The sequence below is a fragment of the Geomonas sp. RF6 genome (assembly GCF_021044625.1).
In the GTDB taxonomy this organism is placed as follows: domain Bacteria; phylum Desulfobacterota; class Desulfuromonadia; order Geobacterales; family Geobacteraceae; genus RF6.
This window is the reverse complement of record NZ_CP087999.1, coordinates 2,274,187-2,504,872: the sequence shown is the minus strand read 5'-3', so window position 1 is coordinate 2,504,872 and position 230,686 is coordinate 2,274,187. Positions and strand designations below refer to the sequence as shown.

Sequence of the window (230,686 nt, the reverse complement as noted above, 5' to 3'; positions counted from 1 at the left end):
AGGTAGCGCTCTTCGGAGCCGAAACGCCCCATCATCTCCTTCCAGAAGGCGTTGACGCAGGTTTCGTCTTCCTCTTCCGTGGAGTCGTGCTCCTTGCGGGTATCCGGCGGCGACATGATGACCTCCGCCTCCACCATGCCGTATTCTTTCAGGAATTTGCGGTAGAGGATGGCTGCGGTTCGGGAGTCGGCGGCAAGCTGGGCTTTGAGCCCGGTGCCCTGGACGTTCTCGCGGTAGTGGGCGCTGATGTCGAAGGCGATCATGCGCAGGCGCTGTTCGGCCTTCTGCACCACCTCCTTGGTGGCCATCTTCCGCTTCAGGTCGGCCTTCTGCGCATCGCTAAGGCCTGCCGTGACACGCTGGAACCAGCGCTCCATGGCGTCCCGATTCTGCTCGAGAATCGCCATGCGCCCTTCGTACAGAAGCGGCGCCACCGCTTCGTCCTCCACCGCGTTGCGCATGGTGTAGGAATGGATGAATCCCCCGAACTTGCGGGCGGTGCTCTTCTCGCTCTTAAGAAGCGGAGTGCCTGTGAAGCCGAGGTAGCAGGCGTGGCTGAAGACGCGCCGCATCTGGGCCGCAGTCGTGCCGTAGTTGGTACGGTGGCTCTCATCCACCAGCACGAAGATGTTGGGATTGGGGTCCTTGATGCCGTACTTGCCGCGCACCGTGGTGAACTTGTTGATGATGGTCGTGATGACGCTCGCCTTCCCCTCGGTGAGGAGGCGCACCAGGTGTTCCCCGGTGGTGGCCTTGGCGGCGCTCTTGCCGCACGCTTCGAAGGTGCGCCAGATCTGGTCGTCCAGATCGACACGGTCGGAGACTATGATGACGCGGGGACTGACGATTGCGGAATGCAGGGCCAAGGCCTTGGCCAGCATGACCATGGTAAGGGATTTCCCGCTCCCGGTGGTGTGCCAGATCACGCCACCCTGTCGCTGCCCCTCGTGCAGGGGAAGCACCCGCTCCACGGTCCGCTTCACCGCAAAGTACTGCTGGTAGCGGGCGATCTTGCGGACTCCCGCGTCGAAGACCACGTAGCCATAGACGAGCTCCAGCAGCCGCTCCGGCCGCAGCAACGCCCACAGGGTGCGGTCCTGGTTGGTGGGGAGCCGGTCCCCTGCGCTCCAAAGATCGGTGAAGAAGTCGCGCGCCTCGCGGAAGCTCTCCACCTCCTTCGCCTCCAGCGGTGCGAAGATCTGGGCCTCCACCTGCGAAGGGAGGCGCAGGTTGGCGGCAGCGTGGATCACGTCGTCGTGGCACCCCTCCTCCTTCCAGACGCTCCAGTACTTGCGCGGAGTACCTACGGTGGCATAGCGGATATCGTTGACACTGGTGGCTATGAGGAGCTGGGCGAATTGGAAAAGGTGGGGAACGTAGTCGTCCTTCTGGTTGCGCAGCTGCTGGGAGATGGCGATCTCAATCTGCTTCTCCCCCGCCTGGTGGTCCTTGTCCCGGCGCTTGCACTCGATCACCACGAAGGGGATGCCGTTCACGAACAACACCAGGTCGCAGCGCACCGTCTCGTGCGAGCGGGTGCGCTCCACCGTGAACTCGTTGGTCACGTGGTACTGGTTTCTCTCCGGGTGCTGCCATTCGATGTAGTGCAGGGAGCGCCCCTTGCGATCGCCGGCGATGGTCTGATCGAGGCTCGTCCCCAAGGTGAGCAGGTGGTAGATCTTCTCGTTGGTGCGCACCAGCCCGTCGAAAGGCTCCGAGGTGAGCCGTCTGATCGCCTCGGCGATGTTGGCGTCGCTGAAAAGGTGGCTTTCCCCCTTGACCTCGATGCGGTTATTCGCCTCCAGCCAAGGGCGCAGCACCTCGGTGAGCACCACCTGGTCGGCACGGCCGTTGCGCAGCCGCAGCGCCTCCTCCCGGCTCAGGTAACGCCACCCCAGGGCGCTCAGGAGCTGGATAGCCGGGATAACCGAATCGAAATCTTCAAGGTAAGAAAGCCTCATCCTGCCTCCCTCAAACAGTTCATAGCATCACCTGCATGAAACCTTCACCCGCACCTTTCCGGTCAAAAGCTTCTGCATGAGCCCTTTCTTCTGCTCGCGCAGAGCGTCTAGTTGATCACGTAGGAGAGTGATTTCCTGGTCCACGGCACGAAAGACCTTGGCAAGGGCTTGTTGCTCCGGCTTTTCTGGAATGGTCACCTTAATTTCTGCAAAGTGCCGCCATTTTAGATTTAAGGTGTCGTCGACTAACCCCTGTGAATGACGATGGAACATGTGTACTACTGTAGGGGATTTGAAAAGAAGGGCCATGAACTCGCCATCGACGCTATCTTTCGGCGTAACTATTGTGTAAGCAGGGCTAACGATACCCTCTAGCTGGGAGAGACCACATACTCCTTGCCACATTCGCATCGTGTTATAGCCTATGTCGCCAGGGCAGATTCGGAGGTACCTACTTTTGTCTTCGCTTGAGGTGTCTCTTCGAATCAAATCATCACGGCTCACGACGCCGTTTTCACCTGTAATGGCGACAAGGGGTAGATCTGGATGATCAGGCTCCATTCGATTAGTAAATACATCTCGTAGATGAACCGTTTGCCACGGTTTTTGGAAAGACGAAAGCCGCCGCTTCCCGGTCACAAGTTGCTGAATGAGCCAAGAACGGCGCACTTCTTTGGCGGTAATTACCTCTTCAAGGAATTTTTGGGCGCTGTACCAAGTTTCCAGTACCTCAGAGATTTTTTTCTGCTCTTCAACGGGAGGAACAGGTACAACCAGAGACGCAAAACGCTCCACGCCCAAGTGAGCAATAGAGGTCGTTCTCGATGCTATGGCTTGGAAGTGACCTGAAAGACGGCAGTAAGTGAAAAGATGCTGAGCGAACTCGGGATCTACGTGCGCACCCGCCTGGAAGCGGATCAGAGTATTTTGATAACAGCAATCCGGTGGGTTCCCTCGATACATTGCCGATCTTCCCACCAACTCGAGACTCTGCCCTTCGTTCAGCAGTATGTCCCCATCCTTGAGGTGAAACCGTTCAATTTCTGCCTCGGTAAAAGGCATCTCGAGCACGTCTGAAGCGTCTATGAAACCATCCTGAACATTCGCAACGCGCAGATAACGCTGTAGGATGCCTTTTGCGTGTGGAGAGCGTTGCCGTCCTCCCTGGACGCTACCTATCTCATCCACCCGCATTTTCCGCCAATCCTTGGGAATCAAGATGCCCCCTTCGTTTTTTTCGGCAGTGCAGACTTCTCAATCCGCGCCAACGCCTCAAGATCTACCCGATCCGCTGCCAGCCGCTCCGCCTCGCGCCGATGGGCGTCGAACTTTTCGTAGCGGCCCAGAGCCAGTTTCTCCGCCACCGCGGACTTGATGCGCCCGGCATGTGTCAGCACGTCGCGCTCGTTGAAGGACAGGAAGGCATCCAGTCTCTCTTCCCAATCCCGCATGGTCATCTGCTTGCGCCGCCGCGCCTGGTCATCGGCGTAGTCGAGGTACATGGCGACGATGCGGTTCAGCTCGTCGATCTCCTCCTGCTTCAGGTAGTTCTTCGCGATGGTCACATCCTTCTTGCGGACGCGGCCCCCTTCCCATGACATAAGCCCCATATTGAGCAGCCCGGTATTGCTGCGCTCGCAGATGATCTCTGGCGCGGTGTGGCCGGTGATCGCCCAGAGCATCTTGTTCTGTACCTTCTTGAAGAAGAGCTGCGCCGCTTCGCTCCGCGAATCGTAGTCGACGCTGGTGGTGTAGATGTCGCGCACCTTCTGGTAGAACCGCTTTTCCGAGGCCCGGATGTCCCGGATTCGTTCGATGAGCTCGTCGAAATAGTCCCAGCCGCCGGGCTCCTTCAGCCGCTGGTCGTCCATGGCGAAGCCCTTCACAAGGTACTCGCGCAGCGTGCTCGTCGCCCACTGCCGGAACTGTGTGCCGCGCGGGGAACGGACCCGGTAGCCGACGGCAAGAATCATGTCCAGGTTGTAGAGCTGGATCTTTCGCTTAACCTCTCGTCCCCCTTCGATTTGAACTGTCAAGGATTCCTTGACAGTTGCCTCCTCAGGAAGTTCCCCCTCGTCCAGAACGTTCTTGATGTGCAGGCTGATGTTCTGCTTGGTGCTCTGGAATAGCTCCGCCATCTCCATCTGAGTCATCCAAACCGTGCCGTCCTCCACCCGCAGCTGCATCGCTACGCGACCGTCTTCGGTCGTGTAGATGATCAGTTCCCCTTTGGTCATAGACCGAGCTCCTTCAAGTAGACAGCCATCTGCTCGCGCACCTCGGCTAGCTCCTTTTCGATGCCGACGATTCGCTCCTGCACCGCGACGATGTCCACCTCTTCCTCCTCTTCAAAGGTGTCCACGTAGCGGGGAATGTTGAGGTTGTAGTCGTTCTCGCGTATCTCCTCGCGGCTGGCCAGGTAGGAATACTTCTCTACGCTATGGCGGCTGCGGTAGGTCTCGACGATCTTCGCCACCTCCACGTCCTCGCGGATCCGGTTTTGGTTCTTGCTGCTCTCGAATTCCCGGCTGGCGTCGATGAAGAGGACCTCGGTGCGCTCATCCCTGTCCCTGCGGAAGATGAGGATGGCGGCCGGGATCCCGGTGCCGAAGAAAAGGTTTTGGGGCAGCCCGATCACCGCATCGAGCAGATTCTCCTCGATGAACGCCTGGCGAATCTTCCCCTCCGCTCCGCCGCGGAAGAGCACACCGTGCGGCACGACAACGCCGACACGCCCGGTGCCTTGCGTGGTTGTCTCCACCATGTGCGAGATGAAGGCGTAATCCCCCTTGCTCTTCGGCGCGATCCCGCGGTGCCAACGGTTGAAGCGCTTCGCTTCCTCTCCCGCCTTGTCGGCCCCCCACTTGTCCAGGGAGAAGGGAGGATTGGCCACCACCACCTCGAAGCGCATCAGCTTGTCGTTTTCGATCAGCTTCGGCTCCAGGAGGGTATCGCCCCACTCGATGCGCGTGCTGTTCTCGTTGTGCAGGAACATGTTCATCATGCACAGCGCCCAGGTGCCGCTGATCGCCTCCTGGCCGTAAAGGGAGTAATCGTTGCTCTTGTGGGCGGACCTCACCTGGCCCGCGCACTTTAACAGAAGGGAACCCGACCCAGCCGCGGGGTCGCAGATCCTCTCACCTGGCTGAGGGTCGAGCACCTTGGCGAGAAGGAGCGAGACCTCCGGAGGCGTATAAAATTCTCCCGCCTTCTTTCCGGCATCCGCGGCAAAGCGGCCGATGAGGTATTCGTACGCGCTACCGATGACGTCGAGATTGCCAATCCGGCTCGGGCGCAGGTTGAGCCGAGGATCCCCGAAGTCCTCCAGGAGGTGCTTGAGAATACGGTTGCGCTGCCGCGTGCTGCCCAGACGGGGCTCCGAATTGAAATCGATGTTGCGGAAGACGTTGGCGAGCTTGGTCTTGTTGGCCATCTCGATCTTTTCCAGACCGATGTTGATCAGCTCCCCGACGTTGGCCGCCTCGCGGTTGTCGTAAAGGTAGTAGAAGGAGCCTTCTTCCGGCAGCACGAAGCGCTCCCGCTCCATGCGGCGGTGGATCCTCTCCTCGTCGTCCCCGAAATGCTTCTTGTACTCGTCGTAGTGATCCTGCCAGACGTCGGAGATGTACTTTACGAAAAGCATGGTCAGGATGTAGTCCTTGTACTCCGTGGCATCTATGGTGCCCCGGAAGGTGTCGCACGCCTTCCAGAGGATGTCATTGATCTCCTGCTGAGATATCTTGCTCGTCATGGTGATTCGTTACTCCTTTGGATCGTGGGCCAGGCGGGACAAAAGCTGCTGGCCGGTCAAGCGATGCAGACGCTCGGTCTCCTCGACAAGTTGATGCAGCAACGACCTTTCCCGCGCCTGCAGGTCGGCAACAGCCGCAATGCGCCGCTGGACCTCCAAGGGAGGGAGCGGAATGACAATTTCGCCGAATTCACGGCGCGGGATCAGCGGAGTACCGGCACCGGTGCGTATCTCGTTCAACTGGGCTCTGACCCCTTCCTGGTTGATGCACCAGGCGAGGTACGGCGAGAGCACGTTTGCTTTCGGCTTGAGTATGTAGAACGTGAGGGGGGCGATAGCCGGCTGGGGGATGTCCGCGATGAGGACGGCGTAGTTGTTTGCGCCGCGGGACATAAACAGGATGTCACCGGGTATAACGTGATATTTTTCGGTGGATCGGGAAGGTGAAATACGGAGCGTGTGCTCCTCCCGGTAAAGGTACGGCTCGCCCTTGCGAAGATGCTGCGCAGTGATGACCTGCACGGCCCCGTCAGGCTCGCTCTCAATGGCACCTTTGGCTGAAAATCCGGACCGCACCTCGGCACAGTCCTCTATGCGCACAGTAGTCGGCTTCATGAGGCGACTATATGCCCGCCCACCCCCGCTGTCAATTATTTTTCAGAGTAATTACATTCATCCCATAAAATTTCTGAAACGGCGACCATGGCTGGGAGATAGACGCCCTGACCTGGGAGACGATCAAGAAGGAGCCGCTTGGGGGCATCTATCGAGCTAGGGGCCGGTTCCGGGTGGATCGTTCTGGCCACTCATGCAGGGAAAGAGCCACGCCTGAGACAGTCCGTGGGGGCTCTCGCCCCTTCGCATCGCTCGAGTCTCATAGCTGCGGTAGCGGGACCGTCTCTTCTCGTCACCCCCATCAACTCCGCAGGCCCACCCTGGTCCGCCATCTCCGCTTCGGCTTTTGTGAAGGCACAAAAAAAGTTATAGTAGCAAAAATATTTCACTTTATGTCACTTTCACACAACAAGAAGTTTTTATTTTTTACTGACACAAATCAAAAAATCACACATAAATTTCATCTATGTCAAAAAAATGCAATCGAATATCGTCTATTATGCCAGTATAAATCTAAATGATATGCTTACTTGGACCATTTGACATTCACAAGTAGACATGTAAAGTGAATTGCGAGGAGGATTTACCATGAGAATATATCTATTCTTAAAAAGTTTCGCCGAGCTTAACACAAATTTATTTATAGAAAGAGTTATTGCTTTCGCCAAGTACTATAACCATGAAATTGGAGGCATCCATATATATAACAAGGGAGAGCGCAACGACCCAATAGGCTCGATTATTGAAATGATGAACGGCTACAACTTGTCACAGCCAACGTGGTTTTTGATACACAAATGCAGCCCAGGCAATCCCTTAACCCTATTTAGGGTCGTAGACGATAAGAAGGCGGAATTCACGTCTACCGTAGTCATTTATTTAGCGGACAGTTACGATCCAGGCGTGTTCAATAGCATCTCCGAAAATGTATCTAAAACACATGGGCATTCTCTGCACCCTCCGGCGAAAGCTACAACACTGAAAGTTGTCCCCAAAAGGCAAAAGCGTAAATAGGGCTCTTCAGAGTTTTCCGTGGGTAGAGGGGTAGACGTGCTACTGACTAAATGAAGCGCTCCAGCGAGCGAGGCGCCTCAGAGAAGACAACGTGGTGGACGACCAGCAGGAAGACCGGGAGGAGCACTGGCCGATAGAAGAGATCCGGCTGAAAACGATACTGAAGGTGCACGACTTGAGGTGCAAGTACACGACGGAGAGAATCCGTACATCCAGACCAGCGTCGCTGGATTCGCCTCATCGACAGCATGGGAGGCGTGCTCTTCGCAGACGTCCAACTCGGCGGATGCAGGGGACGAGAACGGTGGCCAGCTACGTACGACTTCCCATCGATGCGGCAGCGCTTCAACAGCACATGATGGGCATTTCTTCCCTTCTTTCCACTGGGATCTCGCACAGCGCGGGCAACGGTAGAGTCACGGCCGCTCGGAGATGGAAAGATCCAGCTTCAGGTAGCGCACAATCGGCTCAGGAAGGCATTTCAGTACCACGCCCGTCTTCTCGGCCGCGTCCGAAGCCGCCTCCCGGACGACTTCGTTTCCAGCGTCATCGACCACCTCCTCCTCGATATCGACCGAGAACTCCGGCTGGCCGAGCAGCACCTCGAACTTCTGGGCCCGCCCGAGGAGGCAATCGTGTTGGAAGGTTTCATAGTTGTGGGCCAGAAAGGGTATGCCGATGTTCAGCCGGTTGCGGTCCGGCTGTGCCGGGTCGTACTGCCGCTCCGCGAGGGAACCGACGCGGTCGATCCGACCGGTGCGCTGCTCCAGCTTGGCAGGGTTCCAAGGGAGGTCGTGATGTATCACGTCGTCGCACGGTACCAGCAGCACCTGCTCCAGGAAATCGGGGAAGAGCGTGTCCTCACGGTAGCCTTCGTCATCCTCCACAGCGCCCGCGATAGATGGCGTGGCAGGCACCTCCGAGTAGCGGTCCCTCCGGTCCACACACGATGGGAAAAGATCTGGTCCCTGAGAAAGTCCGGCCGCTCCTCGATCCAGGCGACGCCCAGCTCGCGGTTGTCGCCGAGCCACGCCTTGCCGGAGAAGTTCGCACTGCCGAGGTACGCCACCGCCTGTTTCCCCCGGCGCAGGAGAAGGAGCTTCGCGTGCAGGTTTCGGGTGATGACCATTTCCTCAATGGCCTTCTTCCCCCAGATCGCGGCGAGGCGTTGCTTTTCGGCAGGGAGTGTGTCTTTCGGGATCAGGAAGAGCCGCCGTTCACGGATCGCCCCTGCGGAGCCATAGTGGGACTGCGAGAGTTCTGGCAGGAGACGTTCGTCGGTGATGAGGGAGAGTTCGGTGAGTCCTGGGAAGCGCTCGGGGAGGGCGGCCGCGATCCGCTCGCGCCGGGGGAGATATCGAAAAAGGGGGAAATAACCAGAAGAGAATCCGGATCCACGCTAGGAAACCAGCTCCGCCAACACTCGGCCAGCACGTCCAAGCCGTTTTTTTTGCTGTAGCCGGAGGGTATGAGACGGCCTTTTTTGCTGCGAAGCAGCAGTCTCGGGCAGCCGAGCAATCCGACCCTTCAGATTCTTAAGGACCGGAAGGAGCGCGCTCTGCGAAGAGGCCTTCAACCTAGATGCGTAGCAGCTCTCGAGGAATTCGGTCCACTGGCGCAGGATGTGGGTATCCGAGGCACTATCGATGCTCCAGAGGTACGACTGCATGACCTCGCGATTCCGGAACAGTCCGGTGGCAGTGAGGTTGAAGCTGCCCAGGGCCAGGCGGACCGCCTTGCGCGTGATGACCAGGTATGCTTTGGAATGGTGACATGAAAACACGGGGGACTTGTACGGGTGCAGTTCGAGGAACTGGGGGAGCTTGCCACAGGGGCGGGTCTTGCGCGCGTCGTAGATGACGAGTGGACGAATGTCAGAGAGGAGTTAGCTGCGTGCGGCTGAGTTCCATCTCCTCTTCTAAGCTGCGTCCGCAGGCGAGGTTAAGCAGTTGCTCCTCATCGAACTCATACGTAAGGATCAGCAGGTGCTCGATCGGGTCCGTTGCCTTGTCGGCGACCACCTCAGAAAAGATGTCACCGAAATTCCTGTAGCAGCCCCGGCTCATGCCGCACCTCCCGCATACTCTATCCACTTGGCGGTCCGCCCGAAGTGCCAGTCGCGCCTGTAGTGCCAGGCAACCTTCTTGTTGAGATCGGCGGGGTTCATGGCGATACCGCCCACGGCAAGTCCTGTCAACGGATGGAACGGTTTCCACACGGAATCCTCGTGCCGTCCCATGCGAGTTCCCGTGTCTGCCGGTATATCTCCGCCGCCACCGCCTCCTGCACCGCAGGGTACTGCATCCCGGTCTCCTGCACCTCATCCAGGCGACGCACATATTCCTATTCGAACACGAACTGAACCAGTCCGGCCAGGAGCTCGAAGCGCTGGCAGAGCTCCACGCGGCGACAGAGGTCCGTATGCATGCTGTAGTGCTCCAGCACCGCAGGGAAGAAGCCGGGGTAGCTCGCGGCGGTCCCCGGCAAGGTCTAGGATCGGGCGCGGCAGCGGGCTGGCCATAGCAGGGCGGTCACAGGGTCCTTCGTGCAGAATGCATCGATCACCCGCTGCCAGGCGGCCTTTTCTTTAGCGTCGGGCGGAGCGTCAAGGCTAAAAAGAGGCACGGCCTTTTCGAAAGCTGCAGAGCCGAGCACGGGCCTGTCCGCCAGCCACTCTGCTGCGATATTCTCAAAATCGACGCTTTCTCTAGAGCCCCACCCCTTTGCGAGGGCTTGGCCCTGCTCGGTCAGGCGCTGACCCTGCCGGTCAAGAAGCTCCCAGTTAATCGAAGGGCGCAAGTAGTGCCCCAGCGTTCCCTAGTAGAGGCGCTCCTCCATCAGTGAGCGGTACGCCTTTAGATCGCGCAGCCTAGAGATCTCCTCGAGATCGAGCTTGCGGTACTTATTGACGTTGATGATCTAGGTGTCATCTCTAACGTTGACGATTCCCCACAAAGCCTCCAGAGACCGGAACCTGCGGGCGAAGTCGCGGCTGGTTGGCGTAAGGCCGCTCTCGGCGAGGTGAGCAAAAGCGAAGCAGAGGAAACCATGGTAGGCAGGGTGGTTACTGAGGACGGTGAACTGCTTAAAGACGTTGTCCGCGATGGCGCTGGCGGGGCGCATGAAACCTAGAGGGTCAACAGTGCCAATGGCCCTATCAACCACTAAGTAATCAGAAAAAAACACGTATCACCCCTGTGCGATCAGTCGGCACCGCTCCAGACTCAATGACGGATCGGTGACCTAGTCGAGTCCAGGTACCCTCCGCCACTCGCCCATCACCCAGACCTCCCATCTCCCCTCTTCGTCCTTCCGCACTAGTTCCTTGGCATGCAACTCTATTCCGTCACTTCGAACCAGGTCTCTTAAATACTCACTCACGGCTTTGCCGTGGTAGAAGGCCTGAGTCCGGAAAATATCTACCTCGTACTTCGTTAGACGTAGGTTAATCAGTATCGACTTTCTCTCATCATCGTTTTTCTTTGGCCGCATCTACCCTCCAGAGGCGGGCACCTCTCCTTCAAGAGCCCACCGGTGCCGAAACTACCCCTCTAAAACCAAAAAATCAAGAGGTCGAGTTTTTGTAAAGATTTTTTATTTACACTAACACATGTAAGGATTATAATACAGGTCGTGAAGGCAAAAAAATGCAACCAGGAGGATCTACATGTACGATGTCATTCGCGCGAAACTGAAACTCCTCGAGAAACATGGATATGCCCTGACCGTGCAGTGCACCGGAGACGACGGCTGGGATGTTTCATCAACTGGCGAAAAAAAAACGATCTTTACCTCACCCTCCCCACTCGCAGTGAGCTCCTTCTTATCGGAGTACCTGGTCACGAAGATGCTGTAACCTGTCCACAGAGCTGCGAACGACTGCCCTTCCCCGAAATCCTTGGTCGTGCGCAGCTCCGCTCCCCAACGGAGTGGCGTCCTCTGGCCTTCTTTTTACACCTTACCCAGCCCCACTCGTTCTATAACAGGATGTTCGATAATTATTTTTCATAAAAAAACATTGCTTTTTCGGACGTCCGATATTATAATGACGAACATGCACACTAAAGCAAAGACATCGCCATCTGACAACACCGAAATTTCCGCGAATCTTGTCGAGATACGCGGAAAGAAGCGTCCACGCTGGACGACCCTTGCTACCGCTCTCAGGGCTGTCCGGGAAGAAGCAGCATGGCCGTTTGAAGGTGCGAGAAATTTTACCGAGTGGCTTGAGCTGAACGCCGAACACTTCGGAATGAAATCAACCATGTTGAACACCTGCATGTGGATGGGCAAGTATTACCTAGAGGACCTTACACCAAAGCTCATCCAGTGGAATATCCCAGCCCCTCCTCTCGATGAGTTGCCCGAACACATAGGCCCCGAACTGTTGGCGGACCTAAGAAAAATCTCGCGAGCTGGATTTTCCGATACGGAACGCCACTACGCCGAACGCATCATGATGGGGTCCGTGCGGTGCGCGGAGCTCCGTCAAGCTTGGGTATCCTGCAGGAAAGCAATAAAAAAACCGCATGCACGAGGGCGTGTTCCCGCTGCCAACTATGAACAAAGAGAAAGCACTCGAATGAGAGCCGGCGTGTTCGAGGCAGAAATGCTTAGCGCTATCCTTATGCACCGCGGCCTCTTAATGGAGAATGGCGAGATCATTGAATACAAGGTGCTCCATGACACTCAACAGCTTTTTCCTGATGTTCCGATGCCAGATTTTATACTTGTCCGAAGACATGCGGCAGCAGGGATATCGCTGGAAGCCATTGAGACGCGCTTACGCATGACACCGGAAGCGGAAAGGTCTGGTGGGCGGTGCAGAAACTTTTTTGACCGTGTATGGTTGGCGCTTCCTCAGGAAGTTCTCAAAAGTTATCGGAATACTTCCCAGGCTTTTTCGTGCTTTGATGGTGTTTTGGCCGTGGGTGATCAAAGAGTGACGATCTGGAAGGACTCAGCAGCTAAAACTTGCGGTGATAAGGTAGACGTGTTGATGCGTCGACTTCTGGCAAGGTTGCTATGGTAGGGGGCATCGCACTTTTATCGGGAATCCGTCCATGTCGTAGAAAAATCGAAAAGTAGGAAATTGCAGTTATTTCTACTATTCGACTAATGGATAGGCCCGAAGCAGGGTCGGCAATTTCCGGTCGTGTTTCAGGGGTCTAAATATCGTCCGAAAATTATCGGACATCCGAAAAAGGAGGATACATGGCACGCGAAAAAAGTCGTTTGACAAGGGATAGCCTTTACTTCCTCGGGAAAATCCTCGACGCGCTGACGTCCATGCCGCTCACGGCAGAAATTGTCAGGACAGTGTGCACAGCCGCAGGGATAGCAGCTGTGGGCCAGGCGGAGCTTTCTGTCTGGCTGCGGGACTACCATTCCTCTGAAACGCCTCGATCCCCCAAGGACACGATGCAGACCCTTCTCGATATGCTTCCGGAGGAGGTGCTAATCGCGCTGATTCTGTTGTCACAAGAATTTTTCAAGATCCAGGTCAAGAACCTCTATGAGGCAGATGTGCAGGCCACCATGGGCCTGCAGAGCAAAGTCATGAAACTGGAAAATGAAAAGGCGGAGGCCCAAGCAGCATTAATCGCGAAGGACGCCGAACGCCAAGATCTCGCGAAGGAACTGGAGGCTGAGAAGCAGAGGAGTTCGCAAAAGGACGAGCGCAATTTGGAGTTAGAGAAAGAGAAAGTGGAGTTAGGGAAAGAGAACGCCACCTTGCTAGGCAGACTGCAAGAGCGCTCGCAGATAAAAGGGCAGCGTGCGAAGAACACAGCAAGCGTGAAGACGCCTTCGAAACAGTCTTCAGCTCGCCCTCCGAAATCACCGATCATCGCACTGACCACTAACGACAGTGCTGGGTCTTCTCATGCCGTGCAAGATACAGCTGTCGGAGAGATTGGAGCTGGGCAATAAGCAAAGACCGCGAGATTGGGATCGGTCGTGAAGGCGAGAGAACAGGCACGTCCCGTTGACCGCACTCATCCGAAAAGAACGCAGTACATCTCAAGCAGCGGGGGATTGTTCCCCCGCCACAGGAGGGAAGCCATGTCTGAGCGTTTGCTGAGGTTGCGGGAAGTTTTGAGTTTGGTGCCGGTGAGCAAGAGCACCTGGTGGGCCGGCATCCCCGAGGTGTTCCCTCCTGGCCGGAAGTTGACGAAAAGGACGACCGTCTGGCTGGAGTCGGAGATCCATGCGGTTATTAATGGCACTTGGAGGAAGGAGTAGAAACATAGCCTGCAGTGGCTTCGCCTCCCCCAGGTGAAGCCCGAGTGGTCGGCATCACAGAGGGATCACCGTATAGACCTAGCCGCTGCGATGCGGACATGCCTACTAAACGAGGAGATACCAATGCCAGGAAGGAGTAAGACCCAAGGAACTAAGACTACCGTGGCCGAAGCGATTGCACCGGCAACCACCTTCCACGATGCGGTGCGCGAATGGCATCACAGCTACGAGTCTGAGTGGTCGCCGAGCCATAAAATGCAGGCGATTGCCATCCTCGAACGTGACGTTGTTCCCTTCTTGGGTAGAAAGCCCGTAAAGGACATCTCGCCCGCCGAGGTGCTGGAAGTCCTTCTGCAGATTGCCAATTCCCGCACGGTAGGCGTTGCTCACCGCGCCAGACTTGCTTGCAACCAGGTATTTCGCCTTGCTGTACTGACCGGAAGAGCGGAACGCAATCCCGTGGCTGAGCTTCACCGGATGCTTCCACCTGTCGACCGGGCGGAAAAACCTGCAATCGAACTGAAGGATTTTTTTCTCCTCCTGCGTGCAATAGATGTCTATGACGGCTCTACTATCGTCAAAACCTCAATGCAGCTCGCGCCGCTTCTACTTGCCCGATCGGGGGAACTCCGGAATGCGGAGTGGTCGGAGATTAACTGGGAGACTGCGGAGTGGATTATTCCCGCCCAAAAAAGAAAGAACAATAGGTCTCACACTGTTCCACTTTCTACTCAGGCAATGGTCATTCTCAGGGATGTTCACGCCTTAACTGGTCATAGTAGGTTTGTGTTCCCCAGCCAGAGGTCGCCCTTCAACTGCATCAATGAAAACGCTGTGACTGCGGCCTTCCGCCGTTTGGGCTACAAGGGAGCGGCTCCGTCTTTCGTCTTCCGTAAAAGGGCGGCAATGATTCTGCTCGAGGAGTTGGGTTACCCGAGCGATTTAGTTGCATGCCAGCTCGGACACACCATCGACGACCTCCATTCGCGGAAATTTTACGCTCGGGAATCGACCCGTCTTGTTCAGCGGCGTGAAATGATGCAGCGGCTGGCAGACTACCTGAAATCGGCTAAGAGTGGCCAGAGGCTCCCTAACAAAGGAGGTGATGTGTAATGTCAAAGCGTATTCCGCCCTTAGCAGATTTCGCGATAAAAAACGCGAAGCCGAAAAGCAAGGATTATAAGCTTTCGGATGGCTACGGACTGTACCTGCTGGTTAAGCGTACTGGGGTAAAGTTGTGGCAGATGCAGTACCGGTATCATGGCAAACCGCAGACGATATCCTTCGGCTATTATTCCGACAAGAACGGCAGAATAATTTTATCTCTGTCCGATGCTCGGGATAAAAGGGATGACGCCCGGCGTCAGCTCCTCAAGGGCCTTAACCCGACTGCCGTACGGAAGCAGGAAAAGGCGACAGCGCTGAAGGAAGAAAACAATACCTTCGAAGTAGTCGCGCGGCAGTGGCACGAAAAATTCAAGTCCTCTTGGGAAGAGAAAACTGGTCGCAGAATCTTAGCCAGTCTCAAAAAAGATGTCTTTCCTATCATCGGCAAAACTCCTATTAGTAAGATAGAGACACCAGATATGGTGGACCTGCTTAGCAAAATCGCGGAGCGAACCCTGGAGACCGCGCATAAAATAAAGATCTCTTGTCAAGGGGTATTTAGACATGCCGTTCTTACCGGTAGCATCAAACATAGCCCCATGGCCGACATGCGTAACGTCCTGCCCTCTGTTAAAAATAATCATTTTGCGGCTCCCACGACACCGAAAGACTTAGCGCCTCTTCTCCGCGCGATAGATGGCTATGAAGGTACCCTTGTGGTCAAGTGCGCGATGCAATTTGCCCCCTTGGTATTTGTTCGTCCGGGAGAACTACGGCACGCCGAGTGGAAGGAAATCGATTTCGAGGCAAAAGAGTGGAACATTCCAGCAAAAAAAATGAAGATGAAGAGAGATCACCTGGTTCCGTTGTCAGATCAGGCTATAGAGATCCTTAGGAAGCTGCAGCCTCTCACGGGGCACAGTCCTTACATATTCCCAGGCCAGCGATCGCTGCTTCGGCCGATGTCCGACGCAGCGGTCAACGCCGCATTCCGTCGCATGGGTTTTGGAAAAGACGTGATTGTCGGGCACGGATTTCGAGCGACTGCACGTACGATTCTCGCCGAAGTTTTTTATTTTCGCGTTGACATCATCGAACACCAGCTTGCGCACATTGTTAAAGACCCGACTGGGCGCGCGTACAATAGAACTGAATTCCTTCCATATCGACGTGTAATGATGCAGAAGTGGGCAGACTTCCTTGATATGATAAAAGAAAATAACTTTGACCCCTCCCCCATCATATTGGAGGTTAGCGAGTTAATAGCCATCAGCTGATGTGCAGGTGGCATTCGAACTGCCTTTCGAGAACGAGACCGGCGCCGGCCACTGTTTCCACCTGTCGTCGGCGCCGTTTCTGTACCGCCCCCATCAATTACGAACAGATTTCGGTCAAGCCGCCATGCGGTAACCCACCGTGGTCACCACGAGCCTTGCGGAGGCCACGCCCCAAGACATTCCGCGTGAAGTATTCGGCTACGACGTCTCACGTGGAATTTTTCCACGGTGCTTGACAGGATTGTCTGGGTGCAGGGGCGCTGTGCAGTCCGTGCCGGATCAGGTTTGCGATGGGAGGTGGCGATGAGATCGAGGGGCGTTGCCTTGCCCAGGCTCTCCCCTCGATGGCCACTCGACGCGGAGCGCCTTCTGCGGGTTAGGTTCGTGGCCCCTTGACAGACCTGTTGAGCCCTGATACTAAGTGCACAGTGGAACAGAAACAGTGGAATTCAGCGTACATCTTGGCGGCAGCCATTTTGGCGACAAGTGTTGTCGTGGCTGACGTACAAATGAAAGTGCGGATGCAACCTTGGTGGTATTTTTGAAGGTGTCCACTAAGCCCCTTTTTGAAAGGGATAAATTTTACTAGGACTTACGTCGCGTATTGTATTCCGTCTGGCGGGATCGAACTCGGAAAATCCCGTGATTTTCTTTGAAGGTACCCTTGAAGGTAGGCGCCTTGGTTCTCGCGGAAAAGTTACTGTACTTTCAATAGGTTGTATGACCGATTCGATTCCGACAATCGGCTCCAAATGAAAAGGCACCCAGCGAAAGCGGGTGCCTTTTTCTTTGCTACCTCTCGATCCGGAGGATGGCGATTCAAACACCGTCCCCCCATCATGGAATCCTCAAATGGGAAGCCTGACCCCGCGACAGCTACAGCTTGAAGGTCCTCGGTCGTACGGTCATTTCTTCATGTAAAGGTTTTTTGCCCTAAAAAGGAGTCGCAGTGCCATCATCACACCAATTGCATTCAACAGTGGGGATTGCATCAAGCTGAAAAGAATCACAATCGCAAAGGAGTACAGCGTCAGTTCAACCTTTTCAGGCCTCTTCATTTTCACTCCGTTCATTGCTGAATCCTTGGTGGATGTGTTTGGCTGCCTACGCCGCACCTGCAACGACGTTGCTATGGCCGAGAGCAGTTTGCTCGTTGCTCGGTGGCGTCGACGGGAACACAGGTAACGCCTTGCCCTTGGAGGAGCAGCCCGAACAAGGTAGAGCATTGCTTTCGCCTCGTCAAGACCGTGCTCCGACACAGTTCCTTCCAGTACATTCCCTACTGCTCTTCGGCTTGACTCCGTCAACCGCTCTCTGCAATAGAATGGTCCCACGACTGTGCCACTACAACAATGGGCACCACGGCAGCACTCAGGACTTCAGCGGGTCAGACCGACGCATTTTAAGTGGGTTGCGAGAAGGGCGACTCAATCCACGCTATCACCATGGAACCGACGCCAGACTCGGACAATCGGCTCCAAATTGAAAATGCATTTCTCGATCTGGACGATGGCGATTCTAACACTCGCCTCCGCCGTTCATGGAATCCCCAAATGCAAAGCCTGACCCCGCGGCTGCACTGCCCCCGCGGCTGACCCCGCGGCGGCAATTGCTATTTCTCCTTTTTTGAGGTACCCTTACACCGCTTTCTGAGGGGGCGAGTCCCCCACGGCCTGACTCACAAGAAGGATTCGATCTAGCATGTTGAAGAAGTTTTTGTCTTTTTCCCTCCGTACCCACCTCCTCCTGATGGTTTCCCTCCTTACCCTTCCCGCCATCGCCATTATCGTCGACTCCGGCTTCCAGCAGCGAAAGGAAGCGATGAAGGCGGCGGTCTACAAGAGCAGCCGGCTCGCGGACAGCATCGCGACCGAGCAGTACAACCTCACCGGTAATGCGGCGGAACTGGCGCGGGTGCTCGCGCAATCTGCGGAGCTGGCCACCGGCAACGCTGCGGCGGCCTCGTCGCTTCTGGCGCGCGTCCACAAGGCCAGCGGCGATTACGGCAACATCGTGATCACCGACCGGGACGGCACGGTGTGGGCCTCGGCGCTGCCGATGACCAAATCGTTTTCTCTCAAGGACAAGCGCAGCTTCTACGACGCCCGAGACAAGCGCCGCTTTGCGGCAGGGGAGTACGTGGTCGGCAAAATCTCCAACCGCCCCACCATCGGCTTCGGCTACCCCCTCATCTCCGGCAACGGCGCCTTCAACGGCGTCATCATGCTCAACATGAACTTCCCGCGCTTCAACGATCTGGTGCGGAAGACGGCGCTCCCGAAGGGATCCACTTTCGCCATCGTGGACCGCAACGGCGTGGTGGTGAACGAGGGGCCCAACGCATCGACTATCATCGGCCAGAGGGACAGGCTCTTTGAACGCATGGCCAACGGGGAGCCGGAGGAGTCGTTCATCGAGAAGGACCAGCGGGGGGAGAAGGAAATCGTCTCCTACCGCGCGCTGCGCCTCACCCCGGAGGCACCCCCCTACCTGTACGTGCGGGTGAACGTCCCGCTGAAGGACACCCTCGCGCGGGCGCAGCACCAGCAGCTGAAATACACTGCGTTTCTCTCCATCTGCCTCCTCGGCGCCTTCGCCGCGTCGCTGGTGCTCGGGAAGCTCGTCTTTCTTGACCGCATCCGCAAGCTGCGTGAGGTCTCGCAGGAGGTGGCCAACGGGGAGTTGCACGTGAACGTCTCGGAAAGCGTTAAAGGCGGCGAGCTTGGCGAGCTTGCCATCGCCTTTGACGATATGGCGAAGCAGATAGAGGCCCGGGAGATGGCGCTGAAGGACGTGGCGAAAGAGCGTGAGGAGGTAATCGGGCTCCTGCAGAAGGCGTTGCAGGATATCGACACCCTGAACGGCATGCTCCCCATCTGCTCCTTCTGCAAGAAGATCCGCGACGACAACGGCTACTGGAATCAGCTGGAGGCATATATCTCCAGCCGCTCCCAGGCCCTTTTCAGCCACTGCATCTGTCCGGAGTGCAGCAAGAAAATGCTGGCGGATCTGGAGTAGGGAGGGCGGTGGCTCCAGACCTCAATGTATCCATGGTATCTGAGCAATGTTGACTCTCGGCGGCTCCACAGGTAGGATAGATTGTCATACTAAGGAGCTCTCCCCATGCCTAAAGCGAAGTTGGCAGTTACCCTTGATGAAAAGACCCTCTCTGAGGTGGACACCCTCGTTGCTCAACGCATCTTCCCGAATCGCAGCCGCTTGATCGAGGAAGCGGTGCAAGAGAAACTTGCCCGGCTGAGCAGGTCGCGCCTCGCCCGTCAATGCGCCCTCCTGGATCCCGATTTCGAGAAGGCCATGGCGGAGGAAGGCATTGGAGGGGATCTCGAGCAATGGCCCGAATATTAAGAGGAGAGATCCGCTGGGCTGACCTGAACCCTGTGCGCGGCAGCGAGCAAGGCGGCATGAGACCCGTTCTTGTTATCAGCCATGACGTCTTCAACGCACGGTCGGGAACTGTGATTGCCGTTGCCCTTTCGAGTCAGCCACAGCGCGCCGGATTCCCCCTGACACTGGAGCTAACGTCGGCTCACCTTCCGAAGCGCTCGTGGATCAAAATCAGCCAGGTAAGGACGCTGGCGATAGAACGGCTCGGCGAAAAGATAGGGGAAGTAAGTCCTGAGGAACTTGTACAAGTGATCGAGGGTCTTCAGGAGATCGTGGGTTAAGGAAATGACGTCAAGCCTTCACTGAATTCGCGGACAGAACAAATTTTTGAGGTGTGCCTGTCACGAAACTCTTGACTCCGCCTTTCATCCCTGCTAAATTGTCGACTCTTTTGGCCACGCATGATCGGCCGGAAGGGCGGTACGAAAGCCGGAGTGGCGGAATTGGTAGACGCGCTAGATTCAGGTTCTAGTGAGGGTTCCCTCGTGCTGGTTCGATTCCAGTCTTCGGCACCAAAAACTGCATAATGCGCTCGTAGCTCAGCTGGATAGAGCACCAGACTACGAATCTGGGGGTCAGGAGTTCGAATCTCTTCGGGCGCGCCATTTAAAAAGAAGGGGTTACGTCGACGACGTAACCCCTTCTTTCATTTCAACCACGACCCTCCCTTTCTCCCTCTCCCCACTGGCAGCGCAACACCTTCACGATATAATTAGGGCGCTCACGAGTTTCTTTCATTATCCGCCTGCTCCATCCGGCTCACATCGATGCGCCGCAACTCTCCAGGAGGACGTGATGAAAAAGGGATTGCTCTTTTACGCTGCGCTTCTCGCCTTGCTGCTCCTTCCCGCCTCCAGCTTTGCCGCGCGAGGCTACCGGCAGGGGGCATCCGGTCCCGCACCATACCTCGGGGTGTTCGCCGGAGTCAGCTTCCCTCTCGACGCCGACACCAGCGGCACAGACTACTACCACTCCCCCACCCTCTCCTTTGACGAAAAGATTGAGTTCGACCCGAGCCTCCAGGGAGGCATGACGGCCGGTTTTGATTTCGGCATGGGACGGCTGGAGGGGGAACTCTCCTACAAACATGCCGAGATGACGACGATCACGGGACCGGGTAACATCAGGTACGACGACGCGGACGGCAGGGCCGGAGCCTTCTCTGTCCTTTTCAACGGCTTCATCGACGTGCATAACAACTCCCCTGTCACCCCCTATTTCGGCGGCGGGATAGGCTTTGCCGTCGTGCATATCAGCGATACCTACGTGACACAACCGGCCGGCTACCAGGACATCCTGTACTTCTCCGACGACGACACCGTCTTCGCCTACCAGATCGGCGCCGGGGTCGGCATCTTCCTCACCCCCCTCGTCTCCCTCGATGTCGGATATCGCTACTTCGGAACGTCCAAGGCCCACTTCGAGGAAAGTCCCGTTCGCGCGGAGCTCGAGATGGAGAGCCACAACGTCTCTGTCGGGGTGCGCTTCACCTTCTAGCGGTTTTGCCCGCAGACGGAAAGAGGCGCTGCAACCGGTTGCAGCGCCTCTTCCTTTTTCAGCTATCGCCACAAGCATATTGCGTCTGCGGCTATGGCTCTTCCTTCTTCTCCTTCAGGAAAACCACAAAGGCACCGCTCCCCCCCATCTCCCTCGGGGCCTCGGCAAACTCGGAGACCATCCCCTTCCCGTGCTCCCGCAGCCACCCGGCCACCGCCTGCCGCAGGACCGGCTCACCGTTTGAGTTGTTCCCTTTCCCGGTGATCACCAGGACCCCCTTCTGCCCCCGGGCGTGGGCGCGCACGATGAAGGGGGCCAGGTTTTCCAGCGCCTCGTCCCGCGTCAGCCCGTGCAGGTCGAGCTGCAGGTCGATGCGGATGCCGCCGCGGCGCAGCTGCCGCAGGCGATTTACCGCCACCGGGCGCTGCCGCCCCTCGTCCTCCTCCAGGGCGCCGTCGCTGAAGCGGACATCCATGCGCAGCGCCTCCACGGCCTGGAGGAAGATGCGGTTCTCCTCCTCGCTCACACCCCTTTTCTCCGGGGCCGGCGCCCCCCCTTTCGGGGGAGGAGCCTTCGCTCCCTGCAGCGGCTTTATGTCGGCAACGGCCTCGAAGAAGAGGGCGAGATCGTCGAGCTCTTCCTTCGGCTTGGCGGGCTTCTCCGGCTTTTTCGGCGCAGCCGCCGCGCCTTCCTGCGAGGGAGGGGGAGCAAGGTGGACCCCCTTCAGGGCCTTGAAGGGCGCGGCCGCGAATTCCTTTTCTTTCTGCCTTGGCTGCTCTTTCTTTTTATCCTTCCTGCCGATGTCGCACCTCCTATTCCTTTGATACCAGCACAATTTCGATCCTGCGGTTTCTGGCACGCCCCTCGTCGCTGTCGTTCGGCGCAACCGGTTTGAACTCGCCGTAGGCGACACCCGCAAGGAGCGAGGGATCGATCCCCTGCTGCTGCAGGTAACGGGTCACATTGACGGCGCGGGCGGCGGAGAGCTCCCAGTTCGTCGGGTACTTCTTGGCAAGTGCACCGACGATCGGAATGTTGTCCGTGTGCCCCTCCACCCGGATCGCCTTATCCTTCAGGTTCTTCAGGATGTCGACCACCTTCTGCAGCACCACGAGCCCTGCCGGCTTCACCTCCGCCTTACCGGAGTCGAAGAGAACGGCCTCGACGACGTTCACCGTGAGCTTCCCTTTCAGCTCGGAGATCGTCACCTCCCCTTTGGAGATCTCGCTCTTCATCTTCTCCAAGAGGTCCTCGTACGTCTTGCTCGTCTTCTGGACCTCCGACTCCTTCTGCTGCTGCAGCCGCACCACTTCATCCTTGAGCTTCCGGTTCTCCCCTTCCAGCTCCGATATCTGCTGGCTGAGCTCGGCAATCTTCTTGTTCTTGCTGTCCGAGGTCGACTTCAGCGACTCCTCCAGCCCCTTCTTCGTGGTAGTCAGGGCATCCCTCTCCGCGGCAAGGGCCGCCCCACCGTCGGCAAGCTTCTTCACCCGGGCCTTCAGCTCCTCATTCTCCGCCGAAAGCTCCCTGTATTCCCCCTGCAGTTCCTGGAGGCTCTTCCCCAGCGTCTGCGCCTCCCGTTCCTTCTGCTCGAAGCGCCCGGTGGAAACGCAGGCGCCCAAGGATAAAAGGAGCCAACTGACCATAAAGAAACCAGCAATCGTGCGCATATCACCCTCCCTTTGCCGTCACCCGCGAAGCGGATTTCGCGGCGCCCGCTTCTTTCACATGAGTCTGCCGCGAACGACGTTTCATTATTGCTCTTTTGCTCCGCGTTTCAAATCTTTTTTTTGCCCCTTTTCCGGCTCAGGGAGCTGAAATCGGGACTGCGCTTGGCGGGAAGGGGTGTGAAGGATAGGGAGGGGGTACACATTAGCACCTTCAAATGGCGTGGTATAATACCAGCGGACGACGGGGGAGGTCAATCCCCCCACCGTCTCTGCCAGTGCGCCTGCTCCAGGAGGGTCACCATGCTAATCGAAGCAGTGAACGTGGAGACGACAGAACGCCATCAGGTCGAGGACAACTCCGGACTGGAAATAGCTGCCCTCCTGATGAAGGCAGGTCATCTCGCTGAGGATCAGCTCAATTACGCCCTGCGGGTGAAGAACAAGCTCGTATCGCCAAAGACGCTCGTTGCGGTCATGCTGGAGCTCGGCTTCTTCTCCAGGGAGGAGCTGCGGGAGACGCTGCAAAAGAGCGTCGTGTCGGTGAAGCTAGGCGCGCTCCTCGTGGAACTCGGCTATCTGAAGCCGGGGGAGCTGCAGGCGGCGCTGGGGATCCAGGGGGACTCCGACAGCGGGAGGATGCTCGGGGAGATCCTCGTGGAGAACCGCTTCATCGAGGAGCACACCCTGGCGGAGGCGCTTGCCTTCCAGCTCGGCTACCCCTACATGGATCTCGACCTCGGCGCCATCGACCGCGCCCTCGTGGCGAAGGTCCCTCCGCAGTGGATCGCCCAGCACAGCTTCCTGCCGATCAAGGAGGTGGAGGGGAAGATCCTGGTGGCGATCGCGGACCCTCTCGATCAGGAAGCGCGAAAGACGGTGGAGAAACTCTTCGGCAGCAATGTCACCTATGCCATCGCCACCCTGAAGGGGATAAAGGAGACGGTGAACACCCTGAGGAAGGGGTGGGGGCAGGGGGACAGCACCGCCACCGACGAGCACACCGTCACCGGGATCGTGAACAGCATCTTCGAGGAGGCGATGAAGGAGCGCGCCAGCGACATCCACATCGAGCCGATGCGCACGAGACTTCGGGTGCGGTTCAGAAGGGACGGGATGCTGACGGTGTACAAGGACTTCGCGAGAGAGCTCGCGGCGCCGATCTCCACGCGGATCAAGGTCATGGCGGAGGCGGATATCGCCGAAAGGAGGCGCCACCAGGACGGGCGCATCTGCTACGAGAGCGCCAAGCGCGGGGTGACCCTCGACATGCGCGTCTCCTTCTATATCACCATCTATGGAGAGAAGATCGTACTGAGGCTCCTCAGCAAGAAGGGGGAGCTCCTCGACCTGAAAGACATCGGGATGCCGCCGAGGATGCTGGAGAAATTCCTGGACGACGCGGTGGACACCCCGAGCGGCGTTCTCATCATCACCGGCCCCACCGGGAGCGGCAAGACCTCCACCCTGTACAGCTGCGTGCACCACCTAAACGACATAAACACCTGCATCGTCACCGCCGAGGAGCCGGTGGAGTACGTCCTGGAGGGTATCTCCCAGTGCTCCATCAACCACAAGATCGGGGTCACCTTCGAGGAGACGCTGAGGCACATCGTGCGTCAGGACCCGGACATCATCGTCCTTGGGGAGATGCGCGACAACTTCTCCGTGGAGACGGCGATCCAGGCGGCCCTTACCGGCCACAAGGTCCTCACCACCTTCCATACGGAGGACAGCGTCGGCGGCCTGTTGCGGCTCATGAACCTGAACATCGAGCCGTTCCTCATCGCCTCCACCGTAACGTGCGTCCTCGCGCAGAGGCTTTTGCGCCGGGTCTGCCCGGACTGCGCGGAGGAGTACCTTCCGAATCCCTCCGAGCTGCGCCGCATCGGCTACACCACGGCGGAGCTGCGCGGGGCCGAGTTCAAGCAGGGGCGGGGGTGCAGCAGGTGCCGTTACAGCGGCTATCGCGGGAGGGTGGGGGTCTTCGAGATGCTGATCCTGAACGAAATGGTGAAGGACGCCATCCTCAGCAAGAAGACGAGCTACGAGATCAGGCGCATCAGTACGGAGACGACGGGGATGGTGACCCTTCTGGAGGCGGGGCTCAGCAAGGCTGCGCGCGGGGAGGTCTCCCTGCAGGACAGCGTGCGGCTCCTGCCGCGCATCGGCAAACCGCGGCCGATCGCGGACATTCGGCGACTTTTGGGGGAGTGAGTCATGACGACGAAACCGTTTGTGGAGCTCATCAAGGAGCAGATGGATGTCGAGGGGCTGCAGCTGCCGATGTTCCACGCCGTGGCGGTGAAGCTGCAGGAAGTCCTTTCCAGCGACGACTTCACCATCGAGCAGGTCGCCGCCCTCATCATCAAGGACCAGGCGCTCACCAGCCAGATCCTGAGGCTCGCCAACTCCGCCTTCTTCAGCGGGCTCTCGAAGGTCACCACCATCACGGAGGCGGTCGTGCGGCTTGGCGCGCGGGAGATTGCCTCCATCGCCATGATGGCCACCCAGCAAAATACCTACAACAGCCTCACCATCCCCGAGCTCAGGAGCTACTCGCAGCTCCTGTGGCGCCACGCCATCGGCTGCGCCATCGGGAGCAGGTGGCTCGCGGAGCGCACCGGCTTCAAGCACCTTTCCCAGGAGGCGTTCATCGCCGGGCTCCTGCACGACATCGGCTGCCTCCTGATACTGAAGGTGCTGGAGGCCCTGCTCCTCTCCGGTGAGACGGAGCTCAAGTTCTCCCGAGAGCTTGCCGCGGAGATCATGGAGACGATGCACACCGACTGCGGCTACGACCTGATGCAGAAGTGGAACCTGCCCGATCTCTACAGCGTGATCGTGCGCGACCACCACAAGGAGCAGTCCGACACCAACAACGTGCTCCTGAGCATCGTGCACCTGGTGAATACCACCTGCCGCAAGCTCGGCCTGAGCACGAGCCCCGACACGAGCGTCATGGTGGCTGCGACTTTCGAGGCGCAGAACATGGGGATAAAGGAGATAACGCTGGCCGAGCTGGAGATTACCATCGAGGACGCCATGGAACTCGCCGTCGCGGCACCGTGAGCGGCGCAGTCAGAGCGGAGGCGGGAACGGGAAGAGGCAGCGGCATGCCGCTGCGGCTGCGACGGGAAGGGGAAAGAGGAAGGACAGACTGATGAGGCGACAGGGGGACGGCATCGACAGACGCCGTCCCCCTTTTTTACTCTTCCGGGAATTCTGGGGAAGGTCATTGCAGAGAGCCCGGGTGCCCCCGCGCTGGAGCGTAGGCATCTTGCCTGCGATGGGGGCGTAGCCGCCACAGACCGCGAGGCTGGCGCCGCGGCTACAGGCTGGGAAGCCTGTGCTCCACGGCGGCGAAGTAGCATCCCCTCCCGTCAACGGAAGGGGGTTAGCCATGCAGGGTTCGAAATTCCGGGTGAACCCGTGCAAGCCGTCGCCAGCGCGTCCCCTCCCTTTCAAGGGGAGGGAAAGGGTGGGGATGGGGTGGAATCTTAGTGCGCTTCGCTCCAGTTGAGGCCGAAGTTGAGATCGACCTTCAGCGGCACCTTCAGCGCTACCGCGTGCTCCATCTCGCGGCGCACCAGCTCCTCCATGAGGGGGCGCTCCGATTCCGGCACCTCGAAGACCAGTTCGTCGTGCACCTGCATGATGAGGCGGCTCTGCACCTTCTCCTCCTCCATTGCCCGCACAACCGCGATCATCGCCTTCTTGATGATGTCCGCGGCGGAGCCCTGGATCGGGTAGTTCACTGCGTTTCGCTGGGCAAAGGCGCGGATGTTCCCGTTCTTGCTGAAGATCTCGGGGATCGGGAGCCTGCGCTCCAGTATCGTGGTGACGTAGCCTGAGACCTCGGCCTCCCTGACGCAGCTGTCCAGGAAGAGGCGGGCTCCGCAGTGGCGCTCGAAGTAGCTGTCGATGAAGGACTTCGCCTCTTTCGGGGTCACCCCGAGCTCCTTCGCGAGGCTGAAGGCGCCCTGGCCGTAGATGATCCCGAAGTTGATGACCTTCGCCTGGCGCCGCATCTCGGAGGTGACCAGGTCCGGATCGATTCCGAACACCTCTGCCGCGGTCCGCCGGTGGATATCCTCCCCGGAGGCGAATGCCTCGCAAAAGACGTTGTCGCCGGAGAGGTGGGCGAGGACCCGCAGCTCGATCTGAGAGTAGTCGGCGGAGAGGATGAGCGAGCCGGGCTCGGCGATGAAGGCGCGCCTGATCTCCCGCCCCTCTTCCCCGCGCACCGGGATGTTCTGCAGGTTCGGCTCCGACGAGGAGAGCCTCCCGGTGCTGGTGACCGCCTGGTTGTAGGAGGTGTGGATCCGCCCCGTGACGGGGTCGACGAGCCGGGGCAGGGCATCGGTGTAGGTCGACTTCAGCTTGGAGAGGGAGCGGTACTGCAGGATGAGCTCGGCCACCTCGTGCTCGTCGCAGAGGCGCTCCAGCTCCTCCACGTTGGTGGACCAGCCGGTCTTCCCCTTCGTCTTCTTCCCGGAGGAGAGCCCCATGCGGCCGAAAAGTACCTCCCCGAGCTGCTTCGGTGAGTTGATGTTGAAGGCCCCGCCGCACAGGGTGTGGATCTGCTCCTCGAGCGCCACGAGCTGCTTCCCGAAGCCTGCAGTAAGGTCGCGCAGGAGGGGAAGGTCGAGTTTCACGCCGTGCAGCTCCATCTCCGAGAGGATCTCCAGGAGGGGCATCTCCAGCTCGAAGAGCAGCTCCTCCATCCTCCCTTCCCTGACCTGCGGCAGGAGAATTTCGGAAAGGAGAAAGGTGACGTCGGCGTCCTCGCAGGAGTAGGGGGCGGCGCGCTCCAGATCGACCTCCGAGAAGTTCAGCTGGTCCCTCCCCTTCCCCGCCACGTCCTCAAAGGAGATCATGCGGTGGTCCAGAAGCTCCAGCGCCAGTGCGTCGAGCCCCTGGCTGGTGCGCCCCGGGTTCAGGAGGTAGGCGGCCAGCATGGTGTCGCACCAGAGCCCTTCCATGTGGACGCCGGAGCGGCGCAGGATCTGGTAGTCGTACTTCAGGTTCTGACCGATCTTTTTGCGCGACGGGTCGGTGAGGAGCGGCCGGAGCCTTTCGAGGACCGTCTCCTCGGAAAGCTGGTCCGGTGCGCCGAGGTAGCGGTGCCCCACCGGGATGTAGTACGCCTGGTGAGGCTTCCAGGAGAGGGCAACGCCGACGATGCGGGCCTTCATGGCGTCGAGGCTCGTTGTTTCCAGGTCGAGCGCGAAGGCGGGGGCGGCGGAGAGCTCCTCCACGAGCCTTGAGAGCTCCTCCTCGGTGAGCACCGTACGATACTCCTCCGTCGAGAGGGTAGGGGTGCTGGTGAGGTCCTTCATGAGGGAGGTGAAGCCGTACTCCTTGAAGAGGTCGGCGAGCTTGCGCGTGTCCGGCGGGCAGACGGCGAAGTCCTCCAGAGAGAAGTCGATGGGGACCTCGCAGTCGATGGTGGCGAGCTGGCGCGACAGCCTCGCCTGCTCGGCGAACTCGATAAGCTTCGGGCCGTTCGCCCCCTTCACCTCGTCCGCGCGGGCGAGGAGCTCGTCCAGGGAATGGAAGTCCTCCATGAGCTTCTTCGCGGTCTTTTCTCCGATTCCGGGGACGCCGGGGATGTTGTCGGAGGTATCCCCCCAGAGTGCCAGGACGTCGACCACCCGCTCCGGATCGACCCCGAACTTCTCCCGCACCTCCTCGATCCCGAAGCTCTTCTCCTTCATGGTGTCGAGGAGGGTGACCTTCTCGGTGACGATCTGCATCAGGTCCTTGTCGCCGGTCACCACCACGCAGTCGAGCCCCTGCGCCTCGCAGCGGCGGGCGATGGTGCCGATGATGTCGTCCGCCTCGTACCCCTCGAGCTCGAGAGCCGGGATGTTGAAGGCGCGCACCATCTCCTTGATCGGCCCGATCTGCTGGGCGAGGTCGGCGGGCATGGAGCTTCTGTTCGCCTTGTACTGGGGAAAGAGATCGTTTCTGAAGGTCTTCTTCCCGGCATCGAAGATCACCGCCACGTGTTCGGGTGTGCGGTCCTTCATTACCTTCAGAAGCATCTGGGTAAAACCGTAGAGGGCGTTGGTGGGGAAGCCTTTCGGGGAGCTCAGGTGCCGAATGGCGAAATAGGCGCGGTAGATGTAGGAGGAGCCGTCCAGCAGGTAGAGGGTTTCGCTCACCGCTCCACCTCGCTGGTGAAGACCACGAATGCCATGGCGGGGCGCTTGCTCGACTCCCTCATGGCGAACTGGATACCCTCGAAGCGCCACCCCTTGCGGGTCCACTCATTAAGCGCCTCCTCGAGCGTCTCGTCGGAGACGGTGTTCACCTCGACCACCTTGTACTGCACCATTAATCCACCTCTCGGGACGTGATAAATGCCCATAGTAGCCGATCTCCGGGGCACCTTCAAGGGCAAAGAACGGTTGCAATACGGGGTTGAAATGTTATGATAAAGACAAAAAAATCTCCAAAGGAGGGTGCTCTAACGGTCGATAAGTAGTCCACGCATCACTATCAACCAGGCCTAAAAGGGGATCAGCATGGCACAGAATGAAGAAGCAGTCATCGAAGAACTGGCACAGCAGTTGGAAGCGAACCTGGCAAGCGACTACGAGAAAAAAGACCTGAAAGCACAACGGGAGCTGACAAAACAAACCCTCTATGACGGCTCCAAAAAACTGAAGCACAGCATCCCGAAGGGGAAGAGACACTAGGAAAGAGGGCACGAAAAGTATCGAAGGGGAGGGGGCAGGCGCCTCCTCCCCTTTTTATGATTACTCCACGAGAACGCTTAAACCGGCTACAGGAGGGGATTAAATGGCGATCGTCAAGTACAACCCGCTCGGTGAGTTGCGCAGCATGCAGGACAAGATGAACCGGCTTTTGGACCTGGCCTGGAGAAAGGAGCTGGGGGAGGAGTTGCGCGAAGGGGTGTGGCAGCCGGCCGCCGACATCTACGAGGACGACGGCTCGGTCACCGTGAAGGTGGAGCTCCCCGATCTGGAGCTTAGCGATGTCGATGTGAAGGTTGAGAAGGGAACCCTCACCATCAGGGGGGAGCGCAGGCACAACCACGAGGCGCGCAAGGAGAACTTCCACCGCATCGAGCGCTCGTACGGCCCTTTCCAGAGGACGTTCGCCTTCCCCATGGAGCTCGAAGCGAAACAAATCGGTACCGAGCTCGACTGCGGCGTCCTCACCGTCACCATCCCGAAGAAGAAGCGCTAGGACTCCGCGCTCGTCTCGTTCATGCTTCCGCTGCGGTACCCCTGCAGGTCGAGCGCCACGTAGGTAAAGCCGCGCCCCTTGAAGAAGGAGAGGACACGCTTCCTCAGTTCCGGCTCAAGCAGGCGCGGCAGCTCCTCTTCCGAGAGCTCGATACGCGCCGTCTCCAGGTGAAACCGCACCCGGTAGGTCCTGAACCCCTCCCCTTTCAAAAATTCCTCGCACGCCTCGACCTGCTTCAGACGCTCCGGAGTGATCTCCACCCCATAGGGGAATCGGCTGGCAAGGCAGGCGTACGGCTGCTTCTCCCAGGTCGGGAGGTTCAGCTCGCGGCTCAGCTCGCGCACCTCGGACTTGGAGAGCCCCGCCTCCAGGAGGGGGGAGCGGACCTTCAATTCGCATGCTGCGGTGCGCCCCGGGCGGTAGTCCCCCAGATCGTCCGTATTGCTGCCGTCCGCCACGAAGGAGAAGCCGAGCTCGCGCCCTTTCTCCACGCAGATAGAGAAGAGCTCGCTCTTGCAGTGGTAGCAGCGGTTGCGCGGGTTTTCGGAGAAGCCGGGGATCTCCAGCTCGTTCGACTCCACCGTCAGCTGGCGCGCCCCGATCCTCTCGGCGAGGGCGCACGCCTCACGGTACTCGGACTCGGGGTAGGTCGGGGAGGTGGCGGTAATCGCCAGCACCCGGTCCCCCAGCGTATCGTGCGCCACTTTCAGGAGGAAGGTGGAATCGACCCCTCCGGAGAAGGCGACAACGAGAGAGCCCATCTCGGCGATCATGTCTTTCAGGTGCTGGTATTTCTGGTGCAGTGTATCCATGGTACCTTCAGAGGCGACCGCCCCCGCAAGTCCGGTGGCGCGCCTGTAGTTTAGATAAAATACATGAAGCGGTGATCCTGCTCCCTCTTGATCCCCAGCGCCTCGCCCCGCTCGCAGAGCGTCTTCAGCGTGATGGAGGAGAAGAACTCGTTCAGCTTCTGGTTCGACTCCTCCCAGACCGTCTGCGTCACGCAGGTGCCGTCGAAACCGCACTCCTTCCCGCCTTTACCGGAGCAGTCCACCAGAAGGGTATCCCCTTCCGTCGCCTCGATCACATCCTGCACCGTGATCTCCTCCGGGCTTCTGGCCAGGCAGTACCCCCCCTGAGGTCCCCTCTTGCTCTTCAGGATGCCGCTCTTTTTGAGCCCCTGAAAGATCTGCTCCAGGTAGCGCGGAGAGATTTCCTGGCGGCGGGAGATGTCCTGGATCTGCGCGGGCTGCGTCCCCGCGTTGTAGGCGATGTCAAAGAGTGCTCGCAGTCCGTAACGGCTTTTGGTGGATAGTCTCATGGCAGTACTCCCCAATTATGGTAGGGCGAGCCTACAATACCACATCCACCATGTCAACAATATAAAGGGACAGCGGAAGGCATTCTCTACCTGCAAAGTGGCGTTACCAGGCACGCTCCGGAGGGTCGGTCCTCCCCAGGAGGAGGATCTCCCCGTCCCGCACCTCGAAGCGGTCGCCGTAGACATTGACCCAGCTGTCCCCCTCCTCGAGGGGGTAGGGAACCTCGCGGCTCCCGAGGAAGACCTCGTGCTCGCCGAGATAGGCAAACCACTCGAGGTTCCCGTTCATCCACATCCTGTTTTTGAGTTCCATAACCCCTCCCTTTACTGGCACGATGATAGAGAAATGGCGGCGGCCGGTCAACCGAAAGAGCGGCCGGCGCGGCATGGGGCGCGGGTACAGTGGAGGCGGGCGTCGAAGCGGGGGAGGCGCCGCTTTTTTCTTGTTGCGGCACAACCTTTTTGTTATTAGAGAGTGATACATTAACCCGGAGGCTTTACATGAAATTCACCAAGATGCAGGGCGCAGGAAACGACTACGTCTACGTCAACTGCTTTACCGAGACGGTGGAAGATCCGGCTTCGGTGGCGATAAAGGTATCGAACCGCAACTTCGGGATCGGCTCTGACGGCCTCATTCTCATCATGCCGTCGGAGGTGGCGGATGTGCGCATGAGGATGTTCAACTCGGACGGCTCCGAGTCGGAGATGTGCGGCAACGGCATCCGCTGCGTCGCGAAGTACGCCTTTGACCACGGCATAGTCGAGAAGAAGGAGATCACCGCGGAGACCGGCGCTGGCATCCTCACCCTGCAGCTTTTCACCGCCGCGGACGGCACCGTGGATCGGGTGCGGGTTAACATGGGGCCGCCGAGGCTGACCAGGGCAGAGATCCCGATGCTCGGGGAGCCGGAGGCAAAGGTCATCGACGAGCCGCTGAACATCCTGCACACGACCTTCCGGATCACCTGCGCCTCCATGGGGAACCCCCACTGCGTGATCTTCGTGGACGACTTGGAGAACTTCCAGGTGGCGAAGTACGGCCCGCTCATCGAGAACCACGAGCTGTTCCCGCGCCGGACCAATGTGGAATTTGTGCAGGTGATTTCCCGGACCGAAGTGCGCCAGCGGACCTGGGAGCGCGGTGCGGGAGAAACGCTGGCCTGCGGCACCGGGGCGAGCGCGGTGACCGCCGCCTGCATCCTGAACGGGCTGACGGAGAAGAAGATCCTGAACCACCTGAGCGGCGGCGACCTCGAGATGGAGTGGGCCGAGGACGGCAACGTGTACATGACCGGGCCGGCGGTGGAGGTGTACTCCGGCGAGATCAACTTGTAGATCGCCTGACTGGTCCGACTGGTCCGACTGGTCTGACCGGTCGGACGCCACAACGCCGGGCCACCACGCCCCCAGCCCATGAAAAGGAGCACATCATGACCGGCTGCCCGATCTGCAGCAAGTGGGAGGACGAGCCTGAGCTGCGCATCGCGGAGCTGCGCCACTGCTACGTCTCCCTCAACCGTGACCAGTTCTTCACCGGCTACTGCTTCGTCTATCTCAAAGCCCACGTGACGGAGCTCTTCCACCTCGAGCCGACCACCCGGGACGAGGTCATGGCGGAGGTAAACGCCGTCGCACACGCGCTTTACAACCTGTTTCTCCCGGATAAAATCAACTACGAGCTGCTGGGGAACATGGCGCCGCACATGCACTGGCACATCGTGCCGCGCAGGAAGACGGACCCCTTGTGGCCCCGCCCGCAGTGGAGCGAGCCGCACCAGGAGCTCATTCTGGAAAAGGAGGAGTACGCCGACCGGGTAGCACAGGTCAGGCTCGCTCTGCAAAAGGTATGACATGGATCTCCTAGGTGCACACGTCTCCATCGCGGGGGGAATCTTCAACGCCCCCGAGAGGGGGGTGAAATCGGGCTGCCGCGTAATCCAGTTCTTCACCCAGAACGCCAACCGCTGGCTCGGCAAGATCCCCACGAAGGATGACGCCGCCCTCTTCAGACAGAACTTCGCCGCCTCCGGGCTCCACGAGGCGATCAGCCACGACATCTACCTCATCAACCTCGCTGCGGCACCGGGAGAGGGGCGGGACAAGAGCCTGGAGAGCTTCGCCCAGGAGATGCAACGCTGCGCGGCGCTCGGCATCAACAAGATCGTCATGCATCCCGGCGCCCACAACGGCGACGGGGAGGCGATCGGGATCCGGCGCATCTGCGAAGCGTTCGACGAGCTCTTCCAGAGGGTGCCCCAGTACACCGGGCTCGTCCTCCTGGAAAACACCGCGGGGCAGGGGACGTACCTCGGGTACAACTTCGAGCAGCTGAAGCAGATCATGGAGGGGACCGCCTTCAAGGACCGCTTCGGCGTCTGCATCGACACCTGCCACGCCTTCGCGGCAGGCTACCCCATCACCGACCGGGACGGCTACCTCCGCACCATGGAGGAGGTTGACCGCACCATCGGGCTCTCCCGGGTCGGGTGCCTCCACCTGAACGACTCCAAGAAGGGGCTCGGCTGCAAGGTGGACCGCCACGAGCACATCGGGGCAGGGATGCTGGGGCTCGAGCCGTTCCGCTTCATCCTCAACGACCCGGCGCTGGCAGCGGCGCCAAAGATCATCGAGACCCCCAAGGGGGACAACGACGAAATGGACGAGATAAACCTGAAGGCCCTGCGGGCGCTGATCGCTCCCTGACGGGAGGGCGAGGAGAGCATGCGAGAAAAGATCGAGATCGTGCTGACCGACATCACCCGCCTCGAAGTGGACGCCATCATCAATGCCGCGAACAGCACACTCCTCGGCGGCGGCGGGGTGGACGGCGCCATCCACCGGGCCGCGGGCCCGCAGCTCGTGGCGGAGTGCAGCACCCTCATGGGGTGCCGCACCGGCGAGGCGAAGATCACGAAGGGTTATCGCCTCCCCGCAAAGCACGTCATCCACACGGTCGGCCCGGTCTGGCACGGGGGGGGGAAGGGGGAGCCGGAGCTCTTAAGAAGCTGCTACCGCAACTCCTTCAGAATCGCCCACGAAAACGGCCTCACTACCCTCGCCTTCCCCGCCATCAGCGCCGGGGTGTACGGCTACCCGATGGAGAAGGCGTGCCGCATAGCACTTGAGGAAACGAAGGAAGCGGTGCGGCACTACCCGGAGCTCGCGAAGGTCCTCCTCGTCGTCTACTCGCCGCAGGCACTCGCGGTGTACCGTCAGCAGTACGAAGAGATAATTCCGTGAAGGCGGTGCTGCAGAGGGTAAAGGAAGCGCACGTGAAGGTCGAGGGGCGGATAGTTGGCGAGATCGGCCACGGAATCGTCGTCCTGCTCGGGGTGGAGGTGGGGGATGCGACCCGCGACGCCGACTGGCTCGCCGACAAGATCGCCAACCTGCGCATCTTTCAGGACGACGAGGGGAAGATGAACCTATCGGTGGCGCAGGTCGGAGGCGCCATCCTCGCCGTTTCCCAGTTCACCCTGGCGGGAAACTGCAGCAAGGGGAGGCGCCCCTCTTTCGATACCGCGGCCGATCCGGAGGAGGCGAACCGCCTGTACAGCTACTTCATCGGGAAGGTGTGGGAGGCGGGTGTACCGGTGCAAACCGGGATCTTCCAGACGGACATGGCGGTGAGCCTCGTAAATGACGGCCCCGTCACCTTCGTCCTGGAAAGCCCCAAAGGGAAGTAGCTAGACCAGCGGCCGCACCTCGTCGACCTTGAAATAGAGGACGTGCTTTATCTCCGAGACGTCCTGCACCCAGCTGTTCTTCGCCGCCCGCGCCCTGATCTCCTCCAGCAGCGCCCCCTCCCCCATCTCCTTCAAGCTGAGCGTCAGTCTCCACCCGTTGTACCCCCGCGTCGGCGCGATGTACAGGTAGCTCGCCTTCGCGTTCTCCTTCAGGTTGTGGTACGTCCTCCCCTCCCCTACTCCCCAGGCCAGCGTCTCCTCATCCACTATGTGCGGTATGGCAAAGACCGCAAGGTCGACCTGCCCCTGCGCGTCCGCAGTCCCTATGACCCCGCGCCCCCCCTCGGGAAATAACTCCGCAAGATTCATACTGCCTCCTTTTAATCTTTGAGGTCCCGTAACCATATGATAATCTACCAGTTCCTTTCCTTTCTTCAACAGAGGAACACCCCTCCCGGAGGCACCTTGGAGCTGAAAACCGTGCTGGAGGCGCTGTACGCAGCCCGCTCCACCGAGCATCTCGCCAACGATCCACTTTCTTTCTGCCACCGCTACCATGACGGAAAAGACCAGGAGGTGGTCGGCTTCATCGCCGCCGCCTTCGCCTACGGCAACGTGAAGATAATCAGGCGGAACCTGGAGTCGATCTTTAAAGAGATGGGGCCCTCGCCGCGGCGCTTCGTGGAGCGCTTCGACCCTGAGGAGGGAAAGCTTCTCTTCTCCCGCTTCAAGCACCGATTCAACGACGGCCGCGACCTGTGCGCGCTTCTTTGCGTGTGCCGCACCATGATCCGGGAGTCGGGCTCCATCGAAGGGTGGTTCCTGCGCTTTCATGATCCCGCGGCGGAGGATCTCACCCCCTCCCTCACCGGGTTCAGCGCGTCGCTGAAGGCGCTCGACCTCTGCGATGTGTTTGGAGACGAGGAGATTCCAGCCGACTCCTACTTCCCCTTCTTCTTCCCCTCCCCCGCGTCCGGGAGCGCCTGCAAGAGGCTGTGCATGTACCTGCGCTGGATGGTGCGTCCCGCCGACGGGATCGACCTGGGGCTGTGGCGCGGGGTGAGCCCGAGCCAGCTGGTGATTCCGGTCGACGCCCACATCCAGCGCATCTGCCGCCTGCTCGGCTTCACGAGCCGCAGGCAGGGAGACTGGCGCATGGCCCGGGAGATCACCGCCCGTCTCAGGGAACTCGACCCGCACGACCCGGTGAAGTACGACTTCTCCCTCTGCCACCTGGGGATCTCGGAGGGGTGCGACGGGAAGGACCGTGAGACCTGCCTGTCGTGCGCCATACGCTCTATCTGCGCCACGGGTCGCCAATGAAGCCGGTACGCGCCTTTGTGCACGGCTTCTCCTTTTCCGGCCTCATCGAGGAGATAACGGCGCACCGTCCCGAGGAGGTGGCCCCTGCTTTGGCGCGCCTGGAGGAGGCGACCGCCGCCGGGGCGCACGCCGCAGGGTTCGTGAGCTACGAGGCGGCGCCGGGGGTGGACGCCGCTCTCCCGGTCTGCGAGCCATCCCCTTTCCCCCTCCTCTGGTTCGGGATCTTCCGCGAACGCTACGAGGGGGGACTGCCGCACCCTGGCGGAAGCTACCGCACCTTCGGGTGGGAGGCGTCCGTCACCCCCGAGGAGTACGCCCGATCGGTACGGGAGATACGGGAGCTCATCGCCGCGGGGGAGTGCTACCAGGTGAACTTCACCATGCGCCAGCGCTTCTCCTTTTCCGGGGACCCCCTCGCCTGGTTCCGCGACATGATGCGCCTCCAGCCGACTCCGTACGGAAGCTATCTCGTGGTCGGGGAGTTCACGATTCTCTCCGCCTCCCCGGAGCTCTTCTTCGCCGTGCAGGACGGGACCCTTACCTGCCGCCCCATGAAGGGGACCGCTCCCCGCGGACGCTGGACGGAGGAGGACGAGGAGATGAAGGAGCGCCTTCGCCGGAGCCCGAAGGAGCGCGCGGAAAACCTGATGATCGTCGATCTTCTGCGAAACGACATGGGGAAGGTGGCCCAAACCGGCTCTGTGACGGTGACCTCCCTCTTCGACATAGAGTCGTGGTCCACCGTGCACCAGCTGACCTCCACCATAGAGGGAAAGGTCCCGGAGGGAACCGGCATCCGCGAGCTCTTTTGCGCCCTCTTCCCCTGCGGCTCTATCACCGGGGCGCCAAAGAGAAGGAGCATGAAGATAATTGCCGACCTGGAGGGGGTGCCGCGCGCCCTCTACACCGGCTGCATCGGCTACCTCTCCCCCGGAGGGGAGGCCTCCTTCAGCGTGGCGATCCGCACCGCTGTCATCGATGCCTCCACCGGGCAGGGGGAGCTGGGGATCGGCAGCGGCATCACCTACGACTCCCGGGAGGATGAGGAACACGCCGAATGCCTGGGGAAGGCGCGCTTCGCGCAGAGCGATGTACCGGACTTCTCCCTCATCGAGTCGCTCCTCTTAGACGGGGAGTACTTCCTCCTGGAACGGCACCTGGCCCGGCTGGCCCGCTCTGCCGCCTTTTTCTCATTCCCCTTCGATACGGAAGAGGCGCGCCGCGCCCTCACCGCGCACGCCTCCACACTGCAGGGGAGTCACAAGGTGCGGCTCCTGCTGCACCGCGGAGGGGGGCTCGACTGCACCTCGGCTCCGGTCGCAGACGCCGCGACAGACGCGATCGCCGCCTTTGCCTCAATACCGGTGCACTCCCGCGATCCCCTCCTCTACCACAAGACGACCTGCCGGCCGCTGTACGACGAGGAGAGGGCGCGCCATCCGGAGTACGACGAACTGATCTTTGTAAACGAGCGGGGGGAGATCACGGAGGGGGCGAACAGCAACGTGGTGGCACTGGTGGATGGGGAACTGCTGACGCCCCCCCGGGAGTGCGGCCTCCTCCCGGGAGTCCTGCGGGAAGAGCTGCTGGAGCGTGGGGAGATCAGGGAGAGGGTGCTGACGAGGGGGGACCTGGAAAAGGCGCAAGCGGTCTACATCATCAACTCCGTCCGCCGCTGGCGCACGGTCAGGCTGGCGGGAGCGGAGCGCGACTAAGGAAGGATCCCGTCCAGACCGCCTGGAGGCAGTCGCACCCCCGATGCAGCGGCGACCGCCTCACGCCTGCCGCTCCCTGCGGGCGCGGTGACGGGCGAGCTTGCTGTTCAACTGCGAGATGATCTCGGTGGCGGCGCCGATGATGTGGTCGGAGCCGAACCCTGCCGCCGCCATCTCCTTGTAGAAGGAGCGGGCGAGGATCTGTGCCATGTGGCCGGTGTCGGGGCGCTCGTGCGGAACGGAAGCGGCCTCCTCCGGCCCCCCCTGGGCGACGAGCTGCAGGTAGCGGGAGCGCAGGAGCTTTTGCAGCTGGTTCACCTGGATCGACTTTCCCGTGAGGGTGCTGAGGAAGGAAACCAGGTCGAGGTCGTGGACGGTGAAGCGCCTGCCGTCCACCGGATCGCTCATGTTGAGGACCCCGACGACCTTTCCGCTGATGAGGATCGGCACGCAGATGAACCCCTTCTTGTCCGACTCCGGACGGCGGGCCAGTTTCAGGTAGGGGGAGTTCTCTATGTCCTGCACCATGAGGGGCTTCCCTGAAGCCGCCACCTGCCCCGCTATCCCGTTGCCGACGCGGGCCGCTTCCTGAAAGGCGTGTTTCGGGAGCTCCCCGTGCTTGGCGAAGAGCTTCAGGCTGAAGGAGTTCGCCCCCTCCTCCTCTCTGAAGAGCATCATGGAGCATATCTCGCAACGGGCGATGCGCGCCATCTGCTCCACTATCTCGGACAGCCCGTTCTCCAGGTCGTCCTGGCCATCCATCAGCGCCGAGAGTCCCACCAGCTTCAGGAAATGCCCCTGGTTCTCTACTCCGTTCTTCCCCATTTCCTCTCCTCCTGTAAGGCCGTCTCCTCCCCGCCCCCCTGCCATGCCCTGCGGGGCCACCGCGCATAAAGTGTAGTGGCCGCTCGGTAAATTGCAATAAAGGAGTCGCCGCCGCGGGTGGGACGCGCTCACTTTCACATTGACAAAAGGTGCCGGCTCCCTTATCCTTCCCGGCACAATTGCATAGAGACCTGCTTATCGAGAGTGGTGGAGGGAAAGGCCCTGCGAAGCCACAGCAACCGGCCCTGAAAGGGCGCCAGGTGCTAAATCCTGCCGAAAGGCGAAGATGAGAAAGGCGCTTGGACTACCCACATCCGCACCCCAAAAGCCCCTTCTCACACCCGAGACGGGGCTTTTTTGTTTCCCCTGCCCGCCGAAGAGGGAAAGACGCACCCCTTACCTTACGAGAGAGTTTATGTCCTACGGCATCGTCGTACCGCAAAGCATCACACTGGAGAGGGAACTGAGGCTTGACAGCGGCAGGATTCTCGCTCCCATCACCATAGCATACGAGACGTACGGCACCCTGAACAGCGACCGCTCCAACGCCATCCTCGTGGAGCACGCCTGGACCGGGAGCGCGCACCTCGCCGGGAGGCACTCCGCGGAGGAGAAGCGGGCGGGGTGGTGGGACGAAATCGTCGGGCCGGGAAGGCTTCTGGACACCGACCGCTATTTTGTCATCTGCTCCAACGTCATCGGCTCCTGCTTCGGCTCCACCGGCCCCACTTCCATCAATCCGAAAACCGGCAAGAGATACAACCTCTCCTTCCCCGTCATCACGGTGCGCGACATGGTGCGCGCCCAGGCGCTCCTCATCGAGAAGCTCGGAATCGAGAAGCTTTTGTGCGTCATGGGGGGGAGCATGGGGGGGATGCAGACCCTGGAGTGGGCGACCCAGTTCCCGGAGCGGATACGCTCGGCAATAATTCTCGCCACCACCCCCCGCCCGTCGGCCCAGGCGATCTCCATGAACGCCGTGGCGCGCTGGGCCATCTTCAACGATCCGAACTGGAAAAAGGGGGAGTACCGCAAGAACCCGAAGGACGGGCTCGCGCTCGCCCGCGGCATCGGCCACATCACCTTCCTTTCCGACGAGTCGATGGAGGCGAAGTTCGGGAGGCGCTTCTCCGCGCGTGACGGCCAGTTCGACTTCTTCGGGCAGTTCGAGGTGGAGCGCTACCTGAGCTACAACGGCTACAACTTCGTCGACCGCTTCGACGCCAACTCCTTTCTCTATCTGGCAAAGGCCCTCGACCTGTACGACGTCACCCAGGGGTACGAGTCGCTGGAAGAGGCTTTCGCCTCTGTCTCGGCACCGATTCAGTTCTTCGCCTTCACCTCCGACTGGCTCTACCCCCCCTCCCAGACCGAGGAGATGGTCGCCGCCCTCACCAGGCTCTCCAAGCCTGTCGAGTACCACCTCATCAAATCCTCCTACGGCCACGACGCCTTCCTCCTGGAGCACGAAGCGTTCACTCCGCTGGCGCGAAACTTCCTGCTGCAGGCCGGGGGGTGACCCCCGCTCCATCCCCCTACCGGTCCATTAGAGAGCGTAGTGTTCGTATACGGTATCCTGAGACAAGGAGTGTTCGTATACGGTACAAACGAACAGAGGGGGGTGGAGAAGGGTCTCCTGCCCCCCTCGGGGAAAACGCTGTTTTTGGGGGAAAAGCAGGAAAAGGGAAAATTAGTGCACCTTAGGTAAACGCCTTGGAACGCCCCTTGCTTAGAGAAGGGACACTCAAAGGTGATCCTCACCTTTAAAACAACACTCAGGAGGAAATGAAATGGCATTAGCTGATCAGACATTCGGGTTCTTTATTCCTACGGTAACACTGATGGGCGTCGGTTCTTCCAAGGAAACCGGTGAGCAGATCAAGGCTCTGGGCGCAAAGAAAGCTCTCCTCGTCACCGACAAAGGCCTCTCCTCCATGGGCGTTGCCGCAAAGATCGCCGACATGGTGAAGGCTGCCGGCGTTGACTGCGTGATCTTCGACGGCGCTGAGCCGAACCCGACCGACAAGAACGTCGCTGACGGCGTGAAGGTGTACCAGGACAACAAGTGCGACGCGCTCATCACCCTGGGCGGCGGCTCCTCCCACGACTGCGGCAAAGGCGTTGGCCTCGTCATCGCAAACGGCGGCAACATCCGCGACTTCGAAGGGATCAACAAGTCCACCAAGTCCTTCCCCCCGTTCGTTGCCATCAACACCACCGCTGGTACCGCTTCCGAAATGACCCGTTTCTGCATCATCACCAACACCGATACCCACGTGAAAATGGCTATCGTTGACTGGAGGGTCACCCCGAACATCGCTATCAACGACCCGGTCCTCATGGTCGGCAAGCCGCCCGCACTGACCGCAGCAACCGGCATGGACGCCCTTACCCACGCTGTCGAGGCATACGTCTCCACGATCGCTACCCCGATCACCGACGCATGCGCCATCAAGGCTATCGAGCTCATCGCTCAGTACCTCTCCAAGGCTGTGGCAAACGGCGAAGACCTCGAAGCTCGTGACAAGATGGCATACGCCGAGTACCTCGCAGGTATGGCATTCAACAACGCCTCCCTCGGCTACGTTCACTCCATGGCTCACCAGCTCGGCGGCTTCTACAACCTCCCGCACGGCGTCTGCAACGCGATCCTCCTTCCGGCAGTTTCCCAGTTCAACCTGATCGCTGCTCCGGAGCGCTTCGCTGCCATCGCAGTTGCCCTCGGCGAGAACGTTGCCGGCCTCTCCACCATCGAAGCTGGCCAGAAAGCTATCGACAGGATCAAGCAGCTCTCCGCTTCCATCGGGATCCCGGCTGGCCTGAAAGAGCTCAACGTCAAGGAGCAGGACCTCAAAGTCATGGCAGAAAACGCGAAGAAAGACGCATGCCAGCTCACCAACCCGCGTAAAGCTACGCTGGAGCAGGTCATCGACATCTTCAAGGCAGCAATGTAACACCTTACTCCTGTTGGATTAAGCGCCGCGAAAAAGGATGGGCGTTAGCGGCAACGCTGACGCCCATCCTTTTTTTGTTGCAGGAAAGAGCGGTCGTGCAGTATTGTTGGGCGCCTCGTCCGACAGAGATGAAACAGCAGTAACTTTTCAAGCCTCCGAGCCGCGCGTCCTAAAGGGTATCCACCAAGGGGCGTCGGCCTACGGGTTTCGCGGGAAACGGCGAAGCCTCCCTTTTGGAAAGGAGCCTATCCAGAGAGCAGTAATCTCCGAGCCGTAGCGTCCTACAGGGGAAAACCCCATGGCGCCCGGCCTACGGGTTTCGCGGGAAACGGCGGAGCCTCCCTTTTGGAAAGGAGCCTATCCGCGAGAGCGGAAATAAAACCAAGACAGGGAGATGGAGAATGGACAAGATTTACCGCGTAAACATGACCGACAAGACCGTCAAGCTCGAGGCAGTCCCCGCTGAGTGGGCTCCGCACGGTGGTCGCGGCCTCACCTCGACGATCGTAGCGGCTGAAGTTCCGCCGACCTGCGACGCGCTCGGCCCCAACAACAAGCTGGTCTTCGCACCGGGCCTCCTCACCGGCACCGCTGCTGCACAGTCCGGCCGTCTCTCCGCAGGCGCCAAGTCCCCGCTGACCGGCGGCATCAAAGAGTCCAACGCAGGCGGCACCGCTGCCCAGCAGCTCGCTCGCATGGGTGTGAAGGCGATCATCATCGAAGGTCAGCCGAAAGAGGACAAGTGGTACAACCTCCACATCACCATGAACGGCATCACCATCAACGAAGAGACCGAGCTCCTCATGAAGGACACCTTCGAAGTGGTCGAGGCTCTCGAGGCGAAGCTCGGCAAGAAGACCGGCGTCCTCACCATCGGCCCCGCAGGTGAGTTCCTCATGGCAGCCGCCAACATCTCCGTGAAAGACCCCGACTCCAAAGTCCGCAGCCACGGCCGCGGTGGTCTCGGCGCCGTCATGGGCTCCAAGAAGATCAAGTTCATCAGCATCGACGAGACCGGTTCTTCCCCGGTTAAAGTTGCTGATCCGGAGAAGTTCAAGACCGCTGCCCGCGTTTTCGCGAAGGCGATGCTCGACCACCCGGTTTCCGGCCAGGGCCTCCCGACCTACGGCACCAACGTTCTCGTCAACATCCTGAACGAGGCTGGCGGTCTGCCGACCCGCAACTTCACCCAGGGTCAGTGCGCACACCACGACAAGATCTCCGGCGAGACCATGTACGACACCATCGTGGCTCGCGGCGGGAAGCACAAGCACGGCTGCCACGCAGGGTGCATCATCCAGTGCTCCCAGGAGTACGTGGCTGCTGACGGCTCCTACATCACCTCCGGTTTCGAGTATGAGACCATCTGGGGCCTCGGCGCTGACTGCATGATCGAGTGCCTCGACGACATCGCGATCGCCGACAACCTCATGGACCGCGTCGGTATCGACTCCATCGAAGGCGCTGTTCTCTTCGGCGTGGCTATGGAAGCCGGCATCATCCCCTTCGGCGACGGCAAAGGCGTACACCGCCTCCTGACCGAAGAAATCGCCAAGGGCACCCCGCTTGGGCGCGTTCTCGGTAACGGCACCGGCTCCGTCGGCCGCACCTACGGCGTTGTCCGCACCCCGGTCGTCAAGAACCAGGGTATCCCGGCATACGACCCGCGTTCCGTCAAAGGTATCGGCATCACCTACGCTACCTCCACCATGGGCGCAGACCACACCTCCGGTTACACCATCGCTACCAACATCCTGAACGTCGGTGGCTATGTTGATCCGCTCAAGAAAGACGGCCAGGTCGAGCTTTCCCGTAACCTGCAGATCGCTACCGCAGCTGTTGACTCCACCGGTATGTGCATCTTCGTGGCCTTCCCGGCTCTCGACATCGCTGAGTGCCTCCCGGCTCTCATCGACATGATCAACGCACGTTACGGCCTGAACCTGACCGGCGACGACGTCGTCGCTCTCGGCAAGTACATCCTGAAGACCGAGAAAGCCTTCAACGACGCAGCAGGCTTCACCGCTGCTCACGACAGGCTGCCGGAGTTCTTCACCTACGAGCCGGTCGCACCGCACAACGCGATCTGGGACTTCAGCGACGCAGAGATCGACGAGTTCTGGAACTTCTAAGATTCTCCTGCAAGGATTCCCGGTGTGGCACCTGCCACACCGGGTTTTTTTTGACCCGTTGCGCAGCAGAGGAGTAAGATCAAGGCATGAAGATAACTGTCAAGCTTTTCGCATCATTCAGGGACAACAGGTTCAAGGTCGAGGAAAGGGAGTACCCGGAAGGGACCGTGCCGCGGACTATCATGGAGGAGCTCGGGATTACCGAGGAAGAGATGGGTATCGTGCTCATAAACGGCCGCCATGTCTCGCTGGACGACCCGCTGCAGGAAGGACACACCCTGGCGATGTTCCCCCTGGTTGGTGGGGGGTAACGGACACCCGCCTCCCCCCTGTCCCCTCTCCCCGCGAGAGGGGCTACGGTGAGGAGGCATCCCCCTGCAAAAGGGAAATTCTCCTCACCGTCCTCTAGGACCACCCCAGGACCGTTGCAACCTCTGCGTTCACCAGCAGATCCTCCCCTGACGGCAACACCACGACCGGGAGCCTGGAATTCTCCGCGCTTATCACCACTTCACGCCCCCCCGCACTCGCATCCTTGTCACGCGCCGCATCGAGCCGTATCCCGAACGGCTCCAGATCTTTCAGCGCAAAGGCGCGCGCGGGCCAGTCGGCCCACCCCTCACTGTAGCTGAAGACGATCGCCGCGGGATTTCCGATCGCGATGTAGGCCCCCAGGTACTTCTTCAGCCGGTATCCCTCCATCTCCAGCGCGAGCCGCCCACGCGGCGAGCGGCGAAACTCCTTCTTCATGGCGGGGCCGTTCACCGGAGCGCCTGCGATTCCGACCGAGCCGCTCCTTTTGGCGAGGATCTCGTCCATCTCCTGCGGCGTGAGCTTCTCCTCCTCGATTATGAAGGGAATGATCCCGGCGTCGATGTCGCCGCAGCCGTTTTCCATCATGAGCCCCTGCAGCGGGGAGAATCCCATGCTGGTCTCGACCGAGGCGCCGTTTCGTACCAGGCAAAGCGAGGCACCTTCCCCCACATGCACCGTGATAAGCGTGGAGCTCTCCAGGTCGAGCCCGAGCAATTCCGCGCCACGCCGGGCGGCGTAGAGGTGGGCGTAGCCGTGGAAGCCGTAGCGCCTTATCCGGTGCTTCTCGTACCACTCGAGGGGAACAGGGTAGAGATAGGCCACCTCCGGCATCGTGCGGTGGAAGGAGGTCTCGAAGAGCGCGACCTGCGGGAGGGGGGACAAAAGCTCCTGACCCGCTTCAATCCCCTCCAGGCACGGCGCGTTCAGCTGCGGGGCGAGCAGCAACGTCTCCTTCAGAAGCGGGAGGGTTTCGGGAGAGATGAGGACCGGCGCACCGAAGCGCTCCCCGCCGTTCACCACGCGGTGTCCCACCCCCCGGATCCCCCCCAGATCCTTCAGCACGCCTGTTTTCTGGTCCGTGAGGGTATCGAGGAGTGCGGCAAGGGCGCCGGTGTGGTTTCGGCAGTCGACCTCGCGGCGCCGCGCGCGCTTCCCGGGGGTGCTCATGGTGATGCAGGAGCCGGTCCCCAGCCGCTCCACGGATCCAGCAGCGACCTCCCTCTTCATCTCCCAATCGTAAAGCAGATAGTGCATCGAGTCGTTGCGGCAACTGAGTGTCAGAATTAGCATGTGGAAAATCCCCTTCCCCGAGTGCATTCCTGTCGATCAATGAGAGTTTCTTATAGCAGAGCGCTCCTCAAAAGCCAATACTTAGAAGTGACCAAGAAACGCTTTTTGCTCAATGACAGCGCGGGGTTGATGTGATATGGTTACCCCTTTGACGACCGCCCGTTACCGCGCGCTAATTTTATTATAGTCCCCCAGGAGGTGACCGATGGAGATCACCCTCAACGATATAAAAATCGCCTATGACGACCGCGGCGCAGGTCCCGCCGTCCTCCTCATCCACGGTTTTCCGCTGAACCGGACCATGTGGCAGCCGCAGCTGGAGGCCCTCTCCCGCGCCGGCTACCGCGTCATCGCTCCGGACCTGCGCGGCTTCGGCGAGAGCGACGCGCCGGAAGGGGGGTACAGCATGGACCGCTTCGCCGACGATCTCGTCGCGCTGCTCGATGCCCTGAAGATCGAGCGCGCGGTCGTTGCGGGGATGTCCATGGGTGGCTACATCCTCCTGAACCTCCTGGAGCGCTACCAGGAGCGGGTCGCAGCCGCTGCCTTCATCGTCACGAGGAGCACCGCAGAGGACGAAGCCGGGCGCGCCCGCAGGACGGCTCTCGCGGCCGAAGCTGAGCGGCTGGGGGTAAATCCGATCATAAAGATCTTCGCCGAGCTCCTCTTCGCTCCCGACACGATCCAGACAAATCCGCAGCTGGTGGCACAGGTTACCGCCTGGATGCGCGGCACCAGCCCGAAAGGGCTCGCCGGGGGGCTTCTCTCCATGAGGGACAGGAAAGACTACACACCGCTTCTCCCCACCTTCCACCCCCCTGCGCTGGTGGTGACCGGCGCCGAAGACCGCGCCGGCGCCCCCGAAGCGGCAGAGCTCTTCGCGAAAGGGTTGCGGCGCTGCACGAGCCGCGTGATTCCCCGGGCCGGGCACATGGCGAACCTGGAACAGCCGGAGGAATTCAACGCCGCACTGGTGGAGTTTCTGCACTCTGTGAGGGAGAAGATGCCAGGCTGAGCGGGGGGGGGCGCGGCATCTCTTGTCACCACCCTTGGCTCAACAGGTCGTCTTTACCTCTACCCCTGATAATGGAAAGCACCCTTCATGTCTCCATTTGAAATCGTCTCTCTGATTCTCCTCTGCGCCACCCTCATCGTCGCCCTCCTCTGCCTCCTCACCATACGCCGCAGCGCCCTGGAGCGCGGGCGCCTCGATGCCTTAGAGCGATCGCTGGAGCGACTGGAGCGCACTTTCCAGGGGGAACTCGGCAGGAACCGGGAGGAGCTCTCCGGCACCATGCGCCTTTTCGGGGATTCGCTGCAGAAAAGGATGGTGGAGATCGCCACCATGCAGAAAGGGCAGTTGGAAGGGGTAACCCAGCACATCGCCGGGCTCTCCGCCGGAAACGAGCAGCGGCTGGAGAAGCTGCGGGAAACGGTGGAACTGCGCCTCAAATGGCTCCAGGAGGATAACGGGAAGAAACTGGAGCAGATGCGCGCGGTCGTCGACGAGAAGCTGCACCAGACGCTGGAGAAGCGCCTTGGCGAGTCGTTCAGGCTGGTGAGCGAGCGTCTGGAGCTGGTTCACAAGGGGCTGGGCGAGATGCGCAATCTGGCGGCCGGGGTGGGGGACCTGAAGCGGGTGCTGAGCAACGTGAAGACGCGCGGCACCATGGGGGAAATCCAGCTCGGTACCCTGCTGGAGCAGATCCTCACCCCCGCGCAGTACTCCTGCAACGTCGCCACCAGAAGGGGTTCGAGCGCGCGCGTGGAGTTCGCGCTGCGCCTCCCTGGCCACGGCGAGCAGGAGGTCTTCCTTCCGCTGGACGCCAAGTTCCCCCAGGAGGACTACCTGAGGCTCGTGGAGGCGCGCGAGGCGGGTGATCCGGCGCTGGTCGAAGAGGTGCAGAAGCAGCTGGAAAAGACGGTACGGGAGATGGCGCGGCTGATCCGCGACAAGTATCTCGACCCGCCCCACACCACCGATTTCGCCATAATGTTTCTTCCCACGGAGGGGCTCTACGCCGAGGTGCTCTGCCGCGCCGGGCTCTTCGAGCTCCTGCAGCGCAAGTTCCGGGTCATCATCACCGGACCCACCACGCTCGCGGCACTCCTGAACAGCCTGCAGATGGGCTTTCGCACCCTCACCATCGAGAAGCGCTCCAGCGAGGTGTGGCGCCTTCTGGGGAGCGTGAAGACCGAGTTCGGCTCGTTCGGGGCGATACTGGAGAAGACGAAGAAGAAGCTGGAGGAAGCGGGAAACAGCATCGATTCGGCGGCCCGCAGATCGCGGGCGATAGAGAAGAGGCTCAAGGATGTGCAGGAGGACGCTGCGCCGGAGCTGATCTCACCATCGCAGCAATACCTCGAGGAGTACGAGGGGGATGGGGCGGAGGCGGCGCCTCTTTCCTGACGGCGCCCGGCGGCGGGGGGGCTGACTCGTAGGCCGGAATAAGCGTAGCGTTTCCGGCATTTGCTGATGGCGGTTGCGTCCGTGGTGGACTGCCGGGAACGCCTGCCGGCTTATCCCGGCCTACATCGATTCTTCCATCACCGACATTTCCGCACCAGCTACAGGTGATGCGCGTCGCCATATGCGGCTGTGCCGGCTCCCTCGCCGCACTCCGCGACTATCTCCCGGTAGAGCTGCAGGTACCCCCGCCCTTCCGCCTCCGGCGAGTATTTTTCCTCCACCTCCGCCCTCCCGTTTTTGGCGAGCCTCCCCCGCAGGTGGTGGTCGCTCATGATCCGCTCGGCCTTCAGCACGAACTCCTCCGCATCCCTGAAGAGAAGTCCCGTTACCCCTTCCTTCACGATCGAACGGTTCCCTTCCACATCGGAAGCCAGCACCGCCCTGCCGTGCGCCAGCGCCTCGAGGACGCTGTTGGCCATCCCCCCCTCGAAGAGCGAAGTGTTGAGCACCACGTGGCACTTCCGGTACAGCTCGGCCATCTGGTCGTGACGGACCGCGCCGAGGTAGCGGGCGAAGGGGTGCGCCTCCAGCGCGTCCATGACCTCGGCGGCATACGCGGTATCCCGAATCGGTCCCACGATGCGCAACCGCACCTCCGGATGCTTCTCGTACACTTCCTGGAGAGGCTCGAGGGGGAAAAGGAGGTTCTTGACCGGGCGCACCCCGGCAGGAAGGAGGAAGATAAACTCGTCCGCCGGCGACGGCTCCGCCGTTAGAGGCGGGACCGCCACACCCTGCGCGATGACCACCGTATGCTCCTGCAGGGTCGGCATGTGCACCGCGAGACGCTGCTTTATGCTGCCGTGGAAGGCGACGAGACGTTTCGCGCCCCGCAGGAGGGAGTGGATCTCCAGGCTGCGCTGATCCTCCAGCGCCTGGTAGATGTCGCTCCCGGTGAGGGTGATCAGGTAGGGGATCCCGGTTTCCGCGGAGAGGGCATGGGCGACCCGCCCGCCGCTGTAGCCGTGAAAGGCATGGAGAAGCTGCGGTCCGAAGCGCTGCAGGGATCGAAGAAGCGCCTCCGGCGCCAGGTAGTCGGTGGGGAAGACCTGCACCTCGCAGCCGAGTGTGGCAAGCGAGCGCTCGATGCGCCGGACGGTGACGGCATTGCCGCTTTCAGGGGGGAAATAGTTGGGGGCGACAAGGGCGATACGCATACTGTGACAACCTCTCCTTAACGATTGCGACCACACATCAGCTGCGCCGGTGCAGTCGTCTGATGGCCTCCGGGGCACCCATATGGTAGCCTCAAAGTGTGCGCGAGGCAAGGGACAAAGCCCTTGCCTCAAGGTGCCAATCATGCTAGTTTACGGTCCCTGAGGTACCCTCCATGAAAATGACCATTCTCGGTTCTGGCACCTCGACCGGAGTTCCCATGGTCGGCTGCCGCTGCCGGGTCTGCAGTTCCAGCGACCCTCGTGACAAAAGAACACGCGCTTCTCTCCTGGTACAGTGGGATGGTCGCTACATCCTGGTCGACGCCTGCACCGATTTGCGCAGACAGGTGCTGCGCGAGCAGGTCCCGCACGTAGACGCGCTCCTCCTCACCCACAGCCACGCCGACCACATTCATGGAATAGACGACCTGCGCGGCTTTCATTTCATCCACCGCCGGGTCATCCCCTGCTACGGCAGCCCCCTCACCCTCGCACAGGTATCCGGCAACTTCGCCTACATCTTCGAAGGGAAGAACACGGAAGGGTATTCCCCCCTTCTCTCTCCCATCACCATAGACGGACCTTTCGAGCTTTTCGGCCGCACCGTCACGCCGGTCCCGATCATGCACGGAAAGCACGAAGCCACCGGCTACCGCTTCGGCGACGCCGCCTACTTGACCGACTGCAGCGCCATCCCCGAGCGCTCCCTCCCCCTCCTCCAGGGTCTGGAGCTTCTCATTATTGACGCGCTGCGCTACTCGCCGCACCCGAATCACTTCAACATCGAAGGCGCGCTGCACATCGCCCACCAGCTTGCCCCCCGCCGCACGGTCCTTACCCATCTCACCCATGAGGTGGCACACGAGGACGGCGAGAGACTCCCCGAAGGGGTGGAGTTCGCCTACGACGGCATGGTGTTCGAGCTGTGAGGACGCTCGCCGAGGCCAGGGCGGAGTCGCTCCCCCAATGCGGAAAGGACATGATGTTCAGGGACATACGCCTGCACGGCTACGCCAACGACAAGATCGAATACTACGCCATCGCCGCCGGCACCGAAGCGTACAACCGCTACTTCTTCAACACAGACCTCGCCGACTCCGACCACATCCGCTTCTTCTCCCCCGGAAATGAATTTATCATCGGCAGGGACGGCATCAGCCACCTCGGCAATGGCGGCTCCTTCTGCGAGTACATGTTCGGCGTGGACCAGCCGATCGCCGACCTCGCCAAGGAGGAGGTGTCGAACCGCCTGGTGGTGTACGGCACCCACTACGACAAGAGAGAGGGGGCGCTGCGCTTCAGCGACCGCACAGATGGAACCCTTTCCTTCGACAAGATCTTCTTCGACGGCAACGCCGTGTGCAACTACTTCTTTGCCATCACCGCCTCCGACTTCTCCGGAGCGCTGCGCGACCAGCAGGAGCACCTGGTAAAGATCCTCGGCAAGACGCTGAAGCGCTCCGACGCAGTGGGGATGGAAGACGAAAACGGGATCATAGGCCAGATCCTGAGCATCCTCGACGACCCCTCCGCGCACCTCTTCCTCTTCAAGCTCGTGCACACGAAGCACCGCGAGTACAGCGAGGCGTTCCGGGCGCTCTACTTCCGCAACAAGAAGATCACGGAGACGGAGTTCCACACCCTGGCGGAACTCGCGGAGCGGCACGGCATCGACCGGTACCAGCAGGAGAGGATCCGCATCGACGTCATGTACAAGCACCCGGACAACCGGCGCATCGTCGACGAGTACAAGAACATACTGATAAGTTGCAACCGCAAGGGGGAGATCAACAAGCTGGAGAACGCGCGGCTCACGCGCCTGAAGACCCTCTCGGTGCGCAACAAGATCCCCGGGGCGCTCTTCTACACCCTGGACGAGATGCTCAAGAAGGACAAGAAGCTGGAGCACCAGGAGGAGAGCGGCTACATCTCTGAGACGAGAGAGATCCTCGAGGGGATGTTCCTCACCGAGCACCAGATCGAGAGCGTCATCAACGCCGAGGACATGGTAAAGCTCCTCCTGGCAAAGAAGCAGGCGGCGGAAAACCGCGACCACGCCTTCGAGGAGATGCTGCTGGACGCGAGCAAGGCGTGCGACGAGAAGATCCGGGACGGCGCGGATATCTCGCTGCTGGAGGGATACTCCTACATCATCACCTACTTCGACCGCTACGACGCCACCTCTTCCGCGATCAGCAGGCTCGCCTTCATGGAGAACATAAAGATCTCCGAGGAGATGATCCGCAGTCTGCTCGGGAACAAGAGCGCCTTTGACCTCCTCGCGCCCGGCCTTTTCACCCGACTCTTCATCTCCGGGATACTGGAGAACAAGTACCTGGGGATCTACGGCAGGAAGAAGGTGACTCACCTCATCGAGGGGCTGAAACTGATCGAGGAGAACCGGCTCACCATCCGGGAACTTCTGGAGCAGCTCCTGAAGATCGACGGGGACGAGCGGCTGCACATCATCCTCCTGGAGCACGTGAAGGACCGGATCAGGAACTTCTACTCCCGCTACTCCTCGAAGGCCGACCAGGAAGCACTGAAGCGCGAGGTTGCCGAGGACCTGAAGCACAAGAATCTGCTGGACGGGGAGATCCCGGAGCATCTCTTCCAGGAGACGATTCTCGCCATCAAGAAGGAGGCGGTGTACATTCACAACCTTCTGCCGCGCGTCATCGCGGAGAAGGACTGCTCCCTCAGGGAGGACTTCCTGGAGAACTCCGGGCTGGATCGCTTCTACATCGAGGAGCTCGAGCGCGAGTTCTTCGAGCTGAACGGCCTGGACATGGAGGACCTGTACCAGATCCGCAAGGGGCTGAACTAGCCGGCGAACCGCGCTGTCTGTCCGACCTGTCCGACCTGTCCGCCCTTTCCCTTGACACCTCCCCCCATTCTCTCTAAAGTGTCCAGTGTACAAAATGTACTCAAAGGACACTCATGGCACCCACCAATGAACAGCTGGCGCGGATCGGCGCCCGCATCGCCTCGTTTGGCAAAGAGAACCTCGACGAAATGCTCCACCTCGTCGGTGAAGGGGCACGGATCATATCGTCGCTGGAGAGGGTCCGGATCTACCTCGAGGACCTCACCCGCGGCGCCCTCTCCTGCGCCTACTCCTGCGGCGCCTTCGCCGCGGAGACGAAAGAGATCACCTTCCCCATCATCTCCACCGAAGCCGCCGTCTCTCTCACCTACAAGACACAAAAGGTGAACATCTTCCACAACCCCGCGCAGACCGGCCTCCCGCTCGACAAGGACTTCTCCAGCCGCTTCGAGATAGATGGCATGACGCTCCTCCCCCTTTCCAGCCTCGGCAACCCCATCGGCGTCGTCTGCCTCGATGGTGAGCCGGTATCGGGGAGCGTGATCAACTTCCTGACCCACTTCCTGGCACAGGCTGGGGAACAACTGGACCAGGCGCGCAAGTACCACCAGCAGCTCCTCCTGGCCCGCCGCGTCGAGCTGTACAAGAAGAAGGAAGCCGCCGGCTTCATGGTGCGCTCCGCGGTGCGCCTCATCGACCGGCTCGACCTCGCCTCGGTCCTCGTGCCGGTGCCGGGGGGGATGGAGGTCCTGGCGAGCCACGCCGAGGACGCGAAGATAAAGGCGCTGTACGACAGCGAAAAGGGGATCAACCTGAAGCAGGGGAGCTCCCTTATCTCCCGCTACGTCTCCGAAAACGGGGTCATCTCCGACGACCGCCTGCTGCAGCCCCTCTTCATCGAGGATCTCCTGGAGGAGCACCTGCAAAAGCGCGCCATCACCGAGAAGATGTCGCTGCGCTCCCTGTACATGGTGCCGCGCTACGACCCGAAGACGCGGAAGCTCAATTGCCTCGTCAACTACTTCACCCGCCAGATGAGCCGCTTTTCCGATTTCGAGATGGGGCTGTTGCAGACCCACGCGGAGATGGCGGAGCGGGTCATCAGCGAGGTCGGCGGCGAGCACCTGGAAATCAAGGTGCTCTCCGAGATCACGGACCTTCTCCAGGAACGAAACGAGGGACTGCACCCCTTCCTCACGAAAGTCCTCTCCAAGGCCACCGAGCTCATCGGGGCGGATACGGGGAGTATCGCCATCGTCGAGGAGCGGCAGGGGGAGAAGTGGGTCGTCGTGGAGGGGGATGACGGATCCCTCATCGGCGCAAAAAACAAGGAGTGGATCAAGAAGATCATTCCCCCCTTCAAGATCGGAGGGCCCGAGCTCACGCCGGAGGAGCGCAGCCTCACCGGCTACGTGGCCTGGTCGAAGCAGCCGCGCATCCTCAACAACGTCGCCGACGACGCCGAGACCGGCGGCTTCCATCGCCCCGTCAGCGGGATCATCAGGAGCGAGATCGCCGTCCCCGTCATAAGCGACGATGAGGTCATCGCCGTCATCTGCCTAAACTCCGTCCAGGCCGGGTACTTCACCGAAGAGCACAAGCGGATACTGCAGATCATCGACCGGCTTACCTCGCGCCACATCTCGGACATCCAGCGCATCGACCGGCTGCAGAGCGAAGTCACCCGCCTGCACAGCGACGTGGCCTACAAGGACCCGCAGGTCTCTTCCTACCGGCTGGGAAACATAATCGGAAACAGCCGCAAGGCGCAGGAGATCGTGGAGTTCATCAACACGGTGGCGCGCCCCTTCTCCAACAGGATCCTCTTCTGGAACAAGACCGCAGTGCGGGAAGCGACCATCGGGCTCCCCTCCATCCTCGTCCTCGGGCAGACCGGCGCGGGGAAGGAATTCTTCTTCAACAACCTGTACAACAAGCTCGACGAGCTGTACCGGCAGCAGACCGGGGCAGGGACCGAGCTGCCGGTGAAAAAGACGAACATCGCCGCCTACAGCGGAGACCTCACCTACTCCGAGCTCTTCGGCCACACCAAGGGGGCCTTCACCGGCGCCTACAGCGACAGGAAGGGAATACTCGAGGAGGCGTCCGGCGGAGTCGTCTTTCTCGATGAGATCGGCGACGCCGACCCGAAGACGCAGGTGCAGCTCCTGCGCTTTCTGGACAACGGCGGCTTCGTGCGGCTGGGGGAAAACAGGGAACGCTTCTCCAAGGTGCTCCTGGTCGCCGCCACCAACAAGGACCTGCAGAAGGAGATCCGGCTCGGGAATTTCCGGGAGGACCTGTACCACCGCCTCTCGGAGCTGTCGGTGACGGTGCCGTCGCTCAACGAGCGCCGCGAGGACATTCCTGACCTCGCCACCCACTTTCTCGGCAAGCTGTACCGCACCTACCGCAGCGAGGAGGAGCCGCTGGAGCCGCCGGTGCTCTCGCGCGAGGCAAAGGAAGCGCTGGTGCATCACAACTACCAGGGGAACATCCGCGAACTGCGCAGCATCCTTCTGAGGGCGCTCTTTTTCCGCAGCGGAAAGTACGTGACAGGCGAGGACGTAGCGCGTGCGCTGCGGGCAGGGCTGCGGGAGAACGGCTCACCCGCCGAGCGGCTAACCGAGGAACTGGCGGTCGGCATCATGGACAGGATCAACGACGGGAGCGACTTCTGGGAGGCGGTGTACGAGCCGTACTCCAAGAGCCACATTTCGAGGGACGTGGTGCGTCTCGTAGTGGAGAAAACCCGCGCGGCGACAGGAAAAGGGATGCCCGACATCGCGAGGGCCCTGAAGGCGGTGACGGGGGACGTGCAGGAGGACGAGGAGGAAAAGAAGCGCTTCTTCCGCTTCAAGAATTTCTTATATAAGACGGTGAAGATATAGTCGCTTATTAGTATTAAACGAATCACTAATAGATGCGGATCCCGTTGAGCACACGACCATTAGGAAAAGTTGCAGTGGTAGTCGCAGCAGCATCCCGCAGCATCACGGCTCCCCCGCCAACGCGTCAATTCGAGACCGCTTTACGCATGCCCAGACGGCCACGCCCATTTTCAATTCAGGTAAAACTGAAATAAGACCTAGCCTTATTTTAGTTTTTGATGAAAAACTAAAAAACGTCTTGGTGTCATTTTTCTTTTTAGATACGACAAAGGCTCCCGGAGAGGGAGCCTTTTGTAATAAACACGCAGTGGAGAGGAGTTAAACGCCTCCTCTGCTAAAGAACTTCGCGCCCGACTTTCACCCCAGCGCAGCGCGCATGCGCCGGAGCGCTTCCTTCAATAACACCCTTGAGCAGCCGAAATTGAGCCTTACGAAGCCGGGGGAGTCGAACTCGGCTCCGTCGGAGAGCCCCACCCCTGCTTCCTCAAAAAACCTCCCGGGATTCTTGATCCCGGCGCTGCGCGTGTCGATCCAGGCAAGATACGTTGCCTCAACGTGCGTGACCTCCAGTCCCGGCATCGTCGCCACCTCGCCCTCCACCAGGTCGCGGTTCCCCTTCAGGTACTCCAGAAGCGCCCGCTGCCATTCCTTCCCGTGCCGGTAGGACGCGAGGGCGGCGGTGTAGCCGAGAGTGTTCACGTGCGGCACGATCTTTCCCATGGCGCTCAAGAAGCGGCGGCGCAGGGAAGGGTCGGAGATGACGGCAAAGGAGCAGCCGAGTCCGGGGACGTTGAACGTCTTGCTCGGCGCCTGCAGGGTGATCGTCCGCCTGGCGAGCTCCGGCGACAGGGTGGCGAAGGGGATGTGCTCCTTGTTCTCGTCCAGTATCAGCCCGGCGTGGATCTCGTCGCTGCAGACGACCAGGTTGTGGCGCTGCGCGAGGTCGCCGAGCTGGAGGAGCTCTTCTCGTGTCCACACGCGCCCGACCGGGTTGTGCGGCGAGCAAAGGAGAAGATGCGTTGTGCGCGGCGTAATGCTGCGCTCCAGCTCCGCAGGTTCCCAGCCCCAGCGGCCGCGCGAGAGGTGCAGCGGCACCTTCACGACGCCGCGGTTGCACAGGGGAGGGGAGGTCAGAAAAGGGGGATAAACCGGGGTGAAGGTCACAACATCGTCGCCGTCGGCGCCGACGGCGCGGCATGCCACGTTGATGCCGGTGACGAGCCCCGGAAGCCACACGAGCCACTCAGGGGAAATCTCCCAGCGGTACTCCCGCAGGTGGTAGGCGCACACCTCCTCCACAAGCTCATCGGGGGCGAGCGTGTAGCCGAAGACGCCGTGGCTTATGCGCTCGTGCAGCGCCTCGACTACAGGTGGGGGAGCGGGAAAATCCATGTCCGCCACCCAGAGCGGGATGATGTCGCGCCCACGGTACCGGTCCCACTTGAGGCTGGAGGATTTGGTGCGATCTACGACGGTGTCGAAGTCGAAGGTATGCGTCATGGCAGGCTTCCCTTCACTCACCGTCAGGCGCCGAGCTCGAGGTCGCAGACGTTCATGGCGTCCGTCTCGTCGACGAGCTCCGTGATGGTGGGGTTGTCGCCGCAGACGGGGCAATGAGCGCTTCGTGCGACATCGACCTTGGTGAAGTCGTTGTCCAGGGCATCATAGATCAGCATCTCGTTGGTGAGCAAGCTCCCCACCCCGAGAAGGAACTTGATGGCTTCGGTCGCCTGCAAGGTCCCGATGATGCCGGGAAGAACTCCGATCACCCCTGCCTCGGCGCAGGTGGGGATGGCGCCGCGGGGCGGCACCTTTGGAAAAAGACAGCGGTAGCAGGCGGAGCTTTTCGGGGTCACCGTCATCGTTTGCCCCAGAAACTGCAGGATGCCGCCGTGGGAGAAGGGCTTCCCCCCCATGACGCAGGCATCGTTGATCAGGAATTTGGCGGCGAAGTTGTCGGTGCCATCGATGACGAAGTCGTAGGGGGCAATGATCTCGGCGATATTCTCCGCACAGATCCACGCCTTGTGGGTGATGACGTTCACGTCGGGGTTTATTGCCGTCATCTTCTCGCTGGCGGAGAGGACCTTGTCTTTCCCGACATCGCTCGTGTGATGGATGATCTGGCGCTGCAGGTTGGAGACATCCACCACATCGGCGTCGGCAATACCGATAGTCCCCACCCCTGCCGCAGCAAGGTAGAGCGCTGCCGGCGAGCCGAGTCCCCCCGCGCCGATAATGAGCACCTTTCCGCTCAGGAGTTTCTTCTGCCCTTTCCCCCCTACACCCTTCAGGATGATGTGACGGGAGTAGCGCTCGATCTGTGCATCAGTAAGCATGACCACCTCTCTATGGCTTTGGGTCCCGAGAGGACCTCGCTCTTCAGGATCTAGTGGACCTCTACAAGTCCCTTCTTCACGCAGTTGAGGCAGTCCCGTAAGGCGCAGACGCCGCAGTTGTGGCACATGAACACCGGGATATCCTTCGCCTGCGCCACGCTCATCACCTTCATGCGGGCCTTGTGAGAAATCTTGCTGGTAAATAGCACAACAGCCTCTGCATGTCTAATCTTTGATGAGAGGCCCGCCTCCAGACGGTTGAAGATCTTCAGATCCACCCCTGCCTTCTCTGCTTCCTGCAGATAATGCCTTTCCAGCCGGGCAATTCCGCCCACCAGTGAGACTCGCATAGTCGCCCTCTCCCTTTGTTACAGCAGCCGCATAAAAGTATGCGGCTATAACTATAGGGAAAGCCTACGAGGAGTGTCAAGAATATTTTTATTACAGTCTATGGTTTTTGTATACTAAAGGGTGATTCTGTTTTGGAGCTGCGCTCGTTCCCAAGGTCATCTTGGGAACGCACTTGCCTGCAAAGCTCCGGCTTTGCATCCGCATCAGCGGATACGCAATCGCTGGCGCAATTGGCGAGGCCGAGCCTCGCGGGCAATTGCGTCCCCAAGCTGGGAGCTTGGGAACGACTCAGACGTAGGCATGAGAGCGGTCTCTACTTGCAGGTCGACTGGGCGTACTTGTTGGGGCTCTTGCGGTCAACGACGACGAGGAAGCCGCCATCGGGGTGGGTGGTGACGAGGACACCGTAATCGCTGAGTCCTTGCGCCGTCGCGCAGTTCCTGGCCGCGCTCCAGACGTCGTCGAGACTGGCTATGCGCGCTACTGTAATGGATGTGAACCGCTGACGCGCATCAGGGCGCAGACGAACCAGATGCACGTGCAGCTGGTCTTGAGTCCGCGCTGACGGAGGATTCACATAGAGGGCGATTTCCTTCTCCTGCGCGATGCGGGTGCGGGCCGCGTCCCAGGCGAAGCTCCAGATCCCGTTCGGGCGCCGCGGATCCTCCGTCCCCATGACGCGCGCACGCGGGACTGCCAGCCCGTGCACGAAGCCGCCGGGGCAGTCGCACATCTTCCGGTCGCGGAAGGAGACGTAGTGCTCCGACTCCGTCCACAGCTCCAAGCTGTTGCTGCACCCCGTTCGGTTCGCACAGTTCATCTCCGCCAGAGGTATCGTGCAGGTGCCGCAGTAGTCGAAGGCGGTGGGATCGAGGCAGTTGCTCACCGTTTGCCAGAGGATGTCGCGGGACCCCTCCTCGGAGGGCCAGGCAAGACTGGGAAGGGAGAGAAGGAAGAAGGCGGCGGCCGAGATAACGGCGCCCCTGGCGCGGGTGCGGATGTTCATAACGACTCCCTGGCGGGGTGGACACCGCAACGAGACCTGTCAATACGACAGGCAACAGATCGGAGGGCGCGCGGGTCGAAGTGGGTCGTTTCTAGTCAGGGGACTTCTTGAAGTAGGCGAGGAACTCCTTCTGCGTCATGCTGGTCTTTCGCACCAGAGGCTGCACCGCGCGGCTCAGCGCCTGGCGGTCGGCATCGCTCAGGGTGTCCTTCAGCAGGATGAAGAAGGGAATGTTGTGCGTCTGCGGATAGAGGCGGAACTTTTCCATGATCTCGAAGGCGGACATGTCCGCAAGGAGAAGGGAGCAGAAGACCATGTAGGGGTGGATGATGGTGCCGAGCGCCACCGCTTCCTTCCCGGTGTACGCATTCACCACCTCGAAGGTCAGGCGCTCCAGGGTGCGCTCCAGTTGCTCCTCCCCACGCGGCGTAATGATCATCGCCTGCAGGTCGTAGTCTTCCGATTCATCCGTGAGCCCCATGTCGCGCAGGCGCTTCACGAGGTACTGCGAATCGAGCGGGAGAGAGAAGTACCCGGCAGCCGCGAATACTCCACCAATGTTGCCGTCCTCGCTGAGGTACACCGGGAGGATCGGCAGCTCGCGCGTCTGGGGGTCCGTCTTGATCTTCAGGAGGATATCCCAGCTTTCTTCCGAGAAGGGGGAGACGTCGAGAAGGATGGCCAGCGGAGCGCAGACGGAAACCTCCGACGGCTTTGCCGTCCGTGCCCTGTATCCCCCCTCGGCGAGATAGCTGCAGATGATGGCGCCCCGATCGGTCTTGCTGCCGAGCCCCATGATCCAGATTTCACGCTCTTCGCACTCCTTCATCCCTGCTCCCTTCCAGCTCCCGAAATTTTTTAATAAATAACATATCTATTCGACAGCGCAAGAAAAACTTGTTGCACGTTGAAATCACTGGGTTTGTGTGGTACCACTCTGGCTTCGAAACGGAAAAGTTACAGTGCTTTTTCCGTTAAAAGCAAGGGATACATGATTAAAGTATAGCCGGATTCCGTCACCGCCGCATTGTGACTTCGGCGAAGGATATTCACTCAGAAAGAGGAGGAGACTATGAGCAGCACGGTGTATTTCGCCGACATGCGCGCAGGGGTGCGCGAAAACCTCTTTGACAAGATCGGGAGACTGATGCGCGAAGCAGGAATCGAGTCGCGCCTGGCACAGGGCGACCTGGTGGCGGTGAAGGTCCACTTCGGCGAGAAGGGGAATCACACCTTCGTGCGCCCCGTCTTCGTGCGTCGCGTGGTGGAAGAGATCAAGCGCTGCGCGGCGCGCCCGTTCCTGACCGACTCCTCCACCCTCTATCCCGGTGAGCGGAAGGAGGCGGTATCCGCCCTTTCCTGCGCCGTGGAGAACGGTTTTGCCTACGCGGTGGTCGGCGCCCCCCTCATCATGTGCGACGGGCTGCGCGGCCACACCGCGCGCGACGTGCGGATAAACGGGGAGATCCTTGAAAAGGTGGGTATCGGCGAGGAGATCCTGGAGGCGGACGCCCTGGTGGCGGTCAGCCACTTCAAGTGCCACGAGCTCACCGGCTTCGGCGGGGCGCTGAAGAACCTCGGGATGGGGTGCTCAAGTCGAAGCGGGAAGCTGCAGCAGCACTCCACCGTCGCGCCGGAGATCGCCGAAAGTGTCTGCAACGCCTGCGGTGCGTGCTGCAAGTCGTGCGCACACGATGCCATAATCGTGCTGGAGGGGCGGATGTCGATAGACGCCGCGAAGTGCGCCGGGTGCGGTCGCTGCATCACCGCCTGCCACAAGAAAGCGATCAGGATCAACTGGAACGAGAGTGCATCCCTCGTCATGCGCAAGATGGCGGAGTACGCGAAGGGGGCGGTGCACGGGAAGGGGGAAAAGACCCTCTTTCTGAACTTCATCACACAGGTTTCCCCCGCCTGCGACTGCTACGGCCATGCCGATGCACCTATCGTGAACGATATCGGGATAGTCGCCTCCGTGGATCCTGTGGCGGCGGACCAGGCGAGCGCGGACCTGGTGAATCAGGCGCGCGGCAATGAGAATACCGCGCTGGCGACAGGGCACGAGCCGGGAGGGGACAAGTTCCGCGGCGTGCACCCGGAGATAGACTGGGAGGTGCAGCTGGAGCACGCGGAGAAGATCGGGGTGGGGTCGAGGAAGTACACCCTGGTGAAGATATAGCCAGTGGACATGCCCATGTAGGCCGGGATAAGCCGGAGGCGTTCCCGGCGGTCCACGTCTCGCCTGGGCCGACAAAGAGCAAATCCCCCCTGTCCCCCCTTCGCAAAGGGGGGAACGTGAGGGCGTCGCATTCCCGTTGATGGCACACAAAGTGTGCGGCGCGGAAGTTTCGGAAGAACATAAAAAAAGCAGAGAAAAGGGCACTTCTCCCTTTCCTCTGCTTTTCTGTTTTCTCTGCCTCTACGTCTCTTCCAGCGCTACTTCAGGAATCCGAACTTCTTCATGCGGTAGCGGAAGGCGTCGATGCCGAGATTGAGCTTCTTCGCAGCCTTCGACTGGTTCCAGTCGGTGATCTCCAGCGACTGCTTGATGAGCTCCTTCTCCACCTCTTCGATGTCGATCCCCTCGGGCGGCAGCTTGAAGGTCGCCATCGGCATCGTCACCTGGGAGGCCTGCGCCACGATCTCCAGCGGCAGGTTCTCCAGGAGCAGGTTCTCGTCATTGCCGAGGATAATGGCGCGCTCGATGACGTTCTTCAGCTCGCGGATGTTCCCCGGCCAGCTGTACTCCACCAGGAGCTTCTCCGCCATGGAGGAGATCCCCTTGATCGACTTGTTGAACTCCTTCGTAAAGACGTCGATGAAGTGGTTCGCCAGCTGCAGGATGTCCTCCTTGCGCTCACGAAGCGCCGGGAGGAAGATCGGAATGACCTGAAGACGATAGTACAGGTCGTTTCTGAAGGTCTTCTCCTCGATCGCCTTCAGGAGATCCTTATTGGTCGCGGAGATGATCCGCACGTCCACCGGGATGACCTTGCTCCCGCCGATGCGGCGGAAGTTCCTGTCCTCGAGGAAACGCAGGAGCTTCGCCTGCATCCCCACTTCCATATCGCCTATCTCGTCGAGGAAGACGGTGCCGCCGTCGGCGAGCTCGAAAAGACCCTTCTTGGAGGTTTTCGCGTCGGTGAAGGCCCCCTTCTCGTGGCCGAAGAGCTCGCTCTCCAGAAGGGTGGCAGGGACCGCCGCGCAGTTGATCGCCACAAACGGCTTCTCGGCGCGGTTGCTCTGGAAGTGGATATACTTCGCCACCAGCTCCTTGCCGGTACCCGATTCCCCCTGCACCAGGACGGTGGAGGCGTCGCTTCGGGCGACCTTGTCCATCATGTCGAGGACGTTCTTCATGTGCTTCGAGGTGCCGATGATCTTCGGCGGCCCGAGCTTCTTGTGCTCGCTTCGAAGCTGCACCACCTCGCGCCGCAGGTCGGAGGTGTCGAGCGCCTTCCTGATCACCAGCCCGAGCTCGTCCAGGTTGAACGGCTTGTTGATGTAGTCGTAGGCGCCGTGGCGCATGGTGTTCACCGCGGTCTCCAGCCCCCCCTGGGCGGTGACCATGATGACGATGATCTCGTCGTCCAGCTCCTTCAGGCGCTGCAGCACCTCCAGGCCGTCGATCCCGGGAAGGTGGAAGTCGAGGAGCACCAGCTCCGGCTGCTCCTCGCGTGCCAGGCGCAGGGCATCCTCGCCGGTCCCTGCGGTACATACCTCGTACCCCTGCTTCTTAAGATTCTGCTCCAACGACCAGCGGATCAGATGCTCGTCGTCCACCACCATGATCTTCGTTCTGCGCATGACTGCTCCTTGGAGGAAATAGCTCTTACGTTACTGCTGCCGGCGTTTCAAACGGCGCATGTGTGGACGGTGGCGCTGGCGGTGGCGCCGCTTGCCGCGACACCCCACGGTCCTGCCTCGCCGCCGGGGTAGCAGGCGGGGAGATCGACGGTAAAGGTCGTCCCCTTCCCGTCCTCGCTCTGTACGGAGAGGCGGCCGCCGTTTTGCTCGATCAGCCGGTGGCTGATCGGAAGGCCAAGACCTGTCCCCTGCGCCTTCGTGGTGAAGAAGGGGACAAAAATCTTCTCCAGGATCTGCGGCGGAATCCCCTGCCCGGTGTCCGCGACGCGGATCCGCACCATGTCCCCCGCGGCTTCCTTAACAATGCTGCTCTCCACCGTGAGGGTCCCCCCCTGCTGCATCGCCTGCACGGCGTTCAGGAAGAGATTCAGGAATACCTGCTGGATCTGCTTCGCGTCGACGTACACAGGGGGGAGGTTCTCCTCGAGGTGCAGGACCTTCTCTATGTTTTTGCCGCCGCGGTGCTGCCCGGCAAAGATGAGAATCTTTCTTAGCGTCGCGTTGATGTCGGTGCAGGCCGGTTCCGAGGCGGTGGGCTTCCCGAAGAAGAGGAGGTCGTTCACCGTCTTGTCCAGCCGGGAGATCTGCTCCAGCACCTCGGAGATGATGGAAAAGCGCGGGTCGGTCGGCTCGAAGTCGTCCTTCATCACGGTGATGGCCGCGGCGATTCCGGTGAGGGGGTTCTTGATCTCGTGGGCGATGCCGGCCGCCATCTCGCCGACGGAGGCAAGCCGGTCCGCCCGCTCCATCTGCTGGAAATGGAAGGTCTCCAGCTCTTTCTTCGCCCGGTCCAGCCGCCCCACCATGGAGTTGAAGGAACCGAGGAGCTTTCCTATCTCGTCCTGCCGGTCGTACGACACGCGCACGGAGAGGTCCCCCGCCTCGACCTTCGCCATGTTGGCGCTCATGAGGCGAAGCGGCTTCTTCACGAACTTCAGCATGACGAGGGAGATCGCGAGCGACAGGAATCCGATGATCGCGACGGTGGAGAGTACGAAGAGCTTGGTGAGCTCCACGATGCGCCGGCGCGTCTCCACGAGGGAATAGTTCACGTTGAGGATGCCGATGATGCGGCTCTTCTCGCCGTGACAGGTGTTGCACTGCCGGTCGTTGTAGATCGGCTTCACCATCCCCAGCACCTCGCCGTAGCCGTCGAGGGTGAAGACCCCTTCCTTCTTGTTGTGCAGGAAGAGGTTGTAGTCGCGCTCGTCGACCGGCTTCCCCACCTCGCCGGGGAGGGAGGACTTAAGCACCACGCCGTGGGGGTGGAAGATGCGCACCCCGACAAGCTTGTCGCTTTGCCCCACCATCTCGAGGATAACCTGCACGTCCTCGGTGTTCCCGATGCGCATGGAGTTGTAGGTGCTGCGCTCGATGGTATTCAGCAGGAGGGAAGTACTCTCGCGGGCCGAATTGATGAGCTGCATCTGCTCACGTCGCAGGGTGAGAAAGGCGAAGGTCCCGATGCCGAATACCAGCAGGCAGATCGACAAGACGATCACTCGTGTGGTCACGCTCTTGAAAATCAGGGGACCTCCAATACTTCAACTGCATTAACTGCACAAAAAAGGGTTGTCCAATTTACTCCGGGTGGGAGAAGCCTTTCCACCCGGTGGAGGAGCCGCCGCCGGGAGTGGGTGTGACCCCCTCCCCGCTCTGCTTCCCGCTCCCCTGGAGCTTCGGAACGCGGTTGTAGATGAACTGCCAGTCGCTGTACTTCTCTTTTCCCTCGAAGTCAGCCGGCTCAAGCCCCGATATCGGGTCGTCCGGGAAGGTCCCCTGCTTCAGGGGCCTTGCCTCGCTCCTGCTCTTTACCCCGATGATACGCTGGTTAGCGTCCTTCACCACGTCCCACTTTTCCGGCTTCCCCGTCTGAAAGGAGAGGACCGGGTCGGGGTACAGGCGTCTCAGCCAGCGCACCTTCCCGCTGCTGTTCGGATCCTTCACAAGCTGCTCGAGATCGGTGAGAGGGGGGGCCTCCGCCGGAAGGCCGAGGCGGGTACGGGCGGCGGGATCGTTCTTGAAGCTCTTGCTCTTGTCGTCCCAGACGTACCCGTACCAACCCCTGATGGCGTCCCGGTACTGGATGCCGCGAAAGATGAGCTCCGTCTCCCGGTCCCGCTGCATCCTCGTCGACCAATAGGTGCCGGCAACCCCCAGGGCGATCCCCATGAGGATGACGGCGACCATGGCGCCGATGTAGGTGAAACCCCGCTCCCCTAGCACCGTTCGAGTCATTTCTTCCTCGCGAAGATCTCCTTTGCTTCTTCCACCAGGTTTTCGGCGGTGAGCCCGAAGTACTTGAGGAGCTCCTCGGACTTCCCGGAGGTGCCGAACCTGTCGTAGACCCCGACCCGCTTCATGAGCGTCGGGCACTCCTCGCCGAGGAGCTCCGCCACGGCGCCGCCCAGCCCCCCGACAACCGAGTGCTCCTCTGCGGTCACGATGACCCCCGTCTCCTTGGCGGCCTTGATGACGATCTCCTTGTCCAGCGGCTTTACGGTGCCGAGGTGCACGACGCGGGCGGAGATCCCTTCGGCCTTCAGCTTCTCGGCCGCCGCGACCGCCACGCCGGTCATGAGCCCGGTGGTGACGAAGGTAAGGTCGGTTCCGGCCACGACCTCGCACCCTTTGCCGATCTCGAAGGTGTGCCCCTTCGGGAATACGTTCGGCACCTTATTGCGGCCGAGGCGCACGTACACAGGCCCCTTGTGGGCGGCGGCGGCGCGGATGGCGCCCTTCGTCTCCTCCCCGTCGGCGGGGACGATGACGGTCATGTTGGGGATGGCGCGCATGATGGCGATGTCCTCCACCGACTGGTGCGAGCCGCCGTCCTCACCGACGGTGACGCCGCCGTGGGTGGCCACGATCTTCACGTTCGCCTTCGGGTAGGCAACGGACTGGCGGATCTGCTCCCAGGCGCGCCCGGCTGCGAAGATCGCGAAGGTGGAGAGGAAGGGGATCTTCCCGACCGCTGCGAGACCTGCGGCGGTCCCCACCATGTTCGCCTCGGCGATACCCATGTTGAAAAAGCGCTCCGGAAACTTCTTCCCGAAGACCCCGGTCTTCGTGGAGCCGGAGAGGTCGGCATCCAGCGCGACTATGTTCTCGTTCTCAGCGCCGAGTTCGGCCAGCGTTTCCCCGTAAGCGTCCCTTGTTGCTATCATGCACCTATCCTTTCCTGGTTCTCAAGCTCTTCACAGTCGCAACCGAGGCACCTGAGCGCCACGGGCAGTTCCTGGTCGTTGGGGGTAACCCCGTGGTAGGAGGCCTTGTTCTCGAAGATGGAGACCCCTTTCCCTTTGACCGTCGTCGCCACGATGGCGGTCGGCGCCCCCTTGTGGCGCTCCGCCGCGTCAAGGGCGGTGCAGATGCCGTGCAGGCAGTGGCCGTCGATCTCGATCACGTTCCAGCCGAAGGCGCGGAACTTGTCGGAGATGCTGGAGACGTTCATGACGCGGGAGACGTCGCCGTCGATCTGCAGCCCGTTGGAGTCCACCAGGGCGCAGAGGTTGTCGGTCTTGTAGTGACCGGCGGCCATCGCCGCCTCCCAGATCTGACCTTCCTGCAGCTCGCCGTCCCCGAGCAGGGCGTAGACGCGGTTTTCCTTCCCGTCCAGCTTGAAGCCGAGCGCCATGCCGTTTGCCATGGAGAGCCCCTGCCCGAGCGAGCCGGTGCAGACGTCCACCCCCGGGGTACCCTTGCTGTCCGGGTGCCCCTGCAGGTGGCTGCCGAGGCGGCGCAGCATCATCAGGTCCTCCGTCGGGAAGTACCCGGCTTCGGCGAGCGCCACGTAGAGGGCGGGGGCTGCGTGCCCCTTGCTGAGCACGAAGCGGTCGCGACCCTCCCATGCCGGCTCCTCCGGGTTGTGGCGCATCTTGTGGAAGTACAGGGCGCAGATCATGTCGATCGCGGAGAGGGACCCTCCGGTGTGCCCGGACTGCGACTTGTGCAGGGTCTTTACGATGGCAACGCGCAGGCGCCTCGCCTTCTCTTCCAGCTGGGAAATCTTCTCTTTCACGTAACGTTTCCTTTCGGCGTTATTGAATGCTTCTTCCCCCTCGGCTGTGAAGGGAGGGGCGGATCTCTTGGATGGGGCGCGACTTGTGCGCTATCTGTCTTCGCCGGTTATCAGATAGTCGAGGATGACCTCGTCCAGCGTGCGGCCTGGGGCGGGCTTCGGTGCCTCGACAACGGGGCGGGGTGCACCCGGAAAGGCGCGGTCATCGAATTCGCCACCCTTCAGCCGCCTCATCATCTCCTTGTGCTGGTCCTTCATGATGGCTTCCACCACCTGCTCCAGCTGGTCCGCCTTCACGATGTCGGCGTAGGAGGTCTTCTTCGAGGCGAGGATGGTGCCGCCGCGGTAGAGGAGTGTGATGATGTGGGGGTTGGCGATGCCGCTGTCCTCCGTCTGGACGTGGAAGACCTCCCCTTTGTACCTGATGTTGTGGTTGAATCCGAGGACCATGGTGTATTTCCGTACCTCTTACGCCAAATGGCGGACCGGGAGCAAAACTAGCACAGCGGACGAGCCGTTGCAAGCGCATTTTGCCCCCGACGCCAATTTCCGGAAGGGACCAAAGGGTCTATTTTGCCAGCAGTTTCTTCACCTTCGCGACCGCCTCCATGGCATCCTTCGCGTAGAGGTCGGCGCCGATCTCGTCGGCGTACGCCTGGGTGACCACCGCGCCCCCCACCATGGTGAAAGTGCGTACCCCCTCCTCCTTCAGAAGGGCCACCACCCGCTCCATCTGGGCCATGGTGGTGGTCATGAGGGCGGAAAGCCCCACGGCGTCGACCTTGTGGGCGAGCGCCTCCTCGAGGATGCGCTGCGCCGGGACGTTCTTGCCGAGGTCGATGACCTCGAAGCCGTGGTTTTCCAGGAGGGTCACCACGATGTTTTTCCCGATGTCGTGGATGTCCCCTTCCACCGTCGCCATGAGGATACGACCCGCGCTCTCCACCGCGCCACCCTTCAGCTCTTCCTTCAGGCGGGCGAACGCGGCCTTCATGGTGTCGGCGGAGAGCATGACCTGCGGCAGGAAGTATTCGCAGCTCGCGAAGCGGCGCCCCACCTCCTCGAGCCCCGGCAGCAGCGCCTCGGAGGAGAGCTGCATCGGGGTGAGCCCCTCTGCGAGCGCCTCTTCAACGAGCCCCACGATCCCCTCGAGCTCCCCCTGCACCACCGCCACCGCGAGTTTCCCCCTGATCCCCTCGGGAGGGACAAAGGAGGCGGCGGGTGCTGCCGGTGCGGCGGAGCTCGCCAGGGAGCCTACGGTCGCCCCGCGGTACGCCGCGATATAGGCGCCGGCGTTCGGGTCGCGGTTCAAAAGGACCATGGCGCTGCGCCAGGCGGCAAGCATCGCCTCTTCCTTCGGGTTCACGATGGCGGAATCGAGACCGGCGTACATGGCCATGGAGAAGAAGGAGCTGGAGATCAGGGGGCGGCAGGGGAGGCCGAAGGAGATGTTGCTGACACCGAGCACCGTATTGAGGCGAAGCTCTTCCTTCACCTTCCTGATGGCGCCGAGAGTCTCCACCGCACCCTTTGGCTCCGCGCTGACGGTAAGGGTGAGGCAGTCGACCACGAGGTCCGACCTCTTCACTCCCGCCGCCTCGGCGCGCTCGGCGATCTTTGCCGCCACCCGTGCACGCCCGTCGGCGTCCGCGGGGATCCCCCCCTCGTCGAGGGTGAGGCACACGAGCGCTGCCCCGTACTTCTTCGCCAGCGGCAAAACGGCGGCGAGGCTCTTCTCCTCCCCGTTCACCGAGTTGATGAGCACCTTCCCGTCGGCCGCCTTCAGCCCCCGCTCCAGCGCCTCCGGCGAGGAGGAGTCGAGGACGATCGGGGTCTGGACGGCGCCGGTCACGCAGAAGACGGCGCGTTCCATCGCCGCCCCCTCGTCGATGCCGGGGGTCCCCACATTGACGTCCAGAAGGGTGGCGCCGAGCGCCGTCTGCTCCAGCGCCTCGCGGCGGATGTAGGAGACCTTCCCCTCGCGCAGCTCCTGCGAATAGAGTTTCTTCCCGGTGGGGTTTATCCTCTCGCCGATGAGGGCGACCGGGGCTCCGCCGCCGACCGCGGCCCAGGAGCCGCGGCTGGAGAGCCAGGTCGTCCCGCTTTCCGCTGGGGGGACGAACTCCTTCTGGCGCCCGTGAAGCGCATCCTTTATCGCCTTTATGTGCGCCGGCGTCGTGCCGCAGCAACCGCCGATGACGCGCACCCCGAGCTCCAGGAGACGGTCGTGGTAGGCGGTCATGTCCTCGGGGGAAGCGGGGAAGATGGTGCGCCCTTCCTTCAGGACCGGGAGCCCGGCGTTCGCCTGGCAGATCAGCGGCAGCCGCGTGACGCCGCGCATCTTCGCCAGAATATCGTAGATCCCGTCCACCCCGAGGCCGCAGTTGGAGCCGACGATGCTCGCGCCCACCGCCTCCAGGGTGATCGCCGCCGCCTCCGGGGGGGAGCCGAGCACGCTTCTTCCCTTCTCCTCGAAGGTCAGCATGGCCATGACAGGAATGTCCGCGGAGATCTCGCGGATTGCCACGATCGCCGCGCGGATCTCCTTTATGTCCAGGAAGGTTTCCAGGGTGATGAGATCCGCACCGGCCCCGATGAGGGCTGCCGCCTGCTCCCGGAAGATATCAGCGGCCTCGTCGAAGGTCATGTCGCCGACCGGCTCCACGAAGCGCCCGGTGGGGCCGATGGAGCCGGCGACGTACGCCTTCTCCCCCGCGACCTGGCGCGCGATCTCCACCGAGCGGGCGTTCACCTCGGCGACGCGGTCGGCAAGGCCGTAATGCTCCAGCTTTGAGCGGCTGCCGCCGAAGCTGTTGGTAACTATGATGTCCGCTCCGGCGTCGATGTAGGCGGCATGCACACCGGCCACGATCTCCGGCGCCACCAGGTTCAGCTCCTCCGGGGACTGCCCGGGCTTCAGGCCGCGCTCCTGCAGCATCGTCCCCATCGCCCCGTCAAGGACAAGCACCCGCTCCCGTACAGCCTGTAAAAACGGCAATTTCATGGCAACTCCTTTGGAAAAATCAGGCCTCACTTCGGCCGGACGAGGGAAAGCTCTACGACTTCCGCTCCAGCGAATAGTCTGGCGCGATAGGATTTCTGAGATCGAGGTGCCCCTTCAGGCTCTCTGCCTTCTCACCCTCGATGAGAAACTGCACCACCTTTATCTGCGGGAAGTTGGCGGTGACCGTATCGACCACCGAGTACACCGCGGCGACCTCGGCGGAGCTCCCGGAGGGAAGCCCATCCCGCAGCTCCTTGCTGAAGTCTATCTCCGCGACCGGGCCGTTCAGACGCACCCCGAGGACCCGGGTGTTCTCCGGGAGGGTCGGCGCGTTCGTCCCGAGGGGGCCGTTGATGAGATCCTCGAGGACCGAGGAGATGTAATCCTCCATCCCCTCTTCGGTCTCCACCTCGCGCCCTTCGCGCACCAGCCCCTCGCCGTCCGGCGCCCCGAAAAAGAGGGAGACCACGCGCGCCCCGGCAGGGGGGTGCTGCGGCTGCTGCACCGGCGCCTCCACGCGCGGGACGGTGGCCGTCTCGTACTTCTTGTACACCAGCACACCCGCCACGACGGCAAGGACGCAGAAGGCGGCTACGATTACCCCTTTCGCCTTACGGCTCCTCTTCTTCACCGCTCCCTCCTTCCTTACCCTCGTCCTCCAGGTTCACCTGGTACACATCCCCGAGACGCCCCCCGAGGAAACGGTTGCCGACCCGGATGAAGCCGGCGGGGACGTCGGTGACGAAATAATGATGGTTCCCCACTTCCTCTGCCGGGCGCAGGAGCGCGTTTTCACCGAGGATCTCCGCGACCGTGCGCGCCGTCTCCTGTGCGGAGTCGACGAGGGTGACGCCGTCACCCATGACCTCGGCGATGACCTCCTTCAGGATCGGGTAGTGGGTGCACCCGAGCACCAGCGTGTCGACCCCCTGCGCCTTCAGGTCGGTGAGGTAGATGGAGGCGGTAAGGCGCGCCACCTCGTTTTCTACCCACCCTTCCTCCGCCAGCGGGACAAAGAGGGGGCAGGCGCGGGTCACAACCTGGATCTCCGGGTTAATCCTCTTGATCGCCTTCGTGTAGGCGCTGCTCCCGACGGTGGCGGCGGTCCCGATGACCCCCACCTTCCCGCTCCTGGTGACCGCGGCGGCGCGACGGGCGCCGGGCTCGATGACACCGACCACCGGAATCGGCAGCTCGCGCTGCAGGGTTGCGAGCGCCACGGCGGAGGCGGTGTTGCACGCCACCACGAGGAGCTTTATATCGCGGCTGAAGAGGTACTCGGCGATCTGGCGCGAGTAGCGGACGACCGTTTCGGGGGACTTGGTGCCGTAGGGGACGCGAGCCGTGTCCCCGAGGTAGATGGTATCCTCCTGCGGCAGGGCTTTCACCACCTCTTTGAGGACGGTGAGACCTCCGACGCCGGAGTCGAAAATTCCGATAGCTTTCCAGGCCAAAACTACTGCTCCCTTTTGACTGTAGACGGGTACTTTATGACAATCATGCAGCGGCTGCTGTGACTTTTGAGAACCCTGTGACTCTCCCGGGCAGCGCGAAAGCCAGTAAGGTACTGATATAAGCGGGAAAAAGGTATATATTAGGGGGGCGCCGGGACCTTGTCAAGGATGGCACCGGGCGCGAGAGACACCTCCCGCCTGCGCTGCCGCCGCTCCGGGAGGGCCCGGCGCGGGGCGTACCCGCAACCGACCAAAGATAGAGGCTTGAACCGCGAAAGGCAAGCAAAAAGCAGTCGCGAAAGCCGCGCCACGAGCGCGTTTTCCGGGCGGCCGGAGGTGGGGCGGAGCGACTGCGCTATAACGGCATTTCATATTGACAAAGGGACGGGTAGCTGATTTAATAGCCAGCTTTCCGCACCGGCCGAAACAGCGAGAAAATCAGGGAAAAATCGCCGGAGCGGGGTGAAGTGTATACCGCAACTCTTCTAATTAGCGCACCATCACATGGAGGAGCAGTAATGGAGCAAAGGAAATTCAAAAAGGTCATGGCGGCCAACCGCGGGGAGATCGCGATCCGCATCTTCCGCGCCTGCACCGAGCTCGGCATATCGACTGTCGCCATCTACTCTGAAGAGGACAAGCTCTCCTTGCACCGTTACAAGGCGGACGAGGCGTACCAGGTCGGGAAGGGAAAAAACCCGATCGACGCCTACCTGGGGATCGACGAGATAATCGAGCTCGCCAAGAGCCGCGACGTCGATGCCATTCACCCCGGCTACGGCTTTCTCTCCGAAAACGCCGAGTTCGCCGAGAAGTGCGAGCAGGCGGGGATCGCCTTCATCGGACCGACCGCGGAGATGCAGCGGGCACTTGGCGACAAGGTAGCGGCCCGCAAGGTCGCCAAGGCCGCCGGCGTCGCCACCGTCCCGGGGACCGAAGATCCGATCCGCCACGCCGAAGAGGCGCTCCTTTTTGCCAAGCAGCACGGCTACCCGATCATCATAAAGGCGGCCGCCGGCGGCGGCGGGCGCGGCATGCGCGTCGCCACAAACCAGGGCGAGCTCCTCGAGGGGCTGAAGAGCGCGAGCTCCGAGGCGAAGGCCGCCTTCGGCGACGACTCCGTCTTCCTGGAGCGCTATCTTAAGAACCCGAAGCACATAGAAGTGCAGGTCATGGGGGACGGCTACGGCAACCTCGTGCACTTCTTTGAGCGCGACTGCTCCATCCAGCGCCGTCACCAGAAGGTGGTGGAGTTTGCCCCCTCTCTCGCCATCACCGAGGAGACGAGGCAGCGCCTGTGCACCGAGGCGCTGAAGATCGCAAGCCAGGTGAAATACAGAAACGCCGGCACGGTGGAGTTTCTCCTCGACGAAAGCGGCGAGTTCTACTTCATCGAGATGAACCCGCGCATCCAGGTCGAGCATACCGTCACCGAGATGATCACCGGGCGAAACCTCGTGCAGGCGCAGATCCTCGTCGCCGAAGGGAAGCGGCTCTCCGACCCGGAGATCAACATCCCGAGCCAGGACGCCATCGAGAAGCGCGGCTACGCCATCCAGTGCCGCATCACCACCGAGGATCCTGCGAACAACTTCGCGCCGGACTTCGGCACCCTTACCACCTACCGCTCCTCCGCCGGGTGCGGCGTGCGCCTCGATGCCGGCAACGCCTTCACCGGGAGCCGCATCACCCCCCACTACGACTCGCTGCTGGTGAAGGTGAGCACCTGGGGGCTCTCCTTCCAGGAGTCCGCGCACATCATGAACCGCGCCCTGCAGGAGTTCCGCGTGCGCGGGGTGAAGACAAACATAGGCTTTCTGGAGAACGTGATCACCCACCCGGTCTTCGAGGCGGGCGGCTGCGACACCTCCTTCATCGACAAGCACCCGGAGCTTTTGGTGATCCCCGAGAAGAAGGACCGCGCCAACAAGGTGCTGCGCTTCATCGGCGACGTCATCGTGAACGGCTCCGCCGGGGTCACGAAGCCGCTGCGCTCCGCCGAGCTCCTGGAGGCGCACGCACCGCACGTCGACCACCTCCAGCCCGTCCCGTCAGGGAGCCGCGACATCCTGAAGGAGCGCGGGGCCGAGGGGCTTTCCCGGTGGATCATGGAGCAGAAGAAGGTCCTCGTCACCGACACCACCATGCGCGACGCGCACCAGTCCCTCCTGGCCACGCGGGTCAGAAGCTACGACCTCCTGCGCATCGCCGAGCCGACCTCGCGGCTTGCCGCCGACCTCTTCTCCCTGGAGCTGTGGGGGGGGGCGACCTACGACGTCTCCATGCGCTTTTTGAAGGAAGACCCGTGGCAGCGGCTCCACAACCTCTCGCAGCGGATCCCGAACATCCTCTTCCAGATGCTTCTGCGCGGCTCCAACGCCGTCGGGTACACGAACTACCCGGACAACGTGGTGCAGAGGTTCGTCGCCGAGGCTGCGGCGGCAGGGATCGACATCTTCCGCGTCTTCGACTCGCTGAACTGGACGAAGGGGATGACCGTCGCCATGGAGGCGGTGCAGAAGTCGGGCAAGGTGTGCGAGGCGGCGATCTGCTACACCGGCGACATCTCCGACCCGAAGCGCACGAAGTACCCCCTCTCCTACTACGTCTCTCTCGCGAAAGAGCTGGAGAAGATGGGGGCGCACATCCTCGCCATCAAGGACATGGCGGGGCTTCTGAAGCCCTTTGCCGGCTACCAGCTGGTGAAGGCGCTGAAGGAGGAGATCGGCATCCCTGTGCACCTGCACACCCACGACACCTCCGGAAACGGCGGCGCGCTGCTGCTGCAGGCGACCCTTGCCGGTGTGGACATCATCGACGCCGCACTCTCCTCCATCTCCGGCCTCACCTCGCAGCCGAACCTGAACGCGCTGGTGGCGATGCTGAAGGGGAGCGAGCGCGACCCGCAGGTGAACGAGGCGGGGCTGCAGCAGCTGGCGAACTACTGGGAGACGGTGCGCGACTACTACGCGCCGTTCGAGTCGGGGCTGAAAAGCGGCACCGCCGAGGTGTACAAGCACGAGATCCCGGGGGGGCAGTACTCCAACTACAAGCCGCAGGTTGCGGGGCTCGGCCTTCTGGAGCGCTGGGAAGAGTGCAAGGATATGTACAGCAAGGTAAACGAGCTCTTCGGGGACGTCATCAAGGTGACCCCCTCCTCGAAGATCGTCGGCGACATGGCGATCTTCCTGGTGAAGAACAACCTGCAGCCGGCGGACGTCTTCACCAAGGGTGACGAGCTTACCTTCCCCGAGTCCGTCGTCGGCTTCTTCAAGGGGATGATCGGCCAGCCGTACCAGGGATTCCCCGAAGAGCTGCAAAAGATCATCCTGAAGGGAGAGGAGCCGATTACCTGCCGTCCCGGCGAGCTCCTCGAGCCGGTGGACTTCGAGGCGCAGCGCGCACAGCTGGAGGCGAAGGTGGGGCGCCCCGTCGAGGACGACAAGTGCCTCCTCTCCTACATCCTTTACCCGAACGTGTACGTCGACTTCGACAGGCACTGCCAGGAGTACTCCGACGTCTCCGTCATCCCGACGCCGATCTTCTTCTACGGCCTTGAGCCGGGTCAGGAGACCTCCATCGAGATCCAGCCGGGAAAAACGCTGATCATCAAGCTGAACACCGTCGGCCCGGTGCAACCGGACGGCACCCGCGAGGTGTACTTCGAGCTGAACGGCTTCGCCCGCTCCGTAATCGTGCGCGACCGCTCCGTGGTCACCGACACCGCGACGCACGAAAAGGCGGAGAAGGGGAATCCGAAGCAGGTAGGCGCCCCGATGCCCGGAAAGGTGCTGAAGGTGAACGTGAAGGCGGGTGACGAGGTAAAGGCGGGGCAGATCCTCGTGGTGACCGAGGCAATGAAGATGGAGACAAACGTGAAGGCGAAGGAAGACGCCACCATCGCCGAGGTGCGTTGCAAGGAAGGGGACAAGGTGGAGAAGGAAGAACTCCTCGTTGTCATGAAGTAGAGGAATCCTTCCGAGAGGGAGGACGATGAGTAGAAAGGGGAGTGCCGGCAGGCGCTCCCCTTTTTTGCATCCTGGCGAAGTATGAGAGAGGGTGCAGGGAAACCTCAGCCGCCGGCAGTACGTCCCTCCCCTTTCAAGGGGGAGGACAGGTGGGGGATGGGGTCGACGCTCACCAACCTCAACCCCATCCCCACCCTGTCCCTCCCCTTGAAAGGGAGGGGACGCCCTATGCTCCTGCGGTCGTGGAGGAAACATAGGCCGCATGAGGCCAGCCGTTCAGGGTACTTCCAGTGCGGCTCCGCTGCCCATTTTTTCACGCACTCCAGCTGCACAAAAAAGAGGCAAAACGCTAAAAACGGCCGGTGTTGAGCCCATCACGGCAGGAATGAGGGGCTCTTGTCCACACGGTTTTCCACAGCCTGTGTGGAAAGAAGAACTCCCAGTGGCAACATTCTAGCTGTCATGAGCACGGTGCCAAAGCTGAGTTGTCCACTTTTCGCGGCATTCTTCCTGCAATCACCGTTTTTTGACGCTTTTCCCACCTGCAACGCCGGGTCCGTGACACTTCCTGGGGCACCCCCCCAAAAAATCCGATCCCGCGAAAGGGCGCACGAATTAAAATCGCCCCGTTGCTGCCGGGGCGATTATTGGAGAAGCCGGGGCGCCGGGAGGATCAGCGCGCGCCCTCCCGTCTGCGCCGCATCTCCCCTTGCAGCCACTTGATGAGCGGAGCGAGATGCTCGGGCACCGCCTCCTCGCTTACCGTCACCTCATGACACTTCCCTTCCCCTTCCACTTTGAGGAAGTACTGGTACCGGTCAGGCTGTGGACGGGGCGAAACAATCCTCCCCGGGAGGTGGAAGAAATCGGCCTCAGCAAGGAGCCCCTTCACCCGGTCCGCCTCTTCCGCGGGGAGCTTTTCCGTCTCCACCGCCACGTGGAACCTGAGCCCCCCGAAACCGCCGCTTTGCTCGAAGAAGATCTGCACGGCTGCACTCTCCGTTGGCTGGAATACCCCCCCCATGAGGAGGGGGAGCAGCCAAACTATAGCACGCCTACGGCGCGCCATGCGTCTTGCACGGCCTTCATTTCCGTGCTGGTGTCACCGAAAAGCTCCTTCGCCACACTTACCGTGGCGCGGGCGGCGCGTTTGAAGTTGTAGTTGCTGCGCATCCGGTCGCGCAGCGCGACGTACCAGATCTTCCCGGCCTTGTCCCAGGCGTTCCCGCCAAGGGCGGTTGCGGTGAGGAAAAAGGCACGGTTCGGGATGCCGGAGTTAATATGCACCCCGCCGTTGTCGCTGAAGGTGTTGACGTAGTCGTTCATATGCCCCGGCTGCGGATCTTTGCCGAGGACCGGGTCATCGTACGCCGTCCCCGGCTCCTTCATGGACCGGAGCGCCACCCCCTTGATGCTGGGGGTAAAGAGCCCCTCGCCGATCAGCCAGTCCGCCGTCTCCGCCGTCTGCCCCAGGCTGCGCTGCTTCACGAGGCTTCCGAAGACGTCGGAGAACGATTCGTTAAGTGCCCCCGATTGTCCGGAGTACGTCAGGTTCGCCTCGTACTGGGTCACCCCGTGGGTGAGCTCGTGGCCGATGACGTCTATGCACTTGGTGAAGCGGCCGAAGATCTGGTTGTCGCCGTCCCCGTAAATCATCTGGCTGCCGTCCCAGAAGGCGTTGTTGAAGTCCGTGGCGAAGTGGACATAGGAGACGAGCGTGAGCCCCTTGTCGTCCACGGAGTTTCTCTGGAAGACGTCGAAGTAGAGGTCGTATGTGGCGCCCGCGCCGTTGAAAGCCTCGTTGACGGTGGCATCCGGGCTGTCGGGGGAGGTCTCTATACGCGCCTGTCGCCCCCTCGGCGGATCCCCCCCCTCGTTCTGGTTGTCAAAGACGACCCTGTTCTTGAACCCTGCTGCTGCAGCCATCCGCAAGGTCGGCGCGACGTGTCGCTGCCCCCTCAGGAACCCTGCCAGTGTCAGGTTGTTCAGTGCCCAATCCTTCTGTTGCTGCGTCCCCCGCTTTGCCACCTCCTCGAGGATGTGCGGAGGGATGATGGTGCAGTATGGATGATGTCGTACCCTCATTCTGTTCTCCTCTATTGTCAGCCGCCGTAGCGCGGCACTAGCCGTTCGGTTTCAATACGATCTTGGTGAAGTTGGCGCCCTCCCCCGTACCGCGCATGAGGAACCTCTCGTATGCCTGCGGTGCCTCTTCGAGCGCTATGCGATGGCTCACCAGCTTCCCAGGCTTCACCCTCCCCTGAATGATCAGATCGCGCAGGAAGGCGTTGTAGCGCTTCACCGGCGCCTGCCCCGTCTGCACGGTAATACCTTTCTCCCAGAGCATTCCCAGCGGGTAATTGAAAACTCCCTCCTTCGCCTTCTGATCGACACCCCCCGGATCTCCCGAAAAGTAGACGCCGATGAGGCCGATGGAGCCGGTCGCGCAGACGACCTGTGCTAGGTCCTCCAGCACCTGGGTCGGTTTCTCGTGCGACGGGTCTCCCCGGTCGAGCGACTGATAGCCGACTGCGTCTATGCCGCAGAGCACCCCCTGGAGCTTCTCCTCGCCGGGGCGCAGCCGTCCCTGGAGGAGCTGGTTCTCCTTGCGCAGCTTCAGTATCTGCTGCACCGGGTCGCCGTGCTCGAAATTGATCGGCACCGCTCCCAGTTCCTGCACCATCCTCAGCCGTGTTCCGGAGCGGTCGACGACGTAGACCGCGGACGCGCCGAGGAGGAAGGAGGAGAGCGCCGCCATGTAGCCGACAGGTCCGGCGCCGTAGATGGCGACCGTGGCGCCGGGGTGGACGTTTGCCATGATCGCGGAGTGGTACCCGGTGGGGAAGATGTCGGCGAGGGTTATGAAATCGTCCTCGAAGTCGTCACCGGGGGTGCCGGGGAGTTTCAGGCAGTTGAAGTCGGCAAAGGGGACCCGTACCAACTCCGCCTGACCGCCGCGATGCGGGCCGAGGTCGGCATAGCCGTAGCCGCCGCCGGGCCCTTTGGGGTTTGTGGTGAGGCACGCGTTGACGAAGCCGCGCGTGCAGTTGAAGCACATGCCGCACGACACGTTGAATGGGAGGCAGACCCGGTCCCCCTCCTTCACCAGCTGGGTTGCCTTTCCGGCCTGCTGGACGACACCCATGATCTCGTGTCCAAAGACCATTCCCGGTGTCGCGCTGGTGCGTCCTTCGTACATATGGAGATCGCTGCCGCAGATGGCAGCGGAGGTGACCCGGATGATGGCATCGGTCTCCTGATCCATTACCGGATCAGGCACCTCGCGCACCTCCATTTTTCTTATACCTGCGAATACGAGTGCTTTCATGGTGACTCCCGTAAAGTTAGCGACGTGGAGAGCGGATCGCGCGAGTACCGGGAGGGGAGAAAGGTGGGCTTCCTCTTCTGGAGGGGGGTCTCTTTCTCGGCATGGTCCCAGATGATCTCGGCGGAGCCCCGTCGGGAATATGCCGTAAATGAGAGCGGGCCATACCAGTCGGCATGGCCCGCTTCTTTTTCCATTACGCCGGGGGAGGAATTTCCGCCCCCCGGCATCGAAGCTCGGGGGCGCCGCTTACCGCCCGCCGCCGGTCCCCGTACCGGACGTTCCGCCGGTGCCGGTCCCTGTGCCTGTCCCCATAGAGCCGGTGCCGGTAGTTCCGCCGGTGCCGGTTCCGGTGGTACCAGAGGTACCGCCCGTCCCCATGGTGCCGGTAGTGCCGCCGGTGCCGGAGCCGGTGCCATAGGTATCGGTGCTGCCGCCGGTGCCGGTCCCTGTAGTGCCGGTACCGGTCCCGGTACCCATGGTGCCGGTGGAGCCGCCGGTGCCTGAGCCGGTGCCATAGGTATCGGTGCTGCCGCCTGTGCCGGAGCCGGTGCCGTAAGTATCGGTGCTGCCGCCTGTGCCGCTGCCGGTGCCGTAAGTATCGGTGCTGCCGCCTGTGCCGCTGCCGGATCCGAAGTCACTCGTAGACCCGCCAGTACCTGACCCGGAGCCGAAATCGCTGGTGCTGCCGCCGGTGCCCGAGCCGGTGGTGCCGGATGTACCTGTCGTGCTGCCAGTACTGGTCGTGCTGCCGCCGGTGCCCATGCCGCCCGTTGCCGAACCGGAGGTGGTGCCGGTGCCGCTCATCGAGGTGCCGCTTCCAGTGCTGGAACGGGAAGAAGACCCGCCCCCGCATGCTGCATAAGAATATCCAGAAATTGCCAAAACGGCGATTGTACTAAAGAGAAGGCGCTTAATGCTTGCCATAGCTGGTACCCCCTTTGCTATTGGTGGATGGATCGGTTCGTCCCACTTTTTAAAGTCTAGCATTGTGATGGAGGCAAGCAAAGAAAACTCTCACACAGTAAAAAATAGGGAGGATAGTGTAGCGGCTTAATCTGGATGCGATTTTCCGGTAGCGGTTGATTATGATTATAATGAGATGGTGTGTTTTCTCGGGAGGTGGAGGGTACTTTTTTAAGATCTACGCGGTGGTATCATATTGTGGACGTGATGGACGATGTGGACGTAGTGGACGTGGTGGACCTATAGGAGGTTTTTATGGCGCTCATTCCTAAACATGGGGGGTACCGCCGCCTGAAGACTTTCCAGCTCGCGGAGCTCGTGTACGATGTCACGGTGCGTTTTTGCAAGCGCTACATCGATCGGCGCAGCCGGACCCATGACCAGATGGTGCAGGCGGCGCGCAGCGGCGTCCAAAACATCGTGGAGGGGAGCCAGGCGTCCGGCACCTCCAAAAAGACCGAAATAAAGCTTACCAACGTCGCCCGCGCCAGCCTAGAGGAACTCCGCCGGGACTACCTGGACTTTTTGCGCCAGCGCGGACTCCCACAGTGGCCCCACCATGACCGGCGCCGCGCAGCCCTCATCGCAGCACGATGCTCCAGCGTCGGCGAGGTAGCCGCCTGGGTAGAGGCGCAGCATAGTAGAGGCCGCGTCCAGTCCACCCTGTCCACGTCGTCCACGTCGTCCACACCGTCCACCTATCAGGAGCTCGCCGCCAACGCCGCCCTCACTCTCATCGCAGTGGCCTGTGCCCTCCTGGACCGTCAACTCGCAGCACAGGCCCTCGCCTTCCAGCGCGAAGGAGGCTTCACCGAGCGCCTGTACCGCTTCAGAACCGCGGCGAGAAACCAGAAAGATCGCCTATAGTTTCAGCCTCCTGCGCCGATACGCCTTAATGAGGCTGCCGCACACATGCCGCACCCCATAAAGGAGACACCCATGCCTTTTTTCGGCGCTGAACACAAAAAGAAAATTGCTGAGCAATCCTCAGAAATCAACAGACTCACGCAGATGCTCGACAACGTCGACAACATCGTCATGCTCTGCGACACCACCACCGACAACAAAATCTTCTACATGAACCGGCGCGCGAAGGAGATGATGCGCGACTGCCGCGCGGCCCTCAACGCAGGACTCAGGGGGGCTGACGTCGCACACGCCGAAGGAAACTCCATACACCAGTTCCACCGCGACCCGGAAAGGATCCGGCGCATCTTCAGCAACGCCTCAACCTCCCTTCCCCACTCAGCCGAAATCCCCATAGGTTCCATGACCATGCGCACGAAGAGCTATCCGATCTGGAACAGCACCGACCCCTCACGCATCCTCTGCTTCATGGCCTGCTGGACCGATATCACCGCGGAAAAGGCGGTGCTGGAGCACGAGGCGCACAATGTGGAGAGAAAAGAATACCTGGAGCGCCGGGTCGAGCAGATCGCCACTGCGGTAGAAGAGATGAGCATGACCGTCAACGATGTCGCCCGCAACGCCGGTAGCGCCTCCGACTCCGCTGCGATCGTCGCCGGCAAGGCGCGCGAGGGGCAGCAGGTGGTGAGCCAGGCAGTGGGGGAAATGCAGAAGGTGGCGGATATGGTGCGCAGTTCCGCCCTTGTGGTGGGGAATCTCGGCGCGAAGTCGGAAAAGATCGGGGAGTTCATCAACGTCATCAACGACATCGCGGACCAGACGAACCTTCTGGCGCTCAATGCGGCGATAGAGGCGGCGCGGGCTGGTGAACAGGGGCGCGGCTTCGCCGTCGTCGCGGATGAAGTCCGCCGCCTGGCCGACCGCACCGTCGCCTCCACGAAGGAGATCCGCACCATGGTGAACGAGATCCAGCAGGAGACCCTACTGGCGGTCCACTCCATCGAGCAGGGAAAACAGGAGGCGGAGGTCAGCGAGCAGCTCTCACACCAGGTGGAGGAGTCTCTGGCGCGCATCGTGGAATCTATCGTGGACATTGAGGGGGTGATCTCCCAGATCGCCACCGCCACAGAGGAGCAGGCAGCAACGGCAACGGTTATTGCGGGGAACCTGGAGGAGATCACCAGGAGCGCGTAAATCCTGACATTTTCAGCAGAGATCGGAAAAAGCGGAGCCCAAAGCTCCGCTTTTTTTCGTGTGACGTTCAGCAGTTGCATTAAGCCTTGAAGTCCCTACCAAAAGGCAAATCCCCCCTGTCCCCCCTTCGCAAAGGGGGGAACGTTAGGCCTTCTTCAGTGCTTCGTGGCAATGCACCCACGCTCCCCGGAATTCCCGGATGAACCTTCGCAAAGGGGGGAACCACTAGCCGCCCTTTCTCAAGCCGAGGACCGCACTCCACTTCCTTTTCGCACATAAAAAAAGGACCCGCCGGCAAACCGGCGAGTCCTGATGGAAGAGAAGCGGAGCCGGTGGCTCCGCTTCTTATTTCACTTCAGTTACACGATGGAAAGGAGCCTGTGGAAGAGGTCCGGGCAGATCATCAGTGCCGCAAGGACGCCGGTGCCGAGCACCACGCCGCCCCAGGTCCAGCTACCTGCCTGTGCCGCGCCTGCTTCTTCGGTAACTTCAGCCTTCTTGAAGAGCCTGAAGACGATGGAGAGGTAGTACACGACCCCCAGGTAGCTGCCGGTGAAGGCGAGCACCGCGGGGACGAGGTGGCCGGAGGCGATGACGGACTTGAAGACGAAGACCTTGGCGAGGAAGCCCGGAAGGGGCGGAATACCTGCCAGGGAGAGCGCAGCGGTCGCGAGGATCAGTGCCGGAACCGGACGCCTGTAGAAGGCACCCTCGATGATCTCCAGCTTGTCCTCTTCGCCGTCGCAAAGCAGGCTGAAGGATGCGCAGGCGATAATGGTGGTGACTGCGTACACGGCGGTGTAGTAGAAGAGCGCCTCCACACGGCCGCCGGTGGCGTCGGAGAGGGCGAACATCATGTAGCCGGCATGAGCGATGGAGGAGTACGCCAGGAGCCTCTTGAAGGTCGTCTGCCTGATGGCGGCGATGTTGCCGTAGAAGATGGAGCAGACGGAGAGGATCGTCACGGTCATGACGCTCTGGTCGTTCAGCGGCATGTTGGCGACGATGCGCACCAGGGCGAGCACGATGGCCGCTTTCACCACGGAGGAGAGGAACGCGGTCACCGGCAGCTTGGCGCTGTCGTATGCGTCGGGCGCCCAGCCGTGGAACGGGAAGACGGAGGCCTTGATGAAGAATGCGGTCAGCACCATTGCCCCTGCGGCCCAGTTCTGCGCGCCACCCTTCGACAGCGCTGCAGCGAAGTCGGCGATGGCGAGGGTGCCGGTCTGCGAGTACACCAGCGAAACGCCGAAGAGGAGAAGCGCGGTAGCGACGGAGGAAAGGAGCAGGTACTTGAATGCCCCCTCGCTCGATACAGAAGCTTTCCGGCCGTGGATCATCAGGGCGAAGCCCGGCAGCGACAGCATCTCGATCCCGATGAAGAGGGAGATGAAGCCGGCGCTGTCCATGATCACCAGCGCCCCGAGGAGCGAACAGGTGATGAGCATCCACGACTTGTGGGTCGAGGATGCGGTCAGGTAGAAGAAGCCGAGCAGCGTTCCGCACGCCAGCACCACCAGTTTGGCGAGGATGGCGAAGCGGTCGACAATGACCTCACCCGGTACCAGGGTAAGGGTATATCCGGAGCTCAACTGGTAGAGGAGCACGCCCATCCCGGTGGAGAGGGTGAGGAGGTAGAGAAGCCCGGAGAGGGTCCTGTTGGCGCGGAAGATCTCCAGCACCATGAGGACAAGAATCAGAGCGAGCAGCAGATGTTCCGGCAGAAGGCCGAATAAAAGGTCACTGGCCATTGGTGCCCCCGTTGCCTGGCATGATGTTCACTGCCGCTACGGGCAGGGCTGCGGGGCTCGTCGTCTGAGCCTGCAGCTGGTTGACCGCGCCCTGGGCCTTTTCCATGATCGGAGCCGGGTTGATGCCGACCCAGAGGATCAGCACCAGAAGCGGCAGGAAGGCGATCGCTTCGCGCGGGTTGAGGTCCTCGAGGGAGGATTCGTTCGTCTTGCCAAAGAGGATCGCCCTGGCAAAGCGCAGCATGTAGCCGGCGCCCAGCACCATCCCGGAGCAGGCGATCAGCACCGAGATGAGGATGAGGGGCGAGGACTGCCACGCTGCCACACCCTTCTGGAAACCGCCGAAGAGGATCAGGAACTCGGAGGTGAACCCGGAGGTCAAGGGGAGCGCCACCGAGGCGACGATGAAGAGCATCAGCGTGACCGCGAGCCTCGGAGAGGTCGTGGAGAGCGCGCTGATCTTCAGGTACGCAGCACCCTTTCTCTGCTCCAGGAGCCCGAGGATCAGGAAGAGACCTGCCACCGCGGCGCCGTGGGAGAGGATCTGGAAGAGCGCGCCGTGGATCGCTGCCTGCTGCAGTGCGAAGATGCCGAGTACGATGTACCCCATGTGGGACAGGGACGAGTAGGCGATCAGCTTCTTGAAGTCTTCCTGCTTCAGCGCCAGCACCGCGCCGTACACGATGGAGACGACCGCGATCATCATGACGTAGGGGGCGGCGGCCGCCGAAACTTCGGGAGCGAGCGGGATGGCGAGTTTCAGGAGGCCGAAAGCGCCCATCTTGCTCATCGCCCCCGCCATGATGGCGGTGCCGGAGGCCGGAGCCTCGTTGTAGGCAAGGGGGAGCCAGGAGTGGAACGGGAAGACCGGGCACTTCACCAGGCAGGCGAGGAGCACCGCCAGGAAGAAGAAGACCTGGGTGTTGTAGTCAAGATGCAGCGTGTACAGCGTCGCGTAGTCGAAGGACCAGGCGCCGGTCTGATGCAGCGCCTGCACGCCAAGGAGGATGATCCCCGCGAGCAGCAGGATCGAGCCGGCCATGGTGTACAGGAAGAAGGTGTTCGCCGCGGTGCGCCTCTTCTCCCCGCCGTAGGCGAGGATGAGGATGTACATCGGGATCAGCACGAGCTCCCAGAAGGCGAAGAAGAGCATCAGGTTCTGGGAAAGGAAGGTGCCGAAGAGGCTCGCCTGGATGAAGAGGATGAGGCTCACGTACAGCTTGTCCTTCGCCTCCTTCGTACCCCAGGCACAGGCCATGATCACCGGGAAGATCAGCGCGGTCACGAAGACCAGGTACAGGTTGATCCCGTCCAGCCCGAAGTGGAAGTTGATCCCCAGGGAGGGAACCCACTCGAGGTTCATGTCGTAGATCGCGGGGTCGGTGGCGGCGCCGAAGTCGAGGAAGATGCCGCCGGCAAGGGCGAGCACACCAAGCATCGAGAGGAGCGCCAGGGCGCGCGGTGCCGAGGAGTCCTTCCCCGGGACGAGCGCCGTCAGGACCCCGGCGAGAGCCGGGATGGCGACGAGAAGCATGACGGTCGTGGCATTAAACATGTACTACCCCCCACAAAAGGACCAGGGCGAGACCAATGAAGACATAGAGGACGTAAGCCTGGACGTTGCCTGCCTGCAGGCTGGCGAAGAGCCTGGATGCGTAGCCGACGGTCTCGGAGGGTGCCTCGATGACGTTGGCGTCGAGGGTCGGTTCAACCCCGCGTGCCAGGACATTCTCGGAGACCCAGTCCATGAAGGCGACGATCACGCCGTTGTAGAATGCGTCGAAGAAGTACCCCTGGCTGACCATGTCGTACACCGGACCGAACGCGGCTTTCGATTTCTCGGCCAGTTCCTTCTTCACGGAGAAGAAGAGGAAGGAGAGTGCGATGCCGGCGAAGGCGACCACGATGGAGATGAGCATGAAGGTCGTCTCCAGCGCGTGGTTGGCAGCTTCCGCCTCGTGGTGCGGCAGCGCCGGAGCCAGGAAGTCGTAGAACGGTGCCGAGGTGTGCAGCATCTCGCGCAGCGCGCCGGGCATCCCGATGAAGCCGATGCCGACGGAGAAGAGTGCCAGGATGACGAGCACGCCGCTCATGGTGACCGGCCCCTCGTGGATCCCCTTTGCCTTCTCCGGCTTCACCCTGCTCTCGCCGAGGAAGGTCATGATGACCAGGCGGAACATATAGAAGGCGGTGAGGAAAGAGGCCGCGGAGCCGAGTGCCCAGAGGACCGGGCCGCCGCCGATGCCTGCGTAGGCGCTCCAGAGGATCTCGTCCTTGGAGAAGAACCCCGCGAAGGGGGGTACGCCGGAGAGCGCCAGGGTGGCGATGCCGAAGGTCGCAAAGGTCAGCGGCAGCTTCTTGCCGAGGCCACCCATGTACCTCATGTCCTCCTCGCCGTGCAGGCCGTGGATGACGGCGCCGGCGCCGAGGAAGAGGCAGGCCTTGAAGAAGGCGTGGGTAAAGAGATGGAAGAGACCCGCGTTGAACGCCCCCACGCCGCAGGCGAGGAACATGAGGCCGATCTGGCTCATGGTGGAGTAGGCGAGTACCTTCTTGATGTTGTACTGGGTAAGACCCATCGTCGCGCCGATGAAGGCGGTGATCGCGCCGCCGTAGGCGACGACGGTCATGGCGCCCGGTGCGTGCATGAAGACGCCGGAGAGTCGCGAGATCAGGTAGACGCCGGCGGTGACCATGGTGGCGGCGTGGATAAGTGCCGAAACCGGGGTCGGGCCTGCCATCGCGTCAGGGAGCCACACGTGCAGCGGGATCTGGGCGGACTTGCCGCAGGCGCCGACGAGGAGGAGGATCCCGATCAGGTTCAGCATCCCCACCGAGACCTGCCCGGTGGCGAAGAAGGCGTTGATCTCCTGGAAGTCCAGGGTCTTCGCGAAGTAGAAGATGGTGAAGGCCGCGAGCACGAAGGCGGTGTCGCCGACGCGGTTCACGATGAACGCCTTCATCCCTGCCGCCGTCTTCTCCGAGTCCTTGAACCAGAAGCCGATGAGGAGGTAGGAGGCAAGACCCACACCTTCCCAGCCGGTGAAGAGCATCACCATGTTCTTCCCGAGCACCAGCATTAGCATGAAGAAGAGGAAGAGGTTCAGGTACGCGAAGTAGCGGGAGAAGCTCTCGTCGTGGGACATGTACCCCACGGAGTAGATGTGGATGAGCGTTCCCACCCCGGTCACCACCAGGCACATCATGGCGGAGATCTGGTCGAAGTAGAGAGCAGCCTCCAGCTTGAAGCCCGGGAAAGCGGCCCAGGTGAAGAGGTCCGCCACGATCGGGACCTTCGTCGCACAGAGCGCCGGGTAGTTGGCGACGGTGACCGCGAAGGCGCCGGCCGGCAGGGCACAGGCGATGAAGGAGACCAGGGCCTTGGGGAGACGCGAGCCGAAGAGGCCGTTGATCAGGAACCCCAGAAACGGCAGTATCAGTATGAGCGCCAATGAATTCATAGAGAGCCTACCCTTTCAGATCCTGGTGCGCGTCCAGGTCCAGCGTGTTGTGGCGCTTCACGAGGAGCACCACGATGGCCATGGCCAGGGCGATTTCACAGGAAGCTGCCACGTAGATGAAGAAGGTCATGGAGACCCCAGCCAGGGTGTTGCTGCGGGCTGCCGAGGTGACGAAGCTCAAGACCACTGCGTTCAGCATGATCTCCAGGCACATCATGACCACCAGGAGATTGCGGCGGATCGCCACCCCCATGAGACCGAGGGTGAAGAGCACCCCCGCCAGGGTGACGAGGAACTGGTACTTATCCATCGAGTCCCTCCTTGACCGCCGTCCAGGCGGCGATTACGCCGATCAGCAAAAGCACCGTGGCAAGTTCGAAGTGGAACCAGTAGGTCTTCATGAAGTCGAGAGCGAAGGCGCCGAAGGAGAAGCGCTCCGGGCCCCCTGCCGCCACCAGTGCACCGGTCTGACCGGGGAGGAGCCACAAGGAGAGCGGGATCAGCGCCGCCAGCACCACGCCGGGCAGGAGCCATGCGGAGAAGCGCTGCTTGTAGCTCGTGTCGCGGTCGTCCAGGAGCATGATGGTGTAGACCATGAAGACCATGACCGCAGATACGTAGATGAGGATCTGGAAGATCGCCACCACGTGTACGTTCAGGGTCGCGTAGATGGCCGCCAGGCTCACCATGTGGGCGATCAGGGAGAGGGCCGAGCGCATCGGCTGCCTCGCGATCACTACCAGCGCGGCGAAGACGGTGGCCAGGACGCTGAAGAAGAGGATGAAGGCGGTTTCCATTAGTGCCCCTCCAGATCGTGTGCAGTCGGTGCCACGTATTGCTTCTTGGTGTCGTTGGTCGGACACCAGTTCATCATCAGGTCGGTCTTGCCCCACATGTTGTCGCGGTCGAAACCGGGGAGGTCCGGAGTCTCCTTCGACATGCGGATCGCGTCCTCGGGGCACGCCTCCACGCAGAAGCCGCAGAAGATGCAGCGGGAGTAGTCGAGGTAGAAGTTGGACGGGGCCTTCGGGTGCGCCACGTCGTCGAAGTCCGCCTCGGACTCGATCTCGATGCAGTAGGCCGGGCAGACCGTCGCGCACATGTTGCACGACACGCACTGCACCTTCCCGTTCGGGCGCTGGGTCAGGATGTGACGCCCGCGGTTGATCGGGGAGTAGTCGGCGCGGCGCTCCTCCGGGTAATAGGCGGTCAGGGCTCCCTTGCGGAAGGTCATCCACTTCCACATGTTGGAGAAGAAGACCCCTCCGGTGATGCAGAGCCCGCGGATCACCTCCAGGATGTACACCTTCTCCCAGAGGCCCATCTCAGGTTTGTTCCAGTATTCCTTCCTCATATCGTCCTCAAGTCAGAGTGAACCAGCGAACTATCGCGGTCACAATAAGATTGGCGGCAGCCAGCGGCAGGAGAAGCTTCCAGCCGAAGGCGAGGAGCTGGTCGTAACGGAAGCGCGGCAGGGACCAGCGGATCTGCACCATGAAGCAGCCGGTCAGGAAGACCTTCACCAGGAAGGTCACCATCTGTACCACGACCACCACCAGGTGCGGCAGCGCGATCTGGGTCCCCCCCGGGAGGAGGAAGCCGGCGTCGTTCATGTACGGCAGGTTACAGCCACCGAGGAAGAGGGTCACCATGAGGGCCGAGGCCACAACGATGGTGATGAACTCGGAGAGCATGAAGAGACCCATCTTCATGGCGGTGTACTCGGTGAAGTAACCGGAGACGAGCTCCGACTCGCACTCGGGCATGTCGAACGGCACCCTCTTGTTCTCCGCGATCGCCGCGGTGAGGAAGAGAAGGGCGGCCAGCGGCTGCTTGAATACCCCCCAGGCAGGGAGGATGCCGCCGATCGTCTCGCTCTGCGCCCGCACCATCTGGCTGATGTCCAGCGTCCCGAAGGTCACCACCAGCGAGATCAGCGCGAGCCCCATGGCGACCTCGTAGGAGATCATCTGGGAGGCGGCGCGGCCGGCGCCCAAGAGGGAGAACTTGTTGTTGGAGGACCAGCCGGCGAGCATGATGCCGAGGATCCCGATGCCGGAGATCGACAGCATGATGAGGACACCTGCATCGAGGTGCGCCACCTGCATGGCGTAGGAGCGGTCACCGAAGAAGTCCCTCAGGAACTGGATGTCCAAGAGGTGCCCCGGCATCAACGTCCCGCCGAAGGGGACGATGGAGAAGACCAGGAGGACCGGGACCGCCGCCAGCCACGGGGCCAGGTTGTAGCAGAGGAGGTCGTAGGTCGACGGGGTGAAGTTCTCCTTCAGGAGCATCTTCGTGCCGTCCGCGATCCCGTGGAAAAGCCCCATGGCCGTGAGCTTGATGTCGGTGAAGGGGATACGGATGTAGGCGCGGTTTGCGCCGATACGGTCTGCCATGATGGCGGACTGCTTCCTCTCCACCCAGGTGAAGACGGTTGCCAGGCCGACCATGAAGGCGATGGCGTATCCCATGAATGCCAAGTAAACGATAAGGTCCTGAGTCATAGCGCTACAGTCTCCCAAACACGTCGCTGGCATGGAGCACCAGCTCGGGCTTATCGAACACCTGTTCGAAACGGTTTACCTTGCCCTCGAAATTGGTATAGCTCCCCTTGCGCTCGAACTGGGTGGAGATGGGGATCAGGACGTCCGGGTTCCCGTTCGGCTTCTGGGTGGCGAGATGAATGATCTTGGCGCCCGAGAGGGCGGAGTACTCGACGTTGTCACCCCACACCAGCACAAGGTCGTGACCTGCGGCTGCGGAGAAGCTTTCCTTCCCGAAGAGCTCCTCCACCTTCGTGCTGTTCGGGTTCTTGTCAGCCTTGATGAGGAGCTCGTCCTCCACCACCTCACCTGCCGCCGGCTCGTAGTCCTTCCGGACATACACTTCCACGCGGGAGCCGAGCGTCTTCTTGAAGGCTTCCAGCTCCTCGTTGGAGGCATGTGCCGAGACGATGGCGGCCGGCTTCTTCGCTTCGAAGATGAGCTTCCTGGCTTCCGAGAGCGCATCCTGGCACGTTGCGTCCATCCCGCCGATCGCCGGCTTCGTGGCGCGGGAGGCGAAGTCGTTGATCTGCTTGTTCAGGTCGAAACCTTTGTTGCAGATCCAGCGGCCGTTGATGTCGTCGTTCTGCTTCGCGGTGATGCGGTACGCCATGCGGTTCTTCTCGGAACCGAGGGCACGGACCTTCCAGTGGTGCTTGCGGCGCCACACATCGACCGAGCAACCGCGGGCGCAGCCGTTGCAAACGCTTGCCACCGGCTCCAGGTACCACACGCGGCTCTTGTACAGGAAGTCGCGGGAGAGAAGCGCGCCGACCGGGCAGTTCTGGATGATGTTGTCGGAGTAGTCGTCCTTCGCCGCTCCGCTCTCCAGGTGCTCGACCCTCGACTGCTGGCCGCGCTCCGTGATCCCCAGCATCCCCGACTTGGAGATCTCGTGGGTGAAGCGCACGCAGCGGGAGCAGAGGATGCAGCGCTCCGCGTCGAGCAGGATCCGCTCATTCACGTCGTAGAACTTCGGCTTGTGCTTCTTCGCGTCGATGGAAAGGGACGCGGAGCCGTTGTACTTGAAGTGGTAGTTCTGCAGCTTGCACTCGCCCGCCTTGTCGCACACCGGGCAGTCGACCGGGTGGTTCAGGGTGATGAACTGCATCACGTTCTTCCGGACCGCGGAGACGTCCTCGCAGTCGCTCTCGATCTCCATCCCCGGGGCAACCGGAAGGTTGCAGGAGGGGTGGAAGCCGGGGCGTCCCTTGATGCGCACCAGGCAGATGCGGCAGTTACCTGCAATGGAGAGGCAGGGGTGGTAGCAGAGATACGGGATGTCGATCCCGTTTCGCAGTGCCGCCTTGAGCACCGTCTCCCCCGGCAGCGCCTCGAGCTTCTTGTCGTCGATGGAAAATTCGATATTGGACATAGAGCGCCTTCTAGATTTCCAAACGACCGTCGCACATGGACCGGCCGTGTTCGATGAAGTATTCGAACTCGTGTCTGAACTGCTTCAGGTAGCTCTGCACCGGCATGGCCGCCGCGGCCCCCAGCGCGCAAACCGTGTTCCCCATGATCCCCTTCGCGATGCGCTCCAGGTTCTCGATGTCGCCGGCCTTCCCCTGCCCTTTGGCGATGCGGGTCACGATCTGGTTCATCCAGGTGGTGCCTTCGCGGCAGGGGGTGCACTGTCCGCAAGACTCGTGAGCGTAGAAGCGGGTCATGACCTGGAGCAGCGTCGGGATGCACGTCCCCTCGGCGATGACGATGACGCCGCCGGAACCGAGCATGGAGCCCTGGGCGGCGACCGCCTCGATGTCCATGGTCAGGTTCTCGATCTGCTCCGGCTTCAGGATCGGGGTGGAGTTACCACCCGGAATGACCGCCTTCAGCGCCTTGTCGCCGAGGATGCCGCCGCAGTCCTCGTAGATCATCTTCTTGTAGGGGTAGCCGACCTCGCGCTCGTACATCCCGGGGCGCTTCACGTGCCCGGAGATGCCGAAGAGCCTCGTCCCCTTGTTCTTCTCGGTGCCGTACTCCGCGTACTTCGCGCCGCCGTTCCGAAGGATCCACGGGAGTACCGAGAGGGTCTCCACGTTGTTCACGCAGGTCGGTGCCTGGAAGAGACCTTTCACCGCCGGGAAGGGGGGCTTGTTCTTCGGGTACCCTTTCTTCCCCTCGATGGAGGAGAGGAGCGAGGATTCCTCGCCGCAGACGTACGCCCCGCCACCCTGCTGCACGATGATGTCGCAGGAGAAGTCGCTCCCCATGATGTTCTTGCCGACGAGCCCCGCCGCGTACGCTTCCTTCAGCGCGGTCATCAGGCGCTTGTAGGAGAGGTCGAACTCGCCACGGATGTAGATGAAGGAGTGGCGGCTGTTGATCGCGTACGAGGCCAGCACCATCCCCTCGATGAGGTTGTGCGGGGTGTGCTCGAAGATCCAGCGGTCCTTGAAGGTACCCGGCTCGCCCTCGTCGGCGTTGCAGACGAGGTAGTACACCGGGGAGTTCTTCGCCAGGAAGGACCACTTGGTGGCGGTGGGGAAGCCCGCGCCGCCGCGCCCTCTCAAGCCCGAGGCGGCAACTTCCGCCTGCACGTCGGCGGGCTGCAACCCATCCTTCAGCACCTTCGCCAGCGCTTCGTAGCCGCCGCGCTTTTTGTAGGCGTCGAGGGTGTGGCAGTCCTCGGTTATGTCGAATGTGAAGAAGACCCTATGGCCGTTCATTGAAGCGCCTCCAGAATCTGATCGATCTTCGCTTCGGTCAAATCTTCGTGGTAGGTGTCGTTGATCTGCATCATCGGAGCGGTGCCGCAGCTTGCCAGGCACTCCACCTCGAGCAGGGTGAACTTGTTGTCAGCCGTCGTCTCACCCGGCTTGATCCCGAGCTTTTTGGAGATGTGGGCGACTATGCGCTGCTCGCCGCGCAGCGAGCACGCCACGGAGCGGCAGACCTTCACCACATGCTTCCCTACCGGGGTGCGGTAGAGCATGGAGTACCAGGTCATCGCCTCTTTCACCTGCATGGCCGGGAGTTCGAGGTAGTCCGCGATGTACAGCGCGTCGCTCTCGACCAGGTGCCCCTTCGCCTTCAGGGTCATCTGGAGGAGGGGCAGCACCATGGCGTCCTTGATCTCGTCCGGATAGATCTTGCGCAGTTCGTCGAATTGTTCTTTAAGGCAACTCATCGGTCACACTCCCCGCCGATCATGTTGATGGAGCCGAATGTCGCGATGACGTCGGCGATCTGCCCCCCTTCGAGAAGGGTGTGCATGGCGCCCATGTGCACGAAGGAGGGGCCGCGCACGTGCAGCTTGTAGGGGCGGCCGGTGCCGTCGCTGACAAGGTAGAAGCCGAGCTCGCCGTTGGGGCACTCGTGGGAGACGTACGTCTCCCCCGCCGGAACCTGGATCCCGTCGATCACCAGCTTGAAGTGGTTGATGAGGGACTCGATCTCGGAGTAGACGAGGTTCTTCTCCGGGTAGACGACCCGGTGGTTCGTCACGTTGATCGGCCCTTCCGGGATCATCTTCACCAGCTGGCGGATCATGTGGATCGACTCGTCGATCTCGCGCATGCGCACGTAGTACCGGTCGTAGTTGTCACCCTTGATGCCGACCGGCACCTCGAAGTCGAGCTCGTCGTAGGCGAGGTACGGGTTGTCCTTGCGGATGTCGATCTTCGCGCCGGTAGAGCGGAGCATGACGCCGGTGAAGCCCCAGTCGAAAGCGTGTTCCTGGGTCATGGCGCCGACGTTTCTCGTGCGGTCGATGAAGATGCGGTTTCTGTCCAGGAGGCCGTGGATCCTCTCCAGGTACTTCTCCGTGAACTGGAGGATCTCCTCGAGACGAACCAGCCACCCTTCCGGCAGGTCGCGGGCCAGCCCGCCGACGCGCCCGTACGAGTAGGTGAGGCGCGCACCGGTCAGGTGGTTTAAGTGCTCGAAGATGTAGTCGCGCACCGTCATGAGATACAGGAAGGCGGTCATCGCGCCGCACTCCATGACCGTCGCCGCGATGCAGCAGACGTGGTCGGAGATCCTGTTGTACTCCGCGAGGAGGGTACGGATGTACTTCGTGCGCGGGGTGATCTCGATGCCGAGCAGCTGCTCTACGGCCGCGCAGTAGGCGAAGTTGTTGTTGAGGCTGGAGCAGTAGTTGAGCCGGTCGGTGTAGGGGATCACCTTGTGGTAGGTGTGGTGCTCAGCTTCCTTCTCGAAGCCGCGGTGCAGGTAGCCGCAGTGAATGTCGGCCTTCTTCACCGTCTCGCCATCCAGCTCGGCAATGATCTGGATCGTGCCGTGGGTTGCCGGGTGCGAGGGCCCGAGGTTCACCACCACGTGGTTCGGGTCCGCCGTCTCTTCTAGGTAAGATCGAACTGGGGATTTATATTCCACTTTCCTCACCTATTTCCGATAGTCGACCAGGGGCTGCTCCTGATCGATGGGGTAGTCTTTTCTCAAGGGGTGGCCGACGAAGCCCTCATACAGAAGAATCGGGCGCAGGTCGTTGTTCCCGGTGAACTTGATGCCGTACATCTCGTGACACTCGCGCTCCATGAAGCGCGAGGAGTTGTACAGGCCGGTCAGGGTCGGCACCGTCGGATCGCTCTCCGACACCTGCAGCTTGAGGCGGATCCGCGTCTTCTGCGTGGTGGAGAGGAAGTGGTAGACGACCGTGAAGCGCGGCTCGCGCTCCGGGTAGTCGATGGCGGTGACGTCCAGGAAGACGTTGAAGCCCAGCTCGTTCTTCAGCCGGGTCACCAGGGGAACGAGATCCTCGCGACGGGTCTCCAGCACCAGCATGCCGTGTGAGTCCCACGAGCTCTCGAAGAGGCCTTTCAACTCGGTGTTTATGGTTTCGTAGACCATGCTTTTCTCTCTACTTATGGATTGGCAAAGCTCGCATCTAGCCCAAGTGACTAATCTTTTCCCACCGCCCCCTTATGGCGCAGAATTACACCCCGGGGATTTCCCGCCAATTTGCCTCTTCATCGAGGGTACTCACTGCGGGTGAGGGATTTTTTTCGGCAGATTTTCAGAGTACTACCGGGAGGACCGCGGTCGGTCGCTGCCAGGCTCGCGGGAGAGCCTTAAATCTTTACCGGGTTCTGCTCTTCAAACGGGAGGATCGGATGGTGCTCGCCGGCGATCCTGTCCTGCAGCTTCATGATCGCGTCGATGACCATCTCCGGACGCGGCGGGCAACCCGGGATGTAGATATCGACCGGGATGATCTTGTCCACGCCCTGCACGACGGAGTAGTTGCGGTAGAAGCCGCCGCTGGTGGCGCACGCCCCAAACGCCATGACCCACTTCGGATCGCACATCTGGTCATACACTTTCTTGATGACCGGTGCTTCCTTGTGGGTAATGGTACCTACCACCATGAGGAGGTCGCTCTGCCGCGGAGTAAAGCGGGGGAGCGCCGCGCCGAAACGGTCGGTGTCATAGATGGTGGATGCGACGGACATGAACTCCATGCCGCAGCAGGCGGTAACAAACGGATAGGGGAAGAGACTGAACTTGCGGACCCAGCCGATCAGTTCGTCTTTTCTGGTGGTGAGAAAATCTAGCGCCATTCCAGTGCGCCCTCCTTCCAGACGTAGACAAAAGCCAGCGCCAGAACTCCCATGAAGAAGAGGAAGGAGCAAAGGGAGACTGTGGCCAGCTCGCGGTTACCGGTCGATGCGGCCCAGATGAAGAGGAGCACCGTTTCCAGGTCGAAGAGAAGAAAGAAGATGGCCACCGGGTAGTACTTGATGGAGAGGGGGCGCACGTTGCGGATCTGCAGCGGCCGCGAGCCACACTCGAAGGGCTCCATCTTTACTGCGGAGGACACGACTCTCGGCCCAAGGAGCGCGTTCAGGCCAACGATCAGGCCCACGAAACCAAGGGAAGCGATTACGAAGATGAGGAAAATTAGATATGGGCTCATATGCACTTCATAGAACAGGAATTTACCTCCGGTAAGAGGGGCATTTTGCCTAATATTTCCGCGTCAGTGATGGTCCAAGTGGTCTTGGGATACTGTATCCCAAGCCGTGTAGACATGTAGACATGTTTACGTAAAACACTATGTCATTTGCCCGTCGCCATGTCAACAAAAATTTAAGGCCATACATTTTTCTGTTTGTCAAGCGTGCGTCAAAAAAACTGCGACGGAAGTCTGAAAACCGTCACAAGCTTCTTTAATTCAAACATTTACAGAGAGTGTCCGACGCCTCGGAATGCTGCCGGTAGCGATGAGAGAACGCTAAAACGTTCTAAAACCACCCGTTCAAAGGAAGCCCAGTGTACGCTATTCCGTATACAAAAGCAATCACCATGCCACGGAGCCGCGGCAGGAGCGGGATCATGCGGAAAGGTGGCCTAAGTCGTGCCGGAGATGCAGTTTTACGCCCTTTCCGGCCACGCCGCAGCCGACGGCAGAAGAACACCTCCCCTGCGGGGAATACCGTCATCGCACGTTATTTGCCCGGTCTAATAGCTGGGTCAGCGTGAGCCCCTTCTCCACCGCCTCCGCGAATGCGCCCTCCCCCTTCCGGTGGAGATCGAAGCGCGGCACCCTCTCCTCCCCTTCCTTCTCCGTGCGGGCGCAGATGATCCCCACATCTGCAAGCTGCGGCTGCGCGCAGGAGTTGGGGCATCCGGAGAGGGCCCAGGTGAGCGCCCGCCCCTCTTCCCCCATCGCCTCCACGAGGGCTGCTGCAACGTCGCGTGTGGGGGCGAGGCCAAGGATGCACTCGTGGTTACCTGGGCATACGCGGAAGGGGACCTCCCCTGCGCTCGTCGCCGCTGCAAAACCTGCGTCCTTCAGGGCCGTTTCCGCCTCGGCGGCTGGCGCATCGGCGCCGAGGTAGAAGGCGATGTTCTGGTCGGAGTTGACAGTGAGGATCCCGCCGCTCCAGCGATCGGCAAAGGCGGCGAGAGCCCGCAACCTGTCGGCCTGCAGCTCACCGGCAAAGACCGAAGCCTCAAGTCGCCCTTCAGCACCGTTTGCCAGCGGAAGGAGCGTGTCAAAATGGCTGGCGGTGGATGGGAAGCTTTCTCGGGCATGTGCGTCGGAGAAGACGAGGTCGCGGAAGGCCTCGCGCCCAAGCTGCGCCACCAGGTGTTTCAGGCGCTTCCCTGCCGCTCCCCGCTCCGCGTATATGTCGACGACGACCTCGATGAGGGGGATGAGCCCCCCTTCGGGCACCCCCTCGGCAAGGAGAAAGCCGGGCATCGGCTCGCGCCCGAGCCCGCCCGCACAATATATATTGTAGGTATCGTCGCCGGCGGGGACGATTCCGATGTCCTGGATCAGGTGCCGCCCGCTCGACTCGTTCGCTTCCAGCCCGATCTTGAACTTCTTGGGGAGCCTCTCGAAGCGCGGGTTCCCGGTGAAGTGACGGTGCATCCGGCGCGAGAGCGCCTCAAGGCGGGGAGCGCCCGCACATCCCAGCGCGCCGCACACCACACCTCGCACCGCGCCGCCGCAGGCACCGCGGCTCACCAGACCAACGGAAGTGAGCGCACGCGCGACGGGGACGAGAGCCTCCTCGGTGAGCCAGTGCAGCTCGATACTTTCCCTGACGGTGAGGTGCACGACGCCGCGTGCGTGCTTGTCGGCTATGTCGGCAACCTTGCGCGCCTGCTCCGACGAGATCAGCCCTGCGGGGAGCTTTATGCGTTGCATGAAGAAGCCGGCCTGCCGCTGCGTATAAATTCCTTCGAGCCGCAGATGTGGTGGAGTTGCCATCGGAACCCTCCTTGTAGTCACAGTGATGGATCTTTTTACCGTGCAAGGTCTGCCGCTGTCATCAAAAAAGGTTCTGGCGGGTTTTTCTGGCACCGATGTCGCCCGTCATTATAGGATAGGACCGACCGTGAGGTTCCCCCCTTTGCGAAGGTACATCCGGGAATTCCGGGAATTCAGCCCGGTCGCTTCCGTTGACGTGAGGGGACACTAGTGGCGCCGCGCTGGAGCACAGGCTTCCCAGCCTGTACCGCGGCGCCAGCCGCGCGGTCTGTGGCGGCTGCGCCGCCATCGCAGGCAAGATGCCTACGCTCCAGCGTGGGGACACCCGGATTCTTTGTAGCGCGTTCCCCAGAATCCCGGAAGACCCTTTGAAAAGGGGGGAACGCGGGTTCTCCTGTACTGCTTCGTGCATACTCTTTCGAGATTCCGGAATCCGATGAGGTCCCCATCCTGTCCACTCCCGGCTTGCACCCGGAGATATTGTATAGTAGATGAGTACGTGCCCCGCTTCATATCGCCCCACTATCACCGAAGACTGCGAGGAAACTTACCATGTCGCACACGCAACACCGGACCATCCACCAGAAAGACTATACTCCCCCCGACTATCTCGTCGACACCGTCGACATCAGCTTCAACCTCGATGAGGATCTCACCCGGGTCACCAGCCGGCTGACTATGCGCGCCAACCCCGACCGCCCACCGGGGCCTCGCCCCCTCCTGCTGGACGGCGCGGAACTGAAGCTCGTCTCGCTGAAGCTTGACGGCGTGGAGCTCCCCCCGGAGAGTTATTACATCGAGGGGGAAGAGCTCACGATCCGCCAGGTCCCTGAGCGTTTCTCACTCGAGGTGATAACCGAGATCAGCCCTCGCAGCAACACGGCGCTGGAGGGGCTGTACCTCTCCGGCCCGATGATGTGCACGCAGTGCGAGGCGGAGGGTTTCCGGCGCATCACCTACTTCCCGGACCGCCCCGACGTCATGGCGGTGTACACCGTGCGGCTGGAGGCGGACCGGGAAAGCGCCCCCGTCCTCCTTGCCAACGGCAACCTCATGGAAAAAGGGGACCTGCCGGACGAGCGCCACTACGCGGTGTGGCACGACCCCTTCAGGAAACCCTCGTACCTCTTCGCCATCGTCGCCGGGGACCTCGTGGAGATCTCCGACACCTTCACCACCATGAGCGGGCGCAGCGTGAGCCTGGAGATCTACGTGGAGGAGAAAAACCGCGACAAGTGCGGCCACGCCCTGACCTCACTGGCCCACGCCATGCGCTGGGACGAGGAGAAGTTCGGGCGGGAGTACGATCTCGACACATACATGATCGTGGCGGTCGACGACTTCAACATGGGGGCCATGGAGAACAAGGGGCTCAACATCTTCAACTCCATCTACGTCCTCGCCAGCCCCGAGAGCGCCACCGACGACGACTACCATGCCATCGAGGAGGTGATCGGGCACGAGTACTTCCACAACTGGACCGGCAACCGCATCACCTGCCGCGACTGGTTCCAGCTCTCGTTGAAGGAAGGGCTCACCATCTACCGCGACCAGGAGTTCTCCTCCGACATGCAGTCCCGCGCAGTGAAGCGCATTGCCGACGTGCGGGGGCTGCGCTTCTCCCAATTTGCCGAGGACGCCGGTCCGCTGGCGCACCCGGTGCGCCCGGAGTCGTACGTCGAGATCAACAACTTCTACAGCATGACCGTCTACCACAAGGGGGGGGAAGTCATCCGCATGCTCGCCACCCTCCTCGGGAAGGAGCGCTTCAGGAAAGGTATGGATCTCTACTTCGAGCGCTACGACGGGAAGGCGGTGCGGGTGGACGAATTCGTACAGGCGATGGCGGACGCAGGGGAGCGCGACCTGACGCAGTTCATGCGCTGGTACGATCAGGCGGGCACCCCGGTCCTCACAGTTTCGGGAGAGTACGACGAGAACGAGATGAGCTACCTCCTGACCGCAACCCAGAAGACGCCCCCCACGCCGGGGCAGCCGGAGAAGCTCCCCCTGCATATCCCCCTCGCGGTGGGGCTCCTCGGGCCGGACGGGGGCGACCTGCCGCTGCGTCTCCAGGGTGAGGATGCCCCGAAGGGGACCACGCGCATACTGGAGCTTACCCGTGAGACTGAGACTTTCCGTTTCCTCGACGTCCCCGCCCCTCCGGTCCCATCCCTCCTGCGCAACTTCTCCGCGCCGGTGAAACTCGCCGACTGCTACAGCGACGAGGATCTCACCTTCCTCATGGCGCACGACAGCGACCCGTTCGTGCGCTGGGAAGCGGGGCAGATCCAGGGGGTGAAGCTCATACTCGAGCTCGTGGCTGACCGTCAGTCGGGGCGCCACATGCTGGTGCCGGAGGAATTCGTCTCCGCCTTCGCCAGCACCCTCGCCGACAGATCGATGGAACATGCCTTCCAGGCGGAGGCGCTGACACTTCCGAGCGAGGGGTATCTGGCGGAGCAAATGGAGACGATCGATCCGGAGGGAATCCACGAAGCGAGGGAACTGGTGCGCGAGGTACTGGGGGCGCGACTGCGCGAGGAATTCCTCTCCCTGTACCGCTCCTGCACGCCGAAGGCGCCGTATGCACCGGACGACGGGCGCTTCGGGGAGAGGCGCCTGCGCAGGCTCTGCCTCGCCTACCTCACCGCGGGTGGCGACACGGAAGGGATCGAGCTCGCCATGGAGCAGTTCGAGGCCGCAGACAACATGACCGACACCATGGGGGCCCTCCACTCGCTCGTCGACTGCGACTGCCCCCAGAGGAACGAGGCACTGGCGCAGTTCTACATCAAGTGGCGCGAGGACCGCGGGGTTATCGACAAGTGGTTCCGGCTGCAGGCATCCTCACACCTCCCCGGAACGCTTCAGGAGGTCAATGCCCTCCTTTCCCACCCGGACTTCGACATCCGTGTTCCGAATCGGGTCCGGGCACTTGTAGGGGCCTTTTCCCAGAACCAGGTACGGTTCCACGATCGCAGCGGTGAAGGGTACCGTTTTCTCGCCGACCAGGTGCTGCGCCTGAACGAGATAAACCCGCAGATCGCCGCCCGCATGGTGACGCCACTGACGAGGTGGCGCCGCTTCGACCCCGGCCGGCAGGATCTGATGAAAAACGAGCTGCAGCGCATCCTCGTCGGGCCGAACCTGGTGCGCGACGTGCACGAGCTGGTGGTGAAGAGTTTGTAGAACGACGCTGGAGAGAACGACGCAGAAAGGGGCGGGGAGATGATCCCCGCCCCTTCTTTTTAAACGCGGTATTTTAGTACCTGCCGCCGTGGCGGTATCCGCCGCCGCGGCCGTAGTCGTCGTGGTGGTGGTGATGGTGTCCACCGCCATACCCCATGTCCCACGGTTCGATAACACATCCGGAGAGTGACGCGCCAAGCAGCACCAGCGCCACGACCATGCCAAGCCTTCTTCTCATTGCCAGCCTCCCTGTCCACTGTCACCAGCGGGGGTGGTCGGTGCTGTCGGGCCACCCGTCACCTCCCCGATACCCGCTTCGGGACATTTCGTGTCTTTAGGAACAACTGGCTTTATTTCAACACGGCACGGTGCAAGAAGAGTGCAGCAAATAAGGAAAGTCAGGAAGTTAGCGGAGCTGCCCGCTAGCGGCGGTACCCGTAGCGGAAGTCGCTGCGCCCCCCGTAGGATGGGCCATCCCTGTAGTAGTGCCGACCTCCGTATCCGTAATCCCTGTAGTAGTGGCGATGCCCGTATCCATAGTTGTAGTATCCGGGACCATAGTACGGCCCGTTCCAGTACTGCCGTTCTATGTAGCTCTGCCCATATCCTCCATAGTATCCGGCGTCGTAGTATCCGGTATCGATGACGCAACCGGAGAGGGTCGCGCCCATCAGCACCGCCAGCACCGGAAAAACGAGCTTGCGCGTCATGGGAGCCTCCTCGTCCACGGTGACAGGCGGTGAGTGCGGGGTGTAGGCGAGGTCATCGCTCCTTTACCACCCGCTTCAAAAGTGCCCTGTCGTGGATCCGAAGGCTTCATTACAGCACATAACGGTGCAACAAATATGGAAAGAGGCTACGGTTCCTCCTGCATTCCCGCCAGACGCAAAATCGCCCGCCACTCCTCCTCGCGTACCGGCTGCACCGAAAGTCTCCCCCGCTTCAGAAGGACCATGTCGCCGACTTCCGGCACACCTTTCAGCTCACGAAGGGTGACCGGCCTCGGCAGCGGCGCTACGTAGCGCACGTCCACCATGAACCAGAGCGGCTTCTCCTTGCTGCCTCGGGGATCGAAGTGCTCGTTCTCCGGGTCAAATGCTGTCCAGTCCGGGTATCCCGCCTTCACCACCTCCACGATCCCCACGATCGCGGGATCGGCGATGTTGCTGTGGTAAAAGAAGGCGCGGTCCCCCACCTTCATCTCATCCTTCAGGTACCCTCGCGCCTGGAAATTGCGCACACCGTCCCAGTGCTCGGTAGAGTCGGGCCGGGCCTTCAGGTCGTCGAACGAGAAGCAGGACGGCTCCGACTTCATGAGCCAGTAGCGACGCTCAGACATGATGCTCTCCTTTTGCAATCTTTCACTGTTGAAAAAGGTTTCCCGATCCGATATGACAAGGATGTGCGCCAACCGCCACTTTCGAGGGAGAAAAATGAAGAGACTCGCCCTTATGCTGCTCCTCGTCGCCTCTACCGCCTACGCTGAAATGTACACCTGGACCGACTCCAAGGGTACCACTCACTACGTCAGCAGCCAGTACGACATCCCCGCCCGCTACCGCTCGCGCGCCAAGGTGTACGACGTGGCAACGGGGAAGAAGCTGCCGATCTCCGCTGCGGCCGCCGCCGCGCCACCCTCCGCACCGGCAGGGGGCGCCGCGGCTCAACCTCCCCAGCTTCCCGCACAGCCGCAGGCAGTGCAGCCCCTCCCCGCGCAACCCGCGCTTGCTCCCGTGGCGCCACAGGCCCAGCAGAGCGCTCCCCCGCAGATTCAGCCCCAGCCGTTGCCGCAAAGGGGACAGCCGCGAGCACGTCATTCCCGCGGGGCAGCAGACGAGGAGTAGTCGCTAGCAGGAGTCCTAATCCTGCCACTTGAACTCAGGCTGAGCCTCCGGAGCTGGCGAAGGTGACGTCGAGGGCGCCGTTTCCGCTGGAGCCGCCCCTGTCGCAGCCTTCCCGCGGGTGGCCGCCTGCCGGACCGACTCAAGGAGATGGTCGAGAGCGATGCGGTTCTGGGTGGGCACGATCGAGACGCTGAGGTCGCGGACTCCGATGAAATTGGTGTGCTGGATGTCGAGCGCCTGGAAGGTCAGGTCCCCCTCCTGGAGCAGCGCCCGGATCTCGGCGCGGTCGTAGGGGCGATCGGTGCTGAAGAAGAAGCCGCTCAGCTTCTGGTTGGAGAGCCGCTGCAGGAACTCTCTGCTGACCAGCATCTTCTCCCCCTTCCCTTCACGCGCCCAAAACTCCGTGTAGCCAACGAGCCCTTTCAATCCCCCGCCGGTCCCCGTGACGCTGAGGAACCCGTCGATCCTCCCCGAGATGTATCCCTTTATATTGGGGACGTCGTTGCAGAGGCTCCTCAGGCTCACACCGTTTGCCAGCAGATCGACCCTGAACGTCCCCCCCTTTTTCATGGAGACGCTCCCTTTCCCAAAGACGACGCCGTCGTAGAGGGTCGCCCGCAGCGACCTGATCTCTGTGAGGCCGCTCTCCGCCTGCAGCTCCATCGTCACCGAGCCAAGGTCGAGCGTGCCGTACGACACTTTGGCGATGGTGACCGGAGTCCCCGCTGTCCCTTTTTCCTTCAGCTGCTGCAAAAGCTTTGGATAGTTTTCCCTGCTGACCGCAAGCCCCGCGCCGGGCTTGCCTATCTCCTTCCCGGCCAGCTCGAGCGACACGGGGATCTTCCCGTTCACCCCCTTCAGCACGACCTTCTGGGAGGGGACCTCCAGCGTGACCTCCTCAAGCGCCACCGACCCTTCCAGCAGATCCTGCCCGTCGCGCAGTACCATGGTGCCGTCCGCTGACAAAGCCCCCGCCGTGTTCGCCTCCTGCAGCATGCGCGGCATCATGCTCACGAAGGGATCGATGAGGTCGTTTACCGAGGTGCGCGGGACAGAGAAGGCGAGGCGGCCGCTTCGCTGCGGCGAGAAGACCTTTTCCACCTCCCCCTGTGCGAGCAGTCGCGCCCCCGCGCCGGCGGAGATCTCGGCGGCAGCGAGGGAGAGCTTCTCTCCCGCCAGCGCACCCTGTACCGTCACCCCCGCGTCGGAGAGAAGAGCCTTCCCTTTCTCATCCTTTACCTCGATCCCTTTCCCCTTCCCCTGAAAGCGACAGTTGATCCCGGCGCGGCGGGAATAGCTGCCGTTCGCGCGCAGGTCGAGCACCCCGCTGGAAAGGCGCGGCCCCTTCGTGGCCGGGAGGAAGGGGGAGAGGCCCTTTACCTGGGCACCCGCGATGGAGAAGGTGAACTCTTCCTCCTCCGGTACCATCGGGCGGAAAGCCACGTCCGCGACGAGGGCTCCGCCGAAGAGGGTTCCCCCCAGAGTACCTTTCCCTCCATTTCGGGCGAAGGTGAGGCGCGCACTCGGCGCACCGACCTCCTTCCCCTTCCAGGAAGCTCCCCCTGTGGAGAGGACCGCGTCACCTTCCAGCCAGTTCCCCTTCGGGTCGCTCAGGTAGCGGCCGTGCAATGTGGCGGCGATCCCCTTCGCCTCCACATCGGCGCTACGCAGGGAGCCTCCCTTCACCTCAACGGAGACAGGGTAGCCGCTCCCGTCCTTGTGCGGGATCTGGGCGAGGAGTGTGGCAAATGAGGCGGTGTGATCCCCGTACTTCACGGTGCCGTTCTCCAGAGTGACGGCATCGTCGATCACCCGGTAGGAGAATTCGGCATCCCCCTTTTTTGCGGTTTGTGTCTCGATTCCGATATCCCCCCTCACTTGACGGGAGGGGGACAGGGGGCGGGTGAAGCTGCGGTCTGCTGAAGTGGTGGCACCTTCCCCCCCACCCTGTCCCTCCCCCGCACGGGGGGAGGGGACTTTCCATGCGTCTCCCTTTTCACCCCACCAAAAGGAAGAGAGCTGCGCCTTCCCCGCCGACTCGAGATGTTTCTCCTTCCGGAGCAGGCGCCCTTCCACCCTCCCCCCACGTAGTGCGAAATGCTGTGCCCCGCGGCTGCCGTCTATCCCGGAGAGACGGCAGGAGACATTCGCGGCGAAGTCAGCGGCGCTGCGTCCGCTGCCGGAGAGGGTTGCCGCAGCGGTCCCGGAGCCGAGCTTCAGGTTGTAGCGGGAAAGGAGAGGGTTGAGGGCGGCAGCCCCCGCGGCGGGGACTTCCGCCGAGACGGTGTACGGGGCCGGAGAGGCAGCGTCAAAGCGCAGTCGCGCGGAGAAATCGGTGCCGCTTGCCCGCGCTGCGGGGATGTTAGCGCGCGCGGAGAGTGGTTTGAGTTTGGCGGAGAAGGCGGCCTGAAAGTCCCCCTTGATCCGCTCCACCAGGGCGGGCTCCGCGGCGCGCCCGTCTGCGCGCCCGGTGGCGACGATGCCGCCTTTGGCACGCTGCAGGGCGACGGTGGCATCGAGGCCGGAGATGAAGGTGCGACCCTCCCTCTGCAGGCGCCCGTCACGCAATACGAGGGCGCCGCTGGCAACAGAGAGCCCCCCGGCCCCGGTCCCGGCCACACGCACGGTCCGGCAGCTGACCTTGCCGCCGACCCTCGTGGTGGCCCGCTCCTGCTGCGGCAGGAGAAAGGCGAGCCGGGAAAGGTCCGCCTCGTCCATGGCGAGCTCCGCCGCGAAGGCTTTCTCGTGGCGCAGCTTCCTGACCGTGCCGGTGCCGCGCACGGTGGTGAGGTGGTCCAGCGCCAGCACCATACTCTTCAGCGTCGCCTGGTCCGACTTCTGGTCGTACCCGCCGGCGAGAGTCAGGCGGCCGGAGAGGGGAATGACGTGTCCCGCGGCGGCGACGCGCAGGTCGCGGAAGTCGAGCTGCCCGTCGCCGGTAAAGAGACCAGCCTCCAGAGCGCCCTGGAAGTCGAGTCTCCCTTTGCCGCCTCTTATGCGCCCCCTCTTGTCGGGGGGGAGGAGGGAGACCAGGGGATCGAGGGAAAAGGGATCGGCGGTCAGGGAGAGGGCTAGGGACGGCGTCGGGCCGGGGCGGGCCTTCCCCTTCACCGCATAGCGGTTGCGCCAGGCATCCTGGAAGGTGAGGGAGAGGGAAGAATCGCGGGAGCCCTTGCTGGTGAGGTCGAAGACATCGAGGGAGAGCCCGTCGACGCCGCGTCCGTTCACGCTGAGGGCTCCGCCCTTCACCGCGAGGTGGCGGATCACCGTCTCCATGGGGGAGGGCTTCTGCGCGGCCATGTGCCTCTGGAGGCGCGAGAAGTTCCACTCGCCGCTGCGGTTTTGGAGTGCGTTGAGGCGGATCCCTTCGAGGCCGATAAGACGGAAGTAGCGTTTTCCGGTCATGAACAGGCGCCAGTCCGGCGCGATGGCGAGCGAATCTGCGTAGACGAGGTTACCGGCGGGGAAGCCCGGGGGATTGAGGATGCGCACCCCCCGGAGGTAGATCGTGGTGCCGGAGCTCTCGATCCGGGCGACCCGGACCTCTTCTTTCAGCGAGTCGGAGAGGATGCGGGAAAGCTCTGCTGCGGGATAGGGGGAAGCGAGGTAGGCCTTTATGGCGAGGATTGCGAGAGTAACAAGTGCCACAAACAGCAGGAGTACTACGAGAAGGATCTTTCTCCCCTTGTTGGCACCTCCTTCACTCTTGAAGCTTTCCTCCATGCGGCCGCATCCCCCGACGACACTTTAACCGCAAAGGCGCGTTTTGACAAGGGTGCGGCGCGGAGGCGCCTCGGGAAGCGCGACTGGTCCGACTGGTCCGACTGGTCCGACTGGTCCGACTGGTCCGACTGGTCCGACTGGTCCGACTGGTCCGACTGGCCCGACTGGCCCGACTGGTCCGACTGCGTCCGGCTGCGTCCACAAAAAAACCTCCCCCTTGCGGGGGAGGGTCAGGGTGGGGGGGAAGGTGGCTCCAGTTCAGCAGATGGCAGCTTCACCCACCACCTGTCCCCCTCCCGTCAAGGGAGGGGGTACGATCGCTGCACGTCGGCACTTTCAGCGTCAGGTCTGAAACTTCTTCGCCAGGTCGTTGTCGATGACGTAGACGCACACTTCCTTAGCGCACTGCTTCGTGTAGTGGTACTTGTTGGTGGACAGGTTGTTGATAAGGAACGTCACGTCGTCCCTGATCCGCTTGTCGTACGTCTTGAACGCGTCCGTGTCGAAGTCCTTGATGGCGCGCCGGAAGTTCGCATTCTCCAGGAACGGCTCGAGCACCTTTTCTTTCAGGTTGAAGACGTACCGCTCCTTCAGCGACTGGAAAAGCCCCGTATCCTTCGGGTCTTTCCCCTCCACCATGATCTCCTGCGTCAGGGTCCGCGCGGTGTACTCCTTCTGCGTCTCCTGCCTGAAGGCCATCCGGGTGTAGCGATCGACCTTCGCCCCCAAAAGTCTCCCCTCGATCCCCGCGAGAAAGTCCTCGGTGATCTCCAGCTTCTCGCCGGTGAAGCTGCACACCTGCACAGAGCCGGGCTCGAAGTTCACCGCAAACATGTAGTGCAGGACATCCCGGTCGATCTGCTGCTCGTTGTAGTAGTAGAGCGACTCCTTCACCTCCTGCAGCACTGCATAGTCATAGTTGTGCACCAGCGAGTCGATGAACCCTTCCGGTATGGAGTCCCGGAGATCCTTCCGCCAGCGGGTGAAGAAGGTGGCAAGGTGCAACATGTTGATCATCTTGTCGCGCCGGGCGTACGCCGCGAAAAAGTCGGAGAAGATCTTGATCGATTCCCTCCCGGAGAAGCCGTGGTCCCCTTCGTGCTCGCTCTCGGCGATGATCTTCCTCCTTCGCTTCGCATTGAGCCTCTTGCGGTCCTCCTCCGTCAGCCAGGCCGGAATGTGCCCGGTATAGATTTCCATCTTCAGGATCTGCAAGTGCTCGTCGCAGTACAGCCGGTACTTCTCGGGATCTCCGATCCACTCCAGCAGCGCGTCTGACTTGATGTTCAGCCGGCTGGAGATGATCACGCGGGCAAAGTTGTGCAGCACGCGCGGCAGGAACATGTTGTCGATCTGCTTCCCGAAGATGTTCCGGTAGATCTCCACCTCCGTGTTCAGGTCCATGACATACGGGATGTTGATGAACTCGATCCTGTCGGTGAAGGAGTGGAACCCCTCGATGGTGCGCTGGTCCTCCGGATTCATGAGGGCGATGAAGAGGCTGCGCACGTTCTCCTCTATGTCCTCCACCTTGTGGATCCCCTCGCTGATGATGTTGTGCAGCTCCAGGAGGCGCTCTGCGTTGAAGCTCTTCACGTCCATCAGTGCGTAGATCCCGTTGTTGGTCTTCGCGAAGTTGGAGTAGAGGTACTTCACCTCGTTGGAATCCCCCAGCAGGAGGTCGATCTTTTTCTGCAGCATGTCGTTGGTGAGGATGCTCTGCCGCATCGGGCGGTCACCCGGGTTGAACACGGTGATCCCTTCGCCGAGGCGACGGTTGAAGCGCATCGGGCGCACGTAGATCATGCGGAAGAGGTCCTCCGGGTCCTCGAGCCGGGCGGCGAGAGCCTGGAAGAGCGAGGTGCAGATGGTGCACGGCGAATCCCTGAATACCCACTCGTACTCCTTGTCGGTGAAGAGCTCCCACTTGAAGGCGTCGTTCTGGAACAGGTTGTCGAAAAAGGCGCGCCGCTGGTGCTTGTCGATCATGAGGAGCGGGCTGTCGTGGGAGGGGCAGCTCACCTCCACGAAATCGCCGCTCCTTTGCAGGATGTTGCGGGAGTGGATCCACTCCTGGCTCTCCAGCTCGTACTCGTCGAGGAGGTGCGAGAGCTTCTCGAGGAACGGCCCGACCTGGTGCTCCTTGAAGCGGCCGAGAGTCCTGCGGTCCAGGTGCCACACCACTTCGTAGCAGCGACCGTCCTGCGTGTTGGCGTACTGCTCGAACTTCATGAGGAGGTTGTTGAGAAAGGTGCTCTTCCCGGACCCCGGAGGCCCCTCGAAGATGTAGATCTTGTTCTGACGCGCACCGCTCTTCATGGCGGAGACATGGCTCATGAGCCTGTTTGCGAAGAGCCGGTCGGCAAAGAACGGGCGGTCCGAATCCTCCACAAAGAGCTTGCGGGTGTCGTAGTTGACGTAGTTGATCGACTCCGGGTCGTCCGGGTACTCGTCCGGCATAAGGTGCACCGAGCTCTTCACCATGTCGTGAAAGAGCTGGAAGACGTTACGCATCATGGCCGCGGGGCGCTCGGCGAGGAGGCGCAGGTACTCGTCGAAGCTCAGCACCTCTCCCTTTTCCCGCTCCACGATCGTTTGACCCAGCTGCTTTAGTACGCTTTCGATTTCTGCCATGAGCTCTTCCCTTCCCCCCTCCGCCTGCCTCAGGAGGCCGTCTGCTCCAGGACCTGCCGCGTCAGCACCTTGTCCTTCATGGTGTACAGGACCCGCTCCCAGGTCATCTCCATCTGCTCTTCACCTTCCCTCGCCGACGGGTCCTTCCCGACCGTGAAGACCGCCTCGCTCGTCTCCAGGTGCACCGGCCGCCCCCAGAGGTACTCGATCCCCACCATGGTGTTGGCGATGTACTCCTTCACCAGCTGCTTTCCCTCGAACTGGTGCACGAGATAGAGCGAGCCGTCGTCGTTTCGCTCCGTGTCTATGTCGATGGTGGGCGGGTGGTACAGGGAGTTGAGCACCATCTGGCGATATTCGTCGGCGGCGCGGCTCTTCACGTAGTACTGCCAGACCATCCGCTGCTGGTTCAGCCTCTTCCCCGTCACGAAAAGCTTGTGCTGGTCCACGAAGTCCTGGTCCACGTAGTTCTTGATGAAGAGGTAGTCGCAGAGATTTTCGCGGATCTGGAAGATGAAGTCCTCCCCGTCGTCCGTCTTCTTGTCGAAGTGGCGCCGCTCCTCGATGTCTCTCAGGCGCTGGTACTCGTAGCTGTTCTTCCCGGCGTCGGCCATCGCCTTTATGTAGTGAAAGAGGCGCATCCCCAGGGCGTAGGGGTTCATCCCCACCCGCGGCATGGCGGTGACCCCTGCGTGGATGCGGGCAAAATCGACCTCGTGCCCCTGGATCCGGTCGTCCTCCAGAAAGAGCTTCTCGTGCCAGTAGCTCGCCCACCCCTCGTTCATGATCTTTGTGCGTATCTGGGGCTGGAAAAAAATGGAGGTCTTGCGGATCACCTCCAGGATCGAGCGCATCCACAGGTTCTCGTCGCGGTGCAGGAACTCCGACTCCTCCACCAGGAAGCGCAAAAGGTCTCGCCGCTCCTTCTTCCTGTTTCCCTGCGCCTTCAGGTAGTGCGCCTCGAATTCCGGGTACTTCCCCTCCAGATCGCCGAAGAAGACGCGCTCCGCCTGGTCGCCGTAATTTCTCAGCGTCTCGTTGTAGCGGTTGATCTCCTTCAGGTAATCGGTGATCCCGAGCTTCTTTTCCACCTGGAGAAAGACGTCGAAGTAGTAGTCGATCCGGCTGGAGGAGGCGACCTCCTCGGGAAAGAAGAGGGGGGAGAGCTCCGACTGGTACGCCACGATGTTGTCGATGGAGCGGGCAAACTCGATGATGTAGTCGACGAAATGCCCCTTCTCCGCGCGCAGCTTCGCTATCACCCTCTTGTCCGACAGCGCCTCGCCGGTGAAGTCTATGTCCCAGGTGTGCCTGAAGTACAGGTTGTTCTGGAAGAAGTCGATGTGCCCGATCACGTGGTAAAAGATCATCACGTTCAGCCAGTCCGGGTTGTTGTCGTTGTAAAAGGAGATCGGCGGACGGGTGTTGATGACCGTCTCGTACGGGTTGTGCGGGTAGAGCTCGTATCTCCCCTTCGCCGCAAGGACCTCCACGTCGTGCACCCAGTAGTCGTAGAGGGTGGGGATCATGATCTTCGGAGAGAGCTCCAGGAGGTCCCGGTTGGTGACGATGTACTCCAGGCTTTCGTTGGTGAAGGAGAGCCCGGCGGCACGCGCCCGCTCCTTGCAACCTTCCATGATGTCTTTGGTGTGCTGGCTGATCAGTTCCATGGTTTACCCCGAGTCAGGTCCCGGCGTTTGCGCCCGCCGGCCCCCCTGCTCTTTCGCCCGCTTGACCCCATCCCCACCCTGTCCCTCCCCTTGAAAGGGAGGGGACGTGATTTCTGCTGCTCAGGCTCTCCCGGGTAGAGTTGGCGCAGCTGCCGTCTGCCGGCATCACAGCAGGAGCTTCCTGATCCCCTCGATGACGCGCGCCTCGTCGGAGTCGTCCGACATGACGTCCATCCTGAGGATCTCCTTCTTGTCCCGCAGGAGCCCCGATTTCTCCAGATAGGCGGCGACCTCGGTCTGGCGGGTGTAGCCGCCGTGCTCGGCGATGGTCACCCCCATCCTGCTCACGTACGACAGGATCTTTATGAGCTCCGGTATCGCCTTGTCGCCGCCGGTGTCCCAGTCGTCACCGTCGGTCCCCTGGAAGACGTAGATGTTGTAGTCGGTGGCGAGGCTCTCCTCCGCGACGATCTGGTTCAGCAGCTTGTAGGCGGAGGCGACTTCGGTTCCCCCGGCGACCCGGGAGTTGTAGTAGGTGTAGAAATCGGGCACCTCTTTCGCCTCGGTGTCGTGCACGATGAAACGCGTCTCCACCTGCCCGGCGTACTGATACAGGAGCCAGGAGTAGATGAGGACGTGCTGCGTCACCACGAGCTCGGTCGGTTTTCCGGACATGGAGCCGGAGTAGTCGCGCACGAAAAAGACCAGGGCCTGCGGCGCGAAGTCCTTCTCTTCGGAAAAGACCCGGTACACCTTGTCGGTGGGAGAGATCAGAAAGCGCGTGAGGTCTATGTTCGAGGGGTCAGGCAGGTTTCCCAACGCGATGTTCGTCTCGATGATGCGTCGCAGCGTCGCCTTCTTCTCCAGGATCTGGCCGGAGCCGCGGTGGCGGTCTGTGAGGTCGTAGGTGTAATGGGTGAAGGAGCGCTTCTTCCCCTTCTCCCTCAGGTTCGGCAGCTGGAACTTCTCGGTGAGGATCTTGCCGAGCTGGTAGGCGCCCGCGTCGATCTCGTGGGCCTCCCCTTCACCCTGCCCCGGCCCGGCGCCCGCTTCCCCTTCCTGGCTCTCGCGTACCGGCGACTCCCCGATTACCTCCCCTTCGTCACCCTTGCCGCTCCCCCCTGTCCCCCCCTCTTCCCCCGGGGGGCGCACCGACGGGTCGTGGTAGAACTTCTCCTCCTCGGTGGAGGGGACCACCACAACCTTCCCCTTCATCCCCTTCCCGGGCTTGACGAGCTTTCCCATCTTGATCTTTCGCGGGAAGCCGTCCGCCTCGCGCTGCCTGTCCCGCTCCAGCAGCTCGTCGAGCGACTTGAGCTGCGTGGTCGGATCGGGGCGCAGGGGTGGCTGGCGCTGCAGCACCGCCATGTCCTGCCAGGCGTACAGCGACGGAGGATCCCCCGTCCTGTTGCGGCGACCTTCACCTGCCGCTGTCTCATGCCCGACGTCGGCGCTCTCCACTTCCGCCAAGAAGCGCGCCTCCCGCTCCGGGTCAAGCCCGGCCTGCCGTAACTTTTCCAGGTACTTTTGCAGATCTCTCTTAGCCATGGCGTCCGCCGGTCACCCCTTGTCTGATCATCTCTTCGGCCACCGTCACTGCCAACCGGCCGGACTCCCCTCTCCCCCAGCCGCGGGGAAGTATGGGTATCATGCGGCGGGTCCCTTTCTCCCTCGATGGGGGACGGCGGGAAAAGGCTTGGTGCCTAAGGGCGGGCATTACGCTCTCACCGCCCCGGCGCCTCGGCCGTCCGGAACGGTCTTTTCCGGTCCCGCCCTACCTTTTCCCGCCCCCCCATCCAAGGGGACAGCGAAGGCTCTAGCTCTCGTCTTCCTGGGTGCAGAAGTACTCGATGGTCTTTGTCGCGCAGGTGCGGCAATAACCGAGCTTGCCGAGCATGGTCACGATCATCCGGTCGTAGAGCTTCTGGTTTTCCTCGTTCGTGCGGTTGGCGAGGGCGCCGATCAGGCTCCCCGCGCCGGCGATGTCCGACTTCAGCCTCACGTCGGTGATCGCCTTCACGAGCTCCAGGTTGTCCATGAAGTCGTAGTTGGGGTCGACCGATATCTTCTGCCCGTAGATCTTCCGGATGGAGGTGCGGAACGACGCCCGCTGCTCCTCGGTCTTCAGACCTATCCTCTCCTCGACGCTCTTCACGTAGCGCTCGTCGATCTTCAGCGCCCTCAGCTCGCCTGACTGGGGATCCTTGTACTTCCACATGCGGTCCGGCCCCAGGTTCTCCGCGTCGATCCCGATGATCATGTTGACGTAGTTCATCACGTCCTTGCGGATGGCGAACGGCTCGTCCATATAGGCATTGAACATCTCCGTCATGATCCGCTCGCGGTAGAGCTTCTTCCCGGTCTTCAAATCTTCCAGGTATTTGGCGCGCTCGTTTGTATCCACCACATAGTCGAGCACGACCCGCTCCAGCGCCTTGAAGATGTCGTAGGCGGTCATGCAGCGCCCCTCGTTCGTCTCGGAGCTCTCCTTGAGTATCTGGATGGAGCGCCCGAGACTGCGGTGCCCGAGCCCCTTCTGACCGAAGCGTTTCGTGATGTCCGGCTCCTGGCCGAGGGTGTCGATGACCTCGGCGAGCGCTTTTATGCTCTTTTCACCCGCAACCTCGCCGGCGGCGAGCTTCATCGTCTCGATGGGGGTGAGCTTCTCGCTGCGGGGGAGCCGGGTGAGGACGACAGAGACCGAGGTCGCGTAGTTCAGGTTCGGGTCCTGGTGCAGTTCCTCCCGGGTCAGCGTCGTCTTCGACTCGCCGCCGATGGAGTAGGAAGTGAGACCTTCCTGCATCTTGTAGTTCGTGTTGTGGGAGACGTAGCAGATGCGGCAGCGGTCGACGATCGGCGCCTCCTCCTTCTCGGCCAGGAAGCGGTTGAACTCGGAGTTGTTGCTGGTGGCGATGATCATGGAATCGATCGGCCAGCGGTACCCGTCGATCTCGATGGCCCGGTTCTGTATAACGCCGAGGTAGACCTGGACCAGGTCCTTCTTGTTCTTGAATATCTCGTCGGAGAAGTGGATCCCCCCCCCACCGACACGGGCCAGCGCTCCGCGCCTGAGATCGAAGCGGTACGGGTTGTTGGTGTCGGTGATGTGCAAAAGGCGCTGGATCGACTCCTCACCGAGGAGGTCGACAGCCGAGGAGGTGATCTTGTCCTTCGCCGGGTATTTCCCCGTCAGGGTGCCGAGCGTCTCGCTCATCGGCACCGGGATCACCTGCACCCGGTCGAGCATGGCACCCATGTCGTCGTCCAGGTGCATGCGGAGGTCGTTCCAGATGTAGCCGCTGTCCGCCCCCAGCGGGCGGTAGTTCCGGTACACCCTCTCCAGGTCCTCCTCGGAGAACCCCGCCTCGTCGGCGAGAAAGCGGCGGTTCGCCTCCGGGTCGTCGAAGAGGTTCATGGCGAGGATCATCGGATCCTCGTACGTCTGGGACTCGATCTCCCGTATCCTGCCGTAGTTCCCCATCTGGTCCATCCCCACGAACCGGAAGGTGTACTTGCGGTTTTTTGACGAGGAGAGGAAGTTGCGGTACTGGCCGCAGAGGAATTCGACGAAGAAGGTCTTGCCGTTTCCCGGTTCTCCCACGAGGACGAAGGCCATCTCCTTGCTGGAGCCCCCTTCCGCCGCGTCCTTCACGAAGGAGACGAAGCTGTTGATCTCGTCGTACATGCCGATGGTGTGCTTGCGCCCGGCCCGGAAGATGTTGAAATCATAAGTCGTCTTCGCGTTCACCACCACCTTCTCGAAACCGGCCTCGAGGATCATGCGGGAGATCCCCTGAAAGGCGTTTTCGAAGACCCGGTCCCCTTTCTTGACCGCTTCCAGGTGGTGCCGGAGCGTATTGTTGTTCTGGGCAGTCATGTGCTTCCCTCCGCAGGTTTTTTTCCCCTCCGCCACTGTCTGAAACCGCTTCTGGTAACGATAACCAGATTCATTTTATACCCCGATCTCCTGTTTGCCAACCTGTCCCCCCCCTGACAATAAGTGCAGAACCACGTTGACAATCGCATAGTTAGCTTACTCCAACATTTCAAGCTCCCGCCTCACGCGCCGCGGCTCCCACACGCCCTGCGGCTCCGGAATCTCCCTCCATTAAGTGCAATCGCTGAAAGGACAGGGATAAAGGCGGCATAACGATTTGCTCCTTAAGTATTCTCACCGGGCGCCGACTGTATACGTGGAGTGCCGAGGTCGACCGGAGCAGCCTCAAATGCATTAGTGAAAAATAATTTATTTCTCACCTCTTGCCTTTCGCGCTCTTCCATGTCTGACAAAGCGTCGGAACGTCCGCTCATACAGAAACCATCCCGCAATCGCGGCACACCGAGGCCTTTACAGGAAAGATCAATGGACAGATACAGCGCGACAGTAGCGGTACCCCCCGAGGGTACCGAAGCGACCATTACAGTCACCGGGGCGATGACCGTCGAACACGCGACGCAGATCAGGGACGACCTGCTGCACGCACTGAGCTCCGCGCAGGGGGTCGTCCTCGATCTTTCGGCGGTGGAGGAGCTCGACATCATCGGCCTGCAGCTCATCTGCGCCTTGCACCGCACGGTCACGGCGGACGGGAAGCTCCTCGAGGTAAAGGGGCTGGAAAATGGGGCGGTCAGTGCCGCGCGAATCGTGGCAGGATTCGCCGAGAAGGCGCGCTGCGCCAACGACCTGAACGGAAGCTGCGTGTGGAGCAGGAGGGAGGAGGCATGAAAGATGTGCACGCACAGGCGTATCGGGAAGAGGCGTACGAGCTCCTGAGCGAGCTGGAGTCGTCCCTGCTGGAGCTGGAGGAAAACCCGGAAGACATCGAGCTGGTTGGACGGGTTTTCCGCGCCATGCACACCATCAAGGGCTCCGGCGCCATGTTCGGCTTCGACGAGATCGCCGCCTTCACACACGAGGTGGAGACGGTCTTTGACCGGGTGCGAAACGGCGAGATGAAGGTCACGAAGACCCTGGTGACCCTGACCCTCGATGCCCGGGACCAGATCCGCGTGATGCTGGATGCCACCGGCCCCGTCGACCTGCACCGCTCCGGGGCGATCATCGCCGGTCTGCGCGGGCTATGCGAGGGAAAGGGAGGTGCTGCGCCGGGCGCACCCGCGAAGGGCGCGGCGAAAGAGGCTCCCGCGGTGGAGGCGACCTACCGGATCCGCTTCGCCCCTGCGCCGGAGATCTTCTCCCGGGGCACCAACCCTGTGCACCTCCTGAACGAGCTGCGCGAGCTCGGGCGCTGCACGGTCTTTGCGCAGAGTACCGCCGTCCCCCTGCTCGGGGAGATCGACGCCGAGAGCTGCCACCTGTTCTGGGATGTCGTCCTGACGACCGACCGCGGCCTCGAGGCCATCGAGGAAGTCTTCATTTTCGTGGAGGACGACTGCACCCTCAAGATCGACCTCATCGATGATGGCGCAGGTGACCCTGAAGAGGGGAACCACAAGATGCTGGGGGAGATCCTCGTGGAGCGCGGGGACCTGAGCCTCGATGAGATGAAGTCGGTGCTGGCCAGCAGGAAACTCCTGGGAGAGATCCTGGTGGAAAAGGGGCTGGTCTCCCCGGAGACGATCGCCTCCGCCCTCGCCGAGCAGCAGCATGTAAAGGAGGTGCAGAAGGAGCGGCAGAGCCAGGAGGGGTCAGCCTCCATCCGCGTACCGGCCCACAAGCTCGATCTCCTGGTGAACTTGGTGGGGGAATTGGTGACGGTCCAGGCGCGACTCTCCCAGACGACGGCGGGGCGCAAGGACCCGGAGATGAAGTCGATCGCCGAGGAGGTGGAGCGGCTTACAGCCGAGCTGCGGGACAACGTGCTGAACATACGGATGCTCCCCATCGGCAGCACCTTTTCGAAATTCAAGAGGCTGGTGCGAGACCTCTCCCAGGAGCTCGGGAAGGAGATCGAGATGACCACGGAGGGGGCGGAGACGGAGCTGGACAAGACGGTCATAGAGAAGCTCAACGACCCCCTCGTGCACCTTATCAGAAACAGCATCGACCACGGGATAGAGGCGCCGGAGGCGCGCGCCGCAGCCGGGAAGCCGCGTCAGGGGAAGGTGCATCTGGCGGCGCGCCATTCCGGGGACAGCGTGGTCATCACCATTGCCGACGACGGCGCGGGGCTGGACCGTGAAAGGATCCGCGGGAAGGCGGTGGAAAAGGGGCTCATCTCCCCGACGGCGGAGCTCTCCGACAGGGAGATCTTTGCCCAGATTTTCGCCCCCGGCTTCTCCACCGCGCAAAAGGTCACCAGCGTCTCCGGGCGGGGAGTCGGGATGGACGTGGTGAAGCGCGCCATAGACGCCTTGCGCGGCACCATCGAGATCAGCAGCGTGCGCGGCCGCGGTGCGACCATCTCGGTGCGCATCCCCCTTACCCTGGCGATCATCGAGACGCTCCTCGTAAAGATCGGAAGCGACCGCTTCCTGATCCCCCTCTCCCTGGTGGACGAGGTGGTATTCCTCACCCGGGACCAGGTGGAGAAGTCGCACGGCAGGAACCTCGTACCGGTGCGCGGCCAGCTCATCCCCTACCTTCCCTTGCGGCAGCGCTTCAACGTGGCGGGAAAGCGCCCCGACTTCGAGCAGGTGGTGATCACCCGCGTCGGCGAGACGACCGTCGGGGTGGTGGTCGACCACGTCATCGGAGAGCACCAGACGGTCATCAAGTCGCTCGGGCACGCCTACAAGGATCTGGAAGGGGTTTCCGGGGCCACGATCCTCGGTGACGGTGCGGTCGCCCTCATCCTGGACATACCGCAGCTGGTACGCCAGGTGGAGCTGGAGGGGCAGTAGCACCGCACAGAGCGAAAACGGTTAGAACCTGCACACTCGTAGGGAGGTAATCCCTTACGCCTTTCAGGCTTTGCCTGATCCACATCGATTCACTCGTGCCGATAGGAAGTGATGACGCCGTAACACGGTTCCGCTGTCCACACCAAAGGAGAACTCCATGAACCTGCTCAACCGTCTGACCATCAGCAAGAAGCTCCTCATCTCCTTCCTCCTCCTCTCCGCGATCACCGCCGTCGTCGGCGTCGTGGGCATCAGGAACATGTCGAAGATCAACGACATGGCCGACCAGATGTACCTGAAGGAACTGCGCGGCCTCTCCTATGCCAAGGAAGCGAACATCGACCTCATGTACATGGCGCGGGCGGAAAAGAACATCCTCCTCTCCAGCAGCAAGACGGAGCGGGAGAAATTCCTGCAGCTCTACCAGACGGCTGAGAAGCTGTACACGGAAAACATGGATAAGGCTCGCCTCCTTTTCACGTCGGAAAAGGGGAAGGCGACTGTGGCGAAGCTCGACAAGGCCTGGGCCGAGTACCTGCCGGTGAGCAAGAAGGTGGTGCAGCTAGCCCTAAGTGAAGACTTCCAGAAGAGCAGGCAGTCTGCCGAGCTTTCAATGGGGGAGGGACGCCAGAAGATCACCGTGGTGGACGATACCCTCACGGAGCTCGCCCAGCTGAAGGAGGGGAACGCCAAGGACCTCTCCAACATCACCACCGAGATTTACAAGGAAAGCCGGGCGTACCTCATAGCACTTGTCGTCGGATGCGTCCTCTTCGGTATGGGGATGGGGATCTTCCTCTCCCGCAACATCGGGAGGATACTCAAGTCTCTGCTGGACGAGAGTAGCCGCCTCACTGAAGCGGCTGTGCAGGGGAAACTGGGCACCCGCGGCGACGTGCAGAAGATCAACTTCGAGTTCCGCGGCGTCGTGGAGGGTATGAACCAGACGCTCGACGCGGTGGTCGGCCCGCTGAGGGTCGCCGCCGGGTATGTGGACCGCATCTCCAAAGGTGACATCCCCCCGAAGATAAGCGATACCTACCAGGGCGATTTCAACGAGATAAAGCTGAACCTCAACAACTGTATCGACAACGTCAATGCTCTCGTGGCGGACGCAAATCTCCTGGCCGAGAGCGCCGTGCAGGGTAAACTCGCCACCCGTGCCGACGCCTCGCGCCACAGCGGCGACTTCCGCAGGATCGTGCAGGGGGTGAACGACACGCTCGACGCGGTCATCGGCCCGCTGAACGTCGCAGCAGGGTACGTCGAGCGGATATCCAAGGGGGATCTCCCCCCGAGGATCGTCGAGGCCTACAACGGCGAGTTCAACACCATCAAGAACAACCTCAACGTCCTCATCGACGCCATGAAGACCATCACCCAGGCCGCCAAGGAGATCGCCGGAGGAAACCTCCTGGTCGAGATCAGGGAGCGCTCCGACGAGGACGAGCTGATGCGGGCGCTCGCCGCCATGGTGCAGCAGCTTTCCAGTGTGGTGGGCGAGGTGAAGGCGGCGGCCGACAACGTCGCTGCAGGGGCGATGGAGATGAGCTCGGGCTCCGAAAACATGAGCCAGGGCGCCACCGAGCAGGCGGCGGCCGCGGAAGAGGCATCCTCCTCCATGGAAGAGATGTCGGCAAACATCAGGCAAAATGCCGACAACGCGCTGCAGACCGAGAAGATCGCCGTGAAGTCGGCACACGACGCGCTCGAAGGCGGGAAAGCGGTGGCGCAGACGGTGGTCGCCATGAAGGAGATCGCAGGGAAGATCGGCATCATCGAGGAGATCGCGCGCCAGACGAACATGCTGGCACTGAACGCGGCTATCGAGGCAGCGCGCGCAGGGGAGCACGGGAAAGGGTTTGCGGTGGTGGCGAGCGAGGTGAGAAAGCTGGCCGAGAGAAGCCAGGCCGCAGCAGGGGAGATCAGCGAGCTCTCCGTCTCCAGCGTAGCAGTTGCCGAAGAGGCCGGCGCCATGCTGAACCGGCTGGTGCCGGACATCCAGAAGACCGCAGAGCTGGTGCAGGAGATCAGCGCCGCCTCCAAGGAGCAGGATGCGGGAGCGGTGCAGATCAACAAGGCGATCCAGCAGCTCGACCAGGTCATCCAGCAAAACGCAGGCGCGGCGGAAGAGATGAGCTCCACCGCGGAGGAGCTCTCGAGCCAGGCAGAGCAGTTGCAGGGGGCGGTCGGCTTCTTCAAGGTGCAGACCACAGGAGTCGTGCAAAGACACGCGGAGCGCCGCGCCAAGCCGGTGGCGACACCGAAGCACCCGCTGGCGCACCAGGATTCCTGCTCGAGAAAGGGACACTCCCTGGTAATGGGTGAAGGATCGGCCCTGCCGGACGGAGAGTTCGAGCGGTATTGATCAGCACCTGAAAAGGTAGGGACAACGGGGGGCGCGCCAAGCCGCGCCCCTTTCTCCACCGCGCCTTCTTCGTTTTTCCCTTTCACTCGGATATCCCTGAAACCCTCCCTTTCGCAAGAAGGGGCACCCGCACGCCACGGTACAGCCCCCTCCACTCTTCCGGAGGGGGCGACGGCGTCCCAACAGAAGCTCTCCCTTTTCCGTACCCGATTCCCCTCCAGGAAATGCCGGCAGCTAATATCATCATAGGAGTACCAGCATGAAAATCGGGCAGAAACTCTTCCTCGCCTCGGCCATCAACATCCTCTTTCTCGCCATCGTCGGCGGAATGGGTGTGTACGAGCTGTCCCAACTCTCTGCACTGAACAGCCGCCTCATAGACCGCGAGGCGAAGCTCGTGGAATACGCCCAGCGGGCGCGGGCCAACATCAACATGATGCGGCGCTACGAAAAGGACAGTTTCTTGAGTGTGGGGAACGCTGCGAAGGTAGAGGAGTACCGCGTGAAGTGGGACCAGTCGCTGGAGCACTTCCGCTCACGTCTCGCCGCCGTCGAAAAGCTCCTCAGCGACCCCCGCGACAGCGCCGTCGTTGCTGCCATACGTCAGGCGGCCGATGCCTACGCGGCTGGATACCATCGGGTCCTGCAGGACGTGCAGGCCGGAAAGATAAGGAGCCCGCAGGAAGCCTCCACCGCCATCGGGCAGTACAAGGAGGCAACACACCAGAGTGAGCAGATGGTGACCGAGTTCGCCACCGGGATCGATGCGAGAATGCAGAAGATGAAGGGGGAGTCGGCAGCGCAGGCGAAAACCACACTCATCACGGTCACCGCAGTGCTGGGGCTTGCCATTGCACTCGCCCTCGGTGTGGCGGCGTACCTAGCCCGCAGCATCCTTATCCCCGTCAGGCGCTGCATCAGTGCCGCGGAACGCATTGCGGAGGGTGACATGGGGGTCGAGTTCGACACCTCCGCCCATGACGAGACGGGGATGCTGCAGAGGGCGATGGAGAAGATGGCTGTCTCCGTGCGCTCCGTCATTGAGGATGCCTCAGCGCTCACCGAGGATGCCCTGGCCGGGAACCTCTCCAGCCGCGCCGACGCCTCGCGCCATCAGGGCGACTTCCGGAAAATCATCGCCGGTGTCAACGAGACACTGGACGCGGTGGTGACTCCGCTCAGCGTGGCGGCGGAGTACGTCGACCGCATCTCGAAGGGGGACATCCCGCCGCGGATTACCGACTCCTACCGGGGCGACTTCAACGAGATCAAGAACAACCTGAAAAACTGCATCGACATCATGAATAACCTCCTCTCGGAGGCGGACCGCCTGGCCGGTGCCTGTGCTCGCGGTGAGCTCGACGAGCGGGCGGACGGGGAGCGTTTTGTAGGCGGGTGGCAGCAGCTGGTGTGCGGCATGAACAACATCGTGGAGAACATCGTCTCCCCCCTCATGCTGGCGGCGCGATACCTGGACCAGGTCGCTAAGGGGGTGATCCCCCCCGCCATAACGGAGGAGTACCGGGGGCAGTACAATCTGATCAAGAACAACCTGAACGGGCTCGTCGCTACGATGAACGACCTCCTCACGGAGACGCGGATCCTGATAACCGCTGCCGCAGAGGGGAGGCTGGACCAGCGCGCGGATGCCTCCCTCTTTGTGGGTGAGTGGCACCGGCTGGTGCAGGGGGTAAACGACACGGTGACCAACATCGTTACCCCCCTCATGTCCACCGCCGAGTACATCGACCGCATCAGCAAGGGGAACATCCCCCCGAAGGTCACCCAGCAGTACCTCGGCCAATACAATGTCATCAAGGAAAACCTGAACGCCCTCATTGACTCCATGACCACCATCGCCGCAGCGGCGCAGGCGATCGCCGAAGGAAACCTGCTGGTGGAGGTACAAGAACGCTCCCCGGAAGACGAGCTTATGCAGGCACTCGCCTCGATGGTGCAGCAGCTCTCCCACGTGGTGGGCGAGGTGAAGGCTGCCGCCGACAACGTCGCCTCCGGCAGTGGCGAGCTCAGCACAAGCGCGGAGTCCCTTTCGGAGGGCGCCACGCAGCAGGCGGCCGCTGCGGAGGAGGCGTCGTCATCGACGGAGCAGATGTCGGCCAACATCAGGCAGAACGCGGACAACGCGCTGCAGACCGAGAAGATTGCCATGAAATCCGCCCACGATGCCCTGACAGGGGGGAAGGCGGTCGAGCAGACAGTCGCCGCGATGAAGGAGATCGCAGGGAAGATCGGGATCATCGAGGAGATCGCGCGGCAGACGAACATGCTTGCGCTGAACGCTGCCATCGAGGCGGCGCGCGCAGGGGAGCACGGCAAGGGTTTTGCCGTGGTGGCGAGCGAGGTGCGAAAGCTTGCCGAAAGAAGCCAGACCGCGGCAGGGCAGATAAGCGAGCTGTCGGTCACCAGCGTGGCGGTGGCAGAAGAGGCCGGGGAAATGCTGAACCGGCTCGTTCCGGACATTCAGAAGACCGCGGAACTGGTGCAGGAAATCAGCGCGGCATCGAGGGAACAGGACACAGGTGCGCTGCAGATCAACAAGGCGATCCAGATGCTAGACCAGGTTATCCAGCAAAACGCCGGCGCGGCGGAGGAGATGAGTTCCACGGCAGAGGAACTCGCAAGCCAGGCAGAGCAGTTACAGGCGGCGGTCTCCTTTTTTAAGGTGGCGGGCTCGGAAAGTGCGCAGCCGCGGCGCCGTCCGGTCCCGAAAGGGGCGGTGAAGACCCGTTCTCTCCTTGTGCACCCGGAGCCGGGCAGGAAAGGTTCCGGAATGTGCATAGCAATGGGCGATGCAGGGACAGCGGGCGACATAGGGTTTGAGAGATTCTGACCCAGCGTGAAGATGCGAGGGGGCGCCGGTACAGCGCCCCCTTTTTTTCGGCCCCTCCCGCTTCATACTGAAACAGGCAGGCACCGTCTGTTCCCTCGAATGAGCGGCGACCTGTTCCTTCTCTTCCCCCGCTGCAACTTCGTCTCTCCAGAATCATCTTCGAGATCCCTTCCCTGCCCTTTCTCTGACAGGCGCCGTTGCAACGGAGCCGCTCTGTGTTAACTTTTTGGCGTCTTCAACATTAAGGAGCCTGCACTCGAACCAGCGAAAGCCGTATACTATGGAAATGGCACAGCACATAGGTAAAGAGGCATGAAATGGTGAACCGGGCGCAGGAAACACGCGGCGTGACCCTCCTCCTTGTCGAGGATGAGGCGCAGGCGCGCAACATGATGGGAAGAAGCATCTCCCTCAAGTACCCCGGCCTCACCCTGCACCAGGCCGAAAATGGCGCTATGGGACTTGAGCTTTTCCTCCAGCACCGGCCGGAGATCGTCGTCACCGACGTCAGCATGCCGGTCATGGACGGCATCCAGATGGCGCGCGAGATCAAAAGGCACAATCGCGAGGTCATCATCGCCGCCGTCACCGCCCACTCCGACAGCAACTTTCTCCTCAGCGCCATAGAAATAGGGATCGACCACTACATCCTCAAGCCGGTCAATCACCGTCAGTTTTTCGCCCTCCTGGACAAGATCATCGAGGAAGTCCTCCTGAAGCGCCTTGTCAACGACCAGAACGAGTACATCCGCAAACTCTCCCGCGCAGTCGAGCAGAGCCAGAGCATGGTGGTGATCACCGACAAAGACGGCGATATCGAGTATGTGAACCCGAAGTTCTGCGAGTTCACCGGGTACGCCACTGACGAGGTGTTGGGGATGAACCAGCGCGAGCTGGCGACGGATGCGGCCGCGACGTACGAGGAGATGTGGGGCACCGTGAACAGGGGGATTGACTGGCGCGGAGAGTTTCCCGGCAAAAAGAAGGCCGGGGAGATCTTCTACGAGCTCGCCACCGTCTCTCCGATCAAGGACGAGGAAGGAGCAATCGTCAACATCGTCTCGGTGAAGCAGGACATAACCGACGCAAAGAGGCAGGAGGCGGAGATACAGAGGCTGAAGAACTACCTCGCCGACATCATAAACTCCATGCCGTCCGTTCTCGTCGGCATCGGCGCCGACGACCATATCACCCAGTGGAATCGTCAGGCGGAGCTGGTGACGGGGCTCTCGGAATCTGACGCGCTCGGCCGGCTCCTCGGCGAGGTGCTGCCAGAGTTCCACGCCACCGTCGCGGAGCTGCGCACCCAGGTCGAGCAGGATCATGAGCCGAAGAGCGCCGAGAGGTTCGAATTGCACCGCGGAGAGGAGCGGCACATCTACGATATCGTGATATACCCCCTTTCGTACGACGAGGCGGAGGGGGCGGTGCTGAAGATCGACGACGTGACGGAAAAGGTGCGGACGCAGGAGCTCATGCTGCAGTCGGAGAAGATGGCATCGCTGGGGCGGCTCGCCTTCGGGATGGCGCACGAGGTCAACAACCCCTTGCACGTGGTCAGCCAGGCGGCACGCAACATCGAGCGGCGCCTCAGCAACGATTCCCCCCCCAACATGGAGGCTGCCGCCGCTCTCGGACTCACCATGGACCGGCTCCAGGCGTACTTCGAGGAGCGGCAGATCCAGAAGTTCATCGACGCCATCCGCGAGTCGACCGCCCACGCCGGGCACATCGTCAACAGCATCTTGCGTCTGAGCCAGGCAGAGACCGCCCAGGCACAGCTCTCAAACCTCACCGAAGTCGTGGAGCATGCCCTCGACCTCTCCTCGCGCAGCATCGAACTCAGGAGAAAGTGCGAGTTCTCCCGCATCGAGATCGTGCGCCACTACCAGCCGGACCTGCCGCAGGTGCCGATGGTGGCGGTGGAAATCGAGCAGGTGCTGGTGAATCTTTTCGTCAATGCGGCTCAGGCGATGTGCGACGCGCCGGGAGACCAGCCGCCTCGCATCACGGTGAAGCTGTGGAAGGAAGATCTTTTCATGGCGGTCGAGGTCGATGACAACGGTCCCGGCATGCCGGAAGACGTACGGCAGCGGGTATTTGAGCCGTTTTTTTCCACCAAGGAGGTGGGAGAGGGGACGGGTCTGGGACTGTCGGTTTCCTTCTGGATCGTGACGCAGGTGCACAAGGGACGGATGTCGGTGGAGTCAGAGCCGGGCAAAGGCACCCGCGTGGTGGTAAGGCTTCCGCTCCAGTAGAGCATGAGAAGCAGCCGACTAGAAGGTTGATCCGGAATTACTGGACGAGGATTGCGCCGGGCAGTCGGCAGCGCGTCCCTCCCCTTTCAAGGGGGAGGACAGGAGGGGGATGGGGGCGGCGCTCTTCAACCTGTACCCCATCCCCACCCTGTCCCTCCCCTTGAAAGGGAGGGGACGCCCAGGCTCCTGTTCTACTAGAGAAAAGCGCGCCGTCCTAGGATGAACCGATACAAACGCGCCCTCTCCCGGCGGGGAAGAGGGCGTTTCTGTTTCGTCCATATGTGATGCGCCGAAATGCTATGGCGGCTGCGCCGCCAACCCAGGCAATGATGCCTGCGCTCCGGCGCCCGCGCCCGCACGGTACGCTCATCGCGCTCTCAAGCCCCTTTCGGCCCCAACCACTCCGGGTTATGATATGTGCCGTCGAAGTCGCGTGAGGTCTTGTACTTTTCGAACGCACCGTCCTTTGCCGCTTTCGCGGTGCGCGACAGGAGCGCGACCACCTCGGCCTCCTTCAGCGGCTTGAAACCGCGGGCTGCCTTCAGCGCCTGCTGCAGAATGGGCACCGAGTCGCAGCCGGTTATCACCACACTGGTGGGAAGGCTCATGGCGTAGTGGAGGCATTCAACGGGCGTCACCACCTTGCTTTGCAGAAGTATCCCGTCCCCCATCGACTTCATCCCCAGGACCCCGATTTTGTGCTTCAGGAGGACCGGGAGCACCTTCTTTTCGAAGCTGTCGAAGTGAGCGTCCATCACGTTTAGCGGCAACTGCACGGTGTCGAAGGTGAACCCGTGGCTGAAGGCGGTTTCCAGCATCTTCAGATGGATTGCGGGGCTCTTGTGCCCTGTGAAGCCTATGTAGCGGACCTTCCCCGCCTTCTTCGCCTCCAGGAGCGCCTCCATCGCGCCCCCGGGTCGGAACGCCTTCTCCGCGTCGGAATCACGGATCACCTCGTGGAGCTGCATGAGGTCGATGCGATCGGTACGGAGCCGCCGCAGCGACTCCTCTATCTGCTTCGCCGCGGTCGCCTTGTCCCGCCCGTCTATCTTCGACATGAGAAAGACCTTCTGCCGCGCGCCCTCCAGCGCCTTCCCCATCCGCTCTTCGCTGGCGCCGTTGTTGTAGTCCCAGCAGTTGTCCATGAAGTTGATGCCGCTGTCTATGGCGGTGCGGATGATCCTGATACTTTCTTTCTCATCCTCCTGCTTGCCGATGTGGAAGCCACCGAGACCGATGACGGATACCTTCTCACCGGTACGCCCGAGCGTCCGGTACGGCATGTCCTGGTCCCGGAGTGCCGCGAGAATCGGCTCAGGAAAGATGGATGATACGGTCAAGGCAGCGGCCGCCGCCAGCAGTTCCCGCCGGGTGAGTCCCCCTTCCATTTCCATAGCGATCACTCCTTTTATCTGCCGGGAAGATAGGTACCTTTCCGCTCCAATCATTACCAATGGCGCATGCTTGTCAAGAATGCCCGGAGCACGCGGGGAGGCGGACGCATGTATGGATTCGAGGACTCCCGACGGGTGGGAGGGGGTGTCAGCGTCTCCTGTATTCCATGGAGCTGTACCTGAAGTTGTTCTTCCCGCTCCGTTTCGCCTCGTACATGGCGAAATCGGCTTTGGAGATGAGCTTGTTCGCGTCCTCGGCGTCGTCGGGAAAGACGCTGATCCCTATGGAGACCCCCACCGTGCAGGTGATCTCTCCGATGTGGAAGGGGGAGCTGAATGCCTCCAGTACCTTGCGCGCCACCAGCCCCGGCTCCTCCCAATGGTTGATGTCGCCGAGGATGATGATGAACTCGTCTCCCCCCATGCGGGCAACGGTGTCGGACTCACGCACGCAGAAGGTGAGACGGTGTGCCACAGCCTGCAGCAGCTCGTCCCCTGCCTGATGGCCGTGGGTATCATTGATCGCCTTGAAGCCGTCGAGGTCGAGGAAAAGGAGGGCAAAGCGGCTCCTCTTTCGCCGCGCATGTATCAACGCCTGTTCAAGACGGTCGAAAAAGAGCGCCCGGTTCGGGAGCCCGGTGAGCCTGTCGGAGTGGGCCATCTGCCCCAACTCCTTCTGCAGCCTCTTCAGCTCGCTTATGTCCTCCTTTACCCCCACGAAATGCGTTATCACCCCGGACGGATCCATGATAGGGGAGATCGACGCGAGCTCCCACACGTAGCTCCCGTCCTTGTTTCGATTGTGAAATTCGCCGTGCCACTCCCGCCCGGAGAGGATGGTCGTCCACATCTCGCGGTAGAACTGCTCCGGCAGGGCGTCCCCCTTCAAGATACGCGGGTTGTGGCCGATAACCTCCGTCAGGGAGTAGCCGGTGACCTCGCAGAACTTGAGGTTGACGTACTCGATCCTGCCGCTCACGTCGGTGATCATGACAGAGATGGGGCTGTGCTCCACCGCCGCCGCGAGCTTGCGCAGCACCTCCTCCCTGCTCTTGAGCTCCGCTATCTGGCTCTCCAGCTGTTTGTTTCTCGCCGCCAGCTCGTCACTTTCCGTCATGACGCTTCCCCCGATGGCACCACCGTCCAGCCATATGGAAATTATAAGGCGTAGCCCCTTTATATGGCAATGTGCAGGGGGTGTGGCATTGGAGCGCAAGTTGCAGTTCCGGGGGGAGCTGCATGTCCTCCGTGCATCCTCATGGACGGCCCTCCAGATCCCGGGGACAGGCAGGAGGCGCGCTTTTCCCCCGGAAAACGAGCCTAAGCCACGTCCGGAGAGCCTGAGAACCGGCGCCCGCGGCGGAAAAGGTGCTGTCGACGGAGTCCCTTTTTGCGTCGGCTCATTGACTTAAAGCGTCAAATCACTGCCCATTCTGATCCCCACAGAGGAGAAAGATGTCGATCGATCCCCTGCAGAGCACCATGCCCCTTGGCCGCGCCATTCACCCTGCCTCGGGAAAAACCGCCAGCCGCGCCTCCTTCGAGAACCTCCTTGCGCGCCTTGCGACAGAAGGGAGTGAGGCTCCGGTGAAGGATGAAGAGATCGCAGCGGAGCTTCTGCGCATCGAGATGATGCAGAACTCCCTGGCGCTGACGGGAGAGAGTCGGGGGTCGGATTCTGTGGCGAGCCCCACCCTCTCCGCGGTTCTCAAGGGTCTGGCGCGCTTTGCGGAGATCGCACCGCGTGAGGCGCAGGCTCCCCCAATGCTGGCCCGTCCCGCCGAGGGGACGGCGCAAGATAGCGATACCTCCGCCATCACTCGCACCGCCTCGCAATTCCTCGGCATTCCCTACCTCTTCGGCGGCGAGAGCCAGGAGGGGATCGACTGCTCCAGTTTTGTCCAACAGGTATTCCGGGAGCACAACATCAGGCTCCCCCGCACTGCGCGGGAGCAGATAAAGATGGGGGCGGACGTGGAGCCGGGGGATCTGAAGGAAGGGGATCTCGTCTTCTTCAGGACGTATGCGTCGTACCCCTCGCACGTCGGGATCTATCTCGGGAATGGAAAGATGATGCACGCGTCGTCGCACCAGGGTGAGGTGACGGTGTCGGATATGAACACGGACTATTTCAAGGCGAGATATCTGGGAGCGAGGCGGGTGGCGTAGATCTTCGGGGACCTGAAGGTAGGGAATCGTGTTAGGAGCGCGGGCATTGTAGGCCGGAATAAGCGGTAGCGTTTCCGGCATTTGCTGCCGCGCGGCTGCGCCTTGGTGGACCGCCGGGAACGCCTGGCGGCTTATCCCGGCCTACATGGACCATCCGCCACCCCGACGCTCACTTGAAAGGGAGGGGCCGCGGGGACCTTCCTCTATAACGTTCCGGAAACCGACGGATGGCTCCCTTTCCGGCTGTGCCGCACGTTTCCTTCTTTTTCCGCGGAAGGGTCCTGAATCAGCGTCCTGTTCTTCCCGCGTCTTTTTGCCTCGTACAGTGCCTGGTCCGCTAACCCCAAAAGCTCCCGCACGCTGCAATCTTCCTTCACGGTGCGGTTCGCCACCCCGAGGCTCGCGGTGACTTCCAGCCGCTCCCCGCAAAAATCAAAGGCCAGGGCAGCTATCCGCGACCGCAGGCGCTCCGCCACCGAATAGGCGTCCTTCACCACGGTCGCCGGCAGAAGGACCGCAAATTCCTCGCCACCGTAGCGGGCCGCCAGGTCCGCCCCGCGCAGCGCCTCCACGATAGCCTTCCCCACGGACGAAATGACTTCGTCACCTGCAGGATGCCCGAAGCGGTCGTTCACGGACTTGAAATCATCTATATCGATCATCAGCACCGACAACGGCGGGGAGTCACGTCGCTCTTCCTCGATGTCGAGGAGATCCTCAAAGGCCCTCCGGTTCAGGAGCCCCGTCATCGGGTCGCGTAGCGAAAGCTCCTGCAGCCGGCTGTGCTCGATTGCGGTGTCGAGGGCCATCGCAAGGCAGTCGGCAATCCGCTGCAAAAACTCTGCGGAGGCCTCGCGGGTTTCCTGCTCCACCTCGACGATGCGGAGTTGGCCGAGCCCCATCGGGAAGCGCACCGTGATGTCGAAGCCGGAGTCACCCCCGCTCCCGGCAAGGGAAAAGCGCCTCTTTTTCAGCAACGGGAGTTCCACAGGAGAGACATCGCAGGAGCCGCGCCCTTCCCCTTTCCGTCTCGGCATGAAGAAAACACTCTCGAGCTCCCCATCCACAAAGGAGAACTGGGCCAGCCGGTATCCGAAGTAGTCGTAGAGCGCTTGAGCGGCAATGGCACATACCACTTTGGGGTCGCGTTCGCCATAGATGGCGCGGCAGAAGTCCACCAGAAACCTCGCCTCCGCGAGCTGCTGCTCCACCGTCGCCACCCCTCCGGTCTCTTCCGGGACCTTCCACCCCGGCGAGTACGGTGCCCGCGTCTCCTCCTGCCGGTACGAACTCCTGTGACTGACTTCTCGTGTGCTCACCGCGCCTCCTCTACAGCCCTTTCGGCCTGGGTACTGCCATTCCAGTGGAAAAAAAGGGAACCATCGTGTACCGAGCGGTTCCGGATTGGAGGATTGCAACCGGTGTGCCTAAAAGGGGCGGGGCAGCTCCGCGCGGAGGAGAAGGAGAACCGTTTGCATAGATTAATCAACGAAATCAGCCGGTAACGCAGACAAAAAAAGACCGGGCCATTCCTGACCCGGCCATTCCTTGAAGCTCGGGCTCCGTTTCCTGGGGGGACCTTCCACACTCGAAAGCGCCACTCTCATGGCGCTGAAAGTCAAAAACCCGTCACGGTCCCGCCGGGAGAGCGGGAGCCGTACAGGCGTTCGACGGCGGCGCCCGGCGGACCGAGCTTTCTCCTCCGCGCCGTGCGCCACGGCGGTTTCCCCCACCCCATGTGGATCAGCGCGGCCTTCGGGATGTTTATGAAGACCTCCCGACCGGCACGCTTCACCACCGCTTCCAGCGGGATGTACAGGTCGTGGTGGGTAAAGATGCCGCGCGGGATCAGCAGATGGGCCTCCATCTCGCCGGAGTCGCCGTACACCTCGTCCACGAAGCCGATCTCCCCGTGGTCGGAGCCGAAGACCCTGTCGCCGGCCTGCACGTCCACCCGCCTTCCTCTTGCGCTCCGGAAGCCGGCGAGAAACTCGTCGGTAGTGATAACGGCGTTCGCTATCAGGGGGTAGTTCACGTGGATCGCGGCCTCATACGCCGCGATGCTGGAGGCGCCGATGGCGTCCGATATGAAGGTGACGTCGTAGCCCCCCTCCATCGCCCTGCGCCCCGTGGACTCGCAGCAGAGGTTTGCGATCATCCCGCAGATCACGAGATGGGTCACGCCAAGGCGCTCCAGGTGTTCGGGGAGGTCAGTCTCGAAAACGTCGATCCCCTTGTGCGGTTCCAGAACGATCTCCGAGTCCTTCGGTTGCAGGTCGTGGTGAAAGTCCGCACCCCAGCTCCCGGCGAGGAACATCCTCCTCTCGTACATGAGGCGGTTGATGCCGCTTCTCCTGTGCAGCTGCCCTTCGGTGTAGTCCTCCTCCGTGTAGGCCATGGGGCCGAAAATGACGGGGATACCGCAGCGTCGCGCCCCCTCGATCGCGCCCTTCAGGTGACCGATGACGTTGTTCATGGTCACCGTCTTTTTCGTCATATCCCAACCGGCGCCTCCCTCCGAGAGGAGGTCGTTCACCGGGTCTATCACGAGCAATGCGGTGCGGTCGTACGGGAAGGAAATCTCACCCTCCTGCTTCGGCAGATAACCGGGACCGCCCCTCCTCGAGCCTTCCACCGTTCCCTTGAAGGTAGCCATCGTCTCCTCCTTCATCCTGGCCCGACGCGACGACCCGGGGGCGACACTGTCCACGGGAGAGATGTCACGTCGAAGCGCTCTTCCTCATTCTACTCCAGCGGGAAGACCTCAGGCAAATCGCGCGCCAAAGCGGGAGCACCGGGAGGGACGGGTGGCTGTGATTCGACGAAAGGGAGGTCAGAAGAGGCCGAGGGTGCGCAGCTCCTCCTCGAGCTTCTGCAGCCTGATCGGCTTCACCAGGTAGGAGTCGGCGTCGCACTCGTACAGCGCCTTCATGATCGTGCGGGGATCATCGAGAGCGGTGGTCATGATCACCTTCACCCGCTCGGCCAGCTGAATCTGCATGCGCGCCTCCGCCTTCCGGATCGCCAAGACCGCCTGCAGTCCGTCTACCTCCGGCACCATGATGTCCATCAGGACGAGGTCGTAGCGCTCCCCCGACTGGAGCGCCCTCTCGAAAAGGAGCTGTGCATCCTTTCCGTTCATCACGATGTCGTAGCTGCCATGCCTGGACATCATCTTTTCCAGCACCTGGCCGGATATCTTGTCGTCCTCTACAATCAACGATTTCATAGTCGGTCCTCACATATACCGGTAAGTGCAGCAGTGGTGCACATTCTCTTTCTCGGTAGCTCACGCATTCGCGCCCTTTCGGCCGCCCCTTTCTGCCGGCGGGAACTTCTCCATGACCCGCTGCATCTCCTTGATGAGCTCCTGTGGCTTGAACGGCTTCGAGAGGTAGCCGTCGAAGCCGTCCTCCAGGAAGCGTTCCTCGTCCCCGCGCAGCGCGTAGGCGGTGACGGCGATGACCGGCTGATGAAGGGCCGTGTTCTTCTCGATCCCGCGTATCGCCTGGAGCGCGTCCCTGCCGTTCAGTACCGGCATCTGGATGTCCATCAGCACCAGGTCGAAGGAGGAGTTCTTCAGCGCCACCAGGCAATCTTTCCCGTTCACCGCCGCCACCACCTCGTGCCCCAGCTGCGTCAAAAGAGACCGTGCCAGGTTTATATTGATGTCGTTATCGTCTGCCAGAAGTACCTTGAGGGGCGCCCCCTGCCACACGATGGGGGGACACGCCTTCTTCCCTTCTGCCGGGGGGGTCTGCCCCGGAATGAACGGGAGGGTGAGGGTGAAGGAGCTTCCTTCCCCCCGCTCGCTCTCCACCGAGATCTGCCCGCGCATCAGTTGCGCGAGCCGCATGCTGATGCTCAGCCCCAGCCCGGTACCGCCATAGTTGCGCGTGACAGAGCTGTCCTCCTGGGAGAACGGCTCGAAGATGCGGTTCATCGATTCAGGGGAGATGCCGATACCGGTGTCGCGCACCGAGATCGAGACGGTCACTTCCTGCTTCGAGCGCACCACGGTCTGTGCCGAGATGGTGATTCCCCCTTGCGAGGTGAACTTTATGGCGTTCCCCAGGAGGTTCAGGATGATCTGCTTCAGCCGCAGCTGGTCCCCCACCAGTACGGGGGGGATCTTCGGGTCGATCTGCACCGCTACGGTGAGTCCTTTCCCGCTTATCAGCGATCTCTGCGTCAGGATGACGTCCTCAATGCACCGCTTCAGATTCAGCTCGGCCAGCTCGATCCTCACCTTGTGCGCCTCGATTTTCGAAAGATCGAGGACGTCGTTTATCAGGTCCAGGAGGTTGTTTCCCGACTCGCCGAGCGCCTCCACGTACTCCGCCTGCTCTTCGCTGAGCTCCGTCATCTTCAGAAGCTCCGTCATCCCCACTATTCCGTTCATGGGGGTGCGGATCTCGTGACTCATGTTCGCGAGGAAGGTGCTCTTGGCACAGTTCGCGGTCTCCGCCTCCTCCTTCGCCTTTCTGAGCTCCTCTTCCGCGCGCAGCCGCTCCGTCATGCGCTGCACCGAGTCCATGAGGAGGGTGATCTGCAGGAGGTCCGTCTGGCTGTACGGTATGGTGCTGGTGATGACAAGGACCGCGAGCACCTTCTCGCCATCGAAAGCAGGCACGCAGAGGAGGTTGCAGATGCCACCCTCCTCACCGGAAGAGCGGGCTGCACTCCCCTCGGCGGTCACAAACTTCCTCGTCACCGGCTTTCGCTCGCGCAGCACCTGCTCCATCAACTCGGTCTCGCCGATATTGCAGCAGGTCCGAGAGCAGTGCGCCCAGCATCTCTCCCCCTGAGGGCGGCACTTCACCATGTCGAGTTTTCTGTCGGCCCAGCAGTAGAGCTGCCCGTTCGAGCTGCGCGTCAGCTTTATCGCCTCGTCAAGCGCAACCTCCAGGAAGTCGAAGATGTCGGTGGAGACGCTGCGCGACAGCCGCACGAGGCTTTCCATGCGCGCCTTGTTGCGCATCAGCTCGATTTCCCTGGAGGTGGTGTTTTCGTGGGAGATGACCACGTACCTCGCGTCACCCGCCTGGAAGGCGTTCGCCCTCATCACGAACCACCGCTCCTCGCAGGGGGAGTGGCAGGTGTACTCCTTCATGAAGGAGCCTCGGCTCCCGTCCATTACTCCCCGGATCCCTGCCACCGTGTAGTCTATCTCCTCCTTCACCTCGGAGAGATCACGTGAGCAGGCCTGGAGATAATTCACCCCTTCGCAGCACCTCCCGGGGACTCCCAAGTTCTGCACGGCGAAGCTCCTCCAGGCGCTGTTTGTGACGACGATCGTCCCTTCCTGGTCGATGACGCAGATATTGGCGCTCAGCCCGTCGATGGTGGAGCGGGCAAATTCCTCCGCCTGCCGGGCCGCGTCCTGCGCCCTTTTGCGGGCGGTGATGTCCCGGCAGATGATGTAGCTGTGCACCCTGCTTCTCCACAGGTAGTTCCCGAAGGAGACCTCGACGGGGAAGAAGCTGCCGTCCTTTCTCCGGTGCACCCTCTCCGCAAGGTGCCCGCCTCCCCCACCTCCAACCCGGAATTCGGGGTGACGCAGTGAATCGCGGTCGGCATCGAGAAGCCCCACCTGCATCCCCCGCAGCTCCCACGGAGAATAGCCGTACAGCTGCCGGGCCATGTCGTTGCTCTCGACGATGGCGCCGCTCTCCTGGTCGAAGAGGAATATCGCGTCTGATATCGCCGCGAAGAAGCGCTGGTACTTTTCCTCGCTCTCCTGGAAGTAGGCAAGGTGCATCGAGCAGTCGGAGAGTTGCTGGCGCAGCCTCTCCAGCTCCTCCAGGTGCCCCTGCTCTTTCTCTTCTGCAGAGGGGTCCTTCTTCATCAGAAAAGCTCTATCTTCTGCACCGGCGCCGAGGACGCACCCTTTACTCCCCCCAGCACCGCTGTGTGAGTCTCCCGCTGCGCCTGCATGACGTACTTCTCGTCAAAGGCATCCATGCAATCGCTCAGGCGGACTGCCGGCACCTCTCCCCCACCGCTGAGCCAGAGGCTCGTCTCCCGTGCCAGAGCGGTCAGCTGATCGAGCCCCTCGTTCACATGCTCCACCCGTTGCCGCATTACATCCTGGAACTGGATCTCCCCCAAGACGGTGGATACCTCCTCCACGATCGTCCGGTTCGCCTCGTCGATGCTGCGGATCACGGTCTCCAGGTGGGTGGCCGCGCTCTTGAAGCGCTCCTCGATATCCGCCAGGTTCCCCGCCATCGTCTTGAACTTCTGCGATTCCTCCTCCTCAGTGATGAGCTTTCGCGCATTGTCGGTTTCCGTCTGCGCCTGCCTTGCCACGGTGGTTATCCTGTGGGCGATCTCGTTTGCCGCCCTGTTCGTCTGCGTCGAGAGCCGGCGCACCTCGTCGGCGACGACCGCGAATCCCCGCCCGGCGTTCCCGGCGCGGGCCGCCTCTATCGCGGCGTTGAGGGCGAGCATGTTGGTACGGTCGGCGATGTCGGAGATGTCGTTTACCAGGGGACGCATCTGCTCCATCTCGTCGGAGAGCCTCTGGATCCGGCTCAGGTTGTCCTTCAGCTGGTCGGACTGCGTTTCGGAGAAGATATTGAGGGCCCTGATAACCTGGTTGTTCTTCCTGATCTGATCCCGCGTCACCTGGATGAGCTCGTTGCTCCTTTCCGAGGAGGAGCCGATCTGGTCGACCTGGAAACATGCCTTCTGGTGCACCGTCACCATCCTCTCCACCACCCCGAGGAGCGCCGTCTCCGTCTCCGCCGTCGCCTCCCGCAGCTGTGCCCCGAGGAGCTCGGTATACTGCGGCAGGTCCGATACCGTCTGGTCCAGGTGTTCCCGGATCCTCGCCTGGCTGTCGGAGCTGCTGGCCCAGGAGTGCTGCGCGAAGGTATCGAAGAGGAGGAGCTGCCTGCGGAAGATAAGGGTCAGGATGATGGCGGTGCACGCCGACACCATGAGGGCGAGAAGCGCCACCTCCAGGCGATGGGGGATGTCGATCAGCCGGCAGCACAGGTCGTCCAGGAACCAGACCGCAGCCGAAGCAGCCACCACGCAAAGGACACCCTGGAGGAGGCACTTTTTCGTCAAAAGGGACGATATGTCAAAACAGGCGGCCTGAACGGCAACTTTTCTCACGGCAACTCCTCCACCTACCGGACTAGGCGCCCGGCAAAACCTGCTTTATAACCTTTATGAGGTCGGGTCCGGCGATCGGCTTCACCAGCCACCCGGTCGCCCCGTGCTTCTTCGCTTCGTCCTTCTTCTGCTGCTGGCTCTCGGTAGTGAGGACAAGGACGGGGGTGAAACGGAAACCCGCGACGGTCCTCAGGTTCTTGATGAACTCCAGCCCCCCCATATTCGGCATGTTGATGTCGGTGATGATGAGATCGGGCTTTATCCCCGTCTTCAGGAGGTTCAGCGCCTGCACGCCGTCGCCGGCGAACTCCACCTTGTACCCCCCGAGCTCCAGGTTTGCCTTCACGCTGGTGCGCATAAGCGCCGAATCGTCGACTATCATGATCGTCTTTGCCATTTCCCCTCCTATGCCGTATGTAGTGCGGTTTTAACCCAGGCGGCGAGAGACTCGTCCGTCGGATACTTGTGAATCGCCAGGCGCGCCGCCATCAGCACCTGCAGGTTGGCGGCATGCAGATGCGTGCAGGCGGCGAGGTCGAGCTTCCCCTTCGGGTGCTTCTGGAGCCACTCAAGGAGCGTCTCCGCCTCTTCCGCTCCGACCGTGTCGCTAAAGACGGCGCTATTTCTCTTGTATGCGACCCCCATCACACCACCTCCTTGAGATTGAGGACCATAAGGACCGATCCGTCCCCGAGAAGAGCGGACCCGGCATAGGCGCAGAGGCCGGAGAGTATCCCCGTCATCGGCTTCAGGATGATGTCCACCGTCTCGTGGAAGTCGTCCACGATGATCCCCACCGCCTCGTCGCCGACATTGACCACCAGGACGGCGACCTCCCCCTCCTCGTTCCTCTTTTGCTCCGCCGGGACGCCAAGGAGGGCGTTCAGCCCCTTCAGGGGGACGATGCGGCCGCGCAGCACGGTAGCCATGCTCTTCTTGATCGTTTTGATGGATCCCGCGGGTACCCGCACCGTTTCCACCACCGCGTCCATCGGCACCCCGAAGATCTGGCCGCTCGACTCCACGATCATGACGTTGGTGACCGCCATGGAGAGGGGGAGGGAGATGCGGATGCGGGTCCCTCTACCCTTCTCGCTCTCCAGGTGCACGGTGCCATTCACCTTCTCTATCGCCGTGCGCACCACATCCATCCCGACGCCCCGGCCGGAGAGGTCGGAGACCGCGTCCGCGGTGGAGAAACCGGGGGCGAAGACGAGGTTCACCGCCTCCTGGTCCGTGACCCGCTCCAGCTGCTCCTCGTCGAGGATCCCCTTCTCGTACGCCTTCCGCTTGATGACCTCCGGATCGATCCCCTTGCCGTCGTCGCGTATCTCGATGATGACGCGGTCCGACTCCTGGGTCGCCCTGATGGTGAGCGTTCCGGTCGCCACTTTCCCCGCCGCTGTCCGCACCTCGGGGGATTCGATGCCGTGGTCGAGGCTGTTTCGTACTATGTGCACCAGCGGGTCGCCGAGGGACTCGATGATGTTCTTGTCCGCCTCGGTATCTTCCCCTTCGAGGACCAGGTTCACCTTCTTCCCGAGCTTGTTGGAGATGTCGCGCACCAGGCGGGGGAAGCGCTGGAACACGAAGGAGACCGGCATCATGCGCACCTGCATGATGGCGTCCTGCATCTCCTCCGCGATGCGGTTTATCACCGCGTACTGCGCCTTGATCTCGCGGGAGAGCTCCCGTACCCCGAAGAGCGCCTCCGCTCGGGTGGCGAGATACGGCAGCGCATTTTTCGCCACCACCATCTCCCCTATGAGGTTCATCAGGCGGTCGATCTTCTCCTGGTCGACCTTGATGCTGCGGGCGGTGGTCAGGTTGTCCTCGGCGCGGCGGCCGAATTTCACCTCCGACTCCGGAGCTCCGTCCGGCACCACATCGGCAGCGGGCGCCGAAGGAGCGGCCGCCGCCCTCTCCGCGGAAACCATTGCCGCAGCGCCGGTGAGGTGGCAATCGAGCCACTGCTGCAGCGGAGCGGCGGAAAGCTCTGCCACGGCGGCATCCGCGGCTGCGGCAAGCCCGGGGAGGGCGTCGACAGAGCCGGTGGCGCGCAGGCACCCCTGGAGAGAGGCTGCCGCCCCCCTGATCCGCCCGGCGAGGTACGAGACGTCGTCGGGGAGGGAGAGGATCTCCTTCTGGACCTCCATGATGACGGAGGCGGCGTCCCGCTCCCGCTGCAGGAGGGGATCGTCTCCCTCCTCCGCGCTCCCCGCTCCCCTCTCCTCAAGCAGGCGCACCGGCGTGATGTGCAGCTGGTCGGATACGTAGCGGTAGTACTCCCGCAGCTCCTCGAGAGGTGCGCTGGAGAGGACGTGGAAGTCGAGCTGGCAGCTGTAGGCGTCGAGCTCCCCCAGCGGGGGCCATTCCTTCCTGGCGGCGATCTTCCCGAAGATGATCCCCGGGGTCTGGCGCGCCTGGTAGAAGGGGTCGTCCCCCTGGAAGAAGCACTCCTCGACAGGCGTGTAGGTGATGAGGTGCAGCGCGGCGCCGGATGCGGCAGCGCCGAGCGCGGCGTCGCGCATCTCCTGCGGGAGGTCCAGGAGGGTTACCCCTTCCTTTTCCGCCCCCTGCTCGGCGGAGCACTCCGCGGCGCCCTCGTCGCTCCCGCCGATCATCTGCCTCAGCATTTCGGAGAGGCGCGCGGAATCGGGGCCATATGCAGGGCCGTAGCTTCCTTCCCTCTCGATTTCGTCGCACAGCATCCCCACGAAGTCCATGGCATCGAGGAGGAGGTCGGCGAGCTGCAGCGAGAAGTCGACCTTCCCGTCGCGCACCGCGTCCATCAGGTCCTCACCGGCATGGAGGACCCGGGTGAGCTCGGGGAAGTCGAAGAGGCCGCTGTTCCCCTTCAGGGTGTGCACGATACGGAAGAGCTCCGTCATGAGGAGCGTGCTGCCGGGATCCTTCTCCAGCTGCATGAGCTTCTCGCCGATCCCCTGCAGCGCCTCGCGCGACTCGGAAAGGAACTGTTCGAGGAGCGGGTTCATCGCTGCACCTCCCCAAGAAGAATCCGCGTGTTGACGAGGAGCTCCTCCGGCTTCACCGGCTTCAGGAGGTACAGGTTGGCGCCGCAGACGTAGGCGCGCTTCCTGTCGGTCGGCTTCGCCTCTGTGGAGACCATGAGCGCCGGGGTCTGGTGGAGCTCCTCGCGGCTGCGCAGGTCTGTCAGGAAGCCGTAGCCGTCCTGCTTCGGCATATTGATATCCACGATGTACAGATCGAAGCTCCCCTGCAGCGCCTTCTCCATCGCCTCGATGCCGTTCACCGCCTCCACCACGTGGTAGCCGCCCTCCTCGAGGATCGACCGGTAATACATCCGCACCGTGGCGGCGTCATCTATGATCAGGATCCTTTTCATCGACCCTCCGGGGATTTTTGGTACACGACCGTTTCCGGAAACTTCCGTGCCTTGTACAGGGATGAGATGCGGCTCATCGACTCGGAGTGCCCGAGGCAGAGGAATCCGCCGGGGCGCAAGGCGTCGAAGAAGGTGTCGGCCGCCTGGCGGCGCGACAGGTCGTCGAAGTAGATGAGGAGATTGCGGCAGAAGATGACGTCGAAGTCGCGGTAGCCGCGCACGTCCGCGGCATTCATGAGGTTCACCCGCGTGAACTCCACCGCCTCCTTCAGCTCGTCGCAGATCAGGTACTCCCCCTTTTCCTTCCTGAAATACTTCTCCAGGAGGCTCTTCGGGAGGTGCTGCACGGAGCGGCTCGAGTAGCAGCCGCGCCGCGCGAGAGAGAGGATGTCCGTGTCTATGTCCGAGGAGATGATCTCCACGTCCCACTCGTGGATCCCGGGCCAGAACTCCAGGAGATACATGGCAATGGAGTACGGCTCCTCCCCCGAGGAGGAGGGAACGGACCAGATCCGGATCGGGGCGTCATCCTTCTTGTGCTTCACCAGCTCCGGCAGCATGGAGTTCACCAGGCACTTGAACTGGTACTCCTCGCGGAAGAAGTAGGTCTCGTTCACAGTCATCAGGTTGGTGAGGGTCTGGACCTCGCTGCCGGAGACCTCGAAGCGCAGCATCATGAAGTAGTTGCGGAACGAACCTGAGTCCGTCGCCTCTATCCGCTCGATGAGGCGCCTGTCGACGAAGTAGCGCTTGGAGTCGTCGAAGAGGATGCCGGTCTTGCGATAGAAGAACTCCCGGAACTTCAGGAAGTCTTCCTTGCCTATAGTTATCTCTGCCATGGCGCCTCAGTTGGGACAAATGCGCTTCAGGGCGATGTCTGCCGCAAAACGGATGTAGGGCTCCTCGGGAAAACGCGCCTTCAGACTCTCCAGTGCCCCCCGGGAGGCAGGTGTCCCGACCTCTCCGAGGAGGTCGACAGCGGTGGCGCAGACGTTCACGTGGAGGTCGCGCTCGATGACGTCGATGAGCCACCGCTCCACAGAGGCGTGGCGCAGCGACTCTAGGATGTTGACGGCAAAGATGCGCACATCCGGATCGTCGTCGGAGAGAAGCCTCCCCATGATGGGGGCGACCTCCAGCGGGAGGAGCTTCATCGCCTCGATCGCCTCGTTGCGCAGGGCAGCGTCCTCGCTTCTCAGGCACTGCACGAGCGCCGACACCGCATACTCGTCGCCGATCCGGGTAAGGGTGGTGAGGATGACCTCCCGCACCGAATGCTCCTCCTCCCGCCAGAGCTGCTCCACGAGGGTTGCGGAGGCGTCGGGACAGCCGACGATGTCCTTTGCGGCCCAGCGCCTGGCGACCGGATCGCTGTCGCAAAGCTGCGCCGCCAGGTCGGGACACTCCCGCTCCCGTTTCCGCTTCTCCGGCTGACTTCCTTCTGCAGCACCCTTTTTTACCAGCGCCATGACGCCTCCCTAGCATCCCGCCCAGCTCGTGAGCTGGGAGGCGATCCTGTCCGAGGTGAGGACCACTCCGGCCCCACCCCGCTTTATAAGTTCCGCGGGCATCCCGAAGACGACGGCGGACGATTCCGCCTCCGCGATGGTGCGCCCGCCGCGCTTCTTTATCTCCGCGAAGGCGTCCGCCCCGTCGTGCCCCATCCCGGTCAGCATGACGGCGACGATGTGGGAGGGGTCGCACTGCTCCAGCGCCGTGCGCCCGAGGAGCTCCACGGAGGGATGCCACAAGTAGCTCTTGTTCTCCGGCTTCGCCAGCACCGCCAGCTTGCCGTTACGCTGCCCCAGCACCATGTCCGCGCCACCCTTGCCGATATACACATGCCCCGGCTCCACCGGCATCGGCTGGGCCGCCTCCACGACTGTGAGGTTGCACATGCTGTTCATGCGGTCCGCGAAGGGGCGGGTGAAGGCCGGGGGCATGTGCTGCGCCACCAGGATCGGCCAGGGGAAGTCGTGCGGCAGATGGGGGAGGATGTCCTCCAGCGTGCGGGGGCCGCCGGTGGAGACACCGACGAGGACGATGCCGTCGCGCACCGGTGCGCGGCGCGGGGACGGTGCCCTCTGCACCGGCTTTTCCCGTTCCTCGCGCAGCCGCTGCGCGAGCCCCTTCACCTTGTTCCCCTTGAGCTTCGCCTTCGCCGCGGCGCGGACCTTGGCGACGAGCTCTACGCCGATCTCGTTGATGTTAAGGGAGATCGTCCCCCCCGGCTTCGTGACGTAGTCCACCGCGCCGAGGTGCATCGCCTCGAAGGTGGCGAGCGCCCCCTTTTCGGTGAGGGAGGAGACCATGACCACCGGCACCGCCCGCTCCGCCATGAGGAGGGATAGGGCGGTGATGCCGTCCATCTCCGGCATGTTGATGTCGAGGGTCACCACGTCCGGCTGGAAGTTGCGGTTTGCCTCCACCGCCTCCTTGCCGTTGTGAGCCTGCTCTATGATGAAGTCCCCTTCCGCCTGGAAGAGGCCGTTCAGATGGCGCCGCATCAGCGCCGAATCGTCCACGATGAGTAGCTTGATCATTGCTGTGAAACACTCCGTGCTAAAGTCGCCCGAATCCGCGCTAGAAAACGGGCGAGGAGATAGGACAGAGCTAAGCCGTCGGCAGCGCGTCCCTCCCCTTTCAAGGGGGAGGACAGGAGGGGGATGGGGTCAGCGCGCTCATCAACCTCAACCCCATCCCCACCCTGACCCTCCCCTTGAAAGGGAGGGGACGCCTGAGCTCCTGCTCTGCTAAAGGCCTCCCGGGTCCGGTGCAGCTCCCGGAAAGTCTGCGCCCCTACGCTGCCAGCCTGGCGAGCCCTGCCCGGTCCTTCACCTCGATGAGGTTGGAGGGCTCTAAAAGCTGGATCATCCTCTTTTGCTTCTCCAGGTTCGCCATGCGCGCCAGGAGCTTTGCCTGCTCGTTGGAGAGCTGCGGCGCGGGCTCGATCGCGGCCTTGTGGATCATCAGGACCTCGGCGACGGAGTCGACGATAAAACCGGTCCGCAGCCCCTCGATGAGGAAGACCATGACGCGCTGCCGGTCGGAGCGCTCCACCGAGGGCATCCCCAGCCGCCTTCTCAGGTCGACGACCGGAAGGACTGCGCCGCGGAGATTGATCACCCCCTCCACGAAGGAAGGCGCCTTCGGCACGCGGGTCAGTTCCTCCGGAACCCGCACGATCTCCTGCACGCTGTCGATCGGCACCCCGAACTCTTCCTTGTCGAGCCGGAACACCACCACCTGCTCGTCGTCGGTGTTCTCCTCCTCCAGATCGACATCCGTTTCACCGCTCTCTTTCTGCTCCATTTTCCCCACGGTGGAAAGCGCCTCCTTCACGCCGGAATGTTTGAAGAGATTGCCGGCGGAGATGATGGAGACGAGACGCTTCCCCTTCTCCAGCCTGCAGATCTCGGAGATGTCGGCGAGATCCCCGTCCTGCGCCAAGAGCCCCGGCATCGGATCGACATCCGATTTCGCCACCCTGAGGACTTCGTTCACGCTGTCCATGACGATTCCGACGGAGTCCGATCCGAGTGCGACCACCACGACCCGGCTGCGGTCGTCGTCGTCCCTCGCCGGCAGGTCGAACATGCGGCGCAGGTTCACCAGCGGCAGGAGCCGGTTTCTCAGCGTCATGATCCCCATGACGTGCGGCGCCGAGTGGGGGACGTGAATGATCTCCTCGGGGATCTGCACGATCTCCTGCACGTCCTCGATCGGCATGGCGTACTCCTGCTGCGCCACCTCGAAGCTCACCAGCTGCAGCTCGTCGCTGTTGTCCTCGTCGTCCGCCTCGCTCGTCTCGGAACGTCCGGAAGAGATCCCGGAGTTTCTGGCGGCGGCCGCGATGTCGGCAAACTCCTGGGCGATCAGCTTCGTGAAGTCGAGGACCATGATCATGGCGTGCCCGCCGACATCCTTGATGAGGCCGGAGAGGAGCTCGGTGTTCACCGTGCTGCGGATGGAGTCGACCCCTTCGATCTTCGAGGGCTCCACGCCGACCACGCTTGCCACCCTGTCCACCACGAACCCGAGCGGCTGCCCCATGTCGATCACCACGGCGCGGGTGGAGTCGTTGTACGCGCATTCGTCGAAGCCGAAGACGCGTCGGAGCGAGATGATGGGGAGGACCTTGCCGCGCAGGTTGGCGAGCCCCTCCAGGGTGTGCGGCGCCAGGGGGACCTTCACCACCTCAGGCACCCTGATGATTTCCTGCACCGGAGCCATGTCGACCGCGAAGACCTCGTCACCCGCGATGAAGGTTACGAACTGGCGGGTGTCGCTCTCCTCGGCTTCGAGACCCTCGTCGCCGAGGACCCCCTGTTGTGCTTCCAGATTATCTGTCGTCATTTTTGTTGGCTCCTGTCTAGGCGCTCTGGAGTTCGTCGGCGAGGGAAGCGATTTCCTCGATGGCTGCGGCGAGCTCCTCCGCCCCCTGCGACTGCTGCTTCGCGGCGGCGGCCTCCGTGGCGGCCTTGTCCGCCTCCTGGGCGGCGGCGGAGATCTGCTCCACCCCCTGCTTCACTTGGATGACCGCTGCGGCGATCTCGTTGGAGGCGGCCAGTATCTCCTGCGCGCCGGTCTCGACGACCGCTATGTCACGCTCGATGAGGATGAGGTTGCCGGTGGAGGTCTTTGCCTTCTCCACCTCGTTCTGGGTGGTGGCGACGATTTCGTCCAGGTCGCGGCCTACGAGGCCGATCTGGTCCTGCACCGCTTTCACGAGGTCCTTGATGCGGTCAGCGTTCTCGGCGGAGTCGTGGGCGAGGTTCCTGATGTCGGTGGCGACCACCACGAACCCCTTGCCGAACTCACCGGCGCGCGCCGCCTCGATGGAGCCGTTTACCGCGAGCATGTTCGTCTGGATGGAGACGGTGGTGATGGCGTCGACGATCTTGTCGATGCGGCGGGAGACCAGCTCCAGCGCCTTGATCTGTTTTATGCTGTCGCGCGATGCCTCGGCGGAGGAAGAGATCCCGGTGATGAGCGCGTCGACGGACGCCTTGTTCGTCTCCAGCAGCCCCTTGATGGCGAGGATCTTGTCGTTGCTCGCGGTGGCGCGTGCCTGGGCGATTTCCACCCCCTTCTCGATCTGGCTCGTGGCTGCGGCGGATTCCTCGGCGGCGGCGGACTGCACCTCGGCCCCCTTCCTGATCTGCTCGATCGCTGCCATGATCTGCGCACCGGAGCGGTTGATCTCGGAGACCGCGCTGGAGAGCTCCTCGGCGGAGGAAGCGACTTCTTCGGCGTCCTTTGCCACATCGGTGGAATTCTTCAGGTCCTCGGCGAGCTCGGAGAGGTTCTGGGCCGTGGACTCGCACTCGGCGAGTGCTGCGGTCTGCTCCTCCACCGTCTTCGCCGACTCCTCGGCGGCGGCGGACTGCTCCTCGGCGGCCGCGGCGATCGCCTCGGACCCCTTCAGCGCCTGCTCGGCCGCAACGCTCGACTGGGAGGCGCCGGTGGCGATCTCCGAAACGCCCTTCACGATCTCCACGAGGTCGACCCGGATCTGCTCCAGCTGGGCGGTGATCGTCTTGCCGTTTTCCACCTCCGCCTCGACGGTCTTCGCGGAGTTGCCGATCCCCTCGGCGATCGCTTTCACCTCCGACTGGATCTGCCCTACGAGATCGGAGATCTGCTTCGCGCTCTTCTCGGAGGTCTCGGCAAGCGTCCTCACCTCGTCGGCGACCACGGCAAACCCCTTCCCGTGCTTCCCGGCGCGTGCCGCCTCGATCGCTGCGTTCAGCGCGAGGAGGTTCGTCTGGTCGGCGATGCGGACCACCGCCTTGATGATGTCGCCGATGTTTGCAGCCTGCTGCTCGAGCTCGGCCACCAGTTCCACGGAGGCCGCCTGGCGCTGGGCGGTGACGCCGACAGTGGTGACCATCTGGTTGATGTCGGAAGTCGTCTTGCCGACCAGGGTCTGGATGGTTTCGGCCTTCGCCTGGCCTATGTCGGCGTTTTGCAGCTGACGTGCGATGGCAACGGAAACCTGCTTGAAGGCGGCGAGGGACTCCTGTGCAGCGCCGGAGGCCTCTTCCGCACCTTTGGCGATCTGGTCAGTGGAGCGCTTCAGCTCTTCTGCGGCACTGGCCGCCTCGTTGATCCCTGCCGTCAGCTGCCCGGTCGCGGCGGCGATGCGCTCGGCTGCCTGCTGCTGCTTCGCGAGGGTGCGCGCCTTCTTGCGCTGCGCCTCCGCCTCACGCGATGCCACGGCAGAGCTCTTTGATTCGGTGGCGCCAGCTGTGCGGGAGGAGGTGCTGATCTGTTTCTTCACGAGTGCCATCTTTCTGTTTCTCCTTTTGTGTATGCTGCTGTTTATCCTTCTTTATGAACACACTCTCGGGCCCGAAGTGTCAGCGGCCCAATATCGACGCTAATACAGGCTGTTACAGAACTTGAAGCTCTTATCGACGGCACTTCATGGCATTAAATCAGAGAGATCCGGAGGGAGAGATTGGGGATGGCAAATGATAGCTGAGGCAGATTAAGGCTCAGTCGCTCATGAGAGAGAGCTGTTCCAATACGGCGGGGGTGGGGACGAGGTAGTGCGAGAGCCTCAGGAAGAAGGCGGCTTCCCCGAGCATTCCCTCCTCCTGAAGGCGCAGTGCAGTCCTGAAGTAGGCATCGGCGACGAGGGCGGAGTGCTCCCCCTGGGCCTGCACCAGCTCGACCACCTCCCGGAGGATCTGTCTCCCCGGGAGCGCCTTTCCTGCTATAGCGAGGCGTATGAAGCTGGAGGTGCTTTCCTCGCGGCTACCCCCGGAAGCGTCAAGGGGGGGCGGGGTTCTTTCTTCTGTCACTGCTTTTCTCCATTCTTTTTCTGCACGGCCGCCAGCCGCGGCAGCCATAGGCAATGCTGTCTCTTCACAAGGGTAAGTATCGGTGCAGGGGGGGTGCAAGTTGATCAGAGAAAAAGGAGAGGAGAAAAGGGAAGCTCTTAGCGCCAGATTACCGGCAGCCAATGGCACGGAAGGAAAAGGTGAATTTGACGTGGGAGACTCGCCGGCGGGGTTGCGGAAAGTGGTCGTGGGGATGGGACGGTGCGGGCGCTCCCCCTGCAGGAGGGGGAGGCGGAAGAAAGGTTCCCGCACCTTGGCGGTGCGGGATAGTTTTACCAGAGGGAGGAGATACCTTCGCGGATGGCGTACTTCGTCAGATCCTGCAGGCTGTGCAGGTCCAGCTTTTTCATGATGCGCAGACGGTGCGTCTCCACCGTCTTCACCGAGAGCCCGAGGGTAAAGGCGATATCCTTCGTGTTGCGGCCGTCTGCGATCTCCTGCAGGACTTCCTGCTCCCTCGGTGACAGGGGGATGGTGCTACCCTCGCCGTCTGAACCGACACGGTTGCGGTAATCCTCCACCAGCACCTCGGTGATGTTCTTCCCGAAGTAGGCGTTTCCGGAATGGACAGCCCGCACAGCGTCGATGAGCTCGTCGCCGCAACAGCTCTTGCCGAGGTATCCTTTCGCCCCCGCCTTCAGTGCTGCCATCACATTGGGGCGGTCTTGCGCCGAGCAGAGAAAGAGGACCTTCACCTCAGGTTTTTTTGAGGCGAGGGCGGTCGTCGCCTGGATACCATTCATCTGCGGCATGTTGAGATCCATGATAACCACGTGCGCGGCACACGCCTTTTCCACGGCCTCCTTGCCGTTGACAGCTTCTGCGATTACTTCTATATCTCCAGCCTTGCCAAGGAGGGCTTTCAGCCCCTCCCGCACGACCGTGTGGTCATCTACTAGTGCTACTTTTATTGTCATGCACACTCCATAGTTGGGACTACCCTGCGTGCCATGCGGCACACTCCCCCTCGAACAAGTTCCGTAGGGGACTGAGGTGGAGGCGCCGTTGCAGCAGACGGTGTTGCTGAAGAAGTAAAGTTACTGAAAAATAAACAAAAAGGATATCAGCCAAAACCCTAGAGCCGCTTTCGGCAATCCCCTAGAAGACGAGAGGGTGCAGCGTCGGGCAAAGGTGGGGCGGACGGTGTGGTGAGCGTATTGTAGGTAAAAGAAGCGGGGTGCAGTATCATCCATTCCGCGATGTCACTTCCTGAATCCCCTAGAGCGCATCAGGGATTCCCCAAGTGACGCATTGGCAAAAGCGAAGCCGAGCGATTGAGGATGAGGCATGGGGAAGAGGAGGTGCAGAATTAACAGCGTGGACGAAGACGGGACTATTAGAGGGAGATGATTCCTTCGCGGATGGCGTATCTGACCATGTCTGCTACCGTGCGTAGCCCAAGCTTTTTCATGATCTGAGCGCGGTGCGACTCGATCGTCTTGATGCTGAGCCCGAGGTGGTAGGCTATCTCCTTCGTGTTCTTCCCTTCCGCGTACGCCTGGAGTACCTGCCGCTCTCTGGCCGAGATGACCGGCTCCTCCACCGGCGCCGCGCTGGAGAAGCGCCGATGATAGTCATGGACGATGACACCGGCGATGGCGGGGCTCAAGTAGACGGTGTCGCGAGCGACGGCGCGTATCGCCTCCATCAGCTCCTTTCCCGCCGAGTCCTTCAGGAGATACCCCTTCGCCCCGGCGCCGATTGCCTCCGTGACAAAGCGCGGTGTGGAGTGCATGGAGAGGACGACGCAGCGGACGTCGGGAGCGTCGGCGGAGATCTGGCGAATAGCGTCTATGCCGTTCATATCGGGCATGGAGAGATCCATGAGGACGACTCCCGAGCCGAGCTCCTTTGCCATGCTGACGGCGAGACGTCCAGTGTCGGCCTCACCGACGACCTCGATGGAGGGCTCACCCTCGAGTATTCTTCTAACCCCTTCCCTGACCAGTCTGTGGTCGTCGACAAGCAGCACCTTGATGGCCATTTACATAGGCTCTCCTGCTCCACTTCTGACGATATCATGGTCGCGCCCGGATCTTCAACCCCCTCTCCACGGGCCTACTGCGCATCCCGGGGATTAATAAACCAAGCGCTGCACGAGACCTCGCGTCCCCCCCTTTGCGAAGGTTCATCCGGGAATTCCGGGGAAGGGTGGGTACATTGCCACGAAGCACTGCAGAAGGCCCAGCGTTCCCCCCTTTGCGAAGGGGGGGCAGGGGGGATTTGATCTTCAAGTCTCCTCCAGAACCGCAGCCCGTTTAACAGTACATCTCGGACATCGAACCGCAGTGCTGCGGATCAACGACATACGCCCCACCAGTTTTTTGCAAAGCGGAATCAAAAAAATCGCTTGAGATCACAGCAGTTGCGCACTTGCAGGAGGGTCCTGGCCAAGTCAAATCCCCCCTGTCCCCCCTTCGCAAAGGGGGGGACGCGAGGCCTCCTGCGGCCCTTCATTGGAACATACTACGGCTTCCCCGGAATTCTCGTAAGAGCCTTTGCGAAGGGGGGAACGTCAGGCCTTCTGCAGGTGCTTCGTGGCAAGGTACCCACGTTCCTCCCGAATTCCCGGAAGCCTCTTCGACGAGAGGGACATACTACCTCCCTACTCCTTTGAGGGCGCACAAAAAGGAAAGGCGGGACTTGCGCCCCGCCTTCCGGTGAAAGATCAGCCCCTTCATTCCCGAGAGGGCGCTACTTTTTATGCTCGCGGCGCATCCGCTCCGCATCCTCCTTGATGCGCGCCGCTGCCTCCTTCACCTTCGCCCACCCGTACCAGTGCATGTAGTCCGGGTTTTGGTGGAAGGCTCCCTGGAAGGCGCGCTGCCGGTACTCCAGGAAGATGAGATAGAGCTCCTGCTCCGCTGCGGTCTTAGCCTCGTAGAACTGCAGGAGATCCGGCGCGTACTTCCAGTCCGCGGGCTTTTTCAGGATGCCGTCCTGGTAGAGCGCGTTGACGGTGCGGATGGAGTCGGCAAAGATCTTGTCCACCTCGCGTATCACGTCGTCCCCCGCCTTCAGGTTCGCCTGCGCGTACGACTTGGAGTGGCACTTGGAGCATGTCTGCACCATTTTGTCACGCTCCCTCGCGAACTCCTCCTTGGTAAGACGCGCGACTTTCGCGACCTTCACCGCGTCGAAGCGCTCCGTCGGGTTCCCCTTTTCGTCCAGCACGCCGATCGCCTTCAGAATCGTTACGCGGTCGTTCAGCCACGCCTTGTCGTCTTCCGGCATTCTGAGAGCAAGGAAGCCCCAGGCGGTCATGACGCCGTGACTGCCGTCCGGCATGTGGCATGTCTGGCAGGTCGGTGCGCGGCCGCTGGTCGGCTCGATCTCGTACACAGTGCCGTGCTTCGAGGTCTGCCACATCTCCCACTGCGGATGGTCAAAGCCCATGTGGCAGGTGCGGCACGCCCTCGGGTCCCTGGCCTCGGCCTTGGAGAAGCGGTGACGGGTATGGCACGAGTCGCAGGCGCCGGTGCCGTAGCGGGTGAGTTCGCTCGCGGCCTTGTCCCCGATCTTGTGACAGGCGGAGCACCCCTTGAGATCCGCGCCTGCTACCGCCGCTGGCTGGTGGGTCACCATCGGCATCGCCTTCATCGCCGCCCACGCCAGGGCATGCTTCCCTTGGCGGAACTCCTTCACGCGCGCCGGATGGCAGGTGCCGCAGGTATCAGGGGTTGGCAGCTTCGCCTTGGCGACGTCCGTGGCGGACTTGTGCTCCGAGCCATGACAGCTGGAGCAGTCCATCGTCTGCCCCATCTTCCCGGACAAAAACTGTGTCACGATCCCCGGCGTCACCTTTTCGTGGCAGGTGATACATGCCGACTTCTTTGCCGCAAATGCAACGGATGAGGTCGCGGCAAGGGTCACTGCTACCAAAAGCACTGACCATCCATTGATCTTCCTTTTCATGTCTCCTCCTTTCTTGGCTTTGTGTGATCTGTCACAACTACGCGCCTCCAAGTCACATCCAATGAGACTACCGTGCCTCCTCTGACAGTCAATCGACCGCTGAAAGGGAAATGAGCTACTCCGCCGTCCCTTCCTCCAGCGGCTTCAGGGTGAAGAGATGCCATACCGTGGTAAGGACGCCGCACAAAAAGATTATCCCGATGATGAGCGCGATCCTGAACCAGAACATCATGGTTATGTGCGCTGTGCTGTATCCGATGTCGAGGAATCGCTCCAGGTAGGTCTGCAAGATCCCGGCGATGCCGAAGACGAGCCCCAGAAGGAACATGCTGATCGACATGATCCAGAAGCCCCACTGCCCCGCGGTGTCCCGGTACCTGCGTATGTTCTTCGCACGGGGGAAGGCGAAGTAGAAGATGGTGAGGTTCAGCAACGCGTACGCCCCGAAGAAGGCGAGGTGGCCATGGGAAACGGTGATCTGGCTGCCATGGGTGTAATAGTTTATCGGCGGTAGGGTGTGCATGAATCCCCATAGCCCGGCCCCCACGAGGTGGTAGATGGCGAGCCCGATGATGTAGGTCCAGGTGAGCCGGTTGATGATGGGGTTTTTCCTCTCGCGCACGTGCATCCAGGTATCCACCACCATGAGGACGATGGGGAGCGGCTCCAACGCGCTGAAAACGCCCCCCCACCAGAGCCAGTAGTCGGGGGCGCCGATCCAGTAGTAGTGGTGCCCCGTACCGACGATGCCGGTGAAGAGGAAAAGGGCCGTCTCCACGTAGAGCCATTTTTCCACCACCTTCCGGTCGACGCCGGTCACCTCCATGATGATGAAGGCGACGATGGCGGCGGTGACCACCTCCCAGGAGCCTTCCACCCAGAGGTGGATAACCCACCACCAGTAGAAGTAGTCGGTGTTGAGGTTCTGGTAGAAGGGAATTCCGAAGAGGTAGAGGAGAGCCAAGGAGACGACGCCGCCGAGGAGCATCCACTGCAGCGCGGTCCTCTCCTTTGACTTCATGATGGTGAGCGCCACGTTGGTGATGAAGAGAAGCGCCGCCACCACGATGAGAATGTTCAGCGGAAAGGGGATTTCCAGGAGCGGCTTTCCACGGGTCCAGCGGAAGAGGAAACCGACCACCGCGGTCACCGCAGCGCCGGCGAAGATGATCAGCTGCGCCCAGGCGATCTTCGTGCTGTACAGGTCCCGGTCGCACTCCAGGGGGAGGATGAAGTAGGTTCCCCCCATGAATCCGAGGAGCATCCAGGCGACGAGCACATTGGTGTGGATGGAGCGCGCCGTGCTGAAGGCAAAGACGTCCACGAGCTCCTGCGGGAGGGTGAAGGCGTAGTTTATGGAGAGCCACAACCCCATCGTCACCTGCAGGCAGAAGAGGACGAGGGCAAGGCGCATATACCAGAGGGAAACCCGTTGACTCTCGAAGCGGATCATCGGCGCACCTCCTTGTGAACTTTGAGAGCGAGGATGAAATCAGCTATCTCTTCCGCAGTCTCCCTGTCCACATTTTGCGGCGGCATGGCGATCCCAGGCCGCACCGACTGGGGGTTGAGGATGTAGCGCACCAGCGTCCCCTTGTCGTAGGTGATGCGTTTGGCGATGTCGTTGAAGTCCCCGGCGACATTGCGGCCACGGTTTTCGAAGCTGTGGCAGCCGCCGCAGGCGCCGACGGCGATATCGACGATGTCCAGCTTGTGGACGCGCTTCTCCCGCTCCTGGTACGCCTTCACGAACTTCTCGTCCTGCGGTGGCCAGTGGCGATTGTCGATCGTCCCTGTCCACTTGAGAAAGGCCACCAGTTGCCGCGCCTCCCCTTCGCTCACGCCCAAGTGCGGCATTTTCCTGAATGACTTGGCGTAGACGACTTCGGGGTTCCTGATGATGGTGACCAGGTTGTTCTCGCCGAGCCGGTAAAAGGACTTTGTCATGTCAGGCGCATAGTAGCCGCCGAAGCCGAGAATGGTATGGCAGTCGTTGCAGTTGTACTTGTGCCAGACTTTCTTTCCGGCCACGACCTCGCTCGTTAGCTGGTCGACCTTTGTGTACTTCGGCGTCTGTCGGTGAAAGTCGTAGGTCATCCACAGGAAAATGGCCGCAGACGAGAGGGTTCCTATCCAGAAGATAAGCCTCGCTCCTTTGCCCGTCATCGCTTCCCTCCTCACTTTTTTCTTCGGTTCTTCCAGGAAACTCGCTGAAGACATCACCAAAGAGCAAATCCCCCCTGTCCCCCCTTCGCAAAGGGGGGAACTCTATGGTCCCCCCTGGTGCTTTGAGGGAACTCGTCCAATCGCCTTTTCTTTTACGCGGCGGGAGGACTTGATTAGGGTAGCCCAATCGTTGTATGTGTCAAAAGGAGCGGGCAAAGAAACTGTTTCACACTGAAGAATCGAACTTCGGGAGCGCGATAAAGTTCCTTTACTTTTATGACGGGGGTCAAATTGTTCGGCGAGAGGCGCTGCTACACTCATCTCAACGGAACAACGAAATCAACGTACAATGGAGGGGAAGCATGAACCTGAACGGCAACACGAAACTCGCGGATCTCCTGGAAAAGCACCCGTTTCTTCTCGACTATCTCGTGCACCGCGCGCCGGCCTTCAAAAAACTGGAGAACCCGGTGCTGAGAAAGACGGTAGGGAAAGTGGCGACGCTGTCGCAAGTCGCTGCCAAGGCGGGGATAGCGGAAGAGGTCCTGGTGGAGGAGATAGCAGGAAAGATCGCGGCACAGGCGGCATAAAAAGGCGGATGCGCCGGTAACCAGTGAAAGGAGTGGGGCAAATGGAAAAGACAGCATCTATCGACATCACCAAAACAACGATCGGCGAAGTCGTAGCGGAAGACTTCCGCACTGCGCAGGTATTCCAGAAGTACGGCATCGACTTCTGCTGCGGCGGGAAGATTACCCTTGCCGAAACCTGCCGCGAGAGGGACATAAATCCCGATACACTCTTGCAGGAGATCTCCCAGACGAAGGCCGAGCAGCTGGACCGCTCCCAGGACTACGGCGCGTGGCCGCTGCCCTTTCTCGCCGACTACATCATCAACACGCACCACGCCTATCTCAACGAGAACCTGGAGCAGATCTCGGCTTACGCGCAAAAGATCGCTACCGTCCACGGGGAGCGGCATCCGGAGCTGGGAGAGATAGCGCGAATCTTCGAGAGGATCGCGACAGACATGGCGGCGCACCTGCGTGAGGAGGAGGATGTCCTTTTCCCGGCGGTAAGAAGGATCGCCGAAGCGAGGAAGGCAGGGAAGGATGCGGAGCAGAGGGACCTGGAGGTGATCAGGGAGAGTCTCTCAAAGCTCGACAAGGAGCATCAGGAGATCGGCGACGCCGTCCACACCATCCGGCACCTGGCAAGCGACTACACCATCCCGGCTGACGCCTGCAACACCTTCATGGTCACCTTTCAGAAGCTGAAGGAGTTTGAGGACGACCTGCACAAGCACGTGCACCTGGAGAACAACATCCTCTTTCCGAAGGCGGCGGGGCTGTAGTCCTCGCCGGAGCAGGGCGGTCCTACCGCACCAGCCAGTAGAGCAGGGGGAGGGTCGCGAAGGAGAGGACGATGCCGAAGCCGACCAGCGCGACCGCGAGGTCGGCCTCCATCCCTGCGATGACCGCCAGGGCACCGGCGGTCACCATCGGCGGGGTTCCCGCCTCGATGATGGAGACGTTGCAGGCACCGCCACTTATCCCGGCGACGCGGCAGAAAAGGAGAGCGGCAAGTGGTGCTGCGAGGAGCTTTATGGCCAGTCCGTAGCTCATGGGGAGCGACACGCGGCGCGGCAGCCGCAGCTGCAGCTGAAATCCTATCGCCGTCATGACGACGGGCACCAGCGTCGCCGCCACGCTCTGCAGCACCAGCACCAGCGTCTTCGGATACACCCAGTTCCGCACGGCGAGTCCGAGCACAAGGGCTATGGTGGGGGGAAAGAGGAGCATCCGTTTGGCCACACCCGCCACGGTGACGGCGCTCTCGCGGCCGTAGAGGGCGAGGATGAGGGAGCCGTAGGTGGCGAAGATCAGCATGGTGCCGAACTGGTCGTAGATGATGAGGTACGGCAGCCCGGCGCTCCCGAAGAACGCCTGCACCACCGGAACCCCCATGAAGGAGGTGTTGCCGAGGGGGACCACCAGCAGGAGGACACCTACCGTCGCGCGCGGCCAGCTCCACAGCCGCGCACCGGCAAGGACGAGGGCCACGGAGAGAAAGAGCATCCCCCACGGGATAAGCGCCGCTGCCAGCATGTCGCTGGAGAAGGTGATCTGCGGCGCCTTCAGCAGCACGAGCGCCGGCAGGGAAAGGTAAAGCGCGAACATGTTCAACGACTGCGCCGTATCCTTCGGGAATGCCTCCAGGCGGCGAAAGAGCATCCCGACGAGGACGCAGACACCGATCAGTACAAAGTTTTCCATCGAAGCCCCTTCAACTTACCGCACCGCCTTCTCCGCGAGCTTCACTCGGAGAAGCAGTTGCTACCACTGCCTCAGCTCTATGATGTTTCCTTCCGAATCCTTGATCTCCGCCCGCTTCGACTTTCCAAGATCCACCGGTCCCCAGGTCACCGCCACGCCGCGTTCCGACAGGTAAGCCAGGGCCTGCTCCATATTCTCCACCTCGAGCGCGATGGCGCGGTAGCCGCAGCTCCACGGATCGTCGAGGCTCGCGGACGGCTGCTGCACGCGCATGAGCTCGACTACCGCGCCGCCGAGCTCGATATAGGCGATCTCCTGCAGCGGCGCAGCGTCCACCACGGCGCGCTCCCGCACCCGGAACCCCAGGATGTCCGTGTAAAAGGTGAGGGCCCTGTCGAAATCCTCGGGGATGAGCTCGATATGGTCGATCTTTTTGAACATTCCCACCTCCTTCGTTGGTTCAGCACTTCTCCGGAATGCACGTCTCGCACGGCACTCCCGTCTGGCACAGCCCACAGCCGGTCTGCTCGATGCGGTACGGGCGCCCTATCGCCTCGGTAACAGCGTGGTAGACGTACTCAAAGCACGCCTTCTTGTCGTGCCCCCCCTCCGTGATCGCCCCTACCGGGCAGCGCCGCATGCAGGCGCCGCAGCTCCCGTCGCGGTACCAGAGGCAGTTGGCCCGGTGGTCCGGTGCTGAACGGGGGGTGGGGGTAACGATCATGTCTGTCACCACGCTCCCGAGCCGGTGCGCGATCCCCATCGACGTTATGAGTCCGTCATTGAGGCTGAAAGTCCCGAGTCCGGCGGCGTAGGCCACGTGCCTCTCCGACCAGGTCGAGGCGAAGCCGACGGGGGAAACCTTGTACTGCTTCCACCCCGGAGCGAGCTGTGGTGCAACGGCCCGGTACCCCGCGCGGGTCAGCCACTCCACCACGTGCCGGCGCAGCTCCTCGTTGAACGATTCGCCGTACTGGCGGGTCAGCGCCCACTCCCGGGACGGAAAGGTTTTTTCCCGCCGGTTGCTGGCACGGATATCGGGGGAGATCGGCAGCACCCACGATATGACGGTCACGGCACGGGCGTCGGACCCGTGGGCGGCGGTGAGCACTTCCTGCGGCGTCTGGTGGAACTCCCCGATGATCGTCTTGTACTCCGTAAAGATCGGATCGGCGGCGGCCGCAAATCCGATCAGCGGGTCCAAAAAGAACGGCTCGCGGGTCCCGGGCAGGCGATTTTCCGAAGAGTGCTTCACGAAGTCGCTGATCACCCTCGCTATGGTCTGTACCATTTTTCCCTCCTCGGCCCGTTTGACAGGCCCTTCTCGATCTGTTCCTGATTGCGGGCAGCAGTTAATCCGGGCTGCCCGGTGCGGCGATCTGCAAACGAACCTCTAAAGCATAGAGGATTCCGTCGCAGATGGAAGCCGTCGCCGGTAGAGCATGATGAACATGAAAAGAATGGCAGCGCCGACCGAACCGGTCGTGAAAAACGCTGCCGGGAAGCCATGGTGCTTTACCACTCCCCCCATGACGCCGGCACTCATCATCATGCCGATGTACACACAGGTGTTGTAGCATCCCATCGCCAGCCCCCTCTGGGCGCGCGGCACCGAGTCGGCGATGAGAGCTCCGATGGCGGTGAAGGCGACCCCCATGCTTATCCCCATGAAGGCGGCGCTCACCATGAGAGGCATGAGACCGCGGCAGACGCCGAAGGCGGCAACCGCCAGGGCAAAGAAGAGGAGCCCGCCCTTCACGAGGATGCTGCGATCGGCGATACGGTCGCTGAAACGGCCGGAAGGGAGACGGGATACGGCGTTCGCCAGGGCCTGCGCGCCGAAGACGAGCCCCACCTGCCCCGAGTCCATCCCCTGGCTGCGGATGTACAGCGGCATGAAGGTCACGAACATGCCGAAACCGAAGCAGGTGCCGAGTGTCGCGACCTGACAGGCGAGAAAGGGGCGGTTTTTGCGCAGGGCAGACAGAGCCGGGAGGAGGCGCTGACGCTCCGCCGCGGCATGCTGGGGGGGAGCGGGAAGGAAAAAGGCTGCCACGAAAAACATGAAAAGGATCAGCGTCCCTGCCACGGGGAAAACCTGGGGAAGGCCCAGGACCTTCCCCAGAAAGCCGCCTGCCGCAGGTCCCACCGTCATGCCGCCGTACACCGCCATGGTGTACCAGCCGTACGCCTGCCCGAGGAGGTGTTGAGGTGTGACGTCGGCGACATAGGACATGAGGGTGGGAGAGAAGGCGGAGAGTCCGACACCGAAGAGTAGATACACCACCCCCATCTCCAGGGGGGACCTGCACCAGTGAAGGAGGAAGGAGGAAGCGGAAAGGAGGAGCATGCCACCCAGGAGGGGCACCCGCCGACCGAGGCGGTCCGAGACGATGCCGGAGGGGATGGAGAGGACACCGGCCATGAGCATGAAGGCGGCGTTGATGAACCCCACCTGCACCGAATCGGCCCCGAGAGACGCCGCAAAGAGGGGGACGACGGGGATCCGCATGTAGGAGCCGAAGAAGCAGACAAAGCTGATGATACAGGCGATGAGTAAAAGTTTTCCGGGACGCTGCTCCTCCGCGCCGCCGGCACTGCTGCTGGTCACTGCTCTCCTCCGTTTAATTTTCCATGCGCCTCGACGCAGTGCAGGCTCCGCCGCGCCTCCTCTCTGCGTCCCCCCCCTTTTGCGAAGGTTCATCCGGGAAAGCCGGGAGTGTGGGTACATTGCCACGAAGCACTGCAGGAGACGTGACGTTCCCCTCTTTGCGAAGGGTCTTCAGGGAATTCTGGGGAACGCGCTACAAAGAATCCGGGTGCCCCCACGCTGGAGCGTAGGCATCTTGCCTGCGATGGCGGCGCAGCCGCCACAGACCGCGCGGCTGGCGCCGCGGTACAGGCTGGGAAGCCTGTGCTCCAGCGCGGCGCCACTAGTGTCCCCTCACGCCAACGGAAGCGACCGGGCTCAATTCCCGAAATTCCCGGATGAGCCTTTGCAAAGGGGGGAACGTTGGGCCTTCTGCAGTGCTTTGTGGCAATGGACCCACGCGCCCCCGGAATTTCCCGGATGAACCTTCCAAAGGGGGGGATGCGAGGCCTGAACGGTTGAAGCTTCACTACTCCTGCCAGGTCTACTTCCGCTCCGGCAGATCCCGTCCAGCGGCGAAGGCCTTGCCGAGGAACGGCCCGATCCCGTGGTAGCCTCGATGCCCGGTATCGAATACCAGCGGCGCGATCTTTACGATGTCCGGCTTGCCGTCTTCGGCAAGTGCCCCCTCGTCCACCTTCACGTCCATGATCTCCCCGACAAACTGGGTGTGCAGCCCGAGCTCGAAGCTGTGCACCAGCCGGCACTCCAGGACGACGGGAAACTCGGCGGCGTACGGCGCATCTACCAGCTCGCTGCGTACCGCGGTCAGCCCCGCGACGGCAAATTTGTCGGAGTCGCGCCCGGAGGCGATGCCGATGTAGTCGGCGATCACGAGCTGCTTCTGTGTCGGGATCCCCACAGTGAACGCCTTCCGCTCCATGATGCAATCGTAGGAGTAGGTAGCCTTGCGCAGCGAAACCGCGACGCACGGGGGCTCGGAACAGCAGATGCCGCCCCACGCCGCATTCATGAGGTTCGGACGCCCGTCGCGGTCGTACGTCCCCACCATGAGCACGGGGGTCGGAAAAAGGTGGGTCTTGGGGCCGAGCGACTTCTTCATGGTCTTCCTCCTCTTTTATGGACATTCATGCGCCGCGCGAGCGACGCCACTAGACCGACCGTCTCGGTCAATCACGACTCTCTTTCCCCTTGCACAACACGCAGGAGAAGAGAATGGAGATGAAATCGCGCAGCGGCTGGGGGGACTTCATGACCTTCGCCCTCAGTATCGCGCCTTCCCACCCTGAGAGGATGAAGCCGGCCACCGTCTCCGCATCCACGTCCCGGGTCAGTTCCCCAGCGTTCTGCGCCTCCCGCAGACACGCCGCAAAGCGCTCCTTCCAGTTGCCGAAGATGGCATCCAGCCTCGCGCGAAACCGCTCGTTCTGATCCGCGAGCTCCTGGCCGAGATTCCCGATAAGGCATCCTTTGCTGCACTGGTTCTGCTCGAGGCGGGCAAGTCCGCTCTCCAGGTAATTTCGTATCCGGTTCAGCGGGGTCACTTCTTCGTCCTGCAAAAAGGTGTGCAGCCGCTGGTCGTACCGCTCGGCGAAGCGGTCGATGATGGCAAGGCCAAACTCCTCCTTGCTCCCGAAGTAGTGATAGAACGACCCCTTCGGTACCCCCACCTGCTTCAGCACGGCGTCGATACCGGTGGCATTGTACCCCTGCAGCGAGATCATTGCCGTGCCCGCAGTTATTATTTCCGCTTTCGTGTCTCGCTTTTCCATAGCGGCGCATACTAGACCGGTCGTCTAGCGCTGTCAACAGACATTTCCGTTCTGCTCCGACGTCTCTCGATCCGGGGTGGAGAGTCACCCTCCGGGGAGGGGAAAACGTATCCCCCGGACACCTTGACATCGGCAGATGCCGTAATTATTTTTCCGTAAGAAGGACACCACCGGAAAGGAGGTCATCACCATGGCAAGTTGGGACATTTTCAGGGAGTTGGACAGTCTGAGAAGAGAGATGGACGAGGCTTTCCGCGGCGTCGGCTTCAACCGTCCGATGGCTGCAAGCTTCTTGTCACCGCAGGCAGCACGGCGCTTCCCGCTGGTGAACCTGAGCGAGGATGAAGGGCACGTCTACCTCGAGGCTCTGCTCCCCGGAGTCGATCCGAAGCAGACTGAACTCTCCGTCCTGAGAAACAGCGTCTCCATCAGCGGCGAGAGGAAGCCTTTTGCAGAGCAGCGCGGACAGATCGTGCACCGCAGCGAGCTTGGCTCCGGCAAGTTCACCCGCACCCTCGAGATCCCGGTCGACATCAACCCCGACAACATCAGCGCCCAGTACAACGACGGGATTCTCCGGATCACCATGCCGAAAGCGGAACACGTGCGCCCCAAAAAGATCGACATCAGCGTCTCCTAAAAGAGCCTGAAACGCATCCATGAAAGGAGGAGATCATCATGGCAGACACCAGCTTGACTGAAAGCAGTGAAGGGAAAACCATGCAGGCTCGCGAAGAGATGAGATCGGCAGAAAGGTATCTCAAGCCTGCAGTCAACATAGTAGAAACCGAAGAAGGTCTCATGCTTACGGCGGATGTTCCGGGTGCCACGAAGGAAGGGCTGGAGGTCCATGTGGAGAAGGGGATCCTCACCATCAGCGCACGCATCTCGCACACCCTTCCCGGGACCGCGGTGTATCGTGAGTTCGAACTCGCGACCTACTACCGGCAGTTCGCGATCCCCGAGACGCTGGACAACACGAAGGCACGTGCGGAGCTCATCAACGGCATCCTCACCCTGCGCATCCCGAAGATGGAGGCGGCAAAGCCGCGCAGGATCGAAATCCAGGTTTCCTGAGGCAGAGAAGACACGACCGAAATAAGGGCCGCAGGAGCGGCCCTTGCTGTTTGAGATTACAAAATTCCAGGAACTGCAGATCGCGCAGGTGAAAAGCTATGGCAGCGACCTACCAGGACTATTACAAGACACTCGGCGTCGGCAAGACCGCGAGCCAGGACGAGATCCAGAAGGCGTACCGGAAGCTGGCCCGGAAATACCACCCCGACATAAACAAGGCGGCTGACGCAGAAGAGAACTTCAAGGGAATCAACGAGGCGTACGAGGTCCTCGGCGACCCGCAGAAGCGCCAGATGTACGACCAGTATGGCAGCGCCTGGAGTGCCGCCGGACAAGGGGGGCAAGGATTCCGCCCGCCCCCCGGCGGCCACGATACGCACTACTCCTTCCGCAGCGGCGATCCCGAATCGTTCAGCCAGTTTTTCCAGGACCTCTTCGGCGGCGGGTGGGAGGGGCATGCGAGCGACGAGATGTGGGGGGGCGGAGTACGCCGGCACCGCGGCCGTGACCACGAGGCGACGCTGGACATCTCCCTGCACGACGCATTTCACGGCGGGAAGAAAACGGTACAACTGGAGCGCCTTGAATACGAGGCGGACGGCAGGGCGCACAGGGTGAAGAAGAGCTACGAGGTAAATGTGCCGCGAGGGGTGACCGAAGGCTCCCTCATCCGCCTCGCCGGGCAGGGTGGGCTCGGCAGCGGCGGGGGGGCCGACGGCGACCTTTTCCTCAAGGTGCACATCCTCCCCGACCCGCGGTTCCAGTTGCAGGAGCACGACCTCGTCACCACGCTTAAGGTCTCGCCGTGGGAGGCCGCCCTCGGCGCGAAGGTCCCGGTGCCGACTGTGGATGGCCTGGTCAATCTCTCCATTCCGCCGGGGACGCAGAGCGGGCAGACGCTGCGGCTGCGGGGAAAAGGGATGCCGATCACCCCGAACTCCTTTGGCGATCTGCTCGCCGAGGTGCACATCATGGTACCAAGCACCCTTAGCAGCCGGGAGAGAGAGCTTTTAGAGGAACTGGCGCGCGAGTCGCGGTTCAACCCGCGGCAGTAGGGAGGAGAAGCGGAGATGCCAAGGACACAGTATGAAGTGATCATCCGCACGAGAAACGAGCTCGCCTCCCTTCCCGGGATCCCCCTTCAGGAGCTGTGCAGGCTTTGCGAGTGTCAAATGCCGATCATGCGGCGACTGGTGGACACCGGACTTCTGGAACCGATCTCCACGAGGGGGGAGCCGCTCTATGCCACGCACTGCGTAATACGCGCCCGAAAGGCGCTGCGGCTGAAACGCGACCTCGGACTCAACTTCGATGCACTCGCTCTGGTGATGGAGTTACTGGACAGGATAGAGGATCTGGAGCGCAGGCTCCGGTAGGACGGGGGTTAAAGGTATGTGAAAATGTAGGCCGGAATAAGCGCAGCGTTTCCGGCAGCCTTCGGCAGCATCTCGATCCGCTGGCGCCGGCGCCGAGTCTGGCGAAGGCAAATCCCCCCTGTCCCCCCTTCGCAAAGGGGGGAACGCGAGGTCTCGTGCACGGTGGAAATATGGTTCACGCTGCGCGGACCACCCGAGAGCCACAAAAAAGCAGGTTGGGAAAAGCTCCCGAACCTGCTTTTTCATTTCCGCCACCTTCCGAGCACCTTATGCCCGCTACTTCTTGAGGAGCTCGACTTCCAGGGCGATCGTCACTTCGTCTCCAACCGCAACCCCGCCACTCTCTATCGCTTTGTTCCAGGTCAGACCGAAATCTTTCCGGTTGATGGTAGTCACCGCAGAAGCGCCACGTTTCAGGTTTCCCCACGGATCTTTGAGCGCCTTCGTCGGGCCTTCCACATCGAGCACCACCGGCCTCGTCACGCCATGCAGGGTCAGCTGTCCGTGCACCTTGAGACGGTCGGCCCCGACTCTCTCAACCCGCTGCGACACAAAGGTCATCGTGGGGAATCTTTCCACGTCAAAAAAGTCTGCGCTCCTGAGATGGGCATCCCTCTTGGCGACGCCGGTATTTACGGAAGCGGTGTCTATGATGACATCCACTTTGGAGTTGCGCAGGTCCTTGTCGTCGATCTGGATCGCGCCGCTGAATTTACCGAAATCTCCTCTGACGTTGGAGACCATGAGGTGACGCACCTTGAATCCCACACTGGAATGTTCCTGGTCTATGGTCCAGGAGTCTGCCGAGGCGAGAGACGGCACTGCAAAGATGGCGAGTGCTGCTAAAAACCTGATAATTGTACCTTTCATGATGTGTTCCCTCCGCTTGTAAACCAGGTTCACCTGGTCTGGCTTCATCGAATTGCCCTGAAAATACCCATTTCTTCCAGCTATTTCCTGCCGTTGCTGCTCCTGTCCCTCAGGCCGATGCTCCGGCACAGCCGGGCCAGTTCCTCCTGCTCATTTGCGTTCAGAATCCCCATCTCCGCCACTATCGCTTCCATGATTCGCGGAAAAAGGCCGGTTATCAGTGCGTCCCCACCGTCAGTCAGATAGATGGTGATGTAGCGGCGATCTTCCGCGCCACGCTCACGCCTTACCAGCCCGCGCTTTTCCAGGTTGTCGATGACCACCGTGATGTTGCCGCTGCTCTTCAATATCTTCGAGGCGATGTCACGCTGGCAGAGAGGTCCTTTGTGGTACAGCGCCTCCAGCACCCCGAACTGGCTTACCGTCAGATCCGCTGCAGCCATGTGGCGGGCGGTCCGGGAGGTGACGGACTCGGCAGCCCGCATGAGTTTCGTGTAGGCGTCGAGAGCCCTTTTTTCTGCATCGGTAAATGTCGTCCGCTTCTCTGTCATTTTAGTTCCAACTGATATGGTTTAAATTTAAACTATATGAAAACGGGTGACTCGTAAAGATTTTTTTTCGAGTGTTGCGGTGGGAGACTCCGGATGTGCAGGGGCAAAGGAGACGGGTCGGAATGGCCTATGGCTTAAGGCGCAGCGATCGGAACAGGGGATGGGAGCAGCCGTTTCAGCGGCCTGTCGGTCGCCGGGAACGCTTCGCTTATCCCGGCCTACATGACAACATGACTCCCCCTCCCGTGAGGGGGAGGGGGCTGGGGTGGGTGACGGTGCCGCCGGCATGGCGGGTCGCGCCGGGGACCGGGAGATCCTAACGGAAGTTCCAGGCCAGCTGGAGACCGACGAGGTCCACGCGCGCGGTGTAAGAGCCGTTCAGGGCACCTCGCAGGCGGTTCTCCTCGTCGAGCGGCTTCGAGATACGGGGATCATTTACGAAGATGTGGGTGTATCCGACGTCGACGGCGAGGTCGTCGCCGAATTTGTATCCGAAGCCGAAGGAGGCCCAGAACCGGTCGTTATCTGGGATGCGCGGTGTGCGGTATTGCGCCGACGGCACCGGTGTCTGGTCGTAGGCAGTGCCGGCTCGCACGGTCCAGGGGCCTGGCGCGTAGATCAGGCCGAGTGAGTAGCGCCAGGTGTTGTGCCAGCTCGTGGTGGTCACCGCATCTCTCTCGCTGGGGTTGTCAAAGCGGATGCGGAGCTCGTCGAAGGTGGACCAGTCGGTCCAGGTGAAATCGGTCGTGACGGCGAAGTCTTTCGTGATGTTGTGCCACACGCTGAAGGAAGCGCTGTCCGGAAGGGTCACGTCGGCCTTTACACCCGAAGCGACGAACCTGCCGCTCGGATTTACTGAGGGTGTGCCGGAAAAATCGGCCGATCCCTTCAGCGTGTGATCGATGCGGGAACGGTACGTTATACCAACCCGGGTCCCGGGGGTGAACTGGTACAGCATCCCGAGGTTGAAACCGACCCCCCAGCTGTCCCCCTTCATGGTCACCATGCCGTCGTTCCCCTGCGGCGTGTACCCCGGCAATCCGGCGGCGCCGAAGATGGTGCCGAAATCGATGGCGCTCGATAGCTTTGCCTTTGCGTACTGGACGTCCACCCCCGCCCCCAGGCTCAGGTGGTCATTCACCCTGTACGCGATGGCGGGGTTGATGTTCAAGGTCACCAGCTCCGACTTCACCGCGTGGTAGCGCCCTACCCAGGAGGGATCATAGTTCGTGCTCAAGCCAAAGGGGGAATAGAGCCCGATACCGAGGTGGAGCCGGTCACTTACCTGGCGGGAATAAAAGAGCGCCGCAACCGGGACCATCTGGCCGCCGTCGTCGTTGTCGCCGGTAAGGGGGGCCCCCGTGACATGGCGGGAGTTGTCGTTCCTGAAGTGCGCCACCGGAAAGATGCCGTGGGCCGCACCGACAAGTTGCCCTCCCGGTATGAGCACAAGCCCTGCGGGATTGAAGTAGATGGTGCTGGCATCCTCCGCGGCTGCGGCGCCACCTGCATACGCAGATCCAAGCTCTTTCGCGCTCTGTTCCAGAAGGGCGAATCCGGAGCCATGAGCGGCAGAGCTCCCTCCCGCTATCCACGATGCGGTAACCACAGCCATTACGCCCCATTTCCACTTGCCGATGTTGTGGTTCATGATGCCCTCGCTTTCTCACGGATTTCTCGATCCCACCACCTGCAACACCACGTGCGCACACGATCTGATACCGCAAAAGCTCCCGCTACTTCTCCGGCACGCCCTCCATTTTCTCATCTCATTGGGAAATGGCAAACATCTGAGGGGCTATCGGTGCATGAAGTTGGGGATTGGAGCGTGCTGGAGGGGGATAAAGGGCAGACGCCGAAGGAATATCAACAGAGTGTGGAGCAACTACGGGGACTACTGGCGCGACCTTGGGCCATCGAAATCGCTGTCGGAAAACTTCACCAGCGTCCCTTTCTTCCCGCCATACCGAAAGACGGTGACCCCTTTCACCCCCTTCTCGTAGGCCAGGAGATATGCCCCCGCCACATCTTCCTTCGTCGCTTCCGGAGGGAGGTTGATGGTCTTTGACACCGCATTGTCCGTGTACTCCTGGAAGGCGGCCTGCATCTCTATGTGATCGGCCGGCGGAATTTCGAGGGCGGTACGGAATATCTTCGCGATCTCCGCTGGAACTGCGGCAATTCCGGCAAGGCTCCCGCGACTCATGACGTCACGCATGAGGCTTTCAGAGTAGATACCGAGTTTCTGGGCGGTCTTCACGAAGTAGCGGTTCATCTCCGTGAGCTCCGTGTCGAGCACAAGCCGCTTGTAGGCAAGAGCAAAGAGCGGCTCAATCCCGCTGGAGCAGTCGGCGATGGTGGCAAGGGTACCGGTGGGGGCGATGGTCGTGGTGGTGGCATTGCGCACCCTCGGCATCTCCGGGGCATCGTAGATGGAGCCGGTGAAATTCGGAAAGACGCCGCGCTCCTCTGCCAGATCCGCCGAAGCCATGCGGGCAGCGCCCCTGATGAACCTCATGATGTTGCGGGCGAGCTCGAACGAGCCGTGATGGTTGTAGGGGAGGCCGAGGAGAATGAGGAGATCCGCCCACCCCATGACGCCGAGACCGATCTTCCGGTTCCCCTTGTGCATCGCCGAGATCGCGGGGAGAGGGTACACGCTCGCCTCGATGGTGTTGTCGAGGAAACGGACCGCCGTCCGTACATCCTCCCCCAGCGAAGGAAAATCGATGTCGCCGCGCTTCACGTACTTCGCGAGGTTGAGAGAGCCGAGGACGCACGCCTCATACGGGAGAAGCGGCTGCTCGCCGCAGGGGTTCGTGCTCTCGAAATCCCCGAGAAGCGGCGTCGGATTGCTCCTGTTCATGCGATCGATGAAAATGATGCCGGGGTCCCCGGTTTCCCAGGCGCAGGCGACGATCTCGTTGAACACCTTTCGAGCAGCAATGGCGCGCACTCCCTTTCCGGTGCGCGGGTTCACCAGCGTGTAGTCGGCACCCACCCGCAGCGCCTCCATGAAGTGGTCGGTGACGGCGACCGATATGTTGAAGTTTTCCAGCTCGTGAACGTCCCGCTTTATCCTCACGAACTCCATGATGTCGGGGTGGTCTACCCGCAGAACCCCCATGTTGGCGCCGCGACGCGCGCCACCCTGCTTTACCACGTCGGTAGCCGTATTGTAGATCTTCATGAAGGAAACGGGGCCGCTGGCAATCCCTCCGGTGGAGCGGACGATGTCCTCGCGCGGACGCAGGTGGGAGAAGGAAAAACCTGTACCCCCGCCGCTTTGGAGGATGAGGGCGGCATTCTTCAGCGTCTCGAAGATGCTGTCCATCGAGTCTTCGACGGGGAGGACGAAGCAGGCGGCGAGCTGCCCGCCCCCCTTCCCGGCATTCATGATGGCGGGGGAATTGGGGAGGAATCTCAAGCTGGAGAGGAGTGCGAAGAATCTCTCCTGCCACGGAGCCGGGTCGTTGCCGAAAAGCTTCTCCGACGCCGCCACCGTGCGGGCGATGCGCTGGAACATCTCCACCGGCGTCTCGATGATCTCTCCGCGGTCGTCCCGCAGTAGATAGCGAGCCTTCAGTATGGCGAGCGCGTTGTCGGTCAGTTCCATCATCGGTCCTTACGGTTACGGCAACCGTTCCGCCACGAGCCCCGCCCGCTTCGCCAGCGAGCGGAAGGCTTTGCGAAGCTCAGGGCGAAAGGGGGGGGCGCGCCGGGGGAGGGCATGGATGGGGGAAAGGAGAGCTCATGCCGTCGGCAGCCGGCCCTTCTATTCCCGCACCCGCAAAACGATCTTGCCGCGCACATGCCCCGTCTGGCTCAGCTGCTGCGCCCGGGCGGCTTCCGCGAGGGGGATGATGTTGCTTACCAGGGGCCTCACATCTCCCGAGTCGATGAGCGCGGCTATCTGAGCCAGTTCGTTCGCGTCTGGGCGCACCAGCATCAGCTCGCCACGTACGCCGCGCTCCGCCGCGGAGTTGGAGACGGAGAGGCTGACGGTGGAAACGAGGGTGCCACCGGTCCTGATCACCGGCCAGGAGCGCCGCTGGATCTCACCCCCCTGCGTATCGAGCACCACGTCGACGTCGCTGAGAACCTCGTCAAACGCGGCCTTCTCGTAGTCGATAAGTTCATCCGCTCCGAGCTCCCCTACCACATTTATGTTGCGCGAGCTCGAGGTGCCGATAACCCATGCTCCCTTCCACTTGGCGAACTGCACGGCGAAATGCCCCACCCCTCCGGCGGCGCCGTGGATAAGGACGCTCTGCCCGGGGCGCAGGTCCGCCACGTCGAAAAGGCCCTGCCAGGCGGTCAGCGCGGCGAGCGGCACCGCAGCGGCGTGCACATGGTCGAGCGACGACGGTTTGGGCGCCAGATCCTCCGCCGCGGCAACGGCATATTCCGCATAGGCCCCGTCGCGGGAGAAGTTCATCATGCCGTAGACCTCCTCCCCTTCCGTCACGCCCACCATCCCGATCCCCACCTTTTCCACCACCCCCGAGACGTCCCACCCCGGTATCAGGGGGAGCTGGCTCCGGAGCGACTCCTTCAGGTGGCCTGCGCGCACCTTCCAGTCAATGGGGTTCACCCCGGCAGCATGAACGCGGAGCAGAACTTCACCAGGACCGGGATCCGGCAGGGGGACCTCCTCCTGCACGAGAACTTCCGGACCACCATATGATGCGAAGCGGACAGCCTTCATCACATCCTCCTTCTCGTTGCGGCTTGGGAGACCGGCTCAGCCCGGTTCCGTCCTTCCTCCTTCTCACAGTGCCGAGCCATTGCTACCTCTCAATCCAGTGTACTGCACCGGGACACACAATTGAAGGCGACGCCGGAGCCGATGTCCCTGACCTCAGCAGGTGAGGAGCAGCCTTCGACGTGCCCCGGGGTAGGCTCCGGGCGCCTTCATCACCTTTATGCGCCAACGTAAATTTTATCGCTCCTGCAGCGTTCCCGCGGTGGAGATGAGAGGCTTTACCCTTCATTTTCAAACTGTTATGCTGAACTGTGCAGCCGCTAATGGTGCTTGCAGCGAAGGAAAGGAGGAGTCGATGCGGATGCTGATTGTGGAAGACGACGCTACCATGCAGCACCTGATGGCCACCATCATGTCGCGCCAGGGGATCAGCTGCGCCGTCGTCAACGACGGCCAGAGCGCGGTGGAGGCATGGGAACGGGAGGGGTTCGACGTCATCTTCATGGACATCCAGATGCCGGTGCTGGACGGGCTCGAGGCAACGCGCATTATCAGAAGAAGGGAAGCCGGGCGAGGGGGACATACCATCATCATCGCCACGACAGCCTTCGCCACCGATGCCGACCGCGAGATGTGCCTGAAGGCGGGGATGGACGACTACATGTCAAAGCCGATCGACCTGGAAAAGCTCTTTGCTCTTGTGGACAAGCATCGTGAGCTGCACAACCCTTCCCTGCACTGAAAGGGCGCGTCGGCTCCCCGCCGCCCGCAGGAGAGGTCACCACGACTCCGTGGAGGAGCTGCCTTGATAGCGCATCTGCGAAAGACCCCGCGGAAAGAGAGCTTCGAGATCCCGCCTGTGCACGAGGAGCAGATACTCGCGGAGCAGGTCCACCAGCTCTACAAGGTCGCCCCTATCGGCTTTCTCGGCACCCTCTTCAACTCAGTCATCGTCTTCCTCATCATGAGAAAGGTCACTCCTGATGGAGTCATGGCGATCTGGCTGACGGCGGTCCTGTCCGTGACCGGTCTGCGGGCCCTCCTTGTCGTGTCATTTCGCCGGGCGCAGCCGCACATCGACGGGGCCCTGTGGGAGAAGCGCTTTGTCACCACCGCCGGCCTCGTCGGCCTCGCCTGGGGGAGCATCAGCTACATACCGTTCACCTTCTCCCTTCCGCACCAGGTCTTCATTGCCTACGTGCTGGGGGGAATGGCAGCTGGCGCATCCTCCACCTTCGCCAAAGTGCGCTACGGCTTTCCCGCCTTTGCGATCCCCACCATTCTGCCGTTCGCCATCCATTTCTTCTTCATCGGCGACGCCTTCCACTACGGAATGGCCGCGATGGCCTTCATCTACCTGTTGCTGCTGTGGTACATCGCCCACAACAACTACCAAGTCAACAGGGAATCCCTCCTTTTGCGCTTCGAGAACCAGGACATGATCAAGGTGCTGAAGGAGGCGAACGAGGAGGTTGCCCTGCTAAACGAGCAGCTCTCCGAGGAGATAAAGGGGAAGCAGGAGGCGGAAAGGGAGCTGAGGGAGCACCACCGGCAGCTCGCGCGCACGGTGGAGGAACGCACCGCCGATCTGGTGCGGGCAAACGAGCAGCTAAAGGTGGAGATAGAGGAGAGAAAGGAAGTCGAAAAAGCGCTGGTGGAGAGTAACGAGCGGCTGGTCCTGGCGCAGCGGGCGGGGCGGATCGGCGTCTTTGATTGGGACATGGTCACCGGGCAGGTGATCCTGACGGCGGAGCTGGAGGAATTGTACGGGCTTCAGCCGGGGGAGTTCACGAGAGACTACAGGTCCTGGTCACACCTGGTCGATCCTGCAGATCTTGCGGCTCTGGAGGAGTCGATCCCCCTCTGGATCGAGAAGCAGGCCGGGCAGCTCTGCTTCCAATACCGGCTCATCGGTCCCGACGGCAGCATGCGCTGGATGGCTGCGACAGTCACCATCGCCTACGACGCGGAGGGGACGGCGCTCAGGATGATCGGCACCAACATGGACTTTTCCGAGATGAAGGAGGCACAGGCGAACCTGCAGGCTGCGAAGGAGGCTGCTGAGGCTGGCAGCCGCGCGAAGAGCCAGTTCCTCGCCAACATGAGCCACGAGATGAGGACCCCCCTTGCCGGAGTGCTCGGGATGCTGAAACTCGTCCTGGACATGGAGATCAACAGCGAGCAAAAGGAGCTGCTGGGGATGGCACGGCGCTCGGCGGAGTCTCTGCTGCGACTCATCGAGGACGTACTCGACTTCTCCCGCCTGGAGGCGGGGGTGATGAAGTTCGAGAAGAAGCCTTTCGACATCTCCGAGGTGGTACGTTCGGCGATCGAGGTGGTAAGCCTCAGCGCCAGGGACCGCGGCATCGATCTTTCCTGGGAGGTCGAAAAGGGGTTGCCCCACGAGCTGGAGGGGGATGCCGGACGGGTACGGCAGGTCCTGGTGAATCTTCTGGGGAATGCGGTGAAATTCACCGAGGAGGGGGGAGTCGAGGTGACCGTCCGGCCGGGAGATGAAGAGAGCGTCCTTTTTGCAGTAAGGGACACCGGAGTCGGTATCGCCCCCGCGGACATCGAGGGGATCTTCGGCAACTTCACCCAGATCGATTCCTCCCTGACGAGGAGGTACGGCGGCACCGGCCTCGGCCTCGCCCTCTCGAGGCAGATAGTAGAGAGCATAGGGGGGCGCATCTGGGTGGAAAGCAGTGCCGGCGTAGGGAGCACCTTCTACTTCACCATCCCCCTGCAGCCGTGAATCAGCCCCGCCCCCCCTGATCCTACCCCGTCGTCCCCAGCCCTGCCGCTATGGCATTTACCGTCTCCAGCAGCCGGAAGAGAAGCTCGTCCGATCCCTCCTCGTCGGGAGGGGTCTCCCGCCACTGCCGCAGCATCCCGATCTGTCGCCGATGGAGCACCATCAGCGCCTCCTCGCGCCTTGCCAGCGCCGCGTGAACGACGGCGCGACGCTCGGAAAGCCGCCCTCCGTAAATCTCCTCCAGCACGCTGGTGGTGAGATCGTACTCCTCCCGTATGGTGGAGAGGAAGCGGTCCCGCACCCCCGGGTCCTGCACCAGACCGGCATAGGCGCACATCACCTCCGGACTGGCGGTGGCGATGCTCGTGGCGACATTGCCGATGATGTAGCGCAGAGGGGTCCACGACCTGCTGATGCGGGCAAGCTCGGCGAAAGCTACCGGATCTTCATTGAGGAGCGATTCGAGCGCCGTCCCCATACCGAACCATCCCGAAAGGTAGTAGCGGGCCTGGCTCCAGCTGAAGACCCACGGTATGGCGCGCAGATCCGCCAGGGTAGCGCAGCCGGTACGGCGGGACGGGCGGGAGCCGATGCTGCTGCACTCGATCACGTCTATCGGCGTCGCTTCACGGAAGAAGTTGATAAAGCCTTCCGTCTTCACCAGCTCTTCGTACGCCTCGCGGCTCCTCGCCGCCAGCCTGTCCATGACCGGCTCCAGGGGAGAGCTCTCCCTCGGCTGCCCCTTCTGCCCGACACTTACCCCGGCGGTTCCGGCCAGGAGCAGTTCCAGGTTGTAGGCGGCGTTCATGGGGTTTGAGTACTTCTGCGCTATGACCTCCCCCTGTTCCGTGAGACGCAGGTCGCCGCCGACCGCGCCGCTCGGCAGCCCCCTGAGAAAGCGGCTGGTGGGGCCCGCCCCCCGGCTTATGGTGCCGCCGCGCCCGTGGAAGAATCGGATGCGCACGCCGAGCCGCCTCCCGGTCTCCATCATCGCCTCCTGGCTGCGGTAGAGCCCCCAGAGACTGGCCATGAGTCCCCCGTCCTTGTTGCTGTCGCTGTAACCGACCATGACCTGTTGCACCGGCTTCTCCCCGCAGAGGTGGGCAAGGGTGCGCCTGGTCATCGGGTGCTCCAGGAAGTCGTTCAGGATCCGGGCGCTGCCGGCGAGGTCGTCGATCGTCTCGAAGAGGGGCACTACAGGCAGGAGGCATGCCTGACCCTGCGGCGTGGCGACGGTAAGTCGCGCCTCACGGGCGAGGAGATAGACCACGAGAAGGTCGGAGACGCTGCGGGTCATACTCACAATGAGGGAGCCAAGGCCGGCAGCGCCGTAATCGCGGATGTGGGCGGCAAGGACCCGGTAGCAGTCGATCACCTTCTCCGCCTCCTCACCGGGACGCCCGTCGTTGTGCGCGAAGGGGCGCGGCGACGAGAGCTCGCTGTTCAGGAAGGCGAGCCGGCGCTCCTCCCCCCATTCCGAGAAGCGGCAATCCTCCATCCCCGCCGCCGCCATGAGCTGCTCGACGGCGCGATCGTGGTAACGGCTGTTTTGCCGGATGTCCAGGGAGGCGAGGTGAAACCCGAAAACCTCCACCGTTCGCAACACCGGCACCATGTCCGCGCGCGCCATCCGCAGGGCCCCGACCTCGACGAGGGCATCGCGCAGGAGACGCAAGTCTCCCGCCAGCTCCTCCGCCTTGCCGTAGCGCGCCTCCCCGGAGGTGGCGAGCACCTGGCTCGTCCCGGAGTCGTCTATCGGGAGCTTCGCCTTCATCAGGTTGACCATCTGCCGCCACGGCTGGTCCGGCGTCTGGGAGACGACCTCCGCGCCGCGCGCACGCAGCTCGCACATCATCTCTTCCAGGCGCTCCTGCAGCCTTGGGGGCGGCGGGAGGAGACGGTTGTTGATACTGAGACGGGTGCCGAGGGTGGTGAGCTGGCCGTCGATGAGGGAGAGGGCATTCAGCCTCAGCTCTTTCAGCGTCTGTTCCGTCACCTCCGGGGTAATCAGCGGGTGGCCGTCCCGGTCCCCCCCCACCCAGGTGCTGAAGGAAAGTTTCGGGAGGTGCCCGGCGGCGGCAGAAAATTTCCCCTTCAGCCCCGCCTCACGCCACGCATGACGCAGGCGCCGGTCGAGGATCTGCACCACCTGGGGAAAGATCTCACGGAGGTAATAGATGATCCCCGCCAACTCGTCCATGACCTGGGGCTTCTCGAGGTAGATCTCCCCCGTGCGCCAGAGCCTCTCCAGCACGGCGATGACCTCCTCGCGTATATCTTCCCGCTCGGCCGGCGTCCAGACGGAGTTCTCCAGCTTCACGAGGAGAAGGTACAGCTCCCGCAGGTGCCTCAGCACCGAGGCCCGCTTCGCCTCGGTGGGATGAGCGGTAAGGACCGGCTCCACCCGGATCTCCCCCAGCTCCGCGGCGATCTGCTCGTCGGGGACACCCTGCCCCTTCAGCTGTTCCAGCACCTGCCCCCAAAGCCCCGGCGCCGCTGCCAGCCCCTCCTCCGTCTCGCGGGCCCGGCGCAGCTGCACCGAAAGGTTCTCCTCCACCATGTTGCGCAGCTGGAACGCGATGGACCAGGCGCGCACAAGGCGAAAGTCGTCGGAGACGGCCGCCCCCACCCCTTTCCATGGGAGGCTGGAGGCGATATGCTCCTCGCCGAGGTCGCTGAACATCTCGCCCAGGCAGGACATGAGATAACCCAGATCGCGCTGCAGCTTGTCCGATTCCCAGCGGGTAACCATTTGAGCCATCGGTGTCTCCTTGTCGCAAACCGGCTGCACCTTCCCCTTCACCAGGCACCGGAAAGGGAGCCGACGAAAGGGGGGGGAGTGCTGAACACGAGATGTTGTAACGGGTTACATTCGGGCGAGAAGCGGGTGATACGGCTGGAGGATATATCTCTGATGTTATACCTGCTAACGAAGGGGGAGGCAAATGGGCGGGGATCGGCCGGAGAGAGAGGGTCGAGGAGCGCAGCACCGAGTGCTGTGGAAGAGCGTCTGGGGGGGGGGAAAGCGGGCGCGCCCATCACGGTGCCGTCGATGAGTTTTTCTTAGACATGACCGGCAAATGCGTGGCAAGCAGACGATAGCTCTTGAAGGCGGGTAGGTTTCGGCTATCTTTTGGGAGTCGCGGCGGGTAGGGCGGGGGGTGCGAAGCGGAGAGGTAGAGATCCGTGTGGAAGGAGGTGAAGATGCAGGGACCGGTGCAACAACTACGCGAGCCTCGACGTTATACGGTATGTGAGCAGGACGAGGTGGAGGAAGGTACGCTCCTGATCTTTGGTGGGGGTATTCCCGCGTCGAGCCCCGCTTCAGCGGCAATGCGCCCCAGGCGCCGCACGTCCTATCTCGCCATCGCCGTCACAGCATTCACCCTCTCCGCTCTTTGCCTCTGGCACCTCTGCACTTCGGGATGATTTCTTGCTGAGGATTGCTCCATGGAGGCCGGAATAAGCGAAGCGTTACCGGCAACTCCGCCGGTCGGCACACATCCTCTTACTCTGTGGTGGACTGCCGGGAACGCCTGTCGGCTTATCCCGGCCTACGGTGACCGCCCTCTCCTCCCGTTTTGAGTGAGGGCACGTCTTTGCTCCTGCTCTCCACTCACTCCGGCTCCGGCAAATACGCCGGTGTGTCGCGCGGGGCGGCACGCAGATACTGGGCCGGCCACGCCACAACGTGGCGCAACTCCCGGGCGGCCTTCAGAGGCCAGTAGGGGTCGCGCAGCAGTTCCCGGGCGAGAAGCACGATGTCGGCCTGCCCGGTGCGCACGATGTGGTCGGCCTGCATCGGCGCAGTTATCAGCCCCACCGCTCCCGTCTTCATCCCGGTCCGGCGCCTGATCTCTTCCGCGAACGGCGTCTGGTACCCCGGCCCGATCGGGATCTTTGCGTGGGGAACCGTTCCGCCGGAGGAGCAGTCCACCAGATCAACACCGAGCGGCCCAAGCTGACGCACCAGTTCCACCGTCTGCTCCAGATCCCATCCCCCGTCAAACCAGTCGGTACAGGAGACCCTCATCAGGAGTGGCAGCTCGTCCGGCCAGACCTTCCGTACCGCCGACACGATCTCCCGCGCCAGGCGCGTGCGGTTCTCGAAGCTTCCGCCGTAGCTGTCGGTGCGCTCGTTGCTGATCGGGGAAAGAAACTGGTGAATGAGGTAGCCGTGTGCGGCATGTATCTCCACCACCCTGAATCCCGCGTGCAGTGCGCGCCTGGCCGCGTCCGCAAAGGCGGCGACCGCCTGGCTTATCTCCTCCTGCGTGAGTGCCCTCGGCACTGCACTCTCCTCGTCGAATGCGAGTGCACTCGGTGCCACGATCTCCCACCCCCCTTCATCCTCCCCAAGCGTGTCGTTGCGTCCTTCCCAGGGGGGAGGAGTGCTCGCCTTCCGTCCGGCATGCGCGATCTGGACTCCGGGGACGCTGCCGCGCCGGGCGATGAAGTGGGCGATGCGGCCAAGGACCTCCATGTGCTCGTCCCGCCAGACGCCGAGGTCCTGCGGACTGATCCGCCCCTCCGGCGTGACGGCGGCGGCCTCGGTCATCACCAGCCCGGCGCCGCCTACCGCGCGGCTGCCGAGATGGACAAAGTGCCAGTCGTTGGCAAATCCGTCGATGCTGGAGTACTCGCACATCGGGGAAACGGTGATGCGGTTCGGAAGGGTTACGCTGCGCAGGGGAAGCGGCTCGAAAAGATGTGGCATCAATGACCTCCTAGTGGTGGCACCGGGTGCGGGGGGTTCAGGGAATGAGGATACCACACCTGCGCCGTCCGGGAGGGGTAGGTGAACTACTTCTTGCAACACCGGCGAAGACGCTATACTATGACCGACTTTTAATCTATTACGGGGGCACGTGATGAAATCAGTGGTGGTGGGCGCTTTGCTTTTGATGGTAAGTGGGTGCGGTTGGAAGACGGCAGACGAAGCCAACGGCAAAGATAGCGGTGGCGGCTCCACTATCTTTACCAACAACACGACCATCACCACAATCTCGGGAACCGTCACCACGACAGTAAGGCAGGCCGGCAGCTTCGCCTCATCCTCATCTCCCAGCGGGATCGCGCCGTACACCACCACGACCAGCAACGGCACCTTCTCCACCGCGACTCAACTGATCGCGTCCGCAGATACGATCGTCACCTTCGAGACCATCACCGACACGACAGCGTCACCTGCCACGGAGCAGATCCTGCGCGCGGGTGGAAGAACCGTCACGGTCAACTCGGTGGTGTCCTGGGTCCCCGGCCTCAACGCCGGGACCTCCATAACGCTCGTGAGCGGCCAGACCATCAACGTCCCCTCCGGCACGACCGTGGCGACTTTGGATGGCGGGTTCCAGATCGTCACGGGGCACCACCTCAACATTCCCACCACCGCCGGAGCTATCGTATCCGCGCCAGTGACCGCGTCCGGCGCCGCCGACAACGCGGTCAAAGCCCAGTAGCCCGAGCAGGCTCCTGTACCTCAAGTGGGACAGGCACCTTTTAACAAAGGAGCCAGTCCCGCTCCGCTACAGTGTCCTGCGCCACCATACCAGCCGCAGGGCAGCCGCGACAAGGCAGCCGACGGAAAGCCATTGCGCCGGGGTCGACTCCATCCGCTGCAGGTAGAAGGCGAGCGCTACCAGCAGCGCCGTCCAGGAAAGATGCAGCACCCAGCGGTGCAGGGGGCGCAGGAGCTCCCTGCGGTCCTCCTCGGCGACACGGATGAAGAGCTCCCCCTGGTGCATGGTGTCGACGAGGTGCCTCGCCTTTACCAGCGTCAGCGGAAGCTGCCTGATTTCGTGCCCCACCATCCCCCAGAGGTCGTTCCCCTCCCCCAGCGCCCGCCCGAGGTTCGCCTTGAGGATCGGCAGGATGTCCTTTATGCCGTTGAAGTTCTCGATATAGCTCGTGCCGAGCCCCTCGATGATGGAGCTCGCACGCATCACGTAGATTATTTCCTGCGGGAGCTTGAAGGGGTAGTCCTTCATGGTGTCCATGACGCCGAAGGCGAGTTCCTGCATGGAGGTGGCACTGAGATGCTCGTTGTCGAAGATGTGGAAGATGTCTTCGGCGAGGCCGGCGAGCTGGTCCTGCGGCACGGTGTCGGTGATGATCCCGAGCTTTCGCGTCGCCTGCACCAGCAGATCGAAGTCGCGCTCGTACGCCGCCTTCACCGTGTTGATCATGGCGAGGCGCGTCCCCTGCGGTATGCGGCTCACCATTCCGAAGTCGAGGAGGACCAGATCGCCGTCCAGCGTCACCAGGAGGTTTCCGGGGTGAGGGTCGGCGTGGAAGAACCCCTTCACCAGCATCTGCTCCGTGTAGAAGAGGACGAGCTTCTCCATGAGGGTGTCGAAGGGAACCTGCAGACGCGCCAGCTCCTCACGGTCGTCGAAGCGAATCCCCTCCTCGTAGCTCATTACCAGTGCATCGGGAGAGGAATAGGCGCGATAGGGGACGGGAAAACGGACACCGGAGTTGGGATAGGTCTGGCGGAAGCGCTCAAGGTTTGCCACCTCCACCTGCATGTCCACTTCCTGGACGATGGTGCGGCTGAAGGCGGAGAGGACCGCCTCGATGGAGTTGCGGGTGTACTCCGCGAAAAGGGGGTGCAGGATCGCCAGAAACCACCCCAGGAGACGGATGTCCTCCCGGACCACGCGCTCGACGCGGTTGCGGCGCAGCTTCACGGCCACCTGCTCCCCCGTCAGAAGTATCGCCCGGTGGACCTGCCCGATGGAGGCGCAGGCTATCGGTCTCTCCTCGAAGGTGGCGAAGCATTCCGCGCCGCGGAAAGCTCGTCCGAAGACGGCACGGAAGTCCGCAGTACTCATGGGCGGCAGCTGGTCGTGAAGCTGGCGCAGCGCCTCGAGGTAGGTTGTGTCGAAGAAGTCGGCACGAGTGGCGAGGACCTGGGCGAGCTTTATGAAGCTCGGACCCAGTTCCTCGATGGCCGAAACGAGCGGCGCCGGCGCCAAGGGGTACATCCCCAGCCAGCTGGGGCGCCTGCGGATCAGCAGGAAGACCGTCAGGAGGACACGGAATACCGTGTAGATCCGAAGCGGGTGGTAAAGCCGGACAAGGAGGCGGATGCTGCTCACGGCATCACGGCTGCCCCTGGCGCGACCTCGCCAGCTCCGCCCGGAGCGCATCGACCTCCGCACGCAAGGCGGTGACGTCGGTGCGCTTCGCGAGGCCGAGCTCGTCCATCGCTTCCTTCAGCAGATCCTTTATGCTCGACTTCACCTGCTCCCGTTCCTCGGTCCCCTTCGCCACCGTTTTCTCGAAGAATTCCCGCGCTCTCCGGTCCCCCTCTTCCCTGAACCCGCGTGTCGATTCTCCCGCCTGCTCCAACTTTTCCTTTGCGAGGATCGCGGCACCGAGGCCGAAGTACATCAGCTGCTCAAGCTTGTCTCTCATGGTCACTCCTTTACGGTAACGCCCGCCGGAAAAAACCGCTGCACCGACAGGACTTCCATTCAATTTTATCGTTGTCGCGGCAAAGAAGCGATAGGGGCGGCATGCGCAGTACGGCGGCGATTTATTTGTAGTTATGCATCCGCCGAACAGCTACCATTGTAGGTGAATGCTGCGGGCTCGATCCAGTGCGACCGGACGAGTCTCGGAGCCACCCAGGGGAGACAAGAAGATGGAATTGACCAGACTCTTCGAGAGCTACGGGATCGGTGTCATGGCCACGGCTGCCGCCGACGGCAGCGTGAACACCGCGATATATGCGAGGCCGCATGTCCTGGACGAGAACACGCTGGTATGGGGAATGACGGACGGCCGGACCTTCAGAAACATCAGGGAAAATCCCTTCGCCTCCTTTCTCTTCAAGACCTCCGGGCAAGGATTTACCGGGGTGCGGATTCAGATAAAGATGGTCAGGACCGAGGAGGGGGAAATGCTGCAAAGGATCAAGGAGCACACGAATGAAGTCGTCGGCCCCGGTGCCGGTGACGCCATAACCCACGCCGTCGTCTTCGCCATTATCGAGATGCGCCCTCTGCTGTAGAAGGTAGAGGAAGGAAGAAGGGGTGGGCGGAGGGTGTATGCGTTTCGGGCTGTGCTGCATCTTTTTGCAGGAGGAGATCCCCTTCCGCACCACCACGGCAAAGGCCCTGTCGGCGTTGCCGCGCAGGGAGCAACTGGAAAAGTTGTCAACACTCTGCACCGGCAACGCCGGAAACCTCCTTCTGGCCCTGCAGACGGTCTCGCGGCTGAAGATAGGCGCCTTCCGCATTCTCTCCGGCCTCTTTCCGCGCATGACGCACCCGGAGGTGGGGTACACGGTTGATGAGCTCCCTCAGGCGCCTGAGATAGTCGACTTTCTGGGGAGGGCGAAGACCTTTGCAAAGGAGCACGACATCCGCCTCAGCTTCCACCCCGACCAGTTCATCGTCCTCTCCTCCCCAACTCCTGCCGTCGTTGCCAGCGCCATACGGGAACTCGATGCCCAGGCCGAGGTCGCCGAGGCCGTGGGGGCGGATGTCATCACCCTGCACGCCGGCGGTGTCTACGGGAGCAAGGAGCAGGCACTGGTGCGCTTCTGCGAGGTGTATGGCGATCTGCCGGAAAGGGTGAGGACGCGGCTGGCACTGGAAAATGATGACATAAGCTACACCGTGCGCGACCTCCTTCCAGCCTGCTACAAAACGGGAATCCCTCTGGTTTACGACGTGCACCACCACCGCTGCAACGGCGACGGCCTCTCCATCGAGGAAGCGACATACCTTTCTGGCGAGACGTGGCTGCCCTCGAAGCGGGAGCAGTACTGCCACATCTCCTCCCCGCGTGCCGGTTGGGGTGGGGCAGATCCGAAACCGCACGCCGACTACATCGACCCCGCTGACTTCCCCGAAGAGTGGCTGGGACGCAGCATGACCCTCGATGTCGAGGCGAAGGCAAAGGAGCTGGCAGTCTTGCGCCTGATGCGCGACCTGAAGCTGTGAGGATCGATCGGTTTGAACGGCCTGCAGGGGGGTGGCCCCTCATGTGGAGCTTGGAGCGTGCGTGGGTGGAGTAGACTGCTGAAGACGGGGTCTCACCGAACCCCGCCGGAAGGCTATGTGTTCAGCACCCCTGCATCGCCGGCCTGTGGGAGAGGGAGGCCATGGCCGCATCCTCGCCGGCGTCTAGCCGGCTGCCGCAGTAGGGGCAAACGGTACAAGAGGGGTCAACATAGCGGAGGCAATAACGGAAGGTGCACCGCTTCGGTTTCCTTCTGAAAGCCGACTGCAACTGTGTCTCCGCAGCCTGCTTGATGGCTAAGCACTCCATCGCCTCTTCCATCTGGACCCTTCGTTTTTCGACATTTTCTGCTTTTTTCTGCTTGCCGCGTTTCGACATTCCTACCCTCCAAAACCTTTCAACTCGTACCTTACAACTCTTTCCGGCTCCGGAAAAGCAGATTCGCATGCGCAACGAGCAGACGAGGATAGCGGTGGATGTCTGGGTTTGGTTTCAGGCAAAGGCAACACCCACCGCGAAGGCGCAAAGAGCGCAAAGAAGTGCGCGCAAGGAAAAAGCATAGAAATGTAACGCAGGAATCCCATTGCTTCGGTTATAGATTTTGTCTCTCTTTGCGGATTTTCCTTTGCGTCCTTTGCGCCTTTGCGGTGGATGTATGGTTTTGCATTGGATGCACACGCCCTGTTCGAAGCATAACATCCCCCGCACAGACCGACTCACGAACACCAGGAAAGTCGGCACCTTAGCCTTGGCCACCCCCGTTGCTCCCCGTTCCAACCAATGGAGCTAAATCCACTGATATAGGGAGGAGCAATGAGTAAATATACAGGAGTATGGGTGAGGGCTCCTGCCTATCAGGATCCTGGAGTTGCAAGAGAGGACGTCGTGGTACTCCGGGCACTACCCGGGCAAAGAGAGAGGTCGTAATGGAGGAAGCCATGAAGGACAGTAGCCGCTTTAAGTTTCATAGCAACGATAGTTATGGCGAGCTTGGCGATGGCAACTACCTGGACCGACACATCCTACGACAACCACGTTTTTAACCGAGACAGCACGAGTTACCGGCACACATACGACATCACGGACGGCCCCAACGGGTTCGTCCCCGGCACAGATCTCGCCTACAACGGCAGTCTCGTTCTCAACTTCGAAAGCTTCGGGCTGGTTGATTACGCGATAATCCTGATGGGGAACCTGCTTCCGGACGCAATGGGCTTTAGCAACTCATCGGACCAGAACATCGGCCTCGACTTTCTGGCGCTGTGGCGAGTCAACGAGTACGGACACCTCAGCATGACCGTCAACCGCCTCACCGGTTCCTTCACCCTTGTCGATTCCGTCCTGACGGTGGAAGGGATCGACCGAACCCCGGCCGTGCCGGAACCGGGGACGATGGTTCTCCTGGCAGCGGGATTTTTCGGAGTGGCAATCTACAGCAAACGTCGCCGCAACGCGTAACACGGGCAGGTGAGCTTGGGGGATGCCTCGAACGGGCATCCCTCAGTTCATGCACCACACACCCCTCCCCCCTAGCCCTCAAGGTGCTCCCACGCGATACACCGTACCGCTGCCGTAATCTGCCACGTACACTTCACCAGCTTCGTCCTCCCCGAAAGTGGAGATGGAGAATTTCGTGTCCGCAAGAAGCTGAGTCCGCCATGTCGATCCATCTCTGCGCAGGCCCCAGATGCGCCCGGAGCAGAAGTCGCCGTACAGGTAGATTCCCTTCAGCGACGCGGCAGTGCCACGGTACACATACCCTCCGGTCACCGAGCAGTCCCCGCGGCCGTGACGATACTCGGCGACAGGGAGGACCAGCCCAGACTTGTCGCACTTCTCTTTCTTAAAGCAGCTGCTCCCCTCCATCCGGTTCCATCCATAATTGGCTCCGGCACCGGCACCAGCGGGCTGGAAGTCGACCTCTTCCACTTCATCCTGCCCGACGTCGGCAATGTAGAGGTCACCTGTCGTCCGGTCGAAGGAAAAGCGCCATGGATTGCGCAGACCGTAGCCCCATATCTCGTTCCGGAACGGATTCCCCTTCGGGATTGCATACGACTTGGTGCCCGATGAGACGTCAATGCGGAGGATCTTCCCGAGGAGCGTGTCGCGCCTCTGGCCGTTGCGGTGTGGGTCCCCCCCCTTCCCTCCATCACCGGTGCCGATGTAGAGAAACCCGTCCGGGCCGAAAGCGAGTTCACCACCGTTGTGGTTACGATACGGCTGGGTGATGTGGAGAAGCTGCGTGCGGGAGGCCGGATCCGCCCTGTCCGGGTCGGCGCTCACGGAAAAGCGGTCGATGGAGGTGTTGCCGATCCCCGTCTTGTCGGTGTAGTTCACGAAGAAAACGCGACGGCGGGCGAAGTCGGGAGGAAACTCCAGGTCCAGCAGCCCCTGCTCGCTGCCGGTCCTGGTGACGAGTCCGGATATATCGAGAAAGGGGGTGGCCGAAACAACCCCGTCCCGCACGATCTTCACCCTCCCCCCCTGCTCCACCACAAAAAGCCTGTTGCTGCCATCCCTCGCGCTGACTATCGCCGTCGGGTCAGTAAACCCTTTGGCCACCGGGGTGAAGGTGAGGGAGGCGGGGAAACCGGGAGCACCCTTTCCGGTAGCACTGTTTCCCTCGCGGGAACAGGAGGATAAAACTACGACAGCGAAAACAGCCAAAGACATGAGAAAGACTGGTGAGGTTCTGCTCCGCCTGTCCATTTGCCCCTCCTCAGGTGCTGAACTGAACTCCATTCCGTCGCATGCGACGCGTAGCATTTTATGCGGCCGCTCTTTTGCCGCACGCTCTCCAATTCTACGTCCTCCGTTGGTGTTGGCGAGCATCCAAGGTTCAGGAAATGTGGGTACAGATGGAGGGAGGGCACACGGCCCGGTCTCACCGCCTTTGTCGTGCGTAGCTGTACTTCAGTGACGGTTTGTGCGGAAAGGAGGGACGAAATGCGGGGGCTCGCGGTCCAGGCAATACGTGTCCGCTACTGATGGGTACTGCATTGCTCGACGACGTCTCTTATTCTACGCGCCACTTCAGGAGGGTTGACGGAACGACCGTCGATGGTCTCCAGTCTCTGAATGGCATCGGGAACGTCACTTGGCTTTAAGAGAACTGGGAGTATTTTTACCTCTGATTCACGTGATCTTCCAAGTGCCACCCCTATCTCAAACATGGCCCACTCCGAGGCCATAAAATCTGGGGAGATGAGTAGTACAAACACAGAAGATGAATCCAGAGCAGATTCGATCTGAAACATCCAGTCCTCACCAGCTCTTATGTCTTGATCAGTCCTGCTAGGGACGTCCAAAGTGTCCAGGGCACTTTTTAAAGCTTTTCCCCACTCGTCATCCTTGTGCGCAAAAGATATAAAGACTTTGGGTAATTCCGGGTTCATTGTTCACCTTGGAGGCCTTAGCTATTGTCATGTCTCTTTTCATAAGTATCGCAGAAAATGGGCGATCCGACACGAGTATCTGCTCGGGCATCCCTCAGTATCCCAGCTTCCGGTCCAGGCTCCGGTACTGTATCGCCTCGGCTATGTGCTGCTCCTGAATGTTTTCCGTACCCGCGAGGTCGGCGACGGTGCGGGCTACCTTCAGGATCCTCGTGTAGGCGCGGGCGGAGAAGCCGAGTTTCTCGGTCACCACTTCCAGCAGCCGGTGGCCGGCGGCGTCCGGCTCGCAGAATTTCCTGATCTGCCTCGGCGTCATCTGCGCATTGCAGTGCACCCGCGTCCCCTTGAACCTTTCCAGCTGTATCTCCCGCGCCGTCCCCACCCTGGCCGCGATCGCCGCGGAGCTTTCGCCTTCCGCACGGTCCGCCAGTTCCCGATACCTTACTGCCGGCACCTCGATGTGGATGTCGATCCGGTCCAGGAGCGGACCGGAGATGCGGGAGCGGTACTGGTGGATCTCCCGCGGCGTGCAGGTGCAGCCGCCTCCGCTCTCGCCGCTTTGGCCGCACTTACATGGGTTCATCGCTGCGACAAGCATGATACGACTCGGGTACGTCACAGACGAGAGGGCGCGCGAGATGGTGACGCGACCGTCCTCCATCGGCTGGCGCAGCACTTCGAGGACGTGCTTCTTGAATTCGGGGAGTTCGTCGAGGAAAAGGACGCCATTATGTGAGAGCGAGACTTCGCCCGGCTTGGGAGTCGTGCTCCCGCCGATCAGGCCGACGTCGGAGATGGTGTGATGCGGGGAGCGAAAGGGTCGGGTGGCTATCAGCGCCCGCTCCTTCTCCAGAAGCCCCATCACGCTGTACACCTTCGTCGTCTCTATCGCCTCCTCAAACTGCAAAGGGGGAAGGATGGAGGGGACGCGCCGCGCCAGCATCGTCTTCCCCGATCCCGGCGGACCGATCATGAGCAGATTATGTGATCCAGCCGCGGCGACTTCGAGGGCGCGCTTGGCGTGCTCCTGCCCTTTCACCTCGCAGAAGTCTTCACCGTACTCGCACCCCTGCCTGAAGAGGGCGTCGATATCGGCCTTGTACGGCTCGATCTGCAGCGCGCCGTTCAGGAAGTCCACCACTTCGCACAGCTGCGAAACGCCGATCACCTCGATGCCGTCAACGACGCCGCCTTCGCAGGCGTTCTCAGTCGGCACAACGATACCTGCAAGTCCGGCCTCCCGCGCTGCGACCGCCACGGAGAGGCAGCCGCGAATCGGCTTCACTCCGCCGTCCAGGGAGAGTTCCCCCAGAAGGAGATACTCTTTCAGCTTCTCGCCCTGCACGGCGCCGGTCGCGGCGAGTATCCCTATGGAGATGGGGAGGTCGAAGGAGGCGCCCTCCTTCTTTACATCGGCCGGGGCGAGGTTGACGGTGATCTTGCGGTTGGGGAAGTCGTAGCCGGAGTTCTTGAGGGCCGCCTTGACTCGGTCCTTGCTCTCCTTTACCGCTACGTCGGGGAGTCCTACGGTGGCAAGTTGGGGAAGACCCTGGGCTATGTCCACCTCCACATCGATGAGGATGGCGTCAATGCCCAGAAGCGCGCTGGAAAGTACCTTGGCGAGCATGGCTTACCCCCGATGGAGGGAGTTGCTTTGGATTGATTCTGGTGCTGCGTGGACGGTACGAGGTGGCTCCGCCCCCATCGCCACCCCTGCCCCCCCTTCACGGGAGGGCGGGATGGTCTGATGAGCCGAGCCGGGATGCTTAGGTATCGAGAAGCTCCAGGAACTTTTCTGCGTCGACGGCGGCCATGCAGCCGGTGCCGGCGGAGGTGATCGCCTGCCGGTAGACACGGTCCTGCACGTCTCCCGCGGCGAAGACTCCGGGTACGTTCGTGGAGGTGCACCCCCCCTCGCAGCCGCCCTGGGTCAGGATGTAGCCGTCCTCCATGTCGAGCTGGTTTTCAAATATGGAGGTGTTCGGCGTGTGGCCGATGGCGATGAAGCAGCCGTGCACCGGGATGATCTTGTCGGTGCCGCTGACGACGTGGTGCAGGCGGATTCCCGTCACCCCCCCCTCGTCCCCCAGCACCTCTTCCAGGACGTGATGCCACTCGATGGTCACCTTCCCGGTCTTTGTCTTCTCTATCAGGCGGTCCGCGAGGATCTTCTCGGCGCGGAACTTTTCCCGGCGGTGCACGACGGTCACGTGGGAGGCGATATTGGCAAGATAGAGGGCTTCCTCGACTGCCGTATTACCGCCGCCAATGACTGCAACCGGTTTGCCGCGGTAGAAGAAACCATCGCAGGTGGCGCAGGCGGAGACCCCCTTCCCCTTGTACGCCTGCTCGGAGGGTATGCCGAGGTATCTGGCGGAAGCGCCGGTCGCGATGATGAGGGCGTCGCAGGTATAGATGCCGTTGTCCCCCTCCAGGGTGAAGGGGCGATCCTTCAGGTTCGACTTGTGGATCTGGTCGTAGATTATCTTCGTCCCGAATCGCTCGGCGTGGCGCAGCATCCGCTCCATGAGCTCCGGTCCCTGAACGCCGTCGGGGTCCCCCGGCCAGTTGTCCACCTCGGTCGTGGTCATCAGCTGCCCACCCTGCTGCATGCCGGTGATCAGTACGGGGTTCAGGTTTGCGCGCGCGGCGTAAACCGCGGCGGTGTAGCCAGCGGGTCCGGATCCGAGAATTATGAGCCGGTGATGAGTTACTTCCATTTAACCAACACCTCCACTTTTTTGGCGCAAGATAACAGTATAGAGGCAAAAATGCAAGGCGGCAAACCCGCATAAACATTGACCCTATAAGGGCCCAAAGTTATAATGAAGAAAAATGAGCCGACCGGCGCAATGACGGAAGCCGTGAAAAATGAGGGAGCTTCTACCCTTCGCCCGCACGTCCTCCGGCGCCGGGTGGAGGCACACGGAACGGAGTTCCACGAGCATCCTACGCACGGTTTCTGAACATGGCAGGCAAGGGAGGGCGCCTCTCTGCCGACGAGGTGGACCATGGATTCACACGCTCACGCTGAACCTCACGTACACAGCGCATCGTGCAGCCACGCGGGCCACGATCACCACGAACATCATCACGACCACCATCTGGACCAGAGCATCGCGGGGCGCCTGAAGTACGCCATCATACTAACCGGCGCCACTCTCCTCGCGGAGGTCATCGGCGGGATCTGGACGAACTCCCTGGCGTTGCTCTCCGATGCCGCCCATGTCTTTCTCGATCTCTTTGCCCTGCTCCTCTCCCTCGCCGCGATCAGGCTCGCTGCCCTTCCCGCCACCGATACCCGCACCTTCGGCTGGCACCGGGCGGAGGTATTCGCCTCCTTTATCAACGGCATCTCCGTCTTTTTCATCGCGGCGGTAATCTGCTATGAGGCGGTCGGCAGGATCTATCAGCCGGAAGAGGTGAAAAGCTTTCCGATGCTGGTGATCGCCGGCATCGGCCTCGGCATGAACCTTTTCTCCGCCTCGGCTCTCCACTCTCACTCGCACGACGACCTCAACGTACACAGCGCCTTCCTGCACGTCATAGGCGATGCGGCAGCCTCCGTCGGCGTCATCATCGGCGGCATCATCATGTACTACACCAACTGGTTCCTGCTCGATGCCATCATCTCCATCGGCATCGGCGCCGTCATCTTCTGGGGATCGTGGCGGGTGATCCGGGAATCGACCCACATCCTTCTCGAGGGTGTGCCGAAGACAATCGTGCTTGACGAGGTCGCCGGCACCATAATGGAGGTGGAGGGGGTATCGGAGGTGCACCACCTGAACGTGTGGACCATATGCTCCCACATCCTTGCCCTCTCGGCGCACGTGGTCATCCCGCGCTCCTTCCGCGGTGAACACGCCCCGATGCGCAGCCAGATCGAGAAGAAGCTTTTCGAGAAGCACCACATCTCCCACACCACGCTCCAACTGGAGAGCGAGCCGTGCACGAAGGAGGGGCACGTGAAGACATTCCGGCACCGTCCGCGTGCCGGCGGGGATGACCACGACCATGCCCACGGCGGCAGTTGCTCCGGGCATCACCACTAGAGCGGGCGCCGGCATGCTTGACTATGCCCTCATCCAGGAAGCCGCCCAAAGGATCAAGGGGCGCCTCCACAAGAGCGCGCTGATTAACGCTCACCATTTCAGCGAAAAGCTGCATCTCCCTCTTTACCTCAAGTGCGAAAACCTGCAGCGCACCGGTTCCTTCAAGATCCGGGGTGCATTGAACTTCATGACATCGCAACCGCCCGAGGCGCTGGCCGGCGGCGTAGTTACCGCCTCTGCTGGAAACCATGCGCAGGGGGTGGCGTTTGCCGCGCAGCTTCTGGCGGTCCCCGCGATCATCTACATGCCTGAAAGCACTCCGCCTCAAAAAGTCTTTTCCACCAGGGAGTACGGAGCCGAGGTTGTCCTTGCCGGCAGAAACTTCGATGAGGCATGCAGCGCTGCCCTCGGTGCTGCCCGCGACAGGGGCGCCCTCTTCGTGCACGCCTTCGACGATGAACTCATCATGGCGGGGCAGGGAACGATAGGTCTGGAGCTCCTGACCCAGCTACCGGACATCGCCAACGTGCTCATCCCGATCGGCGGAGGGGGCCTCATCTCAGGGATCGCCACCGCCATCAAGAAGACGAACCCGCAGGTGCGCATTATCGGAGTGGAGGCGGCCGCCGCCCCCTCCATGCTCCTCTCCCTTAAGAAAGGGGAAGTCACCACCGTCCCGTTGCACGCAAGCCTCGCAGACGGCATCGCCATCAAGACGGTGGGGCAGCGGACCTTCCCGGTCGTGCAGGCGCTCGTGGACGAGGTCGTGATGGTGGGGGAAGAGGAGATCGCGCAGGCGATCGTGGCGCTTCTGGAAAGGGCGAAGCTGATGGTGGAGGGCGCTGGTGCGGTAGGGCTCGCCGCGCTCATGGCGGGGAAGGTGAAGCGTCTGGAGGGGAAGACGGTGGTTCTTCTTTCCGGCGGAAACATCGATGTGAAGACGATCGCCACCGTGGTGGAAAGGGGGCTGGTGGCCGCCGGGCGTTACCTGAAGCTGAAGGTCGAGCTGGAAGATATTCCCGGCGCCCTTGCGTGCCTCCTCTCAGCCGTGGCGCAGACCCGCGCCAACATCTCCATCATTACCCACGACCGCCGCGCCCGCTCCCTCCCGATAGGGAAGACGGAGGTACTTCTGGAGGTGGAGACCCGCGGTGTGGACCACATCGAGGAGGTCATCAAGTACCTGTCGTCACAGGGGTATCAGCTGGAGGTGACGCGCTAGCCGCACACCCACCCCATCCCCACCCTGTCCCTCCCCTTGAAAGGGAGGGGACGTGATTGTTACTGCTCCTCAAAGGGAGGGGCGTGTAATGTAGGCCGGGATAAGCCGGAAGGCGTTCCCGGCGTCCGACTCTGGCGACCTTTGCGCCGACGCTTACACCAACTCCGTCCCGCCTCTCATTCCGCCTTGTGTTCCTTAATCACCCGCAGGAACGCATCTCCATACCGCGCGAGCTTGTGCTGTCCGACGCCGGTAATCTTCAGGAGCTCCCACTTGTCCTTCGGCATCTGTGCCGCCATCTCCGCGAGGGTGGCGTCGGCGAAGACGACGAAAGGGGGCACCTGCTGCTCGTCCGCGATCTCCTTGCGCAACGCCCGCAGCTCCTGGAAAAGCGCGTTGTCGTACGCCGGCTTTTTCTGTGCCGCCTTCTTCTCGACTGCACCGCGCACATCCCGCGTCTGCGGCCTCGCCAGCACCAGCCGCTCCTCCCCCCGCAGCAGTGGCCTCGCCCGTTCTGTCAGCTTCAGCACCGAGTAGCTGGCGATGTCCTGCTCCAGATACCCCAGGTGAACCAGCTGGCGGATCACGCCGCTCCACGCATCCTGTGACAGGTGGCGGCCGATACCGAAGGTGGACAGCTTGTCGTGGCGCAGCTGCTGTATCCGCTGGTTCTGCGAGCCCCGCAGGACGTCGACCACATGCCCGAGCCCGAAGCGTTGCCCCACGCGGAAAACGCACGAAAGCGCCTTTCGTGCATCATCGGTGGCATCGAACCGCTCGGGAGGGTTTTCGCAGATGTCGCAGTTGCCGCAGTCCTCCTCCAGCCTGTCGCCGAAGTACCCGAGAAGCACCCGCCGCCTGCAAGTCTGCGCCTCGGCAAATCCGACCATCGCCTGCAGCTTGTGCATCTCTATTCGGTTTTGCTCCTCGTTGTTGCCGTTACCGATGAGGGCTGCGGCCACGGCGATATCGCCATAGCCGAAAAGAAGGAGCGCCTCGGCGGGGAGCCCGTCCCTCCCGGCACGCCCCGTCCCGCCACACCGGCGAGGTCACATGGTATGGACGCCTCTCTTTTCTGTCTATGTTCAGAAGCTTATATAAATTTTGACCATGTCCATACCTAATGTCTTTTTTCGGGGTCTCGCTGCCCCAAATGTCCATACTTTGAGCCGTAGAGAGATAGCACCGGCTGAGGCCCAATGTACGCGTCTTTCAGTTTGGGGTGGCTTAGAAGAAGAAAACGATAAAGGAAGGGTGTCAACGTTATTCTGGAAGAGGAATTTCACCACGCTCGGTGCTCAACGTGATACTCCAACCTTCCGGATCCTCCAGACCTTCATTTGTGGACCTCGTGTGTTCTTTTTCATCGTCTTCGCTCCTATTTATTGGGCTCTGGCCGGTTTAATATCCCAGCCGGCGGCTTCGACTCCTTGATGGCGCTCGATACGGAGTCTGTGAACCCTTCCACAGCGGCTACCTGAGGAGCCGCGGGGACCCCTCTTCCCATGGCGCTACAGGATGAGGAAGGGCACAAACGTCTGGGCCTTCGTGCGCGACCTGGAGTTGGTGCGCGCCAGACGGGGCTGTCACCTCTGGAGGCGTCAGAAGGGTAGAAAATAATATTGCAATAGCATAAATATATTTATATAACGGCAGCCATGAAAAGGGCTTTATTCGCATGGATTGGAAAGAACGATCTCGACGCCGCGTCATCCGACGGGGCGAGGGGGCTGGGCGCCATCTGCCAGTCCATCTCCTCCCGCAACTATGGAAAGGTCGTCCTTCTTTCCGACTGGCCGGCGGACAAAACCCAAGGGTACTTCAACTGGATCAGGGCACGCACCTCCGCGGAGTTGGAGGTGAGATCGGTCGAACTTGCCAATCCTACCGATATTCCGGCGGTGTACGACTACGCCAAGCGAACGGTACAGGAGACCTTGCGCGGTATCGGAAAGGGCTGCGAGGTAACCTTCCACCTCTCCTCCGGTACTTGGGCGATGGCCTCCGTGTGGATCATCCTCGCCAACTCCTTCTTCACGGCGACGCTGATAAAATCCTCGCCGGAGGAGGGGGTGCAGGATGTCTATTTCCCCTTCGAACTCGCCGCCGATTATCTTCCCGACTTAGTAAAACGGAAAGATAAAGCGGTTGGCCCGCTTTTTGATGGAGGCAGTGCCGATGCGCCGGCCTTCAGCAACATCATTCACCGCAGCGAGGTGGTGCTCCGACTCCTCTCGAAGGCGCAAAAGGCCGCCCCGCACTTCCTGCCCGTGCTCATCCTGGGCGAATCGGGAACCGGGAAGGAACTGTTGGCGAGCGCCATCCACAAGTCGAGCCTTTGCAAGGGACGGTTCGTCGCCGTGAACTGCGGCGCCATCCCGGCCTCGCTGATCGAATCGGAACTCTTCGGCCACGCCAAGGGGGCCTTCACCGGGGCGGCCGGCCAAAAGCATGGGCTGATAAAAGCCGCGGCCGGCGGTACCCTCTTTCTCGACGAGGTGGGGGAGTTGCCCCTCGGCGCGCAGGTCAAGTTCCTGCGGGTTCTCCAGGAGGGCACCTTTACCCCCGTGGGCGCAATCATCCCCGAAACGACCGATGCCCGGATCATCGCCGCCACCAACAGGAATCTCCTGGAGGAGGTCGCCGCGGGGAGGTTTCGCGAAGACCTGTTCCACCGGCTGGCGGTGGCCATGCTCTACGTGCCGCCCCTGCGCGAGCGGGAAGGGGACCTGATACCCCTGATCGACCACCTGCTGCGGGAAGCGAACCGGCGCCTGTCGAAGGGTGCGGGGCACACGCCCAAGAAGCTCTCGTCCGCAGCCCGTACCGTGTTGCTCCAGCATCACTGGCCCGGCAACGTGAGGGAACTGCAGAATACCCTTCTGCGGGCAGCGCTCTGGTCCGACGGGAACGTCCTCGAGAAACAGGACATCGAAGAAGCCCTGCTACCCGCTCCTCCTCGCAGTGGAAGCAACGATGAAGGACGCGGAGACGTTCTGGGAGTTCCACTGGGGGATGGGTTCGATCTGGAGGGGATTCTCGGTGAGGTCGCCAGGCATTACCTGAAAAAGGCAATGACCGCATCCGGCGGTAACAAGTCGAAGGCGTCGCGCCTTTTGAACTTCAAGAGCTACCAGACGCTCGACAACTGGCTTAAAAGATACGGACTGCGCGACACGCCGTCTTCGTGACGCGACCGCCGCACGATTCCCCTGATCGACGGGGGAGGGCGCGGCAACAATTATTTGCAGGTGCCTTTCGTGAAGATCATCGACAAAATCTACCAAGTCGCCGACGAAGCGGACTTCGGACCGCTTTTTAGAAACCCCTTCTCCATCTGCAGAAAGGCCGTGAAATACCTGTTCATCGGCACCTTGTGCTTATGGGGATTCCAGCTTCTCCTGGTACCCATTCTGGACTCCCCCGCATTCTTCCGCTTCGTTGACAACTTCGTCTTCAAAGATGCGCTGAATTCGAGAAGCAACGACCGGATCGCCTATGTGGACTCGGTCGACTGGTCCGCCACCGAAGAAGCCTTGAGCACGGTTAGGGACCGGATAATTGTCTTCGACAAGCCGTTCCATTATCTGCCCTCGGACGCCGGAAAACGTGCGTTCGTCGCTTTCGTAACCCGCCTTGCGAGTTCGAACAAGGTGGTAGTTTCGGTATCCCGGGAAGAGTACGGGAAGCTCGGCAATGCCGCGGTTGCCTCGCTCGGCAACGTTCCGAACCTGTATCTCGCCGCGGAAAGGGAAAAGAAAACCGAGGTATTCTACAAAAACAGGTTTCTCGCTTACATGCTGCATTCGTTCGCAATGTACGATTCCGCGTTGGCAGACGCCGCGGTACGGTCCTTCTTTTCTTCGGAGACCTATCACCGGGCCAAGGGCAAAGATGTTTCTTTGTGCAGCGTGGCCAACATCGTTCACAGTCTTCAAACACTCTCGCTCCGCCCCGAGCCGAGCACGATACAGGACCTTATAAACCAGAACGTGCTGTGGGCGGTGGTCAGGTACTCGGATCTGCCGGTCGAATCCGATCTGACGAAAATCGTGCCGCCGGTTGCGGTGCTGCGCTCTGCAGACTTCCGCAAGAACGGGAGCCTTCCGTCGTCGCAGGTGCTGATCGTGGGGAATACCCGCAATGACCAGGTGGTGACCCCCATCGGCACTATTCCGAGCATCGTCTATCTCGGTAACGCGATTCAAAGCTATGGCCATGGCAACGTCTACCGCTACCTGCTCGGACTGGCCGTCGACCTGGCGCTGCTTCTGCTTTTTTTTTACCTTCCTTATCTATACCTCGTAACGTTTGGCCACCTCCGAAAGTCGTTTCGCAGCAATGTAACGTGGTTACTATCACTGGTGCCGCTCTACCTGGCCTATTTCTGTTCGTTCCTTCCTTTGGAGTACTTTTTTTCGACCAACGGGATTTGCCTTACCTTCTTTTTCGTGCTCGGCAGTTATGTGGGAGGCTTCGGCTTTCTGCTGGCGACAGCCTTAAGCCTCGCTTACGCTTTAGTAAACCACGATGAAGCGGAGATCGTCTTCAACCGCAGTATCGAGGTATTCAAACGGGAGGGGGAAAAGAGGACCCTGCGCAAGATAAAGCACGAGGTGAACCCGAGGCTGAGCGCGCTGACCACCGCCACCGCCGGCATCTCCAGGGTGGTGGCACGGCTCGGAATCGGCGACGAGCCGATGGTTGTCCGGCGAGACAACACCGTGAAAAAGACGTTGGCCGACGGCCTGCGCGCCTTGGAATCCAACATCAGGGATATCGAGGAACAGGTGAACAACAAATCGGGACGCTACACCTTCGACGAAGGCAGGATACCTGCCGAGACCGTCGATCTCGTCGAACTCTTCGACACGAAGGTGAGGAAGTTCCTTGAAGACAGATCCGACAGGATACGGTTCGCGCTCGAGACCAGTGCCCGCAGCATTGCGTTTAGCCTCAAGAAGGACCTCTTCATCGATGCAATGTCCAATGTCGTGCAGAACGCCCTGAAACACGGGGCGCTGGAGACAGTCGTCGACCCGGTGGTGGGGTTCAGCATAACCGCAACAAAAAAAGGGGTGGTGATCGACTGCTACAACAACGGACAGAGATTTCCCGACAACATCACTGAGGCCGATTTCACCGAGTGGTACTCCATAAAGAAATCAAGCGGCATCGGCGGCGACATTATAGGAAAGGCCGTGCGAGAGCATGCAGGCCGATTCGACATCGTCCGGACTGGCGATTTTCCCTGCCACTTCAAGATAACCCTCCCCTGGAGATGACATGACGCAAGGCCCTTTCAAGATTCTGCTGATCGACGACGACGAGAAATTCTGCGATTCCTTCGACGACAGGGTAACCTGTTCCCACAGAGAGTTCGATCTCCTCATTGCCAACAATCTCGAGGACGCCAAAACAATCTTCGCTTCTAACAGGAATTCCATCTCGGCGGTGATCTCCGACATCGACTGCAAGGTGTCTGGCACCTCGCGCAACACCGACCGCTATTACTTCTCCGAGATGGTGCGCTACTTCGGTGTGAGCGACCCGAAGCTCCCGGTTTTCGCCCTCACCGGCTTCGATGACGAGTACGACCGCAAGAAAAGCGAGTACAGGGACATCGAGGTCTATCGCAAGGGGAAGGACGAAGAGCGGTTGCTCTACGAGATAGCCACACGGCTGAGAAACTCCGCCCTGGACAACCTTAAAGCGGAGTACCTAGAGGTAATGAACATCGCCTCCTGTCACCTGGGACTCCTCAGCGCAGACGAGATGATGAGTGTCCTCCTCAAGAAGGACGCCGACGACCAGCCGACCGTCAGGGGAAATCTGGCGAGCCTGCGCAACATCTTCGAACGCATCTTCGTGTCCCCGAAATTCAGGGCAATTCTCCCGGAGGAGTACACGAGGAACCTGGTGGGAAATCTGGATCTGCGGATGAGGGACATCTTCTATCACCTCAACGGCCAATTCGACAAGGACAAGGGAAAGCACAGGGGAGCCATATACGTGCGGAACGACTCAGCGCTCGACCGCAAGCTGAAGTTCATCTACAAGGTGACCTCGGATGGCCTCCACGCGTATGAGGACAGCCGCCTCGACAAGCCCACGCGATACACCGTCACGTCGGTGCTGTACACGCTGTTCGACGTGCTGATGTGGCTCGACAGGTATTCTCCCGCTTCGTAGCAAGAAGATCGTGTTCGACACGCTGCGCGGGGGGCCGCTGCTGCCGTCCCGGCAGCCTGGCCCCCTCGGTAGTCCCCGGCCAGTAAGACACTTTTATGCTTTCATAAATAAATTTGTGCCGAACTGAGGGTGGGGGAAGGGGTTCTGCGGGATAACATGAAGAAATAGCTAGGGTAATTTTCAGCCCTCTCCCCTGGCACACCGCTCGCTATAGGGAACGTAATCTTCGACTCCAAGGAGTGAAATTATGTTCCCTTCCCACAATCCGTATCCTCAGCTCTTCTCCTGGCTCTGTGCAACCAACGGCATTCCCGAGGACAAGATCGCTCTGGCTGCGCGCGACATGCAGCATTTCGTGCGGCAGGCGCGAGGGATGTTCCACATGCCGCTGGGAAAGCGTATGCCGTACGACGAGGGACGCTTCCGCGGCGCCTACCTCCTGGCCTACTTTCCTTACTACATCGAGCCGCTTTACTACACGATGGAACTCGCCAAGCTCCAGTTCGCGGAACGTCCGGAGGGGACGATGAAGGCTGCGTTCCTCGGCGGCGGTCCGGCCCCGGAAGTGCTGGGGCTTGCCGCCTACCTGCGGGATCACGCCAGGCACATAACCGGCATCCGGGCCACCGTCTTCGACCGTGAACCGGGGTGGGGAAAAGTGCAGCAGGAACTGCTCCCGCTCCTCGCTCCCGGCTACTCCAGCCATCCGGAGCGGCTAACCCTCGCCCATCAGCCTTGCGACGTGGCGGCCTGCACCACGTGCGGTTCTCCCTGCGACGCCATCCTTTCGGATACAGACTTCATCGTCTCGCAGAACTTCATGACGGAGATCTACGCGGACCGGGAAAGGGCCTTCGCCACCTTCCGCAATATCATCGCCAAGTCAAGGTGCAAGGCAATCGTCTTTATCGAAAACGCCTACCATGATATCTTCAAGTTCATGGCGGAACTCGCTGCCCGACTGCATGCCGAGGGGCTCACCGTGAAGCGGGGAGAGCCGGTGGCAACGGTGATACGTCCCCGGTTCCCCCTCCCGGAGACCATCCGCACGAACCTCTTTACCGGAGAGGAGTGGCTCATACCGAAAACCAGCGTCAAATTCCACCGCATGTGCCTGTTCATCAAGAGGTAACCATGACCATCGTTTCCGCCAGTCGCAGGACTGACCTCCCGGCCTTCTTCTCCGTATGGTTCATGGCTCGGGTACGCGAGGGGTATTTCGTCAGGGTCAACCCGTTCAACACGAAACAGCAGAAGCGCGTAAGCCTCGCGCCTAACGATGTTGACGCCATCGTTTTCTGGAGTAAGAATCCGCGCCCCCTCATGCCGTATCTCGGAGAGTTGGACCAAAGAGGATACAACTACTATTTCCAGTTCACTCTCAACCCCTACACTTCCTTCTGGGAGCCGCATCTGCCCTCCTTGAGTGAACGTGTTGCCTCCTTCGCGAAACTGGCCGACTGCCTCGGCTCCAGCAGGGTGGTGTGGCGCTACGACCCGGTGATCGTCAGCAGCGTGACGCCGGCGGCGTGGCACCTGGAGCGTTTCTCACAACTGGCCGGGGAACTTCACAACAAGACCGAGCGTGTGGTCTTAAGTTTTCTCGACTCCTACGGCAAGGTGAACAGCCGCCTGCAGCGGCTGCACCGCGATAACCAGATCACCGTCCACGACATAACCGCCGATGACCGCAAAGATGAACTCCGTGATCTCGCCCTCGGTTTCAAGGAAATAGCCGATCGGTGGGGGCTGGAAGTGCTTTCCTGTGCGGAAGGGGACCTGCTCGACGGGACGGGGATCGGACGCGGAAGCTGCATTGACGGAAAGTTGATCAAGAAGCTCTTCGGGATCGAACGACCACTGCCCAAAGACAAGAGCCAGCGTCCGGAGTGCCTTTGCGCAGAGTCCGTAGACATGGGGATGTACAACACCTGCAGCTTCCAGTGCGCCTACTGCTACGCGAATTTAAGCGAGGCGAAGATACGCGCGAACCTGGCAAAGCACGATCCGGAAGTGGCCTCCATGATCGCCGTCAACGAGAAAGCTGCCGACGCAGCAGCGGACGCCCCCGTCCCCAGGCACCACGATCAGCTGTCCTTGTTTTAGCACGCACGGCTCAAGCGGGTCCTGCCCCCGCACCACATACTGCCCTTGTTTACAAGGAAATCAATGAGGAACCGCGAATTGTTGACTAGGAAATCCGTATTAGCTGCATGGTTGGAATCCCAGAAAGAAGATCGGTCGCGACATTCCTTTTTCTAAGCCCGCACGGGCACATGCGATGAACGTGACCGTTCCTAACACCCATATTCCCTTCATTCGACTGCGAACATGACTGAAGCCGGAGTTCGGAGGGGATCCATTACTTTCCGAGCCAGTGCGATCGTGACAGCTTGGGATTAGTTGCAATCCTGCAGCGCTGAAAAGAAACCGGTTCCCCATTCTGATGTCAGAAGTCCAGCAGGGGAATTGCGTTTTAATCGTTCAAACGCGTCTCTAAAGCGCCCCTCGGCAGCCTTCTTGCTGCCAGTTCCTTTTGTTGGTGACGGCATAAATACTTCTCCCATTTTTTGCTCCACAGCACGAAACCAAGGAGTGCCTGGAGGAGTTGAAGTAATCAAAAGGTTGTTTTTTCAAGGACGGCCTCGCTCGCCTGGCGAACGTTCTCGTTTGTCGCCCCCCTGATCCGCCCAATGACAGCTCATCAGATTTGTCCGGAGGCCTCAATCCATCACTTCCACCTTACACACCTGTGGGGAGAGATACTTTACGACATCCTGGATATGCCCATCCTGTGTCTCCACCTCCAGGAAGACCTCTGTCTTTGCCATGGGAAGAGCCCGCGCAGTGATGGTGGAGATAGAGGCGCGAGTCCTCGCCAGCGATGTCAGCAGATGGGCGAGAGCACTCAGAATATCACCAGAATCTACCTTGAGCTTCAGATGAGACATGGCCGCCGACAGTCCTCGATCCTCAACATTCGTGGCCTTTGTACCAACAGCCCCGCCACGATGTTTATTCCCAATCCCTTCCCGCTCATTGCCAGTGTCACGACTCCAGCCTTTTCGACCATGATCTTCGCTCGTTCCTTCACAGACACGGAGGCCTGGGTCCCGTCTTGTGAGAGAGATTACAGGAGCCGAAGGCCGAGTTTCTTTCTGCTCCACTTTGGCGCTAGCAAGTTCTTCAGTTAGCTCAACGATGCGTAGGGTTGCATCTGCAAGGAGTCCAACCGCTTCGTCCCGCTGACGTCTTAAATCCGCGATAACCTCACGAGCAGTCCTGTTTCGTTCCCGTTTTTTTAGCATTCGCTGGCGGGCCGATGGCAGCTGCTCCTCCTCGTGGGCTTTCACGTATTGCTGGATTTCCTCGACCAGAGTAGGGTACCGGCTTTTTCTCAGGGCGGTAGGATCGCATTGAGCCTCCTTAGCGACATTGTTTTGGCTGACCGGCGTCCCCATAGGCAAGATCTTGGGGGCATTCCGCTTGAGCCGGTCAAATGCATCCCTGAAGCGCTTCTCGGCAGTCTCTTTGCCACTACCCTTTGTTGATGAAAGCAAAATAGTTCTCCAATCCACGTTTTTCTTGTTCGAGGGCACGCAGTCGGGGGGCACCAAGCGGCGTTGAAGTTATCAGTAAGGTAATGTGTTCAAGCCTATTTGCGTTCTGTTTTGCCCTCTCGCGATCGAATAAGACATGTTTACAGAAGGGCCCGCCATCCCCTCCTGCGCAATCTGCAATAGACTCTATGCAGTCACCATCACATTGCCCGTTACTCATGCAACCACCCAATGGCGTTGTGCGATAAAAAATGGTTCCCTTTCGAGCTGCTGCTTCAAAATGCTTCGCGTCTTCCTGGCTCAGGATACTGACGTCTTGAAGTCCAACTGAATCTAAAACCATCTTTTTTTTGTAATCATCGCCATGAGGGCTGACGAACCGGTCGGAAAAAATGTCAGCGAGTTCCCGCCCCATTACCTCGTATTGCGCGTTTACCAATAGCGTGCGGACCTCGTCGTTATAGCTCAACTTGGAACTCCCCCTTCCATAATACAGGGATTGTGCTCTGGTCAGGTGCTTCATCAGAAACTGCACCGTGGAATCGCTAACAATACCAGAGGCTTGCATGTTGACGGCTCCAGTGCGTCGAAGTTGATGCCATGCCAATGGCCAAATCTTCCCTACTTGAAACATTTCAGAATTCAGTGTTGCAGTAACTGACCGTGCGATTCTCAGGTCCTCCTCCGTTATCACTAGGGACGCCGGTTCAAATAACCGTGGAAAGTCTGCAATAAAGTCTCTATACGACATAGATGATGGCATTATTGAATACGGCTTCAATGCCTTTCTCGCTACCCACGGTTCAAAAGATCGATGGAATAAGTAAGGGTTAGTAATGTCTTCGGCAGAAGGGTTAGCAAAGGGGTTCTCTTCTGCGCATCGCATGCGCAAGCGGGACACGGATGTCACCGCACCTATGGCCACTTCTATGCTCGGGGTCGTCGGCCAGCGCGCATCGGAATCAGGGTCAGTCTTTGTTGTCGCTCCGCATAAAATCGGAATCTTTCCCAAGACTTCATCCTCTTCATGTGACAAACAATCAGCCCTTAACCCTCTCCCCTCTTCATACCGCATCAAGCTGAAGTTGAGGACATAGGCCAGGCCAGCATGTTGTACAAGTGATAGATACGCGCTGAAAAGGGAGATTCCTTTTCTTCTATTACCTTCTACAGGTTCTCCGACCCAGCGTCTGAGCAGGTCGACGATGCCAAATTTTGCTGCGGTGTGGAAAAAAGCGCCATGGAATTCGCATCCTGATTTAACTCCAGCTCTACCACCTCGGTTCTGGAATGGCCCCCTTGCACTGGATGATTTAGAGGTTAATGCGGCTCTTAGAGTACCGTAGTTTTTTGCGTAGGCCTGTACACAGAACTGAAAGCATTCTTCAACTTTCTCTCGATGGGCTGCATAATCGGAGAGGCATTCCCGCAACCGCTCGACCTGATACGTCCAGATTCGGGGTGGGATATATTCCGTTTGCTCAGGATCCTGTTCCTGCTTGGCCGCCACAAGTTGCGTAAGCCCGCTCCGGTCTAGGATGATGAAACCGAGTTCCTCTCGAGCATCCAGAACTCTTTGCAATTCAGCGACTAAGCGTTCAAACGAAGAGGCCGCGATTACCTCAGGAATTTTTGCTCTAACTGCGGGAAACCTCATTAAATCGCTTGCTAAAATGCCTTCACTACTGCACAACGCTACGATCGCACGCACGGGTGTAAAGAAGTTGTTCTTTAGCGAGCTAACTGATTTAACCCCCCTGGGGCCCCAAACACGCCAAGTCACCATTAAGCGAAGGAGATGGGCATTATCGGAATCGATTCCTGTGGTGTTAGGTAACGATGGCCCATCTCCAAAATTCAGGCACAAAGGTTTCCGTGCCCAAGGGTATAAGCGCCAGATGGGATCTCCCCAAAGAGAGACGACATTACCTTCAGCGTCCTCTACGCATGCCCAATCTCGTGGCGGCGGCCAACTCGGTGGTCTGTAACTCCGGCATGTTGTAGTAACAAAGGGTACATCAATCGCAAGCCCAAGCTGATTCCGTGTTACCATAAATCACTCCCCTTCAAGAGCCGCTATCAAATAGTACCAATGGGGATGGTAGTGGGCCTCATCAATACGTAGAAGCACCTCAATCACCCATTTCCGCCGGAGCTCGTTAGACTGCCTAAACCAGCGCAATTTAGCAGTTAAACGTTCAATGGCCATCTCGATCATGCGTGCCCCCTTTGTGTCCTTGCCTCGATCTGAAGGGAGGAAGCCCTTAAGGGACAAAATCTTCAGATGACGCATGCTCGCTAATGACCACACATAGTCTAGGCTATCGATGTCGCGATGGTATTCGCACCATAGGCAACCTGTTGGTCTAATGCAGTCAGGTTGCGGGGCTTCCGGTGGAATATCAACTATTGGAGCCGGGACTCCGTTGCAAACGCCAGGTGCAGGAGACGGTAGAGCAGGGTCGCGACTCTGCCAGAATCTGGCGACCTCTACTACCGCTCTTTGCAAACTTGGTTCCTCGTAAACGTCTAACAACGTCTCCTTGGTATGCTGTGCAAGCTCAGAAGTTAAATCAGCATCGTTAGAACGCCGGAGCATCCAATTGACCTGTGTGTTGCGAAGTCTGCTTGGCGGAATAAAGGGGAGCCTCAGTTTCTTGCATGTATCCCGTACCCGATTAAAATGCGGCCGCATGTCCTCTGCGCGCCCCCGCGTTCTAAGGAGGGGAAACAGTAGTTCCTCAGAATGCCCCTCAAAAATTACCTTCCGCCACTCAAGGTAGCGTTCGAAGACCGCCTTATACTCACTGTATATGTTGAACAAGACTTCCCCTTGGCGGCGATTCTTGTAATCACGAACCTCGTAGCCAGCCATAGTGCTTCGGTAGCTGTAGTGTCGTACCTTGAGCCGGTGGGCTTGGGCGAGATTCATCCCAGTCACCCCTATAAATAAGAGTAACTCTGCCTCAATGCGTAGGTTTATGAGCCGATATCGGGTGCCGAAGGTAGCTTCGTTTTCGTAGCGGGCACGATTACTGAGACGACGCATCTGATGAAACCGTTCTTTAGAATTTGTTGGATGGGCCCAGTGAGGCCTCGGCTGCATTAGCCCTGACCACTCTTCCAACTCCTGCCCGGTTCGTAGCCTAATACGCAACGGCAATGGTCCCCAGATTGCATTGACATTCAAGCTGTCTACAATGTCGAGTAATGCATGGCCAAACATAAACGTTTCAGTAAGATTCTGCTTATCAGCCTGTATCCCACGGATTTTATGCTTGCGTCGTTCGGGAAAAAGCCTTGTGTTGGAAATGATTGGTACTCTTCGCTCTAGTACCTTATCTAGTAAATCGCCTACTACCATCGCACCTTTATATGCAGATCTGTGCTGGATGTCCTTGACAACTCGGACACGGTGCAAGAGATAATCAGTCCACTGCAAAAAGTTGCTCTCTACTGTTTCAACACTGAGAAGAGATGCCGAGCGATCGACCCATGAGAAAAAAGCTCGAGCTCTTTCGATTTGGGTCTTCGCAGTTTCTTTACTCCCTCCGCTAGCCAGGGCTGAAGAAATCTCCTCATGAATTTTCTGCACCAGACTTATCCTTTCGAGGAGTGGTGAGCCTAGTGATCCTGCACGAATACGCTCTGCTACTTTACCTACATTTGTTGCTGCTCCTCCCTTGAACAGGAGGGACAGCAAGTTCCAAGGGGTCTCATTGCGGCCCAAAGACACATCAGGGAATGTGAGGTCAGGCAGAAGGAGGTTATGCATTGCGATCGCCGAGCCGACTTGCAATGCCAAGGAAAGCCTCGGAAAATGCATTCGCTATTTCAATCTTTGCCCTCGTATGCTCAAGGAAGGTAATGTAGCGCATGGTATCCGCTTCCCGTGCGTGTAACATCGCATCCCGCACAAATTCTATTGCCGTTTTCACCTTTATGCCAGGAACTCCTAAGAGTATTGACATAAGCCAGGTGCCAAAGGTCGCCCTACTTTGATGAAACCGAAAGTTTTTCATAAACTTCAACGCATGCTGTGAGGCGATGCGGCGAAGCTCTGTCATTCCTCTACTGATGGCACTGTGGCCGTACGGATTGCTAAAGCGGGTCAAGAAAAGGCGCGACTTGTCTTCCTTGGCGGCCTTCTCTACCCGCTTGATGCGGTGAGAGGAGTACGCATACTGCATTAGCCTCCGCATTAGTTGGTCCGCCACTAGTATTGAGCCTGAGACATCCCCTTTCGTTGCCACAACAGTGCCGGGCCCAACTCGTATCTTCCACATACCAGGGACCAGAGGATCAGTGCTTGCCGTCTCTAGACTTTCTACGCGCAGAGTCGTGATTGTTTCGAGCCTGGCACCAGTGAAGAACCCTGTCATCAAAATTAGATGCAGTTCTTCACACACATTTTCCGAAGTGAATTTGAGGAGTTCATTCATTTCACTGGCACTTATCGGGAGGAGGCCTCCTTCCAATCGTACGCCCGGCCGTGCGCGATTAGGGATCGAGAGGTCGGTACTTAAGACCCCCATAGTACGTTCAAAGCCACATGAATCGTAGTAGCGCATAACGATCAACTTGTCTTTCCACATAGGCGCACCTCGTGTGACAAAATTGTGAAGGTTACAGTGGCGGTAAAATTGAATTACCGCGCGCATTCGAGCGGTCGCTGTTGAAGGTCTGAGGTGTCCTGCATTCCGTGCAGCAACCAGTGCCCCACGAAACACAACGAGCACGCGATCGGACTTGCGCATGGGGAAATGCCGCCAGTCCATCGACCCCTCCTCGATCCAAGACGCATACTGGTGCAGGTGCTTCATCAAGCTTTGCACCGTCTTAAGCTTCACGTCCCCGCTTCTTGCCTTATCCAATGCCCAATGGTTTGCCTCTGCCCACGGGGTACCGTCACTCCAGAAAATTTGCGGCAACCCAGAAAGCGGATGGGTGAAGTCCCGTAACCATTCGACCCGCTGCGCAAGTACGACTGCGCGGTGAGGGACATAATTGATGTATTCAAGTTGAGCCATTGGAAAATCTCCGCCACTTCCGTTAGTGAAGAAAATTTTTTTACAGTAGAGACAGAAGGCAGTCACAGTTCAGGTGCGAGCGCTCGCTGTTGAGTGGTCCTGACAGCCTCAGTCAAGTCCTTCAGCAACCGTGCATATACCGCGTTCGACTCCTTCGCATCAAAAAGTCGCCAGTCCATCTGCCGCTGTTCTAACCAACAGGCGTATCTGTACAGCTGCCACATGAGATATCGTAGGGTATTAAGGCTCACCCCCCCTTTACAAGCCTTGTCGAAGGCCCAATCTCTTGCTTCGTCCATGTACATTAACCTCGGCCATTAGAGGACCTCCATGCAAGTGATTGTGCAGTATGCGCTCCTTTGGCGGGAATTTATGACAGCGGTCTCACGGTGTCAAGGAAATTCTTCCAAGGTCAGGCCGCCTAACATCTGGGGTTTATTACCAAATTTGGTATCTATGGTATTGCAAATCATTTTCGTTACCGTTTCATTTCGTAGCGAGTTTAAGGAACTCACGCCTTAATTAGTTGACTCGGGGCATAGGAGGAGTGTTGTAAGACCCGCCTTACTGGGCCGCTTTTATTCCTGTGTGGAATGTCGTGAGCTATGAAGAATTCAGTTGAAATGCAGTGGGTTGATGAGCATATGTTCGCGCCCACTAGGTACTCCGGCATGGGCAGGAGAAATGTTGATGAGGCTTGTTGTAGGTCGGAAAACAGCGGGGGGGGATTCCGTCGGTGGCGATAAGGCTAACTTTGGCAACCCAAAGTCTCACTTGACCAGTCCGTATCATCAGATATCACAATGTACGACGCCTTCACCAAGAAGGAGGGCTACAACGCGGGCAGGACGTCTTGGGAGGATTTTGTCGCTTAAGGGTTTACGTCGGATTCTGCGGCGATCAATTTTTCTACGAGTTCAACCATCGTGGCCGCGGAAACACCCAAGACAGGGCTAAGCTTCAGAATCGTCGACAGGGTTGGTTGCCGCAGGCCTCGTTCTAACATAGAGATGTAAGCCCTTTCCATGTTCGCCTCCAGGGCTAACTTCTCTTGGGACAAGGCCTTCTTGTGACGTAAATCGCGCAATACCGAGCCAAATGCCTGTTCGGGCCTCACACGCAGTCCTCCTTGCGGGCACCTTACAGTTAAAAAAAACGGGAGTCTTCGTACTATAGTATTCAAAAAATTAGAGTACGATATACTACAGGTGGGCCTATTCGCGAGGGCGCTTATCCACGTACGACTCAGGCCATGCAAGCGTGCCGTGGCGTGACAGGCAAAAGATGAGGGTTTCAATGAGTCCTGGAGGCGAACAGGAGGCGGGTACTCTCCAACAGCATCTTGTTGAGTCGACTCCGCAGCACCCACTGGATATTTCAGCAGAAAGTCCGGCGTGGGATGCAGCCAAAAGGTATCGAAATAACAGGGGGTATTACTTTTTGCAGATCTACGATCCCTATTTACGTAAGTACCGATCTAAAGCAGAGCATATCCTGATTTGGGAGAGGGTTCATGGAAAGAAGGTACCGATCAATTGCCGGATTCACCACCGCGACCTCGATCCAGGAAACAACCGTGCGGAGAATCTGATGTGCATTCCAGTCCCGCTACACCTCGAATTGCATGCAAAGCTTCGGAGGGCAAGAAAGACGATGAGCACTCTCGCTTTTGAAGTTGCTCGACAGCGGATAACCGAGGAGTACGAACGAAAGCGCAAGGAGCTAATGGAGATTTGGGCCCTGCTGGCTGACTCCACACAAGGAGAACATTAATGGCGGAACGAACGGCAGTGGAGATTACGCCCTTGGACATCCGGGGTATTCGGCAAGCTCTGGGGTTTAGCCAAAAGCAGATGGGGGAGCATATTGCCACGCATGCAGAAGGCCCTGGAAGCACCCCCGTCCCGGGATCCAGAGTTAACGAATGGGAGACGCATGTTCGCGCTGTTCCGGATTATGTGTTCGTCGCGTGCGCCAGAATGTTAGTGGACATCTGGGCAAGAATCCGGGGTGGTAAATCCGACAAGGAACTCAACGATGTTGATTCTACATTCGCTGGACTCTTGAGTCCCGCTCTTGCCTCTATCATACGCTTCGAGGGGGAGTTCAGGGGCAGGAGGGATAAAGAAGGGCTCTGTGTACATGCACACAGCATGAAGATTCGAAGGGACGTCCAGTGCCATTTTGAATCGCTATTGATGATAGATCTGGCAAAAGTCTTGGGCTAAGGAGCTTCGACTGAAGCTGAATCCCTTCGGGAGGCAAACGCATTAGGGCCTGACGGCACTATCTCGGTAACTCTGGATGCAATTGGAGGAAGAATTGAAGAATTGGAATTTGACCCACCCCGGTAAAAAGGTTATCTCCGTTACCGGCAAGCGTGTCCGCCCTCTATTGCGAGTTGTGGTAAACCCAGAAGTCGACGGCAAAAAACTGGCTACCGTCCTCACTGCCCGGGTTAAGGAAGTCGCTGAAGCGGTAACACGATCGGTCGCTACGGAGGTGTTGGAATACCGAGAGTACGGGCTCCAATTTGAATGCAGTGAGGAAGAGATATTGCCTGGTGACGCGCAATACCAGCAGGAACGTGAGGCAACGATAGTGGTCTACGGTGAGGATAATCTCCCTTGGGCGCCGCACTCCTCCGAAATCGACAACCATCCTGACGACGGTACCTACGGAGTATGGCTCGTCAGCGGGATAAGACACTCCTGCCTCGTTCGCTGTGTCAGTACGGCGCGGCAAGCATGGCACAAAGCACTCGATAGCGGTGGGGTAGGAGAGTGGGAAGTGTACGAGATCAAGTTCGTGGGGCAGGATCTGCCAGACGTAATCCGAGTATGACCTTCGACAGGTGGGCGAGAGGCGGCTTGGTATGTCTGGATGCGTCACAGGTCTTCGTAAATAACGAGGTCAAAAGCAGCTTAGGGTTCCCGTGCCGTTGTAGTAGGTGGGCCGCAGAGTGATGTACGGGGACCTTAATGCGATGGAGCCTGGACACCAAACAAGACGAACTACTGGACTTGCCGGATAGGCTTTAAGCGAAGGTCCTTATAAAAGGGAGCGAGAGATGGGCACAGCTGATGATCATGGAGGCTATCTCGGTATCTGGTTGCCGCCTGGTGTTTTGGAAGAGCCTGAGGTCGTCCTGATACGCTGGAGGGTTTTAGAGGTTCTGGACAGGGAGAGGAGAGAAAGGCACTTCGTTGGGTATTCAGTTGGAGGAAATTCGGGCAGGGTCAGCAGCGCGATCGTCAGCTTCGATCCGTGTAGAAGCTATGCAGTAACGAAATCTGGACGGGTATACCAGTTAGTAGGCGCGCCGGGATATGACATTGATGGGGAGTGGGTCTGGCATCAATGGACGAGGATAAAAGGCTTCACCGAGGAGAAAGACGTTACAGATGAATATGTGGTTCTCTTGGAAGAGGCCAGTCGTGCAGTGGAGAATGCATCGGAGAGCAGTAGTCCAGAGGCCGAATGACAGGTGGGTGCAGCTGGGGCCGGATACGGCGCACCACCATACGTCATGGGATCTGTCACAGGTTCAGTCATGGTTAGGAAGTCGCTGTGCCGATCTCAGGCATGCCCACTCGAAAAATCAGTACCCAGATAATCAGCAATGAGGTCTATCATTTCCTTTTCATGTGCAGCAGCCAGCGCATCATTCCACTTATCGTGGCGGTAGATCAGTGCCATCTTAAGCGAATCGAGGCGCACAGCGTTGAGGTTGTGGAAGCGTTGTCTTTTCTCGTTGAAGGGCCTGTTGCTGTACTCGGAGTTAATGCTTTGTGTTACGAGACCTAAGTTTCCGAAGCGGTCACGTTGGTCGTCAGAAACCTGATTGGTGTCGACAACCTGCGGCATTTGTGGAGAGATGTGTTCAATGGAATTCTTCGCTGTGATGCGGAAATTCTCCCAGCGCTGGTCCTTCATCACAGCCCGTCGCCGATCCCAAAGGATGAACTCCAGCTTGTAAAACCAGTAGTGAGGGAAGGCTGTGCCTTTTGCTTCGAATAGCAATGAATGGTCGAGAGTGTTTTTTTTCCAGGGCGTCTGCAGGAAACCGTGAGTGCGCTCAGGTAATAACTTCTCAGTGTTAGTGCAGAGTAGATGATTGTCCAAGTGGCGCAAGAAGGCGAAGTGGTCGCTGCCAGGATGGCGGTGGATATAGGCAAGCAGGGGGGTCAGCCAATAATGGGTGGTTAGTTGCTGCGAGTGGTACAGCATGCCCTGCAGGAGGGTAAACCCCTCAGTCGACTCAGGCTCATCACGCACGAGGCTGTAATATGTTTTTCCGCGAGAGGTTGTGGGGCTCAGGCGCAGCTTGCACACCACGTGTTGGTCCTGTCGACTCCACTTTATGACGTATTTGTCGAAGCAGTAGCGAATCTCCCACAGAAGCTCGATGAACGATGTTACGTGAGCGCGCATCGCGTTGCGCAGGAAATGCTTGTGGAATAATGACAACAGCTGCTTATCAAGTATTTTCGGCAGATCCGGCTTATCATGCGTCTGCAACCAGATCCGCAGCGTGTGTTGTAGTAGCAATGGAAACCCAATAATGCTACGCACGTCGTCCGCTTCATACCTTTCTACATCGTCAGCAGTTTCGCCATCCTGTTCCTCATCCGACCTCGCCTGAAGGATTGCCCTCAGCGTCCGGGTCTTCGTTCCCATGGACTCTGTCTGACGGCGGGAAAGCGCATGCAGCACCTCACTTGCCTTGGCCAGCTTTTCCTGATCAGTTCTGCTCGCTCTATTGTTGAAGAGTTCGGCCACCTTCAATCCCGTTATGTCCTTCAGGTTCTTCTCGACATAGCCGCCCATACAAGAGCAGGCGTCCCACATCTGAGCATAGCGCTGACGCTCTCGTGGGTCGGGTATGAACCGCAGGAGGCGCGCCTTCAGGATATCTTGGTGCTGCAGTTGCTGGCCTCGGTCGTTAATGACCTCAAACAACTTGTTGAGGTCGGTACGTTCTGGCACCCGAGTGAGCACCATTTTCACATTCCGATAGATGAAACGTGTAAACAATTTCGCGCTGACGCCGTGAGCCTCATCCTGAAAAAACGACTTAATCAGCGCCAAGGCATCAATTATCTGCTTATTATCAATCGCGGTCACCGAAGCTCCCGCAATACGATTCTCGAAAAATTTGTTTACCTCCTTGCGAATGGGGAACGTGATGCGGTTAGACGGTATGCCTCGCTCCTTTCGATGTAAGAAAGGCTTCAGCTCCTGTTGCCAAACGACGCTCATCATCCACAGCGTAGTCAGCCGCTGCTGCCCGTCAATCACGTCAAAGCACCTGCCCTTGCCGCTCCGTCCCCTCTCCACCAGCAGAGTGCCACCGAGATAGAAGATATCTTTCTGTTCGTGATACGCCATCAGCAAATCTTCCAGCAGGGTCTTCACCTGCTCTTCTTCCCAAACATAGAGGCGCTGATATATCGGTACCTGAAAGGAGTATCTCGCAGCGACTATTTCCTGAAGGCTCATCAGTCTTGAAGTTATGGCCACGGTTGTTTCTCCTCGATCCAGAGAGCTTTATGCTTGAGGCTGTCCCGTTTCCCATAGTAGTCAAGTACCCGCTGTTTATAGGCGCCCTGAACCCCAATCCCTGCCTCGATACGCTCAGTTGCGTAAACCTCTCCAGCAGACTCGTCTCGTCGCAGAAATTCGATAACCTGGTCGGGCAGAAAGGCTCCGGAGATCACATCAAGTAAGTTGTGGGAGGAGTCACGCAGGTAAATCAGTGGCGCCTCTCTGAATATGTAGTGTTTGAGGAGACGAATAGCACCCAACGAGTAGTCAAGCCAAAGTGCGAACTGCAGCAACTGTCGTTTGCCGAACTTATCAATGAACATGACGCTGGCGAGCAGGAAAAGTTCCCTAAGATAAATTGACAGTTTGGCGATGACTTTCTGGTAGAAATCTAGAAAATCGAGAATTGCTGGGTCTTCGCTGTGCGAGTCCATCAGTTCAGTTATGAGCGCGGAGTATTTGTCGGCATACAGGAAAAAGCCGATTCCTTTGGAAATCGGCTGCCGTATGACAAAAGGCAATTGAGCTGAGCTATGTTTTTTCTGCACGAGATGGGGCGTGAGGCGGTAACCGACGGGGCGCTCCAGATCGAGCACTAGGCTAGCGTGACGGCTATTGAGTTGTGACGGGTAGAGAGCCAGTCGCTCAGGCGCTTCCGGAGCCACCGCCGTGTGCTGAAATTCGGTCATAATCGCGTTGTGAGTTTCACGTGCTAGCTTTTTTTGCCCAGTCCAGCGGCGCGCTCGCCACAAGTACTGCTGGAATAGCAATGGAGCAAAGTCAGTAGCACACCCGAATTTTTGTCCCCCCAGCTGCAGCCGCTCCCATCGCTTGGCACACTCAGTTTGTAACTCGTCGCGGCTGTCGCCTGTAACTGCGCGCAGGTGGTAGGCTTTCAGCAGATCCGTGGCATCGAGCGGCATCCCCCGATTATTCTGCGTGTCAAAAAAAGTGAATGCGAGATCTTCTTCGGTAACGGTTATGACCGTAAAGCTTATTCGTTGAAATATGTCGGAAGTAAACGACTTGTGCACCAAAGCGCACTCAGCTTGCGTCTGCTTTATGTTGCGGGCTGAGTCCGGAGAACCGTAGGTAAATTTTAGCTTTGGGGGCAGACACCTCGTACACGTGTGATAAAGCACCGCGAGCGAAGTCAAACGCTGTTGACCATCAATGATGAATAGCTTTTTTTGCTGCCGGTTTTCGTGCAGCAGAATGGAGCCGAGATAGTAGTCGGGGGCGGCATGCTGCCTGAAATGCTGCTTGAGGTCATCGAGGAGCTGCTTCACCTTGTCTGGGCCCCAGACATATGGACGCTGGTACACGTCTAGGGCTATCGGTAAGGCAACCGACGTAAAAAGCTCTGTAAAGCAGAGCACCTTCACCTTTGCATTTTGGGTCATCCAAACCCTCGCGAACTCATGCAAGTGGGGCCATAGGTAGCGTCCTGCCTTGGCCTCTACCGCGGCTATGCAGCCTTTTCCGCCCCCTGGCGCGCTAAAACACAGGCACCCTTTAACGACTCTCGTTATTTCTGTCGTCTGAGGGTATGGCCTCAAATGTCGTAGAGACTTCTATACCAGCTGATCCAAGTCCGCAGGCTGTCGTCTGCATGGGCCGCTGCAGCAGCGATAACGTCAGCCGATGTGAACGTAGTGAACCTTTGGTTGCCGGCGATGAGATGTTCGAAGTCTCCAATTGTCCTGTCAAGTGCATGATTTCGGGGATGTCGCACGACAGAGAAAGCTGTCTTCTTATACGGTTGGCGATCGTCCTGCTCAATGGCGAGGGCTAGCAGTTGGTTGCGCCACAACTGATTCATTCCCCCTCGAAAAGGACAACTGGTGTCCTCTGCATGGTTTGGGAAGAACTCCAGATTGTTCGTAGTGATTTTCCAATAGTTGAACCCTTTTGGATCATGGTAGTAACAGGTGGAGGGGTTTCCGACGAGTTCCTGAAAGGATTTTCCGCAGTCGTGCCTGCCCTGTCGGCCCTTGCTTTTGCAACCGCCACATTGTGTGAATTCCTTCTCCGTGAGCTTGTGCTCGATAAGCCAGAGGCAAAGCACGCCATCCTGGTCGTAATAAGCGATCGCGAGATCGGAATCCGTGCCCGCGACATCGTTCTTGTCGCCCAGGCAGCCAGACGGCTCATCCCAGAACTCTATGCGATAGCCATGGTCCAGATACTCAGTTGCTAGTGTTTTGAAATCAGGTTTGATAGCACCAAGAATCGCTGATGCTCGTGAGTGCCGCAAGATCGGTAAAAATAGGTTGATGTTTGCCGCCTGCGAACTCGCCATGTGGTTGAAGTACTTGTGTATGCGAAAGGGAAACCGTTGGAGGTGCTCCTCCATGGCGATCTTGATACCGGCGTAGATCAAGGGCCGCTGATCTATGAGGTAGTTCGGAAGAATAGCATCGTAAGTGATACCTCGAGATGTGCCGGAGGACTCGGTGATATTCCTCCGCTTCCAATCTATCAGATGGACATAAAGCTGCTCCTGGAATTGATTCAACGCACTGGGGAGGCGGTATGTTTTGCCATCCCTTTTCAAAACTCTCATATCATCTAGCCCCTCGAAAAAAGTCCTACCATCCTCTAGTCTCCCAAGGTGTGCACATCATCTCGTTCAAAATAACCTCTTGCAATTAAAGCCTCCGTTGCCGCGCGTACATCGGGTACAAAGAGAACAACTGCAAGATCCTGCACCGCCCTGGAACAACAAACATAAAATAGCCGACGAGTCCTATCTACCACCGAATCCACGCCATCCTGAATGTTTTCTTGATCTTTATCTGAAAGGGGCTCAATGCCGAAGTACTTTCCGTACGAGAACAAGGTGTAGTGGCTCTCCTCATCATCAAGGAGGACCAGAACGCGTTGAAATTCGGCACCTTTGATGCCCTGCTGAGTGGCAAAAGGAGATTGATTCTCAACGTAGGCACGATACCCCCACAATTGGGGTGCAGGACTTGCAAGGAAAGCTCGAACAGCCGCGTCCTCGGGATCATCTTCATCGACTTCGTCCAATGGTCTCTCAAGGTAAGCCAATAGACGCTCGTCGAGACCGAGAATCTCCCTGTCACGAACTAATTCGAGTACAGCGCGGATGGAGGTTCCCTCATCAGCGAACATTGCAACCAGGCGATCCACGTCCAGTTGCAGCCTTGCGAGGACAGCCGGTGAGTTTTGGCCTGCCAAGCGCTCCTGTGTGAGGAGCGGGCACTTGCTACGCAAGGCAGCGATAACCTCGAAATCGGCTCCGGATTGAGCGGCGACGACCAGGGGGAGAAGATAAGTCATGAACGGTCGAATTATCCATGCCGTACCATCCACCAAACCTGCTTTCAAGCTCGTCTGGCCATTATCATTTAGGGCAGCATAGATGTCAGCAAAGCCGAGCCGGTGAGCCGCCACACGATGAACGAGGACAAGCACGCGCACATCTCCATCCTCCTCGTCGTTTTCCCACAGAACATCATCGTTTGCGCGCGAAAGCCACCGGCGAACTTCTGTGAGACGTTCGGCTCGGCGAGCGTCAGCCTGTACGATGAATAGTCGTGCTGACCCTTCAACGGGTTCCACAACCCCATCACACACAATCGTTCGCCCTCGAACCTGTTGGAGGCCATCATCCTCTGCCCGAACTCGATTAATCACACGGAGGACGCTCAAGGGACAACGAAAGTTCTCAGGTTTTGTGATTTGGACCCATCCTTCTCCGGGGGTGATAGGACCTGCCCCCCCAGTGTAGATCTTTTGCATGGGATCGCCGAAGAAGCCTAGGCAGAAGCCTTCTAAGCCCATATCAGCAATTAGTCTTAGGGCATCGACAAAGGTAGGGTTCGTATCTTGGCTCTCGTCAACGAAGATGTATGGGAAACGGGAGGCGATAAGGGTACGTAACAAGGGGCGATCTGTAATCAGCGATGGTCCGACCTTTAGAATATCGTCGTGGCCTAAAACTCCTCTAGAATAGTCGCTGCCCGTCCCATAGATAAAACGTTTGATGCCGACGACTTGGGTACATTGTGCCCGATATCGAACAACATCGAGGGTCAGCTGTTCACGCGTATGTGCGCGGGTACGTGGATTGGCGAGTTTCCTCTCGGCTTCAGCGATTTTCTCGCCCAACCTGGAAAGGACCCACTCGCGCAGGTCGTTTTGGAAGGGTTGTACAATCGTCCAGAGGAAGCTGTGAATCGTGGAAACATGAAACAAGGCGGCGTTTCCGACGTCTCCCTGGATCTCACCGACGGCGACTTCCGTATAGGTGATGCACGCAATCTGCTGTCCACGACGCCGAAGCTCAGGCCCTCTGGTCATTGCCAAATGGGCAAGTGCCTTGACCAAAGATGTCGTCTTGCCAGAGCCCGCCCCAGCCACCATCACAAAGTTTGTGGGCTGCTGTTGATCTAGGCACTCGCGCAGCTGTAGATCGGCTTCGGTATCAGGATTCGTAATCCGAGTCGTCATAACTGTGCCTCCACCACTTCTGGAGCTGGGGCCCCCAGTGCCGGAGCAGGAGTTACCTCGTCCTGAAGCCACTGTAGCCCCTGAACGATGTAATTTGGTACTGTCCACCCCTCAGGATCTTGCGCAAGCAGCGCAAGGGCAAAGTCCGTTTTCTTGAAGTCCTTGCTCCTAATCCGCTTGTGGAGCCGCGTAGAGAGTAGTTCCAGCGTTTGAGCCCCCCTCCCTCGGACGCGTAAATTAAGAACGCTCTGCTCCTGGTTCTGGCACCAAGCAAGGTTTTCAAAAGCAAAGGCTTCTTCTATTGTTCGGCCCGTTAGGATGGCGGTGTTTCCATTCCACTCGACTTCTACAGGCGTCTGGTAGGTTACGCGGACCAGCGCTCCGGCGTTTTCTGCTCGACGCTGGGTTCGCTCCTCTTGAGTAGCGGCCAGGAGGTCGGCAACGAGTGTCCGACCTGGCAGCCATTGGATCAAAGTCTGGTTTGAGGTCACAGCGTCAGCAACATGAACCATGCATGCGCTGCCCGCGGCAGGGGCATCTTCATCGTCTGGCGGGTCTTCATCCGCGCCTGCGGCAGGAGCCGCCCCCCCTGTGACGCTATCGATGTCGGTAATAATCAGCGTGGTGATTCCGAGAAATTGGATCAGAGAACGAAAGAGGTGGCCGAAGGCACCACCTATTTCAAGAATACATAGACATGCCGATTTCAATCTTGGCGCCGTTTTTTCAATCATTTGAGGCAGGAGAAGACGCTCCACATTGCCTTCAACAAGGACCGCCGCGTCTGCGAAAAAGAGATCGCAGTGGGTCAGCTTCAGGTAGCGCTCCAGAAAATCACGAGTCGGATTTTCCGTGCCGGCATAGAATGCAGAGAGGTTCAGCACCTCAGAAGATTGACCCGCAGCCGTTGTGCTGCGACGGAAGTAGCGGACAGGGCGGAAACCGCGCTCGTAAAGGATATGAGGAGAGTGAGTCGTGACAGCGAGTTGGCTGCGATAATAGATCGCATCAGCGCCTTCGATTGACAGGATGTCGAGCACCTTACGGATAAAGACCTGCTGGAGTTGGGCATGAAGATGTGCCTCTGGCTCCTCAATAAAGATCAGGTGGAGGGGCGGTCGGTTCTCCTCTATGTCCATCCACTGTGCATGAAGGTCGAGAAGCTCTACGACCATGTATATGAGATTTTTGAATCCTAATCCGCTGTAACGATCTGGGAGGGTTGCCCCTTCGGTACCGTCTTCAGGATCACCTAAGGCATAATGGACCCGTGCGCCATCTAGGCTACCCATCAAAGTGGCAGGGTTCAATGCCGACTTTATTACAAGTCGGGGGTTGGCGAGCCCGGGGTAGCCTAGGTCCTCCAAGCGACTGAGTGTCGGCTCGAAAACGCGCGCCAAGTGGTCATTGAGCATGGCCTCAGAATCAGCCAACGCACGTAATGCATCGTAGTCGTCTCCACGCTGCTCCAGGTTTCGATTGTAGAAGCGGCTTAGGCAGCGCGATAGGTCCTCGGAACGAGTCCCACCAGCAAAGTCGGAGAGATGGCGTTGAGCGCTGAGAAAATCAACCTTCAAAAGGGAGTTGAGAATGTCCTTTCCCCCCCGACCCTTCTCAGGAGAGATCTGGAGTGGTACGTACTCCGGCAACGCAGCAAAAGAGGCATCAAACTGTGCACGATCAAGCACGTAGTATTTCAGCTCGAACTCGCGTCGAAGATGATCAGCTAGATATTCACACAGCGTGCGCGGTGATGGGTGGAAGTCTTCTCCATTATTGCCCGGCCGCACATTCGCCCGTGCTCTTTCACGCTCTTCATGAAATCGAGTGAGAAGGGCTGCCTCATCTGACGCCGCGAATTCAATCCGCAAGCCAACCAGCGAGCCTTCCCAACGCAGGCTCGGTAAGAGGTCAACGACACGATGTAAATCAGCCGCATCAACATGAAACCACAGATCAAGGGAGATCGTAGGCAGCTTGGCGTTTTCCGCTTCATTGCCGAAAGCATCAATCGCCGTCCAACATTCCGCGCTGAATTCGTAAATCGAAAATTTCTCTCGAGAGCCCCCACAGAATAGGAAGACCGCCTGCGATGCCGACGTCTTCCCGCTGTTATTAGCTCCGACGAAAATTGAAATGTCGGATGCCAAATCGATCTGTACATCCTTTAGCCGTCTAAAATTGCGTATTTTCAATGTATGAAGATACATTCCGCCACCCCCTCATATAACATTAGAAAAGCAAATCCGCAGCTAAAGGCTGGTGGCACGTTGCCAACTATCCCCGGCAAGCCAACAACAGTTAGAAGGACTTAGCAACATAAATCTTATTGAGTTAGCTGTCAAGAGACTGACGCCCACTGAACCTTAGTGGAGCTTGGCGTAACATAAAATCTGTCACTATGCACCGAAGGCGACCCTGAAGCGACACCGAGGATCGCTGGGGTATCTGAAGAGGGGGCTGGAGGGATTCCACAGATCACCGCAACTCCGGTACGTCGTCGACGGAGGGAGATCAAGTGCAGCCCGTGGAGGCGGAGGTTAGAGTGAACCCGAAGTTCGACCGCGGTGATAACGGTGCCTAACGCCGTCATGCCAGCAACCGCGCGCTCGAAACATTGCCGAGTATTGTGCAGAATGCTATTCATAGGAAGCCGGGACCTTGCGCACGGGCAGAAGGCGGGAACAAGGTAGCTTTCAATAGAAGCTGTCGAAGGAGCAAGGGCGTGGGCCTTACATGTCGTCAACCAGAAGGAGATTCTCCTGCCGGAGAGTCCTCAGGAGGGGGCGGAGTCCACTCGGATGCTTCGTCAACTCCTCTTCTCTGGTGCAAAAAAATGTTTAAGACGATTTTGAGCGCAAACCACCAGGCATACACCGAATACGCCGATTGGCAGGCACCTGAATCGAATAGACCATGAGCGACCTCATTCCGCAGGTTCGGGCCGAATGGGTCACAGAAGAGCGCTCTGATCTCAAATGTAAAATCTTCGCCAAAGATTTCCTCCATCTCTGGGAGCCACGCCAGAGTGCTGAGGCCATTTTCGGTATGGATACCATCTGCGTCCAAAGTCGTGGTTTTAACACCGCGGGTCTTAAGATGCCATCTCACCAGGTTTTCTAATTGCGGGACCAGCAAGTGCAGCGCGGCAATGAAGTCATTATCGTACCCTTCAAAAAGAGCTTTTCCAAAAAGGTCTGCTCGCCCTGGTGGAACAATCGGTGAGTTTGAGGCAAGCGCTATAAAAGCTCCTTCCGTAACGCGGTGCTCAAGCCTGAGAGCTTCAAGAGCTGGCCAAATGCACCCGTGAACCAAGAAATTGATCTCTAGCCCATGGTGTTTCACCATCTGCACCCATAAGGCATCATCTTGTGATTTTCCAGCGGATTTCGAGGATGGAGATTTTCCTATTACCCGCCCATCTCGCGACAACTGAGTTCCACCGAAGAAGCTTTGGAGAAAGCTTCTTTTAAGGACTTCTTTTGCGGCTCCTTGGATCCGTTGCTTTGTAATTGCGGGTGGGCCGTTGACTAGGGCACTCAAGGCTTCTATGATGTCCTTTCCGCGGACCATGGCCATTGAAGCACTGGTAACGTCAGTAATGTCGATTGGTGGTGTAGGGACGGATCGCATTTCTTCAATTGATTTTTCCCCTGCATCTGTCAGCAGTTCATGGATCTCTGCAATTCGCTCATCGATCTTCAATGGTTGGCGCTGGGATCTGGGGATGTGTCGTAATTTCTGGATTGCGTCCTCGAAAAAACTCGCGGCAACTATGTAGCTGGGGGAGCTCGAATTAAGCCGTGCATTGGCCTCGTGGACAAACGTTTCGGCGGAACGTGCAATTAGCTCTGCCGCCTTCTGTTTCTCCTTTGCCTTCAGGAACCACTTTGTAGCGGCATCAAAATACCTTCTCGCCAGAAGGTAGTGCCCTTCAGATTCAGCTTCTCTTGCCATCGACTCAAGTTTCGTGGCCAGTACCATCAAATGGGATCGGCCAAGATGGTGCCGATCAAGTACTTCTACGATGTCAAGGGCGAAGACTCCGTCTCCAATGACGGCTTTTTCGACACTACTGCAGAATTCATCCTCCAGCTCCGTCAGCCTATTTGCTGCTCCGGGACCCAACATTCTCGCCAATACCAAGGCCCTCTCCCAGCATGAAAGCGTACCGGCAAGACGGGTCTCCAATGAAAGCGGGCTCGAGCGATATGCATCTATTGCAATCAGGGCATGTTTGGGACTGCGCGGGACATTGAGGAGCCAAAGCACATCAGCTATCCGCGCCTGTAACCATGGGTGGTCGATATCGTCTACAATGGTGGCGAAAAAGGCGATATCTTCTTTTGCAAAATCCTCAGGAGCGGATGATCGACGATCCAGCAGGATTATCGTCGGCTCGAATGGCTGATTGAGACTTGCGGGTTTCAGTGCCATGGAACAAGCATCCGCCAGTAGCCAGAGCACCTTACCTTCAGCGGTCCTCCCTTCTTCTATAGCTTTTCGAGCAGCCGCCGACAACACGTTCGACATTGCGTGATAACCTTCACGCTTCTCCCCAAGTATCTCTTTCCATCCGCATCGACGAAAGTCGTCCAAGCCACATTGTACGTCCTCAGGGAAATGACACACCGACCCCTCCTCCCTACTTAAACATTACCTGCATCTGCCTGTCACATGATATCGGGCTATAATTTAAATAGCTTTGTACTCTCTGCCCAGCCCATCTCATACTCAGGCTTGTACCGATCAACTGACCGCTGAACTACGAGCAACGCCCACAGCTCAACGTCCTCTTGATCGAGTATCTCGCGTAGAATATCCCTGCGAGTCTGCAAGAGAAACCCGCACGATATGGGTTCATGGCGTCTGCGACCTTGGTCAAAGGCATCCTGCCATTCAATCGACCGGACGGCACCCTTTCCATCTCGATCTAACCATCCGAGGAAGTCGTCCGGCGCCGCTGCAAGTCCGATTCCCTCTGCAACAGACGGTATAACCGCGGCAAGATCAGGGGCATGCCGGCCGCGAAAAGCTCTGGTGGTCATTGCGACGAGGGGTACGATCCCCCCCCCACTCCTTGGCACCACTGATTGTGACAATTCAAAACGATACCGGTTATGAGCAGGAGAAAGGCAACCCCGCGCCATCTGCAATTGGATCTCCTCCATCGTTGGATTCGATGCGCCACGAGGTACACCGAAGCAATGGATACGTACCTTGACCGCCCGTTGAGGAGCATTCCCGAAGCGCTCGCCTGTCCGGTCCTCTGTGTACTCGAACAGTGTTGCCCATTCCCTGCTCCGCGACGAAAACCCAGATGTGGCTACTTCGAGGTCGGCAAATGCCATGAAGGCATCATCGGAAAGCGCATCGTCGATCCACGTCAGTTCCGAGGGTCGTTGCACTCGCCGCACGAGGACATCTGAAGGATCGCGCAGCCTCAGTACGCCCTCGACCCGCTGAAGCTCAGGCACGTTTATTTCGTGTGAATTTACAAGGATTTGCACGCTACGATTCAATGCAGACCGGACGGCCTCGCCGTATGGGCCGGCGATTTCGATATTGTCAAAATTGCTGTTGATGTTATATGCCCTGTGGACCGCCATCTCCTCGACATATCCTTCGTCCACCAGTGGGTGTAGTTGGGAGACAATGGAGACGGTCAATCGTTCCACTTCACCCTTGGGGGCAGCTTTTGCAACGACTCGCATCATGCGAACGACATCAGGGGGAACCCAGCCAGTTGCTGCTCTCTGTCGATCAAGCACCGGTTTCCTCGGAACGATGAGTAGTGGGCGGTCTACCAAAGCCTTAGCCTTGGAGACCGTCGCAGGGTTAAGCGTAACTCCGTCGCAACGGACATACTCCAGTGCATCCCTAATAGAAACCCGTATGGACCGGTGTTGCTCCTGGTGCCCGACATCTGCAAGCCATGACGTCCATGCTGAAGCTAATTCAGGGTCACTGATGCCGAGAGCAAACAGCACCGACACAACATATTCCTTTTGACAGTCGGCGAGCCCCGACCATTTTTGTATTAGAACCGGGACTATTTCGGTATCTTTCACTGCCAGCCGAAATAGGGTATTTGCAGCGAGCATGCGGACGTCTATCACCGGGAATGCTAACAAGCCCACAAGATACTTTAGGCAGGCTTCCTTGAAATCGGGAGGCGGCGGCTCCTTGAGCCATGCCACATCAACAGGCTTCTGTGACAACCCAGCAGCTAGTGTCTGGTTGTAGGAGGACCATATTTCATATAGCCCGCCCCCGTCGATAGGCAAAACCTCTTTGGCCAATGCAACCAGGTAGTCGAGCCGATGAACTATTAATGTCGGATATTGCTGGTACTGTTGGCGGAAGCTCTCGAAAAGGAAGTCGAGGCCTCTCGCGAGGTCTATCTCCAGGAGCAATGAGCAGATGCTACTTGCAAGGCGATGATTGTCATGGAAATTACCCGCCCCCCCCTCCCAAGCCTGGATGAGATTGTCGGCGGCGCGAGTAGGGCTGATTTTAGCCTGCCTTCTTGCCAAAGCGAGTACAGCGGAAGCCTTGGTCTCTGTTTCGGTACGACGGAGGCAAAAATCCTCCCAAGTTTCTAAGTCGCATATAGCCGCACAGGAAATCCACTCAGGAAGTCGCTTCTCCAGCACTCGGTGAAGAGGGTATGGCGTGCTGGGTCTAACAAAACGATCTAGCCAGTCCTCTACATCGAAAAACTGCTCAAAGGCTGGCGCCCTTACAGAGGAGGAGAGCCTTTCGGATAGAGTTTCAATAAATTGGGCTATCAACTGGCGCAGGTTCGCCCTGGCAGCAGTCCTATCTTTAACGTCGACCTCAATGGCTTGGGCGATGAAGTCTTGGAAACAAAGATCAAATTCTCTTGGGCCTTCTTTGGACCAAGCAGCGCCAGCAGCGCGAGAGTAGGCAAACTTCAAGTCATCACTGCTTCGTTCCAGGTCCCTCCGTCGTTCCTTTCTGAGAACTGTTGCGGAGGCATCATCAAAACGAGCCTCAAAGGCAGAGGGGATAGTCGCTGCATCCTCCAATTCCGCCAAAAGCTCCATTTCCTCAATATCTTGCTCATCATGGGTCACGTCTCTGGCCACCGGTAGATACTCGATGTGATCCCTCACCACATCGAGTGGTGCATTTCCCCTCTCAATCCACAGAGATGCCCATCTTGAAACCTCATGAGGTACCTGCTTCTCGACGAGCAGAACGTGGCGCCAATGGTCGTAAATGTCTCTCGCGCTGTCGAGAGCACCCTTCTCAAGAGCACTGGAGTACAACGCGAACATCGCCGGGCTGCTTTCCTCGAAATCGCTGCGGTCCTCCCAGTAGCCCATGGTTGTCGCGAGGGCATGCACCAGGCGCAAATCAACTGCGCCGTGTTTTAGAAGCGCATCAATGACACCCGCAAGGGCTCGTTCCCGAAAAATCAGGTTCTCTTCCTGGGAAAGAGCCTCCAGAGCCAATCCCGGGTCTACCTTGCATAAGAAGCTTATTATTTCCTCTACCGCAATTGCTACAGTCTTGGATCGAGTGGCATCAACCAACCGATGGGCAAGTACTAATTGGTCAGAGACACGATCAAGAGTCCGCTGCGGCTCCTGCTCATGAGCCAGAGCGAGAGCGGTGAGGATTTCGTTAAATTGATAGTCCTTCCGCCAACCCACACCGCATGCAACGCTCAGAAGCTCAAGCCATAGCCGTTGAGCCTCCTCACAAAACCCACATAGCCCCCACGCTGAGGCACAGGCAAGAAGCCCTGGTCCAATGGCCGAAACCTCCTCGTCCTTTCGCTCGCTCTGCTCGGCGATAACAAGAAGCTGCCGGCATATCTTGCTCGCTTCCGCTGGGTTTCTTGTGTGAATCAGTCTGGCAAGAGAGCGTGTACTCTTCGGGTACTTCAGAGCACGGTTACCGTGTGCAGCGGTTGTCCACCATCCTCCAAGCCTCACCAGATCAACATCAGGTAGCAAATCTGCAGCGCAGGACCAAACTGTATCGAAGAGATCTTGAACTCTTCTGGTGTAGGAGTTATAGGCAAGTTCGCCTCTTATCTCCAGGCTGTGGAAAAACCGAGGATTCAGATCCAGAAGTTCCACGACGTCCTGCACGACTGCAAGGAGAGAAGAGTCAGATCTTGCAGTGCCAATACCACTGGTCCATATTTCTGCCAGCCGGGCGATGGCTTTCACTATATCCTTCATAGGCTGGCGCCAACCTCTCAACGTTACATCGAGCCACGCATACCCTGTCTTTTCGAGGAGGAAGTAACACCGTAACTCGTCGTAGAGATTGAAGATAGCCTCGTTCAATTCTGTCTTCATAGAGGCCAGGAGAACTTCAGGAATCACAGGCTTTTCTAACGGGATGGTCACCGACGTGTCGAGGCATAGCTCGGCGAGATTCAAGAAGAACTCTCGCCGGCTGCTTTTTGGCAGGCAACTCAGGTCAACGTCTGCAAGAATTGCCTCCGCCTCGGAACGCTCACCATTCCGTGCCAGAATCATCCCCGCACCGGCCCGTGCAGCTATTCGAACAGCTTCGTGCAGGGACTCCTCCGACATCACGCATTGCAGGAAATCGAAGGCACCCTGCAATGCGAGCTCACGGATAACTGTTAGCTGAATCTCCAGGTTGATAAGTTTGCTCTCTTCCTCCGCCAATGGATCTCTTACATCTCCCATCTCATGTTGCTTCTGCCATCTCATGCGGTCGATAGCTAGCAGGCTCTGCACAGGATCTGCAATAAGGCACCCAGCTCGATACCAAAGCTCAATGTCTGCACGACCTGCTCCAGTGGGGGAACAATCTCCGAGGCCAGCTTTAGCTACGTAATCAGGTAGCGTCCGACCGACCGAATCGATGTAGTGGAGGTAAAACGTAGCGAATTCGATGGCGCTACATTGACGTCTTTCCCCATCCCAGATCATTCTCAACGCTTCGTCCGCGTGTCCCAGATCTAGGAGAAACGCGGCGAGATCAGGATCGGAAAGGTCGAGGTTGAAGGACACCAAGGCTAGTTGCTGTTTTAATAACCCTATCCGAGTGAACTCAGTGATATCGCGGCACACTGATGCGGCATGCCATGCGAAATCGAGGTTTCTGTGGATTTCGTGGAGGGGGCGATGGTTAAGCCACGCACGGCTGATCCAATTCTGATCGCAGATAGAGATTATCTCTCTATGCTGACAATGTTCGGACAGGTGTCGAAACCGGTTGCGCCACGCATCATCACTGTCCGGATGATCCTCATACCATGCCACCATCGTCTGATGGATCTCTGTTTGCAGGTGACCGGTTTGTTCGATGACGAATTCGGCAAGACTACTGTGTCTGATGGCAACGCTTTTGGCGTCAGAAAGTCGGAGCACGTGGCCGAGTTGAGCGAGGGTTTCATGTACAGCATGTAGTGTGGCTGGAATACCGATGTGTTTCAGGAGGGCCCGCAGCATTTCTGGAGTAGTGAATTCTTCGCGTCTCGCCAGAAGCGCCAAGATATATACCGCCCGTTCCTCGCCACTGCATGTGTCCCATAGGTGCCGGTGAAAGACATCTATCTTGTCGTTTCGCAAAGAGGGGATCGACTTTAGGTACTGCTTCTGCTGGTACCGGTCCATGTCCTTGAACCGATCAGCCAGGTACTCCAAGTAAATCGGCACTCCTCCCGAGACTGAGAGTACAGACTCGATTAAGTCCTCGGCCAGTGGCAGTCCACGAAGGGTAAAGAACTGACGAACCTGGGAGAGAGAAAACCGTGGCATTGAGATTCGGCGGCTTGGATCGCTGTTCACGTGGTTGATCAGCGCCTGCGGCAATGCTTCGGGATATCTGGAGCTTAGAATGATAAGAACATTGGGTGGGAGCTGCTGGGCATCGAGGACTGCCGTCAACGGTCGGGCAACCAAGGATTGGCGATTCTTCCGATCCACATGATCGACCCCATCTACGACGAAAACTACGCGCCGCCCAGCGGCTGACAGTGCGTGAAGCCACTCATTGAGAAGTTGGATGGAGTGAGGGGCATAAGGCTTTGGGAAGTCCACGTCCAGGAATGCATTCCTGAGACCGATGCAAATGGAACTCACGAAGGCGTCTTCGCCCAATCGGTCATTAGCAAGGCTCCGGTCGTTGGGCACGAAGCAAAAGTACCCAAAGGCTATATCCGTTCTTGAGGAGAGATATGTGGTTAATGCGGTTGACTTTCCGCTGCCGGGCTCTCCTTCCACTAGGACGAAACCGCTGTTTAGTGTCCCGATCGACGCATCGAGTTTATCGAAAAGATGAGGCGTAGAGACCCACATGGTGCGGTTGACAGGAAAGTTATGACTAATCCGATCCACGAACCTGTCTTGCACGCCGAGCACAAGGTTAACGTCTTCAGGTCTGACCTCGGCTCTCATGATAGACCATCTGACGATTTGATCCAAAAGAACGCCGCAACACCGGGGTTCGATGCCGAGCTGTGCGAGGCGAGCATGCAGGCGATCGATCATGGTTTCTCTATCCGGCTGGCTCAGGCGGAACCGGAGGCACCTCAGAAATTCGACCAACTCGTCGAGGCTCGGCATCCCTGCGGATTTGCGGAGGAGTTCAAGGATATTCTTGTACTCCTCGAAAAGAGGCAGATCTTCAACCTTACAATCCTTTGACTTGACCAAGGGGGCGTGTAGCTCGGCCAGGAACTCAGCCAAGCTTTTGGTGAAGCCTTGGCTTGGTTGGCGGTGCGTCCCGGCGCGGCGAGTCGACAACAATACTATTTCCATCCCCGAGCGTTGTGCCTTCACCTGCCGATACCCCTGAGCAAGCTTAGCAACAAGGGAGGTTGACTCATCGTCACTGCAGACCAAGTTGTGCAGGGTGAACGACGAGGTTTCGTCCTCCGCCCACTTTACTTGGATGAATTTCGTGCCTTCGCAGTGGTCGATAATGATGTCGTCGATATGCTTCGCCCGCTGCTGATTCTCCAGCGTTATTGATCGAAGCCGGGTACCAAAACCAAGTAGATCAAGCACATAAAGTGCAGCAACGATGTTTTGATAATAGAAGCCAGCTTGGGCGTCAGCGCCTGCCATTTAGCACCACTCCTAGTGTTACGGCTTATTGGACCTACGTTCATGCTGTGGACGCACATCCCTTGCCTGTCTGAAATGCGTTAGCGGTATAGCACTTCTATCTCTCACGAGCTTCGTCTGATACCACGCAACATAATGGATAGTGGCGTTAGGTTGAGAGCGCCGCGCCAAATATGGGGTAGCGCCAGAATTCAGGGGGGAGCGGAGAGCGTAGCTTGAGACATGCCAAGACCAAAACAGAAGCGGGGATATCTGGAAGCTCGAACTTTTGTGCAGCACGAGCTTGATGAACGAATTTCCCTATCTCCGTAGCTATTGACGCCCCTTCGGTCTCTGGCTCAACAGCAAAGGGTTCAAGGGTCTGGGATTCCCCCTCAGCCGCCAGGCTCTTTGAAAGAACGCGATCAAGCCAGTCCTCTGGAGGTGCCCATCCCATCAGGTCAATTGGGCCGGAGTCGGTAATTTCGCTTCCATCCGCTCCTTGTCCAACGACTATTTGGCTGTAGAAGAGCTCGACGAGCTCGTCACGCCTTTTGGGGTCGAGGCTAAAGCTGAATTCGATAAGGGAAAGTAGGAGAAGCGAACTCTGGTCGCAGTATTCCGGCGGCTTCTTGCCTGTAGCGACAAACTCGAAAACGTGTTCGAGAGAATTATAGCCCTCGATGAACGGGAGATGAGCGCTGCCTGTTCTTCTGACTAAAAGCCGTTGGTGTAGGCCTTTGAGCCAGTGGTAGATGTCGTCATACCGCCCGATCTGCCAAAGAGTGCGCCAGATTAGGAAAAGCTCGATGTGATGGAGATCCAACAGCGGTCGATTTGCAGCTGAATTTGCGTTGAGAAGGCCGACCAGCCAATTGGCGACAGCCTGAAGAGCCAGAAAGGTTCTCTGCCTTTCTTCATCACTCTCACCACCCAGTATTTCCCCAAAGCCGATACCTAAGATTCCTATTCGACCTATGTGCCAGAAAGCAACAACTGATGCCGCAATCGCGTCCAACCAACTTCCGCTCCTGCCAGTTTCCAGGCTATCCTCGTACGCCAGTTCTTGCGCATGCGCGCTATAATATCTTTCCAACTCGGCAAGGTAGAAGCTGACCCATATTTCACACACCGCCTGCTTGACATCCGCTTTCTGTGTGCAGCGCCAAACATCCCATACCGCCAGCATCGCCCATTCGGCAAGGTCGATCCATCCCGTTTCCGCGCTCTGATTTTCCCTGCCATACTCCCGAAGGATTATTAGGGCAACCGGTAGAAGCCGAATTCGCCTCTCATCGGCGTTCCCCTTGAGCACATCCTCGAGGAATCTCCGCCAGTTGGGAATAAGCTGATTATTCCACTCGTCTGAGCCATGCCGAAAATCGGCGAACTGGGAGCATATGTAGCTAAAAAGGCTGAAAAAGCGCTGGGGTAGAAGCGACGGCGTCAGGAGTTTCGTTTTAACCTTTTCGGTGATGGTGGTCAGATTCCACCGCTCAAATGACAAACTCGCATGGTCCCCGACCCTTGACCCAAGCCCCTTCGTTAGGTTATTGAAGAGCTGGATGCCGGTCTGGTCCTCATCCTTGTTGTAGGCGAGAATGACCTTGACCTCCTGGACCTCACGAAACTCTGGTGGCGTCAGGTCCGGAACCGCAGCCCTCCTGATGTCCGCGTCGAAGTCATTGGCAGTCCATGTGGAGTTGCGAAGTTCCTCGTCTTTTAGAGCAAAGATCGTCAATGTCCTGCGATCGGGCGATAGGAAGGAGAGATCGATGCCAAATTCCGGCTCGGTTTTGGTCTTGGAAATTTCCTCCGGACCTCGGCGGATAAACGGCAGCCGGTATGGCGTGAGGTCATCAGCCAACGCCACATTATAGATGATCCAATCGAAGCCGTACTTCGTCCCCGACTTTTCCTCTCGGGTGCGTTCGGCGAGGCTACGGATATAATAGGTCAGGAACGACGTGGTGAGATCGGGCGTCACTCTTCTTCCTCCGAGTCAGCGGCGCCTTGCGAGATTGCCGCGATTTGAGCTGAAGCATTAAGTCTCCGAAGCATCATTCCTTCTGGGTCGAAGAACTCCAGACGGGGTAGTTCCATGGAGTTTGAAATCGTCTGCAGATTCGTAGCATCACTGAGCCTGCCGCCAAGGAAGGACCTCCATGATTGACCGTACAGGAGTTGGACCTTCTTGAAAATCTGCGCGAATATTGAATGTTCTTCGGCCCCCTTCGATACCTCGGTGGAAAAGCGACGAGCATGTAGTCGGGCCGCCCGCCGATAACCGGGGACTTCCATGGCACAGATGCTGGATTTCTGTATTTCTCGGAGTGTATCGAAATAACGATTGGTTCCTTCAACAACTTCTTTCAGCAGCGGAAACTCCTCTGCGTGCTCCTCGAATTCCTTCAGGCAAACTCCTCCGAAATTTTTAGCCTGTAGGATCACCTCGTCGCGAAACTCCTGTTGAAACTCCTCACTGGTTTGCTGCACATGCGGGATGAATAGGATGAGAAACCGAGCAGTTGCAACTCCGTGCACCATGGTTCGTTGGCTCTCGTAAAACGCCAACCGGATTCGGTCCTCTTCGATCCCCACAAAAATGTCTGGAGGAAGCGCTGAAAGTTCCAACTTATCAAAGAAGAATAGGCCCAACTTGCGGCAGCCAGCATCACTCGAGAGTATAAGCCGGCCAACGAGCCCACCATGATCCTTCCCCGCATCTTGGAAAATAACCCCTCGAAACTACGAGGTTCCTGCATTATCCGCAGCCACCCACGGGCATTCCTCTCTGCCAATTTAAGGCTGAATTCCTTAAATTTCTCTGTGTCCTTGCGGAGCAATGAAACAAGGAGCGCCTCCACCCTTTTCCATGTTCCACTGCTTTCGATGGGTATCGGCTGTACCGAAAGGATCATGTCACTAACATCGCCTCCGCCGCTCTCGAATAGTTGAACTGCGAAGTCTGTAACAACATGCTTAGCCTCTGGAGACAGAGCCGGAGAGGCTTCCTTCCGCATCCAGGAAAGACCAAAGTTGAGACATTCCGGGACAGTTGTCGGGGCAAGGAGAGAACGGCAGACAACGAAAAAGGCTTCCTGGTGTTCATTTGGAACATTCAAATGGGCTACGAGCCTCTGCAAATCCGACAAGCCCAGCGTGCCCCGCCATGATGTCTGTATCCAAGAGCGATGATAGGCGGAGCGAGTAGTTGGATGTCCTGAAGCGGCGCAGTCGGCTTCAATCTGATCAAAGACACTGGCTGCTGGCTCTTTCTTTTCGAGCGTCCTAATGGTTCCGAGTAAATATGCCGCGACTGCAATTGCCGATTCCTCACTACACTTAAGAAGAAGTGGAAGTGCTTTTAGGGCATTATCGATCTGTCGCTCACAATACGTACCCAAGGCTTGCCAGAACCCGCCGGAAGCCAAGTCATTACCGATCCGGTTTACAATTGCTGGAAACCATTCCGCTGCAAACGTCGGTTCGATCTCAATCTCCTTGAGAAGGACAGAAAGGGGGGAGATGGCCACAAAAAAGTCATGTCCAACTGAGGGGAGTGCTCTTAAAAGATCTTCAGCAGCTTTCCCCTTGAGCTGCCGGAGAGCCGCTGCCCAAAGCAGTCCTGTCGTGCGGTCCGCCACCTCACCAAAACCGAGTTTAAAGGAGAGGTCACAGAGGCTCACATAAAAGCCTGCGTCAAGCGGAATACCACCCGGGAAAACTGCCTCCAAAACTGATACTGCGGAGGCAGGGTCTTGTGAGAGCAGTTCTACTTCTTCTGAAATGACGCGGTATTCATCACTTCCTTTGGTTATTTCTCTTTCTCTGTCCCCGTCAAGAGTGTTGCCGATGATGGTAAGAAGCAGTGGCGTCTTCTTTTCCGTATTAGTTTTCATACCTATCTCATTTGCCCCGAACCTCAGGCTTACCTCATAGGGGGCTTGTGCTTTCGATGTAATACTGTGGCTTCAACGCATGACAACCAGATGAACATGAAAATCGCTCTAATATAACTAGAGCTGTGCTGCGTAGTCAAACGGTTCTTTACCTCGTACACCTCACAGGCTTCACGGCTCAGGGTAAAGCTCGCCGCTCCGTCCCAGCGAGGAACAATTAACGGGGGAGGCGGCGCGCAACCGGCACCCCCTATTGCGATGTGCATAGGGCGTTGTCCCTTGTGGCTTACTGCCGACCTTTGGCCCGTACCTTCCCTTTGCATGGGGCAATGGGGGCAGCGAAATCGCAGAACACGGGGAAGCCCCCTTCTGAGAAAGATTGGACCAGGCGGACAGTGGCCCGAGGGGAAGACTGAAGGAGGGTGACATGTGTTACTAGAGTCTTGGTCCGGGGTCAGAGATCAGCAGGGAGGGAAGGGCTAAAATACCGGGCGACGTCGTTGTTCCACACAAAAAAAGCAGACACAATGTCACCCATCACTGCAGGGTCAACGTAAGAATCTGTGCGAAATACCTTGACTCGCTGCCCGATTTTGCCTGCGTTTCTGACATGCATTCCTGCGCGATGGCCAAGTTCGTCAATGGTATAGGTGCGAATTGCCCCATCGAGATGGGTCAAGCAGTTCTTCTGCTTGTCGAAAACGGCGTGAAGATACCGGGCCCCTCGTATGTCTACTTCTGGGAAGGGGGGCAGCTCCTCGCAGATAAAATCAACCTCGTTGGCGTGCGGAATCCAGGCATAATCGGTGAAATGGCTCTTTCGGCTAAGAGGCCCCGACGTCCATCGCCCGTGGTCAGGTTCTCTCAGGGCACGTATCCGATCCCAATCGAGTGGCCTTCCGTAAACGTCCATCCTGTAAAAGTGTCCCGCTAACTCAGCCTCAGGCCCATGGAGCAGGGGATCCAGTCGAACGCTAACGGCATTGTCGAGACCGTGTCGAGCTATATTTTGCAAAAGCCAGTAATTTGCGTTCGGTGAAGGTACTGCCGGCAAAATAAAGAAAGCCTCTCCACCACGGCAGAGTGCATCCCCATTGATTTTGAATGCTGAGAGCGGCACGAGACCGTCTGCATCTACAGGGACATCTCGGAGAACTGGGTGGTCATACGGTTGTGCCCGGTTTTGGGAGTAGTTGGTTATCTCCGCCAGGCGTCTCTGTTGAAGCTCCTCCTGAACGGCTTGACTCAAAAGATACAGCTTGGCTTTAAAGCGGTGATCGCCGTTGTGGAACATAACGGCAAGGGTCGCATTTATGTCCTGATCCAGTTCAGCGACGGCAGCATCTGGAATTCCCTCAAGAGCGGCACCCAATGCCGCCCTCACCTGAGCATCCCCAGAGCGAAGTAACCCCTCAACGATCCAGTGCGGCGGTTCGTACGATCGTGCGAAAACCGCTATAAGTTCTGAACTTAGAACAGCCATCTACTGTCGCTTACCTCTCTGGGTTGGCGGACTTATCCGTCACCATTTCCGGATCTCTGCAAGAAACATCGCCCCATAGGCACCTAGCTTAGATTTACCAACCCCTGTGATTGATAGCAGATCCTCCGCTGTTACTGGCCTTTTTGCTGCCATCTCGACAAGAGTGACGTCTCCGAAGACCACATACGGGGGCACGCCTGCTTCTCTCGCGATTTGGCTTCGCAACTCTCGTAGTGCTTGAAACAGGACCTCGTCATCAGCACTAAGCGTGCCCACGCTGACTTTTTCCTTCTTGATCTTGTTGGCAGCTGCCAGCCGGCGATCCTTTGTTTCGACCATTTTGATACGTGGCCGCGCAAGGTGGAGTCGTTCTTGACCTAGGAGAAGAGGCTTTGATGCTGCGGTGAGCCTAAGGACCGAATACTGGCTTATATCCTGGTAAAGGTATCCGAGGTGTACCAGTTGGTGCAGGATGCTTCCCCATTCTTCCTGGCTCTTGCCGCTGCCTATGCCATAGGTGGAGAGTTTGTCGTGACCCAAGGCCTTTATGCGCTCGGACTTGGATCCGCGAAGGACGTCGATGATATGGCCAGCACCGAAACGCTGGCCAACCCGGTATACACAGGAAAGAGCCTTCTGGGCATCCTCAGTGGCATCGAAACGCTGAGGTGGATCAAGGCAGACATCACAGTTGCCGCAGTCCTCCTCAAGTTGCTCGCCAAAATATAGAAGAAGGATCCTCCGCCGGCAATGCAGGGCCTCTGCGAATCCGATCATGGCGTTGAGCTTATGAGTCTCTATGCGAACCAGCTCGGGGTTATTGCTGTTTTCAATGAGGCTGCGAGCAACAGCAACGTCCCCATACCCGAAGAGGACGAGGGAATCGGCTGGCAAGCCATCCCTCCCTGCCCGTCCTGATTCCTGATAGAAGCTTTCTATATTTTTGGGAAGGTCATAGTGCACTACGAATCGTACATTTGGCTTGTCTATGCCCATGCCGTACGCGACGGTACCAACCACGACCCTGATCTCTTCGTTGATGAACGCATCGTGCACCCTGCTGCGTTCTTTGTCTGAAAGTCCCGCATGGTAGGCCGCAGCAGCAATTCCCGCACGGCGAAGCCGCTCAGCCACTTCTTCTACCCGCTTACGGCTGAGAGCGTAGACTATGCCGGCCTCATGCTTTGGTCGGGCTGAAATGAACGACGACAGTTGAGAAAAGGGCTGCCTTTTTTCTAGTACGGTGTAGCGAATGTTTGGACGGTCGAAACCGGCGACATACTGACGCCCCTCGCCCAGACTGAGGCGTTCGATTATATCGGACCTCGTATGAGCGTCAGCCGTAGCGGTCAGGGCAATCAGCGGAACGTCAGGAAAAAGCTGGCGTAATTCGCCGAGTTTTACGTACTCTGGGCGGAAATCATGCCCCCATTGGCTGATGCAGTGCGCCTCATCGATGGCGAATAAAGCGATCTCCAAGCCGTTAAGACGCTCCAGGAAGGCATCGGTCATCAAGCGCTCGGGAGCCAAGTAGAGAAGATCTAGGTTGCCATTGTGCAACGCCGCAAGTACACGCGACGCCTCCTTCTGGTCCAAGCTTGAGTTGTAATAGGCTGCACGCACCCCGTTGGAGCGAAGGGCGTCGACCTGGTCCTTCATGAGGGAGATGAGGGGTGACACGACGATGCCGACCCCAGGCCGGCAAAGGGCGGGAATTTGATAGCACAGCGACTTACCCCCGCCGGTAGGCATGATGACAAAGGCATCCTCCCCTTTGATCACCCCCTCAACGATCTCTTGCTGATGGTCTCTATAGGAGCTATATCCGAAGACGTTTCGAAGTATTTGGAGGTGAGTACCGTTGATGTCTTAATACCTCTTGAGGTCGTAATAGAACCAGGGATTACCGGCGAGACCGCCGAGATGCTTCAGTAGGCGCCACTGCGACAGACCTTACTACACCGAGAGTGGCCACCATGCCCTCCCATGAGAACTACGAAGGTGAATCGACCGCGGATGGTTAAGGCCGCGTTATTTACACGACTATGCGGGCAAAAACTGCTTGTCTTATCGCAGGGGTTGCGGGTCCCCCTCCGGCCTTTCCCGCCGCGTCAAGCCCCCCCCGGAGCCGGTCGAAGGCAATGGTGCTGCGTGAGAAGATCTCGTCCACATTATATACATGGCCGTTTCTATTCAGCCCGTTGATAAGGGATTTTGTCGTCTCCTTCAGGTAGAACTCAAGGTTGGCTGCGAACAGACTGAGCCTGAACCGAACCTCCGCCCCGTGCACGATGCAGCATCTGATCCGATAAAGTCTCGCCATCTGCCACTCCAGATGTCGGGTATGGTCGTCGATTTTGGCGAGCGTCTTACTAGGATCGGCTAGGGCGGTGAAAAGCTGCTCACACCGGTAGTGCATGGTAGGGGATTTGATGCAGCCTGCCAGCAAGAGACCCACGTGATGCGGCGACTGGGTGATTGAGAAAAGATCCTCGATCGTTAATGCTTGCAGATCTTTTCCGTCGCAATGACCTCGCAGGTCAGCGTGCCAATCGATTCGGGCATATTTAATCGTTGTGAGCGCGTCCACAAGGAGCCTGACTAGATAGGGCAGAGCCATGACCCTGCTCACATTGAAAGTGACGGTAGGCCCTATCTCGCCGCCTCCCACGTTGGCAACAGCCTCCAGGCCCAACCACCAGTTGAGGAACTTGTCTTTGTAGTTTTCGCTATCGCGTCCGAACCTGTACTGTCGGATCGCTCCCCGAATCTTCCTGCGGGAAATTTCCTCGGTTTTATCCCTTTCGGACAGAGTCTTGAGCCCCGCTACGAACGACGAAAACACAGAATGGTCTGAGTCTGACGTCGGATTCGGAGTAGTCGTCCTCACCACTTGCATGACAGCCCTATCGGAGTCCACCCGCCTTACATGGCACAAAGATCCGATTTTCAGTCGGGACGGCTCATAGTCAAATCGTAGCAGG

At 60.1% G+C, this 230,686-nt stretch carries 193 protein-coding genes, 2 tRNA genes, 1 pseudogene and 2 riboswitches (2 of these 198 running past the window's edge); of the genes and pseudogenes, 71 read left to right on the top strand and 125 right to left on the bottom strand.

Going from position 1 to position 230,686, the window contains the following annotated elements:
- The 5 genes in view from LPW11_RS10780 to LPW11_RS10760 are tightly spaced (at most 27 nt apart) and all read right to left on the bottom strand, a layout consistent with a single transcriptional unit that may run on beyond the window.
- Positions 1 to 1,961 carry the 5' portion of a type I restriction endonuclease subunit R gene (locus LPW11_RS10780; protein ID WP_230998129.1) on the bottom strand. The gene continues 1,261 nt to the left of window position 1, outside the view, so the window shows 1,961 of its 3,222 coding nt (coding positions 1-1,961); its start codon is at positions 1,959 to 1,961; the stop codon falls past the left edge of the window.
- Positions 1,962 to 1,988: 27 nt separating this feature from the next.
- Positions 1,989 to 3,179: a restriction endonuclease subunit S gene (locus LPW11_RS10775; protein ID WP_230998128.1), complete on the bottom strand. Its 1,191-nt coding sequence runs from the start codon at positions 3,177 to 3,179 to the stop codon at positions 1,989 to 1,991.
- Positions 3,176 to 4,198 (bottom strand): virulence RhuM family protein, encoded by a 1,023-nt coding sequence (locus tag LPW11_RS10770; protein ID WP_230998127.1) that lies wholly within the window; start codon positions 4,196 to 4,198, stop codon positions 3,176 to 3,178. The genes LPW11_RS10775 and LPW11_RS10770 overlap by 4 nt, the downstream gene beginning before the upstream one ends.
- Positions 4,195 to 5,712 (bottom strand): type I restriction-modification system subunit M, encoded by a 1,518-nt coding sequence (locus LPW11_RS10765; protein ID WP_230998126.1) that lies wholly within the window; start codon positions 5,710 to 5,712, stop codon positions 4,195 to 4,197. Before LPW11_RS10765 ends, LPW11_RS10770 begins: the two co-directional genes overlap by 4 nt.
- Before the next feature lie 9 nt (positions 5,713 to 5,721).
- Entirely contained in the window at positions 5,722 to 6,327 is a 606-nt protein-coding gene (locus LPW11_RS10760) for a restriction endonuclease subunit S (RefSeq protein ID WP_230998125.1), read from the bottom strand.
- Between the two features lie 588 nt (positions 6,328 to 6,915).
- Between LPW11_RS10760 and LPW11_RS10755 the strand changes: the two genes are divergently transcribed.
- Complete coding sequence (locus LPW11_RS10755; RefSeq protein ID WP_230998124.1) at positions 6,916 to 7,341, top strand: hypothetical protein; 426 nt, start codon at positions 6,916 to 6,918, stop codon at positions 7,339 to 7,341.
- Between the two features lie 416 nt (positions 7,342 to 7,757).
- Here LPW11_RS10755 and LPW11_RS10750 read toward each other — a convergent pair whose 3' ends face one another.
- Positions 7,758 to 8,228, bottom strand: a complete 471-nt coding sequence (locus tag LPW11_RS10750) for a hypothetical protein (RefSeq protein WP_230998123.1) — start codon at positions 8,226 to 8,228, stop codon at positions 7,758 to 7,760.
- Positions 8,144 to 8,470 carry a hypothetical protein gene (locus LPW11_RS10745; RefSeq protein ID WP_230998122.1) on the bottom strand — a complete coding sequence of 109 codons (327 nt, stop codon included), beginning with the start codon at positions 8,468 to 8,470 and terminating at the stop codon, positions 8,144 to 8,146. The genes LPW11_RS10750 and LPW11_RS10745 overlap by 85 nt, the downstream gene beginning before the upstream one ends.
- Between LPW11_RS10745 and LPW11_RS10740 the strand changes: the two genes are divergently transcribed.
- On the top strand, positions 8,447 to 8,800 hold the full coding sequence (locus tag LPW11_RS10740; protein ID WP_230998121.1) for a hypothetical protein: 354 nt from the start codon (positions 8,447 to 8,449) through the stop codon (positions 8,798 to 8,800). The genes LPW11_RS10745 and LPW11_RS10740 overlap by 24 nt on opposite strands.
- A gap of 415 nt (positions 8,801 to 9,215) precedes the next feature.
- Here the strand turns inward: LPW11_RS10740 and LPW11_RS10735 are convergent, their stop codons facing one another.
- The 5 genes from LPW11_RS10735 to LPW11_RS10720 all read right to left on the bottom strand — a co-directional run bounded on the left by LPW11_RS10735 (position 9,216) and on the right by LPW11_RS10720 (position 10,833).
- Positions 9,216 to 9,407 (bottom strand): hypothetical protein, encoded by a 192-nt coding sequence (locus LPW11_RS10735; protein WP_230998120.1) that lies wholly within the window; start codon positions 9,405 to 9,407, stop codon positions 9,216 to 9,218.
- Positions 9,404 to 9,538 carry a hypothetical protein gene (locus tag LPW11_RS22360; RefSeq protein ID WP_269145408.1) on the bottom strand — a complete coding sequence of 45 codons (135 nt, stop codon included), beginning with the start codon at positions 9,536 to 9,538 and terminating at the stop codon, positions 9,404 to 9,406. The genes LPW11_RS10735 and LPW11_RS22360 overlap by 4 nt, the downstream gene beginning before the upstream one ends.
- A 146-nt stretch (positions 9,539 to 9,684) precedes the next feature.
- A complete protein-coding gene (locus tag LPW11_RS10730) occupies positions 9,685 to 9,828 on the bottom strand; it encodes a hypothetical protein (protein ID WP_230998119.1) in 144 nt (47 codons plus the stop codon).
- Positions 9,829 to 10,260: 432 nt separating this feature from the next.
- Positions 10,261 to 10,527 (bottom strand): hypothetical protein, encoded by a 267-nt coding sequence (locus tag LPW11_RS10725; RefSeq protein ID WP_230998118.1) that lies wholly within the window; start codon positions 10,525 to 10,527, stop codon positions 10,261 to 10,263.
- 57 nt (positions 10,528 to 10,584) lie between these two features.
- On the bottom strand, positions 10,585 to 10,833 hold the full coding sequence (locus LPW11_RS10720) for a hypothetical protein (protein WP_230998117.1): 249 nt from the start codon (positions 10,831 to 10,833) through the stop codon (positions 10,585 to 10,587).
- A gap of 175 nt (positions 10,834 to 11,008) precedes the next feature.
- On the opposite strand from LPW11_RS10720, the gene LPW11_RS10715 reads away from it, so the two are divergent.
- From LPW11_RS10715 to LPW11_RS10660, 12 genes are all read left to right on the top strand, one after another.
- The gene (locus LPW11_RS10715; protein ID WP_230998116.1) at positions 11,009 to 11,197 is read left to right on the top strand and encodes a hypothetical protein; all 189 of its coding nucleotides are present in this window, start codon (positions 11,009 to 11,011) and stop codon (positions 11,195 to 11,197) included.
- A 189-nt stretch (positions 11,198 to 11,386) separates the two neighbouring features.
- Positions 11,387 to 12,373, top strand: a complete 987-nt coding sequence (locus LPW11_RS10710) for a hypothetical protein (RefSeq protein WP_230998115.1) — start codon at positions 11,387 to 11,389, stop codon at positions 12,371 to 12,373.
- Positions 12,374 to 12,555: 182 nt separating this feature from the next.
- Positions 12,556 to 13,272 carry a hypothetical protein gene (locus tag LPW11_RS10705; RefSeq protein ID WP_230998114.1) on the top strand — a complete coding sequence of 239 codons (717 nt, stop codon included), beginning with the start codon at positions 12,556 to 12,558 and terminating at the stop codon, positions 13,270 to 13,272.
- Between the two features lie 132 nt (positions 13,273 to 13,404).
- Complete coding sequence (locus LPW11_RS10700) at positions 13,405 to 13,584, top strand: helix-turn-helix transcriptional regulator (protein WP_230998113.1); 180 nt, start codon at positions 13,405 to 13,407, stop codon at positions 13,582 to 13,584.
- 162 nt (positions 13,585 to 13,746) lie between these two features.
- Positions 13,747 to 14,697 carry a tyrosine-type recombinase/integrase gene (locus LPW11_RS10695; RefSeq protein WP_230998112.1) on the top strand — a complete coding sequence of 317 codons (951 nt, stop codon included), beginning with the start codon at positions 13,747 to 13,749 and terminating at the stop codon, positions 14,695 to 14,697.
- Positions 14,697 to 15,968 carry a tyrosine-type recombinase/integrase gene (locus tag LPW11_RS10690; protein WP_230998111.1) on the top strand — a complete coding sequence of 424 codons (1,272 nt, stop codon included), beginning with the start codon at positions 14,697 to 14,699 and terminating at the stop codon, positions 15,966 to 15,968. The genes LPW11_RS10695 and LPW11_RS10690 overlap by 1 nt, the downstream gene beginning before the upstream one ends.
- Before the next feature lie 1,701 nt (positions 15,969 to 17,669).
- Positions 17,670 to 18,986, top strand: coding sequence for a HAMP domain-containing protein (locus LPW11_RS10685; protein ID WP_230998110.1), 1,317 nt, complete (start codon positions 17,670 to 17,672; stop codon positions 18,984 to 18,986).
- A 105-nt stretch (positions 18,987 to 19,091) separates the two neighbouring features.
- Positions 19,092 to 19,334 (top strand): ribbon-helix-helix domain-containing protein, encoded by a 243-nt coding sequence (locus LPW11_RS10680; protein WP_230998109.1) that lies wholly within the window; start codon positions 19,092 to 19,094, stop codon positions 19,332 to 19,334.
- A complete protein-coding gene (locus tag LPW11_RS10675) occupies positions 19,319 to 19,654 on the top strand; it encodes a type II toxin-antitoxin system PemK/MazF family toxin (RefSeq protein ID WP_230998108.1) in 336 nt (111 codons plus the stop codon). The genes LPW11_RS10680 and LPW11_RS10675 overlap by 16 nt, the downstream gene beginning before the upstream one ends.
- Positions 19,655 to 19,801: 147 nt before the next feature.
- Positions 19,802 to 19,888 (top strand) — tRNA-Leu (locus tag LPW11_RS10670).
- 13 nt (positions 19,889 to 19,901) lie between these two features.
- Positions 19,902 to 19,978: transfer RNA gene (locus tag LPW11_RS10665), tRNA-Arg, on the top strand.
- Positions 19,979 to 20,168: 190 nt separating this feature from the next.
- Positions 20,169 to 20,870 (top strand): outer membrane protein, encoded by a 702-nt coding sequence (locus LPW11_RS10660; RefSeq protein WP_230998107.1) that lies wholly within the window; start codon positions 20,169 to 20,171, stop codon positions 20,868 to 20,870.
- A gap of 91 nt (positions 20,871 to 20,961) precedes the next feature.
- Here the strand turns inward: LPW11_RS10660 and LPW11_RS10655 are convergent, their stop codons facing one another.
- A complete protein-coding gene (locus tag LPW11_RS10655; RefSeq protein WP_230998106.1) occupies positions 20,962 to 21,705 on the bottom strand; it encodes a Smr/MutS family protein in 744 nt (247 codons plus the stop codon).
- A complete protein-coding gene (locus LPW11_RS10650; RefSeq protein ID WP_230998105.1) occupies positions 21,683 to 22,540 on the bottom strand; it encodes an OmpA/MotB family protein in 858 nt (285 codons plus the stop codon). The genes LPW11_RS10655 and LPW11_RS10650 overlap by 23 nt, the downstream gene beginning before the upstream one ends.
- 300 nt (positions 22,541 to 22,840) lie before the next feature.
- Here LPW11_RS10650 and LPW11_RS10645 point away from each other — a divergent pair, with 300 nt between their 5' ends.
- Complete coding sequence (locus LPW11_RS10645) at positions 22,841 to 24,754, top strand: GspE/PulE family protein (protein WP_230998104.1); 1,914 nt, start codon at positions 22,841 to 22,843, stop codon at positions 24,752 to 24,754.
- A 3-nt stretch (positions 24,755 to 24,757) separates the two neighbouring features.
- Complete coding sequence (locus LPW11_RS10640; protein ID WP_230998103.1) at positions 24,758 to 25,609, top strand: HDOD domain-containing protein; 852 nt, start codon at positions 24,758 to 24,760, stop codon at positions 25,607 to 25,609.
- A 428-nt stretch (positions 25,610 to 26,037) separates the two neighbouring features.
- Here the strand turns inward: LPW11_RS10640 and polA are convergent, their stop codons facing one another.
- Together polA and LPW11_RS10630 are read right to left on the bottom strand one after the other, a co-directional pair.
- A complete protein-coding gene (polA, locus tag LPW11_RS10635) occupies positions 26,038 to 28,707 on the bottom strand; it encodes a DNA polymerase I (RefSeq protein ID WP_230998102.1) in 2,670 nt (889 codons plus the stop codon).
- Positions 28,704 to 28,880, bottom strand: coding sequence for a DUF4177 domain-containing protein (locus LPW11_RS10630; protein ID WP_230998101.1), 177 nt, complete (start codon positions 28,878 to 28,880; stop codon positions 28,704 to 28,706). Before LPW11_RS10630 ends, polA begins: the two co-directional genes overlap by 4 nt.
- A gap of 190 nt (positions 28,881 to 29,070) precedes the next feature.
- Between LPW11_RS10630 and LPW11_RS10625 the strand changes: the two genes are divergently transcribed.
- Both LPW11_RS10625 and LPW11_RS10620 read left to right on the top strand, forming a co-directional pair.
- Positions 29,071 to 29,244, top strand: a complete 174-nt coding sequence (locus tag LPW11_RS10625) for a hypothetical protein (protein ID WP_230998100.1) — start codon at positions 29,071 to 29,073, stop codon at positions 29,242 to 29,244.
- A gap of 103 nt (positions 29,245 to 29,347) precedes the next feature.
- Complete coding sequence (locus tag LPW11_RS10620; protein WP_230998099.1) at positions 29,348 to 29,758, top strand: Hsp20/alpha crystallin family protein; 411 nt, start codon at positions 29,348 to 29,350, stop codon at positions 29,756 to 29,758.
- On the opposite strand, the gene larE is transcribed toward LPW11_RS10620, so the two are convergent.
- The 3 genes from larE to LPW11_RS10605 form a co-directional block, all read right to left on the bottom strand.
- Entirely contained in the window at positions 29,755 to 30,570 is an 816-nt protein-coding gene (gene larE / locus LPW11_RS10615; protein ID WP_230998098.1) for an ATP-dependent sacrificial sulfur transferase LarE, read from the bottom strand. The two genes, LPW11_RS10620 and larE, sit on opposite strands and share 4 nt — an antisense overlap.
- A gap of 50 nt (positions 30,571 to 30,620) precedes the next feature.
- On the bottom strand, positions 30,621 to 31,079 hold the full coding sequence (locus LPW11_RS10610) for an RrF2 family transcriptional regulator (protein ID WP_230998097.1): 459 nt from the start codon (positions 31,077 to 31,079) through the stop codon (positions 30,621 to 30,623).
- Between the two features lie 103 nt (positions 31,080 to 31,182).
- A complete protein-coding gene (locus LPW11_RS10605) occupies positions 31,183 to 31,392 on the bottom strand; it encodes a hypothetical protein (protein WP_230998096.1) in 210 nt (69 codons plus the stop codon).
- A gap of 188 nt (positions 31,393 to 31,580) precedes the next feature.
- On the opposite strand from LPW11_RS10605, the gene dapF reads away from it, so the two are divergent.
- The 5 genes from dapF to dtd all read left to right on the top strand — a co-directional run bounded on the left by dapF (position 31,581) and on the right by dtd (position 34,768).
- Positions 31,581 to 32,417 (top strand): diaminopimelate epimerase, encoded by an 837-nt coding sequence (dapF, locus tag LPW11_RS10600; protein WP_230998095.1) that lies wholly within the window; start codon positions 31,581 to 31,583, stop codon positions 32,415 to 32,417.
- Between the two features lie 92 nt (positions 32,418 to 32,509).
- Entirely contained in the window at positions 32,510 to 32,932 is a 423-nt protein-coding gene (locus LPW11_RS10595) for an HIT family protein (RefSeq protein ID WP_331001612.1), read from the top strand.
- Between the two features lies 1 nt (position 32,933).
- Complete coding sequence (locus LPW11_RS10590; RefSeq protein WP_230998093.1) at positions 32,934 to 33,785, top strand: deoxyribonuclease IV; 852 nt, start codon at positions 32,934 to 32,936, stop codon at positions 33,783 to 33,785.
- 18 nt (positions 33,786 to 33,803) lie between these two features.
- Complete coding sequence (locus tag LPW11_RS10585) at positions 33,804 to 34,322, top strand: O-acetyl-ADP-ribose deacetylase (protein WP_230998092.1); 519 nt, start codon at positions 33,804 to 33,806, stop codon at positions 34,320 to 34,322.
- Complete coding sequence (gene dtd, locus LPW11_RS10580) at positions 34,319 to 34,768, top strand: D-aminoacyl-tRNA deacylase (RefSeq protein WP_230998091.1); 450 nt, start codon at positions 34,319 to 34,321, stop codon at positions 34,766 to 34,768. The genes LPW11_RS10585 and dtd overlap by 4 nt, the downstream gene beginning before the upstream one ends.
- Here the strand turns inward: dtd and LPW11_RS10575 are convergent, their stop codons facing one another.
- Positions 34,769 to 35,137 carry a pyridoxamine 5'-phosphate oxidase family protein gene (locus LPW11_RS10575; protein ID WP_230998090.1) on the bottom strand — a complete coding sequence of 123 codons (369 nt, stop codon included), beginning with the start codon at positions 35,135 to 35,137 and terminating at the stop codon, positions 34,769 to 34,771.
- 96 nt (positions 35,138 to 35,233) lie between these two features.
- Here LPW11_RS10575 and LPW11_RS10570 point away from each other — a divergent pair, with 96 nt between their 5' ends.
- Both LPW11_RS10570 and pabB read left to right on the top strand, forming a co-directional pair.
- Positions 35,234 to 36,091 (top strand): TIGR02757 family protein, encoded by an 858-nt coding sequence (locus tag LPW11_RS10570; RefSeq protein ID WP_230998089.1) that lies wholly within the window; start codon positions 35,234 to 35,236, stop codon positions 36,089 to 36,091.
- Positions 36,088 to 37,806 (top strand): aminodeoxychorismate synthase component I, encoded by a 1,719-nt coding sequence (gene pabB, locus LPW11_RS10565; RefSeq protein ID WP_230998088.1) that lies wholly within the window; start codon positions 36,088 to 36,090, stop codon positions 37,804 to 37,806. Before LPW11_RS10570 ends, pabB begins: the two co-directional genes overlap by 4 nt.
- Before the next feature lie 60 nt (positions 37,807 to 37,866).
- Here the strand turns inward: pabB and LPW11_RS10560 are convergent, their stop codons facing one another.
- The gene (locus LPW11_RS10560; RefSeq protein WP_230998087.1) at positions 37,867 to 38,631 is read right to left on the bottom strand and encodes a GAF domain-containing protein; all 765 of its coding nucleotides are present in this window, start codon (positions 38,629 to 38,631) and stop codon (positions 37,867 to 37,869) included.
- A gap of 192 nt (positions 38,632 to 38,823) precedes the next feature.
- Positions 38,824 to 38,924, top strand: a riboswitch (SAM riboswitch).
- Between the two features lie 122 nt (positions 38,925 to 39,046).
- Here LPW11_RS10560 and metX point away from each other — a divergent pair.
- The 4 genes from metX (at position 39,047) to LPW11_RS10540 (ending at position 44,028) form a co-directional block, all read left to right on the top strand.
- Complete coding sequence (metX, locus tag LPW11_RS10555; protein ID WP_230998086.1) at positions 39,047 to 40,150, top strand: homoserine O-acetyltransferase MetX; 1,104 nt, start codon at positions 39,047 to 39,049, stop codon at positions 40,148 to 40,150.
- 271 nt (positions 40,151 to 40,421) lie between these two features.
- Positions 40,422 to 41,585: an iron-containing alcohol dehydrogenase gene (locus tag LPW11_RS10550; RefSeq protein WP_230998085.1), complete on the top strand. Its 1,164-nt coding sequence runs from the start codon at positions 40,422 to 40,424 to the stop codon at positions 41,583 to 41,585.
- Between the two features lie 141 nt (positions 41,586 to 41,726).
- A riboswitch (molybdenum cofactor riboswitch) is annotated at positions 41,727 to 41,845 on the top strand.
- Between the two features lie 141 nt (positions 41,846 to 41,986).
- The gene (locus LPW11_RS10545; RefSeq protein ID WP_230998084.1) at positions 41,987 to 43,717 is read left to right on the top strand and encodes an aldehyde ferredoxin oxidoreductase family protein; all 1,731 of its coding nucleotides are present in this window, start codon (positions 41,987 to 41,989) and stop codon (positions 43,715 to 43,717) included.
- An 86-nt stretch (positions 43,718 to 43,803) separates the two neighbouring features.
- Entirely contained in the window at positions 43,804 to 44,028 is a 225-nt protein-coding gene (locus LPW11_RS10540) for a MoaD/ThiS family protein (RefSeq protein WP_230998083.1), read from the top strand.
- 94 nt (positions 44,029 to 44,122) lie between these two features.
- Here the strand turns inward: LPW11_RS10540 and LPW11_RS10535 are convergent, their stop codons facing one another.
- Positions 44,123 to 45,322 carry an acetate/propionate family kinase gene (locus tag LPW11_RS10535; RefSeq protein WP_230998082.1) on the bottom strand — a complete coding sequence of 400 codons (1,200 nt, stop codon included), beginning with the start codon at positions 45,320 to 45,322 and terminating at the stop codon, positions 44,123 to 44,125.
- Between the two features lie 205 nt (positions 45,323 to 45,527).
- On the opposite strand from LPW11_RS10535, the gene LPW11_RS10530 reads away from it, so the two are divergent.
- The gene (locus LPW11_RS10530; protein ID WP_230998081.1) at positions 45,528 to 46,337 is read left to right on the top strand and encodes an alpha/beta fold hydrolase; all 810 of its coding nucleotides are present in this window, start codon (positions 45,528 to 45,530) and stop codon (positions 46,335 to 46,337) included.
- A gap of 87 nt (positions 46,338 to 46,424) precedes the next feature.
- Positions 46,425 to 47,732: a DNA recombination protein RmuC gene (locus tag LPW11_RS10525; protein WP_230998080.1), complete on the top strand. Its 1,308-nt coding sequence runs from the start codon at positions 46,425 to 46,427 to the stop codon at positions 47,730 to 47,732.
- A gap of 158 nt (positions 47,733 to 47,890) precedes the next feature.
- Here the strand turns inward: LPW11_RS10525 and LPW11_RS10520 are convergent, their stop codons facing one another.
- Positions 47,891 to 48,949, bottom strand: a complete 1,059-nt coding sequence (locus LPW11_RS10520; RefSeq protein WP_230998079.1) for a GPMC system family 4 glycosyltransferase — start codon at positions 48,947 to 48,949, stop codon at positions 47,891 to 47,893.
- A 173-nt stretch (positions 48,950 to 49,122) separates the two neighbouring features.
- On the opposite strand from LPW11_RS10520, the gene LPW11_RS10515 reads away from it, so the two are divergent.
- The 3 genes from LPW11_RS10515 to LPW11_RS10505 all read left to right on the top strand — a co-directional run bounded on the left by LPW11_RS10515 (position 49,123) and on the right by LPW11_RS10505 (position 54,667).
- Entirely contained in the window at positions 49,123 to 49,878 is a 756-nt protein-coding gene (locus LPW11_RS10515) for a GPMC system MBL fold metallohydrolase (protein ID WP_230998078.1), read from the top strand.
- 53 nt (positions 49,879 to 49,931) lie between these two features.
- Positions 49,932 to 51,776, top strand: coding sequence for a TIGR04442 family protein (locus LPW11_RS10510; RefSeq protein WP_230998077.1), 1,845 nt, complete (start codon positions 49,932 to 49,934; stop codon positions 51,774 to 51,776).
- Positions 51,777 to 51,889: 113 nt separating this feature from the next.
- Positions 51,890 to 54,667 (top strand): GPMC system transcriptional regulator, encoded by a 2,778-nt coding sequence (locus LPW11_RS10505; RefSeq protein ID WP_230998076.1) that lies wholly within the window; start codon positions 51,890 to 51,892, stop codon positions 54,665 to 54,667.
- 357 nt (positions 54,668 to 55,024) lie between these two features.
- Here LPW11_RS10505 and LPW11_RS10500 read toward each other — a convergent pair whose 3' ends face one another.
- From LPW11_RS10500 to LPW11_RS10480, 5 genes are all read right to left on the bottom strand, one after another.
- The gene (locus LPW11_RS10500; protein WP_230998075.1) at positions 55,025 to 56,167 is read right to left on the bottom strand and encodes a MalY/PatB family protein; all 1,143 of its coding nucleotides are present in this window, start codon (positions 56,165 to 56,167) and stop codon (positions 55,025 to 55,027) included.
- Positions 56,168 to 56,190: 23 nt separating this feature from the next.
- Positions 56,191 to 57,006, bottom strand: coding sequence for a HesA/MoeB/ThiF family protein (locus tag LPW11_RS10495; RefSeq protein WP_230998074.1), 816 nt, complete (start codon positions 57,004 to 57,006; stop codon positions 56,191 to 56,193).
- A 50-nt stretch (positions 57,007 to 57,056) separates the two neighbouring features.
- Positions 57,057 to 57,356, bottom strand: coding sequence for a DUF2325 domain-containing protein (locus tag LPW11_RS10490; protein ID WP_230998073.1), 300 nt, complete (start codon positions 57,354 to 57,356; stop codon positions 57,057 to 57,059).
- Positions 57,357 to 57,670: 314 nt separating this feature from the next.
- Positions 57,671 to 58,363 (bottom strand): CDP-diacylglycerol diphosphatase, encoded by a 693-nt coding sequence (locus LPW11_RS10485; RefSeq protein ID WP_230998072.1) that lies wholly within the window; start codon positions 58,361 to 58,363, stop codon positions 57,671 to 57,673.
- A 91-nt stretch (positions 58,364 to 58,454) separates the two neighbouring features.
- Positions 58,455 to 59,192 (bottom strand): response regulator, encoded by a 738-nt coding sequence (locus LPW11_RS10480; protein ID WP_230998071.1) that lies wholly within the window; start codon positions 59,190 to 59,192, stop codon positions 58,455 to 58,457.
- A gap of 243 nt (positions 59,193 to 59,435) precedes the next feature.
- Between LPW11_RS10480 and LPW11_RS10475 the strand changes: the two genes are divergently transcribed.
- Positions 59,436 to 60,542: a DUF362 domain-containing protein gene (locus LPW11_RS10475; protein WP_230998070.1), complete on the top strand. Its 1,107-nt coding sequence runs from the start codon at positions 59,436 to 59,438 to the stop codon at positions 60,540 to 60,542.
- Between the two features lie 257 nt (positions 60,543 to 60,799).
- Here LPW11_RS10475 and LPW11_RS10470 read toward each other — a convergent pair whose 3' ends face one another.
- The 9 genes from LPW11_RS10470 to murI all read right to left on the bottom strand — a co-directional run bounded on the left by LPW11_RS10470 (position 60,800) and on the right by murI (position 70,709).
- The gene (locus LPW11_RS10470) at positions 60,800 to 62,170 is read right to left on the bottom strand and encodes a sigma-54-dependent transcriptional regulator (protein WP_230998069.1); all 1,371 of its coding nucleotides are present in this window, start codon (positions 62,168 to 62,170) and stop codon (positions 60,800 to 60,802) included.
- Between the two features lie 47 nt (positions 62,171 to 62,217).
- Entirely contained in the window at positions 62,218 to 63,759 is a 1,542-nt protein-coding gene (locus tag LPW11_RS10465) for a sensor histidine kinase (RefSeq protein ID WP_230998274.1), read from the bottom strand.
- 52 nt (positions 63,760 to 63,811) lie between these two features.
- Positions 63,812 to 64,468: a type II secretion system protein gene (locus LPW11_RS10460; protein ID WP_230998068.1), complete on the bottom strand. Its 657-nt coding sequence runs from the start codon at positions 64,466 to 64,468 to the stop codon at positions 63,812 to 63,814.
- Complete coding sequence (locus tag LPW11_RS10455; protein ID WP_230998067.1) at positions 64,465 to 65,397, bottom strand: transketolase family protein; 933 nt, start codon at positions 65,395 to 65,397, stop codon at positions 64,465 to 64,467. Before LPW11_RS10455 ends, LPW11_RS10460 begins: the two co-directional genes overlap by 4 nt.
- Positions 65,394 to 66,251: a transketolase gene (locus tag LPW11_RS10450; RefSeq protein WP_230998066.1), complete on the bottom strand. Its 858-nt coding sequence runs from the start codon at positions 66,249 to 66,251 to the stop codon at positions 65,394 to 65,396. The genes LPW11_RS10455 and LPW11_RS10450 overlap by 4 nt, the downstream gene beginning before the upstream one ends.
- 90 nt (positions 66,252 to 66,341) lie before the next feature.
- On the bottom strand, positions 66,342 to 66,701 hold the full coding sequence (locus tag LPW11_RS10445; protein WP_230998065.1) for a hypothetical protein: 360 nt from the start codon (positions 66,699 to 66,701) through the stop codon (positions 66,342 to 66,344).
- A 118-nt stretch (positions 66,702 to 66,819) separates the two neighbouring features.
- Complete coding sequence (locus tag LPW11_RS10440; protein WP_230998064.1) at positions 66,820 to 69,255, bottom strand: homocysteine S-methyltransferase family protein; 2,436 nt, start codon at positions 69,253 to 69,255, stop codon at positions 66,820 to 66,822.
- A gap of 52 nt (positions 69,256 to 69,307) precedes the next feature.
- Complete coding sequence (locus LPW11_RS10435; RefSeq protein ID WP_230998063.1) at positions 69,308 to 69,886, bottom strand: GerMN domain-containing protein; 579 nt, start codon at positions 69,884 to 69,886, stop codon at positions 69,308 to 69,310.
- Positions 69,867 to 70,709 (bottom strand): glutamate racemase, encoded by an 843-nt coding sequence (gene murI / locus LPW11_RS10430; RefSeq protein ID WP_230998062.1) that lies wholly within the window; start codon positions 70,707 to 70,709, stop codon positions 69,867 to 69,869. The genes LPW11_RS10435 and murI overlap by 20 nt, the downstream gene beginning before the upstream one ends.
- 518 nt (positions 70,710 to 71,227) lie before the next feature.
- On the opposite strand from murI, the gene LPW11_RS10425 reads away from it, so the two are divergent.
- Complete coding sequence (locus LPW11_RS10425) at positions 71,228 to 74,677, top strand: pyruvate carboxylase (protein ID WP_230998061.1); 3,450 nt, start codon at positions 71,228 to 71,230, stop codon at positions 74,675 to 74,677.
- 673 nt (positions 74,678 to 75,350) lie between these two features.
- Here the strand turns inward: LPW11_RS10425 and LPW11_RS10420 are convergent.
- From LPW11_RS10420 to LPW11_RS10405, 4 genes are all read right to left on the bottom strand, one after another.
- Positions 75,351 to 75,665: a protealysin inhibitor emfourin gene (locus LPW11_RS10420; protein WP_230998060.1), complete on the bottom strand. Its 315-nt coding sequence runs from the start codon at positions 75,663 to 75,665 to the stop codon at positions 75,351 to 75,353.
- Positions 75,666 to 75,721: 56 nt separating this feature from the next.
- A complete protein-coding gene (locus LPW11_RS10415; RefSeq protein ID WP_230998059.1) occupies positions 75,722 to 76,762 on the bottom strand; it encodes a M4 family metallopeptidase in 1,041 nt (346 codons plus the stop codon).
- Positions 76,763 to 76,799: 37 nt separating this feature from the next.
- Complete coding sequence (locus tag LPW11_RS10410; protein ID WP_230998058.1) at positions 76,800 to 78,005, bottom strand: glutathione-independent formaldehyde dehydrogenase; 1,206 nt, start codon at positions 78,003 to 78,005, stop codon at positions 76,800 to 76,802.
- 246 nt (positions 78,006 to 78,251) lie between these two features.
- Positions 78,252 to 78,809, bottom strand: coding sequence for a hypothetical protein (locus tag LPW11_RS10405; RefSeq protein ID WP_230998057.1), 558 nt, complete (start codon positions 78,807 to 78,809; stop codon positions 78,252 to 78,254).
- A 414-nt stretch (positions 78,810 to 79,223) separates the two neighbouring features.
- On the opposite strand from LPW11_RS10405, the gene LPW11_RS10400 reads away from it, so the two are divergent.
- Together LPW11_RS10400 and LPW11_RS10395 are read left to right on the top strand one after the other, a co-directional pair.
- On the top strand, positions 79,224 to 79,835 hold the full coding sequence (locus LPW11_RS10400) for a four helix bundle suffix domain-containing protein (RefSeq protein WP_230998056.1): 612 nt from the start codon (positions 79,224 to 79,226) through the stop codon (positions 79,833 to 79,835).
- Positions 79,836 to 79,907: 72 nt separating this feature from the next.
- The gene (locus LPW11_RS10395; protein ID WP_230998055.1) at positions 79,908 to 81,029 is read left to right on the top strand and encodes a methyl-accepting chemotaxis protein; all 1,122 of its coding nucleotides are present in this window, start codon (positions 79,908 to 79,910) and stop codon (positions 81,027 to 81,029) included.
- A 359-nt stretch (positions 81,030 to 81,388) separates the two neighbouring features.
- On the opposite strand, the gene LPW11_RS10390 is transcribed toward LPW11_RS10395, so the two are convergent.
- From LPW11_RS10390 to LPW11_RS10320, 15 genes are all read right to left on the bottom strand, one after another.
- Positions 81,389 to 82,780, bottom strand: a complete 1,392-nt coding sequence (locus LPW11_RS10390) for an NADH-quinone oxidoreductase subunit N (protein ID WP_230998054.1) — start codon at positions 82,778 to 82,780, stop codon at positions 81,389 to 81,391.
- Positions 82,770 to 84,335 (bottom strand): complex I subunit 4 family protein, encoded by a 1,566-nt coding sequence (locus tag LPW11_RS10385; RefSeq protein ID WP_230998053.1) that lies wholly within the window; start codon positions 84,333 to 84,335, stop codon positions 82,770 to 82,772. The genes LPW11_RS10390 and LPW11_RS10385 overlap by 11 nt, the downstream gene beginning before the upstream one ends.
- On the bottom strand, positions 84,328 to 86,241 hold the full coding sequence (gene nuoL / locus LPW11_RS10380; RefSeq protein WP_230998052.1) for an NADH-quinone oxidoreductase subunit L: 1,914 nt from the start codon (positions 86,239 to 86,241) through the stop codon (positions 84,328 to 84,330). Before nuoL ends, LPW11_RS10385 begins: the two co-directional genes overlap by 8 nt.
- A 7-nt stretch (positions 86,242 to 86,248) precedes the next feature.
- Positions 86,249 to 86,551 carry an NADH-quinone oxidoreductase subunit NuoK gene (gene nuoK / locus LPW11_RS10375; RefSeq protein ID WP_230998051.1) on the bottom strand — a complete coding sequence of 101 codons (303 nt, stop codon included), beginning with the start codon at positions 86,549 to 86,551 and terminating at the stop codon, positions 86,249 to 86,251.
- A complete protein-coding gene (locus LPW11_RS10370; protein WP_230998050.1) occupies positions 86,544 to 87,038 on the bottom strand; it encodes an NADH-quinone oxidoreductase subunit J family protein in 495 nt (164 codons plus the stop codon). Before LPW11_RS10370 ends, nuoK begins: the two co-directional genes overlap by 8 nt.
- Positions 87,038 to 87,595: a 4Fe-4S dicluster domain-containing protein gene (locus LPW11_RS10365; protein WP_230998049.1), complete on the bottom strand. Its 558-nt coding sequence runs from the start codon at positions 87,593 to 87,595 to the stop codon at positions 87,038 to 87,040. Before LPW11_RS10365 ends, LPW11_RS10370 begins: the two co-directional genes overlap by 1 nt.
- Before the next feature lie 7 nt (positions 87,596 to 87,602).
- Positions 87,603 to 88,748 (bottom strand): complex I subunit 1/NuoH family protein, encoded by a 1,146-nt coding sequence (locus tag LPW11_RS10360; RefSeq protein WP_230998048.1) that lies wholly within the window; start codon positions 88,746 to 88,748, stop codon positions 87,603 to 87,605.
- 4 nt (positions 88,749 to 88,752) lie between these two features.
- A complete protein-coding gene (locus LPW11_RS10355) occupies positions 88,753 to 90,162 on the bottom strand; it encodes a 2Fe-2S iron-sulfur cluster-binding protein (protein ID WP_230998047.1) in 1,410 nt (469 codons plus the stop codon).
- A 10-nt stretch (positions 90,163 to 90,172) separates the two neighbouring features.
- Positions 90,173 to 91,459 (bottom strand): NADH-quinone oxidoreductase subunit NuoF, encoded by a 1,287-nt coding sequence (gene nuoF, locus LPW11_RS10350; protein ID WP_230998046.1) that lies wholly within the window; start codon positions 91,457 to 91,459, stop codon positions 90,173 to 90,175.
- Entirely contained in the window at positions 91,456 to 91,920 is a 465-nt protein-coding gene (nuoE, locus tag LPW11_RS10345) for an NADH-quinone oxidoreductase subunit NuoE (RefSeq protein ID WP_230998045.1), read from the bottom strand. The genes nuoF and nuoE overlap by 4 nt, the downstream gene beginning before the upstream one ends.
- Positions 91,917 to 93,128, bottom strand: a complete 1,212-nt coding sequence (gene nuoD / locus LPW11_RS10340) for an NADH dehydrogenase (quinone) subunit D (RefSeq protein WP_230998044.1) — start codon at positions 93,126 to 93,128, stop codon at positions 91,917 to 91,919. Before nuoD ends, nuoE begins: the two co-directional genes overlap by 4 nt.
- A 9-nt stretch (positions 93,129 to 93,137) precedes the next feature.
- A complete protein-coding gene (locus tag LPW11_RS10335; protein WP_230998043.1) occupies positions 93,138 to 93,602 on the bottom strand; it encodes an NADH-quinone oxidoreductase subunit C in 465 nt (154 codons plus the stop codon).
- A 221-nt stretch (positions 93,603 to 93,823) separates the two neighbouring features.
- Positions 93,824 to 94,312, bottom strand: coding sequence for an NADH-quinone oxidoreductase subunit NuoB (gene nuoB / locus LPW11_RS10330; RefSeq protein WP_230998042.1), 489 nt, complete (start codon positions 94,310 to 94,312; stop codon positions 93,824 to 93,826).
- A complete protein-coding gene (locus tag LPW11_RS10325; RefSeq protein ID WP_230998041.1) occupies positions 94,303 to 94,668 on the bottom strand; it encodes an NADH-quinone oxidoreductase subunit A in 366 nt (121 codons plus the stop codon). Before LPW11_RS10325 ends, nuoB begins: the two co-directional genes overlap by 10 nt.
- A gap of 522 nt (positions 94,669 to 95,190) precedes the next feature.
- A complete protein-coding gene (locus tag LPW11_RS10320) occupies positions 95,191 to 96,474 on the bottom strand; it encodes a nitrite/sulfite reductase (protein ID WP_230998040.1) in 1,284 nt (427 codons plus the stop codon).
- Positions 96,475 to 97,026: 552 nt separating this feature from the next.
- On the opposite strand from LPW11_RS10320, the gene pepN reads away from it, so the two are divergent.
- Positions 97,027 to 99,666, top strand: a complete 2,640-nt coding sequence (gene pepN / locus LPW11_RS10315) for an aminopeptidase N (protein WP_230998039.1) — start codon at positions 97,027 to 97,029, stop codon at positions 99,664 to 99,666.
- Positions 99,667 to 99,739: 73 nt separating this feature from the next.
- Here the strand turns inward: pepN and LPW11_RS10310 are convergent, their stop codons facing one another.
- The 3 genes from LPW11_RS10310 to LPW11_RS10300 all read right to left on the bottom strand — a co-directional run bounded on the left by LPW11_RS10310 (position 99,740) and on the right by LPW11_RS10300 (position 101,005).
- Complete coding sequence (locus LPW11_RS10310) at positions 99,740 to 99,904, bottom strand: hypothetical protein (RefSeq protein WP_230998038.1); 165 nt, start codon at positions 99,902 to 99,904, stop codon at positions 99,740 to 99,742.
- A 184-nt stretch (positions 99,905 to 100,088) separates the two neighbouring features.
- A complete protein-coding gene (locus LPW11_RS10305) occupies positions 100,089 to 100,376 on the bottom strand; it encodes a hypothetical protein (protein WP_230998037.1) in 288 nt (95 codons plus the stop codon).
- A 146-nt stretch (positions 100,377 to 100,522) separates the two neighbouring features.
- Positions 100,523 to 101,005, bottom strand: coding sequence for an EVE domain-containing protein (locus LPW11_RS10300; protein ID WP_230998036.1), 483 nt, complete (start codon positions 101,003 to 101,005; stop codon positions 100,523 to 100,525).
- 94 nt (positions 101,006 to 101,099) lie between these two features.
- Here LPW11_RS10300 and LPW11_RS10295 point away from each other — a divergent pair, with 94 nt between their 5' ends.
- The gene (locus LPW11_RS10295; protein WP_230998035.1) at positions 101,100 to 101,510 is read left to right on the top strand and encodes a DUF4124 domain-containing protein; all 411 of its coding nucleotides are present in this window, start codon (positions 101,100 to 101,102) and stop codon (positions 101,508 to 101,510) included.
- Positions 101,511 to 101,525: 15 nt separating this feature from the next.
- Here the strand turns inward: LPW11_RS10295 and LPW11_RS10290 are convergent, their stop codons facing one another.
- The 5 genes from LPW11_RS10290 to LPW11_RS10270 form a co-directional block, all read right to left on the bottom strand.
- The gene (locus LPW11_RS10290) at positions 101,526 to 105,233 is read right to left on the bottom strand and encodes an AsmA family protein (protein ID WP_230998034.1); all 3,708 of its coding nucleotides are present in this window, start codon (positions 105,231 to 105,233) and stop codon (positions 101,526 to 101,528) included.
- A gap of 342 nt (positions 105,234 to 105,575) precedes the next feature.
- Positions 105,576 to 107,867, bottom strand: a complete 2,292-nt coding sequence (locus tag LPW11_RS10285; protein ID WP_230998033.1) for a serine protein kinase PrkA — start codon at positions 107,865 to 107,867, stop codon at positions 105,576 to 105,578.
- 29 nt (positions 107,868 to 107,896) lie between these two features.
- Positions 107,897 to 109,537 carry a SpoVR family protein gene (locus LPW11_RS10280; RefSeq protein WP_230998032.1) on the bottom strand — a complete coding sequence of 547 codons (1,641 nt, stop codon included), beginning with the start codon at positions 109,535 to 109,537 and terminating at the stop codon, positions 107,897 to 107,899.
- A 165-nt stretch (positions 109,538 to 109,702) separates the two neighbouring features.
- Positions 109,703 to 111,085, bottom strand: a complete 1,383-nt coding sequence (locus LPW11_RS10275) for a DUF444 family protein (protein ID WP_230998031.1) — start codon at positions 111,083 to 111,085, stop codon at positions 109,703 to 109,705.
- 268 nt (positions 111,086 to 111,353) lie between these two features.
- Positions 111,354 to 113,414 (bottom strand): serine protein kinase PrkA, encoded by a 2,061-nt coding sequence (locus tag LPW11_RS10270; RefSeq protein ID WP_230998030.1) that lies wholly within the window; start codon positions 113,412 to 113,414, stop codon positions 111,354 to 111,356.
- 486 nt (positions 113,415 to 113,900) lie between these two features.
- Between LPW11_RS10270 and LPW11_RS10265 the strand changes: the two genes are divergently transcribed.
- From LPW11_RS10265 to LPW11_RS10245, 5 genes are all read left to right on the top strand, one after another.
- The gene (locus tag LPW11_RS10265) at positions 113,901 to 114,263 is read left to right on the top strand and encodes an STAS domain-containing protein (RefSeq protein WP_230998029.1); all 363 of its coding nucleotides are present in this window, start codon (positions 113,901 to 113,903) and stop codon (positions 114,261 to 114,263) included.
- Positions 114,260 to 116,341 carry a chemotaxis protein CheA gene (locus tag LPW11_RS10260; protein ID WP_230998028.1) on the top strand — a complete coding sequence of 694 codons (2,082 nt, stop codon included), beginning with the start codon at positions 114,260 to 114,262 and terminating at the stop codon, positions 116,339 to 116,341. The genes LPW11_RS10265 and LPW11_RS10260 overlap by 4 nt, the downstream gene beginning before the upstream one ends.
- 157 nt (positions 116,342 to 116,498) lie before the next feature.
- Positions 116,499 to 118,709 carry a methyl-accepting chemotaxis protein gene (locus tag LPW11_RS10255; protein WP_230998027.1) on the top strand — a complete coding sequence of 737 codons (2,211 nt, stop codon included), beginning with the start codon at positions 116,499 to 116,501 and terminating at the stop codon, positions 118,707 to 118,709.
- A 259-nt stretch (positions 118,710 to 118,968) separates the two neighbouring features.
- Positions 118,969 to 121,560: a methyl-accepting chemotaxis protein gene (locus LPW11_RS10250; RefSeq protein WP_230998026.1), complete on the top strand. Its 2,592-nt coding sequence runs from the start codon at positions 118,969 to 118,971 to the stop codon at positions 121,558 to 121,560.
- A 317-nt stretch (positions 121,561 to 121,877) separates the two neighbouring features.
- Positions 121,878 to 123,818 carry a PAS domain S-box protein gene (locus LPW11_RS10245; RefSeq protein ID WP_230998025.1) on the top strand — a complete coding sequence of 647 codons (1,941 nt, stop codon included), beginning with the start codon at positions 121,878 to 121,880 and terminating at the stop codon, positions 123,816 to 123,818.
- Positions 123,819 to 124,195: 377 nt separating this feature from the next.
- On the opposite strand, the gene LPW11_RS10240 is transcribed toward LPW11_RS10245, so the two are convergent.
- Complete coding sequence (locus tag LPW11_RS10240) at positions 124,196 to 125,212, bottom strand: aldo/keto reductase (RefSeq protein WP_230998024.1); 1,017 nt, start codon at positions 125,210 to 125,212, stop codon at positions 124,196 to 124,198.
- 148 nt (positions 125,213 to 125,360) lie between these two features.
- Positions 125,361 to 126,329, bottom strand: coding sequence for a GGDEF domain-containing protein (locus LPW11_RS10235; RefSeq protein ID WP_230998023.1), 969 nt, complete (start codon positions 126,327 to 126,329; stop codon positions 125,361 to 125,363).
- A gap of 338 nt (positions 126,330 to 126,667) precedes the next feature.
- Here LPW11_RS10235 and LPW11_RS10230 point away from each other — a divergent pair, with 338 nt between their 5' ends.
- The gene (locus LPW11_RS10230; protein ID WP_230998022.1) at positions 126,668 to 127,381 is read left to right on the top strand and encodes a C40 family peptidase; all 714 of its coding nucleotides are present in this window, start codon (positions 126,668 to 126,670) and stop codon (positions 127,379 to 127,381) included.
- A gap of 203 nt (positions 127,382 to 127,584) precedes the next feature.
- On the opposite strand, the gene LPW11_RS10225 is transcribed toward LPW11_RS10230, so the two are convergent.
- The 20 genes from LPW11_RS10225 to LPW11_RS10130 all read right to left on the bottom strand — a co-directional run bounded on the left by LPW11_RS10225 (position 127,585) and on the right by LPW11_RS10130 (position 150,802).
- A complete protein-coding gene (locus LPW11_RS10225) occupies positions 127,585 to 128,700 on the bottom strand; it encodes a GGDEF domain-containing protein (protein WP_230998021.1) in 1,116 nt (371 codons plus the stop codon).
- 299 nt (positions 128,701 to 128,999) lie between these two features.
- Entirely contained in the window at positions 129,000 to 130,037 is a 1,038-nt protein-coding gene (locus tag LPW11_RS10220; protein ID WP_230998020.1) for a cysteine hydrolase family protein, read from the bottom strand.
- 177 nt (positions 130,038 to 130,214) lie between these two features.
- Positions 130,215 to 130,610, bottom strand: a complete 396-nt coding sequence (locus LPW11_RS10215; protein WP_230998019.1) for a response regulator — start codon at positions 130,608 to 130,610, stop codon at positions 130,215 to 130,217.
- Between the two features lie 60 nt (positions 130,611 to 130,670).
- Positions 130,671 to 133,229 (bottom strand): ATP-binding protein, encoded by a 2,559-nt coding sequence (locus LPW11_RS10210; RefSeq protein WP_230998018.1) that lies wholly within the window; start codon positions 133,227 to 133,229, stop codon positions 130,671 to 130,673.
- Entirely contained in the window at positions 133,229 to 134,506 is a 1,278-nt protein-coding gene (locus tag LPW11_RS10205) for a methyl-accepting chemotaxis protein (RefSeq protein WP_269145405.1), read from the bottom strand. The genes LPW11_RS10210 and LPW11_RS10205 overlap by 1 nt, the downstream gene beginning before the upstream one ends.
- A gap of 22 nt (positions 134,507 to 134,528) precedes the next feature.
- Positions 134,529 to 134,903, bottom strand: a complete 375-nt coding sequence (locus LPW11_RS10200) for a response regulator (RefSeq protein WP_230998017.1) — start codon at positions 134,901 to 134,903, stop codon at positions 134,529 to 134,531.
- Positions 134,904 to 134,911: 8 nt separating this feature from the next.
- Positions 134,912 to 135,154 (bottom strand): hypothetical protein, encoded by a 243-nt coding sequence (locus tag LPW11_RS10195; protein ID WP_230998016.1) that lies wholly within the window; start codon positions 135,152 to 135,154, stop codon positions 134,912 to 134,914.
- Complete coding sequence (locus LPW11_RS10190; RefSeq protein WP_230998015.1) at positions 135,151 to 137,502, bottom strand: chemotaxis protein CheA; 2,352 nt, start codon at positions 137,500 to 137,502, stop codon at positions 135,151 to 135,153. Before LPW11_RS10190 ends, LPW11_RS10195 begins: the two co-directional genes overlap by 4 nt.
- On the bottom strand, positions 137,499 to 137,873 hold the full coding sequence (locus LPW11_RS10185; protein ID WP_230998014.1) for a response regulator: 375 nt from the start codon (positions 137,871 to 137,873) through the stop codon (positions 137,499 to 137,501). Before LPW11_RS10185 ends, LPW11_RS10190 begins: the two co-directional genes overlap by 4 nt.
- A complete protein-coding gene (locus LPW11_RS10180) occupies positions 137,870 to 138,712 on the bottom strand; it encodes a CheR family methyltransferase (RefSeq protein WP_230998013.1) in 843 nt (280 codons plus the stop codon). The genes LPW11_RS10185 and LPW11_RS10180 overlap by 4 nt, the downstream gene beginning before the upstream one ends.
- Before the next feature lie 6 nt (positions 138,713 to 138,718).
- Positions 138,719 to 139,342, bottom strand: a complete 624-nt coding sequence (locus tag LPW11_RS10175; RefSeq protein ID WP_230998012.1) for a HEAT repeat domain-containing protein — start codon at positions 139,340 to 139,342, stop codon at positions 138,719 to 138,721.
- A gap of 9 nt (positions 139,343 to 139,351) precedes the next feature.
- Positions 139,352 to 140,416: a chemotaxis-specific protein-glutamate methyltransferase CheB gene (cheB, locus tag LPW11_RS10170; RefSeq protein WP_230998011.1), complete on the bottom strand. Its 1,065-nt coding sequence runs from the start codon at positions 140,414 to 140,416 to the stop codon at positions 139,352 to 139,354.
- A gap of 256 nt (positions 140,417 to 140,672) precedes the next feature.
- A complete protein-coding gene (locus tag LPW11_RS10165) occupies positions 140,673 to 142,229 on the bottom strand; it encodes a chemotaxis protein CheW (protein WP_230998010.1) in 1,557 nt (518 codons plus the stop codon).
- A gap of 16 nt (positions 142,230 to 142,245) precedes the next feature.
- Positions 142,246 to 144,165, bottom strand: coding sequence for a methyl-accepting chemotaxis protein (locus LPW11_RS10160; protein WP_230998009.1), 1,920 nt, complete (start codon positions 144,163 to 144,165; stop codon positions 142,246 to 142,248).
- Between the two features lie 208 nt (positions 144,166 to 144,373).
- On the bottom strand, positions 144,374 to 144,682 hold the full coding sequence (locus LPW11_RS10155; RefSeq protein WP_230998008.1) for a hypothetical protein: 309 nt from the start codon (positions 144,680 to 144,682) through the stop codon (positions 144,374 to 144,376).
- Positions 144,683 to 144,993: 311 nt separating this feature from the next.
- The gene (locus LPW11_RS10150; RefSeq protein WP_230998007.1) at positions 144,994 to 145,638 is read right to left on the bottom strand and encodes a response regulator transcription factor; all 645 of its coding nucleotides are present in this window, start codon (positions 145,636 to 145,638) and stop codon (positions 144,994 to 144,996) included.
- A gap of 419 nt (positions 145,639 to 146,057) precedes the next feature.
- Positions 146,058 to 146,705 carry a response regulator gene (locus tag LPW11_RS10145; RefSeq protein WP_230998006.1) on the bottom strand — a complete coding sequence of 216 codons (648 nt, stop codon included), beginning with the start codon at positions 146,703 to 146,705 and terminating at the stop codon, positions 146,058 to 146,060.
- A 710-nt stretch (positions 146,706 to 147,415) separates the two neighbouring features.
- Positions 147,416 to 148,636, bottom strand: a complete 1,221-nt coding sequence (locus tag LPW11_RS10140) for a multiheme c-type cytochrome (protein WP_230998005.1) — start codon at positions 148,634 to 148,636, stop codon at positions 147,416 to 147,418.
- Positions 148,637 to 148,751: 115 nt separating this feature from the next.
- Entirely contained in the window at positions 148,752 to 150,089 is a 1,338-nt protein-coding gene (locus LPW11_RS10135) for a cbb3-type cytochrome c oxidase subunit I (protein ID WP_230998004.1), read from the bottom strand.
- Positions 150,086 to 150,802, bottom strand: a complete 717-nt coding sequence (locus LPW11_RS10130; RefSeq protein WP_230998003.1) for a c-type cytochrome — start codon at positions 150,800 to 150,802, stop codon at positions 150,086 to 150,088. Before LPW11_RS10130 ends, LPW11_RS10135 begins: the two co-directional genes overlap by 4 nt.
- A 362-nt stretch (positions 150,803 to 151,164) precedes the next feature.
- On the opposite strand from LPW11_RS10130, the gene LPW11_RS10125 reads away from it, so the two are divergent.
- Both LPW11_RS10125 and ric read left to right on the top strand, forming a co-directional pair.
- Positions 151,165 to 151,392 carry a DUF1858 domain-containing protein gene (locus LPW11_RS10125; RefSeq protein WP_230998002.1) on the top strand — a complete coding sequence of 76 codons (228 nt, stop codon included), beginning with the start codon at positions 151,165 to 151,167 and terminating at the stop codon, positions 151,390 to 151,392.
- Between the two features lie 41 nt (positions 151,393 to 151,433).
- Positions 151,434 to 152,156, top strand: a complete 723-nt coding sequence (ric, locus tag LPW11_RS10120; RefSeq protein ID WP_230998001.1) for an iron-sulfur cluster repair di-iron protein — start codon at positions 151,434 to 151,436, stop codon at positions 152,154 to 152,156.
- Between the two features lie 22 nt (positions 152,157 to 152,178).
- Here the strand turns inward: ric and LPW11_RS10115 are convergent, their stop codons facing one another.
- From LPW11_RS10115 to LPW11_RS10090, 6 genes are all read right to left on the bottom strand, one after another.
- Positions 152,179 to 153,078, bottom strand: a complete 900-nt coding sequence (locus LPW11_RS10115) for an AEC family transporter (RefSeq protein WP_230998000.1) — start codon at positions 153,076 to 153,078, stop codon at positions 152,179 to 152,181.
- 60 nt (positions 153,079 to 153,138) lie between these two features.
- The gene (locus tag LPW11_RS10110) at positions 153,139 to 153,519 is read right to left on the bottom strand and encodes a VOC family protein (RefSeq protein WP_230997999.1); all 381 of its coding nucleotides are present in this window, start codon (positions 153,517 to 153,519) and stop codon (positions 153,139 to 153,141) included.
- A gap of 19 nt (positions 153,520 to 153,538) precedes the next feature.
- On the bottom strand, positions 153,539 to 154,369 hold the full coding sequence (locus LPW11_RS10105) for an epoxyqueuosine reductase (protein ID WP_230997998.1): 831 nt from the start codon (positions 154,367 to 154,369) through the stop codon (positions 153,539 to 153,541).
- A 102-nt stretch (positions 154,370 to 154,471) separates the two neighbouring features.
- Complete coding sequence (locus LPW11_RS10100; protein WP_230997997.1) at positions 154,472 to 155,689, bottom strand: MFS transporter; 1,218 nt, start codon at positions 155,687 to 155,689, stop codon at positions 154,472 to 154,474.
- Between the two features lie 523 nt (positions 155,690 to 156,212).
- Complete coding sequence (locus LPW11_RS10095) at positions 156,213 to 156,791, bottom strand: flavin reductase family protein (protein ID WP_230997996.1); 579 nt, start codon at positions 156,789 to 156,791, stop codon at positions 156,213 to 156,215.
- 67 nt (positions 156,792 to 156,858) lie between these two features.
- Positions 156,859 to 157,461 (bottom strand): TetR/AcrR family transcriptional regulator, encoded by a 603-nt coding sequence (locus LPW11_RS10090; RefSeq protein ID WP_230997995.1) that lies wholly within the window; start codon positions 157,459 to 157,461, stop codon positions 156,859 to 156,861.
- 190 nt (positions 157,462 to 157,651) lie between these two features.
- Here LPW11_RS10090 and LPW11_RS10085 point away from each other — a divergent pair, with 190 nt between their 5' ends.
- The 4 genes from LPW11_RS10085 to LPW11_RS10070 all read left to right on the top strand — a co-directional run bounded on the left by LPW11_RS10085 (position 157,652) and on the right by LPW11_RS10070 (position 159,914).
- Positions 157,652 to 158,101 carry an Hsp20/alpha crystallin family protein gene (locus LPW11_RS10085; RefSeq protein WP_230997994.1) on the top strand — a complete coding sequence of 150 codons (450 nt, stop codon included), beginning with the start codon at positions 157,652 to 157,654 and terminating at the stop codon, positions 158,099 to 158,101.
- A 38-nt stretch (positions 158,102 to 158,139) separates the two neighbouring features.
- Positions 158,140 to 158,538: an Hsp20/alpha crystallin family protein gene (locus LPW11_RS10080; RefSeq protein ID WP_230997993.1), complete on the top strand. Its 399-nt coding sequence runs from the start codon at positions 158,140 to 158,142 to the stop codon at positions 158,536 to 158,538.
- 98 nt (positions 158,539 to 158,636) lie between these two features.
- On the top strand, positions 158,637 to 159,593 hold the full coding sequence (locus tag LPW11_RS10075) for a DnaJ C-terminal domain-containing protein (RefSeq protein ID WP_230997992.1): 957 nt from the start codon (positions 158,637 to 158,639) through the stop codon (positions 159,591 to 159,593).
- Positions 159,594 to 159,608: 15 nt separating this feature from the next.
- Entirely contained in the window at positions 159,609 to 159,914 is a 306-nt protein-coding gene (locus tag LPW11_RS10070) for a chaperone modulator CbpM (RefSeq protein WP_230997991.1), read from the top strand.
- A 276-nt stretch (positions 159,915 to 160,190) separates the two neighbouring features.
- Here LPW11_RS10070 and LPW11_RS10065 read toward each other — a convergent pair whose 3' ends face one another.
- The 5 genes from LPW11_RS10065 to LPW11_RS10045 form a co-directional block, all read right to left on the bottom strand.
- On the bottom strand, positions 160,191 to 160,784 hold the full coding sequence (locus tag LPW11_RS10065; protein WP_230997990.1) for a YceI family protein: 594 nt from the start codon (positions 160,782 to 160,784) through the stop codon (positions 160,191 to 160,193).
- A gap of 80 nt (positions 160,785 to 160,864) precedes the next feature.
- Positions 160,865 to 161,335, bottom strand: coding sequence for a MarR family winged helix-turn-helix transcriptional regulator (locus tag LPW11_RS10060; protein WP_230997989.1), 471 nt, complete (start codon positions 161,333 to 161,335; stop codon positions 160,865 to 160,867).
- Between the two features lie 316 nt (positions 161,336 to 161,651).
- Complete coding sequence (locus LPW11_RS10055) at positions 161,652 to 162,986, bottom strand: OmpP1/FadL family transporter (RefSeq protein WP_230997988.1); 1,335 nt, start codon at positions 162,984 to 162,986, stop codon at positions 161,652 to 161,654.
- A 243-nt stretch (positions 162,987 to 163,229) separates the two neighbouring features.
- Positions 163,230 to 164,954 (bottom strand): adenosylcobalamin-dependent ribonucleoside-diphosphate reductase, encoded by a 1,725-nt coding sequence (locus LPW11_RS10050; RefSeq protein ID WP_230997987.1) that lies wholly within the window; start codon positions 164,952 to 164,954, stop codon positions 163,230 to 163,232.
- Between the two features lie 156 nt (positions 164,955 to 165,110).
- Positions 165,111 to 166,043 carry an NADP-dependent oxidoreductase gene (locus LPW11_RS10045; RefSeq protein WP_230997986.1) on the bottom strand — a complete coding sequence of 311 codons (933 nt, stop codon included), beginning with the start codon at positions 166,041 to 166,043 and terminating at the stop codon, positions 165,111 to 165,113.
- A gap of 352 nt (positions 166,044 to 166,395) precedes the next feature.
- Between LPW11_RS10045 and LPW11_RS10040 the strand changes: the two genes are divergently transcribed.
- Together LPW11_RS10040 and LPW11_RS10035 are read left to right on the top strand one after the other, a co-directional pair.
- Positions 166,396 to 166,782, top strand: a complete 387-nt coding sequence (locus LPW11_RS10040) for a response regulator (protein ID WP_230997985.1) — start codon at positions 166,396 to 166,398, stop codon at positions 166,780 to 166,782.
- Positions 166,783 to 166,845: 63 nt separating this feature from the next.
- Complete coding sequence (locus LPW11_RS10035; RefSeq protein WP_230997984.1) at positions 166,846 to 168,795, top strand: ATP-binding protein; 1,950 nt, start codon at positions 166,846 to 166,848, stop codon at positions 168,793 to 168,795.
- 22 nt (positions 168,796 to 168,817) lie between these two features.
- On the opposite strand, the gene LPW11_RS10030 is transcribed toward LPW11_RS10035, so the two are convergent.
- Complete coding sequence (locus LPW11_RS10030) at positions 168,818 to 171,556, bottom strand: phosphoenolpyruvate carboxylase (protein ID WP_230997983.1); 2,739 nt, start codon at positions 171,554 to 171,556, stop codon at positions 168,818 to 168,820.
- A gap of 443 nt (positions 171,557 to 171,999) precedes the next feature.
- Between LPW11_RS10030 and LPW11_RS10025 the strand changes: the two genes are divergently transcribed.
- Positions 172,000 to 172,224, top strand: coding sequence for a hypothetical protein (locus LPW11_RS10025; protein ID WP_230997982.1), 225 nt, complete (start codon positions 172,000 to 172,002; stop codon positions 172,222 to 172,224).
- Positions 172,225 to 172,411: 187 nt separating this feature from the next.
- Here the strand turns inward: LPW11_RS10025 and LPW11_RS10020 are convergent, their stop codons facing one another.
- A complete protein-coding gene (locus tag LPW11_RS10020) occupies positions 172,412 to 173,512 on the bottom strand; it encodes an NADH:flavin oxidoreductase/NADH oxidase (RefSeq protein ID WP_230997981.1) in 1,101 nt (366 codons plus the stop codon).
- A gap of 154 nt (positions 173,513 to 173,666) precedes the next feature.
- Here LPW11_RS10020 and LPW11_RS10015 point away from each other — a divergent pair, with 154 nt between their 5' ends.
- A complete protein-coding gene (locus LPW11_RS10015; protein ID WP_230997980.1) occupies positions 173,667 to 174,254 on the top strand; it encodes a hypothetical protein in 588 nt (195 codons plus the stop codon).
- Positions 174,255 to 174,320: 66 nt separating this feature from the next.
- On the opposite strand, the gene LPW11_RS10010 is transcribed toward LPW11_RS10015, so the two are convergent.
- Positions 174,321 to 175,895 carry an ABC1 kinase family protein gene (locus tag LPW11_RS10010; protein ID WP_230997979.1) on the bottom strand — a complete coding sequence of 525 codons (1,575 nt, stop codon included), beginning with the start codon at positions 175,893 to 175,895 and terminating at the stop codon, positions 174,321 to 174,323.
- 4 nt (positions 175,896 to 175,899) lie between these two features.
- Positions 175,900 to 176,214: a phasin family protein gene (locus LPW11_RS10005; protein WP_230997978.1), complete on the bottom strand. Its 315-nt coding sequence runs from the start codon at positions 176,212 to 176,214 to the stop codon at positions 175,900 to 175,902.
- A 229-nt stretch (positions 176,215 to 176,443) separates the two neighbouring features.
- On the opposite strand from LPW11_RS10005, the gene LPW11_RS10000 reads away from it, so the two are divergent.
- The 4 genes from LPW11_RS10000 to LPW11_RS09985 all read left to right on the top strand — a co-directional run bounded on the left by LPW11_RS10000 (position 176,444) and on the right by LPW11_RS09985 (position 179,226).
- Positions 176,444 to 176,812 carry a pyridoxamine 5'-phosphate oxidase family protein gene (locus LPW11_RS10000; protein WP_230997977.1) on the top strand — a complete coding sequence of 123 codons (369 nt, stop codon included), beginning with the start codon at positions 176,444 to 176,446 and terminating at the stop codon, positions 176,810 to 176,812.
- A gap of 37 nt (positions 176,813 to 176,849) precedes the next feature.
- Complete coding sequence (uvsE, locus tag LPW11_RS09995) at positions 176,850 to 177,749, top strand: UV DNA damage repair endonuclease UvsE (RefSeq protein WP_230997976.1); 900 nt, start codon at positions 176,850 to 176,852, stop codon at positions 177,747 to 177,749.
- A 251-nt stretch (positions 177,750 to 178,000) separates the two neighbouring features.
- Positions 178,001 to 178,330 carry a hypothetical protein gene (locus LPW11_RS09990; RefSeq protein WP_230997975.1) on the top strand — a complete coding sequence of 110 codons (330 nt, stop codon included), beginning with the start codon at positions 178,001 to 178,003 and terminating at the stop codon, positions 178,328 to 178,330.
- A 434-nt stretch (positions 178,331 to 178,764) separates the two neighbouring features.
- On the top strand, positions 178,765 to 179,226 hold the full coding sequence (locus tag LPW11_RS09985) for a PEP-CTERM sorting domain-containing protein (protein WP_230997974.1): 462 nt from the start codon (positions 178,765 to 178,767) through the stop codon (positions 179,224 to 179,226).
- A 78-nt stretch (positions 179,227 to 179,304) separates the two neighbouring features.
- On the opposite strand, the gene LPW11_RS09980 is transcribed toward LPW11_RS09985, so the two are convergent.
- The 4 genes from LPW11_RS09980 to trxB all read right to left on the bottom strand — a co-directional run bounded on the left by LPW11_RS09980 (position 179,305) and on the right by trxB (position 183,886).
- Complete coding sequence (locus LPW11_RS09980; RefSeq protein WP_230997973.1) at positions 179,305 to 180,480, bottom strand: PQQ-dependent sugar dehydrogenase; 1,176 nt, start codon at positions 180,478 to 180,480, stop codon at positions 179,305 to 179,307.
- Between the two features lie 272 nt (positions 180,481 to 180,752).
- The gene (locus LPW11_RS09975; protein WP_230997972.1) at positions 180,753 to 181,166 is read right to left on the bottom strand and encodes a toll/interleukin-1 receptor domain-containing protein; all 414 of its coding nucleotides are present in this window, start codon (positions 181,164 to 181,166) and stop codon (positions 180,753 to 180,755) included.
- Between the two features lie 94 nt (positions 181,167 to 181,260).
- Positions 181,261 to 182,793 carry a YifB family Mg chelatase-like AAA ATPase gene (locus LPW11_RS09970; protein ID WP_230997971.1) on the bottom strand — a complete coding sequence of 511 codons (1,533 nt, stop codon included), beginning with the start codon at positions 182,791 to 182,793 and terminating at the stop codon, positions 181,261 to 181,263.
- Positions 182,794 to 182,932: 139 nt separating this feature from the next.
- The gene (trxB, locus tag LPW11_RS09965; protein ID WP_230997970.1) at positions 182,933 to 183,886 is read right to left on the bottom strand and encodes a thioredoxin-disulfide reductase; all 954 of its coding nucleotides are present in this window, start codon (positions 183,884 to 183,886) and stop codon (positions 182,933 to 182,935) included.
- A 291-nt stretch (positions 183,887 to 184,177) separates the two neighbouring features.
- On the opposite strand from trxB, the gene LPW11_RS09960 reads away from it, so the two are divergent.
- Together LPW11_RS09960 and ilvA are read left to right on the top strand one after the other, a co-directional pair.
- The gene (locus LPW11_RS09960; RefSeq protein ID WP_230997969.1) at positions 184,178 to 185,221 is read left to right on the top strand and encodes a cation diffusion facilitator family transporter; all 1,044 of its coding nucleotides are present in this window, start codon (positions 184,178 to 184,180) and stop codon (positions 185,219 to 185,221) included.
- A gap of 13 nt (positions 185,222 to 185,234) precedes the next feature.
- A complete protein-coding gene (ilvA, locus tag LPW11_RS09955; protein ID WP_230997968.1) occupies positions 185,235 to 186,443 on the top strand; it encodes a threonine ammonia-lyase in 1,209 nt (402 codons plus the stop codon).
- A gap of 176 nt (positions 186,444 to 186,619) precedes the next feature.
- Here ilvA and LPW11_RS09950 read toward each other — a convergent pair.
- Positions 186,620 to 187,474: pseudogene (locus LPW11_RS09950) on the bottom strand (RQC domain-containing protein); the annotation flags it as partial.
- A gap of 627 nt (positions 187,475 to 188,101) precedes the next feature.
- Between LPW11_RS09950 and LPW11_RS09945 the strand changes: the two are divergent.
- The 5 genes from LPW11_RS09945 (at position 188,102) to LPW11_RS09925 (ending at position 194,741) form a co-directional block, all read left to right on the top strand.
- Positions 188,102 to 189,634: a sigma-54 interaction domain-containing protein gene (locus tag LPW11_RS09945; protein ID WP_230997967.1), complete on the top strand. Its 1,533-nt coding sequence runs from the start codon at positions 188,102 to 188,104 to the stop codon at positions 189,632 to 189,634.
- Between the two features lie 69 nt (positions 189,635 to 189,703).
- Positions 189,704 to 191,728: a hypothetical protein gene (locus LPW11_RS09940; RefSeq protein WP_230997966.1), complete on the top strand. Its 2,025-nt coding sequence runs from the start codon at positions 189,704 to 189,706 to the stop codon at positions 191,726 to 191,728.
- 1 nt (position 191,729) lies between these two features.
- A complete protein-coding gene (locus tag LPW11_RS09935) occupies positions 191,730 to 192,635 on the top strand; it encodes a hypothetical protein (RefSeq protein WP_230997965.1) in 906 nt (301 codons plus the stop codon).
- A 247-nt stretch (positions 192,636 to 192,882) separates the two neighbouring features.
- On the top strand, positions 192,883 to 193,767 hold the full coding sequence (locus LPW11_RS09930) for a hypothetical protein (RefSeq protein WP_230997964.1): 885 nt from the start codon (positions 192,883 to 192,885) through the stop codon (positions 193,765 to 193,767).
- A 2-nt stretch (positions 193,768 to 193,769) separates the two neighbouring features.
- Entirely contained in the window at positions 193,770 to 194,741 is a 972-nt protein-coding gene (locus LPW11_RS09925) for a DUF1848 domain-containing protein (RefSeq protein ID WP_230997963.1), read from the top strand.
- Between the two features lie 293 nt (positions 194,742 to 195,034).
- Here LPW11_RS09925 and LPW11_RS09920 read toward each other — a convergent pair whose 3' ends face one another.
- The 6 genes from LPW11_RS09920 to LPW11_RS09895 all read right to left on the bottom strand — a co-directional run bounded on the left by LPW11_RS09920 (position 195,035) and on the right by LPW11_RS09895 (position 202,342).
- Entirely contained in the window at positions 195,035 to 195,202 is a 168-nt protein-coding gene (locus tag LPW11_RS09920; protein ID WP_230997962.1) for a hypothetical protein, read from the bottom strand.
- Positions 195,203 to 195,358: 156 nt separating this feature from the next.
- A complete protein-coding gene (locus tag LPW11_RS09915; protein WP_230997961.1) occupies positions 195,359 to 196,195 on the bottom strand; it encodes a hypothetical protein in 837 nt (278 codons plus the stop codon).
- Positions 196,173 to 197,852: a hypothetical protein gene (locus LPW11_RS09910; RefSeq protein ID WP_230997960.1), complete on the bottom strand. Its 1,680-nt coding sequence runs from the start codon at positions 197,850 to 197,852 to the stop codon at positions 196,173 to 196,175. Before LPW11_RS09910 ends, LPW11_RS09915 begins: the two co-directional genes overlap by 23 nt.
- Positions 197,853 to 198,251: 399 nt before the next feature.
- A complete protein-coding gene (locus LPW11_RS09905) occupies positions 198,252 to 200,000 on the bottom strand; it encodes a hypothetical protein (protein WP_230997959.1) in 1,749 nt (582 codons plus the stop codon).
- Positions 199,963 to 201,225 carry a site-specific integrase gene (locus tag LPW11_RS09900; protein WP_230997958.1) on the bottom strand — a complete coding sequence of 421 codons (1,263 nt, stop codon included), beginning with the start codon at positions 201,223 to 201,225 and terminating at the stop codon, positions 199,963 to 199,965. The genes LPW11_RS09905 and LPW11_RS09900 overlap by 38 nt, the downstream gene beginning before the upstream one ends.
- 871 nt (positions 201,226 to 202,096) lie before the next feature.
- Positions 202,097 to 202,342 (bottom strand): helix-turn-helix domain-containing protein, encoded by a 246-nt coding sequence (locus tag LPW11_RS09895; RefSeq protein WP_230997957.1) that lies wholly within the window; start codon positions 202,340 to 202,342, stop codon positions 202,097 to 202,099.
- A 323-nt stretch (positions 202,343 to 202,665) separates the two neighbouring features.
- Between LPW11_RS09895 and LPW11_RS09890 the strand changes: the two genes are divergently transcribed.
- From LPW11_RS09890 to LPW11_RS09875, 4 genes are all read left to right on the top strand, one after another.
- On the top strand, positions 202,666 to 202,998 hold the full coding sequence (locus LPW11_RS09890) for an HNH endonuclease (RefSeq protein ID WP_230997956.1): 333 nt from the start codon (positions 202,666 to 202,668) through the stop codon (positions 202,996 to 202,998).
- Positions 202,998 to 203,453 carry a hypothetical protein gene (locus tag LPW11_RS09885; protein ID WP_230997955.1) on the top strand — a complete coding sequence of 152 codons (456 nt, stop codon included), beginning with the start codon at positions 202,998 to 203,000 and terminating at the stop codon, positions 203,451 to 203,453. Before LPW11_RS09890 ends, LPW11_RS09885 begins: the two co-directional genes overlap by 1 nt.
- Before the next feature lie 94 nt (positions 203,454 to 203,547).
- Positions 203,548 to 204,069 (top strand): hypothetical protein, encoded by a 522-nt coding sequence (locus LPW11_RS09880; protein WP_230997954.1) that lies wholly within the window; start codon positions 203,548 to 203,550, stop codon positions 204,067 to 204,069.
- Between the two features lie 226 nt (positions 204,070 to 204,295).
- The gene (locus LPW11_RS09875) at positions 204,296 to 204,709 is read left to right on the top strand and encodes a hypothetical protein (RefSeq protein ID WP_230997953.1); all 414 of its coding nucleotides are present in this window, start codon (positions 204,296 to 204,298) and stop codon (positions 204,707 to 204,709) included.
- Positions 204,710 to 204,804: 95 nt separating this feature from the next.
- On the opposite strand, the gene LPW11_RS09870 is transcribed toward LPW11_RS09875, so the two are convergent.
- The 13 genes from LPW11_RS09870 to LPW11_RS09810 form a co-directional block, all read right to left on the bottom strand.
- The gene (locus tag LPW11_RS09870; protein WP_230997952.1) at positions 204,805 to 206,748 is read right to left on the bottom strand and encodes a DUF262 domain-containing protein; all 1,944 of its coding nucleotides are present in this window, start codon (positions 206,746 to 206,748) and stop codon (positions 204,805 to 204,807) included.
- Complete coding sequence (locus LPW11_RS09865) at positions 206,739 to 208,175, bottom strand: DUF262 domain-containing protein (protein WP_230997951.1); 1,437 nt, start codon at positions 208,173 to 208,175, stop codon at positions 206,739 to 206,741. Before LPW11_RS09865 ends, LPW11_RS09870 begins: the two co-directional genes overlap by 10 nt.
- 152 nt (positions 208,176 to 208,327) lie before the next feature.
- Complete coding sequence (locus tag LPW11_RS09860; RefSeq protein ID WP_230997950.1) at positions 208,328 to 209,338, bottom strand: PGN_0703 family putative restriction endonuclease; 1,011 nt, start codon at positions 209,336 to 209,338, stop codon at positions 208,328 to 208,330.
- 35 nt (positions 209,339 to 209,373) lie between these two features.
- A complete protein-coding gene (locus LPW11_RS09855; RefSeq protein ID WP_230997949.1) occupies positions 209,374 to 211,251 on the bottom strand; it encodes a UvrD-helicase domain-containing protein in 1,878 nt (625 codons plus the stop codon).
- Complete coding sequence (locus tag LPW11_RS09850; protein ID WP_230997948.1) at positions 211,248 to 213,461, bottom strand: ATP-dependent nuclease; 2,214 nt, start codon at positions 213,459 to 213,461, stop codon at positions 211,248 to 211,250. The genes LPW11_RS09855 and LPW11_RS09850 overlap by 4 nt, the downstream gene beginning before the upstream one ends.
- Positions 213,462 to 213,993: 532 nt before the next feature.
- Positions 213,994 to 215,883, bottom strand: a complete 1,890-nt coding sequence (locus tag LPW11_RS09845; RefSeq protein ID WP_442899811.1) for a DUF4209 domain-containing protein — start codon at positions 215,881 to 215,883, stop codon at positions 213,994 to 213,996.
- A gap of 56 nt (positions 215,884 to 215,939) precedes the next feature.
- Entirely contained in the window at positions 215,940 to 222,338 is a 6,399-nt protein-coding gene (locus tag LPW11_RS09840; protein ID WP_230997946.1) for a dsDNA nuclease domain-containing protein, read from the bottom strand.
- Between the two features lie 148 nt (positions 222,339 to 222,486).
- A complete protein-coding gene (locus LPW11_RS09835) occupies positions 222,487 to 224,304 on the bottom strand; it encodes a hypothetical protein (RefSeq protein WP_230997945.1) in 1,818 nt (605 codons plus the stop codon).
- A complete protein-coding gene (locus LPW11_RS09830; RefSeq protein ID WP_230997944.1) occupies positions 224,301 to 224,768 on the bottom strand; it encodes a hypothetical protein in 468 nt (155 codons plus the stop codon). Before LPW11_RS09830 ends, LPW11_RS09835 begins: the two co-directional genes overlap by 4 nt.
- Complete coding sequence (locus LPW11_RS09825; RefSeq protein ID WP_230997943.1) at positions 224,765 to 226,219, bottom strand: hypothetical protein; 1,455 nt, start codon at positions 226,217 to 226,219, stop codon at positions 224,765 to 224,767. Before LPW11_RS09825 ends, LPW11_RS09830 begins: the two co-directional genes overlap by 4 nt.
- A gap of 454 nt (positions 226,220 to 226,673) precedes the next feature.
- Positions 226,674 to 227,702: a hypothetical protein gene (locus LPW11_RS09820; RefSeq protein ID WP_230997942.1), complete on the bottom strand. Its 1,029-nt coding sequence runs from the start codon at positions 227,700 to 227,702 to the stop codon at positions 226,674 to 226,676.
- Positions 227,703 to 227,741: 39 nt separating this feature from the next.
- Complete coding sequence (gene recQ, locus LPW11_RS09815; protein ID WP_230998272.1) at positions 227,742 to 229,568, bottom strand: DNA helicase RecQ; 1,827 nt, start codon at positions 229,566 to 229,568, stop codon at positions 227,742 to 227,744.
- A gap of 169 nt (positions 229,569 to 229,737) precedes the next feature.
- On the bottom strand, positions 229,738 to 230,686 hold the 3' portion of the coding sequence (locus LPW11_RS09810) for a hypothetical protein (RefSeq protein WP_230997941.1). The gene runs 872 nt beyond the window's last position; only the last 949 of its 1,821 coding nucleotides appear in the window; its start codon lies off the right edge, out of view; it ends in the stop codon at positions 229,738 to 229,740.

Excerpts from the sequence above, each read along its gene's own strand:
- LPW11_RS10770 (WP_230998127.1), bottom strand. The coding sequence starts at position 4,198 with ATGACCAAAGGGGAACTGATCATCTACACGACCGAAGACGGTCGCGTA.
- LPW11_RS10765 (WP_230998126.1), bottom strand. The coding sequence starts at position 5,712 with ATGACGAGCAAGATATCTCAGCAGGAGATCAATGACATCCTCTGGAAG.
- LPW11_RS10760 (WP_230998125.1), bottom strand. The coding sequence starts at position 6,327 with ATGAAGCCGACTACTGTGCGCATAGAGGACTGTGCCGAGGTGCGGTCC.
- LPW11_RS10755 (WP_230998124.1), top strand. The coding sequence starts at position 6,916 with ATGAGAATATATCTATTCTTAAAAAGTTTCGCCGAGCTTAACACAAAT.
- LPW11_RS10745 (WP_230998122.1), bottom strand. The coding sequence starts at position 8,470 with ATGGTCATCACCCGAAACCTGCACGCGAAGCTCCTTCTCCTGCGCCGG.
- LPW11_RS10735 (WP_230998120.1), bottom strand. The coding sequence starts at position 9,407 with ATGAGCCGGGGCTGCTACAGGAATTTCGGTGACATCTTTTCTGAGGTG.
- LPW11_RS10720 (WP_230998117.1), bottom strand. The coding sequence starts at position 10,833 with ATGCGGCCAAAGAAAAACGATGATGAGAGAAAGTCGATACTGATTAAC.
- LPW11_RS10715 (WP_230998116.1), top strand. The coding sequence starts at position 11,009 with ATGTACGATGTCATTCGCGCGAAACTGAAACTCCTCGAGAAACATGGA.
- LPW11_RS10710 (WP_230998115.1), top strand. The coding sequence starts at position 11,387 with ATGACGAACATGCACACTAAAGCAAAGACATCGCCATCTGACAACACC.
- LPW11_RS10705 (WP_230998114.1), top strand. The coding sequence starts at position 12,556 with ATGGCACGCGAAAAAAGTCGTTTGACAAGGGATAGCCTTTACTTCCTC.
- LPW11_RS10700 (WP_230998113.1), top strand. The coding sequence starts at position 13,405 with ATGTCTGAGCGTTTGCTGAGGTTGCGGGAAGTTTTGAGTTTGGTGCCG.
- LPW11_RS10690 (WP_230998111.1), top strand. The coding sequence starts at position 14,697 with ATGTCAAAGCGTATTCCGCCCTTAGCAGATTTCGCGATAAAAAACGCG.
- LPW11_RS10685 (WP_230998110.1), top strand. The coding sequence starts at position 17,670 with ATGTTGAAGAAGTTTTTGTCTTTTTCCCTCCGTACCCACCTCCTCCTG.
- LPW11_RS10680 (WP_230998109.1), top strand. The coding sequence starts at position 19,092 with ATGCCTAAAGCGAAGTTGGCAGTTACCCTTGATGAAAAGACCCTCTCT.
- LPW11_RS10675 (WP_230998108.1), top strand. The coding sequence starts at position 19,319 with ATGGCCCGAATATTAAGAGGAGAGATCCGCTGGGCTGACCTGAACCCT.
- LPW11_RS10660 (WP_230998107.1), top strand. The coding sequence starts at position 20,169 with ATGAAAAAGGGATTGCTCTTTTACGCTGCGCTTCTCGCCTTGCTGCTC.
- LPW11_RS10650 (WP_230998105.1), bottom strand. The coding sequence starts at position 22,540 with ATGCGCACGATTGCTGGTTTCTTTATGGTCAGTTGGCTCCTTTTATCC.
- LPW11_RS10645 (WP_230998104.1), top strand. The coding sequence starts at position 22,841 with ATGCTAATCGAAGCAGTGAACGTGGAGACGACAGAACGCCATCAGGTC.
- LPW11_RS10640 (WP_230998103.1), top strand. The coding sequence starts at position 24,758 with ATGACGACGAAACCGTTTGTGGAGCTCATCAAGGAGCAGATGGATGTC.
- LPW11_RS10630 (WP_230998101.1), bottom strand. The coding sequence starts at position 28,880 with ATGGTGCAGTACAAGGTGGTCGAGGTGAACACCGTCTCCGACGAGACG.
- LPW11_RS10625 (WP_230998100.1), top strand. The coding sequence starts at position 29,071 with ATGGCACAGAATGAAGAAGCAGTCATCGAAGAACTGGCACAGCAGTTG.
- LPW11_RS10620 (WP_230998099.1), top strand. The coding sequence starts at position 29,348 with ATGGCGATCGTCAAGTACAACCCGCTCGGTGAGTTGCGCAGCATGCAG.
- larE (WP_230998098.1), bottom strand. The coding sequence starts at position 30,570 with ATGGATACACTGCACCAGAAATACCAGCACCTGAAAGACATGATCGCC.
- LPW11_RS10610 (WP_230998097.1), bottom strand. The coding sequence starts at position 31,079 with ATGAGACTATCCACCAAAAGCCGTTACGGACTGCGAGCACTCTTTGAC.
- LPW11_RS10605 (WP_230998096.1), bottom strand. The coding sequence starts at position 31,392 with ATGGAACTCAAAAACAGGATGTGGATGAACGGGAACCTCGAGTGGTTT.
- dapF (WP_230998095.1), top strand. The coding sequence starts at position 31,581 with ATGAAATTCACCAAGATGCAGGGCGCAGGAAACGACTACGTCTACGTC.
- LPW11_RS10590 (WP_230998093.1), top strand. The coding sequence starts at position 32,934 with ATGGATCTCCTAGGTGCACACGTCTCCATCGCGGGGGGAATCTTCAAC.
- LPW11_RS10585 (WP_230998092.1), top strand. The coding sequence starts at position 33,804 with ATGCGAGAAAAGATCGAGATCGTGCTGACCGACATCACCCGCCTCGAA.
- LPW11_RS10575 (WP_230998090.1), bottom strand. The coding sequence starts at position 35,137 with ATGAATCTTGCGGAGTTATTTCCCGAGGGGGGGCGCGGGGTCATAGGG.
- pabB (WP_230998088.1), top strand. The coding sequence starts at position 36,088 with ATGAAGCCGGTACGCGCCTTTGTGCACGGCTTCTCCTTTTCCGGCCTC.
- LPW11_RS10560 (WP_230998087.1), bottom strand. The coding sequence starts at position 38,631 with ATGGGGAAGAACGGAGTAGAGAACCAGGGGCATTTCCTGAAGCTGGTG.
- metX (WP_230998086.1), top strand. The coding sequence starts at position 39,047 with ATGTCCTACGGCATCGTCGTACCGCAAAGCATCACACTGGAGAGGGAA.
- LPW11_RS10550 (WP_230998085.1), top strand. The coding sequence starts at position 40,422 with ATGGCATTAGCTGATCAGACATTCGGGTTCTTTATTCCTACGGTAACA.
- LPW11_RS10545 (WP_230998084.1), top strand. The coding sequence starts at position 41,987 with ATGGACAAGATTTACCGCGTAAACATGACCGACAAGACCGTCAAGCTC.
- LPW11_RS10540 (WP_230998083.1), top strand. The coding sequence starts at position 43,804 with ATGAAGATAACTGTCAAGCTTTTCGCATCATTCAGGGACAACAGGTTC.
- LPW11_RS10535 (WP_230998082.1), bottom strand. The coding sequence starts at position 45,322 with ATGCTAATTCTGACACTCAGTTGCCGCAACGACTCGATGCACTATCTG.
- LPW11_RS10530 (WP_230998081.1), top strand. The coding sequence starts at position 45,528 with ATGGAGATCACCCTCAACGATATAAAAATCGCCTATGACGACCGCGGC.
- LPW11_RS10525 (WP_230998080.1), top strand. The coding sequence starts at position 46,425 with ATGTCTCCATTTGAAATCGTCTCTCTGATTCTCCTCTGCGCCACCCTC.
- LPW11_RS10520 (WP_230998079.1), bottom strand. The coding sequence starts at position 48,949 with ATGCGTATCGCCCTTGTCGCCCCCAACTATTTCCCCCCTGAAAGCGGC.
- LPW11_RS10515 (WP_230998078.1), top strand. The coding sequence starts at position 49,123 with ATGAAAATGACCATTCTCGGTTCTGGCACCTCGACCGGAGTTCCCATG.
- LPW11_RS10510 (WP_230998077.1), top strand. The coding sequence starts at position 49,932 with ATGTTCAGGGACATACGCCTGCACGGCTACGCCAACGACAAGATCGAA.
- LPW11_RS10505 (WP_230998076.1), top strand. The coding sequence starts at position 51,890 with ATGGCACCCACCAATGAACAGCTGGCGCGGATCGGCGCCCGCATCGCC.
- LPW11_RS10500 (WP_230998075.1), bottom strand. The coding sequence starts at position 56,167 with ATGACGCATACCTTCGACTTCGACACCGTCGTAGATCGCACCAAATCC.
- LPW11_RS10495 (WP_230998074.1), bottom strand. The coding sequence starts at position 57,006 with ATGCTTACTGATGCACAGATCGAGCGCTACTCCCGTCACATCATCCTG.
- LPW11_RS10490 (WP_230998073.1), bottom strand. The coding sequence starts at position 57,356 with ATGCGAGTCTCACTGGTGGGCGGAATTGCCCGGCTGGAAAGGCATTAT.
- LPW11_RS10485 (WP_230998072.1), bottom strand. The coding sequence starts at position 58,363 with ATGAACATCCGCACCCGCGCCAGGGGCGCCGTTATCTCGGCCGCCGCC.
- LPW11_RS10480 (WP_230998071.1), bottom strand. The coding sequence starts at position 59,192 with ATGAAGGAGTGCGAAGAGCGTGAAATCTGGATCATGGGGCTCGGCAGC.
- LPW11_RS10475 (WP_230998070.1), top strand. The coding sequence starts at position 59,436 with ATGAGCAGCACGGTGTATTTCGCCGACATGCGCGCAGGGGTGCGCGAA.
- LPW11_RS10470 (WP_230998069.1), bottom strand. The coding sequence starts at position 62,170 with ATGCGCAGAACGAAGATCATGGTGGTGGACGACGAGCATCTGATCCGC.
- LPW11_RS10460 (WP_230998068.1), bottom strand. The coding sequence starts at position 64,468 with ATGACTCGAACGGTGCTAGGGGAGCGGGGTTTCACCTACATCGGCGCC.
- LPW11_RS10455 (WP_230998067.1), bottom strand. The coding sequence starts at position 65,397 with ATGATAGCAACAAGGGACGCTTACGGGGAAACGCTGGCCGAACTCGGC.
- LPW11_RS10445 (WP_230998065.1), bottom strand. The coding sequence starts at position 66,701 with ATGGTCCTCGGATTCAACCACAACATCAGGTACAAAGGGGAGGTCTTC.
- LPW11_RS10440 (WP_230998064.1), bottom strand. The coding sequence starts at position 69,255 with ATGAAATTGCCGTTTTTACAGGCTGTACGGGAGCGGGTGCTTGTCCTT.
- LPW11_RS10425 (WP_230998061.1), top strand. The coding sequence starts at position 71,228 with ATGGAGCAAAGGAAATTCAAAAAGGTCATGGCGGCCAACCGCGGGGAG.
- LPW11_RS10415 (WP_230998059.1), bottom strand. The coding sequence starts at position 76,762 with ATGAGGGTACGACATCATCCATACTGCACCATCATCCCTCCGCACATC.
- LPW11_RS10410 (WP_230998058.1), bottom strand. The coding sequence starts at position 78,005 with ATGAAAGCACTCGTATTCGCAGGTATAAGAAAAATGGAGGTGCGCGAG.
- LPW11_RS10405 (WP_230998057.1), bottom strand. The coding sequence starts at position 78,809 with ATGAGCGGCACCGGCACCACCTCCGGTTCGGCAACGGGCGGCATGGGC.
- LPW11_RS10400 (WP_230998056.1), top strand. The coding sequence starts at position 79,224 with ATGGCGCTCATTCCTAAACATGGGGGGTACCGCCGCCTGAAGACTTTC.
- LPW11_RS10395 (WP_230998055.1), top strand. The coding sequence starts at position 79,908 with ATGCCTTTTTTCGGCGCTGAACACAAAAAGAAAATTGCTGAGCAATCC.
- LPW11_RS10390 (WP_230998054.1), bottom strand. The coding sequence starts at position 82,780 with ATGGCCAGTGACCTTTTATTCGGCCTTCTGCCGGAACATCTGCTGCTC.
- LPW11_RS10385 (WP_230998053.1), bottom strand. The coding sequence starts at position 84,335 with ATGTTTAATGCCACGACCGTCATGCTTCTCGTCGCCATCCCGGCTCTC.
- nuoL (WP_230998052.1), bottom strand. The coding sequence starts at position 86,241 with ATGAATTCATTGGCGCTCATACTGATACTGCCGTTTCTGGGGTTCCTG.
- nuoK (WP_230998051.1), bottom strand. The coding sequence starts at position 86,551 with ATGGATAAGTACCAGTTCCTCGTCACCCTGGCGGGGGTGCTCTTCACC.
- LPW11_RS10370 (WP_230998050.1), bottom strand. The coding sequence starts at position 87,038 with ATGGAAACCGCCTTCATCCTCTTCTTCAGCGTCCTGGCCACCGTCTTC.
- LPW11_RS10365 (WP_230998049.1), bottom strand. The coding sequence starts at position 87,595 with ATGAGGAAGGAATACTGGAACAAACCTGAGATGGGCCTCTGGGAGAAG.
- LPW11_RS10360 (WP_230998048.1), bottom strand. The coding sequence starts at position 88,748 with ATGACTCAGGACCTTATCGTTTACTTGGCATTCATGGGATACGCCATC.
- LPW11_RS10355 (WP_230998047.1), bottom strand. The coding sequence starts at position 90,162 with ATGTCCAATATCGAATTTTCCATCGACGACAAGAAGCTCGAGGCGCTG.
- nuoF (WP_230998046.1), bottom strand. The coding sequence starts at position 91,459 with ATGAACGGCCATAGGGTCTTCTTCACATTCGACATAACCGAGGACTGC.
- nuoE (WP_230998045.1), bottom strand. The coding sequence starts at position 91,920 with ATGAGTTGCCTTAAAGAACAATTCGACGAACTGCGCAAGATCTATCCG.
- LPW11_RS10335 (WP_230998043.1), bottom strand. The coding sequence starts at position 93,602 with ATGGTCTACGAAACCATAAACACCGAGTTGAAAGGCCTCTTCGAGAGC.
- nuoB (WP_230998042.1), bottom strand. The coding sequence starts at position 94,312 with ATGGCGCTAGATTTTCTCACCACCAGAAAAGACGAACTGATCGGCTGG.
- LPW11_RS10325 (WP_230998041.1), bottom strand. The coding sequence starts at position 94,668 with ATGAGCCCATATCTAATTTTCCTCATCTTCGTAATCGCTTCCCTTGGT.
- LPW11_RS10320 (WP_230998040.1), bottom strand. The coding sequence starts at position 96,474 with ATGGCAACTCCACCACATCTGCGGCTCGAAGGAATTTATACGCAGCGG.
- pepN (WP_230998039.1), top strand. The coding sequence starts at position 97,027 with ATGTCGCACACGCAACACCGGACCATCCACCAGAAAGACTATACTCCC.
- LPW11_RS10310 (WP_230998038.1), bottom strand. The coding sequence starts at position 99,904 with ATGAGAAGAAGGCTTGGCATGGTCGTGGCGCTGGTGCTGCTTGGCGCG.
- LPW11_RS10305 (WP_230998037.1), bottom strand. The coding sequence starts at position 100,376 with ATGACGCGCAAGCTCGTTTTTCCGGTGCTGGCGGTGCTGATGGGCGCG.
- LPW11_RS10300 (WP_230998036.1), bottom strand. The coding sequence starts at position 101,005 with ATGTCTGAGCGTCGCTACTGGCTCATGAAGTCGGAGCCGTCCTGCTTC.
- LPW11_RS10295 (WP_230998035.1), top strand. The coding sequence starts at position 101,100 with ATGAAGAGACTCGCCCTTATGCTGCTCCTCGTCGCCTCTACCGCCTAC.
- LPW11_RS10290 (WP_230998034.1), bottom strand. The coding sequence starts at position 105,233 with ATGGAGGAAAGCTTCAAGAGTGAAGGAGGTGCCAACAAGGGGAGAAAG.
- LPW11_RS10285 (WP_230998033.1), bottom strand. The coding sequence starts at position 107,867 with ATGGCAGAAATCGAAAGCGTACTAAAGCAGCTGGGTCAAACGATCGTG.
- LPW11_RS10280 (WP_230998032.1), bottom strand. The coding sequence starts at position 109,537 with ATGGAACTGATCAGCCAGCACACCAAAGACATCATGGAAGGTTGCAAG.
- LPW11_RS10275 (WP_230998031.1), bottom strand. The coding sequence starts at position 111,085 with ATGGCTAAGAGAGATCTGCAAAAGTACCTGGAAAAGTTACGGCAGGCC.
- LPW11_RS10270 (WP_230998030.1), bottom strand. The coding sequence starts at position 113,414 with ATGACTGCCCAGAACAACAATACGCTCCGGCACCACCTGGAAGCGGTC.
- LPW11_RS10265 (WP_230998029.1), top strand. The coding sequence starts at position 113,901 with ATGGACAGATACAGCGCGACAGTAGCGGTACCCCCCGAGGGTACCGAA.
- LPW11_RS10260 (WP_230998028.1), top strand. The coding sequence starts at position 114,260 with ATGAAAGATGTGCACGCACAGGCGTATCGGGAAGAGGCGTACGAGCTC.
- LPW11_RS10255 (WP_230998027.1), top strand. The coding sequence starts at position 116,499 with ATGAACCTGCTCAACCGTCTGACCATCAGCAAGAAGCTCCTCATCTCC.
- LPW11_RS10250 (WP_230998026.1), top strand. The coding sequence starts at position 118,969 with ATGAAAATCGGGCAGAAACTCTTCCTCGCCTCGGCCATCAACATCCTC.
- LPW11_RS10245 (WP_230998025.1), top strand. The coding sequence starts at position 121,878 with ATGGTGAACCGGGCGCAGGAAACACGCGGCGTGACCCTCCTCCTTGTC.
- LPW11_RS10240 (WP_230998024.1), bottom strand. The coding sequence starts at position 125,212 with ATGGAAATGGAAGGGGGACTCACCCGGCGGGAACTGCTGGCGGCGGCC.
- LPW11_RS10235 (WP_230998023.1), bottom strand. The coding sequence starts at position 126,329 with ATGACGGAAAGTGACGAGCTGGCGGCGAGAAACAAACAGCTGGAGAGC.
- LPW11_RS10230 (WP_230998022.1), top strand. The coding sequence starts at position 126,668 with ATGTCGATCGATCCCCTGCAGAGCACCATGCCCCTTGGCCGCGCCATT.
- LPW11_RS10220 (WP_230998020.1), bottom strand. The coding sequence starts at position 130,037 with ATGGCTACCTTCAAGGGAACGGTGGAAGGCTCGAGGAGGGGCGGTCCC.
- LPW11_RS10215 (WP_230998019.1), bottom strand. The coding sequence starts at position 130,610 with ATGAAATCGTTGATTGTAGAGGACGACAAGATATCCGGCCAGGTGCTG.
- LPW11_RS10210 (WP_230998018.1), bottom strand. The coding sequence starts at position 133,229 with ATGAAGAAGGACCCCTCTGCAGAAGAGAAAGAGCAGGGGCACCTGGAG.
- LPW11_RS10200 (WP_230998017.1), bottom strand. The coding sequence starts at position 134,903 with ATGGCAAAGACGATCATGATAGTCGACGATTCGGCGCTTATGCGCACC.
- LPW11_RS10190 (WP_230998015.1), bottom strand. The coding sequence starts at position 137,502 with ATGAACCCGCTCCTCGAACAGTTCCTTTCCGAGTCGCGCGAGGCGCTG.
- LPW11_RS10185 (WP_230998014.1), bottom strand. The coding sequence starts at position 137,873 with ATGAAAAGGATCCTGATCATAGATGACGCCGCCACGGTGCGGATGTAT.
- LPW11_RS10180 (WP_230998013.1), bottom strand. The coding sequence starts at position 138,712 with ATGGCAGAGATAACTATAGGCAAGGAAGACTTCCTGAAGTTCCGGGAG.
- LPW11_RS10175 (WP_230998012.1), bottom strand. The coding sequence starts at position 139,342 with ATGGCGCTGGTAAAAAAGGGTGCTGCAGAAGGAAGTCAGCCGGAGAAG.
- cheB (WP_230998011.1), bottom strand. The coding sequence starts at position 140,416 with ATGATCAAGCTACTCATCGTGGACGATTCGGCGCTGATGCGGCGCCAT.
- LPW11_RS10165 (WP_230998010.1), bottom strand. The coding sequence starts at position 142,229 with ATGACGACAGATAATCTGGAAGCACAACAGGGGGTCCTCGGCGACGAG.
- LPW11_RS10160 (WP_230998009.1), bottom strand. The coding sequence starts at position 144,165 with ATGGCACTCGTGAAGAAACAGATCAGCACCTCCTCCCGCACAGCTGGC.
- LPW11_RS10150 (WP_230998007.1), bottom strand. The coding sequence starts at position 145,638 with ATGACAATAAAAGTAGCACTAGTAGATGACCACACGGTCGTGCGGGAG.
- LPW11_RS10145 (WP_230998006.1), bottom strand. The coding sequence starts at position 146,705 with ATGGCCATCAAGGTGCTGCTTGTCGACGACCACAGACTGGTCAGGGAA.
- LPW11_RS10140 (WP_230998005.1), bottom strand. The coding sequence starts at position 148,636 with ATGAAAAGGAAGATCAATGGATGGTCAGTGCTTTTGGTAGCAGTGACC.
- LPW11_RS10135 (WP_230998004.1), bottom strand. The coding sequence starts at position 150,089 with ATGATCCGCTTCGAGAGTCAACGGGTTTCCCTCTGGTATATGCGCCTT.
- LPW11_RS10130 (WP_230998003.1), bottom strand. The coding sequence starts at position 150,802 with ATGACGGGCAAAGGAGCGAGGCTTATCTTCTGGATAGGAACCCTCTCG.
- LPW11_RS10125 (WP_230998002.1), top strand. The coding sequence starts at position 151,165 with ATGAACCTGAACGGCAACACGAAACTCGCGGATCTCCTGGAAAAGCAC.
- ric (WP_230998001.1), top strand. The coding sequence starts at position 151,434 with ATGGAAAAGACAGCATCTATCGACATCACCAAAACAACGATCGGCGAA.
- LPW11_RS10115 (WP_230998000.1), bottom strand. The coding sequence starts at position 153,078 with ATGGAAAACTTTGTACTGATCGGTGTCTGCGTCCTCGTCGGGATGCTC.
- LPW11_RS10110 (WP_230997999.1), bottom strand. The coding sequence starts at position 153,519 with ATGTTCAAAAAGATCGACCATATCGAGCTCATCCCCGAGGATTTCGAC.
- LPW11_RS10105 (WP_230997998.1), bottom strand. The coding sequence starts at position 154,369 with ATGGTACAGACCATAGCGAGGGTGATCAGCGACTTCGTGAAGCACTCT.
- LPW11_RS10095 (WP_230997996.1), bottom strand. The coding sequence starts at position 156,791 with ATGAAGAAGTCGCTCGGCCCCAAGACCCACCTTTTTCCGACCCCCGTG.
- LPW11_RS10090 (WP_230997995.1), bottom strand. The coding sequence starts at position 157,461 with ATGGAAAAGCGAGACACGAAAGCGGAAATAATAACTGCGGGCACGGCA.
- LPW11_RS10085 (WP_230997994.1), top strand. The coding sequence starts at position 157,652 with ATGGCAAGTTGGGACATTTTCAGGGAGTTGGACAGTCTGAGAAGAGAG.
- LPW11_RS10080 (WP_230997993.1), top strand. The coding sequence starts at position 158,140 with ATGGCAGACACCAGCTTGACTGAAAGCAGTGAAGGGAAAACCATGCAG.
- LPW11_RS10075 (WP_230997992.1), top strand. The coding sequence starts at position 158,637 with ATGGCAGCGACCTACCAGGACTATTACAAGACACTCGGCGTCGGCAAG.
- LPW11_RS10070 (WP_230997991.1), top strand. The coding sequence starts at position 159,609 with ATGCCAAGGACACAGTATGAAGTGATCATCCGCACGAGAAACGAGCTC.
- LPW11_RS10065 (WP_230997990.1), bottom strand. The coding sequence starts at position 160,784 with ATGAAAGGTACAATTATCAGGTTTTTAGCAGCACTCGCCATCTTTGCA.
- LPW11_RS10060 (WP_230997989.1), bottom strand. The coding sequence starts at position 161,335 with ATGACAGAGAAGCGGACGACATTTACCGATGCAGAAAAAAGGGCTCTC.
- LPW11_RS10055 (WP_230997988.1), bottom strand. The coding sequence starts at position 162,986 with ATGAACCACAACATCGGCAAGTGGAAATGGGGCGTAATGGCTGTGGTT.
- LPW11_RS10050 (WP_230997987.1), bottom strand. The coding sequence starts at position 164,954 with ATGATGGAACTGACCGACAACGCGCTCGCCATACTGAAGGCTCGCTAT.
- LPW11_RS10045 (WP_230997986.1), bottom strand. The coding sequence starts at position 166,043 with ATGAAGGCTGTCCGCTTCGCATCATATGGTGGTCCGGAAGTTCTCGTG.
- LPW11_RS10040 (WP_230997985.1), top strand. The coding sequence starts at position 166,396 with ATGCGGATGCTGATTGTGGAAGACGACGCTACCATGCAGCACCTGATG.
- LPW11_RS10030 (WP_230997983.1), bottom strand. The coding sequence starts at position 171,556 with ATGGCTCAAATGGTTACCCGCTGGGAATCGGACAAGCTGCAGCGCGAT.
- LPW11_RS10025 (WP_230997982.1), top strand. The coding sequence starts at position 172,000 with ATGCAGGGACCGGTGCAACAACTACGCGAGCCTCGACGTTATACGGTA.
- LPW11_RS10020 (WP_230997981.1), bottom strand. The coding sequence starts at position 173,512 with ATGCCACATCTTTTCGAGCCGCTTCCCCTGCGCAGCGTAACCCTTCCG.
- LPW11_RS10015 (WP_230997980.1), top strand. The coding sequence starts at position 173,667 with ATGAAATCAGTGGTGGTGGGCGCTTTGCTTTTGATGGTAAGTGGGTGC.
- LPW11_RS10005 (WP_230997978.1), bottom strand. The coding sequence starts at position 176,214 with ATGAGAGACAAGCTTGAGCAGCTGATGTACTTCGGCCTCGGTGCCGCG.
- LPW11_RS10000 (WP_230997977.1), top strand. The coding sequence starts at position 176,444 with ATGGAATTGACCAGACTCTTCGAGAGCTACGGGATCGGTGTCATGGCC.
- uvsE (WP_230997976.1), top strand. The coding sequence starts at position 176,850 with ATGCGTTTCGGGCTGTGCTGCATCTTTTTGCAGGAGGAGATCCCCTTC.
- LPW11_RS09985 (WP_230997974.1), top strand. The coding sequence starts at position 178,765 with ATGGCAACTACCTGGACCGACACATCCTACGACAACCACGTTTTTAAC.
- LPW11_RS09980 (WP_230997973.1), bottom strand. The coding sequence starts at position 180,480 with ATGGACAGGCGGAGCAGAACCTCACCAGTCTTTCTCATGTCTTTGGCT.
- LPW11_RS09975 (WP_230997972.1), bottom strand. The coding sequence starts at position 181,166 with ATGAACCCGGAATTACCCAAAGTCTTTATATCTTTTGCGCACAAGGAT.
- LPW11_RS09970 (WP_230997971.1), bottom strand. The coding sequence starts at position 182,793 with ATGCTCGCCAAGGTACTTTCCAGCGCGCTTCTGGGCATTGACGCCATC.
- trxB (WP_230997970.1), bottom strand. The coding sequence starts at position 183,886 with ATGGAAGTAACTCATCACCGGCTCATAATTCTCGGATCCGGACCCGCT.
- LPW11_RS09960 (WP_230997969.1), top strand. The coding sequence starts at position 184,178 with ATGGATTCACACGCTCACGCTGAACCTCACGTACACAGCGCATCGTGC.
- ilvA (WP_230997968.1), top strand. The coding sequence starts at position 185,235 with ATGCTTGACTATGCCCTCATCCAGGAAGCCGCCCAAAGGATCAAGGGG.
- LPW11_RS09945 (WP_230997967.1), top strand. The coding sequence starts at position 188,102 with ATGAAAAGGGCTTTATTCGCATGGATTGGAAAGAACGATCTCGACGCC.
- LPW11_RS09935 (WP_230997965.1), top strand. The coding sequence starts at position 191,730 with ATGACGCAAGGCCCTTTCAAGATTCTGCTGATCGACGACGACGAGAAA.
- LPW11_RS09930 (WP_230997964.1), top strand. The coding sequence starts at position 192,883 with ATGTTCCCTTCCCACAATCCGTATCCTCAGCTCTTCTCCTGGCTCTGT.
- LPW11_RS09925 (WP_230997963.1), top strand. The coding sequence starts at position 193,770 with ATGACCATCGTTTCCGCCAGTCGCAGGACTGACCTCCCGGCCTTCTTC.
- LPW11_RS09920 (WP_230997962.1), bottom strand. The coding sequence starts at position 195,202 with ATGGGAGAAGTATTTATGCCGTCACCAACAAAAGGAACTGGCAGCAAG.
- LPW11_RS09910 (WP_230997960.1), bottom strand. The coding sequence starts at position 197,852 with ATGAGGTTTCCCGCAGTTAGAGCAAAAATTCCTGAGGTAATCGCGGCC.
- LPW11_RS09900 (WP_230997958.1), bottom strand. The coding sequence starts at position 201,225 with ATGGCTCAACTTGAATACATCAATTATGTCCCTCACCGCGCAGTCGTA.
- LPW11_RS09885 (WP_230997955.1), top strand. The coding sequence starts at position 202,998 with ATGGCGGAACGAACGGCAGTGGAGATTACGCCCTTGGACATCCGGGGT.
- LPW11_RS09875 (WP_230997953.1), top strand. The coding sequence starts at position 204,296 with ATGGGCACAGCTGATGATCATGGAGGCTATCTCGGTATCTGGTTGCCG.
- LPW11_RS09865 (WP_230997951.1), bottom strand. The coding sequence starts at position 208,175 with ATGACCCAAAATGCAAAGGTGAAGGTGCTCTGCTTTACAGAGCTTTTT.
- LPW11_RS09860 (WP_230997950.1), bottom strand. The coding sequence starts at position 209,338 with ATGAGAGTTTTGAAAAGGGATGGCAAAACATACCGCCTCCCCAGTGCG.
- LPW11_RS09855 (WP_230997949.1), bottom strand. The coding sequence starts at position 211,251 with ATGACGACTCGGATTACGAATCCTGATACCGAAGCCGATCTACAGCTG.
- LPW11_RS09850 (WP_230997948.1), bottom strand. The coding sequence starts at position 213,461 with ATGTATCTTCATACATTGAAAATACGCAATTTTAGACGGCTAAAGGAT.
- LPW11_RS09840 (WP_230997946.1), bottom strand. The coding sequence starts at position 222,338 with ATGGCAGGCGCTGACGCCCAAGCTGGCTTCTATTATCAAAACATCGTT.
- LPW11_RS09825 (WP_230997943.1), bottom strand. The coding sequence starts at position 226,219 with ATGAAAACTAATACGGAAAAGAAGACGCCACTGCTTCTTACCATCATC.
- LPW11_RS09820 (WP_230997942.1), bottom strand. The coding sequence starts at position 227,702 with ATGGCTGTTCTAAGTTCAGAACTTATAGCGGTTTTCGCACGATCGTAC.